194 protein-coding genes, 1 tRNA gene and 1 pseudogene (2 of these 196 only partly in view) are annotated in these 230,686 nt (G+C 36.6%); 116 read left to right on the top strand and 80 right to left on the bottom strand.

Annotation, left to right across the window (positions count from 1 at the left end; all coding sequences use genetic code 11):
- The 5 genes and pseudogenes from EZ449_RS01175 to EZ449_RS01155 all read right to left on the bottom strand — a co-directional run.
- Nucleotides 1-628: pseudogene (locus EZ449_RS01175) on the bottom strand (TraB/GumN family protein) (it extends 250 nt beyond the left edge of the window).
- Between the two features lies 1 nt (nt 629).
- Entirely contained in the window at nt 630-1,370 is a 741-nt protein-coding gene (locus tag EZ449_RS01170; protein ID WP_131556119.1) for a lysophospholipid acyltransferase family protein, read from the bottom strand.
- A 32-nt stretch (nt 1,371-1,402) separates the two neighbouring features.
- Nucleotides 1,403-1,957 carry an NUDIX domain-containing protein gene (locus EZ449_RS01165; protein ID WP_131556118.1) on the bottom strand — a complete coding sequence of 185 codons (555 nt, stop codon included), beginning with the start codon at nt 1,955-1,957 and terminating at the stop codon, nt 1,403-1,405.
- Between the two features lie 36 nt (nt 1,958-1,993).
- The gene (locus EZ449_RS01160; RefSeq protein WP_225872191.1) at nt 1,994-4,372 is read right to left on the bottom strand and encodes an outer membrane beta-barrel protein; all 2,379 of its coding nucleotides are present in this window, start codon (nt 4,370-4,372) and stop codon (nt 1,994-1,996) included.
- A gap of 119 nt (nt 4,373-4,491) precedes the next feature.
- Entirely contained in the window at nt 4,492-6,981 is a 2,490-nt protein-coding gene (locus EZ449_RS01155) for a TonB-dependent receptor domain-containing protein (protein WP_131556116.1), read from the bottom strand.
- A gap of 307 nt (nt 6,982-7,288) precedes the next feature.
- Between EZ449_RS01155 and EZ449_RS01150 the strand changes: the two genes are divergently transcribed.
- Entirely contained in the window at nt 7,289-8,215 is a 927-nt protein-coding gene (locus EZ449_RS01150) for an NAD(P)-dependent oxidoreductase (RefSeq protein WP_131556115.1), read from the top strand.
- A 99-nt stretch (nt 8,216-8,314) separates the two neighbouring features.
- Nucleotides 8,315-8,494: a hypothetical protein gene (locus tag EZ449_RS01145; protein ID WP_131556114.1), complete on the top strand. Its 180-nt coding sequence runs from the start codon at nt 8,315-8,317 to the stop codon at nt 8,492-8,494.
- 75 nt (nt 8,495-8,569) lie between these two features.
- Here the strand turns inward: EZ449_RS01145 and EZ449_RS01140 are convergent, their stop codons facing one another.
- The 5 genes from EZ449_RS01140 to EZ449_RS01120 form a co-directional block, all read right to left on the bottom strand.
- Entirely contained in the window at nt 8,570-9,247 is a 678-nt protein-coding gene (locus EZ449_RS01140; protein ID WP_131556113.1) for a Rossmann-fold NAD(P)-binding domain-containing protein, read from the bottom strand.
- A gap of 597 nt (nt 9,248-9,844) precedes the next feature.
- Nucleotides 9,845-11,998, bottom strand: a complete 2,154-nt coding sequence (locus EZ449_RS01135) for a S9 family peptidase (protein WP_225872190.1) — start codon at nt 11,996-11,998, stop codon at nt 9,845-9,847.
- Nucleotides 11,999-12,916: 918 nt separating this feature from the next.
- A tRNA-Ser gene (locus EZ449_RS01130) sits at nt 12,917-13,001 on the bottom strand.
- Between the two features lie 85 nt (nt 13,002-13,086).
- Entirely contained in the window at nt 13,087-14,517 is a 1,431-nt protein-coding gene (pyk, locus tag EZ449_RS01125) for a pyruvate kinase (protein WP_131556112.1), read from the bottom strand.
- A 149-nt stretch (nt 14,518-14,666) separates the two neighbouring features.
- Complete coding sequence (locus EZ449_RS01120) at nt 14,667-15,086, bottom strand: IPExxxVDY family protein (RefSeq protein WP_131556111.1); 420 nt, start codon at nt 15,084-15,086, stop codon at nt 14,667-14,669.
- 158 nt (nt 15,087-15,244) lie between these two features.
- On the opposite strand from EZ449_RS01120, the gene EZ449_RS01115 reads away from it, so the two are divergent.
- From EZ449_RS01115 to rnc, 3 genes are all read left to right on the top strand, one after another.
- On the top strand, nt 15,245-15,481 hold the full coding sequence (locus tag EZ449_RS01115) for an acyl carrier protein (protein ID WP_008508386.1): 237 nt from the start codon (nt 15,245-15,247) through the stop codon (nt 15,479-15,481).
- A gap of 21 nt (nt 15,482-15,502) precedes the next feature.
- A complete protein-coding gene (fabF, locus tag EZ449_RS01110; protein WP_131556110.1) occupies nt 15,503-16,756 on the top strand; it encodes a beta-ketoacyl-ACP synthase II in 1,254 nt (417 codons plus the stop codon).
- Between the two features lie 94 nt (nt 16,757-16,850).
- Nucleotides 16,851-17,579, top strand: a complete 729-nt coding sequence (gene rnc, locus EZ449_RS01105) for a ribonuclease III (RefSeq protein WP_131556109.1) — start codon at nt 16,851-16,853, stop codon at nt 17,577-17,579.
- 63 nt (nt 17,580-17,642) lie between these two features.
- Here the strand turns inward: rnc and EZ449_RS01100 are convergent, their stop codons facing one another.
- Nucleotides 17,643-18,353: a hypothetical protein gene (locus EZ449_RS01100; protein ID WP_131556108.1), complete on the bottom strand. Its 711-nt coding sequence runs from the start codon at nt 18,351-18,353 to the stop codon at nt 17,643-17,645.
- Between the two features lie 6 nt (nt 18,354-18,359).
- Nucleotides 18,360-19,076, bottom strand: a complete 717-nt coding sequence (locus tag EZ449_RS01095) for a hypothetical protein (RefSeq protein WP_131556107.1) — start codon at nt 19,074-19,076, stop codon at nt 18,360-18,362.
- A gap of 326 nt (nt 19,077-19,402) precedes the next feature.
- Here EZ449_RS01095 and EZ449_RS01090 point away from each other — a divergent pair, with 326 nt between their 5' ends.
- The 3 genes from EZ449_RS01090 (at nt 19,403) to nadD (ending at nt 21,633) form a co-directional block, all read left to right on the top strand.
- On the top strand, nt 19,403-20,266 hold the full coding sequence (locus tag EZ449_RS01090; protein WP_131556106.1) for a YicC/YloC family endoribonuclease: 864 nt from the start codon (nt 19,403-19,405) through the stop codon (nt 20,264-20,266).
- Nucleotides 20,267-20,335: 69 nt separating this feature from the next.
- Complete coding sequence (gene gmk, locus EZ449_RS01085; protein ID WP_131556105.1) at nt 20,336-20,905, top strand: guanylate kinase; 570 nt, start codon at nt 20,336-20,338, stop codon at nt 20,903-20,905.
- Nucleotides 20,906-21,039: 134 nt separating this feature from the next.
- Nucleotides 21,040-21,633, top strand: a complete 594-nt coding sequence (gene nadD / locus EZ449_RS01080) for a nicotinate (nicotinamide) nucleotide adenylyltransferase (protein WP_131556104.1) — start codon at nt 21,040-21,042, stop codon at nt 21,631-21,633.
- Nucleotides 21,634-22,202: 569 nt separating this feature from the next.
- On the opposite strand, the gene EZ449_RS01075 is transcribed toward nadD, so the two are convergent.
- Nucleotides 22,203-22,904, bottom strand: coding sequence for an SAM-dependent methyltransferase (locus tag EZ449_RS01075; RefSeq protein WP_131556103.1), 702 nt, complete (start codon nt 22,902-22,904; stop codon nt 22,203-22,205).
- Nucleotides 22,905-23,183: 279 nt separating this feature from the next.
- Between EZ449_RS01075 and EZ449_RS01070 the strand changes: the two genes are divergently transcribed.
- From EZ449_RS01070 to EZ449_RS01055, 4 genes are all read left to right on the top strand, one after another.
- Entirely contained in the window at nt 23,184-25,025 is a 1,842-nt protein-coding gene (locus EZ449_RS01070) for a DUF6600 domain-containing protein (RefSeq protein ID WP_205942917.1), read from the top strand.
- A gap of 375 nt (nt 25,026-25,400) precedes the next feature.
- Nucleotides 25,401-25,649: a YtxH domain-containing protein gene (locus EZ449_RS01065; protein WP_131556102.1), complete on the top strand. Its 249-nt coding sequence runs from the start codon at nt 25,401-25,403 to the stop codon at nt 25,647-25,649.
- Nucleotides 25,650-25,708: 59 nt separating this feature from the next.
- Complete coding sequence (locus EZ449_RS01060) at nt 25,709-27,151, top strand: MBL fold metallo-hydrolase RNA specificity domain-containing protein (protein WP_131556101.1); 1,443 nt, start codon at nt 25,709-25,711, stop codon at nt 27,149-27,151.
- A 101-nt stretch (nt 27,152-27,252) separates the two neighbouring features.
- Nucleotides 27,253-27,936 carry a class I SAM-dependent methyltransferase gene (locus EZ449_RS01055; protein ID WP_131556100.1) on the top strand — a complete coding sequence of 228 codons (684 nt, stop codon included), beginning with the start codon at nt 27,253-27,255 and terminating at the stop codon, nt 27,934-27,936.
- Between the two features lie 75 nt (nt 27,937-28,011).
- On the opposite strand, the gene EZ449_RS01050 is transcribed toward EZ449_RS01055, so the two are convergent.
- The 7 genes from EZ449_RS01050 to EZ449_RS01020 form a co-directional block, all read right to left on the bottom strand.
- Complete coding sequence (locus EZ449_RS01050; protein WP_131556099.1) at nt 28,012-30,786, bottom strand: outer membrane beta-barrel protein; 2,775 nt, start codon at nt 30,784-30,786, stop codon at nt 28,012-28,014.
- A gap of 285 nt (nt 30,787-31,071) precedes the next feature.
- Nucleotides 31,072-32,148, bottom strand: coding sequence for a DUF5694 domain-containing protein (locus tag EZ449_RS01045; RefSeq protein WP_131556098.1), 1,077 nt, complete (start codon nt 32,146-32,148; stop codon nt 31,072-31,074).
- A gap of 178 nt (nt 32,149-32,326) precedes the next feature.
- Nucleotides 32,327-33,466 (bottom strand): M28 family metallopeptidase, encoded by a 1,140-nt coding sequence (locus EZ449_RS01040; RefSeq protein ID WP_131556097.1) that lies wholly within the window; start codon nt 33,464-33,466, stop codon nt 32,327-32,329.
- 307 nt (nt 33,467-33,773) lie between these two features.
- A complete protein-coding gene (locus tag EZ449_RS01035; RefSeq protein WP_131556096.1) occupies nt 33,774-34,694 on the bottom strand; it encodes a DUF6607 family protein in 921 nt (306 codons plus the stop codon).
- Nucleotides 34,695-34,712: 18 nt separating this feature from the next.
- Entirely contained in the window at nt 34,713-35,876 is a 1,164-nt protein-coding gene (locus EZ449_RS01030; RefSeq protein WP_131556095.1) for a PepSY-associated TM helix domain-containing protein, read from the bottom strand.
- A 9-nt stretch (nt 35,877-35,885) separates the two neighbouring features.
- Complete coding sequence (locus EZ449_RS01025; protein WP_131556094.1) at nt 35,886-38,273, bottom strand: TonB-dependent receptor; 2,388 nt, start codon at nt 38,271-38,273, stop codon at nt 35,886-35,888.
- 238 nt (nt 38,274-38,511) lie between these two features.
- Nucleotides 38,512-39,207: a DUF4397 domain-containing protein gene (locus EZ449_RS01020; RefSeq protein WP_131556093.1), complete on the bottom strand. Its 696-nt coding sequence runs from the start codon at nt 39,205-39,207 to the stop codon at nt 38,512-38,514.
- 324 nt (nt 39,208-39,531) lie between these two features.
- Here EZ449_RS01020 and EZ449_RS01015 point away from each other — a divergent pair, with 324 nt between their 5' ends.
- The 17 genes from EZ449_RS01015 to EZ449_RS00935 all read left to right on the top strand — a co-directional run bounded on the left by EZ449_RS01015 (nt 39,532) and on the right by EZ449_RS00935 (nt 54,700).
- Complete coding sequence (locus EZ449_RS01015) at nt 39,532-40,074, top strand: hypothetical protein (RefSeq protein ID WP_131556092.1); 543 nt, start codon at nt 39,532-39,534, stop codon at nt 40,072-40,074.
- A gap of 366 nt (nt 40,075-40,440) precedes the next feature.
- Nucleotides 40,441-41,139 (top strand): GNAT family N-acetyltransferase, encoded by a 699-nt coding sequence (locus EZ449_RS01010; RefSeq protein ID WP_131556091.1) that lies wholly within the window; start codon nt 40,441-40,443, stop codon nt 41,137-41,139.
- Nucleotides 41,140-41,230: 91 nt separating this feature from the next.
- A complete protein-coding gene (argG, locus tag EZ449_RS01005; protein WP_165499664.1) occupies nt 41,231-42,439 on the top strand; it encodes an argininosuccinate synthase in 1,209 nt (402 codons plus the stop codon).
- A 16-nt stretch (nt 42,440-42,455) separates the two neighbouring features.
- The gene (argC, locus tag EZ449_RS01000; RefSeq protein WP_131556090.1) at nt 42,456-43,505 is read left to right on the top strand and encodes an N-acetyl-gamma-glutamyl-phosphate reductase; all 1,050 of its coding nucleotides are present in this window, start codon (nt 42,456-42,458) and stop codon (nt 43,503-43,505) included.
- 78 nt (nt 43,506-43,583) lie between these two features.
- Nucleotides 43,584-44,714, top strand: a complete 1,131-nt coding sequence (locus EZ449_RS00995) for an aspartate aminotransferase family protein (RefSeq protein WP_131556089.1) — start codon at nt 43,584-43,586, stop codon at nt 44,712-44,714.
- A gap of 235 nt (nt 44,715-44,949) precedes the next feature.
- A complete protein-coding gene (locus EZ449_RS00990; RefSeq protein ID WP_131556088.1) occupies nt 44,950-45,921 on the top strand; it encodes a Rossmann-fold NAD(P)-binding domain-containing protein in 972 nt (323 codons plus the stop codon).
- 101 nt (nt 45,922-46,022) lie between these two features.
- Nucleotides 46,023-46,268 carry a GIY-YIG nuclease family protein gene (locus tag EZ449_RS00985; protein ID WP_225872189.1) on the top strand — a complete coding sequence of 82 codons (246 nt, stop codon included), beginning with the start codon at nt 46,023-46,025 and terminating at the stop codon, nt 46,266-46,268.
- Between the two features lie 101 nt (nt 46,269-46,369).
- The gene (gene argB / locus EZ449_RS00980) at nt 46,370-47,158 is read left to right on the top strand and encodes an acetylglutamate kinase (protein ID WP_131556087.1); all 789 of its coding nucleotides are present in this window, start codon (nt 46,370-46,372) and stop codon (nt 47,156-47,158) included.
- A 381-nt stretch (nt 47,159-47,539) separates the two neighbouring features.
- A complete protein-coding gene (proC, locus tag EZ449_RS00975; RefSeq protein ID WP_131556086.1) occupies nt 47,540-48,352 on the top strand; it encodes a pyrroline-5-carboxylate reductase in 813 nt (270 codons plus the stop codon).
- Nucleotides 48,353-48,407: 55 nt separating this feature from the next.
- Entirely contained in the window at nt 48,408-49,472 is a 1,065-nt protein-coding gene (locus EZ449_RS00970) for a M20 family metallo-hydrolase (protein ID WP_131556085.1), read from the top strand.
- A 108-nt stretch (nt 49,473-49,580) separates the two neighbouring features.
- Nucleotides 49,581-50,912: an argininosuccinate lyase gene (argH, locus tag EZ449_RS00965; RefSeq protein WP_131556084.1), complete on the top strand. Its 1,332-nt coding sequence runs from the start codon at nt 49,581-49,583 to the stop codon at nt 50,910-50,912.
- A gap of 20 nt (nt 50,913-50,932) precedes the next feature.
- On the top strand, nt 50,933-51,121 hold the full coding sequence (locus EZ449_RS00960; RefSeq protein ID WP_131556083.1) for a hypothetical protein: 189 nt from the start codon (nt 50,933-50,935) through the stop codon (nt 51,119-51,121).
- Nucleotides 51,121-51,453 carry a type II toxin-antitoxin system RelE/ParE family toxin gene (locus tag EZ449_RS00955; protein ID WP_131556082.1) on the top strand — a complete coding sequence of 111 codons (333 nt, stop codon included), beginning with the start codon at nt 51,121-51,123 and terminating at the stop codon, nt 51,451-51,453. The genes EZ449_RS00960 and EZ449_RS00955 overlap by 1 nt, the downstream gene beginning before the upstream one ends.
- Nucleotides 51,454-51,470: 17 nt before the next feature.
- A complete protein-coding gene (locus EZ449_RS00950; protein WP_131556081.1) occupies nt 51,471-52,232 on the top strand; it encodes a Fic family protein in 762 nt (253 codons plus the stop codon).
- Nucleotides 52,233-52,248: 16 nt separating this feature from the next.
- A complete protein-coding gene (locus tag EZ449_RS00945) occupies nt 52,249-53,502 on the top strand; it encodes a pyridoxal phosphate-dependent aminotransferase (RefSeq protein WP_131556080.1) in 1,254 nt (417 codons plus the stop codon).
- Nucleotides 53,503-53,575: 73 nt separating this feature from the next.
- Nucleotides 53,576-54,427: a hypothetical protein gene (locus EZ449_RS00940; protein ID WP_131556079.1), complete on the top strand. Its 852-nt coding sequence runs from the start codon at nt 53,576-53,578 to the stop codon at nt 54,425-54,427.
- Between the two features lie 66 nt (nt 54,428-54,493).
- A complete protein-coding gene (locus EZ449_RS00935) occupies nt 54,494-54,700 on the top strand; it encodes a DUF2683 family protein (protein ID WP_131556078.1) in 207 nt (68 codons plus the stop codon).
- Nucleotides 54,701-55,094: 394 nt separating this feature from the next.
- On the opposite strand, the gene EZ449_RS00930 is transcribed toward EZ449_RS00935, so the two are convergent.
- The 4 genes from EZ449_RS00930 to EZ449_RS00915 form a co-directional block, all read right to left on the bottom strand.
- Nucleotides 55,095-56,519 (bottom strand): RtcB family protein, encoded by a 1,425-nt coding sequence (locus EZ449_RS00930; protein ID WP_131556077.1) that lies wholly within the window; start codon nt 56,517-56,519, stop codon nt 55,095-55,097.
- 10 nt (nt 56,520-56,529) lie between these two features.
- Complete coding sequence (locus tag EZ449_RS00925) at nt 56,530-57,591, bottom strand: DNA polymerase beta superfamily protein (RefSeq protein ID WP_131556076.1); 1,062 nt, start codon at nt 57,589-57,591, stop codon at nt 56,530-56,532.
- Nucleotides 57,581-58,342 carry a nucleotidyltransferase domain-containing protein gene (locus EZ449_RS00920; protein WP_131556075.1) on the bottom strand — a complete coding sequence of 254 codons (762 nt, stop codon included), beginning with the start codon at nt 58,340-58,342 and terminating at the stop codon, nt 57,581-57,583. The genes EZ449_RS00925 and EZ449_RS00920 overlap by 11 nt, the downstream gene beginning before the upstream one ends.
- Nucleotides 58,343-59,084: 742 nt before the next feature.
- Complete coding sequence (locus tag EZ449_RS00915) at nt 59,085-60,602, bottom strand: TROVE domain-containing protein (RefSeq protein ID WP_131556074.1); 1,518 nt, start codon at nt 60,600-60,602, stop codon at nt 59,085-59,087.
- A gap of 285 nt (nt 60,603-60,887) precedes the next feature.
- Between EZ449_RS00915 and EZ449_RS00910 the strand changes: the two genes are divergently transcribed.
- Nucleotides 60,888-61,940 carry a helix-turn-helix transcriptional regulator gene (locus tag EZ449_RS00910; protein WP_131556073.1) on the top strand — a complete coding sequence of 351 codons (1,053 nt, stop codon included), beginning with the start codon at nt 60,888-60,890 and terminating at the stop codon, nt 61,938-61,940.
- A gap of 7 nt (nt 61,941-61,947) precedes the next feature.
- Nucleotides 61,948-63,468 (top strand): glycoside hydrolase family 32 protein, encoded by a 1,521-nt coding sequence (locus EZ449_RS00905; RefSeq protein WP_131556072.1) that lies wholly within the window; start codon nt 61,948-61,950, stop codon nt 63,466-63,468.
- Nucleotides 63,469-63,537: 69 nt separating this feature from the next.
- On the opposite strand, the gene EZ449_RS00900 is transcribed toward EZ449_RS00905, so the two are convergent.
- Complete coding sequence (locus EZ449_RS00900; RefSeq protein WP_131556071.1) at nt 63,538-65,121, bottom strand: peptide chain release factor 3; 1,584 nt, start codon at nt 65,119-65,121, stop codon at nt 63,538-63,540.
- Between the two features lie 827 nt (nt 65,122-65,948).
- On the opposite strand from EZ449_RS00900, the gene EZ449_RS23370 reads away from it, so the two are divergent.
- From EZ449_RS23370 to EZ449_RS23425, 5 genes are all read left to right on the top strand, one after another.
- A complete protein-coding gene (locus EZ449_RS23370; protein ID WP_205942916.1) occupies nt 65,949-68,216 on the top strand; it encodes a helix-turn-helix domain-containing protein in 2,268 nt (755 codons plus the stop codon).
- A 43-nt stretch (nt 68,217-68,259) separates the two neighbouring features.
- Nucleotides 68,260-68,667, top strand: a complete 408-nt coding sequence (locus EZ449_RS00890; protein WP_131556070.1) for a GxxExxY protein — start codon at nt 68,260-68,262, stop codon at nt 68,665-68,667.
- A 79-nt stretch (nt 68,668-68,746) separates the two neighbouring features.
- Nucleotides 68,747-69,355, top strand: coding sequence for a SprT-like domain-containing protein (locus EZ449_RS00885; RefSeq protein ID WP_225872188.1), 609 nt, complete (start codon nt 68,747-68,749; stop codon nt 69,353-69,355).
- A gap of 44 nt (nt 69,356-69,399) precedes the next feature.
- Nucleotides 69,400-69,636, top strand: a complete 237-nt coding sequence (locus EZ449_RS00880) for a DUF433 domain-containing protein (protein WP_131556069.1) — start codon at nt 69,400-69,402, stop codon at nt 69,634-69,636.
- 37 nt (nt 69,637-69,673) lie between these two features.
- Nucleotides 69,674-69,970, top strand: coding sequence for a DUF5615 family PIN-like protein (locus EZ449_RS23425; protein ID WP_205942926.1), 297 nt, complete (start codon nt 69,674-69,676; stop codon nt 69,968-69,970).
- On the opposite strand, the gene ade is transcribed toward EZ449_RS23425, so the two are convergent.
- The 19 genes from ade to pdxA all read right to left on the bottom strand — a co-directional run bounded on the left by ade (nt 69,971) and on the right by pdxA (nt 88,760).
- Complete coding sequence (gene ade, locus EZ449_RS00870) at nt 69,971-71,608, bottom strand: adenine deaminase (RefSeq protein ID WP_131556068.1); 1,638 nt, start codon at nt 71,606-71,608, stop codon at nt 69,971-69,973.
- Between the two features lie 94 nt (nt 71,609-71,702).
- Entirely contained in the window at nt 71,703-73,679 is a 1,977-nt protein-coding gene (locus EZ449_RS00865) for an alpha-ketoacid dehydrogenase subunit alpha/beta (protein ID WP_131556067.1), read from the bottom strand.
- Nucleotides 73,680-73,699: 20 nt separating this feature from the next.
- On the bottom strand, nt 73,700-73,942 hold the full coding sequence (locus EZ449_RS00860) for a DUF2442 domain-containing protein (protein WP_131556066.1): 243 nt from the start codon (nt 73,940-73,942) through the stop codon (nt 73,700-73,702).
- The gene (locus tag EZ449_RS00855) at nt 73,932-74,165 is read right to left on the bottom strand and encodes a DUF4160 domain-containing protein (protein WP_131556065.1); all 234 of its coding nucleotides are present in this window, start codon (nt 74,163-74,165) and stop codon (nt 73,932-73,934) included. Before EZ449_RS00855 ends, EZ449_RS00860 begins: the two co-directional genes overlap by 11 nt.
- A gap of 63 nt (nt 74,166-74,228) precedes the next feature.
- The gene (locus EZ449_RS00850; protein ID WP_131556064.1) at nt 74,229-75,617 is read right to left on the bottom strand and encodes a LutB/LldF family L-lactate oxidation iron-sulfur protein; all 1,389 of its coding nucleotides are present in this window, start codon (nt 75,615-75,617) and stop codon (nt 74,229-74,231) included.
- A gap of 93 nt (nt 75,618-75,710) precedes the next feature.
- Nucleotides 75,711-76,097: a type II toxin-antitoxin system VapC family toxin gene (locus EZ449_RS00845; protein ID WP_131556063.1), complete on the bottom strand. Its 387-nt coding sequence runs from the start codon at nt 76,095-76,097 to the stop codon at nt 75,711-75,713.
- Complete coding sequence (gene vapB, locus EZ449_RS00840; protein ID WP_131556062.1) at nt 76,097-76,306, bottom strand: type II toxin-antitoxin system VapB family antitoxin; 210 nt, start codon at nt 76,304-76,306, stop codon at nt 76,097-76,099. The genes EZ449_RS00845 and vapB overlap by 1 nt, the downstream gene beginning before the upstream one ends.
- A gap of 115 nt (nt 76,307-76,421) precedes the next feature.
- Nucleotides 76,422-78,056 (bottom strand): M28 family peptidase, encoded by a 1,635-nt coding sequence (locus EZ449_RS00835; RefSeq protein WP_131556061.1) that lies wholly within the window; start codon nt 78,054-78,056, stop codon nt 76,422-76,424.
- A 30-nt stretch (nt 78,057-78,086) separates the two neighbouring features.
- Nucleotides 78,087-78,524, bottom strand: coding sequence for a ribose 5-phosphate isomerase B (gene rpiB, locus EZ449_RS00830; protein WP_131556060.1), 438 nt, complete (start codon nt 78,522-78,524; stop codon nt 78,087-78,089).
- Nucleotides 78,525-78,569: 45 nt separating this feature from the next.
- On the bottom strand, nt 78,570-79,454 hold the full coding sequence (gene tatC, locus EZ449_RS00825) for a twin-arginine translocase subunit TatC (protein ID WP_131556059.1): 885 nt from the start codon (nt 79,452-79,454) through the stop codon (nt 78,570-78,572).
- Nucleotides 79,455-79,635: 181 nt separating this feature from the next.
- Nucleotides 79,636-80,844 (bottom strand): LVIVD repeat-containing protein, encoded by a 1,209-nt coding sequence (locus tag EZ449_RS00820; RefSeq protein ID WP_131556058.1) that lies wholly within the window; start codon nt 80,842-80,844, stop codon nt 79,636-79,638.
- A gap of 402 nt (nt 80,845-81,246) precedes the next feature.
- Nucleotides 81,247-82,590 (bottom strand): acetyl-CoA carboxylase biotin carboxylase subunit, encoded by a 1,344-nt coding sequence (gene accC / locus EZ449_RS00815; RefSeq protein WP_131556057.1) that lies wholly within the window; start codon nt 82,588-82,590, stop codon nt 81,247-81,249.
- Nucleotides 82,591-82,701: 111 nt separating this feature from the next.
- Nucleotides 82,702-83,178, bottom strand: coding sequence for an acetyl-CoA carboxylase biotin carboxyl carrier protein (accB, locus tag EZ449_RS00810; RefSeq protein WP_131556056.1), 477 nt, complete (start codon nt 83,176-83,178; stop codon nt 82,702-82,704).
- 169 nt (nt 83,179-83,347) lie between these two features.
- Entirely contained in the window at nt 83,348-84,346 is a 999-nt protein-coding gene (locus tag EZ449_RS00805; protein ID WP_131556055.1) for a beta-ketoacyl-ACP synthase III, read from the bottom strand.
- Between the two features lie 18 nt (nt 84,347-84,364).
- On the bottom strand, nt 84,365-85,303 hold the full coding sequence (gene plsX, locus EZ449_RS00800; RefSeq protein ID WP_131556054.1) for a phosphate acyltransferase PlsX: 939 nt from the start codon (nt 85,301-85,303) through the stop codon (nt 84,365-84,367).
- 101 nt (nt 85,304-85,404) lie between these two features.
- Nucleotides 85,405-85,596 carry a 50S ribosomal protein L32 gene (gene rpmF, locus EZ449_RS00795; protein ID WP_131556053.1) on the bottom strand — a complete coding sequence of 64 codons (192 nt, stop codon included), beginning with the start codon at nt 85,594-85,596 and terminating at the stop codon, nt 85,405-85,407.
- A 15-nt stretch (nt 85,597-85,611) separates the two neighbouring features.
- A complete protein-coding gene (locus tag EZ449_RS00790) occupies nt 85,612-86,142 on the bottom strand; it encodes a YceD family protein (RefSeq protein WP_131556052.1) in 531 nt (176 codons plus the stop codon).
- A 401-nt stretch (nt 86,143-86,543) separates the two neighbouring features.
- Complete coding sequence (locus EZ449_RS00785; RefSeq protein ID WP_131556051.1) at nt 86,544-87,383, bottom strand: sulfurtransferase; 840 nt, start codon at nt 87,381-87,383, stop codon at nt 86,544-86,546.
- Between the two features lie 297 nt (nt 87,384-87,680).
- Entirely contained in the window at nt 87,681-88,760 is a 1,080-nt protein-coding gene (pdxA, locus tag EZ449_RS00780) for a 4-hydroxythreonine-4-phosphate dehydrogenase PdxA (RefSeq protein ID WP_131556050.1), read from the bottom strand.
- A gap of 156 nt (nt 88,761-88,916) precedes the next feature.
- Here pdxA and rsmA point away from each other — a divergent pair, with 156 nt between their 5' ends.
- Together rsmA and EZ449_RS00770 are read left to right on the top strand one after the other, a co-directional pair.
- Nucleotides 88,917-89,702, top strand: a complete 786-nt coding sequence (gene rsmA, locus EZ449_RS00775; RefSeq protein WP_131556049.1) for a 16S rRNA (adenine(1518)-N(6)/adenine(1519)-N(6))-dimethyltransferase RsmA — start codon at nt 88,917-88,919, stop codon at nt 89,700-89,702.
- A 255-nt stretch (nt 89,703-89,957) separates the two neighbouring features.
- A complete protein-coding gene (locus EZ449_RS00770) occupies nt 89,958-90,557 on the top strand; it encodes a thioredoxin family protein (protein WP_131556048.1) in 600 nt (199 codons plus the stop codon).
- A 4-nt stretch (nt 90,558-90,561) separates the two neighbouring features.
- Here EZ449_RS00770 and fic read toward each other — a convergent pair whose 3' ends face one another.
- A complete protein-coding gene (fic, locus tag EZ449_RS00765) occupies nt 90,562-91,116 on the bottom strand; it encodes a protein adenylyltransferase Fic (RefSeq protein WP_131556047.1) in 555 nt (184 codons plus the stop codon).
- 38 nt (nt 91,117-91,154) lie between these two features.
- Complete coding sequence (locus tag EZ449_RS00760; RefSeq protein ID WP_088302569.1) at nt 91,155-91,436, bottom strand: ATP-dependent Clp protease adaptor ClpS; 282 nt, start codon at nt 91,434-91,436, stop codon at nt 91,155-91,157.
- A gap of 167 nt (nt 91,437-91,603) precedes the next feature.
- Between EZ449_RS00760 and EZ449_RS00755 the strand changes: the two genes are divergently transcribed.
- Complete coding sequence (locus EZ449_RS00755) at nt 91,604-92,656, top strand: 3-oxoacyl-ACP synthase III family protein (RefSeq protein ID WP_131556046.1); 1,053 nt, start codon at nt 91,604-91,606, stop codon at nt 92,654-92,656.
- Nucleotides 92,657-92,748: 92 nt separating this feature from the next.
- On the opposite strand, the gene EZ449_RS00750 is transcribed toward EZ449_RS00755, so the two are convergent.
- Genes EZ449_RS00750 through EZ449_RS00740 form a run of 3 tightly spaced genes read right to left on the bottom strand, consistent with a single transcriptional unit; the run spans nt 92,749 to nt 96,611 of the window.
- Nucleotides 92,749-93,132 (bottom strand): hypothetical protein, encoded by a 384-nt coding sequence (locus EZ449_RS00750; RefSeq protein ID WP_131556045.1) that lies wholly within the window; start codon nt 93,130-93,132, stop codon nt 92,749-92,751.
- Between the two features lie 31 nt (nt 93,133-93,163).
- A complete protein-coding gene (locus tag EZ449_RS00745; protein WP_131556044.1) occupies nt 93,164-95,593 on the bottom strand; it encodes a hypothetical protein in 2,430 nt (809 codons plus the stop codon).
- Nucleotides 95,559-96,611, bottom strand: coding sequence for a hypothetical protein (locus tag EZ449_RS00740; RefSeq protein ID WP_225872187.1), 1,053 nt, complete (start codon nt 96,609-96,611; stop codon nt 95,559-95,561). The genes EZ449_RS00745 and EZ449_RS00740 overlap by 35 nt, the downstream gene beginning before the upstream one ends.
- A 3-nt stretch (nt 96,612-96,614) precedes the next feature.
- On the opposite strand from EZ449_RS00740, the gene dtd reads away from it, so the two are divergent.
- From dtd to EZ449_RS00725, 3 genes are all read left to right on the top strand, one after another.
- Entirely contained in the window at nt 96,615-97,067 is a 453-nt protein-coding gene (dtd, locus tag EZ449_RS00735; RefSeq protein ID WP_131556043.1) for a D-aminoacyl-tRNA deacylase, read from the top strand.
- A 74-nt stretch (nt 97,068-97,141) separates the two neighbouring features.
- On the top strand, nt 97,142-98,749 hold the full coding sequence (locus tag EZ449_RS00730; RefSeq protein ID WP_131556042.1) for a glycosyltransferase family 39 protein: 1,608 nt from the start codon (nt 97,142-97,144) through the stop codon (nt 98,747-98,749).
- Nucleotides 98,739-99,065, top strand: coding sequence for a nucleotide pyrophosphohydrolase (locus EZ449_RS00725; protein ID WP_131556041.1), 327 nt, complete (start codon nt 98,739-98,741; stop codon nt 99,063-99,065). Before EZ449_RS00730 ends, EZ449_RS00725 begins: the two co-directional genes overlap by 11 nt.
- Nucleotides 99,066-99,086: 21 nt before the next feature.
- On the opposite strand, the gene EZ449_RS00720 is transcribed toward EZ449_RS00725, so the two are convergent.
- Nucleotides 99,087-99,389, bottom strand: coding sequence for a DUF4286 family protein (locus EZ449_RS00720; RefSeq protein ID WP_131556040.1), 303 nt, complete (start codon nt 99,387-99,389; stop codon nt 99,087-99,089).
- Nucleotides 99,390-99,495: 106 nt separating this feature from the next.
- Between EZ449_RS00720 and EZ449_RS00715 the strand changes: the two genes are divergently transcribed.
- The 3 genes from EZ449_RS00715 (at nt 99,496) to EZ449_RS00705 (ending at nt 101,040) form a co-directional block, all read left to right on the top strand.
- The gene (locus EZ449_RS00715; RefSeq protein WP_131556039.1) at nt 99,496-99,759 is read left to right on the top strand and encodes a hypothetical protein; all 264 of its coding nucleotides are present in this window, start codon (nt 99,496-99,498) and stop codon (nt 99,757-99,759) included.
- 10 nt (nt 99,760-99,769) lie between these two features.
- Nucleotides 99,770-100,327, top strand: a complete 558-nt coding sequence (locus EZ449_RS00710; RefSeq protein ID WP_131556038.1) for a GNAT family N-acetyltransferase — start codon at nt 99,770-99,772, stop codon at nt 100,325-100,327.
- A gap of 62 nt (nt 100,328-100,389) precedes the next feature.
- Nucleotides 100,390-101,040, top strand: a complete 651-nt coding sequence (locus EZ449_RS00705; protein WP_131556037.1) for a hypothetical protein — start codon at nt 100,390-100,392, stop codon at nt 101,038-101,040.
- An 8-nt stretch (nt 101,041-101,048) separates the two neighbouring features.
- On the opposite strand, the gene EZ449_RS00700 is transcribed toward EZ449_RS00705, so the two are convergent.
- Nucleotides 101,049-102,872: a tetratricopeptide repeat protein gene (locus tag EZ449_RS00700; RefSeq protein WP_131556036.1), complete on the bottom strand. Its 1,824-nt coding sequence runs from the start codon at nt 102,870-102,872 to the stop codon at nt 101,049-101,051.
- A gap of 228 nt (nt 102,873-103,100) precedes the next feature.
- Between EZ449_RS00700 and EZ449_RS00695 the strand changes: the two genes are divergently transcribed.
- The 3 genes from EZ449_RS00695 to EZ449_RS00685 all read left to right on the top strand — a co-directional run bounded on the left by EZ449_RS00695 (nt 103,101) and on the right by EZ449_RS00685 (nt 107,512).
- The gene (locus EZ449_RS00695) at nt 103,101-104,987 is read left to right on the top strand and encodes a S9 family peptidase (RefSeq protein ID WP_131556035.1); all 1,887 of its coding nucleotides are present in this window, start codon (nt 103,101-103,103) and stop codon (nt 104,985-104,987) included.
- Between the two features lie 3 nt (nt 104,988-104,990).
- Entirely contained in the window at nt 104,991-106,664 is a 1,674-nt protein-coding gene (locus EZ449_RS00690) for a sensor histidine kinase (RefSeq protein WP_131556034.1), read from the top strand.
- A 158-nt stretch (nt 106,665-106,822) separates the two neighbouring features.
- The gene (locus EZ449_RS00685) at nt 106,823-107,512 is read left to right on the top strand and encodes a response regulator transcription factor (RefSeq protein ID WP_131556033.1); all 690 of its coding nucleotides are present in this window, start codon (nt 106,823-106,825) and stop codon (nt 107,510-107,512) included.
- A gap of 93 nt (nt 107,513-107,605) precedes the next feature.
- Here the strand turns inward: EZ449_RS00685 and EZ449_RS00680 are convergent, their stop codons facing one another.
- From EZ449_RS00680 to EZ449_RS00655, 6 genes are all read right to left on the bottom strand, one after another.
- Nucleotides 107,606-108,850: a metallophosphoesterase gene (locus EZ449_RS00680; RefSeq protein ID WP_131556032.1), complete on the bottom strand. Its 1,245-nt coding sequence runs from the start codon at nt 108,848-108,850 to the stop codon at nt 107,606-107,608.
- 59 nt (nt 108,851-108,909) lie between these two features.
- Entirely contained in the window at nt 108,910-109,668 is a 759-nt protein-coding gene (locus EZ449_RS00675; RefSeq protein ID WP_131556031.1) for an AAA family ATPase, read from the bottom strand.
- Between the two features lie 90 nt (nt 109,669-109,758).
- Nucleotides 109,759-111,246, bottom strand: a complete 1,488-nt coding sequence (locus tag EZ449_RS00670) for a sigma 54-interacting transcriptional regulator (RefSeq protein ID WP_131556030.1) — start codon at nt 111,244-111,246, stop codon at nt 109,759-109,761.
- 84 nt (nt 111,247-111,330) lie between these two features.
- Nucleotides 111,331-111,666 (bottom strand): DUF3861 domain-containing protein, encoded by a 336-nt coding sequence (locus EZ449_RS00665; RefSeq protein WP_225872186.1) that lies wholly within the window; start codon nt 111,664-111,666, stop codon nt 111,331-111,333.
- Nucleotides 111,667-112,764 (bottom strand): vWA domain-containing protein, encoded by a 1,098-nt coding sequence (locus EZ449_RS00660; RefSeq protein WP_131556029.1) that lies wholly within the window; start codon nt 112,762-112,764, stop codon nt 111,667-111,669.
- A 435-nt stretch (nt 112,765-113,199) separates the two neighbouring features.
- Nucleotides 113,200-114,081, bottom strand: a complete 882-nt coding sequence (locus EZ449_RS00655) for a carbohydrate kinase family protein (RefSeq protein WP_131556028.1) — start codon at nt 114,079-114,081, stop codon at nt 113,200-113,202.
- A gap of 86 nt (nt 114,082-114,167) precedes the next feature.
- Between EZ449_RS00655 and EZ449_RS00650 the strand changes: the two genes are divergently transcribed.
- Nucleotides 114,168-114,593, top strand: a complete 426-nt coding sequence (locus tag EZ449_RS00650; RefSeq protein ID WP_131556027.1) for a YybH family protein — start codon at nt 114,168-114,170, stop codon at nt 114,591-114,593.
- A 112-nt stretch (nt 114,594-114,705) separates the two neighbouring features.
- Here the strand turns inward: EZ449_RS00650 and EZ449_RS00645 are convergent, their stop codons facing one another.
- The 6 genes from EZ449_RS00645 to hemW all read right to left on the bottom strand — a co-directional run bounded on the left by EZ449_RS00645 (nt 114,706) and on the right by hemW (nt 120,667).
- Nucleotides 114,706-115,320, bottom strand: a complete 615-nt coding sequence (locus EZ449_RS00645; protein ID WP_225872185.1) for a sugar O-acetyltransferase — start codon at nt 115,318-115,320, stop codon at nt 114,706-114,708.
- Nucleotides 115,321-115,675: 355 nt separating this feature from the next.
- Nucleotides 115,676-116,554: a cupin-like domain-containing protein gene (locus tag EZ449_RS00640; RefSeq protein WP_131556026.1), complete on the bottom strand. Its 879-nt coding sequence runs from the start codon at nt 116,552-116,554 to the stop codon at nt 115,676-115,678.
- A 165-nt stretch (nt 116,555-116,719) separates the two neighbouring features.
- Nucleotides 116,720-117,511, bottom strand: a complete 792-nt coding sequence (locus EZ449_RS00635; RefSeq protein ID WP_131556025.1) for a DUF3050 domain-containing protein — start codon at nt 117,509-117,511, stop codon at nt 116,720-116,722.
- A 301-nt stretch (nt 117,512-117,812) separates the two neighbouring features.
- Nucleotides 117,813-118,364, bottom strand: a complete 552-nt coding sequence (locus tag EZ449_RS00630) for a fasciclin domain-containing protein (protein WP_131556024.1) — start codon at nt 118,362-118,364, stop codon at nt 117,813-117,815.
- A 296-nt stretch (nt 118,365-118,660) separates the two neighbouring features.
- Nucleotides 118,661-119,443, bottom strand: coding sequence for an SDR family oxidoreductase (locus EZ449_RS00625; protein WP_131556023.1), 783 nt, complete (start codon nt 119,441-119,443; stop codon nt 118,661-118,663).
- Between the two features lie 93 nt (nt 119,444-119,536).
- Nucleotides 119,537-120,667, bottom strand: a complete 1,131-nt coding sequence (gene hemW, locus EZ449_RS00620; RefSeq protein ID WP_131556022.1) for a radical SAM family heme chaperone HemW — start codon at nt 120,665-120,667, stop codon at nt 119,537-119,539.
- A gap of 94 nt (nt 120,668-120,761) precedes the next feature.
- Here hemW and EZ449_RS00615 point away from each other — a divergent pair, with 94 nt between their 5' ends.
- From EZ449_RS00615 to porN, 6 genes are all read left to right on the top strand, one after another.
- The gene (locus EZ449_RS00615) at nt 120,762-121,739 is read left to right on the top strand and encodes a DUF4271 domain-containing protein (RefSeq protein ID WP_131556021.1); all 978 of its coding nucleotides are present in this window, start codon (nt 120,762-120,764) and stop codon (nt 121,737-121,739) included.
- A gap of 13 nt (nt 121,740-121,752) precedes the next feature.
- The gene (locus EZ449_RS00610) at nt 121,753-122,523 is read left to right on the top strand and encodes a uroporphyrinogen-III synthase (RefSeq protein ID WP_131556020.1); all 771 of its coding nucleotides are present in this window, start codon (nt 121,753-121,755) and stop codon (nt 122,521-122,523) included.
- A gap of 223 nt (nt 122,524-122,746) precedes the next feature.
- Nucleotides 122,747-124,072, top strand: coding sequence for a T9SS ring complex lipoprotein PorK/GldK (gene porK, locus EZ449_RS00605; RefSeq protein WP_131556019.1), 1,326 nt, complete (start codon nt 122,747-122,749; stop codon nt 124,070-124,072).
- 48 nt (nt 124,073-124,120) lie between these two features.
- Nucleotides 124,121-124,927: a type IX secretion system motor protein PorL/GldL gene (gene porL, locus EZ449_RS00600; protein WP_131556018.1), complete on the top strand. Its 807-nt coding sequence runs from the start codon at nt 124,121-124,123 to the stop codon at nt 124,925-124,927.
- Nucleotides 124,928-124,970: 43 nt separating this feature from the next.
- A complete protein-coding gene (gene porM / locus EZ449_RS00595; protein WP_131556017.1) occupies nt 124,971-126,506 on the top strand; it encodes a type IX secretion system motor protein PorM/GldM in 1,536 nt (511 codons plus the stop codon).
- 3 nt (nt 126,507-126,509) lie between these two features.
- Nucleotides 126,510-127,421, top strand: coding sequence for a type IX secretion system ring subunit PorN/GldN (porN, locus tag EZ449_RS00590; protein ID WP_131556016.1), 912 nt, complete (start codon nt 126,510-126,512; stop codon nt 127,419-127,421).
- A gap of 77 nt (nt 127,422-127,498) precedes the next feature.
- Here porN and uvrC read toward each other — a convergent pair whose 3' ends face one another.
- From uvrC to porW, 3 genes are all read right to left on the bottom strand, one after another.
- Complete coding sequence (gene uvrC, locus EZ449_RS00585; RefSeq protein ID WP_131556015.1) at nt 127,499-129,331, bottom strand: excinuclease ABC subunit UvrC; 1,833 nt, start codon at nt 129,329-129,331, stop codon at nt 127,499-127,501.
- Between the two features lie 180 nt (nt 129,332-129,511).
- A complete protein-coding gene (locus EZ449_RS00580; RefSeq protein ID WP_131556014.1) occupies nt 129,512-131,734 on the bottom strand; it encodes a transglycosylase domain-containing protein in 2,223 nt (740 codons plus the stop codon).
- 111 nt (nt 131,735-131,845) lie between these two features.
- Complete coding sequence (gene porW / locus EZ449_RS00575; RefSeq protein WP_131556013.1) at nt 131,846-134,626, bottom strand: type IX secretion system periplasmic lipoprotein PorW/SprE; 2,781 nt, start codon at nt 134,624-134,626, stop codon at nt 131,846-131,848.
- A gap of 111 nt (nt 134,627-134,737) precedes the next feature.
- Here porW and EZ449_RS00570 point away from each other — a divergent pair, with 111 nt between their 5' ends.
- From EZ449_RS00570 to EZ449_RS00530, 9 genes are all read left to right on the top strand, one after another.
- Nucleotides 134,738-134,962: an AtpZ/AtpI family protein gene (locus tag EZ449_RS00570; RefSeq protein ID WP_131556012.1), complete on the top strand. Its 225-nt coding sequence runs from the start codon at nt 134,738-134,740 to the stop codon at nt 134,960-134,962.
- Nucleotides 134,963-135,194: 232 nt separating this feature from the next.
- Nucleotides 135,195-135,533, top strand: coding sequence for a hypothetical protein (locus tag EZ449_RS00565; protein WP_225872184.1), 339 nt, complete (start codon nt 135,195-135,197; stop codon nt 135,531-135,533).
- Nucleotides 135,534-135,547: 14 nt separating this feature from the next.
- Nucleotides 135,548-136,678 (top strand): F0F1 ATP synthase subunit A, encoded by a 1,131-nt coding sequence (gene atpB / locus EZ449_RS00560; RefSeq protein ID WP_131556011.1) that lies wholly within the window; start codon nt 135,548-135,550, stop codon nt 136,676-136,678.
- Nucleotides 136,679-136,719: 41 nt separating this feature from the next.
- The gene (atpE, locus tag EZ449_RS00555) at nt 136,720-136,932 is read left to right on the top strand and encodes an ATP synthase F0 subunit C (protein WP_012780570.1); all 213 of its coding nucleotides are present in this window, start codon (nt 136,720-136,722) and stop codon (nt 136,930-136,932) included.
- 92 nt (nt 136,933-137,024) lie between these two features.
- Nucleotides 137,025-137,522: a F0F1 ATP synthase subunit B gene (locus EZ449_RS00550; RefSeq protein WP_131556010.1), complete on the top strand. Its 498-nt coding sequence runs from the start codon at nt 137,025-137,027 to the stop codon at nt 137,520-137,522.
- Nucleotides 137,523-137,583: 61 nt separating this feature from the next.
- Entirely contained in the window at nt 137,584-138,123 is a 540-nt protein-coding gene (gene atpH / locus EZ449_RS00545; protein ID WP_131556009.1) for an ATP synthase F1 subunit delta, read from the top strand.
- A gap of 315 nt (nt 138,124-138,438) precedes the next feature.
- On the top strand, nt 138,439-140,013 hold the full coding sequence (gene atpA / locus EZ449_RS00540) for a F0F1 ATP synthase subunit alpha (protein ID WP_131556008.1): 1,575 nt from the start codon (nt 138,439-138,441) through the stop codon (nt 140,011-140,013).
- An 87-nt stretch (nt 140,014-140,100) separates the two neighbouring features.
- Nucleotides 140,101-140,985: an ATP synthase F1 subunit gamma gene (atpG, locus tag EZ449_RS00535; protein ID WP_131556007.1), complete on the top strand. Its 885-nt coding sequence runs from the start codon at nt 140,101-140,103 to the stop codon at nt 140,983-140,985.
- 187 nt (nt 140,986-141,172) lie between these two features.
- Entirely contained in the window at nt 141,173-142,300 is a 1,128-nt protein-coding gene (locus EZ449_RS00530; RefSeq protein WP_165499663.1) for an ATP-binding protein, read from the top strand.
- Nucleotides 142,301-142,354: 54 nt separating this feature from the next.
- Here EZ449_RS00530 and EZ449_RS00525 read toward each other — a convergent pair whose 3' ends face one another.
- Complete coding sequence (locus tag EZ449_RS00525; protein ID WP_131556006.1) at nt 142,355-143,065, bottom strand: hypothetical protein; 711 nt, start codon at nt 143,063-143,065, stop codon at nt 142,355-142,357.
- 151 nt (nt 143,066-143,216) lie between these two features.
- On the opposite strand from EZ449_RS00525, the gene EZ449_RS00520 reads away from it, so the two are divergent.
- The 4 genes from EZ449_RS00520 (at nt 143,217) to EZ449_RS00505 (ending at nt 146,414) form a co-directional block, all read left to right on the top strand.
- The gene (locus EZ449_RS00520) at nt 143,217-143,981 is read left to right on the top strand and encodes a 5'-nucleotidase, lipoprotein e(P4) family (protein ID WP_131556005.1); all 765 of its coding nucleotides are present in this window, start codon (nt 143,217-143,219) and stop codon (nt 143,979-143,981) included.
- Nucleotides 143,982-144,039: 58 nt separating this feature from the next.
- On the top strand, nt 144,040-144,258 hold the full coding sequence (locus tag EZ449_RS00515; protein WP_131556004.1) for a hypothetical protein: 219 nt from the start codon (nt 144,040-144,042) through the stop codon (nt 144,256-144,258).
- A 434-nt stretch (nt 144,259-144,692) separates the two neighbouring features.
- On the top strand, nt 144,693-145,538 hold the full coding sequence (locus EZ449_RS00510) for a DUF4349 domain-containing protein (protein WP_131556003.1): 846 nt from the start codon (nt 144,693-144,695) through the stop codon (nt 145,536-145,538).
- 12 nt (nt 145,539-145,550) lie between these two features.
- Nucleotides 145,551-146,414, top strand: a complete 864-nt coding sequence (locus EZ449_RS00505; protein ID WP_225872183.1) for a DUF4349 domain-containing protein — start codon at nt 145,551-145,553, stop codon at nt 146,412-146,414.
- A gap of 130 nt (nt 146,415-146,544) precedes the next feature.
- On the opposite strand, the gene ruvC is transcribed toward EZ449_RS00505, so the two are convergent.
- On the bottom strand, nt 146,545-147,132 hold the full coding sequence (gene ruvC, locus EZ449_RS00500) for a crossover junction endodeoxyribonuclease RuvC (RefSeq protein WP_131556002.1): 588 nt from the start codon (nt 147,130-147,132) through the stop codon (nt 146,545-146,547).
- A 41-nt stretch (nt 147,133-147,173) separates the two neighbouring features.
- Between ruvC and EZ449_RS00495 the strand changes: the two genes are divergently transcribed.
- From EZ449_RS00495 to EZ449_RS00485, 3 genes are read left to right on the top strand one after another with little or no spacing between them, the layout of a single operon-like run.
- On the top strand, nt 147,174-148,151 hold the full coding sequence (locus EZ449_RS00495; RefSeq protein WP_131556001.1) for a lysylphosphatidylglycerol synthase domain-containing protein: 978 nt from the start codon (nt 147,174-147,176) through the stop codon (nt 148,149-148,151).
- Entirely contained in the window at nt 148,129-149,265 is a 1,137-nt protein-coding gene (locus EZ449_RS00490) for a glycosyltransferase family 2 protein (protein WP_131556000.1), read from the top strand. Before EZ449_RS00495 ends, EZ449_RS00490 begins: the two co-directional genes overlap by 23 nt.
- Entirely contained in the window at nt 149,265-150,407 is a 1,143-nt protein-coding gene (locus EZ449_RS00485; protein WP_131555999.1) for an ABC transporter permease, read from the top strand. The genes EZ449_RS00490 and EZ449_RS00485 overlap by 1 nt, the downstream gene beginning before the upstream one ends.
- Before the next feature lie 65 nt (nt 150,408-150,472).
- Here the strand turns inward: EZ449_RS00485 and EZ449_RS00480 are convergent, their stop codons facing one another.
- The 6 genes from EZ449_RS00480 to pgi form a co-directional block, all read right to left on the bottom strand.
- Nucleotides 150,473-150,919 (bottom strand): QcrA and Rieske domain-containing protein, encoded by a 447-nt coding sequence (locus EZ449_RS00480; RefSeq protein WP_131555998.1) that lies wholly within the window; start codon nt 150,917-150,919, stop codon nt 150,473-150,475.
- 10 nt (nt 150,920-150,929) lie between these two features.
- Entirely contained in the window at nt 150,930-151,868 is a 939-nt protein-coding gene (locus EZ449_RS00475; protein ID WP_131556446.1) for a DUF5777 family beta-barrel protein, read from the bottom strand.
- Nucleotides 151,869-151,872: 4 nt separating this feature from the next.
- Nucleotides 151,873-152,433, bottom strand: a complete 561-nt coding sequence (locus tag EZ449_RS00470) for a YceI family protein (protein ID WP_205942915.1) — start codon at nt 152,431-152,433, stop codon at nt 151,873-151,875.
- Between the two features lie 253 nt (nt 152,434-152,686).
- On the bottom strand, nt 152,687-154,768 hold the full coding sequence (locus EZ449_RS00465; protein ID WP_131555997.1) for a M16 family metallopeptidase: 2,082 nt from the start codon (nt 154,766-154,768) through the stop codon (nt 152,687-152,689).
- Between the two features lie 32 nt (nt 154,769-154,800).
- On the bottom strand, nt 154,801-156,114 hold the full coding sequence (locus tag EZ449_RS00460) for a M16 family metallopeptidase (RefSeq protein WP_131555996.1): 1,314 nt from the start codon (nt 156,112-156,114) through the stop codon (nt 154,801-154,803).
- A gap of 169 nt (nt 156,115-156,283) precedes the next feature.
- Entirely contained in the window at nt 156,284-157,930 is a 1,647-nt protein-coding gene (gene pgi / locus EZ449_RS00455) for a glucose-6-phosphate isomerase (protein ID WP_131555995.1), read from the bottom strand.
- A 156-nt stretch (nt 157,931-158,086) separates the two neighbouring features.
- Here pgi and EZ449_RS00450 point away from each other — a divergent pair, with 156 nt between their 5' ends.
- The 4 genes from EZ449_RS00450 to EZ449_RS00435 all read left to right on the top strand — a co-directional run bounded on the left by EZ449_RS00450 (nt 158,087) and on the right by EZ449_RS00435 (nt 161,979).
- Nucleotides 158,087-158,611, top strand: a complete 525-nt coding sequence (locus EZ449_RS00450) for a DUF937 domain-containing protein (RefSeq protein ID WP_131555994.1) — start codon at nt 158,087-158,089, stop codon at nt 158,609-158,611.
- A gap of 66 nt (nt 158,612-158,677) precedes the next feature.
- Nucleotides 158,678-159,886 carry an NHL repeat-containing protein gene (locus EZ449_RS00445; RefSeq protein WP_131555993.1) on the top strand — a complete coding sequence of 403 codons (1,209 nt, stop codon included), beginning with the start codon at nt 158,678-158,680 and terminating at the stop codon, nt 159,884-159,886.
- Between the two features lie 64 nt (nt 159,887-159,950).
- Nucleotides 159,951-160,553: a DUF5034 domain-containing protein gene (locus tag EZ449_RS00440; protein ID WP_131555992.1), complete on the top strand. Its 603-nt coding sequence runs from the start codon at nt 159,951-159,953 to the stop codon at nt 160,551-160,553.
- Nucleotides 160,554-160,674: 121 nt separating this feature from the next.
- Complete coding sequence (locus EZ449_RS00435; RefSeq protein ID WP_131555991.1) at nt 160,675-161,979, top strand: amidohydrolase; 1,305 nt, start codon at nt 160,675-160,677, stop codon at nt 161,977-161,979.
- A gap of 53 nt (nt 161,980-162,032) precedes the next feature.
- Here EZ449_RS00435 and EZ449_RS00430 read toward each other — a convergent pair whose 3' ends face one another.
- The 3 genes from EZ449_RS00430 to EZ449_RS00420 all read right to left on the bottom strand — a co-directional run bounded on the left by EZ449_RS00430 (nt 162,033) and on the right by EZ449_RS00420 (nt 166,543).
- Entirely contained in the window at nt 162,033-162,344 is a 312-nt protein-coding gene (locus EZ449_RS00430; protein ID WP_205942914.1) for a hypothetical protein, read from the bottom strand.
- A 98-nt stretch (nt 162,345-162,442) separates the two neighbouring features.
- Nucleotides 162,443-165,277, bottom strand: coding sequence for a TonB-dependent receptor (locus EZ449_RS00425; RefSeq protein ID WP_131555990.1), 2,835 nt, complete (start codon nt 165,275-165,277; stop codon nt 162,443-162,445).
- 9 nt (nt 165,278-165,286) lie between these two features.
- A complete protein-coding gene (locus tag EZ449_RS00420) occupies nt 165,287-166,543 on the bottom strand; it encodes a 6-bladed beta-propeller (protein WP_131555989.1) in 1,257 nt (418 codons plus the stop codon).
- Between the two features lie 286 nt (nt 166,544-166,829).
- On the opposite strand from EZ449_RS00420, the gene prfB reads away from it, so the two are divergent.
- From prfB to EZ449_RS00405, 3 genes are all read left to right on the top strand, one after another.
- A protein-coding gene (gene prfB / locus EZ449_RS00415) for a peptide chain release factor 2 (RefSeq protein ID WP_131555988.1) occupies nt 166,830-167,904 on the top strand; the annotation gives its coding sequence in 2 pieces (ribosomal slippage) (nt 166,830-166,889 and nt 166,891-167,904; 1,074 coding nt in all).
- Nucleotides 167,905-167,914: 10 nt separating this feature from the next.
- The gene (locus EZ449_RS00410) at nt 167,915-168,829 is read left to right on the top strand and encodes an alpha/beta hydrolase (RefSeq protein WP_131555987.1); all 915 of its coding nucleotides are present in this window, start codon (nt 167,915-167,917) and stop codon (nt 168,827-168,829) included.
- Nucleotides 168,830-169,100: 271 nt separating this feature from the next.
- Nucleotides 169,101-169,886 carry a DUF4595 domain-containing protein gene (locus tag EZ449_RS00405; protein WP_131555986.1) on the top strand — a complete coding sequence of 262 codons (786 nt, stop codon included), beginning with the start codon at nt 169,101-169,103 and terminating at the stop codon, nt 169,884-169,886.
- Between the two features lie 49 nt (nt 169,887-169,935).
- Here the strand turns inward: EZ449_RS00405 and EZ449_RS00400 are convergent, their stop codons facing one another.
- Nucleotides 169,936-170,808 (bottom strand): transglutaminase-like domain-containing protein, encoded by an 873-nt coding sequence (locus tag EZ449_RS00400; protein ID WP_131555985.1) that lies wholly within the window; start codon nt 170,806-170,808, stop codon nt 169,936-169,938.
- Between the two features lie 44 nt (nt 170,809-170,852).
- Here EZ449_RS00400 and EZ449_RS00395 point away from each other — a divergent pair, with 44 nt between their 5' ends.
- The 10 genes from EZ449_RS00395 (at nt 170,853) to EZ449_RS00350 (ending at nt 183,759) form a co-directional block, all read left to right on the top strand.
- Entirely contained in the window at nt 170,853-171,641 is a 789-nt protein-coding gene (locus tag EZ449_RS00395; protein ID WP_131555984.1) for an O-methyltransferase, read from the top strand.
- Nucleotides 171,638-172,297 carry a DUF1345 domain-containing protein gene (locus EZ449_RS00390; RefSeq protein ID WP_131555983.1) on the top strand — a complete coding sequence of 220 codons (660 nt, stop codon included), beginning with the start codon at nt 171,638-171,640 and terminating at the stop codon, nt 172,295-172,297. The genes EZ449_RS00395 and EZ449_RS00390 overlap by 4 nt, the downstream gene beginning before the upstream one ends.
- Before the next feature lie 829 nt (nt 172,298-173,126).
- Nucleotides 173,127-173,639, top strand: a complete 513-nt coding sequence (locus tag EZ449_RS00385) for a hypothetical protein (RefSeq protein ID WP_131555982.1) — start codon at nt 173,127-173,129, stop codon at nt 173,637-173,639.
- 133 nt (nt 173,640-173,772) lie between these two features.
- Nucleotides 173,773-174,114 carry a hypothetical protein gene (locus tag EZ449_RS00380; protein ID WP_131555981.1) on the top strand — a complete coding sequence of 114 codons (342 nt, stop codon included), beginning with the start codon at nt 173,773-173,775 and terminating at the stop codon, nt 174,112-174,114.
- A gap of 239 nt (nt 174,115-174,353) precedes the next feature.
- Complete coding sequence (locus EZ449_RS00375) at nt 174,354-176,159, top strand: DUF4365 domain-containing protein (protein WP_131555980.1); 1,806 nt, start codon at nt 174,354-174,356, stop codon at nt 176,157-176,159.
- 149 nt (nt 176,160-176,308) lie between these two features.
- Nucleotides 176,309-176,734, top strand: a complete 426-nt coding sequence (locus tag EZ449_RS00370; protein ID WP_131556443.1) for a DUF1801 domain-containing protein — start codon at nt 176,309-176,311, stop codon at nt 176,732-176,734.
- Nucleotides 176,735-177,227: 493 nt separating this feature from the next.
- Nucleotides 177,228-177,596, top strand: a complete 369-nt coding sequence (locus tag EZ449_RS00365) for a BlaI/MecI/CopY family transcriptional regulator (RefSeq protein ID WP_131555979.1) — start codon at nt 177,228-177,230, stop codon at nt 177,594-177,596.
- A complete protein-coding gene (locus EZ449_RS00360; protein ID WP_131555978.1) occupies nt 177,593-179,152 on the top strand; it encodes an N-acetylmuramoyl-L-alanine amidase in 1,560 nt (519 codons plus the stop codon). Before EZ449_RS00365 ends, EZ449_RS00360 begins: the two co-directional genes overlap by 4 nt.
- 12 nt (nt 179,153-179,164) lie before the next feature.
- On the top strand, nt 179,165-181,363 hold the full coding sequence (locus EZ449_RS00355) for a M56 family metallopeptidase (RefSeq protein WP_131555977.1): 2,199 nt from the start codon (nt 179,165-179,167) through the stop codon (nt 181,361-181,363).
- A 14-nt stretch (nt 181,364-181,377) separates the two neighbouring features.
- Nucleotides 181,378-183,759, top strand: coding sequence for an outer membrane beta-barrel protein (locus tag EZ449_RS00350; protein ID WP_131555976.1), 2,382 nt, complete (start codon nt 181,378-181,380; stop codon nt 183,757-183,759).
- A gap of 96 nt (nt 183,760-183,855) precedes the next feature.
- On the opposite strand, the gene EZ449_RS00345 is transcribed toward EZ449_RS00350, so the two are convergent.
- Complete coding sequence (locus EZ449_RS00345; RefSeq protein WP_131555975.1) at nt 183,856-184,986, bottom strand: BamA/TamA family outer membrane protein; 1,131 nt, start codon at nt 184,984-184,986, stop codon at nt 183,856-183,858.
- Nucleotides 184,987-185,286: 300 nt separating this feature from the next.
- Here EZ449_RS00345 and EZ449_RS00340 point away from each other — a divergent pair, with 300 nt between their 5' ends.
- The 27 genes from EZ449_RS00340 (at nt 185,287) to EZ449_RS00210 (ending at nt 215,564) form a co-directional block, all read left to right on the top strand.
- Nucleotides 185,287-186,267, top strand: coding sequence for a deoxyhypusine synthase family protein (locus EZ449_RS00340; RefSeq protein ID WP_131555974.1), 981 nt, complete (start codon nt 185,287-185,289; stop codon nt 186,265-186,267).
- A gap of 254 nt (nt 186,268-186,521) precedes the next feature.
- The gene (locus tag EZ449_RS00335; protein WP_131555973.1) at nt 186,522-187,820 is read left to right on the top strand and encodes a c-type cytochrome; all 1,299 of its coding nucleotides are present in this window, start codon (nt 186,522-186,524) and stop codon (nt 187,818-187,820) included.
- A 48-nt stretch (nt 187,821-187,868) separates the two neighbouring features.
- Nucleotides 187,869-190,901, top strand: coding sequence for a TAT-variant-translocated molybdopterin oxidoreductase (locus EZ449_RS00330; RefSeq protein ID WP_131555972.1), 3,033 nt, complete (start codon nt 187,869-187,871; stop codon nt 190,899-190,901).
- A 26-nt stretch (nt 190,902-190,927) separates the two neighbouring features.
- The gene (gene nrfD / locus EZ449_RS00325; RefSeq protein ID WP_131555971.1) at nt 190,928-192,400 is read left to right on the top strand and encodes an NrfD/PsrC family molybdoenzyme membrane anchor subunit; all 1,473 of its coding nucleotides are present in this window, start codon (nt 190,928-190,930) and stop codon (nt 192,398-192,400) included.
- Between the two features lie 2 nt (nt 192,401-192,402).
- The gene (locus EZ449_RS00320) at nt 192,403-192,939 is read left to right on the top strand and encodes a DUF3341 domain-containing protein (RefSeq protein ID WP_131555970.1); all 537 of its coding nucleotides are present in this window, start codon (nt 192,403-192,405) and stop codon (nt 192,937-192,939) included.
- A complete protein-coding gene (locus tag EZ449_RS00315; RefSeq protein WP_317130420.1) occupies nt 192,932-193,528 on the top strand; it encodes a c-type cytochrome in 597 nt (198 codons plus the stop codon). Before EZ449_RS00320 ends, EZ449_RS00315 begins: the two co-directional genes overlap by 8 nt.
- Before the next feature lie 15 nt (nt 193,529-193,543).
- Nucleotides 193,544-194,767: a quinol:cytochrome C oxidoreductase gene (locus EZ449_RS00310; protein ID WP_131555968.1), complete on the top strand. Its 1,224-nt coding sequence runs from the start codon at nt 193,544-193,546 to the stop codon at nt 194,765-194,767.
- Between the two features lie 70 nt (nt 194,768-194,837).
- Nucleotides 194,838-196,067 (top strand): cytochrome c oxidase subunit II, encoded by a 1,230-nt coding sequence (locus EZ449_RS00305; RefSeq protein ID WP_131555967.1) that lies wholly within the window; start codon nt 194,838-194,840, stop codon nt 196,065-196,067.
- 23 nt (nt 196,068-196,090) lie between these two features.
- On the top strand, nt 196,091-197,971 hold the full coding sequence (locus EZ449_RS00300; RefSeq protein WP_205942913.1) for a cytochrome c oxidase subunit I: 1,881 nt from the start codon (nt 196,091-196,093) through the stop codon (nt 197,969-197,971).
- An 81-nt stretch (nt 197,972-198,052) separates the two neighbouring features.
- Nucleotides 198,053-199,111, top strand: a complete 1,059-nt coding sequence (locus tag EZ449_RS00295; protein ID WP_131555966.1) for a COX15/CtaA family protein — start codon at nt 198,053-198,055, stop codon at nt 199,109-199,111.
- A 12-nt stretch (nt 199,112-199,123) separates the two neighbouring features.
- Nucleotides 199,124-200,032 carry a heme o synthase gene (cyoE, locus tag EZ449_RS00290; protein ID WP_131555965.1) on the top strand — a complete coding sequence of 303 codons (909 nt, stop codon included), beginning with the start codon at nt 199,124-199,126 and terminating at the stop codon, nt 200,030-200,032.
- 15 nt (nt 200,033-200,047) lie between these two features.
- A complete protein-coding gene (locus EZ449_RS00285; protein ID WP_131555964.1) occupies nt 200,048-200,614 on the top strand; it encodes a cytochrome c oxidase subunit 3 in 567 nt (188 codons plus the stop codon).
- A 31-nt stretch (nt 200,615-200,645) separates the two neighbouring features.
- Nucleotides 200,646-201,353, top strand: coding sequence for a cytochrome c oxidase subunit 3 (locus tag EZ449_RS00280; protein WP_131555963.1), 708 nt, complete (start codon nt 200,646-200,648; stop codon nt 201,351-201,353).
- Nucleotides 201,354-201,378: 25 nt separating this feature from the next.
- A complete protein-coding gene (locus tag EZ449_RS00275; RefSeq protein WP_131555962.1) occupies nt 201,379-201,732 on the top strand; it encodes a cytochrome C oxidase subunit IV family protein in 354 nt (117 codons plus the stop codon).
- The gene (locus EZ449_RS00270) at nt 201,732-202,427 is read left to right on the top strand and encodes an SCO family protein (protein ID WP_131555961.1); all 696 of its coding nucleotides are present in this window, start codon (nt 201,732-201,734) and stop codon (nt 202,425-202,427) included. Before EZ449_RS00275 ends, EZ449_RS00270 begins: the two co-directional genes overlap by 1 nt.
- A gap of 159 nt (nt 202,428-202,586) precedes the next feature.
- Nucleotides 202,587-203,129, top strand: a complete 543-nt coding sequence (locus tag EZ449_RS00265; protein ID WP_131555960.1) for a DUF420 domain-containing protein — start codon at nt 202,587-202,589, stop codon at nt 203,127-203,129.
- Between the two features lie 105 nt (nt 203,130-203,234).
- A complete protein-coding gene (locus tag EZ449_RS00260; protein WP_131555959.1) occupies nt 203,235-203,837 on the top strand; it encodes an RNA polymerase sigma-70 factor in 603 nt (200 codons plus the stop codon).
- A 111-nt stretch (nt 203,838-203,948) separates the two neighbouring features.
- Nucleotides 203,949-204,914, top strand: a complete 966-nt coding sequence (locus EZ449_RS00255) for a FecR family protein (protein ID WP_131555958.1) — start codon at nt 203,949-203,951, stop codon at nt 204,912-204,914.
- A gap of 43 nt (nt 204,915-204,957) precedes the next feature.
- Nucleotides 204,958-208,599, top strand: coding sequence for a SusC/RagA family TonB-linked outer membrane protein (locus EZ449_RS00250; protein WP_131555957.1), 3,642 nt, complete (start codon nt 204,958-204,960; stop codon nt 208,597-208,599).
- A 12-nt stretch (nt 208,600-208,611) separates the two neighbouring features.
- The gene (locus EZ449_RS00245; RefSeq protein WP_131555956.1) at nt 208,612-210,084 is read left to right on the top strand and encodes a RagB/SusD family nutrient uptake outer membrane protein; all 1,473 of its coding nucleotides are present in this window, start codon (nt 208,612-208,614) and stop codon (nt 210,082-210,084) included.
- Between the two features lie 14 nt (nt 210,085-210,098).
- Nucleotides 210,099-211,490, top strand: a complete 1,392-nt coding sequence (locus tag EZ449_RS00240) for a substrate import-associated zinc metallohydrolase lipoprotein (RefSeq protein WP_131555955.1) — start codon at nt 210,099-210,101, stop codon at nt 211,488-211,490.
- Nucleotides 211,491-211,493: 3 nt separating this feature from the next.
- Nucleotides 211,494-212,840: a DUF4302 domain-containing protein gene (locus EZ449_RS00235; RefSeq protein ID WP_131555954.1), complete on the top strand. Its 1,347-nt coding sequence runs from the start codon at nt 211,494-211,496 to the stop codon at nt 212,838-212,840.
- 109 nt (nt 212,841-212,949) lie between these two features.
- Nucleotides 212,950-213,222: a hypothetical protein gene (locus EZ449_RS00230; protein WP_131555953.1), complete on the top strand. Its 273-nt coding sequence runs from the start codon at nt 212,950-212,952 to the stop codon at nt 213,220-213,222.
- 2 nt (nt 213,223-213,224) lie between these two features.
- Nucleotides 213,225-213,620, top strand: a complete 396-nt coding sequence (locus EZ449_RS00225; RefSeq protein ID WP_131555952.1) for a DUF983 domain-containing protein — start codon at nt 213,225-213,227, stop codon at nt 213,618-213,620.
- Nucleotides 213,621-213,671: 51 nt separating this feature from the next.
- Nucleotides 213,672-213,953, top strand: coding sequence for a hypothetical protein (locus EZ449_RS00220; RefSeq protein WP_131555951.1), 282 nt, complete (start codon nt 213,672-213,674; stop codon nt 213,951-213,953).
- Between the two features lie 50 nt (nt 213,954-214,003).
- The gene (locus EZ449_RS00215; protein ID WP_131555950.1) at nt 214,004-214,663 is read left to right on the top strand and encodes a DUF2461 domain-containing protein; all 660 of its coding nucleotides are present in this window, start codon (nt 214,004-214,006) and stop codon (nt 214,661-214,663) included.
- A 61-nt stretch (nt 214,664-214,724) separates the two neighbouring features.
- Nucleotides 214,725-215,564, top strand: a complete 840-nt coding sequence (locus EZ449_RS00210; protein ID WP_131555949.1) for an OmpA/MotB family protein — start codon at nt 214,725-214,727, stop codon at nt 215,562-215,564.
- A 200-nt stretch (nt 215,565-215,764) separates the two neighbouring features.
- Here the strand turns inward: EZ449_RS00210 and EZ449_RS00205 are convergent, their stop codons facing one another.
- Entirely contained in the window at nt 215,765-218,356 is a 2,592-nt protein-coding gene (locus EZ449_RS00205; protein ID WP_131555948.1) for an NACHT domain-containing protein, read from the bottom strand.
- A 234-nt stretch (nt 218,357-218,590) separates the two neighbouring features.
- Between EZ449_RS00205 and EZ449_RS00200 the strand changes: the two genes are divergently transcribed.
- A protein-coding gene (locus EZ449_RS00200) for an Ig-like domain-containing protein (protein ID WP_131555947.1) crosses the window boundary here: on the top strand, nt 218,591-230,686 show its 5' portion. The gene runs 2,205 nt beyond the window's last position; the window shows 12,096 of its 14,301 coding nt (coding positions 1-12,096); the start codon lies at nt 218,591-218,593; its stop codon lies off the right edge, out of view.

Below are 230,686 nucleotides of genomic sequence, written 5' to 3'. Positions count from 1 at the left end.
TATAGTTCGTCGCCTTGTTTTTTGTCTTTTCGCTGTTTTTTACATTATCAAGCAATCTTTCTTTCTGTCTTTCTACAGTGCCGTTGAACATAATTCGTCCCTGTTCTTCTACCGTTTCTAAACCAATAATATTTTTCTTATGCGCTTGTGCATAATCCTGAAAGTAAATATCTAAAGCCGGATTGTCTTTATCTATTGTTTTAGGTGCTGTAAATTGGAGCATCATCATTTGCACACCTGTCGGATTCATGGCATTTAGAAAATTTAAATCGTAACCAGATATTTTTTTCAAATAATCTGCTACCAATTTGTACTCACTCTCATTTAATACTTTATTCAAAGTAGTATCTTTCAAAAGCATAAATGGGGCAAGTTTTTGAGGTAACAAACTATCTTTAAGTAAGAGCTCACCAACAATTACATCGCTTGCGGCCAGCTTTGAATTAACGTTTTTCATACTGTCGAGAAAGCTTTTTCCAGCGAAATGATAAGTTCCGAAAAGATAGGATGATTTTATCCCCTTGCCAGATATTTCCCAGAATATGCTGTTCGTAGTTGCTTTATTTTGAGCGCTTGATTTTAATCCGATAAAGACGAATAGAACCAAAATATATTTTAGATGCTTCATACTATGAAATTTGTTTTAATACTTTTCTAATCTCTGTTTCTACCTCTAATGTAATCTCATTAGCTGTTTTCTCTCCCGGTTCAATGGGCTTCAAAATTGTCCACCGCAACGCGTGGCCTGTAGTTAATGGATACATTCCGAAACGAACTATTTTCCAGGAATTTTCTATAGCCACAGGTACAACCAATGCATTTGGAACAGCCTTTAAAATTGTTGCAATGCCACCGAATTGAAACTGTTTAACGAGCCCATCTTTTGCCCTTGTTCCTTCTGGAAAGATAACTGTACTCCAATTATTTTCTTTCATCCGGCGGCCAAGTTTAATAATTTCTGAGATGGCCTGCTTGTTATCTTTCCTATTGATATTTGCTCCGCCGCCTAAACGTAGGTTAATGGAAATGGATGGAATACCTTTTGTAAGCTCTATTTTGGAAATAAACTTTGCACTGTGTTTTCTTAAAAACCAAATCAGCGATGGAATGTCGTACATGCTCTGGTGATTTGCCGCAAAAATTATTGGTCTATCAGTTGGTAAATCATACTCATTTTTAAAACTAACGGAATTAAAAAGAAATATTTGACAATAGGTTAAGAAAAAATTAAGATAATCGACCGAAACCTTATGCGCCTTATAACCGAAAAACTTGTGGCAAAACCATTGTATGGGATGGAAAATACAAAGTGAAAGGGCGAAGAAAAAATAGAATATTGGACTAAGTATGTATCCGAAAAATTTACTCATCGTTTGGTTAAATATGGCGACAAAGATAATGATTACAAATCACCGTTTAAAATCATCAGCTTTGCCTTTAAAATGGCTACCACACTCATCGAATCGGTTATCTCACCATTCATCACCATTTGGTAAGCCTCATCAAAAGCTAATTTTTTAACCACCAATTGTTCCGTTTCCTCGGGCATGGCAATACCCTGAATTAAATCTGTGGCGATGTAAATAATAGAAAGTTCATCGCTTACCGAATTTGAAAGGTGCATTCTTTGAATTTCTTGCCAATTTCTAGCACTCATACCGGTTTCTTCGAGCAATTCTCTTCGAGCACTTTCTAATGGTTCCTCATGAAATGGGCCACCACCTTCGGGAATTTCCCAGCTATAGGCTTTTAATGGGTAACGATATTGACCAACTAACCAGGTGTTATAATCTGCATCGAGCGGTAAAATACCAATGGCAATATTTTTAAAATGAACGGTTCCATAAATGCCTTTGCCTCCCGATGGGTTGATCACCTGATGTTCGGTTAACCTGATCCAATTGTTATCGTACTTTACTTCGCTTTCGAGGGTTTTCCAAGGATTGATTTCTTCCATGTCGCAATTTAATAAATATGGTTATTGCTATGCAAACTATTTTGGATCCATAGTTGCTGGCGGAGGAGGGATAGGCGTTTTATTCACCCTAATCTTGGTAAACCTATAATTTAAGCTAAACACAAAATTCTGGGTGTTGTTGGTCGAATAATTTTCCAATCGGAAGTTAGTACCTTCGTTAAAGAAAGTATTACTTCTATTGCCAAAAATATCATTTAAGGTAATTCTAAAGTTTAATCGGTTACCGAAAAACACCTTTCTAGCAGAGAAATTGGAAGTCATTGAGCCCTTGTTTCTACCTTGCGCATTGGTATTATTCGCGTAATTTAGGTTCGATTCAAAAGCCGTTTTAAAGGGCAATTGCATAGAAAAACCCATTGCAGCCCTAAAGCTTAATCCATCTCTATTTAATGAGCTATTTAGTTTCGAGGTATAATTGCTCTGTATTACACTAAAGTTTCCATTAGCTGATATCTTATTTGTAGGCCGATAATTTCCTATTAGGATTAGCGCTAAAGAATTATTTGTGCCCACATTATCGAAAGTGCTTTCTGATCGGGCTGTACTTGTTCCAGGGATTAAAGTAACCGTTCGAAATCGCTCTATTACACCCCTGCTTGTTGAGTAGGAAAGCCTTGGATTAAACGACCATTTTTGACCAAAAGCACCGAAATTTATTTCCATTTGATGGGTGTAGGCAGGAAGTAAATCCGGGTTTCCATAGGAAATATTTAAGGTGTCTACATTGTTAACTTGTGGATTTAAGGTATTCTCTCTTGGGCGATTTACACGGATGCTATAGGTAGCTCCAAAGTTGTAACGCTTCCTGAAAAATCGATTTAGTGATAGGTTAGGGAAAAGACTGAGGTAGGGTTTTACGTTATAATTCTCCCCGGTAGAAAGATCAAAAGCTACATCTGTAAGCTCTGCTCTCATACCTGCTTTTGCTCCCCAGCCAGTACTCCGAAAGTTATACGAAGCATAACCCGCAAAGATATTTTCATTATATAAAAATTGATTAGAAAGTTTAATGTTCTTAATAAATTGCTGGGTAGTGAAATTGTAGTTTTCTATTGCTAAATCATTATCATTCTTTCGATAATTGTAAGCAAGTCCTGCCTCAACACGATCTCTTTTCTTAAATATTGGCTTCTCGTAATCGAGATTAAAGGTTACACCATTATTGCCCGTGTTATTGCTATTTTGTTGGAGTGTTGGGTTGGAATTACTGGGTTGAGCATAAGTGGTACTGTAATCTCGAAAGTCTAAGTTTTTATTGGTGCTTACTGTTAAGCCAATGGAAATTTTACCACCACTGGTATCCGTTTGAAGATCATAATCTGAATTAAAAACAAAGTTATTGCTGCTTCCATCGCCAGTGTTAAGTTGGTTTCTAAGCTTTTGTTCAGCTAAATCCTCACTTAAATAATGAAGATCGTTGGATGAATTCGTGTTAGAATTATTGTTATTAAAGTTTGTAGATACCCGTAAACTTTGCTTTGGCGTAATGTCCCAATCTAAGCCAACACGAAAATTTGCACCATTATTTAGGTTTTTATAACCGCCATATTGATCATAATAAAAAGTGGTATCAGGAAAGAAATTCTCGCGATAATTGTGATTATCCCCTTTGCCGATATTAAATCGGTAAGCACCACTTCCGTTAATTGAATAGTTTTTGCCTCGATAAGAACCGTTAGCATTCGCATTGCTATTACCTTGAAGGCCACTAGAAATGCCAGCATTACCATTAAAGCCTACTTTGAAGCCTTTCTTCATCACAATGTTGATGATGCCCTCGCCATCTCCGCTATATTTCGATGGTGGGTTGGTAAGTACTTCTATTTTTTCGATGGCATCGGATGGAAGCACATTCAGCAAATCAGAAATATTTGAAGTCATATAATCTGATGGTTTTCCATCGATAAAAATCCTTGTATTTCTTTTGCCAGCAATAGTTGCATTGCCATCAATATCCACCTGAACCATGGGTACGTTTTTAAGTACGTCGGTTGCCGTGCTTCCCTCGGCTAACAAGGATGATCCTACGTTATAGGTAATACCATCGGCACCAAATTCTATAGGCGGTTTTTGAACGGTAATAGTTACTTCGCCGAGTGTATTCTGATCTGAGCCCAACTTCAAAGTGCCAAGATTTTTGTCAAAATCCTTTTCTGTAATCGTAATTCCGTTTACTTTAAGTGGTGCATAACCTACAAAACTTACCCTTACACTGTAGTTTCCAGCTTTGAGGTTTTTAATGCTGAAATGTCCATCATCGTCAGTTGAGGCTGTTATAATTGGTTGCTCAGATAAATCTAAATAAATGGAAATAACAGCCGATGGAATGGAAAGCCCGCCAACTTCTTCTACCACTCGGCCACTAATAATGCCTTTATCAATAGTATTAGCCATTACGCTGCCCGACAGCATAGTAACGAGGAGAATAATTTTGAGTAGGCGTTTTTTCAATGGCTAGATTAGTTAATAAAAAGGTGCTTAAAAATAAATTTTTCAAAAGCACCTTTTTTCATTTAAAATGAACCTTCATCAGGTCGGTTATCTTGTTGATCGTCTTTCTTCTTGGTTTTATTTAAGTTGAAACTTGTTTTTCCAAATCGGTATGAGAAAGTTAAGTTGCCCATCGTTCCTTGCATTTGTCGTTCAAAATCTACAATTGTAGATCTATCTTCGGTCGTCATGCTCCATCTGCGGGTATTAAACATATCCCTAACATTGAAACTGAGTGATGCCTTTTTGTTTGGAAAATCATATTTTGCTCCTCCATCAATACCATACATTGCGTTGCGTTTACCTTGAGCCATTACTTCTGGAGCACGGTAATCTCCACGTAGTTGTACCGATACATTTTTTACCACAGTTAAGTTAGCCGTTAAATTTGCATTCCAACTAAAGCCACTGCTTGTAGGGATATCAAAACGCTCATCGCCTGCAAATTTTGCTTGATAAAGATTTACGTTAGTAGTAAAATTTAAGGCCTTTATCAAATCAAAGCGACCGATTAATTCTAAACCGGTATTAATTTGGTTCGATAAATTTTGTGGGGTAGTAGTAATAATTCCATTTACAGGTGTACTTCTTACGCGTTGAATTACATCATTTGTTCTACGGTAATATAAGCTAGACGTTAACGTTACTTTCTTCCAGTATTTACTGTAGCCCAATTCGAAAGAGTGCACATCCTCGGGTAATAAGTTCGGATTACCGCCTCTGTAATTTAATGGATCAGAAACATCCAAGAATGGATTGGTATCCCAAGGACGAGGGCGATTTACGCGGCGGGTATAGCTCAGTTGAACTTGGTTATCGCCTTTTAATTTCTGCGTTAAAAACACACTTGGGTATAATCTTTTGTAATGGATATTCCCTTCGCTAGACGTTAATACATTGTTTGTATAACCATCTAAATGGGTATCTAGTCGTGCGTCTTCTGCCCTTAAACCTAATTGGTAACCGAAATCCTTAATTTGATTTTGATAATTTAAATAAAGCGCATGAACCTGATCCTTGCTACTAAAACCGTTAATCAATTTATTGTTTTGGATATAGGAATTCGTGTTTGTCAAAATCGAATCCGCATACTGGTCGTTATCGCCTAAACGGATCTGGCTGCGGTATCCAGCTTCAATTTTACCTGCTTTTCCAACTGGTAAGGTATAATCTGTTTGAATATTATAGTTTGAATTATTCCCGGTATTGAAGATTCGTTGCAAACTTAGGGTTTCATTAATGGCAACACCATTTCTGTTGGTGGTATTGGTGTTGTACGTTTGGTCGTTATCATTTGTTCCGTAAGAATAGCCGAAGTTAAATGTTAATTCTTCTTTCGGTTTTTTAAATTTTTGGCTGTAATCCAAATTCAAGTCATAGCTATCTCCAGTTCCACTGTTTGAATTATTTCTGTTGCTCAACAACACGGGATTTAGTGTTTTACCCAATTGATTGATGCTGATTACCTCATTACGATCATTTTCACGAGAGTTGAAGCCGCCAGACAAACTGATTACACTTTTCGGTGCCACATAATAATCAATCCCGGCCTTTGCATTATGGCCCTTATCCAATGAAGTAGAAACGGTATTTTGGTTTGCAAAAGCAGTAGAAGTTGTCGAGTTTTTATAAGTAATATCCTGAAAACCACCCCCAATACGATTGCCGTAACGATAGCTGTAGTTTCCGTAAATATTAACTTTACTGTTTTGGAAACTTAAATTGGTGTTTGCATTATAGTTATCGCGGTTACCAGCGGTTAAGGCAGCGGAACCATTAAAACCCAATTTTGTGTTTTTCTTTAATACGATGTTGATAATTCCAGACTGTCCTTCTGCATCATATTTAGCCGATGGATTGGTAATTACCTCAACACTTTCGATAGAACTTGCTGGAATGGATTGCAAAATTTGAGCAACGTTACCGCCAGCAATTAACGATGGTTTTCCATCAATTAAAACCTTTACGCCAGTAGAACCACGTAAGCTTACGTTTCCATCCATATCTGTAGAAACTGAAGGGACGTTATTTAACAAATCGCCTGCAGAGCCACCCTCGCTGATTACGCTTTGATCTACCGAGAAAATCTTTTTATCAATGCCCATTTGCATGCCTTGTTTTTGGCCAGTCACGGTAACTTCGCTTAGAATATTTCCCTTGCCCGAGTTCATTTTAATATCACCAAAATTTAGCGTTCCTGTTGCTGCGGTAATGGAAATGTTATCCCTAACCATGGTTTGGTAGCCAACAAAGCTAATTTTAAAAGTAAAAGTTCCGGCTGGTATATCTGCCATAACAAAAGCACCATTAATATCTGTTTGGGCAATTTTTGCATTTTTGCCTGTCGATTTATTAATTAATACGGCTGTTGCAAAGGGAATAGTTTCTTGAGTTTTGGCATCTTTTAGGGTGCCTGTAATTTTTGCTTTTCCTCCAGTTTGGGCAAAAAGGTTAAAAGTTAAACTTAAAAGTAAAAGGGTAATCTGTATCGTTCTCGATTCTAAAATTCTCATTAAAAAATAATATATGTATGTGTTTTTGTAAAGGGAGACAAAGTAACGGCAAGTAAGTTTAATTAAGGGGGCGTAACTATTTTATTACAGCCATTTTATAGTAATATTTTTGTGAGCGTTGTTGTGCGAATCCTGATTTTAGATCAATGTTTATGAGCGTTATTAAGAAATATGGATAGAGATTTAAATTGAAGCAACTGCTAAAATGTTACTTTTGTTTTAAGGTGAAAACCCATCATGGTTTTAAAATTCAACTAACTCTTAATAAATCATGATAGCTTAAATATTGTTGAATAAAAATTACCTGATGAAAAAAATATTAATTGTTGATGACTTGCATCCGGCTTTTAAAGAGCGGGCTATTGAAATGGGATATGAAGTTGATGATGAACCTCAAATTACCAGACAACAGACCATAGATAAGATTAAGGATTATGTTGGTATTGCTGTTAGAACAAAGTTTAGAATTGATGAGGAACTTTTTGCCGCCGCACCAAACTTAAAATTTGTAGCAAGGGCCGGAGCCGGCTTAGATAATATTGATGATAAAATCGCTTTCGAAAGAAATATCGCACTCATTAATGCGCCCGAAGGAAATTGCGATGCCGTTGGTGAGCATGCAACGGGTTTGCTTTTATCGCTAATGAATAATTTTCGCAATGCTGATGCAGAAATTAGAAATGGTATTTGGGATCGTGAGGGAAATCGTGGCTATGAGTTGAAAGGCAAAAAAGTGGGTATTATTGGTTATGGGCACATGGGACAAAGCTTCGCCAAAAAATTGGCTGGTTTTGAGGTTGATGTGATGGCTTACGATAAATATAAAACTGGTTTTTCTGATGCTTTTGCCCGCGAGGTAAGTATGGAAGAAATTGTAAAGCATAGCGATGTTTTAAGTCTGCATATTCCTTTAACGGCAGAAACAAAGCAAATGGTTGATGATGAATATTTCTATCATTTTAAAAAGCCGATTTTCTTTATCAATACCGCAAGAGGGGAAATTGTAAATACTTCAGCTGTGCTTAACGCAATTAAAACTGGTAAAATCTTAGGCGCTGGTTTAGATGTTTTACAAACTGAAAAGTTTCCTGCCCTAAGTGAACAAGATTGGTATAATGAATTAAAAGTTAATAATAAGGTAATTCTAACCCCACACGTTGGCGGCTGGACTTTTGATTCCTATCGCAAAATTTCTGAAGTATTGGGAGAGAAATTACTGAATCTTAAATTTTAAACTTGATTAAACTTCCAACAATTAATTAAAACATATTTCGATGCCGTCGGTTAATACAATAGCGCTCAGCGAATAATTTATTAACTAATTTATATTGTTATGAAAAACGTAAGCACACCGAAAAACAACCCAACCACTCAGGGAAGTTCGATAGCAGATAGAGCTAATCACGATGTTAAAATTGATAAGAAAATTCAAGGAATAACAAACGGAGGCGGACAAAGGTCAGATCAAACCTCCAATAAAGATAATCAGCGTAAATACGATAATAAGAAATAAGGTAAGAGGTAAAATGTAAAATGGGTGATAGTTAATAACTTATTAAATCCGTTTTACATTTTACATTTTCCATCCTTATAATGGTTCGTTCGCAAAAGCAATAATATCCTTGCCCTCCAACGTTCTTCGCTCATTGTTGTGGCTCAAAGTATTAACCATGGCGTTTCCGAGTTCTCCCATAGTGCAAAAACCATTTGGATATATTGCTCTTCCGATGGGGAATAACCAATTAACATATTTATAAAATTTATTAACGTATTTCTGTGGTTCCACGGGTTTAATAAATCCTGGGCGAAAATTAAATACCTGCTTAAAAGGCAATTTCATTAAATCACTTTCGGTTTTTCCTTTCACCCTTGCCCATTTCAATCTTTCATTTTCGTTTGTTCCTCCTCCAGAAACATAGCAGAAAGTCATATTATCATTTAATTTGCTTAATGTTTCGGCAACATGCATGGTTAAGGTGTAAGTCATTTTGTAATAGGTATCATCATCTGCACCAACAGATGTAATTCCCAAACAAAAGAAACAAGCGTTATAACCAGATAATTGATCTTGGATGGGAGAGAAATCAAAAAAGTCTGAATGAATAATCTCTTTCAATTTTGGATGCGTATATCCACAAGGCTTCCGATTAATCACTAAGATCGAATCTATTTCAGGGCTTTTTAAACACTTAAGTAATACACCCTCGCCAACCATACCAGTCGCTCCAGTAATAATAATATTATTTATTGATCTAGTTTTTCCCATCGAAGTATTGTTATATCTAACCTAACTGTGAAAGTTAATCTTTGTTTGGCGTAATAAATTTTAATAAGCGAGGCCATCCTTTTGGCCATAGTGGCGAGCTGCTTTCAAAATGAATGTTTTTTGGAAAGCAAAACCTGTAGAATTGTTAATGTCCGTCGGGCTTTGCATTTAATCTTTTTGTGAAAGTTCTTGCTGAATCTAGTATACGAGAGCAAAAAGTATATCATTTCAATCCCGTTTAATAACCTAGTTTTTTGCTACTATTCATGGTTGCAGAACGCCAGTACGTTAGCCTTAAATTTTGCAGAGAAACTAAGTTTGCTCGTTCTCAAAAAGACGATTTACCTCGGTATCTAAACCCGATATAAGTGTAAAGCTCCCGAATTTAAGCATCTATATTTTTGTTTTTATAGGCATACTTAAATGTTTGCACAAGTTTTTTCGGGACTTGAAACGTTAGCGGGACTATCGGCCGCCATCATTTACCGAACCATACATTTCCAAATTCTGTAGAAATGAGGTCGGTCATTTTAAAAAAATCTTTAACAAAAAAAAGGTCCCGAAATTTTCGGAGCCTTTTGCAAATGTATTAGCGAATTATTTAATAACTGTACCCGTCATTTGGTAATCATGCGGTATTTGTGCGCCCAGTAAATTTTGAACAAAATAATCCCATCTTCTTCTCATCATGTAGGGTGAATAAGGGCCGTAGCCATGTGCGCTATTAGGAAAGATCACCAAATCAAAAGATTTGTTTGCCTTTTCTAATGCTTCTACAACTAAAAGCGTATTGTAAGGCGGCACATTATCATCCATCATTCCATGAACGAGCATTAATTTTCCTTTTAGGTTTTTTGCATAATTTTGGTTGGCCTGCGCTTCGTAATCAGCATTTTCTACTAAGCCATTGTAACGTTCGCCCCAATCATCCTCATAGTTTCTGTTTTCATGGTTTCCAGATTCTGAAATGCCAACCTTAAAGAAATCGGGATAACGGAACATCGCAGTCGCAGTTGCGAAACCACCACCCGAATGTCCCCAAATTCCAACTTTTGTGGTATCAATTGGGTATTTTCCAGAAAGCTGTTTAATGGCTGTAATTTGATCGGGCAAAGTATTTTCGGCCATGTTGCCATAAGTCATATCATGAAAACTTTTAGAGCGATTTGGATTGCTCGTTCCCTCAATTACCACAACAATAAATCCCAATTCTGCCAAAGCTTGATGATCGCCTCTTGATGCCGAAAAAGACCAACTGCCTACGCTTCCGCCCTGCGGACCAGGATAAATATAATCGATCACCGGATATTTCTTTCCAGCATCCATTTTTGTAGGTGTAAAAATTAGGCCATAAATATCTGTTTTACCATCATGCGCTTTCACCGAAACTGGTGTAGGTGCTTTCCAGCCTGTTGCTGCCAATCGGCTAACGTCTGTTTTTTCTAATGTGGTAATTAATTTTCCATCAAGACTACGAAGAACTGCTACTTGAGGAACGTTTGGTTGAGAATAGCTATCAATAAAATATTTTCCTGTCGGAGAGATAGTAACCGCATGGTTTCCAACTTCTGGAGTTAATAAAGTTAAGTTTTTTCCATCGAAACCTATTTTATAGAAATGCCCGAAGTATGGATTTTCTTTTTCACGCCCGTTAGCCATAAAATAAATTGTTCTTGTTTTTTCATCAACCTTAACCATACGAGTAACCACCCAATCGCCTTTTGTAATCTGGTTTTTTACTTTTCCAGTGGTAGCATCATAAAGATAAAGGTGACCCCAATTATCTCGTTCCGAATACCAAATAATCTCCTTTGAAGCGGCAAGATATCTCCAATTAATTGCGCCCTGTCCAGATTCGAATTGTGTTTTAACAATTTCTTCAAAAACCTCACGAACAGCACCTGTCTCGGCATTTGCAATGTGGAATTTTTCGTTTTTATGATCACGAGAAGTAGAAACGAAAGCTACTTCAGAGCCATCCGCTTTCCAATCGATATCATCGAAAGTACCGCTGCTAGAAATGTCATCGCTTAAGGTTCCACGATGTTGATCTGGTGGAATGCTTAAGGAAATAATCTTAGGATTTTCAACATCGATAATCACTCTTCTAATCGTAGCGATTTCCTTATCACCTGGCAAAGGATATTTCCAAGCGCTTAGTTTTGGTGCACCAACATTAGTGCTTACCAAATACATGTCTTTCGAGTTTCTTTGATCTTGTTGAAAGGTTGTTATTTTTTTTGAGTCTGGTGACCAGCGTAAAATTGGTGCATCACTGTGTTTCCAGCCAGCATTATCTGTGGCGTAACCATAATCTTTTATTCCATCAGTAGTTAGCTGCGTAAGCTTTCCTGTAGCAATATCTTTAACATACAGATTGTAATCTTTTATTAGGATCGATTTTTTTCCATCTGGCGATAACTCTTCATTATTTCTGGCTCTTCTCGGTGGAGGAGAAACACTTTTGTATTCGGTGGTAGGTGTTTTGGTTTTTGTTGCCGGATCTACTAAATAAGTTTGGGTTCCTGCCTCGTTTTTATTTATATACCAAAACTTGTCGCCTGGCAGCCAAGTTGGGCTAACACCTGGGTTATCGATATACTTCGAAGTATTGTATCCCATAAAACTTTCAGCACGCTTGTAATCTTCCGCTGTTAAAGCTTGTTGTTGGGCATTTGCTGTAATGGCTAAAGCGCAAGCCGTAACCGTAAGCCAATATTTATTCATAATCTGTGGGTTAATCTTTGGCATAAAAATAAGACTGTTTTGTAAAATGATAGGTATTAATGATGATACAAAAAGTGTTCATTTTCTTGCCTTTTCTCCTCATAAGGTTTGGATATTAACAGTTTGTAATGTGCCAGGCTTTAACTATAAACCAATGCTCTACGAAAATGCCAATAATCGTTTACCTCAGAGATTTGATTTAGGCACTGAAACTTCTTCGACAGAAAGCTTGAGAGGGGGTTTATAAATGTCCGGTATAGTTTTTTAAAATGAAAATGTACGATGATAATCAAAGCTCATCTTATGATTTCGAATATTGTAACTGGTCGCAGATTTCGCATGGTGAATTCGCAAAACAAGACCACCAAGTGTAGCGATCTCAAAAAAGTAATGGGATTAATATATTCAAATGCTCAGTTGTTGAGAAACGGTTGAGCCTTTTCATTAAGATAAATATGTTTTTGAAAGCCAAACCTGTGGAGCAGTTAATGTTAGTCGGGCTTTACATTTAATCTTTTTGAGAATGTTAAACGAAATCTAAATTCACTGCATCAAAAAGGATATCATTTCAATCCCGTTTATTAACTTGATTTTTGCTACTATTTACGGCTGCTAAACGCCAATGCATAAGCTCAGAAATAAGGTTTATAATTTAGAACTTTATGCTTGTTTCAAAAAAGTGATTACTTTAGTTTATAAACCCGATATAAGTGAAAAGCCACCGAATTGTGCATTTGTACAGTTGTTTTATGTAGATATTTAGTTTCCTCACGGGTTTTTCGGTGCTTGGAACGTTAGCGGGACTACTGGCCGCCATTTTCACCGAACTTTCCATTTCCAAAATTTACAAACCTGATTCAGATCTATCTAGTAGCACCACATTTATTAAGCTAACTCAAGGTGTAACTGGCCGGATAGACCGAATCCTAATTTTTCTTTATGCGGAGAGAGCGGGATTCGAACCCGCGGTACCTTGCAGTACACACGCTTTCCAAGCGTGCTCGATCGACCACTCTGACACCTCTCCGGATCGGTTGCAAATCTATAATTTTCTTAGCAAAAAAAATGCTCCCGTTTTTGGCGGAAGCATTCGATCTATTTTGATTTAGAAACTAATCTATAACCGTAATTTTTAACATATTGGTTTTACCTTTAGCTTCCATTGGAATTGCTGCGGTATTAATAATTATGTCACCTTGTTTAACCAATTTCTTGCTTTTCAAGATCTCGTTAACCTCAATAATGGTACTATCCGTACTATCGAATTTATCGTAGTAAAAGCCCCTAACACCCCAAAGTAAACTTACTGCGTTTAAAAGCGCTCTGTTACTGGTAAAGATAAAAGTCAAAGCTTCTGGTCTGTGGCTCGAAATTTCGAATGCAGTATAACCACTTAACGTCATAGAAACAATCCCTACAGCATTGGTTTGTTTAGCTAAGAAACAAGCCGAATCGCAAATCGCATCACTTAAGAAAGATGGTGATTTTGGTTTTAAGAACTTATCAGGATTGAATGGATAATTGTTTTGCTCAATGTTCTGAATAATTTTTTGCATCGTTTCAATAACGATTAAAGGAAATTCTCCAACTGAAGTTTCGCCACTTAACATTACTGCATCAGCACCATCTAAAACAGAGTTTGCAACATCATTAACCTCTGCACGTGTTGGGCGAGGTGTAGTGATCATGCTTTCTAGCATTTGAGTAGCTACAATTACAGGTTTCGAAGCCGCTCTACATTTAGCAACAATCATTTTCTGTAATAATGGAACTTCTTCCATTGGGCATTCAACACCTAAATCTCCACGAGCAACCATAATACCATCAGATACAGCGATAATTTCATCGATGTTAGCAATAGCCTCTGGTTTTTCTATTTTAGCAATTACACGAGCAGTTTTACCTCGCTCAGCAATTATTTTTTTAAGTTCGATAATATCTTCAGCCTTACGAACGAAAGATAAACCGATCCATTCTACATCGTTTTCTAGAACGAATTCTAAGTTTTCACGATCTTCTGGAGTTAAAGATGGAATAGAAACTTTAGTATTTGGAAGATTTACACCTTTTCTCGAAGTTAAAATACCACCGTGAACAATCTCACAAACTACCTCATCCTTTAAATTGGTAGAAATAACTTTCATTTGTAGTTTTCCATCATCCAAAAGGATAATTTCTCCTGCCTGAACATCTTGAGGAAAACTTTGATAGGTAATATAAATGCGTTCTTCATTTCCGATACATTCGGTAGTGGTAATAACTGTTGTTTTACCATTAATAAGGTTTATTCCACCTTCTTTTACAAGTCCGATACGGATTTTAGGGCCTTGTAAATCGGCAAGGATTCCTACATTATAATCGTATTTCTTGTTTAGATCTTTAATTGTGTCTAAAACCGCTTGGTGATCAGCTTGTGATCCGTGTGAAAAATTTAGACGACAAACATCTAAACCAGCGTTAAACATACTATATAATACATCTGGTTTTGCGGATGCAGGCCCAAGAGTGGCAACAATTTTGGTTCTCGAATGAAAAGGTTTCATTTAATTAATTGATTTTAGCAATGCAGTTTAGAAAGTGCTAATTATTATCTAAAATAATAAAACTGCATTAAAATTTATATATTTTGTTTTTTTGTTCGTTGTTTGTAACCCTCAAATATAGTGTATTTACTACACGAAGTATATAATTTTTATATTACCAAATTTTCCTTGTTCTTAAGCTTAGCAGGGTTTATTTTTGCAGCTACTTGAATATCAGGCAGTTTGTTTAATCCGTTGATTAAATAATTTAAATCTTCTTGATCTATAAATTCTTTTATAATGATGAAAAAATCAACATTGCTCATCTCTGGAATCAGCAATCCATCACTACTTCTGTTACTAATGAGGTAATACTCAACCTCACCTTGCTCTACAAAAAAATAATATTTAGAAAAAGATAGCGCTGGTTCATCAATGTTAAAAAATATTTCGTGGTCCTCTATTTTCTCGAATTGGGTATTTAATCGCGTATTAATTTTGTGGCATAGAACATAGTCTTTTAGGGGCGCAGTGATCGCAATTAGTATAAAATCAAGGTCTAAGGTTAATTTTAGGTAAGTTCTGTTCAAAACGAAATAAATTATTTACAGAACGAAATTAAAAAACTAATTCTATATTCGCTGTGTTATTTAGACACCAAAAATAGGTATCGAAATAAAAACATTTGAATATTGTAAGAATTTATTTTTCTTTGCACAGAATTATTTAACCATTAAATTATAAAATTATGTCTGATATTGCTTCAAGAGTTAAGGCTATTATCGTAGAAAAACTAGGTGTTGACGAAAGCGAAGTTACGCCAGAGGCTTCATTCACCAACGATTTAGGTGCAGATTCTTTAGATACCGTAGAATTGATTATGGAATTTGAAAAAGAATTTAATGTAGCTATTCCTGATGATCAGGCTGAAACCATTGGTACAGTTGGTCAAGCTATCGCTTATTTGGAAAAAAACGTTAAATAGAATTACGCTTTTTCAGTATAAATGGAATTAAAAAGAGTAGTAGTAACAGGGTTGGGTGCGCTCACTCCTATAGGCAATAATGTTCCCGATTTTTGGGAAGGATTGACTAACGGGGTGAGTGGCGCTGCTCCTATTAAAGGTTTTGATACTGAAAAGTTCAAGACCAAATTCGCTTGCGAGGTAAAAAACTTTAATCCAGAAGATTTTTTGGAGAAAAAGGAAGCCCGTAAGCTAGATCCGTTTGTACAATATGCTTTGGTAGCTACAGATGAAGCTGTGAAGGATGGTGGGTTTGATTTCGAGAAATTAGATACCAACCGAATCGGTGTAATTTGGGGCGCAGGCATAGGTGGATTGAAAACTTTCTTAGATGAAATTTCGAATTTCGCTAAGGGAGATGGCACGCCAAGATACAATCCATTTTTTATTCCTAAAATGATTATTGATATTGCTCCAGGGCATATCTCGATCAAGTACGGCTTACGTGGGCCAAATTTTGCAACTGTTTCGGCATGTGCTTCAGCTACTAATGCAATGATTGATGCATTCAACTATATCCGCTTGGGTATGGCTGATGTGATTATAAGCGGTGGTTCTGAGGCGATTATCAATGAAGCGGGAATGGGTGGTTTCAATGCCATGCATGCATTATCTACACGCAATGATGATCCAGCAACGGCTTCTCGTCCTTTTGATAAAGATCGCGACGGCTTCGTGGCTGGTGAAGGTGCAGGGACTATTATTTTAGAAGAACTTGAACACGCAAAAGCAAGAGGTGCAAAAATTTATGCAGAGCTTGTTGGTGGTGGAATGAGTGCTGATGCAAATCACATCACCGCTCCACATCCCGAAGGTTTAGGCGCTAGAATGGTAATGACGAATGCACTTAAAGATGCAGGTTTAACAACAGCCGATATCGATTACATTAATGTTCATGGAACTTCTACACCACTCGGTGATATTAGTGAAACGAAAGCGATTGGTACATTATTTGGTGAAGATGCTTACAGATTAAACATCAGTTCAACTAAATCAATGACGGGTCACCTTTTGGGAGCAGCTGGTGCCATCGAAGCGATTGCGGCAATTTTAGCTGTTAAAAATGATATTGTTCCTCCAACAATTAATCACTTTACAGATGATCCTGCTTTTGATCCTAGATTGAATTTTACTTTTAACAAAGCTCAAAAACGTACAGTTAGAGCGGCTTTAAGTAATACGTTTGGTTTTGGTGGTCACAATGCTTCAGTTATTTTTAAGAAATACGAAGAATAATTTATTCAGCCCTGCTATATAATTTTGTATGCTAATTAAAAATAGATAACTTAGTTAAATATGCTAGTTAGCCGTTAATTGTGTTATTTATTTAATGCCGATATTAAGATTATATAAACTTTATCTCTCTCCAGAAAAGGAGTTTGTTAAGAAGCTGAAAAATATTTTAGGCTTTGTGCCTGGTAATGTTACGCTCTATAAAATGGCGTTCAGACATCGTTCTGTAGCTAAGGTTTTAAAGAATGGAAGCAGAAGTAGCAACGAACGCTTAGAGTTTTTGGGCGATGCGGTATTAGGTTCTGTAATTGCAGAACTGCTTTTTAAACATTATCCGTACAAGGAAGAAGGTTTCTTAACCGAAATGCGCTCGAAGATTGTAAATCGTGCAAATTTAAATCAGCTTGCAAAAAAGATTGGTTTCGATAAAATGATCCAATTTGATCAGCGATCTGTTAGCATTCAAACCAAGCATAATTCTATGTTGGGCGATGCTTTCGAAGCCATAATCGGTGCAATTTATATGGACAAAGGCTACAATTTTACCAAGGAGTTTTTGCTTCGCCGAATTGTTAAGCCACATATTGATATTCATACCCTAGAACTTACCGAAACCAATTTCAAGAGTAAACTTATTGAATGGTGCCAACGTCATGGCAAGGATGTATTATTTGAGCTTGCAGCAAATGGCGAGGGTGAAAGTGCAAAACTGTTTACAATTAGTGCCGTTGTTGAAGGAGAAAAAGTTGGTGTGGGCAGAGATTACAATAAGAAAAATGCTGAGAAACTGGCCGCCGAAAAAGCTTGCGAAACATTGGCTATTTAAAGATCAATTGTTTAATTGGTTAATCGTTCGAAAAGAACTGTTAACTGAAAACTGCCAACTGATTTACTTTCCTTTTCCTAGGGTGTCCGTAAATTTTTTCGATGATTCCTTAATGTACTTGATGTAGTCGTAGCTGTTCCAATATTGTGCTTTGTCAAACTCCGGACGATAATTTAACATATATTTCTCCAAGGTATCACCTCTCAGCTCGGTATTGTTTTTAATCATGCTTTGATTAAAATAAACATCAATTTGCGATTGCTTAATTTCATTATCGGCATATCTGCCAAATCTTCTGGCATTTTTCGGGTCTTTCCCTACTAAATTATACAGCGCATTTAGCGGACTAAAAACAGCAGATAAAAATGTTGTTTTGCCACCATTATAAACCCCTTTATTTCTAAACTCCCTTTTAATTTCGTCTAAATCTTGTTGTTTTGTATTGCCTCGAATAGTTACATCATCTAGAGTGGTGCTGCCTCTAACCAAATAAATAACTAAATCTAATTCGCTTTTTACCACAACATGCTGATCGATTAAATCTCTCTTGGTAACCAACAAAGTGTCTCCGATTCTTGCTTTTAGTTGAAACATTCCAATGTCGTTACTCCCCACGCCAATGTTGGTACGGAGGTTAGTGATTTCAGATAGCGCAATTCTGATATTGGATCCTTTCTCGATCACAACTCCTCTAATAATAAAATCTTGTGCCTTTGAAATATAGCCAATTAAAGTAAAGACGATTAGAATTAGCGCAAACTTAAAGTTTTTCATTGTGTATTATTTTGTGTGCCTCAAGGTATCGGTATATTTTTTTGCCGATTCCTTGATGTATTTTACAGCATCATAATTGTTCCAATTGGTTACTAAGCTGCTTGTAGGGGAATAATCTAGCATAAATTTATCAAGATCCCTACCTTTTAAATCTGTATTATTTGATATTAAAGTTTTATTAAAAAACTTATCAATCTCTATTAGCTGTAACTCCTTTCGGTAATAACGATTAAACTGACGAGCCTTGGCTGGCGTTTTGCCAAAGAGTTCATAGAAAAAAGTTATCGGACTTCCGCCAAATGGATTCAATAGAATCAATGGTGGCTTTCCCTCAAAAAATGAACCATTTCTTTTTAGATCTCTTTTAATATCTTCCATTTCTTGCTTTTTGGTCTGCCCTTTAACGGTAACTTCCTCGAGATTCGTACTTCCCCTTATCAAATAAATCACCAAATCATCATCTGTTTTGACAACTAATTTTTGATCGATGAGATTTCTTTTCTTAATCAAAAGGGTATCTCCAATTTTTGTTTTTAAATGGAATATCCCAAGCTCATTACTCGTTTCACCCATCTTACTGCGTAGGTTGTTAATTTCAGCTAAAGCGATCCTAACATTCGATCCTTTCTCGATTACAACGCCACTCATAGTAAACTCCTGCGCTTCGGTTTTAAAACTTAACACTAAAATGCTCAATAAAAATATTAGTCTTAAGTTATTCATTAATAATAATTTAATGATCTTTTTAGGCATCTATTCGTTTGTGTCAGTTTAACAGTTACCAAGTTCTGTTGTTTGCTCCACGCCTTAATTGTTACATCATTCTCCTGTTGGATGTTCGGTAAAATTAACACTTGTTAACCTTTTCTTTTGTTAAAGAAACGTTAACGCTGATTCAATTAGGGTGAAATTTCTATAGTTATTATTGAAACCACAGGTTTATGTTTAAGTTGTAATCCCCATAAAAAAATAACTGCAACTTATAAACACTAAACCAGCTCGCCGAAAACTGTAAACTTATTTTTCTATCTTTGCGCATGATAAAATCCATGACAGGATACGGCTTAGCAACAGCCGATTATGCGAATGCGAAGTATAGTGTCGAAATCAAATCGCTCAACAGTAAGTTTCTTGAGTTAAATTTAAAATATCCTAAAGCTTTTTCTGATAAAGAATTAATTCTGCGCAATATCTGCAGTAAAGATATCGAACGCGGAAAAGTTAGTTTGAGCATTAACGTAGAACGTGCCAATGGCGAAGTTACGGGTGCAACTATCAACACGGCTTTGCTTACTCATTACTATAATCAACTAATTTCTGTTAACAACGAATTGGGTGCAAATAGCAGCAATTTGCTGCAAACTGCCCTAACTTTTCCTGATGTAATTTCTTACAAGGAAGAGAGCGTTGGAGAAGATGAATGGAATCATTTATATAAAATCTTCACAGAAGCCTTAGCCAACTTCAATAATTTTAGAGAAGATGAAGGAGCGGTGTTAAAAGCTGATCTGGAATTGAGAATCAAAAATATCCTTTCTTATTTTAAATCTGTAGAAGAATTAGAGCCAAAAAGAATTTCTGCTATTCGTGATAAATTTTCTCAATTTTTAGAGGATGCCGTTGGTAAGGTTAACATCGATCAAAATCGTTTTGAGCAGGAGTTGATCTATTACATCGATAAAATTGATATCACAGAAGAGAAAACTCGTTTAAAAAGCCATTGCGATTATTTCTTGCAAACTTTAGCCAGTAAAGAGGCAAATGGTAAAAAAATGGGCTTCATTTCGCAAGAAATTGGAAGAGAAATTAATACCATGGGTGCAAAAGCTAATGATGCACAAATGCAACAGTTTGTGGTAGGCATGAAAGAAGAATTAGAAAAAATTAAAGAACAGTTATTGAATGTATTATAGGAAGCCTAAAGCTTAAAGCTCAAAGACTAAAGCTTTGGACTTTCTGCTTTAAGCTTTAGTCTAAAAAAAATGAAACAAGGCAAATTAATCATATTTTCAGCGCCATCTGGAGCCGGTAAAACGACCATCGTACATCATTTATTAACAAAGTTTCCTGAGTTGAGCTTTTCTATTTCTGCAACAACACGCGAACTGAGAGGTGCTGAAACCCATGAAAATGATTACTATTTTATTACTAAGGAAGAGTTTTTGCACAAAGTTGCTCGCCAAGAATTTGTAGAGTTCGAAGAGGTTTACAACGGTACATTTTATGGTACTTTACGTTCAGAAATTGAGCGTATTTGGGATGATGGTAAGCATGTGATCTTTGATATTGATGTTGAAGGTGGCATTCGTTTGAAAAGAAAGTACGAAGAAGATGCCTTAGCTATTTTCGTTCAACCCCCATCTTTAGAAGTTTTAAAGGAACGTTTAAGCGGTAGGGGAACTGATAGTAAGGAAAAATTAGAAGAACGTTTCGTTAAGGCAGAAAAAGAACTTACCTATGCTGATAAATTTGACGTAATTTTGAAAAATTACGATTTGGAAACGGCTTGTAAAGAAGCAGAGCAATTGGTGGGCGACTTTTTAAAGAGTTAAGGCATTTTGCCTTGTCGGTCGTCATTGCGAGGCACGAAGCAATCTTAATGCGATTGTTAAATTTAAAACCCACAGTAGTAGGATTGCTTCGTGCCTCGCAATGACGAAAGAGCAAACAAGTAAGTAAAAGGAAAATGACAACTGAAAACCGTAAACTGAAAACTGGCCTTTTCTTCGGTTCATACAATCCAATTCATACTGGGCATTTAATTATTGCCAATTATATGGCTAACCATACCGAGCTTGATGAAGTTTGGTTAGTGGTTTCTCCGCATAACCCGCTAAAGGATAAAAGTGGGTTAACCAATATGTACGATCGACTGGAGATGGCCAAATTGGCTGTAGAAAATGCCGAACATATTCGGGTTAGCGATATCGAGTTTGCTTTGCCTCAACCATCTTACACCATTGATACGCTAACCTATTTACATGAAAAATATCCAGAAAAGGAATTTGTGCTGATCATGGGAGCTGACAATTTGGTCTCTTTCAAAAAGTGGAAGAACTACGAGGTTCTGCTAAAAAACTATCAAATTTATGTTTATCCTCGTCCTGAGGCCAATGTTTCTGAATGGGAAAACCACCCAGCAATTACTTTTACCAAAACGCCTTTAATGGAAATTTCTTCTACCTTTATTCGTAAGGCCATTAAGGAAAACAAGAATGTTCAATTCTTTCTTCCAGATAAGGTTATCGATTTTATTGATGGTAAGGGAATGTATCGATAAATCCGACTTACGAAGTTTTAAAAGGGATAAGCGAAAGGAGAACTTCGTAGTCTCTAAAGAAAGTAACAGTAAATAAATTCATTTGTAAAGCAAGAACAGGGATGAGGTTAATGTTCGTCTGGCTTTCCACTAAATCCCGATGAAAACTGTGCAACAAGCAAGCATACTACAAAAATGGAAAGTGCCGATGTTTAAATCGGGGATACCGCTTCAATCCAGTTTAGATATAAAATGTTCTGCAATTATTAAAGGTTGCGATTTGCAGTAAAAGAAGAGCAACAAGCCTGTCGTTTTTTAATACTGAACGATTTAATGGGCACAGTTTTGAGTTAAGTAAACCTGACAGACGCGGAAATACTTTTTTTCTTTCCATTAACATCAATTGTTAATGTTAGCTATTAACTGAGTTTTCTGCACTGAATTTTATTAATCATACTCAAAAAAGATTGTAGCAAATGGCGGGACTGCAATTGCCAAAAACTTCAAACATTCGTTTTCTGATAATTCTTAATCACCAAACATACCGCGTGTAAAAGAAATGGTCTGTGAGAACACAGACCATTGAGTAACTAATACAATAAAAATATAGCTGGCTTTTTATGAAGATCGATTTCTTCTTTGCGCCAGTTGTAAATGCTTTGGGTTTTAATAAACTCATCTTCACCAGTTAAATTGCAAGCGATACAAAGCTGGGTATTTGGCTTACAGCTTTTTAAAACCTCTTCTAACATTTGGTTATTGCGGAAAGGAGTTTCGATAAATATTTGTGTTTGCTTGTACCGACTTGCAGATAAATCCAAATCTTTAATGCGTTTAGTGCGTTGTTCTTTATCTATTGGCAGGTATCCCCAAAATGCAAAACTTTGTCCGTTAAAGCCAGAAGCCATTAAAGCCAATAAAATTGAACTCGGGCCAACTAAAGGCACCACCTTAATGCCGCGTTTATGTGCTTCGGCAACAATATCCGCACCTGGATCTGCAATGCCGGGGCAACCAGCTTCGCTCATTAAGCCAACATTTTTGCCGGCTTTAAGCTCAACAAAAAACTGACCTAAATCGGTACGGTTGTGCTTGCCATAGTCGTGAACAATTAAATCTTTTTGAGGCGTTTTTAAACCTGCCTCTTTTAAAAAGCGGCGAGCTGTTTTGCTATTTTCTACTATATAAGTATCAATTTGATTAATGGTATCTACCAAATATGGCGTAAAAGTTTTGTGTGCAACCTCTTCAGCAAGAGGTACAGGAATAAGGTATAAGGTGCCGTTCTGCATGCCACAAAAATACTTACAATAAATAGAATTTAAGTTTTAAAATTTCGTGCTGTAACAATATAATCTCTTTTGTAAACAGTGGTGTAGCAAATATTATTTCTAATTGACTTATTTTCTGCACAATTAATGTCAGCGTAAAACGTTAAATAATAGTTAAATATGCCTTGAAAGGCAATATTTGGAGGAAAACTAAAAAACTATGCATGCATATTAAACCATGTAGATTTTTGGTTCTCTAATTGATACACACACATTAGGTTATTAAAAATAAACACACAAATGAAAACACTGAAATCTGCGGCAATTGTGCTGGGGCTTTTTTCGCTCCTTGCCGGAACCACAACCTTAGTCAGGGCACAAGACTACCAAGATAATTACCAGGATGATGGTTACAGCACTGGTAATGTATCTATGCAAACCTTTTACGACGAACTTTCCCCTTATGGAACCTGGATTCAGGATCCACAGTATGGTTATGTTTGGCGTCCGGATGTAGATCAAAATGAATTCCGCCCGTATTATACCAATGGCCGCTGGGCAATGACGGAGTATGGAAATACTTGGGTTTCGAATTATGATTGGGGCTGGGCACCTTTCCACTACGGTAGATGGGTAATTAATAGTTATCGCCAATGGATTTGGATGCCAGATACCAATTGGGGACCAGCTTGGGTAGACTGGAGAAGCGGCGATGGCCAATATGGTTGGGCACCAATGGCACCAAGCATAAACATTAATTTAAGTTTTGGTCGTCGTTATGTGGTGCCAGAATTTTGCTGGAACTTTATTCCACAAGCCAGTATTTACATTAATGCTTTCCCTAGATATGATTATGGGCGCAACAATGTTTACATCCGTAACACCACCATTATAAACAATACTTATGTGTATAACAGAAGGAATTATTATGGTGGACCAAGAGCGGAGGATATTCGCCGTGCAACCAATCGTGATGTTACTGTTTACAGGTACAATCAAAGCAGCAGACCTGGCGCAAGTAGAATTGGCGGCAGAGAGGTTTCGATTTACAGACCAAGACCAGAGCGTAATGCTGTAGATAATCGCAATGCTGCACCAAGAAAATTTGAGCAGGGTAATGCTGGTTTCAATAGAGGAGGAAGAGATAATAACAATGCAAATCGCCCGAGTGGAAACAGTAACGATAATAGATTTGGCCAAAGAAACGACAGCCGCGGAGCTCAGCCAAATAGAGGTGGCGATGCAGGTGTTGGCAGAGATAATAATAATGCCAATCGCCCTAATGGAAACAGCAATGATAATAGGTTTGGTCAAAGAAATGATAATCGTAGTTCTCAGCCAAACAGAGGGAATGAATCTGGTGTAGGAAGAGATAATAATAACAATAATAATCAGCCTAATACTAGAGGTGATGTTTACAATAGAAGTGCTGGTGGAAGAGTTGAACGTGGAAATGCAAACAGCGTAGATCAAAAAAATGGACAGACTAATGTTGATAGAAGTCAGGATCAACAACGTGCTCAACAAATGCAGCAACAACGTACTGGTCGTGGTCAGCAAGATCGCATGAGCCAAGATCAACAACGTATTCAACGTGATGTTCAAGCTAATCAACAACAACGTTCTGCCCAAGTAGAGCAACAACGTATTCAACGTGATGCGCAAGCTCAGCAACAACGCAGTCAGCAAGCTGATCAGCAACGTGGACAACAAGCGCAACAGCAGCAGCAACAACGTTCTGCCCAAGTAGAGCAACAAAGAGCACAACGTGATGCGCAAGTTCAGCAACAACGCAGCCAGCAAGCCGATCAGCAACGTGCCCAACAAGCGCAACAGCAGCAACAGCAACGTTCTGCCCAAGTAGAGCAACAAAGAGCGCAACGTGATGCACAAGCACAGCAACAGCGCAGCCAGCAAGCCGATCAGCAACGTGCCCAACAAGCGCAACAGCAGCAACAACAACGTTCTGCTCAAGCCGACCAACAAAGGGCACAGCGTGATGCACAAGCTCAACAACAAAGGTCGCAACAGCAGCAACAACGTACAGAACAACGAAGAGTTGAAGCGCCACAACAACAACAGCAACAACAAAGAGGTGGCTCTGAAGGTGGAGGAAGACCATCGAGAGGTGGTAGAGGATAGATTGAAAGTCCCGATGAAAATCGGGACTTTTTTTTATGTGTAATTACTGCCCCGCAGCTTGGTGCAAATTACTCAAATCTTTTCCCCGATAAGTAGATTTAGCATTGGAATGAAGATCATCAGGATCGAGAAGGCAAGCTTAAAAGCCCAGTTGTATTCCATGCATTATTTCTGATTTGGCAAATGCTAAGATCTTTATCATGCAATAGTTGATATAGCCCACTCATTAAAACTTCTTCGTTCGGTTTTGTAAAATAAATTGTAGTGTCTAACTCGATAAAAAATATACGTTTTATTGTGGAGTGGTTTTTGTAATGTAAAAAAAATAAAACACCTGTTAGATAAATATGTTTATTAACTAAAGAATTTAAGATCATGACAAAGGAAACAAAAATTATAGTAGGCGTTTTAGCTGGAGCAGCATTAGGCGCAACAATCGCATTAGCATTATCTTCAGATTCTAGTAGCGATTTAAAAGGTAAAGTGTCGGATTTCTTTGCTGATCTACTCGACGCCTCAAAGGATAAATTAGCTGGTTTGGCGGATAAAGCTGCTGGTTTAGCTGATAAAGCTACAACTGTAGCTGATAGGGTTAAAGAAAAAATAGCCGAAGTAAACGCTTAAAGAATTGGAAATGCCGGAAATATCCGGCATTTTTATTATATATAACTAACCAAATCTAAATGAAGATTGCTTTTCATGGTGCAGCTCGTACAGTTACGGGAAGTAAACACCTCATTACATTAAAAAATAACACCCAAATATTATTAGATTGTGGCTTATTCCAAGGGATGGGCCACGTTACAGATAAGCTCAACGATTATTTTGGTTTCGATGCCAAAAAAGTTACTTATCTAGTTTTATCTCACGCCCACATCGATCATTGTGGGCTGTTGCCAAAATTGGTTGCAGATGGATTTAACGGAAAAATCTTCTGTACATCTGCTACCATGGATTTAGCTCGAATTTTGATGATGGATTCTGCCAAAATACAAATGCAGGATGCTGAGTATTCTAATCGACATTTACGTGAGGGTGAGGAAATGGAAGAATCGCTTTACACTGATGAAGATGTAACCAAAACATTGAGTTTAGTGAAGATTGTGGAGTATGAGGAGGATTTTGAGATTGAAGAAAACATTCGTTTAAAATTTACCGATGCTGGTCATATTCTAGGTAGTGCAGCGGTTCATTTAACCATTACTGAAGATGGTAAACCTACCCGAATTACTTTTTCTGGAGATGTTGGTCGTTATGGTGATTTACTTTTAAAAAGCCCGCAAACTTTTGATCAGGCAGATTATATCTTAATGGAATCGACTTATGGAGATTCATTGCATAAAGATCTCGATCCAATTGAGGATATGCTGCTGGAAATCATTAACAATACATGTAACGTTAAAAAAGGAAAAGTGATTATTCCAGCTTTCGCAGTTGGCAGAACCCAAGAATTACTATTCGCTTTAAACGGCTTAGAACTTAAGGGTAAATTACCAAATATTCCGTATTATGTTGACAGTCCTCTATCCTCGAAAGCTACTGAGATTTTAAAAAATCATCCAGAGGTTTACAATAATGGGGTTAAGCAGGTTTTAAAATCTGACCATGATATTTTTGGTTTTAAAGGCTTACGGTTTATCGAAAGTGTAGACGAATCAAAAGCCTTAAATCAAGATCCAAAACCATGCGTTATCATTTCTGCATCAGGAATGGCTGATGCTGGTAGAGTGAAACATCACATCAAAAATAATATTGGTGATCAAAAAAATACGATATTAATGGTGGGTTATTGCGAACCAAGATCTCTTGGAGGTCAGTTAATTGCAGGAAAAAAAGTGGTAGAAATTTTTCGTGATGAGTATGAAGTAAAGGCCGAAGTACGATCAATAAAATCGATGAGTGCTCACGGCGATTACGAAGATTTATTGCAGTTTTTATCTTGTCAGGATCCAGCAAAAGTGAAGCAGTTGTTTTTGGTTCATGGAGAATATGAAGTGCAACAACATTTTGCTACGCGATTAAAAGATCATGGTTTTAAGAATGTGGCCATTCCAGAATATCATCAGGATTTTAGCCTCACCCCAGCCCTCTCCGAAGGAGAGGGAGCGCAAACTGTGATAAGCTAGTTGTTTAAGTTGTTAGACTTTAGTCTTTTTGCTTTGCGCTTTGGTCTTTCAGCTTTAGTCTTTTAGCTTTTTCCTTTCAGCTTTCTAATTATCTTTGCCGCATGGATGTTTTTGGTAAGGCGCTTAACGATATTTATAAAACTGGCGAGGCTGATATACTTTGGCTAAATAATTCTTATGGCGAACCCGAAGAAATGCCACTAGAATTTTTTTTCCGGGATGATGAAGATATGCCAGTTTTGGAGCTACAGGCTTTAAAAATGTGCAATGGAAAAGTTTTGGATATTGGCGCAGGTGTTGGGAGTCATGCTTTACTTTTGCAAGCTTTTAATATTGATGTGACGGCGATAGATATATCTGAGGTTGCGGTAGAAATTATGAAAGATCGTGGCGTTAAAAAGGTACTCATGCAAGATGTCTTTACTTACCAAGAGAAATTCGATACCATTTTAATGTTAATGAATGGTATCGGTTTAGCAGGAACTTTAGCGGGTTTTAAAAATTCCCTAATCAAACTAAAAGACTTATTAAATCCTGGCGGACAAGTGCTTTTCGATTCATCAGATATTTCTTATTTATATGATGATATCCCTAACCCTAAGGATAAATATTACGGAGAAGTTTCTTATCAATATGAATACAAAGGAGAAAAGGGAGATTGGTTTGATTGGATTTACGTTGATGAAGAAACGATCAAATCTATCGCTAAAGAAACTGGCTGGGATTGTGAAATGATTTTCGATGATGGCGAAGATCAGTATTTGGTAAAGCTGACTTTAGCATAAATTCGTCATTGCGAGGTACGAAGTAATTTAGATAAATGAGATTCCTTCGTGCCTCGCAATGACGATCTGACTAAGTTAAAAACTAAAAAACGTTTGCCTGCCGCCAACTTTCTGACCGAAATTTTGAATGTTATAAGTAACCGTTAACATCCCATACCTCCCTAAATTATTGCTTTGAGAATCTACAACACTGTTTCCGGTAATCTCGATGGCTCTTTTTACGTTGCTCTGCAAAATATCATTTACAGAAAGTTTCAATTGCAATCTGTCGTTTTTCATGAATAAGTAGGTAAGCGCTGCATTCCACAATTTAATATTGTTGTTATAACCATCAAGTTGCTGCGTATTAACACTCAAGGCATAATTGGTTTCAAAAACCAGTTTCTTTGGATAGCGTACAATTAATTCAGTGGAACTTTGCTGTGTGTTGTAACTCAAATTTCTATAGAAGCTATCCTCATACCTACTTCGATTTAAGTTTATAGAATAAGATTGATTAATTTCCACAACATCATTTAAATTTAAGCGAGCACTTCCATTTGGGCCGACATAAAATACATTGGCATCGCTATTAATGTTGTTTACAATTACTGGCGAATGATTAAAGTTTGCCCAAAAACCTACTCCAAGTTTTAAGTTTGTTTTATCCTTTTTAAAATCCTTTGAAATATTTGCACCACCATTAAAACTGAAAATACCACTTGCATTAATTGGATTAACGGTTTGGACACCATCTTTAATGTTAATCCTATTTATAATTCCATTTTTGGTGAAATTTCCATAACCATATAAATTATAATTGATTAAACTTTTCGGATCGTATTTGTACATGTTTATGCTTAAGCTCTGCATTCTTGCTGGAACTAGATTTGGGTTTCCATTTCTAATGTAAAAAGCATTTGTATTATCTGCAACAGGTTGAAGGTAGCTAACGTTTGGCTCAGTAAATCTTGCGGAATAAGTAAGGGAGAAGATCTTATACTTTAATTGAAAGGTTGGCCAAGCAAAATTATATTGCTGATTGATATCAGCGCCATTACTAAAACGATTATTTAGTGATATGTAATTGTAAACTAACCCAGGCTGAATAAATAAATCCTTAGTTATTTTATACCGAAGACTAAGGTTTGCATTCGTTTTAAATCCAGCCTGCTTTACACTTTGCGATAAACTTGGCACTAAAATATCGTACAATTGATTGCTTGGATTTCGGAAAAAGGTATTTAATGCATTCTCATTATTGATGATGTTCCCATTTATGTCGGCTTTGAAATTTAGCTTCTTGCTAATTGGCTCGGTGTAATTGGCATATAAATAGGATCTAAAATTATCGATCTGATTATTCCTCAGCTGATCAATTTCTGATGTTGATGGCGTTAAAAATAAAACACTATTACTTCGATTGTAATTTAAACTGGGATTTGGAGTTGTCGAAACATCAAAACCGATGTTAAAAGCTCGCCCAGCTTTCTTAAAATCCTTACTTAAATCGGCAATTAACTGATATTTATTGGTTGATGCATTGCGGTCATTTAAGTTTTGCAGTGTATTTATGAGTTGGCCACTAGCATTGGTGTTGTATGTAAAACTAGTGCTTATCGAATTATTGGAATTTAAAACTACGGCAGGCTCAATGGTTAATTGGGTTAACGAATCTATCTGCCAATCTAATTTAGCGCCAATATTATGTTTAAGCGCCATTGAACTTGTATTTTCATCGGCATTAGTAATTTGTCTATCCGTGCCTAATGTTTGGTTGGTGTTGGTTAATCTTTCCAATAAATTATCCGATTTTCCAAAGAAATATTGTGTGTTGATTTTAATTCCCCTTTTTGTTAAAGTATTAAAATTAAATCCTCCACCAGATGATGTTTGAATACCACTATAACTTCCGCCAAAATTTATTCCGTTAAATTCAAAATATCCTCCAGAACTCATCATCATCGAATTAACGCCGCTTCTGCTAAAACCGCCGATTCTTTGCACATCATTTGGGTTAAAACCCGGTTGATTAATATTATTTGCATAAGCCAGAATACTTACCTGAGTGGTATCTCTAAAAAAACTCATTATTCCGCCAGCTTGATAGAGATTCTTGATTCCTCCGCCAGCGTACAATTTTCCAAAAGCTCCTTTTTTAATAGCCTTTTTAAGTTTCAAGTTGATAACCTGCGGAATTTCTGAGGCTAACATATCTGGATCTCTTCTTTTTGCTTGTTTATCATCAACTACCTGGATTTTATCTATAATATTCGCGGGTAAATTTTTAGTCGCAATTTGTTGATCGCCGCCAAAAAACTCCTTTCCATCGACTAATATTTTGCTTACATTTTTTCCGTTAACCTGAATAGAACCATCGGCAGCGATTTGTACACCAGGCAATTTCTTTAATAAATCTTCTACCACTGCAGATGGTAAGGTTTTAAAAGACTCCGCATTAAATTCAATCGTATCCTTACGGACAATTACGGGAGGTCTTTCTCCCGTGATTACTACTTCATTTAAGTCATTAGATTTTGTAGAAAGATAAATGGTGCCGAGATCTACGGCAGGTTTTTCTGCTGTTACAGAAACTTCTTTACGGTAAGTTCCGTATTGCCAAGCGGTAACGATTAATCGATAATTGACGCCAATTTGTAGATTATTGATTTTGAAAAGACCTTTATCGTCAGAAAGTCTGTAGGTTGATAACACACTATCGCCAACTTTATAAACCGAAACTGTGGAATAATTTAGGGTGCTTTTGTGGTTTGCGCTATCTACCAAAATGCCTGTTATACTACCATTTTTTTGGGCAAAAAGGTTAAAAATAGATAAAGAGAATGCTAGGGATAATATAAGTTTCTTCATGTATATTTCTTAAATAACGTACCTAAAAGTAAAGGCAATTTTTTTGCTGGAGCTGTAAATGTGATGAACGTTTAATAAAATGTGATGGATGAAAAATTACTTGGTTATTTAACGATAGACACTAAAATTTATGGGATGTTGCATCAAAAAATAAATCAACTAAGATTTTAGGTAAAAATATATTTATAGGATGTGAAATGCAAATGACCACGAAAAAATTACAATGGATATAAATTAAAAAATCTCCAAGAAATTAATCTTGAGGATTTTAGAAGAATGCTTTGACTATTTAAGATCATTATAGTTTACAATTTTAACATTTGGATTCTTTGCTAAAATCTCTTCCATCCAAATACGATGCGATGCACCAACACCAACTACAACTCTTTTAGCTTTTTTGGCAACGGCTTGGTCGATGATGTTTTTACACATGCCCTCATTTCGCAATATCCATTGTGCTACCATATCTTTCAAAGCATCAGTAGGGAAACCCGGAGCTCCATAAAAGTGGCGACCGCCATATAAATTCCAGGCCTCATCTAGCTTGCCATATTTTTCTGAGTTTAAACCTGCGTAAACATCAGCGTTAAAAGCTTTCGATTCCTCAGGTGTAAATTTCCAATATTCATCCATCGCTTTAACCGTTGCAGCCTCTTGCGAAGTGCTATCTAACTTTGCTTTTTGTAACATTGCCTTATAAAGTGTATCCATTTTGCCCCAAGCCTCATTCCAAGGTTCATCATAGTTTTGGCAATCCATATTGTAAATTCGATCTTGTTTCAATTCATAAATTAAAGGGAAGAAGATTTTATTGTATTCACTATTTGGACGAAATAACCCAACTTTTTTCAAAGAATCTGAACCACCGAACATCTTTGTATAAGCAGCTTGTTCTTCTTTGCCAAATTTGTCTTTCATGTAATTTTCAAGAACGAAAATTTGATAATCAGCGTTTCCTCTATCCCAATTCTTGGCGTAATCAACCGCTAAATTCATTCTTGTTTGATGATAAAATGGAAATGAGGATAAAGCTTTCTGGTCTTTTTTTATCTCTGAAGGAATGTTTTTTGAAGTCTTTGGATTTAGCTTTTGGATATAATCATACTTCTTTTGGAAAGCTCTTTTGCCGTAATTAATGCTATCCAATTTTGCGTAATCTTCTGCTGGAAGATATTCTCCGAAAACCATATCTGGTTTAAAATTCTTCAACTTATCAATTATCGCTTGAAAGTTTTGGGTAGATTTTGAGTTATCGTGACTAGAGCCAACAATAACGATTTCGATTTGATTTTGTGCATTTGATTTAACCGCTCCAGCGATTAATAATAAAAATGCAAAGCTTAGGTTGAGTATGGTTTTCATAATGAATCTTGTTTTTGATTTGTTGATTCAAAGATGATTATACCAACCCGATTGCTATATTTAATTATCCCAATGGCTTAGAATATTATCCCAATATTCAATTTTAGAATTTAGGTGTTCGTCATTCAAAATAATAGATTGAGATAAGGAGTTTAGGCTTTCATCCCAGAAAACAAGATTATTCCATCAACTTTTTATTGAAATTGATAATCAACTTAAACAAGTCATTATATTCGTTTAGGGGCAAGGTTTCGGGTTTGTCGAACACATCATGATAGGCGGTTGGGCCACCTTGGGTATAAATAAAAAATGCAGGAACGCCTTTTTCGGTGAAGAAATAATGATCGCTATTTGCGGCTTTTCCTCTAGAATTTATTTTCGAAATGTATTTATATTGATTGTTGATCTCATTCAGAATTGAAAAAGCTTTGGCGTAAATGGAGGCATTAACAACGGTCATTCCGCTTTCTCCTGTGCCAACTAAATCTAAATTAATAAGAAATTTAACCTGACTAAGTAGAATTAATGGATTTTCGGTGTAATACCTTGAACCCAATAAACCAGCCTCTTCTCCTGCAAAGCAAATAAAACCAATTGAATATGGCTGTGGATTTGCCGCGTAATATTTTGCCAGACTTAAAAGTGTAGCTACGCCTGCTGCATTATCGTTTGCCCCTGGGAAATACGTATCGGCGCCCATACCTCCAAGATGGTCGTAATGAGCAGTAATTATCAGAATAGAATCTGGATACTTTGTTCCTTTAACCAAACCACAAACATTTGAAGCTTTAAAATTCGGAACAAATTGGTTTTCGATATCAACATTAATCTCTCTTGGAATTGCCTTTAAACTCTTTTTATTAATTTGAATTTCTGTAAAATCGCCAACTTCGGTAGCAACCGACCATGTCAACTTATCTTTTAAAGAAACTTTTAGTGTAGGCGATGCTTGGTAATTCAAGCTATCAATCTTGGTTAATAATGCTTTTTGCTTAATCTTCGGACTTTCATTATTCACGATAAAATCTTTTCCTACGATAAGTTTTTTGCCGTTCAGTTCAACCATCATTTTGCCAGGAAAAGTATTTACGGGAAAACTGAAATCTTGTTTATACTTTTCGCCCATTGGCGATAAACCTATATTTTTATATTGCTCTTCAAGAAAATCGGCGGCTTTAGTCATTCCATTTTTGGTATAACCTCTACCCCAAAATTCTTTGGAAGTCAATTTATTTACTGTTTGCTTCACGTAAACGGAATCTTGTGCTAAACAGTTCAAGGTTGAAAACAGGATGATTATGGGAATAAATTTTTTCAATTGAATACAATTAATTTTAAGAAGGTTCTACTAATGTCTTGCGATTTAAAACTAATCAAAAAATGGTTGGTTGCAAAAAGCAACCAACCATTAATTACCCTGTCATTCTGAGGTTTGGCGTTTTGCCGAACCATCTCGTCATTGCGAGGTACGAAGCAATCTTGCTACTATGGGTACTCCAGCGATCGCTTTAAGATTGCTTCGTACCTCGTAATGACGATATTTCATGTATGTGGCCTATTTTACGAAAAAAAATAGTTGATGGTTAATCATCCATTGCAATTACCATCAACCACCAAAACAAACTTTACTTAACCAAATATGGCTGTAAAGCAGCTTTAACTTTTTCTTTATTTTGTGCAGTGTTCCATTTTTCTTTAACCGATTCATCACCTAAAGTAAACAAGGTTTCATAAAGTAATTTTCCATTTGCACGGGTATCTACTTTTAACGAAGTTGGGTTTGCCTTGATTACATCAGCCCAAACATCCCGAACATCAGCCCAGTATGTTTTCTGACTAGCCCACCATTTTTGTGCATAAGCAAATTTTGCGGTATCAATTGTGGTAAACTCTTCGTAACCCTTTTCTATCGCTAATAATTTATCGCCTTGAGGCGTACGCACTATCTTTTTATTGTCTTGTTCAAACATCCAGCCGTTTGTTGTGATGGTAATTCTACTGCCACGATTTAAAACATTGTAATCTTTACGAACCGTAGATTCTCTTCTTGGTAATGGAGAATCGGCCTCGCTCGACCAAGAATCATGACCACCAATATGGCTCCAAGTTCCATAACCTTGGTAGCGCGGACTATCATCAACCTGGAAAACTTTTTGTGTCCATTTTCCCTTAACATCTGCAGCAGTTAAGTTGCCTTTTTTCCAAGCGTTATCTTGGGTATAAAGCATTATTTCTGGATCTTCATAGGTCCAATCTTGGCGCCAATGTTTAATAACTGTAGAATCGTTAATGGCTAATAGGTGTTGAATAACGATTCTTTTGGGTTCATCAACAATAATTTCTGCCCATTCATTGCCGTGGCTTTTGTAAGGTTTGCTAAAAATGTAATTAGGATCTGGAGCGGTTACTTCACCATAATTAAAATTGACTTTGTAAAAGCCAGCTAATGATTTAATTGCTTTTCTATCTTGCTCCAATTTTTCTTGAGCGCTAGCGCCAATAGCACTAAGGCCTGTTATCACTAAGATTATATTTAAAATTTTCATAATGATGTTATTTATAATTTATCTGATTACCGCAACTGCGGCTTTTTTCTTTTTTTTATTTCTTCCGATCCATATCATCACGCCTGTAATGGGCATGCTTGCTGCAACTAAACTGGCCAAAAAGGCAATTATTTTACCCGCCAATCCAGCAATTGCGCCAACATGGATATCATAATTCATACGCATTATTTTATCGGCAACTGATGCATTTTTCAACTTTCCAAAAACATGTTTCACCTCTATTTCTTTCAACGTATGTTGATCAAAATAGCGGTAGTCTGCTTTCCAATAGGTTTCGGTATCAGGATTTTTGGCTACTTCTATCGATGCCTTTTCATTTTCTGGAACATGAACATCCAAACTTCCAGTAAATTTTGGATCGGAATCTATGTACGATTTCCAAATTTTATCTGCAGCTGAAGCATTTAATTTCAACTTAGCAGTTCCTGTCGTATCAGAATAGGATTCTTCGAATTGATTGAGCGTTTTACCGCCAGAACTAACAAAATACACCGATTTGGCAAACCATTGAAAACCCATTATCATGCCCGAAAGCGCAATAAAAATTATTATCCAGGTGATGTAGAAACCGAGTACATTGTGGAAATCGTAATTTACCCGCCTCCACTTTGCATTCCATTTCACCGTAAAACGTTGTTTTGATGCAGCCTTATTTTTTGGCCACCACAATATTAATCCGGATATTAAAAGCATCACAAAAATTAATGTGGCACTGGTTAATATGGGCTGACCAATTGTTGGCGGCAACCATAAATAATAGTGGCCCATGATCACAATCCTGAAAAAATCATCATTCATGTTTTTAACTTTCATCACTTCGCCAGTGTATTGATTTACAAAAACGATGTAATAATATTCTGGATCGAAATTGTAATAAACAACCTGGGCTGTTTTTCCGGGCTGGTAAGTAATGCTATGAGCATGTTTATTGGGTAATGCTTTATCGGCTATTAGTTTCAACTGCGTTGGTGGTAACAAGGCTTTGTTTTGTACCTCAAGATTTCTGTAGGGTTGAGTTACATTTTCAATCTCTCGTTCAAAAGCCAAAATACATCCGGTAATGCCCAAAAAGCATACGAATAGCCCGGATGTTAATCCGAGCCATAAGTGGATTCTTCCAATCCAATATTTTAAGGTTTTATTTTTTTTCTTTTCAGACATGAATGCTGATTAAAATTTATACGCTACAGTTACTCTGTAATTTCTTGGTGCTTCGGCTTGGTAATAGTAAGCTTTTAACCACTCGTAATAGGATCCGGTAAATAAGTATTTGTTCAAGATGTTAAAGGCATTACCAGTAATTTTAAATTTTGGGCGCTCGTAAAAAAGTCCTCCATCTAATTTAAAATAGTTAGGTAATTTCTGTAAACCAATACTCCAAGTGTCAGTCGCACGATCTGCTAAATAAGTAAAGCCTGCAGAAATACCCGAGCCTTTAAGAGCGCCTTTTTGCAAAGTATAAGTTAACCATGCATTAGATACATGTTTGGCAAAACCTGGTATAACATCGCCAACATTAATGCCTGTAACGCCTGGTGTAACCTCGGTTACTTTAGAATCTGTGTAAGCATAGTTTGCAATTAAAGTTAAACCATCGGTTATTTTACCACGCAAATCGAACTCAATCCCTTGCGATCTTTTCTCACCTAAAACAACGTTAAAATTTTGTCCTGGTGTATTTGTTGGATCAGCAGTTAATTCATTTTGCTTAAGTATTCTGTAAGCCGATAGTGTAGTATTCCATTTTCCATCGAACCAATCTTTTTTAATCCCGATTTCGTTGTTTGTTCCGGTAATTGGTTCAACTTTTCCACCTCCGCGAATTAATCCGCTTTGAGGAGTAAAAGCCTCGTCATAAACTGCGTAAACTGCTGTGTTCTTATCGATAGAAACACTTAAGCCAACACGAGGAGTAACTTTTTTAGCTTTATCTGGTTCGCCGCCCCAAGCTGCCTGACTTACATAAGTATAACGGCCAGCAAGTGTTAAACGAACCTTGTTTTCAAAGAAACCAAGTTCATCTTGAACGTAACCACTTAAATACTTTGATGACATTAATCCGCCTGCATTAATTGCTCTTTGTTGTAGTGAAGTTTCACGATCGAAGCTTGGATAGCCATTTGTTGGGAAACCATAATTCGGATTGTTCAAATCGAAAGGGGAAGTTGGTAAATCTAAGTCATGCACTTGACCCCAATCTGCCATGTAGTTTTTCTTTCCTCCATCAAAACCAGCTAAAATCCGGTGGTTAATGCCAAAAGTTTTAGCTTGACCATTGATAAATAATTGAGCCAATTTCATGCTGCTTTCCGCATCCCAAATGGCAACATTTCTAATTACGGTACTATTTTCATTTACCGCAGATGGCCATGAACTATATCCGTTTTGTAAATATTTGAAATAGGCTGCTTGAGCAGTTAACTTCCAGGTATCGCTAAAATTATGTTGCAAGTTTAAGAATAAGCTATGATCGTTAATACGGGTAGCTGGTATCCCAGGCTGGGTCATAGTTAATTCTCTTGGATAAGCTGCATAACCTATTGGCGAGAAAATATAGTAAGAACCAACCTCGGTCATTTTAGCATTTTGCAAAGTGTATTCTGCCGTTAATTTGGTTTTATTGGTAATTTGATAGCTTATTACGGGAGCAAAACTGTAACGATCGTTTTGCTCATAAGGTCTAAAAGATCCTTTATTTTGAACTGCCGCATTCAATCTGAATAATAATTTCCCGTCGGCAGTTAATTTGTGATCAAAATCTACAGTGGTTCTATATAAGTCATAACTTCCAACGGTTAGCGAAACCTCACCTCTGTTAAAACCTGTAGGCTTTTTAGTTACTACGTTATACATGCCACTTGGATCGCCATTGCCCAGCATAAAACCCGCCGGACCTTTTACAAATTCGACATGATCTACAAAACTCATATCTTCAGTTAATGGTCCCCAAAAAGATGAAACTACATTAAAACCATTTCGCATGGCTTGAATTTGAGACCCACGCATGGTAATATTGGTGTACATATCGCCCCAGTGTTCTACCCTAACCGCACCACTTACATTTCTAATTAAACCATCGCTCATGCTAATAATTTGCTGATCTTTTATTACTTGATCACTAACGGTTTGAATATTTTGAGGTGCTTCTAATAAAGGCTCATTTAATCTTAATGAAGCTGAAGGCAGGCTAATTTTATAGCGATTGTTTTTGCCAGCAATCGTAACGTCTTCCAATACTTGATCGGTTTCTACAAGAGAGAAGTTTATCGTTTTATTTTCCCCAGCGTTTATTGTAACGTTCTGTTCTGATGGTTTAATGCCCACAGCCGATGCCACAATTGTATAAGTGCCTGGCTTAATACGATGTAGTGTAAAATTTCCTTTCTCATCCGTAGTTGATCCGATTCCTTTGCCCTTCAGCCCTACAGTGATATAGGCAGCGGGCTTGCCGTTTGATGTAGTTATAAGGCCTTTGATGCTGCCTAATTGTTGTGCAAGTGCCGATAGGGACAAAAATGAGAGTAAGAGCGCTAAACTGAATAGTTTGGTTTTATACATGCTATATTTATTTGGATTAATTCTAAACAGCTGCAAAATAACATCACAAAAGTTTATAATCCAAATTATTTTGAACAATTCTAAATAAGAGACGTGTTTAATATAGAACTGCCATCAAACCCCTATTGAAACAAAATTAAATTGTATAGGAGTAGCAATTTTACAAATTTTAGTGGGAAAGATTTGTTAAAAATGTCTTGACAATTTAGCAAGACATTTTTATAAAAAGAAAAGGTGATTATTTAATGAGAATAGCTTGAAGATTGAGCGGTCTTTCTGTGTCATTTGCCGGTGTAATCAATCCGCCACAAATAATGTCGTAATGATACCCAGCAACAAATGTAGTACTTGCTAAACTTGTTTTCACGGCACCTAAATTAGAGTCTTTTGCATCAAGAGCATACGTTCCTGCATCAACAGCAATAAAACCAGATGCTGATTTATAAGCTTTATTTGTAATTAACGATGTGGTTGCTGCAGATTTTGCTAAGTCTAAAGCTGGCGCATCAGGCGATAAGTTAATAAAACGAATATATGCCTTATCTAAAGATGGTGTTGAAAGATCGTCACCGATGGTTAGCCCATCCAATGCCCCCAGCTTGTTTATCAAATAAAAAGAATATGATGTATTTTGATTTAGTGAAATGGTTTTGGTAAACAAACTAACAGCAGAGCTTGCGGTAGTAAAGTTGATGTTGTATGATCCTGCAGAATATGAAGAATAAGCTACAGCTCCAGCATAAGGTAGCGCAACTGTATTTAGCATCGTTCCATTAAAATAGGCATTGTAAGTTGCTGATGTTGGAGATGCATTAATAACTCTTAGGTAAGAAATTGTGGTATCGGTCTCTTCCTTTTTGCAAGATAATGTAGTGGCTAAGAAGAAAAGGATAACTGTAAAATAACTGAAATTTTTAAGTGTAAAGTTTTTCATAATAATTTATTGGGATTTGATTTTGAATTATTCTGTATTTGTAAAACGATGTTGAACTAACATTCGCTACAGATTACAAAGATTGCGTTTAAACGATTATAACGCATGTTAAATGATGTTAACAGGTGTTAAAGTTTTACCTGTGGATTTAACAATGTTAGAACGTAAACAATTCTTAATGGCGAAATAATTTATTCATTATCAGGAGAGAGCAAACAAAAAATTAATTCATCTGTTCGATAAAAGTTTACAAAGTCGTTCTTAAAAGTTAACGATTAGATAATAAATAGACAGCTATATTTGAAAACCTAAAAACCTCAAAAAATGATTAAAAACATCTCAAAATTCGCTTTAGTATCTATGGGCGTTTTAGCTCTTTCCTCTTGCGGTTCATCTCAGAAAGATAAACCAGCAGATACCACCATTACAAAAACAGAAACTACGGTTACTATTCCGGCAAAAGCAGAAAATGCACCCGAAGGTGTAGATTATTTAGTTAGTCCTGATACGGCAATTCTTGGTAAAAATAGGGAGGCACTGGTAAAGGTAACGGAAGCAAAATCTGTTGTTTTGCAAGATGCAGATGGTAAATCTACAGGTTCCGAGCTTACCGTTAAATTATTGATTACAAATAAAAGCACTTTAGATGCCAAAAAATATTTTTCAGTTTCTGCTTCCGATGCAAGATTAGAACTGGATAATAAGACAGCTGTTCCAGGTAGTAAAGAAAGTGGCAGTACTGAGCCAGATGCTGAAGCTTCTACAGAAGCTATATGGAAATTCCAACTTCCTGCAGGTACAAATCCTAGTAAGCTTAACTTCTTTTTAGATGGAACTAGGGTCTCAGTTGGATTAGGAAAAAAATAAACAAATGAAAGCTTTTCCTATTTAAGGGAGAGCTTTTGCTTTTTTACTTTAGTATAAAAATGTAAAAAAGTTAAAAACTATTGTAGAACCCGATTATTATTTAAACCTTTGCACCTCAATAGAGTTAAAGCCTTTTGGTACGCAAGAAATGATTAAACAATTTTTACATAAACTTTCTGTTATTTCAGCACAATATGTTGCTGCGATGAGTTTGTTTATTAATCGTTTTCAGCCTGTATTCTATTATCCCTTAAGTCGGCAAAATTTTACGCCGCGTATTTAGTACATCTTACTAATACTATGAGGAATTGATCCTCTCTAAAAACCCAATTAACAAGAATACCTTAATTTTTCGTTAGAAAACGAATGGATATTAATGAATTTATAGTACAAGTCGCCATTGCTGAGCATCATGTCTTTGCAGAGCAGATTGTAACTGAAATGGCAGAATCCGCAAAAGCTCGCGGTACTGGTATTGCAAAGCGTTCTCCAGAATATGTTGCCAACAAAATGATCGAGGGCAAGGCTGTAATCGCTTTTCATAAAGATGGCACTTGGGCAGGCTTTTGCTATATCGAAACCTGGAGCCATGGCCAATTTGTAGCCAACTCTGGTTTAATCGTTGCTCCTGAATTTAGAAAGGCAGGTTTAGCACACGCGATTAAAGAAAAGGTTTTCGATCTTTCTAGAACCTTATATCCTAAAGCAAAGATTTTTGGATTAACCACTGGTTTAGCTGTAATGAAGATTAACTCTGATTTAGGTTACGAGCCGGTTACTTATTCTGAGTTAACACAAGACGAAGAATTTTGGAAAGGTTGCCAAAGCTGTGTAAACTTCGAGATTTTGAAAATGAAGGAACGTAAAAACTGTATGTGCACTGCCATGCTTTACGATCCTGCCACTCAAAAACACGATGCAGCGAAAAAATTTGCTGAAGAATTACAAAGAAAGCCAAAATTATACGAGCGCTTTATGCGGATTAAGCAACAGTTAGTTGTTAAGCCTAAGCCAAAATCTGGATTAAAATCCCTTTTATTTTTATTTACCCTTTTATTTAAATAGAGATGATTTAGAAGAAATTAGATTTGAGAATAGTTGCGCTCAATATCTCATATCTCATATCTCAATATCTCAACATCTCACATCTCAAATTATGATGAAAAAAGTTGTTTTAGCATTTAGCGGAGGTCTTGATACCTCATTTTGTTGTATTTATCTTGCTCAAGATCGTGGTTTAGAGGTTCACTCCGTAATTGTAAATACTGGTGGTTTTTCTGACGAAGAATTACAAGAAATAGAGAAAAGAGCCAATGCTTTAGGTGTAAAATCTCATGCTGTGGTAGATGAAACTGCAAGTTATTATGATGGATGCATTAAGTATTTGATATATGGTAACGTACTTAAAAATGCTACTTATCCACTTTCAGTTAGTGCAGAACGTGTTAGTCAGGCTACAGCGATTGCCAATTACGTTAAAAAAATCGGTGCAGATTATGTAGCTCACGGAAGTACAGGTGCAGGTAACGATCAAGTGCGTTTCGATATGATTTTTAATATCATTATTCCAGAAGTTGAAATCATCACACCAATCAGAGATTTGAAATTATCCCGCGAAGCGGAAATAGAATATTTAGCTGAACACGGTGTAGAATATAGTGCAGAAAAAGCAAGATATTCGATTAATAAAGGTTTGTGGGGAACTTCTGTTGGAGGAAAGGAAACTTTAACTTCCAACGAAACTTTACCGGAAAGCGCTTGGCCAACTCAGGTTTCAGAAACTGAATCTCGTAAGCTTGAACTAACTTTCAAGAAAGGTGAATTAGTAGCCATTGATGGCGAAACTTTAGAGCCTGTTAGAGCGATCCAAAAATTGCAAGCCATTGCTCAACCTTATGGCATTGGTCGTGATATTCATGTTGGCGATACGATTATCGGTATTAAAGGTCGCGTTGGTTTCGAGGCTGCGGCTCCAATTATCATTATCAAAGCACACCATACTTTAGAAAAACATACTTTAACCAAATGGCAGTTGAGTTGGAAAGAGCAATTGTCCTCTTTCTACGGTAATTGGTTACACGAAGGTCAATTCCACGACCCAATTATGCGGAATATCGAAGCTTTCTTAGCTGATACCCAAAAAGTGGTAAGCGGTAAAGTATTTGTAGAGTTATTGCCTTATCGTTTCCAAATTATTGGTATTGAATCTAACCACGATTTGATGAGCAATAAATTTGGAAGCTACGGCGAAATGAACAATGCATGGAGTGGAGAAGACGTTAAAGGTTTCTCTAAAATTTTCGGTAACCAGGTAATGATTTGGCATAAAGTTAATACCCCCCAGCCCCCTAAAGGGGGAGCTTAAAACCCAAAGTAAAAATATGGCACAAAACATAAACGACGGAACGGAAAGCCCCTTTAGGGGTTTGGGGATTAAAGCAGGAATAATTGGTGGTGCAGGTTACACAGGTGGCGAAATGCTACGTATCCTAATCAATCATCCAAATGTTGAAATTGCTTTCGTAAATAGTACTAGTAATGCAGGGAATTTAATTTCTGATGTACATACTGATTTAATCGGCGAAACGGATTTAAGGTTTGTTAGCGATGTTCCTCAAGATATTGATGTATTGTTTCTTTGCGTTGGCCATGGCGATGCGAAAAAATTTTTAGCTGCTAATCCGATTAACGATAGTATAAAAATCATCGATTTATCACAAGATTTTAGACTTTCAGCAAATGCTAGTTTTTCGACTCCGGACTCCGAACTTCAGACTAAAGACTTCGTTTACGGTCTTCCTGAATTAAATCGCGATAAAATTAAAACGGCAAGCAACATTGCTAACCCAGGTTGTTTTGCTACTTGTATTCAATTGGGATTATTGCCTTTGGCTGCAAAAGGTTTAATTAAAAGTGAAGTTCATATAAATGCTACAACAGGCTCCACAGGAGCTGGACAAGGTTTAGCAGCGACTTCTCATTTTAGTTGGAGGAACAATAATCTATCGATTTATAAAGCTTTTGAGCACCAACATTTAGATGAAATAACCGAGTCATTACAGCAATTGGGTTATCAATCAGATAAAAAGGGATTGAGTTTTATACCTCAAAGGGGAGATTTTACCAGAGGAATTTTAGCAGCAATGTACATTGAGTGTACTCTTGGTGAAGAAGAAGCTTACCAACTTTATACTGATTTTTATTCCGAGGCGCAATTCACACACGTTAGTCGGCGAAACATCGATTTAAAACAAGTAGTAAACACTAATAAATGTTTGATACACTTGGAAAAACATGGTGATAAACTTTTTATCATTAGTGTAATAGATAATTTGCTCAAAGGCGCAAGCGGACAAGCGGTTCAGAATATGAACTTAATGTTTGGCTTGGAAGAAACCGCAGGTTTGCGTCTGAAGGCATCTTATTTTTAATCACATGTCATGCTGAGCTTGTCGAAGCACCTACAAAAGAGATTCGCAAGCTAAGAATGACAAAATAACTCCTAAAAAATGCAACTATTCGACGTTTACCCTCTTAACGATATAGAAATTACAAAAGCATCAGGCAGCAATGTTTGGGATGCTAACGAACAAAAATATTTAGATTTATATGGCGGTCATGCTGTGATTTCGATTGGACACACCAATCCGCATTATGTAAGTCGCCTAACCGACCAATTAAATAAAGTTGGTTTTTATTCCAATTCGGTTAAAATTCCTTTGCAAACCCAATTGGCAGAGAAATTAGGTCAGGTTTCAGGAAAGAAAGATTTTCAGTTATTCTTAGTTAATTCAGGTGCAGAAGCCAATGAAAACGCTTTAAAACTTGCCTCTTTTTATAATGGCAGAAAAAAAGTAATCGCTTTTACGGGCGCTTTCCACGGGCGAACATCTTTAGCGGTTGCTGTGACTGATAACCCTAAAATTGTTGCCCCTGTTAATCAGACAGAAAACGTAATTTTCTTGCCTTTTAATAATGAAGTTGCTCTTGAAGAAACTTTTAAATCGCAGGGCGATGAAATTTCAGCAGTAATTATCGAGGGCATTCAAGGTGTGGGTGGAATTAAGGAAGCCTCAAAAAGTTTCTTACAAAAAATCCGTTCACTTTGTGATGAATATAATGCTGTTTACATTGCCGATTCAGTTCAATGCGGATACGGTAGAACAGGTTTGTTTTACTCGCACGATTATGCTGGCGTTGAAGCTGATGTTTATACCATGGCGAAAGGAATGGGTAATGGATTTCCGGTAGCGGGAATTTCTATTGCACCAAAATTTAAACCTTGGCATGGTGAATTGGGTACTACTTTTGGCGGAAATCACTTAGCTTGCGCTGCGGCTTTAGCTGTTTTAGAAGTGATGGAAAAAGATAACTTGATGAAAAATGCTGAAGAAATCGGTAACTACTTAATTAAGGAATTGAAAAAATTCGAGCAAGTAATTGAAGTTCGCGGTCGTGGGTTGATGATTGGAATTGAATTACCGGAAGCACTTGCTCATGTTAAGAGAGAACTATTATTTACACACCATATTTTCACAGGCGAAGCTAAACCAAATGTTATCCGTTTATTGCCAGCCTTGAATTTAACCAAGGCACATGCTGATGAATTTTTGGTGGCGTTTGGGAAATTGGTAAAATAATAAATACACTCGTCATTGCGAGGCAAGAAGCAATCTTACAACTATGAGTGGGTTTCTACCGCTAAAAGATTGCTTCGTACCTCGCAATGACGGAACTTTAAAATGAAGTTGAAGCAATGCTAATTGGCTTGTTGAAACATTCACGACCATAATTGGTTAAAGTTTAGATTTTGAATTCTGTATAAATCTCGCAGGAAACTTTAGTCTTTAAGCTTTAGTCTTTAAGCTTTAAAAAATGAAACTTTTCACTTCCGTACATGATGTTTCGAGCATCAAAGAATTTGTAAACGATGCGCTTAAATTAAAGGCAAATCCTTACGCACATCAAAGTTTGGGTAAAAATAAAACCTTAGGGTTGGTTTTTATGAATCCTAGTTTGCGTACCCGTTTAAGTACTCAAAAGGCTGCTTTAAACTTAGGTATGAATGTGATGGTAATGAATTTGGATAAAGAGGGTTGGGCTTTAGAAACTCAAGATGGTGTAGTAATGAATGGCTCTACTGTTGAGCATATTCGTGAGGCTGCAGCAGTAATGGGTCAATATTGCGATATTCTAGGATTACGTTCTTTCCCAAAATTAAACAATCGTGAGGAAGACTACAGTGAAGATTTCTTTAACAAATTTGTGAAATATTGCGCTGTCCCTGTAGTGAGTTTAGAAAGTGCAACTCGCCATCCTTTACAGAGTTTTGCTGATATTATTACCATTCATGAAACGTGGGCCAAGAAACCAGACGGTCGTAAACCAAAAGTTGTTTTAGCTTGGGCGCCTCATGTAAAAGCATTGCCACAAGCAGTTCCAAATTCTTTTGCAGAGTGGATGTGTAAAGCACAAGCCGAGGGAATGATTGATTTTACAATCGCTCAACCCGAGGGTTATGAACTTTCGGAAGATTTTACACCAGGTGCAGATATTCAATATAATATAGAAGAAGCTTTATCTGGCGCCGATTATGTTTATGTGAAAAACTGGAGCAGCTACAAAGAATATGGTAAGGTTTTAACTTATCCCGATGGCTGGATGATGAATAATGAAAAATTGAAGTTCACAAATGATGCAAAAGTGATGCACTGTTTGCCCGTTAGACGTGATTTGGAGTTATCTTCTGAAATTTTGGATGGACCAAATTCGTTGGTAATTCATGAGGCAGGAAATCGTTTATGGGCAGCACAAGCTGTAATTAAGGCGATGTTGGAGGAGTTGTAAAATAGCTCGTCATTGCGAGGTACGAAGCAATCTTACAACTTTAGGTTAGCAATTTGCTTTAAGATTACTTCACAGGCTCGCAATTAACAAATTATAATAGTATGGAAAGAGGTGGATGCGTTTATATAATGACAAATGTATTTAACAACATTTATTATACAGGAGTTACATCTGAGTTGAGAAACCGTATTTGGGAGCATAAAAACAATGTCTATCCTAAAAGGTTCACATCAAAGTACAAATGCTACAATCTTGTATATTTTCAATTCTTTCCAAATATTGAAGAAGCTATTGCAGAAGAAAAACTTATAAAGGGAGGAAGTAGACAACAAAAGATAATCTCGTAAAAGGTTTGAATTCAGAATGGGTAGATTTGTTCGAGACACTAGACTAAATAGAATAGCGCATTAGGATTGCTTCGTACCTCGCAATGACGGAAATACAGAATATGAAACAACTTACAATCATAAAAATTGGCGGAAACGTAATTGATAACTCTGAAAACTTGCATCAGTTTTTATTGGATTTTACGGCTTTGCCTGGCGATAAAATTTTGGTTCATGGCGGTGGTAAAATCGCAACCGAATTGGGCGAAAGCTTAGGCATTGAAGCTAAAATGGTTGATGGTCGTCGAGTTACTGATATTGAAACTTTGCGGATTGTAACCATGGTTTATGCTGGCTTGATTAATAAAAATATGGTTGCCCAATTACAAGCCAAAGGCAGCAATGCCATTGGTTTAACAGGCGCCGATGGGAATATTATCAAGGCTAAAAAACGCCCTGTAAAAGAAATCGATTACGGGTTTGTTGGAGATTTAGATGAGAATTCTGTTTCTTCGACTATGTTGGATAGTCTGCTGAAAGCAGGATTAGTACCGGTTTTGTGTGCCATAACGCATGATGGTGACACGCAATTGTTAAATACCAATGCTGATACCATTGCATCATCTGTTGCGGTTGCTATGTCTGCTTTATATGAAACGCGTTTGGTATATTGCTTTGAGAAAAAAGGTGTTTTGAAAGATGTAAATGATGATGATTCAGTAGTTAGGGAAATTAAAGCGGAAGAATTCGACGGTTTAAAAGCTGATGGAACGGTTCAGGGAGGAATGATTCCGAAATTGCATAATGCTTTCGAGGCCATAAAAAAAGGGGTTTCTACTGTATATATTGGCAAAGCTGATGAATTAGCAGAACTCGCTGAGGGAACTTTTGGAACTAGTATGAACCCCTAAATCCTTCCGATGTAAAATCGGAACAGGCTCTAAAGGGGACTTGTCGTAATGCTTAAGCGTTTTGCAATTCCTCCCGATTTATCGGGAGGTGCCCACAGGGCGGGGTGTTTTATAAGATTGAGGGAAACCAGACCAATTAACGACTGTTTCTGCCACTTAAACCTGATAGAAACGGAAATACTTTTTTTAGCAGAACCTTAAATGGGCTGTCATGCTGAGGCACGAAGCAGCTGCATATGATGAAACAGATGCTTCGTGCCTCAGCATGACAAGCGATTAAAAAAGATTGAAGTGAATAGCAGGACTGAACATAAATAGAATTACTGAAATTGCTTTTCAAAAAAAATTAATTAGTGAAATCACATTAATCTGTGTAATCAAATGAATAAAAAAATAGCCATAATTGGTAGCGGAAATATCGGTTTATCTTTAGCAAAAGGCTTGGTAAAAGCCGATTTCGCTAAGGCAGGCGACATTACGCTTACCCGAAGAAACATCGACCATTTAAAATCTTTCGCAGATGCTGGATTTGTAGTGAGCAACAACAATAAACAGGCAGTTGCGGATGCGGATGTTGTGATTCTTGCTGTTTTGCCCCAACAGCTAAACACGGTTTTGGATGAAATTAATGCATCCATAGATTCGGCTAAACATTTGGTTATTTCGGTAATTTCTGGTGTAAGCTGCGCTGCGGTTCGCGAGAAACTGGGAGATGATGTGGAGGTGATTCGCGTAATGCCAAATACTGCAATAGCTATCGGGCAATCGATGACTTGTATGGCCAGCGATAATGCTTCGACAGAAAACATTGCCGATGTGACCAAAATGTTTGAAACGGTTGGTTCTGTTGTGAAAATAAACGAAGACTTGATGACTTCAGCTACTGCGCTTTGTGCTTGCGGAATTGCATTCTTTTTGAGGGCAATCAGAGCGGCATCGCAAGGTGGTGTAGAAATTGGATTTCATGCTGATGAAGCGCTTAAAATGGCAGTTCAAACGGCAAAGGGAGCAGCCGATTTACTTTTATTACATGGCACTCACCCAGAATCAGAAATAGATAAAGTAACTTCGCCGAAAGGTTGTACCATTGCTGGTTTAAACGAAATGGAGCATAATGGTTTTAGTTCGTCGTTAATAAAAGGGATTAAATTATCGGCTTTAAAAGCAGGAAATTTATACACAAAAGAAAGTTAAAAGTTATAAGGTTGAGGGTTTTGGCTCGATATCTTGATACTAACTACTCGATACTATGTTATTAGAAAATATACAAAAAGAAAGTCTGGATTTGTTGCGACAGTTAATTCGCATTCAGTCTTTTAGTAAAGAAGAAGACAGAACCGCGAATTTAATTGCTCAGTTTTTGGAGGAAAGAGGCATTAAAACGCAGCGTAAAATGAACAATGTTTGGGCCTACAACAAGCATTTCGATGCGAGTAAACCTAGTGTGTTGTTGAATTCGCATCACGATACGGTTAAGCCAAATTCCGGTTACACCCGCGACCCATACGACGCCGCTATTGAGGGTGATAAATTATTTGGCTTGGGAAGTAATGATGCCGGTGGTTGCTTAGTTTCGTTAATCGGTACGTTTTTGTATTATTACGAACAAGAGAATTTAAAATATAACATCTGTTTGGCAGCAACCGCTGAAGAAGAAATCTCAGGAAATAATGGTTTAGAGCTGGTATTGCCAGATTTAGGAGAATTAGAATTCGGAATCGTTGGTGAGCCGACTGAAATGAATTTAGCCATCGCTGAACGTGGTTTGTTGGTACTCGACTGCGTTTCTCATGGAAAAGCTGGTCACGCGGCAAGAGAAGAGGGCGAAAACGCAATTTACAAAGCATTGAAAGATATTGAATGGTTCAGGAGTTATCAATTCCTAAAAGTATCAGATGTTTTTGGTCCGCTGAAAATGACAGTTACGATTATCAATGCAGGCTCTCAACACAATGTTGTGCCGGCAAATTGCACTTTTACGGTTGATGTTCGCGTTACTGATGCTTACACCAATGAAGAAGTTTTAGAAATTATCCGTGCCAATGTAGATTGTGATGTTACGCCTCGCTCTATTCGTCTAAAACCATCATCAATTGATAAAAATCATCCGGTTGTTCAGGCAGGAGTTGCATTAGGCAAAACCACTTATGGTTCGCCAACTACATCAGACCAAGCTTTATTGGATATTCCATCGGTAAAATGTGGACCAGGTTTTTCTGGTCGCTCGCACATGGCCGATGAATTTTTATACGTTAGAGAAGTGGCTGAGGGCGTGGAGGGATATGTAAATATGTTGAAACCAGTAATACAATAAATCCGTCATTGCGAGGCACGAAGCAATCTTAATGCTGAGGAATCGTAAGGTATTTTTAATTATACAAAAAGGGGATTGCTTCGTGCCTCGCAATGACGAAGTTTGATTATGAAGATTTGGCAAAAAAATATAGATGTAAATAAATTCGTAGAAACGTTTACCGTTGGTAAAGACCGCGAACTGGATTTACAGATGGCAAAATTTGATGTATTGGGCTCTTTGGCTCACACTCAAATGTTAGAAACCATTAACTTGCTTACTGCTGATGAATTAAAAACAGTTCAGGAGGAGCTTAAAAATATTTACGCTGAAATCGAAGCTGGAAACTTCACTATTGAAGATTCTGTTGAAGACGTACATTCTCAGGTAGAATGGTTGTTAACTCAGCGTATTGGAGAGGCTGGTAAAAAAATTCATAGCGGTCGTTCTCGTAACGACCAGGTTTTAGTTGATTTGAAATTATTCTTTAGGGCTTGTATTGAAGATATGGTCAATCAAACTTCAACTTTGTTTAATTTATTAATTGAGTTGAGCAATACCCATAAGGATAAATTGATGCCGGGATACACGCACCTGCAAATTGCAATGCCATCATCTTTTGGTTTATGGTTTGGCGCTTATGCCGAAAGCCTTGCCGATGACATGGAACTGATGCTGGCAGCCTGGAAAATCACCAATAAAAATCCATTGGGTTCTGCTGCGGGTTACGGTTCGTCATTTCCACTAAATAGAACCTTAACAACGGAATTATTAGGTTTTGAAAGCTTAAATTATAACGTGGTTTATGCTCAAATGGGTCGTGGTAAAACAGAAAGAATTTTAGCGCAAGCGATGAGTGCTGTTGCTGCAACCTTAGCCAAAATGGCGATGGATGTTTGTTTGTTCATTAACCAGAACTTCGGTTTTATCAGTTTTCCGGCAGAATTAACTACAGGTTCGAGCATTATGCCGCATAAAAAGAATCCTGATGTTTTTGAGTTGATTCGCTCACGTTGCAATAAAATTCAGGCTTTGCCAAACGAAATTGCGATAATGATAACCAATCTTCCATCAGGCTATCACCGCGATTTGCAGTTGCTGAAAGAAAATCTTTTTCCTGCAATTACATCATTAAATGAATGCCTCGAAATTGCCACTTTTATGTTTCAGAACATCACTATTAAAGATGATATTTTGAAAGATAAAAAATATGATTATCTGTTTAGCGTTGAGGTGGTTAATGATTTAGCTTTGCAAGGCGTTCCGTTTAGAGAGGCTTATAAAATTGTTGGTGAACAGATAGAAAATGGTACTTTTGCACCATCGGGCCAAATACATCACACACACGAGGGAAGCATCGGCAACCTTTGTAACGAGCAAATTTCTGCAGGAATGCAAGGTGTTTTGTCTCAATTTGGTTTTGAAAAAGTGAATAAAGCAATAGAGGATTTGGTTAAATAAATTTTGCTAATTTTGTAATTATGACAACTTTAACAATTGAAATTAAGGATAAAGATGCTGGATTCGTAAAAGAATTCCTTAGCAAAATAGGTGCTAAAGTTAAAGCTGAACCAACAAGTCAAATTACTTCAGAAATTGCTCAAGCGCTGAGGGAAATTAAAGAGATGCAAGAGGGTAAGCGTAAAACGCTAACATTAGACGATATTTAATGGCTAATAGAATAGCCTATTCGGAGACATTTATTAGAAAAGCAAAGGTCTATAAAAAGAAACATCTGTCTATTGTTGATGAACTTCGTGAGCTCGAAACGCATTTAATTACAAATCCTTTACAAGGGAACGATTTAGGTTCCGGTTTATTCAAAATTAGATTAGCGGTAAAAAGTAAGGGAAAGGGTAAAAGTGGCGGCTATCGTGTTATCACTTATCTAGTTTCAAATCACGAAGAGGGATTTGTTATAAATATGCTAACCATTTATGATAAATCAGAAGAGAATAGTATCGATAAAAAGGTGCTATTGCAAATTATCCGGTCGCTTTAAGATACAAGTGTCTTTAAATGAAAATCGCAGATAAAACATATTTTGAACAGTATCATTCTTTGATTGGCAAGGATTTAGAAAATCTCGTCAATAAATTTGACCTTACTGAACAAAATGGAGATTTGGGCTACCAAACTCAGGCATCTGCGGTATATTCTTCAAATATTGAGGGAAATACAATTGATTTAAATTCATTTATGAACCTTGGTTTTTCTGAAGAAAAGTTTAAACCAACCAAAGAGGTTCAAGAAATCGAGGATTTGATTTCGGCATATAAATTAGCTCAAGAAACAAATCTCGATGAAAAGAATTTTTTAAAAAGCCATAAAATTTTAGCAAAGCAGTTAGTTATTGCAAGCTTAAGAGGTAAATATAGAAATGATAAAGTTGGCGTTTTTGGTCAATCAGGATTGGTTTACTTAGCTGTTGAGGCAGAATTGGTGGCGGAAACTATGAAAGCGTTCTTCAAAGAAATAAATCATTTACTTTCTTTAGACATCACTATTGAGGAAACATTTTATTTTGCCTCATTAATTCATTTGCGTTTTGCACATATTCATCCATTTAGAGATGGAAACGGTAGAGCAGCCAGGTTGCTTGAAAAATGGTTTTTAGCTAAAAAAATGGGAATCGATTTTTGGAAAATTCCATCAGAGAAATATTACAAGGAACATCAGCCTGAGTATTACAATAGTATTAATTTAGGCGTTAATTTTTACGAACTAAACTACGATAACTGCTTGGCATTTCTAAAAATGTTGCCAAATAGTTTAAAGTAGAATTTAAAATAATAATATGAAAGTTTCAGTATTAGCCAGTGCATTAATTGGCTCGGAAATTATAAAAATTGGTAACGAGGTTAACGAAATGAAGCGTAAAGGCGCATCAATCGCTAACTTAACCATTGGTGATTTTGATTCGAACATTTATCCAATTCCAACAGAACTAAAAGCTGGGATTGTAGATGCTTACAATGCAAATCAAACCAACTATCCACCTGCAGATGGCGTTTTACAGTTAAGAGAAACTGTTTCTGAATTATTGAAAGATAGATTCGGTTTGGAATATAATACCAATAGTATTTTGGTTTCAGGCGGCTCTCGTCCGTTAATTTATGCTACTTATTTGGCATTAATCGACCCCGGAGATACCGTAGTTTTTCCTGCGCCATCATGGAACAATAACCATTATTGCCATTTAACTTCTGCAAAAGCAATTGCAGTAGAGACGGATGCAGCGCATAATTTTATGCCGACTGCAGCGCAATTGAAACCGCACTTAAAAGGGGCTACTTTGTTGGCTTTGTGTTCGCCATTAAATCCAACGGGAACCATGTTCGATGCAGATTCCTTAGCTGAAATCTGCGATGTGGTTTTAGAAGAAAATGCATCTCGTGGAGCTGATGAAAAACCCCTTTATTTAATGTACGACCAGATTTATTCGCTTTTAACTTTTGGTAAAGCGCATGTAAATCCAGTTTCATTACGTCCTGCAATGCGTGAGTTTACTGTTTTTGTAGATGGTAGTTCTAAGTGTTTAGCAGCGACAGGTGTACGTGTGGGTTGGGGTTTTGGTCCTGAGGATATTCTAAACAGAATGAAAGCTTTGGTAGGGCACATGGGTGCCTGGGCACCTAAAGCCGAACAAGTTGCCATGTCTAATTATTTTAATGATAAAGCACAGGTTGATACTTTCTTAACCAGTTTCAAAGGTCAAATTCAAGATAGCTTAAACGCACTTTACAATGGCTTTAATGAATTGAAAGGCGAGGGTTTTAATGTTGATGCAGTAGAGCCAATGGGCGCAATCTACCTAACCATAAAAATCGATTATATTGGAAAAACGACTGAAGACGGTCAGGTTTTAAAAGACAGCGCAGATGTGAATTTCTATCTGATTAAAGAAGCCGGAGCAGCATTAGTGCCTTTCTCTGCTTTCGGAAATGAGCACAGTATGCCTTGGTTTAGGGCGTCGGTTGGCGCTTGTACATTGCAAGATATTAAAGATATGCTGCCAAGAATTAAAACTGCTTTAAGTAAGTTGAAGTAAAAAAAATCTGAACACCCATTCAAACAATTATTTGACTTGGGTGTTCAAATAAAAATCTCATTTTACGCTTTTCATGGAACAAAGATATACGCCTCAAGGCTACGCTTCGCCGTCAGCTATTCTCATTACCATTGCTATAGGTATTTTAGCATCATTGGTTTTGCCCATACTCTATATTATTCTGGGCCAATTGATCCCTAACATCTGGTTTATCGCCATTATCGCTTTTCTATTAGGCATGGGCTTAGGTTTTTTTATCGATCTGGGTGTTAAGATTGGCAAGATAAGAAATAAGAAAATTGCTGTTATAATTGCGGTTTTTTGTGGACTACTGGCTTTTTATATTCAATGGGTATTTTTTGATACTATAATTTACAGTAGAAAAGGTTTCACTTTTAATCTTAGCTCAACAGATATGAAAATATTAGTTGATGATTTCTTTTTCCTTTTTACACATCCAAATATACTCTTTCAGGAAATTGTTAATCTTAACGAAGTTGGATCTTTTAGCATAAAGGGTACAGGTAATGTAAGTGGACTACTGTTATGGGTAATTTGGGCAGGAGAATTCATCGTTATTCTTGGTGGAATCATATTTGCCGTTTTAAATGGCCAGGTTATTAAGCCATATTCTGAAATAAACGATCAATGGATGACAAAACGTAAATTCCTTAATCGTATTCCAGTGGTCGAAAACAAGGAATTGCTTTTAAGCGAACTGAATAATCGAAATTTCACAGTTTTAAATGATCAGCCCTCATTGGATAACGAAACCAATTATGCGGAAGTAATTGTTTTTGAATCAGCAGGCGACCAAACAAAATATATCAGTATATTAAATGTGACCAACCCAACAGGGAAAGCAAAAGATAAAAAAGTGAAAAATGTTGTTACATTTTATCCGCTTCAAAATGCTAATATTTGACGCATATATAGCTAACATCATTGCTTAATAAAATTTATATTCGTATTTTAGATAAAATTGATTTAAATGGAAACTTATCTTGTACATCCCGATAAAATTCAAGAAAAGGCATTAAAGGCATTTCTTGAAGCTTTGGAAGTTCCCTATGAAATAAAAAAAAATAATATATTGCCAGAACAGGTTGTGTCGGGGATAAGAAAAGGCCAAGCTGATATTGAACAAGGAAAAAGTATGTCTTTGGATGAGTTTAAAGTAAAAATATCATCCATTTAATGGGTTTACCTGTTATATTATCAGAAACAGCATATCTAACTTTTGAATCTATCTGTTCTCAAATACAGGAAAGATTGGGAAATAAAGCACTTAACGATTTCAAAAGAAATACAATCAAAACCTTAGAGTTAATTTCTAACTCACCTTAACTTTTTAAAGAAACGGAGTTTGATTCAAATATTAGGCAGGGATTAATTAAAAAACTTTCATCAGTATTTTATGAAGTTAAATCTGACAAGATTGAAATTCTTTTCTTTTGGGATAACAGGCAAGAACCAATGTTTTACTAATTAGAAATTAAATCTCTTCAAATTATTCGAAGAGATTTAATTTTGGATGTAAGATTTGATCGTAGTTAATGTGGAGGCTATTAACTGATCACAAATTATTCAAACTAATCTTCGCGACTTCCATCATCTGCCATTCGCACCATTTTAGGTTCGAAATTAGCGATAACATCAACCAATTCAGTTTGTGCAGACATCACTTTATGGATATCCTTATAAGCCATTGGTGCTTCATCCAAACCAGCACCAATCAGGGTTACATTATGATCTTTTAAAATCGCTTTCATTTCTGATTTCGTAATCGATTGAATGGCTTTCGTACGACTCATTTGTCTGCCTGCACCGTGTGATGCCGAATTGATAGCACTTGTTTCACCTTTTCCTCGAACCAAAAACCCTGGTGCAGTCATGCTTCCTGGAATAATTCCCATCACACCATTTCCAGCTGGCGTAGCACCCTTTCTGTGAACGATAACTTCTTCTCCATCAAGCATTTCTTTCCAAGCGAAATTATGGTGGTTTTCTACTTTCGCTAAAACCTTTGCGCCAATCGCTTTGGTTAGTCGTTTATGAATCACCTCATGGCAAGCAGAAGCATAATCGCCAGCTAAGTTCATGGCAATCCAATATTCTTGTCCCTCCGCAGAGTTTAAATCGAGATATGCCAAATTCAACGCCTCTTTCGGAAGTTTACAAATATCTTTAGCCAATTTGGTATAGTGCCCGGCGATGGTAGCGCCAAAACCACGAGAACCTGAATGTGTTAATAAAGCCACATAACGCCCTTTATCAATATTCAGAATTTCATCTCGCTCTGCGAAATCGATAACTCCCCACTCCACAAAATGGTTTCCGCCGCCCGAGGTACCCAATTGTGCCCAGGCTTTTCCGTGTAAATTTTTAAGGAAAGGTGTCGAATTGAAGTCCTCGTTTTCTAAAACCTCGTGGTCGGCTTTTTCATCTCCCTTAAAATTCTGACCAGCGCCAAACTTGGTAAAAGCAATTAATTCGCGTTTGTACATCGCATCTTTTCCGAAGTAATGTTTTTCCGGGATATCGAAAATACTCAAAGCCATTCGGCAACCAATATCTACACCAACGCCATAAGGAATAATGGCATTTCGGGTAGCTAAGACACCACCGATTGGCAAACCATAACCTTGATGTGCATCGGGCATCAATGCTCCAGCAACCGAAATGGGCAGTTTCATCGCAATATCCATTTGGTTTCTGGCGCCATCCTCAATGTAATCAGCACCGAAAATGGTATAATCCTTGGCATTTTTAACCAACTCGATTGTACCATCCGATTTAGGATTTGCCTCTTCAATAATCGCTGTCGCCAAAGCACTCAATATTTCATCATCCAAAAAACTTTCTGGATAATCTTTTACTTTTTTAAATAGGACTAATAACTCTTTCTCTTCAATATCTGGGAAATTATCTTTCAAGATATCTAAAGCCAAGCCTAATATTTTCCCCTCGGAATAACCTATTTCTTTTAGGTCTTTTCCTGTTATGTCGTTTTTCATTATTTAATCTTTAATAGGCATAAAGTGTAGCCCTCATTTCCACAAGTATCGATTCGATAAGCTGAGCATCTGGTTTTTCAGGCAACTTACTTTCTGCTGACTCTTGTTCAATTTTTAGCATTAATTCTTCTGCCATTTTTAATACCTCATCATAATCCAATTCGCCTCTTTTTATCGATAACAACTCATCTCGGTTTTTCCGTTTTACATTTAATTTTCCGTCACGAACAATTTCAAGAGCAACTTGTAAAAGTCTAATGGTATGCATCATGTTTTTGGCGTCATAATCTTTACCATGACTTTTATTTAAGCTATATCGGTCTTCGTTTCGTTTTTCTACCCATTCCCAATACTCGCTGTATTCTTTGCAGTATGATGAATAACTATCCTGATTGAAAAACAAATACGATATCTCTTTTTCTCCATTCGGTATAGATGATACAGAAACATCATTTGAGTTTTCTTTATGTGCGATTCCCTTATAGCCACATTTGTTTTCCTCATCATAAAATAAAGCATATAAGTTTTTAGCATTTGGGATTTTCGAAATCCCACAATTTGCTTGTAAAATATGCCGTTTTTTGAGCCAATTTTTAGCTTTAACTGATGAATAATTTTCGGTAATGAAACAAAAATCCAATACTGTTTTTCTAGTTTTGGGCATCGGATTTAAAATTTTCTTATTCAATCCTTTTGCTTTTCTTATCTGAGTTAACGCATAACCACCAAATGTATCTTTACACAATTTAGATAAGACCATTTCAAGTTTGAGCTTTTCCATTATCGGGTGCTTAAATAAAATGCAATCTTCAGGTGTGGCTAAAATCTCAACAATATTGGGATTGTTTTTTATCAATAGCTCAACAAATCGACCAATTTCAAAGTAAACTTCATCATTACTTTCGTTGTTGATTTGCGGGATATATTTCAAGCCAAAAAACATGTCTTTTGGCATGTAATAAATTCCCTTGATGTCAGTATCTGATTGAGGTGTATCTAATCCGTAAGCCTTGCTGCCACTTAAACATTCAAACAACAGCAAGTTTTTATCCTTTAAATCTTTAATTGTCATAACGGCTTATTGTATTTCTAAAGAAAATATCTAGCTTTTCAAGATCAAAGCTTTCTTTTGGTAAGTCTTTAGCGCCATTACCGCAAAGTTCAAATTGCTCATTAATATATGTTTTCAGCTCGGCATTGATTTTTATAATAAACCCCTCTGCAGAAGTAGATTTTAAATCAATTAAATCTTTAACTATTGTCTGTAATTTTTCAGGCATCAAAGTTAATAATGGACTTATCGTCATTGGAGCTATCGTGCCCTTTTCTAAACACCACTTTGCTGAAAGCAAAGGACGAAGTATGTAGAAAAGCTTTTTTATTTTGATTTCATCATCATTAATTATCGTTTCCAAAGCACCGTGAGCAATACCCAGATAATGGTTTATGTTGTTTTTCTGATAGAAATATGATTGGCAAAGTTGCCATAAATCGTCTCTGAATTTTTCTTTCTCTCTATAGATTATTGGCGACTGCAGCCATTCGAAAGGGGTAGTGTTTGATTTCCTGATAAGTTTTAACACTTTCCTAATGTCCCAGCCATAAATATCCAATTCCTCATTTATAGGAAAACGCAATTGGTCATCCTTATCTAAAACAGAAAGATAGTAATTGAGTGGCCTAACGTAAATAAACCGAACATCATAATCACTATCAGGCGATGGAAATTCCCATCCTCTACTTCCAGACTCGCAAGCAAATAGTATTGTTATATCGTTTGCCTTTTCTATTTCTTCAAGCTTTTTAATTATCGTTGTTTTCATTTTTCTCTAACTAATCCTCGGCCGGCATCATTCACCTAGCCGAGGGGGTTTCTAAATTTAATTTATTTTTTAATTAATGAGGCTATTGGCGAAAAATGTGTTGTTTCTAATTTGGACGAAGTAACATTTTTCAACGGCACTCATTTTTTAGGAGTGTAAAATTTTAAGAGCAATACTGGAAAGTGAGTATTTACTAGCAGGATTCGAACCTGCACTATATTCAACCAATCGAAGTAACACTTACCAACGGCATCTTAAATTTTTAACAGAAACAAAGGCAATAAAGGTTTTGGGGCATGTCTTGCCGGAGTCGAACCGGATAATCTTGCTGGTTTTACAACTTCATTATTCCTCCCCTTAATTTGCGACGAAGTAACCCTTATTTACGGCATTCTGTTTTGTGTTTAGTAAGGCGAAACTCAAGAAAAGACCTTTCCCCATGTTTTTTAATTAAACTATTCCGAATTAATCGGAAGTTGGATTTTAACCAACATCCTGGGCGTGAATCGAAGTAACTCTTCTTTACGGCACTCATCTAATATTTTCATTCTTTTATAAAGCAAGGTAAATTACGAAAGAGACTATTTTCCTGCTCTAACCATTGAGCTACTCTAATTAAAGAGGTAGGACTCGAACCTACAACCAGGGCATCCCAATTGCGAAGTAACTCTTCTCTACGACACTTGCTTATTTATCAATATTTTTATTTAATATCCCACAGCCAATTTACTGTGGGATGGGTTTATATTTCAATCTGACTGATTTTCTCTAATGCAGAAACTGCATTTTCCATACCCGAAAGTATATCGAAAATTTTATCAGACCAACCAGCCAATAAATAAACATCATTTTGTCTAACATCTATCGGTAGGGTTTTGTAGCCTGCCAAATTGAACAAATACAGCTTTGCATTTGGTGCTATGTTTTTGTAACTCTTCCACGATTTAGCAAAAGAATTGTCTGTGTAACTGTTATCCCACATTTGGGTATCCGTGAATATCATTACTTTATCAACCACTGCTCTTCGACGAAGTAAATCATCAATTACCAAGTAACCATTTGTCGCATAACCAACTTCACCCTCGCGTCTGTAATATTCCATTACGTTCGCTAAAACATTTCGTTTAGGCATGTTGATTACTTTATAGCTATCGCCAAACATTCCAGTTGTTACGTTTTTGCATTGCGATTGCATTAACATCGCAAGCATTAAACCAATATCATAAAGTAATACCGTGCTTTTTGCTGATACTGGTTTTTGCATCGAGCCCGAAACATCACAAGCAATAACTACTGAAGTATCGAAACCAAAACCTTTTATGTTCTTTGCACTACACATTACAGCGTCTTCCAAAGCACCTAATATTACCGAGGTAAAACTCGATTTTGCTGATTTTAACTCTCTGTAAGCAGAAAGAAATCTAAATGGAAGTTGTTTCGAATTTAAAACTGCTTTTTCATTGCTTAAATAAGAACAAACCATTTCTATATGTCTGGCAGAAACGTTTGCATCCAAAATGTTTCGAAGATTTCTCATCAAAGCCATATAGCCAACTTTCTTGCTTTCGATTAACGCTTCCCATTTTCTGGTAAAGGCAAAAGATTTTGCATGTTCATTTTCAAATTTCGTTTTACCCAATTCAGAAAGTTCAGTTTCCCATGTGTATGGTGTTGTCAAATTATCTGATGCGATTTTATTGAAAATCTCTTGTTGCAAACCATCTTTAGCTTTTGGGTGTACCAAAAACAAAGCATCTTTTAGTTTTACATCAGTGTTTCTATTGTATTTTGCAAATTGGTATTCATCAAACCTATTGAAAGAATCAACCAAACCTTTCTGAATTTGCTTCGAAAGTTTATTTAACTTTTTTGTTCCTTTTCTTTCATTGGCAATTTGATAATAGGCTAACAATTCCGTTATTTCATCAGCTCTTAAAACCACTTTGCTAACGGTTTTGCTTACAATCGAATCGCCAGAAATTCTTTTCGCCAATTCTACCGACAATACCATTGGCACCGACCTCAAGTTCATTTCAGTACGGGCATAAATGGCTAACCTGGCAACAAATGTTGGATCACACTTTGCGATTAGTTCCTTAATTCTGTTTAACCTAGTATTGCCAGATTCATAAAAGGAATCATTCAATCCTGTTGTTACCACGGCAGCATACAACTCCAACTCGGGAGTCATGGTGTATGCTTTTGCATTTTCATGATTTGTAGTAATCTGTTTTCTTGTGTTAAAAAAATTGAATTTCATAATCGCTAAGTTTATTGTTTAACATTTCTGCCAGATTTAAATATTTGCTATCGTTCTGACATTACAAAGATGCCACTACGACTACGCGACAGATTTGCGCAGTAAAAAATAATTCTGATATTCTTTATTATTTATTTGATAATCAATCAAATAAAATTTAAAATATCGACAAATTAGTTTCTATCTATACTAATTGCGCAATTGTATTGCGTAGTTATTGAGGACTTTTCTATATTTAGATGAGCTAAATCGTCAGATTTTTAGCTGAAATCTAAATTCATTCAAATGGCCGTAAATAAACTAGCACTAATTCGATACAAAACCATTGATGATTGTCTGAAAAATCGATTCCGTAAATGGACCTTGGAAGATATCATAGAAAAGGTTTCAGCAACACTTTATGAGTTAGAGGGAATAACTTCTGGCGTAAGCAAACGAACCATTCAGGCGGATATTCAATTGATGAGAAGCGATAAACTGGGTTATAATGCGCCAATTGTGGTTCAGGATAAACGCTTTTATGCTTATGAAAACCCGAGCTTTAGCATTACAAAAGCACCAATAAATAACGCTGATGTAGATAAAATGAAAGAAATTGTAGGCGTACTTAAACAGTTCAACGCCTTTAATTATTTCGATGAAATGAGCGATATGATTGCCCGTTTGGAAAATAACCTATACAAATCGACTAAACAAAGCGGTAATAATATTCAGCTGGAAAGCAATAAATTGGTTAAGGGTTTAGAATGTATTCCACCTTTATATCAAGCGGTTTTAAACAAACGGTCGCTGTTAATTGAGTATAAATCGTTCAAAGCACAACAAGCGCAACAGGGAATTTACTATCCATATCTGCTGAAGGAATACAGAAACCGATGGTTTTTAATCTGCAAGGCAAAAAAGCGTCCGGGAATTTTAAACCTCGCTTTAGATAGAATTGTTGAGTTTCAAGAGTTACCAAACGAAGAATTTGTAAGTTATCAAGGCATAGATTTCGATCGCTACTATGATGATTTGATCGGCGTTACCAAAAATGAAAGAGATAGAGCACAAAAGGTGATTTTGGAATTTACAAACGACCATGCCCCTTATGTGGTTACCAAACCTTTACATTCCTCTCAAGTGGTATTGAGTAAGAATGAAAAAACGACTACCTTTAGGATAGATGTTGTTTTAAATTACGAATTAGAAAGAGAAATTTTGGGTTTCGGGGAATGTGTAAAAGTGCTGTCACCAAGGTTGCTGATTTCGAAAATAAAACGGCGATTAGAACAAACATTTAAACAGTACGAGGCTAAAGAGGAGCCACCGATTCCTCAAAAATTTATAACCAAATAGTAAAGAAATGCTTAAACTTAAATTAATCCCTATTATTTTATTGCTTGCCTCGATGGGGAGTTTTGCACAACAAGCAACTCCGCAATGGCGCCCGACTTATCATTTTACAGCTCCATCAAATTGGCTAAACGACCCTAATGGATTAATTTATCTCAATGGCGAATTTCAACTTTACTATCAATATAATCCTTTCGAAAATAAGTGGGGCCACATGAGTTGGGGCCATGCAACCAGTAAAGATTTGGTTAATTGGAAACATCTTCCGGTGGCAATTCCAGAAAAAATAACGAAAGATACAACGACCATGATTTTCTCGGGGTCTGCTGTTTTAGATAAAAATAATGTAAGTGGATTGGGCAAAGGCAAAGCACCAATTTTGGCATTTTACACCGCCGATTTACCCAAGCAACACATTGAATCGCAATATTTAGCTTACAGCAATGATGGAGGATTGACTTTTACCAACTATGCCAAAAATCCTATTATCGATTTAAATAAAAAGGATTTTCGCGACCCTAATGTTTGGTGGCATGAGGCTTCGAAACAATGGATTATGACGGTTGCAATGGTTGATGAGCATCAAGCCAGGTTTTACGGTTCTACTAATTTAAAGGATTGGACAATGCTGAGCGATTTCGGCAAACAAGGAAACCAAGGAAGTGGTTGGGAATGCCCGTTTATAATTCCTTTGGCTGTTGATGGAAATAAAAGCAATACCAAATGGGTGTTAGTAATTTCCTTATTCGGACCAAAAGGACCAACTATGCAATATTTTGTCGGCGATTTTGATGGTAAAACTTTCAAAAATGATAATGATGAAAAGTTGACTTTGTTAGTAGATGATGGCGATTCTTTTTACGCTGGAATTCCGTGGAACGATGCCCCAAAAAACCAAAGAATTTTATTAGGCTGGTTACAGCCTGGCGGAAACGAAACTTTTCCATGGAAAGGACAAATGTCGATCCCAAGAGATTTATCATTAAAAACAACTGTCGATGGTGTGAGGTTATTTCAGCAACCAACAAGCATCATAAGTGATAAACTAACGAAGCATTCAGATGGAAAATTATCAACTAAAAACAACATTGCTTTAAACGGGGAAACCGTATTGGGTCCGACATTGAATTCATATTGGATTGATGCAGAATTTTCAGTTAATGATGCCAAAAATGTTGGGTTTAAAATCGCTCAGTTAAAAGATGATAAAGGAATCATCATTAAAGAAATCGAAATTGGTTATGATGTGACCAAGAAACAACTTTATGTAGATTGTTCACGCTCAGAAAAAGGAATTAAAAACGATAAGAACATTATGCAAACAGCCAATGTGAATCCTATTAACGGTAAAATTAAACTGCAGGTTTTATTAGATAAATCTTCTCTGGAGGTTTTTGGAAATGGTGGCGAAAAGGTAATTACCACAATGGTTTTTCCTGATGAAAAAGCGACTGGATTCTCTGCTTTCTCAATCGGTGGAAAAGCAGTTTTGAATAATCTTAAAGTTTGGGATTTGAGTAAAGGGAAATGAGAGATTGAGTGAATTTTAAATGAAAGAGTATAGCAACCATTCAATCATTCAAAATTCACTCATTTAAAACTAGCTTTTAAACTCGCTCGTTTTATGGAAATCGATATCAGGATAATCCTGTTTAGTTAAATTAATCATGTATTCACTATCGGCCAAATAAACAGGATTTGCCTCTTTATCGAAACCAATATGCTGCTGTTTACGTTTCACAAACTCATCCAATTTTTTTCTGTCAGCAGAAGTTACCCAGCTCGAACGCGTGTAACTCAACGTACGGAAACGACATTTAGCGCCATATTCATGTTCTAAACGGAAGTTAATTACCTCGAATTGAAGTTCACCAACAGCACCGATAACCTTTCTATTTCCTGGCTGCATCACAAATAATTGCGCCACACCCTCATCAGTTAATTGTTCTATACCTTTTTCCAATTGTTTAGTTCGCATTGGGTCCATGTTTTCTACTTCTTTAAAAATAGATGGCGAGAAACTTGGAATTCCTTTAAACTGCAGTTTTTCGCCCTCGGTCAAAGTATCGCCGATTTTAAAGTTGCCACTATCGTACAAACCAACCACATCGCCAGGCCAAGCTTCTTCAACAATACTTTTCTCGTTTGCCATGAAATCCATTGGGTTCGAGAATTTCAGTTTCTTGTCCTGACGGGTATGGTAATAGAATTTATTGCGCTCAAATTTACCCGAGCAGATTCTTAAAAATGCGATTCTATCACGGTGTTTTGGGTCTAAATTGGCGTGGATTTTAAATACAAAACCACTGAAGTTTTTCTCCTCAACCAACACATCACGCTCTTCAGCCTCACGGTGTCGCGGACTTGGCGCAATGTCGATAAACGTATCCAAAAGTTCCTTAATACCGAAATTATTAATGGCGCTACCAAAGAATACTGGCGCTAATAAACCCTCGTTATAAAGTTCCTTATCAATTTGGCCGTAAACACCCTCAACGAGTTCTAAATCGTCCTTTAAATTGCTAATTTCTTTTTCTTTTAAGAAGTTAGTCAGGTTATCATCATCTAAATCTTCAACGGCAATTACCGAGTTTGAAATTTTGGTTTTATCTGGTTGAAAAAGATTTAAATGTTTGTTATAAATGCTATAAACACCCTTAAATGTGTGCCCCAAGCCAATTGGCCAAGAAAGCGGACATAAACTGATATTCAGTTTTTCCTCAATTTCATCCAATAAATCGAAAGCTTCCTTACCCTCGCGATCCATTTTGTTAACGAAAATAATCACTGGCGTGTTCCGCATACGGCAAACCGACATCAGTTTTTCCGTCTGTTCCTCAACACCTTTTACACAGTCGACCACCAAAATTACGCTATCCACAGCCGATAAAGTTCGGTAAGTATCTTCGGCGAAATCCTTGTGACCAGGCGTATCCAAAATGTTTATGCGCTTGCCACTGTACTCAAAACCCATTACCGAAGTTGCCACCGAGATACCACGTTGTTTCTCAATTTCCATAAAATCGGAAGTATTGCTTTGGTTCGCCTTGTTCCGTTTTACCGCACCAGCCGTGTTTATGGCACCACCAAAAAGCAGGAATTTTTCCGTCAAAGTGGTCTTGCCCGCATCGGGGTGACTAATAATGGCAAAGGTTTTACGTTTTTCTATTTCAGGGTTAAGCATAATAAAATTTTGGGTAAAAAATGGCGATGAAATGGAGTTAAAGGAATTTAACTGCGATAAGAAGTGTATATTTTTGTTTCATCAGGCTGCAAAGATAAGAAAATTGGTTAACTGTTTGAGCTCGTTAATTTTTTAATCTTTAATAGGGTTATGCCACTATCCTGCTAATCCTAAAATCTTGAGAATCATGTTTAGAAAAGCAATTGCAGTAATTCTTTGGTAAAAGAAGTCCCGCCATTCATTACAATCTTTTTTAAACTTCTGTCATGCTGAGGCACGAAGCATCTGTTTCATCGGATGCAGATGCTTCGTGCCTCAGCATGACAGTATATTCAGGGTTGCTGCAATAAAAAAAGTATTTCCATTTCTGTCGGGTTTAAACAACTTCTTTAGTAGTTCTTGGGCAATATTTAACCACCCCTTGCCCCTCCTAAATTAGGAGGGGAGTAGTGTCTACTATTTCAAATTTGTGCCAGTTTTGAAGTTTATGCTTTTAACCAAACGGCAACTTCCGTCTAAATTTTATATTGGCACTGTATAGCTCCCCGCCTTATTTTCAAGGAGGGGCAAGGGGTGGTTTTTTAGCCAAAAGCAAAAATCCTTTTGTTAAATAAACCTGATGGCAGCGAGCATCCCGATATTTCATCGGGATAAAGCGCACAGCAGGACTACCATTCCCGATGAAAAACTGAACATTCATTTCCAATTACTTAATGAAGCTAACTGAAAATTATTAACTGAAAATTAAAAATCATACCTATTCTTGTGCTAAAATTGTTAGCTTTAATTATCCCGCCAAACTAAAGCAACCTAAAATCTTATTGCCGATGCCACAAATAGAGGAAACTTCTATGGCCGCAGAAATTGCAGCCAAGTTTATCAATTACACTTCGAAACACGTTTTTTTAACAGGAAAAGCAGGAACAGGTAAAACTACTTTCTTGCGAAAACTGATAAAATTGACACACAAAAAAGCTGTGATTTGTGCACCGACAGGCATTGCGGCAATCAATGCGTCTGGGGTTACCATTCACTCACTTTTTCAGTTGCCATTCGGTGCTTTTTTCCCAGATGCGGCAGGGAATATCATGAATCAGAACATCACGTTTAACTTCAATACGCCTCGTACCATTGTGAAGCACATGAATATGCAGGGCAATAAACGCAGGATGTTGCAGGAATTGGAACTGTTGGTTATTGATGAAGTGAGTATGCTGCGGGCCGATATGCTCGACGCGATTGATTTTGCTTTGCGATATATTCGTAGAAATAGAAATGTGCCTTTTGGTGGGGTTCAGGTGCTATTTATCGGCGATTTACATCAGTTGCCACCCGTAGTAAAAAATGATGAATGGCGGGTAATGGCTGGTTTTTACAAGAGCATTTATTTCTTTGATGCTTTGGCTTTGCAGAATAATCCACCAATTTATATTGAGTTGGATAAAATTTATCGTCAGGATGATTCGGTTTTTATTGATTTGCTGAATAACCTGCGAAATAACAAAATCACACCCGAGGATACGGCATTACTACGCCAGCATTTTAAACAAGATTTTAAACCATCAACTGACGAAAATTATATTACGTTAACCACGCATAACAATAAGGCTGACAGTATCAACCGAGAAAGATTGACACAGCTTAAAACCAAATCGTACTTTTTCGATGCAAAGGTTACGGGCGAATTTAATGAGTACGCATACCCGAACGAGAAAAGTTTAGAGCTGAAAGTGGGTGCACAAGTGATGTTCATTAAAAACGACATGACTGCCGAAAAGCGTTATTACAATGGTAAAATCGGGGTTGTTCATCACATAGCAAAAGATGTTATCGAAATCGAACTACCAGAAGAACGTACCGTGATTTCGGTTTCGCCTTTTACTTGGGAAAACGTAAAGTACAAACTGAATGAGGCAACGAACGAAATTGCAGAAAACGTAGCGGGTTCTTTTGTTCAATATCCGATAAAATTGGCTTGGGCAATTACGGTGCATAAAAGTCAGGGTTTAACTTTTGATAAGGCCATTATTGATGTTGGCGATGCCTTTGCACCTGGTCAGGCTTATGTGGCGCTTTCGCGTTTACGCTCGCTAAAAGGTTTGGTTTTAACTTCTCATTTGCGTGAAAGTGGTTTGCAACAAGACCAAAATATCCACTATTTTTCCAGTACAAAACAACCTGCTGAAGTTTTAACCGAACAGATTAGTGTGGAGAGTTACGACTTCATCAGAACTTATTTATTGGCTGCTTTCGATTTGAATTTAATTAGATATTACATTAAAGAGCATCTGCAAACTTTTGATAAAAGTGAGAAATCGACAAAACAGCACTATGATAATTGGACGATGGAATTGTATGCTGATTTTCAGAAAATTACGGCTACGGCTGATACTTTTATAAATCAACTAAAAGGACTATTTGCTGAGAAAACGGGACATACTTTTTTTAATGTTTCTAAGCGTGTAGAGGCGGCTTTGAAATATTTTAATCCGCTGGTTAAAGGTGTTTCTGATAAATTTTTAATTCAAATTGAGGCCGTAAAAGAAGAGAAAGGTATAAAAACTTACCTCACAGAGCTGCTTGAATTAGAGATTTTGGTTTACGAGCAGCTGAAGAAAATGCATAAAAGCAAAGCCTTGTTACTTGCCATTATCGACGGGAAAGAATTCAGCAAAGCCGATACCGATGCACTGTTAAATGTATCGGAACGGAACGAGCAATTGCAAAAAGCGATTCAGTTGAAAGGGCAGGTTTTGAAAGTAAAATCGGCTGTGGAGAAGAAAAAGAAAGAACCAAAGGTCGATACTAAGCTAATCAGTTTTGAACTTTACGAACAAGGAAAAACACTTGAGGAAATTGCAAAAGAACGTGGTTTTTCGGTTACTACAATTGAGGGGCATTTAGCTTATTATGTTTCGACCCAACAGATTGATGTTACTAAATTGGTTAAGCCTAATAAAATCAGAAATATTAGCGATGCGGTTGAGAGCCAAAAAACAAAATCGATGGCGACAATTCGGGAGTTTTTAGGTAAGGATTATTCATTTGGCGAGATTAAGCTGGTGTTGGCGTCGCTCTTTCCATCGGAGGAGTAGGGCATTAATTTAACCATATAAGACATATAAGAACATATTAGCCATGATGGATAAAGAGTATTTAAAAACGCTGATTTATAAAATTAATGGTGCCGCAATTGAAGTTCATAAAGCACTTGGTCCAGGTTTGTTGGAAAGTGTGTATCACAAATGCTTGAAGCACGAATTGAAGCTAAGAGGAATAAATTTTAAATCTGAAATGTTGGTGCCAGTTTATTATAAAGATATTTTGGTTGATGCAGAATTGTGGTGTGATTTATTTGTTGAAGAAAGTATTGTTGTTGAACTTAAAGCAGTTGAGAAAGTATTGCCAATTCATGAGGCACAAATTTTGACTTATATGAAGCTTTTGGAAGTACCAATGGGATTAATTATTAATTTCAATTGCCTTAATATTTATGAAAGCGGTCAGAAAACATATGTAAATGATTTATATAGATTTTTACATTAATTTTTAAAGTTCAAACCTTAAATGTTCTTATATGTCTTATATGGTTGAAATATTTTAGCAATTCCTTATCTTAGCATGCGTGAAGAAAGTTGATTTATTAGCGCAATACATGCCAGAACCTGCAGCACCGCTAATTGCAAAGTGGATAGATTATTTTCAATGCGAATTTAAAATCGCTAAAACCCGTTCTACCAAACTTGGCGATTACCGCCACCCTTACCGCGATAAAGGACATCGGATTTCAGTAAATTTTAATTTAAATAATTACGCTTTTCTGGTTACAACCGTACATGAGTTTGCCCACCTGTTAACCTGGAACGATTTCAAAAACAAAGTAAAACCACATGGTTTGGAGTGGAAAAAGAACTTCCAGAGAATGATGGTTCCTTTTTTCGATATGAATATTTTTCCAGCGGATATTCATACAGCGATTGATAATTACATGTCGAATCCTGCGGCTTCAAGCTGTTCTGATTTACATTTATCCCGAGCATTAAAAAAATATGATTCTGATAAAGTAGAAACCTTGCACCTGGAACAACTTCCGACAAATACTATTTTCAAAATAAAAGATGGTCGCCGCTTTACCAAAGGCGAACGGATTAGAAAACGTTATCGTTGTGTTTGTTTGGATGATAAAAGGATTTATCTTTTTAATCCTTTGGCAGAGGTTTTTGTGGTAGAATAGGTTTACCAATATCAAATATTAAACTAATTGATTAACTTTAGGTTATGGAACAAATTTTCGACCGCATTTATATTGATAGTGATATTTGTAATGGAAAACCTATTATTAGAGGGAAAAGGATTACTGTACAATCCATCATGGAGTTTTTATCTGCAGGAGAAACGACGGAAGAAATCTTAAAACAATACCCATCCTTGGAAGCAGAAGATATTACAGCATGCATGCGTTATGCTACCGAATTAATGAATCATAGCTTTATCATTAAACAGGCTGTTGCTTAATGGATTGCGAATTTCTAATCGACGTTAATCTTTCTCGATTTGGAATAGTTCAAAATACATTCATCAATTTGATTTAGGAGATGAATGGACAGACTCGCAGATATGGAAATATGCCAAAGAGAATAATCTGACTATCATCACAAAGGATAGTGATTTTTCATCAAGAATTCTCTTGCATACCCCACCACCAAAGGTAATTCATGTTAAACTGGGCAATATGAAAATGTCTCCATTTTATGAAACCCTCAAGAATTTATGGCCAGAAATCATTCAATTAAATCAAGATTATAAATTGGTTAATGTGTTTGTAGATAGAATTGAGGGAATAATGTAGTTACACAAACTCAAACTTATCTCCATCAAATAAACCCTTATCGCTCAGCTTTAAATGCGGAATAACCAATAAGGCCATAAAAGAAAGCGTCATAAACGGAGCGACCAAAGTAGAGCCCAATTCTTTCGCAAATTTATCGATAGAAGTGTAGCTTTCGGCAACTTTATAACCATTTTCATTACTCATTAAACCAGCTACGGGTAATGGTAAAATTTCTTCTTTTCCATTTCCCAAAGCAACCACACCTCCAGTTTCCTTAATCACTAAGTTAACGGCATCGCAAATGCTTTTGTCATCAACACCAACCGCAATAATGTTGTGGCTATCGTGAGCAACACTCGACGCTATTGAGCCAGTTTTTAAGCCGAAATTTTTAACGAATGAAACTGCAATTGGTGCATCGTGATAGCGGTTAACCACAACCATTTTCAATACATCATTTTCTAAATCACTGATAATATTTCCATTTGAAACTTTTGGCTTTGCAGCAAGTCTGTTTGTAATTAATTGACCATCCAAAGCCTCAATAACAGGAATTTCTTCTTGTTTTGTAAAAGCATATACAAAGTCTTCAACCTTTTTAAAACTGCAATCGAAGTAATTAACAGACTCTTTTTCTTTTGAATGTTTAACCCAATCGCCAATCATTTTGCCATTTTCAGCAAGCAAAATTCCATCGATATAAGTTTGTTTGACCTTGAAGTTTTTCAAGTCTTCAATCACAATAAAATCAGCATAATCTCCAATTTGCATTTGACCAACATCCAATTTATAATGAAGAATTGGATTGATACAAGCTGCTTGAAGAACATTAAAAACATCGATTCCTTTTGCAACTGCTCTGGCGCAGAGTGCGTTAATATGACTTTCAACTAAGCTATCGGGGTGTTTATCATCACTGCAAAACATCATCATTTCTGACCAATCGTTTAGCAAATCAATAAGCGCCTCGAAATTTTTGGCTGCACTTCCCTCACGGATAAGAATTTTCATTCCACGTTGTAGTTTATCCAAAGCTTCTTCTGAAGTAAAACATTCATGGTCGGTAGAAATTCCTGCGTTGATATATTGTTGAACAGCATCACCACGTAAACCTGGCGCATGACCATCGACTGGTTTACCCAAATCATGTGCAGCAGCAATCTTTTTTAAAACCTCCACATCTTTATAAAGCACACCTGGGAAATTCATCATCTCACTGAGGTATTTTATTTCAGGACGCTCCAAAAGTGCTTTCACATCATCGTGATTTAACTCTGCCCCAGCGGTTTCAAAAATTGTTGCAGGAACACAACTTGGAGCGCCGAAGTTAAACTTGAAAGGGACGGTTTTGCCATTCTCAATCATAAATTCTACACCCCGCATACCACAAACGTTTGCAATTTCGTGCGGGTCGCTGATGGTAGAAACCGTTCCATGAATGACTGCTAACCTTGCGAATTCGCTAGGAATTAACATGCTGCTTTCAATATGAACGTGGCTATCAATAAAGCCTGGGAGGATAAAATGAGCATCAATTTTAGTTTCAGAAAGTTTATTTAAAGATTTTATTTTCCCATCTTCCACCTCAACTTCACCAAAGAAAATATTTCGCTTTGTAATATCAACTATGTTCCCCTCAATTTTAAAATTGCTCATTCGGTGTTTTTATGAATTGGCCGCGGAAACACGGATTGACACGGAGTTAAAAAATATTTTCCGTGATTTCTGTGTCTCCTTGGCAAAAGTATTTTTAATATTTCAATAATTTATCAATCGTTTCTGCTAATCTAGATTTTGCGAGAAAATCTTCTTCCAATACTTTACTCATTGGAATTGCTGTATCTAAACTGGCACAACGCAAAACCGGAGCATCTAGATATTGAAAACAATGTTCGCCAATCCATGCAGAAATTTCTGCACCAAAACCATTGGTTAACGTATCTTCATGCAAGATTAAAACTCTTCCTGTAGATTTTACAACCGCTGCAACCGTTTCTTTATCCCAAGGCTGCAATGTTCGTAAATCAATTAGAGCTGCACCACATTCAGGATTGTTTTTGATATAATCTAAAGCCCAGTGAACGCCTAAACCGTAAGTAATAATGGCAAACTTATTGCCATTGGCCAACCTAACAGCCTTGCCAATTTCCGTTGTATAATAACCATCGGGAACAGCACTGACTAAACTTCTGTATAAATATTTATGTTCAAAATAAAGAACAGGATTTGGGTCTTCGATTGCGGCCAATAACAAACCTTTTGCATCCTCAGGGAAAGCGGGATATACTACTTTTAAACCTGGTGTTTTGGTAAACCAAGCCTCATTGCTTTGTGAGTGAAATGGCCCTGCGCCCGTTCCTGCTCCCGTAGGCATCCGAACTACAACATCGGCCTTTTCGCCCCAGCGATAATGTGTTTTAGCTAAATTATTTACAATTTGATTGAAACCAACGGTTACGAAATCGGCAAACTGCATTTCTACAACAGCTTTGTAGCCGTTAATAGATAAGCCCAAACCAGCGCCAACAATAGCCGATTCGCAAATTGGCGTGTTTCGAACTCGTCCTTTGCCATACTTTGCCGTAAAGCCATCGGTAATTTTGAAAGCGCCGCCATAATCTGCAATATCCTGTCCCATTAAAACCAGGTTTGGATATCTTTGCATGGCTAAATCCAAACCCTCGGTTATGGCATCTAAATATCTTTTTTCTGTGGATGATTGACTTGGCGCAATTACTTTTTGTTCGTAAGGGAAATACATATCCGCCAGCTCCTGAATCGAATTTGCTTCGGGTTCCGGCTCATCGAAAGCTTCTTCGATTTCTAATTCGATGTCTTTTTTGATTTTAAGTTTGATGTCGATAACAGCATCCTGATTTAAAACACCTTGTTCAATTAGATAAGATTCATAATTGCTTAAGGGGTCTTTCTTTTCCCATTCATCAAATAATTCCTGCGGAACATATTTGGTGCCTGACGCTTCTTCGTGGCCACGCATTCTAAATGTTAAACATTCTACCAAAACTGGTCGCGGGTCTTTTCTAATTTCATTTGCCAATTGATTGATGGTATCGTAAACCTCAAGAATGTTATTTCCATCAATTTGAATTCCCTCAATCCCGTAGCCAATTGCTTTATCAACCAGATTTTTACATCTAAACTGTTCGGATTTGGGTGTAGATAAACCGTAACCATTATTTTCAATTAGGAAGATGACTGGTAAATTCCAAACAGCAGCAACGTTAACGGCTTCGTGAAAATCGCCCTCGCTTGTTGCGCCCTCGCCTGTGTAAACCAATGTTGCTTTTTGTTTATTGGCCAAAACATCAGCCAAGGCAATCCCATCGGCCAAAGCCATTTGCGGACCGAGATGAGAAATCATCCCGATAATTTTATAATCTTGTGTGCCGAAATGAAAGGAGCGGTCGCGGCCTTTGGTGAAACCTGAAAGTTTACCTTGCCATTGCGCCATTAACTTTTTTAAAGGAATATCTCTCGAAGTAAATACACCAAGATTACGATGCATTGGCAAGATGTATTCATCGCTTTGCATCGCTAAAGTAGAACCCACGGCTATCGCTTCCTGCCCGATTCCTGAAAACCATTTGCCAATTCTACCTTGACGCAAAAGCTTCAGCATTTTCTCCTCAACCATTCGAGGATAAAGCAATCTTTTGTATAAATTCAATAAGAATTTGTCGTCTTTATCGCGGCGGTTGAATTGCATATAATCTTGAAAAGAGCTGGTTATTTTTTCTCTAAAACTGAATTTTGAGTAGTAAAGTTAAAAAAGCCCTCAAAGCTTAAATCCTCATCAAGCTCCTCCCAATGTATTCCAAAAGGAGAAAGTGTAAAATTCTCCAATGAAGATATCTTAGCTTTTTGTAACCTTGGAAACCAATTCAGCGGATGACTTTTAACTTCATCAGCACTTGTTTTAATGAAAATATTTTTATCATCAAACCAAACTTTAATTACATTAATTTCCATGATATTCATTCCATTTATTAATGATAATTTCTTTGTTCTCTTCAATCAAAGCAATCGCCAAACTAACGTCTTTATTTTTAAGATCTTTGTTTGAAATTAATTTAACTTCTTCAACTTCAAATTTAGCCTCGCCATCAGCATTTCTAACATGTATATGAATTGGTAAATGTTCATTGGAATAAAAGAAAAATCTTAATCCAAAGACGATGAAAAGTGTTGGCATAAATTTAAAACAAGCTTAAATGTGAATTTACGAATTCAAAATGTATAATAGGCAAGATTCTTGCTAATCCTCCTTACTCTTCTTCAACTCTTCCCACTGTTTTGCAAAAGATTTATCGGCAACTTTTGGCATCTCACGGTACTTGCCCCAACTTTTTTTGAAGAATGTTTTAAGCATAAAGTTTTTAAATTTCCCGCTGAAAAAGTCCATCCATTTACGTTTCTGCATCATTCGGTTAAACATTCCCCAGCCCATTTCTTCAACTTTTCCATTTTCGTGTGTTGCTGCTGCATCTCTGCGATTTAGCAATAACATTTTATGGATATCTATTTTAACAGGGCAAACTTCAGAACATTTTCCACAAAGGCTGGATGCGTAGCTTAAGTGTTTGAACTCTTCCATACCCTTAAAATGAGGTGTAATTACCGAGCCGATTGGTCCACTGTAAGTAGTGTTATAAGTATGGCCGCCAATATTTTTATAAACCGGACAAGCATTTAAACAAGCGCCGCAACGGATGCAGTAAAGCGCTTGGCGCTGTTCTTTTTGAGCTAGCAAATTCGTACGACCGTTATCTAAAAGGATAACGTACATTTCTTCTGGCCCGTCGGTTTCGTTTGGCTGGCGAGGACCGCTTAAAATGGTATTGTAGACGGTTAAGTTTTGTCCTGTTCCATGTGAAGCAAGCAAAGGCCAAAACAAATCTAAATCAGCTATTGATGGAATTACCTTTTCGATACCCACAATGGCAATATGTATTTTTGGAAAAGTGGTACTCAAACGAGCATTTCCTTCATTTTCTGTTAACGCAATGCTTCCAGTATCGGCTATTAAAAAATTACCGCCACTAATACCTATATCCGCATTTAAATATTTATCGCGAAGTAATTCCCTTGCTTTTTGAACTAATTGCGGCGGAGTTGCATCAATTGGCGTTCGGAATTTATCGTGAAATAATTGAGCAATATCTGTAGCGCTTAAGTGCATTGCTGGCGTAACAATATGATAAGGAGCCTGCCCAAGCAATTGAACAATATATTCACCTAAATCGCTTTCTAAAGATTCAATGCCATTTTTTTCGAGGAAATCATTCAAATGAATTTCTTCTGTAGTCATCGATTTAGATTTGATAACCGTTTTGCCATTACTCCTTTTGATGATGTTGAGGATTTCCTGTTGAGCTTCTTCGGCATCATTTGCCCAAATCACTTTACCTCCCCTGCGTTGAAAATTAGACTCAAATTCTGGCAGAAATTTATCAAGATTTTCCATCACACGCCATTTTATAACATGTGCTTTCTTTTTCGATGCCTCGAGATTTTCGAACTTTGATAACCCCCGTTCTACAGCAACATTATATTTTCCAATATTATGGTTAATGGTTTTACGATGCGGTAAATCGAAAGCTTTTTCATCAGATTTCTCTAAAAATTCCTCGGCAGTTTTCATCATGTTTCAAAGATAGGAATTTCTATTGCCAGCAAAAGTATTGTGCATAAAAAAGCCCCTCGAATAATCGAGAGGCTTAATATTTTGATAATTATATTACCAGACTAATTTAACATCGTATCTATGCACATTTATATCTTTCGTGATGAGGCTAAAATTCATATCAAGTGCTGTAGAAATAATAATCCTATCAAAAGGATCTCTGTGCAAAAAGGGTAAGTTTTTAAGTTTGTTAAGGGCACTTATCTGTATTGGTAGAATGAGAATGTTATTTGATGAACAAGATTCTGAAAGTTCATCCAAGGTATATTCCAGTTTCAGATTTCCTAGTGATTGTTTTATCGAAATTTCCCAAAAACTTGCTACACTAAGATACAAATTACAACTGCTATCTTCAAGAATTTCTCTTGCCTTGTTTGATAACATATTGTTATCATCCTGCATCCACAGTAAAGTATGTGTATCTAAAAGATATTGTTTCACTAGATATAATCTTTAAAATCATTTAAGGGTTCGTCAAAATCAGCGCTCATTTTCATTTTTCCTTTAAGCAAACCAATTTTTCTTTTTTTATTTTCCCCTAATTCTTTTGTTGTTTTTTTCTGTAAGATGAAATCAATAAAATCCTCTACTTCTTGTTGGTAAGCAGCGGGTATTCTCTTTATCTTTTCAAAAATTTGCGCTTGACTCATAAGTTTTGATTTTATCAAAAATAATATTTTTAAATTGATATTTCAAACTGATTGTGATAGGATATTAAAAGCAAAAGCCTCTCGAATAATCGAGAGGCTTAATATTTTTACTTAATTATTTCTTTGGATTTCCTTTTCCATCCATATCTACGGCTGGGCGTTTAGGTCTATTTGCCAATTCCCAAGCAGTATAGTAAGTTAATTTAGCTCTCTTGGTCAAAAGTGGGAAGTTGATTTTACTCACCTCATCGCCAGGTCTGTGATAATCTTGCTCTAACATACCATCATAATAGAAGATAATTGGAATACCAACCTTTGCAAAGTTGTAATGATCGGAACGGTAATAAATTTGCTCAGTATCCTTTGGATCATCATATTTATAATCCAACTTCATTTTTGTGTAAGTCGCATTAACCTGCTCGCTCAATTTACCAAGCTCGCTACTTAACATGTTCGAGCCTACAGAATAAATGTAGTTTGCAGAATCTGGCTTGCCTAAATATTCTTCACCAGTACGGCCAATCATATCTGTATTCAAATCAGCAATTGTATTCGCTATCGGGAAAACCGGATGCTCAGAATACCATTCAGAACCCCACAGTCCTTTTTCTTCACCAACAACAGTCATAAATAAAATACTGCGTTTAGAACCTTTTCCTGCTTTTTTAGCATCAGTAAATGCCTTTGCCATTAATAAAACGCCAGTAGTTCCAGAACCATCATCATCAGCTCCATTGTTTACCTTATCAGTAGCGTTAGGGTCTTTAACCAAACCAATATGATCATAATGACCAGTAAGCACAACAACTTCCTTTTTCAAAATTGGATCTGTTCCCTCTAAAAAACCCAATACATTTTCGCAACGTACAGGCGTTTCACTTTTTGATCCACTTGCCGAAAACGGGGTAGCTAAAGCCATAGATGCAGGTGTTTTGCTATCCATAATTTTTTTCTGTAAGTCGGCAACAGTTGTGTTTTGTGTTTTCAAAAGCTCGTTTGCTAAAGCAAGAGAAATAGAAATACGTGGAATAACGTTTTGTCTCGCAGCTTCTAAAACGCTATTGGTTTTAACAATTACCTGCCCATCAGATAAATTCTTTTTAAAATTTTCTGTTAATCTGTCAATTGTTGGGTCGATAGTAATAATGGCTTTTACTTTATTTTGAGCAAAATAATCTGCTCTTTGTTTACGCATTTCCATTACCGAACTTCTGTCCATACGTTCGCCTGGTTTAAGTGTCGGATCACCGTTCGCAAACATCAAAACAACTTTACTTTCAATATTGGTTCCGGCAAAATCGTTGTAAGTATCTTTCTTCAAACCATAGCCAACAAAAACGATATCATCTCCAGAGAACATGAAACCATTATCGCTAATCGTATTTGGATAAACCAAATAGTCTTTTAAATATTCTTTTGGCTGACCATTTACCGTTAATTGACTTTGCTTAAGCTTAAGATTAACCAAATCAATTTTTTGAAAATAACCACCATCAACAGGCCCTTTTAAACCTAAGGATTTAAAATAATCACGGATATAATCTGCAGCCATCCAAGCGCCTTTGGTTCCAGTCTCGCGACCTTCATATTCATCAGAAGCTAAAATTGATAAATGTTTATAAGCATTTTCAGGGTTGATGGCCTTACTGAATTTAATCGCATCCTTATTCGGGATAAGGGGCTTTACTTGTGCAAAACAACTCGCGGTAAGGAGCGATGCCAAGCTAAGGGTTAAAAATTTTTTATTCATTATTTTTGATAATAGTTAGTTGAGTTTCTGTTAGCAAGATATTTTTTCGACCCTGTTTTGATGACGACCACCTTCAAATGCAGTTGTTAAAAAGGTTGTGGTAATTTCTTTTGCTAATTCTTCTGATACAAATCTAGCTGGAATGCACAAAACATTTGCATCATTATGTTTACGAACCAAAGATGCAACTTCGTTTTCCCAACATAAGCCTGCCCTAATATGCTGATGTTTATTTGCGGTAATGGCCACACCATTTGCAGAGCCACACAATAAAATACCGTAGGTATATTCACCACTTTCTACTGCAGATGCAACAGGGTGTGCGAAATCTGGATAGTCAACCGAATCTAAAGAGAACGCTCCAAAATCCTTCACATCATAATTCTTTAGAAAATTTTTCAGCACTTCTTTAAATTCGAAACCAGCATGATCGCTACCAATTGCGATTTTTATCTTGTTCTCAGACATGTCCAAATTTATATAGAATTCTAAAATCTATTCGTAATGTTTTTGTTAGTTAGCATAGAAAGCGGCATCAGCTTTTTTCTTCTTTTTCTCAATATAAGCCGATACAAAGATGCTCAATTCATAAAGTAAGAATAGGGGAGTTGCCACAATCAACATCGTCATAATATCTGGAGTTGGCGTAACGATTGCCGCAATAATTAAGATAATTACAGCTGCATATCTTCTGCTCGAACGCATGAGTTTCGGCGTCATTAATCCAAGCTTCGATAAAATGAAAATGATTATGGGTAGTTCGAAAATAATACCTGTTCCCAAGGTTAAGGTAGAAACTGATGAGAGATAAGAATCGACAGTAAAAGTGTTTTTAATTTCGGCGCTTACAGTATAGCCAGTTAAGAAGTTAACCGATAGCGGACAAACAACAAAATATCCAAACAGGATACCGATAATGAAGAGCATAGAAGCAAAGAAAACAAAACCACTTGCCGATTTACGTTCTACCTCATGCAATGCCGGCTTAATAAAACGCCAAATTTCCCACAACAAATATGGGAAGCCAGCCACAATACCGCACATTACACAAACGTTTAGCTGTAAATTAAACTGACCCGCCATTTCTGTATTGATAATTTCACCATTAATTTTGGTGATACACATATCCTTACCCAATGATGGAAAATGCTCCACCAGCTTACACATCATTCGATAAGTCCAGAAATCAGGTTTTTTTGGACCAAAAATTACTTTATCTAGGATTTCTTCATTGAAATAAAAAGCGATACCGGTGAATACACCGATGGCAATTACGGCTCTGATTAAATGTTTACGCAGCACATCGAGGTGGTCAAAAAAAGACATTTCTGCCTCTAATGTTGTCCCTTTATTCCCGATAGCCTTTAATAGTGATGATTTTTCTTTAGTGTCGCTCATGTTGAAAACAAAAATACCATTCTAAATGAATAGAATGGTATCTACGTGTTAAATATAGAAATAGTTTATATTATTGTGAGAATTGATTTCAAAAATTGAATATAACTATTAAAATATGGAACGATAATAACTCCTTGTCAATTTGAAGCTTGAATAATTTCTCTAAAATTAACTTAATGGTTTATTTATTATCAACTTTAATGAAGCTCAGTTGCTTCAAATTTGCCGCATTACTGTAGTTGAACTGATATATTCCGTCCTCGCCAGTAACGATTAAGGATTTAGGCCCAGCAATAACATCAAAGCTTTTGATGCTATTTAAATGCTGTAGCAAATTATCTGCAATTTTATTTTTATCGGTAATGTTAAAGCTCTTGATACCATAAGTGCCCTCGCAAAGGAATAAATTGTTGCCATTTACACTCAAGCCGTGTGGGCTTTGCATTGGATAAACAGCCACCTGTTTTGGTTTTGTCGGGTCCTCAATATCTACAACTTCTAATTGATTACTCGCTTGCCTACAATTTGTTCCTGTGCGTAAAGTAACATAAGCATATTTTCCTTGTACAACCACAGGATCACAAGCGAAAATATGGCTGTAGGTAGAAAGTTTAACAGGATTGGCAGCATCAGCTGTGCTAAAAATATGCATGCCTGTATTGGTGCCCAGAAATAATTTGTTTTCGTAAGGAAAAATTGTTTCAACACCCCAACCCAAACTAATTGATTTCACAAAAGTTGGGTTCGATGCGGTTTTCACATCAAACAAGCTTAAATTAGCAATACCAACAGTATATAAATAATCATTTAATAGAGTAAACCTTGCCATAGAACCACCTTGTCCGGAGGAACTACTAGACATAGAAGAAATACTTGTGTAAGCATCATTCATTACACCCGTTTTGTTATTTTGCTTCTTTACTAAAGTGTCTTTATAGATGTAAAGATATTTTTGAGCCCCTGGTGTGTACAATTGTTGAAAAACATTAGTCACTCTTTTAACTTGCTTGATATTGCTCATGTTCGAGATATCGAAAGCAAGTAAATCAATAAAATTATCGGCATAAAGTACATTATTGTGAATGGCCAGATCTACGTTTCCAGGAATTTGTAGAAAACCAACATTTACGGGAGCACTTGGATTTGAATTGTTAAAGATATGAATACCCTCATTTGGTTCGTTAATAAAGAGATAATCATTATAAATATATATTTTTCCTGTAGCCTTCGCTTGGACAGCCTTAGTAATTCCTACAGGCATTGCTCTCATTTGTTCAACGGAAATCATTTTCATGATCCGTATCATTTCATATTCATCCGATTTTTTGCATTGGGTGAATAGGGCAAAAATAAGTAAGAGCGGAACCGCGTTAAATAGATTTTTTTTCATAATGTGAGGTTTTTATATTAAAACGTAAGCTGTGGCTAAAACGCTACAATATAGGTCGTTAAATTTTAAATTTAATTAGGAGACTTAAAACCTATCCTTTTCGAAAAGTGTATTGATAACTTGTGCTCGAATAATAAATCTGTGCAATTAATAATTTGGGCGTTTTAACACGCTGTCCGCTATATCTTTTTGGCAGAAAAAGCCAAAAAGGATGTCACTTCCATCGTTAACGCTAGCAAATCTTAAAAATGCTATTTAAAAGACTTTAAACTATCATATTTTTCGAACACTGGTTGATGAAAAATGTTTGATGGATATTTCAGTATGTTGCATTGCAGATGGCAAAAAAAAAGGCTGCTCAAGTATTTTGAACAGCCATTGTATCATAATGTATAGATTTTTTTAACTCTCTACAAATTCAAATGTTTCCATAAACTTGGTCGTAAAATTACCAGCTCTAAAGTTAGGGTCTTTCATCAACTGTAAATGGAAAGGAATAGTTGTTTTAACACCTTCAATTACAAATTCGCCTAAGGCACGTTCCATTGTACAAATCGCTTCTTCACGTGTTTGTGCAACGCAAATCAACTTTGCTATCATCGAATCGTAATTAGATGGAATTTGATATCCTGCATAAACATGCGTATCTACACGTACACCATGACCTCCAGGTGAATGGAAATTGGTGATTTTTCCTGGTGATGGGCGGAAATTGTTAGCTGGATCCTCTGCATTGATACGGCATTCAATCGCATGCATGTCTGGGAAGTAGTTTTTGCCTGAAATTGGAATTCCAGCAGCAACCTTTATTTGTTCCTTAATTAAATCGAAGTTGATTACTTCTTCAGTAACTGGATGCTCTACCTGAATACGGGTGTTCATTTCCATAAAGTAGAAGTTACGGTGTTTATCAACCAAGAACTCGATTGTACCTGCGCCTTCATAATTTACGGCCATTGCACCTTTAATTGCGGCTTCACCCATTCTTACACGAAGCTCATCCGTCATAAATGGCGATGGCGATTCCTCTACCAACTTTTGGTGACGACGTTGAATAGAACAATCACGCTCTGATAAATGACAGGCTTTCCCAAACTGATCTCCAATAATTTGAATCTCAATGTGGCGTGGATCTTCAATGTATTTTTCTAAATATAAGCCATCGTTACCAAATGCAGCACCAGACTCCTGACGAGCACTATCCCATGCATTTTCAAAATCTTCATCTTTCCAAACTACTCGCATTCCGCGGCCACCACCACCAGCAGTTGCTTTAAGGATAATTGGGTAGCCCATTTCGTTGGCAATAGCAATACCTTCTTTTACGCTGGTTAGCAAACCTTCAGAACCTGGAATAGTAGGTACACCCGCTATTTTCATGGTTTCTTTAGCAGAAGCTTTATCGCCCATGCCATTAATTTGCTCTGGCGTTGCGCCAATAAATTTTATACCATATTCACGACAGATGTTAGAAAACTTAGCATTTTCGGATAAGAAACCGTAACCTGGATGTATGGCATCGGCATTTGTTAATTCTGCTGCCGAAATAATATTTGGGATATTTAAATAAGAATCTTTACTTGGCGGTGGGCCAATACAAACAGCCTCATCAGCAAAACGTACATGTAAACTTTCGCGATCTGCGGTAGAGTAAACAGCAACCGTTTTGATGCCCATTTCCTTACAGGTTCGGATAATTCGCAAAGCGATTTCTCCCCTGTTGGCAATTAGTATTTTTTTAAACATAGTTTTTTAATTGATGATTACACCGATGGAAAGGATTACACCGATTTTTTGATTATTTATCTTAAAATAACTTTAATCAATGCAATCATCTTAGATCTGCGAAATCAATTTCTAAATAGGTTCTACTAAAAATAAAGGTTGATCATATTCTACTGGAGAGGCATTATCAACTAATATTTTAACCACACGGCCAGAAACTTCACTTTCAATTTCGTTGAAAAGTTTCATTGCCTCAATAATACAAACAACTTTACCAACCGCAATTTCATCGCCTACGTTAATAAACATAGGTTTATCTGGACTTGCAGAACGATAGAAAGTACCAATCATTGGCGATTTAACTGTAATGTATTTTGATGTATCTTCTGCAGCAGGTACAGCCGGTGTATCGGCAGTTGGTGCAGTAGGCGCAGTGGCAACTGGAGCTGCAGCTTGTAAAAGCGGTGCTTGTGGCATTGTTGCATGCACAACAGTTGGTGCTTGGTTTGTTTTAATCGTAATTTTGAAGTTCTCTTGCTCAATCGCAACCTCATTTACTCCAGAACGAGAAACAAATTTAATCAGTTCCTGTATTTGTTTGATATCCATTTTTTAGGCTAGTTATGTAAAAAATAGTGTTAATGATTTAACTAAGTTATACTTTTTTTGTTTTAAATTTTCTTTCAATTCGTTTATGGTTAATGGTATTATGCTTCATTGTTTATCGCCATTGTGGCTAATAACTATCGTCCCTAAATTATCAACTTTATACGAAAGACTAATTGCTATCGTAAGCCCATTTAAGGTAAATAGAACCCCAAGTGAAACCGCCACCAAATGCAGCTAAAACGATATTATCGCCTTTTTTTAACCTACTTTCCCATTCCCATAAACATAAAGGAATAGTTCCATTGGTAGTGTTTCCGTAACGTTCTATGTTGATCATTACCTTATCTGTGGTAACGCCCATGCGGTTTGCGGTTGCATCAATAATGCGTTTATTGGCTTGGTGAGGTACTAACCATGCAACATCATCAGCTGTTAAACCATTGCGTTCCATAATTTCTGCAGCAACATCGGCCATGTTGGTTACCGCAAATTTAAATACTGTCGGTCCTTCTTGGTGCGCAAAATGTAATCTTGCATCAATAGTTTCGTGGGTTGCCGGCATAACCGATCCACCTGCTTTCATACCAAGAAAATCTCTTCCAGAACCATCAGTTCTTGTAATCGAATCAATAATGCCTAAACCTTCTTCGTTTGGTTCTAATAAAGCACATCCGCAACCATCACCAAAGATAATACAGGTTGTACGATCTTCGTAGTTAATGATCGATGACATTTTATCGCCACCAACTACCAACACTTTTTTATGTCTGCCAGATTCTATAAAAGATGCTCCAGTAGCTAATCCGAAGATAAAGCCAGAGCAAGCTGCCTGTAAATCGTAGCCCCAAGCATTTGATGCCCCAATCTTATCGGCCAAAACATTGGCCGTTGCTGGGAAAGTAAAATCTGGAGTAGTAGTGCAAAAAATAATTAATTCAATTTCCTTTGCATCGATACCCCTCTTTTTTAGTAAACCATTTACAGCATGAACAGCCATATCTGAGGTGCCTAATCCCTCTCCCTTTAAAATTCTACGTTCCTTTATTCCCGTTCTGCTGGTAATCCATTCATCCGAAGTGTCAACAATGGTTTCTAACTCTGCGTTTGTAAGCACATAGTCGGGGACATAACCATTTACTGCTGTAATAGCAGCTTGAATTTTACTCATTTTAAAAATTTTAATAAATTATTTAAATGCCATTCTAATTTTTTCTACCAAGCCGGTGGTGATCATCTCTCTTGATTGAAGAACCATATTTTTAACAGCCAGCGGACTAGAAATTCCATGTCCGATAACAACGGGAGCATTAACGCCTAAAACTGGACTACCACCATATTGCTCGTAGTTAAAACGATCGAAAAACTCATCTTTCAATCCTTTTTTTATGGTAAGTACGTAGAATGATTCTGCTAATTTAAGCATTACATTTCCGGTAAAGCCATCACAAACAATTACATCGGCCTTTTCGTTAAATAAATCTCTTCCTTCAACGTTACCAACAAAGTTAAATAAGTTTGTGTCTTTCATTAATGGGAAAGTAGCCATGCTTAACATGTTTCCTTTCTCATCTTCCTCGCCAATATTCATTAAGGCAACTCTTGGATCACTTATCTGAAGTAAATTTTCTGCGTATAAACTACCTAGAACGCCAAATTGTAATAAAATATCGGGTTTACAGTCGGCATTTGCGCCTACATCTAAAAGTAAGCCTGTGCCACCTTTAATTTTCGGAAGAATGGTACATAAACATGGGCGGATAATGCCCGGAATGGTTTTAACACTAAATACAGCGCCAACCAACATTGCGCCAGAGTTACCAGCACTTGCGAAAGAATCTAGTTTGCCTTCTTTTAAAAGGTTAAAGCCTACTGCTATGCTCGATTTGGGTTTCTGAACGATTGCCTTGGTGGGGTGTTCGCCCATACCAATTACTTCATCAGTATGAACGTATTCAAAATGATCCGGATTAAAGCCTTCTTCTGCGAGAATCGGTTTAATCTGTTCGGTATCGCCGATAAGAACTAAATGTTCTCCAGCGTTTAGCGATTGATGAGCTGCTATTGCTCCCAAAACAATTGCTTTGGGAGCATAGTCTCCGCCCATTATGTCGAGGCCTATTTTCATAGAAAAAATCTGTTTGTGTTAGATTAGGTAAAATCCTAAAATTTTCAGTTGACTAAGGTATGACTAAAGCCGCTGAAAACACAAACAATTTTTTAAGAAAATTACCCAATCTGAGTATTTTCGATAACCAATTTACCGTTATAGTATAGGTTACCATCAACGTTGTAAGCACGGTGAGGTACGTGGATAGCACCTGTTGCTGAGCATGTTGCGAAAGAAGGAGTCACAGCTTTATAGTGTGTTCTTCTTTTATTTTTTCTCTGTTTCGAGATTTTCCGTTTTGGATGTGCCATTGGTGTATAATCTAATTATTTTTTTAACTTATTAAGTGCTTCCCAACGTGGGTCGCTATTTTGTTCATTTTCTTCAGCCTGCTTATCAATAGATAGTTGATTTAAGCGATCAATCATTTCCTGATCGCAATCTTTACCTGCTTGTTCGCAGTTTTTGATATAGGGCACCGCTACGTTGATCATCTCGTATAGTGGACCTGATATATCAATTGCAGTCTCTTTACGGCTTAACGAGATAATTTCTTCATCGTCACTTTCCATTTCAGCTTCTGCAAATTTTACAATCTGTCTTTCGTACAAATTTATAGGTAATGGAAACTCAGATAAACATTTATCGCAATCTAAATTAACTGTTCCAATTACTTTGAATTTTAATAGCATCATGGTCTCTTGTTTCTCAAGTTCCAAGTCTACTTTTAAATTTCCACTTTTAATTAACGAGTACTCGAAAGCATTAAAAAAGGCGTCATCTAGCTCATATTCAAACTGATGAGTTCCCAATTTTAATCCGGTAAACGGTAATGAAAATTGTTTTAGTGGCTTCAAAGTACTGTAAAATTTTAGCCTGCAAATGTAGGGATAAATAAATTAGATTAAAAATGTTTTTTGAAAATTGTTGATCTTAATAAAGCATGTTTTTGGCTTATTAGTCTAAATCATAATTTTTTGAAAATCAGTTTCATCACTTTTCGGTTCCATTAGTCCCGCTTTTTATTTCAATCTTTTATTCTTTAATGATAAACGATAATAAGTGAAGACAGTGAAATAATAAAAGGATTTCATTTCAATCGGGTTTACCTCACTTGGGCTGGTGCATAAACCCAATCGACTAACGAAGTTTTGGTGGAAAGTGCTTGAGGGAAGCTTCTTAAATCTTCCAGATGGATCACGCCAGAAACTTTTGAAACCATCCTACGCTTTGGCTCTTGGCTCTTCGTAAGTTGTATCTATTCAGCCAAAACCATCTCCTTGTTATTTCTGCTCCATTCGCTCCACGAACCAACGTAAAGTTTAGGAATAGGCAAACCTGCATAATCCATAGCTAAAAGCGTGTGACAAGCTGTAATTCCTGATCCACAATGAACGATAACATGCTCAGATCTTATATCAGCTAGAGCAGCAGTATATTTTTCCTTTAAAACTTCAGGAGAAAGAAAGCGACCATCAGTATCTAAGTTTTCGGTAAAGGGAATATTTACAGCGCCAGGAATGTGACCCGCAATCGTATCGATCGGTTCTGTTAAACCAGCAAAGCGATTGGCATCTCGAACATCAATCACAATGTAATCTTCGCTTTTGGCAACTTTTTCTACTTTATCAATATTTGATAGTGGCAGATTCCAAGGTTTAACTTCATATTTTTCGACCGATTTTGGCGTTTCAACTTTGTTTGTTGTAGGGAAATTTGCTTTCACGGCCGCTTGAAATCCACCATCTATCACCTGAACTTTCTCATGCCCAATAGATTTCAACATCCACCATAATCTTGCGGCAGCATTACCGCCGTTTTTATCATCGTAAACAATAACATAGCTATTTTTTGTAATCCCAAGCTTTTGTAAAACTGATGAGAATTGATCGGCAGTTGGTAAAGGATGTCGGCCACCAATAGCAAAATCACCAATATTAGCTAAATCCTCGTTCACATCGGCGAAAATTGCGCCTGCTAAATGTTGCCCATCATAGCGAGCTTTTGAACCGGCACTGGCATCGATAATAACAATTTCATCATCCTGATTTAACCAAGTTAAATCTTCAGGTTTTATAATTGGAGAAATTTTTGACATGGCTTTTATTTTGTTTGTAAAGCGATGAATACATGTGTGATACAGGTATTTGTCGCATAACTGTTAAATTTTGGTTATTAGCACAATTTAACAAAAATAAACCTGATTGAAGTGGTATCCCCAGATTTTTCATCTGGGATATAACGGAAAGCAGGACTAGCGGAGCCGATGAAATGGAGAGCCTTGCTTTACAAAAAAATCACTTAGAATTTATTTGCTGGTTGGTTTTATGGATCCAAATAGTCATCCGATGAATATGGACAATATGCAGATATTCATCTGATAACTAAAACATCATTACGATGCATCATCCTTGATATCGAATTGTGTTTCTACAATCTTGCCGCCGCCACGTAATTGGTTACTTAACAATTCCTCCTGCTCTCTACGATTTTTTACGATGTGGATTGCCGAAAATAAAGCCTCAGTAAATGATGTAGAATCGGCAAGGTCTTTTCCAGCAATATCATAACCTGTACCATGATCTGGCGAGGTGCGAACGAAGTTTAAACCTGCCGTATAGTTTACGCCGTTATGAAAAGCCAAGGTTTTGAAAGGAATTAAACCCTGATCGTGATACATGGCCAAAACAGCATCAAATTGTTTGTAGCTGCCATTTCCGAAAAAGCCATCGGCAGGATAAGGGCCAAAACAAACTATACCTTTATCGTAAGCCTCTTGAATGGCCGGAGTAATAATTTCTGCCTCTTCTGTACCCAATAAACCGTTATCGCTAGCATGCGGATTTAATCCTAAAACCGCAATTTTTGGTTTCTCGATCCAGAAATCTTTCTTTAAACTTTCGTTAATCAGTTTTATTTTATTGAGGATTTTTTCTTTAGTAATTGCCGTTGAAACATCTTTTACAGGAATGTGGCCAGTAACCACGCCAACACGTAGATTCTCGCTAATCAAGAACATTAACACATCTTTGCTACCACTTTTTTCTTGCAAATATTCCGTATGACCAGGAAAAGAAAAAGTTTCTGATTGAATATTGTGCTTGTTAATTGGAGCAGTAACCAAGGCGTCAATATCGCCAGCTACTAAATCGGCAGTTGCTCTCTCTAACGATAAAAGCGCATATTTTCCGCCGGTTTGTGTTACTTGTCCGAGTTCGATTTTTACATCTTCCTCCCAGCAATTGATCATGTTAGCCTTTTTTAATTGGGCTTGGTTAGCATGATTGATCACATTAAAATTGAAATCGCCAAGGTTGTTTGCCTTTCTGTGGAAAGAAGAAACCTTGGTATGGCCATAAACGATTGGTGTACAATAATTTAAAATAGCAGGGTTAGATAAAGTTTTGATGATTACCTCTAAACCTATGCCGTTCACGTCGCCTATACTGATGCCAATTTTAAGTTTATTGCTCATAATTACTGGGAAATTTTAGCGCAAATTACTGATTTTCGTTTAAAGACGTTAAAAAAAATGAAACCGCAAAGAACACGAAGTTATTCGCAAAGAAATATTAAGCCTATCTTTGCAGTAATCATTTGAAATTTTAAAGCCCCTTTAGGGGTTGGGGGTATGAGTTTAGTAAAAGCGAAAAAACATTTAGGTCAGCATTTTTTAACCGATAAAGGCATTGCAAATCGCATTGTAGAAAGTTTGATTAGTACCGATAAGTATAATCAGGTTTTGGAGGTTGGCCCTGGAATGGGAATTCTGTCTGATTTTTTGTTGCAACGCCAAGATTTAGAAACTTACCTTATTGATATTGATACAGAGTCGTTTCACTTTCTGAATGAAAAATACCCACAGTTAGGCGATCGTTTAATTAATGGTGATTTTTTGAAGATGGACTTTGATTCAATTTTTCCAGATAAATTTGCCATCATCGGGAACTTTCCCTATAATATTTCTTCGCAAATTTTATTTAAGATTTTAGATAATCGCCACAAGGTGATAGAAATGGTGGGTATGTTTCAAAGGGAAGTTGCACAGCGATGCGCCTCACCTGCAGGAACAAAAGATTATGGAATTCTGAGTGTTTTTCTTCAAGCTTATTACAAAATTGAATACCTGTTCACGGTTAAACCGGGAACTTTCAATCCGCCACCAAAAGTGCATTCTGCTGTTATTCGCTTAACGCGAAATGAAGTTGAAAATCTAGATTGTGATGAGAAACTTTTCTGGCGTGTAGTTAAGGCAGGTTTTAATCAACGTAGAAAAACTTTGCGCAACGCGGTTTCTGCTGTAATGCCGAAAGATAAAATGGATGATCATATTTATTTTGAAAAACGTGCTGAGCAATTAACGGTTGAGGATTTTGTGGCGTTGACACAGCATGTAAGTAAGTTGATGGAAGCTTAGTTTTTGTAAAGCAGGTTTCTGTGTATTTAGGTTGTAGCAGCCCCGCCTTTCATTTCAAGTCCTCTCCCGATGAAAAATCGGGATGTGGGCTTTCCATTTCAATCGGGTTTAAATTAGCCAAAATCTGCAGGAAACTTCTGTTGCAGAGTTGTCTAGCTAACCGTTGTGTAATAAATTTATCTAGCTTTTTTCTTGCAAATCAATGATTAATTTCATTGAATTTCTCCTTTCCTTTGCCACATAATTTAAAACATCATGGTTAATTACAGCGAAATTTTCAGCAAGCAAGGAATGGATTATCAAACATACCGTGCTTTGATAGATCGACTTTTGTTAGAGGGAAAGGCTACAGGTGATGTAACTTACGATTTGCACTATACTAAAATGAATGTGCAAAGGATGAGTCGCGTTGATAAGACGATTAGCTTGACTGATGTATTAACATCAACCATTAATCATTTAAAATCAGATTATAAATTCTTGGTAATTACTGAGGGTTGGTGTGGCGATGCTGCTCAAATTGTTCCGGTTTTCAATAAAATCGCAAAAGCCTCTTTAGGAAGAATTGATTTGAAATTTGTACTTCGCGATAAAAATCTTCCTTTAATTGATGCGCATTTAACCAATGGCGGAAGAGCAATTCCGGTTTTAGTTGTGCTGAATGGAGAAGCTGATCAAGTTTTAGCTACATGGGCGCCAAGACCACAAATTTTGCAGGAGCTTTTAAAAGAGTGGCGAAAAGAAACTACAGAAATGCCGATTTTAGCTGAGAAACTTCATGGTTGGTATGCAAAAGATAAAACGCAAAGTACGCAGGCAGAGTTGGCAATTTTATTGAAAGGCTTGGAGGGTTAATTCCTTAATCATCATTTTCTTTTTCATACCCTTCGTAGTAGTAAGATTGTTCTATACCTTTGAAGATAACTTCTCTGTTACTCACATCATCGGTCAGGTTAGCTGAAAGTAAGGTTTTTAACTCCAGATCATTAATTGGACTACGTTCCATAGCCTGTAAGTAAAGTGTCTTGTCTATAAATTGCCAATTTACTAATCTTTTAATTCTTTCTTTTAAAATCATGTCTAGCCAGATGCGCATGGTTCTGCCATTACCTTCCATAAATGGGTGTACAATGTTCATTTCTACATACTTGACAACAATTTCTTCAAAAGTATTTTCTGGCATTTGTTCCACCTTTGCTAAAATTTCGTTTAAATACAAAGCTGTTGCAAACCTAAATCCGCCTTTAGAAATATTTAATGTTCGTATTTTGCCAGCAAAATCATATAAATCGGCAAACAAATATTGATGAATATCTTGTAATCCTTTAGTGGTGCCAATTTCTATTTTATAGATATCTCCACTATCAAATAAACGGAAAGCATTTTCCAAACTTTTTTTGTCAATATTTTTCATATGTTACTTGAACAAATAGAGTAATGGGGAGAATTAAGCTAATCAACCGAAACTGTCAACCCCTCTTGTTGCAAAATTTTACGGTAAACTTCCATCTCTGTAAAAGAACCCTCCAAAACTGGGCATTTGCCATCATTATGCACTTTCCAGGCAATTTTTTCTGATTGAGATTCGTTATAATCTAAATACTTCATCATGCAGTAAATCACATGATCGAAAGTATTAATATCATCATTCCACAAAATAAGGCGATGTACGGTTTTAAGGGAAGTTAAAATTTCTTCGAGCGTAAAGGTCTCTTCTTTGGTTTCTGTAGACATGCCGCAAAAATAACTAATTTTATGGAAGATGTAATATGTTAAATGGAAGATGGTTGCGAATCTTGACGACTACCCTATAAATCATTTTATAAATTTTGAATTACATTTTCCATCTTACCTCACACATCTTCCATCTCTTTTAATACATTTGTTAACCAAATAATAACATGAGCATGCATCAATCTAAAATAGCGGGAATAGGTTACTACGTTCCGAAAAATGTGTACACCAATAATGATTTAAGTAGGTTCATGGAAACCAACGATGAGTGGATTCAGGAGCGAACTGGCATTAAGGAACGCCGTTTTGCCGATCGGAATGAAGAAACCACTACTACCATGGGGATTGAGGCTGCTAAAATCGCAATAGAAAGAGCTGGAATTACAGCTAAAGATGTGGATTTTATCGTTTTCGCTACTTTAAGTCCTGATTATTATTTTCCTGGTTGCGGCGTTTTATTGCAACGTGAAATGGGGATGGGTGAAATTGGCGCTTTGGATATTCGTAACCAGTGTTCAGGATTTGTTTATGCGCTTTCTGTTGCCGATCAGTTTGTAAAAACGGGCATGTATAAAAATGTTTTAGTGGTGGGTAGCGAGAAACATTCGTTCGCCATGGATTTCGAAACCCGTAGCCGTAATGTTTCGGTAATTTTTGGTGATGGGGCAGGAGCAGTAGTTTTACAGCCTACAGATGAAAAAGGTAAGGGGATTTTAAGTACTCACTTACACAGTGATGGTGCCGATGCTGAAATTCTAGCCATGTATTATCCAGGCTCTCACGCCAATAAATGGATGAAAGATAAACCTGCCTTTCCCGATCAAGAATTGGGTGGATTGTTCATGACTCCTGAAATTTTGGAAAGTGGTGCTGCTTTGCCTTATATGGATGGTCCGGCGGTTTTTAAAAAAGCAGTTGTTAAATTTCCAGAGGTAATTAAAGAAGCTTTAGCCGCCAATAATTTAACTGAAAAAGATATTGATATGTTGGTTCCACATCAAGCAAACCTACGGATCAGTCAATACGTTCAAAACCTGTTGGGTTTAAGCGATGATCAGGTTTTCAATAACATTCAAAAATACGGAAACACTACTGCGGCATCCGTTCCTATTGCTTTATGCGAGGCATGGGAAGCTGGAAAAATTAAAGATGGCGATCTAGTTTGCCTTGCCGCTTTTGGCTCTGGTTTTACTTGGGCTAGTGCGCTGATTAGGTGGTAACCTGAGGTAAAAGGTTGAGGGTATTAGGTTTAAGGCTGATATCCTCAACATCATTTCGTTTGGAAAAATAAAGTCTATTACCTGTTTGTAGCTCAAATTCTTCCCTTATATAATAGCGCAACCAGACCAAAAAATAGGCAAGAAATACTAATAATGGAAAATATTATAATAACAGATGTGAAACCTCGACTAATGCCATAATTTTCATCGTAATAAATAAATGCTTTTAAGCCAACACTATCTTCTTTCACATCACCGCTTTTATCTATAATTCTAATTGTCTTGTTCTGATGAGCAAATTGAAATACAGGATAATATACGTATGTAAATCTCTTATTGTCAAAACGCTTAACAGCAACAATTGTAGCTTCCCTTTTTGTTCCGAACAAAATTGGTCGGTATGAGCCTAAAAGTCCGTACGCTAGAAAACCTCCCATCAGCACTAACGAAATTCCGAATATTCTGATTACCGCCATTTCAGTTTTTTCAAAAGTCTTGCAGCTATTTCTATTTCCTCGCTATAAAATCTCCCAAATAACTACAATCGCCAGCAGCAACTCGATAAAACGGCGTTTTGCTGTAGGTTAACTTCAATTCTTTAAAGTACGGATTGTTGTAATTCGCTTTAATGAAATTTTTAAACTTCACATCATCCTTATCCCAATAACTGAATGAGTTTAATTTCGAATTTAAGATAATTTGCTTTTGCGCACATTTGGCCAGCATGAAAGTACATTTGGCTTCGAAATCAGGATCTGTGCTTAAGGCTCTTGCCTTTAAGTACCAAGTCTTTGCGGTTTGTGCTTTCTTGTAATCTACGTCGTAACCATATCTCGCCGGACTAATATTATCGTAAGTCGACCAATCGTAACTGATTAAAAACCAGCTATTTCCATAGTATCCCGTTTGATAAACCGCGTTCGCCATTTTAAAATAATACAATGCAGCATTGGTTTTATCACTCACTGTTAATTTTTGCAAGCGTAGCATTTCTGCAGCAAATGCTTTTTTAGTAATCGATGCTTTTGCTGAAACATACTTTTTCGGAAAATCATTTATCGTTTGAATAAAAGGGTTGGCATATAATTTCGAATTTGCATCATCAGCATAATAGTTTTCAGGGTTGAAATAGCTGTAATTTGGCGATACTTTAGCAAACATTTGAACCGCTTTATCGTATTGATGCGTTCTCAAATAGGTAGTTCCATAAAGCTCATAAAAATCATCATTTTTAAATTGATTTAAAGCTTTTGCCAACATTGCAGTTAGGTCACTTCCAGCGGCTTTGGTTTTGTACACAACTAAACCTTGCATGCTTTTCGGACTTAAATATTGTTGCCAAAATGAAGTGGTTTGGTAGCTTATGTTTTTGAACAAGGAATTTTCTTTCAATGTTCTCGATTCCAAATCTCCCTTAACCATTGCTAAAGCCGCTTTAGCCGTATCACCTAATTTTAAATATGCCGGCGCCAATATTTGCTGATAAAAATTTCTGGTGGTTCTGCTAAATCTTTTATCCTCATTCGCCCAATCGTTAACTTGAGTTTCATTCTCTGCAAATCGCTTTTCGTCCAGCCATTTTAAAGTTGGCAACAAATCGTTCTCATTGAAAGGATTTCCTTTTTTGATGTTTTTAGCCTTAATCAATAAATCAGTAATTCGGTATTGATCGCGTAACTTTTCAGGAAGTTTATCTGGATTTAGAATCGCTAAATAATTTGAAGCCAAGAAATCTTTATTCTCCATCCAAGATAGATAAGCGGCGGTTAAAGTTCCCAATTCAGGTTGTGGATATTTCTTTTCGGTAGCCAATTTAACAGCAAAATTTCTTACTAAATTCAGTTGTTTTAGGTTTATATTTTTAACACTATCCCGCTGTTTCGGGTTATTTTCAGAGAAATAATAACTATAAGATATTCTTGCAATATCATTCGCCTCAATTAATGCTTGTTCGAGTTTATTAACCTCTCTAACCAAAAGCGCACCGTTCAGTTCGCTTTTTGGTTCGTACTGATAAACCTTGTTTAAACTTTCAATGTTGAAATTTGGATTTCCAAATCCGTTTATCGCCCAAATATTCGCTTTCTCCTCATTTGTTTTAGCGTATTTCAATGCTCCATTTACAGGAGCGCTGTTATAGTAATAATTTTTATAAGCTTGAACTCTTCGCTCTGGATTATTAGCGAAAACTTTAGAAAATAGAAACGCAGATTCATCAGGATTACCTAAACGGCGAATCGAACCAGCATACAACGCTAAAGCCCAGCCTTTAACTGCACTATTTGTATTATTTGTTTTGATAAATTTATCGTAAACATTTTTACTATCGGTGTGCAAGCCCGCATAATGAAACATTCGCTGGGCTTGGTAGGCGTATCTTAACTTCAAAAAATCGTCTTTTTCCAATTCCTTTAATTTCAATCCCTCTTTAGCTTTAATATCCATTTGCGTGCTGTCGCGAGGTTTCGGATCCCACAGATCGAAATTGATAGCCGCATAAGGCTCGCAGCTTTTGGCGAAGCTGTAATATTTCAAAGCAGCTTTGTGTTTTTCTAAACCTTGTATGAAAGTATTTTTTTGCAAACTGTCTGGTAACTCGGAAAGTTTTCCATCATAATGCGCAAGCTTACTGCTCGTTGCACTATCAACGTTATACATGATTTTATGTACATCTTGTTCCTTAACATCTAAATATTTCGCCCATTCACGGCTATTAATTTCCGATTCACTCGCTACATCATCCTCGCTATTTAAATAAGCCATCTGATTATAGGCAAAAGGCGTGTATTCATTACCCTCAACGTTGTTGTGGAAATAGGAAATGTAATAATCGTAAGGATCTACTTCGCCACCACAGGCAATGTTTACGGCAATTTCGCCGAAAAATGTAATTAAGAAAACGCTAAAAATTAGCGATAACTTTTTGAAGTTCTTCATTCGTAAAATGTTTTAAAAGGTCGGTGTCGAGATGATAGAAAACGAGATTTCGTTCTTCTGGTTTTAAATATCGTGATAAAAATTTGGATGTTGCAAATAAATTTTGAGGAGAAATTTTTTCCCATCGAATTACGTCTCCCTGTTTTAATCCAGCGGCAGGATAGTCTAACAGAAGATCATATAAAATTGAAGTTCCTCGTTGTTTGAATAGTTTCTTATCATCGATTTTAGCTTGAGTAATTCGTTTTGAAATTCCTGCATATTGTTGATTCCGAAAAACTACCGCCCACTCAAAAATTGGTAGAGCAACATCTAGTTTTAATGGATAATTTTCTAGGAAATCTTTCAAATAAACATCCATTTCATGTTGATCGAGAATGGAATTTTGTTCTCCATACTTTCTTAGATTACCCATGTTGTAGCACATGAGCAACGCTTTTTTTACTGGGGGAATGCCGCTTGAAATGATATTTTTAACCTGATGAAGTCGCAAGGTAACAGAAATGGTTTTGCCTTTTAAAATGGGATGTTTTTTTAATTCTTCAAGGAAGGAGAAATATCGATCACGAGTAGTTTTAGTCCAATCGCAATCTATTTGCAGTTCGGTATAATTAGATTTCCCTGCTTGTTTAACTTTTGCATCCACAAATTTTGCTATTCGATCTGCCAGCAAATCACTTTGTTTAGTATCGATTTTATCGAAGATGTGATTTACAATAAATACGACTGGAATAATATCAATCTGTTTAGGCAGAGGATCAGAAAAATTGATGGGCGAAACTGGAGTAGGTTGCTGAATATCTGGATTAAAGTCTATATCCATTATTCGAACGTAGAGCGATTTTGATTTAAATTGTTCGAGATAATTGGTTTCTGCTTTCTTATTTTTATAATCAGTTTTCCAATAATAAAAGGTTGGGTAAATCGTAAATTTCTGCTTACAGCCGAAGAAGAAAAACACAGCAATCACTAAAATACTTATCTTGCGCATATCAATTTTATCGATCAAAAGTAACATAAAATGCGAGCAGTTTTACAAAGAGTTACACAAGCAAGTTGCACAGTTGATGGCGACATTACTGGCCAAATTGAAACTGGATTTCTGGTACTTTTAGGGATTGAGGATGCTGATACAAATGAGGATTTAGATTGGCTTGCACAAAAAATTGTTGGTATGCGGGTTTTTGGAGATGAAAATGGAATGATGAATAAAGCTTTGGCAGATGTAAATGGAGATATTCTTTTGATTAGTCAATTCACTTTGTTCGCATCTACAAAAAAAGGAAATAGGCCTGGTTTTACCCGAGCGGCAAGACCAGATATTGCTATCCCACTTTACGAAAAAATGATTGAAAAACTATCTACTTTAATGGGGAAGAAAATACAAACAGGAATTTTTGGTGCTGATATGAAAATCGCTCTGGTAAATGATGGACCTGTTACCATTTTGATTGATTCGAAGAATAAAGAGTAACCCCCCCAGCCCCCTGAAGGGGGAGCAATAAGCGATGGTAAATATAGGGATTGTGAAAACAACTAAACAATATTATGATAGATAGAAATTCAAGTTTCCATTTAGGGGCAGATGAGCTTAACACTGGAACGGAAAAGTCCCCTTTAGAGCCTGCTCCGATTCATCGGAGGGGTTGGGGGGTTCTTGGTTTATTTCTTGCGCTCAAATTTGTTTTAAGCTATGTTTTGGTTAATAATGCTTACGAACTTCATCGCGATGAATTTTTACACTTGGATCAGGCCAACCATTTGGCGGCTGGTTTTACTTCGGTGCCGCCATTAATATCTATAAACTCGTTAATTATCAAATTACTTGGAAATGGTGTTTTTTGGGTTAAATTTTTTCCTGCTCTTTTTGGCGCATCGACCATTTTGTTTGGCTGGAAAATAGTCGAACATTTAAATGGAAACTTATTGGCTAAATGTTTTGTTGCTATAGCTTGCATTTGTTCTGCCTTTTTAAGGTTAAATACACTTTATCAACCCAACTCATTTGATGTTTTGGCTTGGACAGCCACATTCTTCTACCTCATAAAATACTTTGACAAAAACGAACCAAAATATCTTTATTATTTCGCTATTTGGGTGGCGTTTGGTTTCCTCAACAAATACAATATTCTCTTTTTGATAATGGGTTTGTTGCCTGCAATAGTAATTACACCAACTCGAAAAATTTTCACCAATAAGCATTTCTATTTCGCCATTATTTTGGGTTTAATTATCGTTTCCCCAAATATTTTTTGGCAAATTAAAAATGATTTTCCAGTACTTGTACACATGAAATTATTGGCTAAAACGCAATTGGTTCATGTTAATCGCCTAGATTTTTTCAAAAATCAATTTCTGTTTTTTGCTGCCAGCATTCTTATTTTGTTGGGTGGAATTGGTTCGCTAATTTTTTATAAGCCGTTCAGAAAATATCGATGGGTAATGTTAACTTACATTTTTACCTTAATTATCTTCAGCTATTTTAAAGCGAAAGATTACTATGCATTGGGTTTATATCCAGTTTTACTGGCTTTTGGATCTGCGTATTTTGGTGCGATTTTATATAAGCGATATGTTTGGATTGTTCTGCTTTTGGCTTTCAATATTGGGCTGCATATCTATTTTCTTCCATTGTTGATGCCCCTTTATTCTCCAAAACAAATCATCGCAAACCAAAAAAGATTTGAAATGGTAGGAATGTTGCGCTGGGAGGATGGAAAAAATCATCAATTGCCGCAAGACTATGCAGATATGCAGGGCTGGAAAGAAATTGCTCATTTAACTGATTTAGCTTATGAACAGGTTGCCGATAAATCAGCCTTATTAATCAGGGCTGATAATTATGGTTTGGCTGGTGCAGTAAACTATTACTCCAAATATAAAAATATTGGTGCCGTATCATACAATGCAGATTATCTGTATTGGTTTAGAATGGATAGACCAATAAAGGATTTAATTTTAATTCGCGAGGCGGATGAAGAAGATCCCGAAAGGAGAAAGGAACAACCTTTTTTTGAGAAAATTACCAAGATCGGCGAAATCAAAAATCCATATTCACGAGAAGTTGGCGCAAGTGTATTTCTTTTACAAGGTGCTAAAATAGATATTAACAAAAGAATCAACCAAGAAATAGAAGAAGAAAAACATGACCATTAACCAGGCACAGGAAACAGTTGATCAATGGATCAAAACCACAGGTATTAGGTATTTTAATGAGCTAACCAATACCGCCATTTTGATGGAAGAGGTTGGTGAGGTTGCTCGGATCATGGCCCGGAAATATGGTGAACAGTCTTTCAAAAAAAGTGATGAGGAAGTAAACCTTGCCGATGAAATGGCCGATGTGATGTTCGTGCTAATCTGCTTAGCCAATCAAACTGGCATTAACTTAACAGAAGCACTAGAAAAAAACCTCGAAAAGAAAACCATCCGCGATGCGGATAGGCATAAGAATAATGATAAGTTAAGATAAGTCTGAAATATTTAGTCAGGTTTAACTCACAAACTCCATCAAAGTTCTATAAGCCACAAAACGATTTTTAAATCTTTCGTTTAAATCGGCTTGCAAATTTGGTGCATAAACATCTTGATACTCAGTGTAGTTCTCCATGGTTTCTGCCACATATTGTGCGCAATACGTTACGCCCTCATTTGGCGAATCTATAACTTTTAGTAGTCTATGCGAAACAAACATGCCTGTTGCCATAACTTCTGGAATATGGGTTTCTTGCATCCATTGCAACCATTCTTCGGCTGCTGTATCATCTAAAATCAGTGTAACATTGTATAAAAGCATGGCGCAAAGGTAATTAATATCTCTGTTTTATTAAGTTTGTTCATTCTCATTTTTATTCGTTTTGTTTTAACTAAACTTTTAGATTTGCATTCCCTATTGTTCAAGCATGATACAAACAAACAACGCTCACAAAGTTGACAATTCTACGCGAAATTATATTTATACTGGTTACCTAACAGCAATATTTGGTGGCATTTTAGGTATAGTTATTGGCTGGGATTTAATGAAGAAAAAACGAATAACAGCCTCAGGTGAAAAAGGGTTTGTATATTCGTTAACCGACAGGCAACATGGTGCCAGAATCCTTATTCTTGCAGGTATTTGCTTCATACTCCTACTAACGCTCACAATAATTGCCCTTGATGCCTAATTAAAATGCAATGATTTCAATCGACATTTCTTCCACAACAAAAGATCTAGAGGGGATTATAGCGCTTCAGAAGCAAAACCTCAGAAAGGATTTGTCTCCAGAGGAAATTAAGGCGCAAGGATTTGTGACCATTTCTCATACGCTCGATGATTTGAACAGGATGCACAAGTACGAGCCAAATATTATTGCCAAGGATGGCGATATGGTAATTGCTTATGTACTTGGAATGACTGAAGAATCGAAAAACGACATTCGTAGGTTAGTAGAAATGTACGAAAGTTTTGATCATATTCTATTCCAGGAGAAATCTGTAGCTACTTATCATTATATTGTTGTTGGCCAAGTTTGTGTAGATAAAAATTATCGTGGTCAAGGCTTATTTGATCGATGTTATAAAGCTTATAAAGATCATTTTAGCGATCACTACGATTTTGCCATTACCGAAATCGCTAGCATAAATTTACGTTCGATGCATGCGCACAAACGTATTGGTTTCGAAGTAATTAGCACATACACCGATAACAGCGACGTTGAGTGGAATGTGGTAGTTTGGAATTGGAAAAAATAAATAGTTGATATTTTTTTCTTTCATCTCAAATATTTACTTTCAAGAAATTATTAGTGCTCCGAATGAAATTTCTTATTAAATGCATCGTTTATATTAAACACTTAGGGATCATTTACCGTTTGATCGGAATTGGTCTAGCAATCGCTTTAATTCTAGAAGCCATTCCTGATCTGGTTTTTAATCAGCAAATTAAAAATATTAAAAATTACACACTTGCTGAGGTAAAAAATATCGAGAAAGAGAGGTTGCCAAGATATTTTGGTGTTTCTGATGTTAGTGCTTATGGAGATCTCTATGTAGAAAATTTGCGTATTGGTAAGTCGGGCGATACATCATTGGCATCAATAGTTTATCCTGTTTATCAAAATAATCAAGACGTGAGTAAGTTAAAAGAAACTGAATGTTTTGTTGTTGTAATTGATGATAAGGTGGCTGATGTAGATATTGAAGATTATTTTATGAAAAATGCCCATGTTAAGGGGAAGTTTGATAATGATGTAATAGACGATGAAAGTAAAAAGATACTGGTTGATGGTGGTTATAAGATCTCGGATAAATGCATCGTATTAACAAAAGGTTCTATACCTTGGGAAACTGGAATATGTTTAGCTATTATCGTATTCGCTTTCATTGGATTATCGGCAATTATTTTATCTTTTTTATCTGCAGAAAAACTGGAGAATATTTTCAAGAATAAAACAATCATAATATAATTGATGGATTAAACCCCATCACCTCTTAAATTTCTAAATCTTTTTCGGGCCTCTGCACTAAACATGCTTCCAGGGTAATCCGTTATCAGTTTCTGGAAATAAATCTTAGCTTGGGCTATATCGTTCAGCTTTTTCTCATACAAATCTGCAAGGGTAAAAAGCGCATCATCAGTCCAAATTCCATCCTTAAAATCATCGGTTAACTTTTTTAGAATATCTGCAGCTTTCTGGTAGTCGGCGGCTTTTATAAAAATTTTGGCCTTACTCATCATTGTGGCATCTGTTAGTCCGTTGCCAGGATAGGTAATCGCGATACTATCCAATTTTTTAACAGCCAGTATAGGCAGGTTGCGGAACAATAACATTTCTGCGTCTGCATACATTTTTAAGGCATTGCTATCGGCTGGCGTTTGAATATTATCCGATATTAACAAACTTAAGTTTAATGCGTCGTTAGCGATTAATTGAGAAGTTGCGGCCTTTAAGATTAGGCATTGTCCATTGCTGTACTCGAAATTCCCTTGGTAAAAAGACAGTTTAGCGCTTCTGAAACGGGCTTCGTTACCTATCGGTTGTCCCTCAAATTGCTTACTCACTTGCTCATAAACCAAAAAAGCTTCCCAAGGTTGGTTGGTTAAAATATAAATATCGCCTAAATCCAGTTTCAACTGACCGATATCTTGTGCATTAATCCCCGGAATCTGCAGTGCTTCTTCCAATCCTTTTTCAGCCTTTGGTGCTTGATTTAAATAATACGCCTGCAAATTTGCTAGCTTCTTAATGGCGAATAATGTGGTTTTATTTTTTCCGTTCTCATCTAACAAGGTCTGGTAATCTTTTGCCAATAAATCAAGATCAGCCAATTGGTACTTTCCTGTAGTTTGAAGATTATACTTCGTATTTAACAGCTCGATTTTCGATGGCAAATAATATTGATTATCCTTTCCCTTGGTCAACAAATAATCGTACGCTTTAATCGCAGTTTCGTATGCGCCGTTATCAACAAAGGTATAAATGGCATTAAATAAGGTTCCTCCATCGGCTTTTGTTCTTTTATCGAAAGCAATTAATTGGCGTAGGGCCATGTCAAATTCCTGCTGTTGAATATAATTCCAAGTAAGCAACTGAATATAGATTTCGGCATCGGGTTCTTTTTGAACCTTTCTTAAAATTGCAGTCTGAAAAGTTTGATAATCGGCCTTGTCCTCAAATATCATCGGCAGTATGGCCTCTGCTTGCGCTAAAACCTGCGGCATGGTCGCCAATGCATCAAGATATTCTTGCATCAGCATTGGTTTATCCTTTTTAAAGCGATAAATATTTAAGAGCTCATAGGTAAATAATTGGTCGTTGCCCAATAGCTTTCTTCCTTGCTTAAAGGTTAAAACCGCATAGTCGTAATTTTCGAAACGATAAAAATTATTGGCTAAATTTCTAATCTTAAATTCATCCTTTGTTAACTTACTTATTACCTCATTAAATATTTTGTTGGCAGCCTGCACATCTCCTTTTTCTTGGTAAAGCTTACCTAAAGCAATTGGGTAGGCATCGTTTTGAGGGCTTTGCCTCATTGCTTTTTTAATTATTTTTTCTGCAAGATCGTATTGCTTAAGCCGCATTAACGAATTGAAGTATAAATCGAAATAACCATCATTGTTGGGCTTGGCAAACAGTTTTGCTAAAAGAACAACTGCCTTTTCGTAATCGGCATCTTGATAATATTGTATAGCTAAAGCACTTTCATCGGGTGCAATTTGTTGGTTTTGACGCAAAATCTGCGCCTTTACGCCAAATGATAAAAATAGAAGAATGATGAAAATTAAGCGGTTCATAAACCTAAATTATAAGTTTTAAATGTAACATTTTAATACATCTTAAGCTAAAGGGAAGGCTCATATAAAACGTATTTTAAATGTTACCTGTATTTTATTTTGTGTATATCTTATAAATACTAAATTGAACCATTCGCCTATCAATTTTATATTAGTAACATTGTTAGTGTAAATCATGGTTAAGTTAAGTGGAAACGTATTTTTGTAACCCCATAAAGGATTTTGTTTATGTTGAAAAAGATTTTTCTATTCGTTGTAGTTGCTTTGATTTGGGCCTGTAAAGGCACCAATAATGAGGGAACTATACCTGTAGATGATTTTTTTAAAACACAGGATAAAGCATATTACCGCATATCTCCCAACGGAAAAAGTCTTTCCTATTTAAAACTTCAAGAGAAAAAACTTGATCTTTTTGTGGAGGATTTAGCCACAGGAAACAGCGTACAATTAACGCACTTAAGCGAAAAAAGTATCAGCTTCTATTTCTGGACCAGCAATAATGAGCTAATCTATTATACCGAGGATGAATCGAAAGAGCGAAGATCAGATATTTTTGTGATCAACAAAGATGGAAGTAAGCAGGTTCAATTAAGTTCTAACGAAAAAAGTAGGTTACATGTTATCGAAGATCAATTAATTGATGATAAATACATTATTGTAGCCTCAAATAAACGAGATTCTACGGTTTTTGATGTTTATCGATTAAACGTTAGAGATGGTAAAATGGATATTGCCGCCAAAAACCCTGGCAATGTAACCGAATGGATTACGGATAATAAAGGGGTTTTAAAAATTGCAGTAGTTAGCGATGGCGTAAATGAAACGCTAATGTATCGGGAAAATGAGCGTCAGGCATTTGCCCCAGTAATTACCAATAATTTCGAAACGACGCTACAACCAATTGCTTTCTCAGAAAATGAGGCAAATGTACTTTATGCCATTTCTAATGTAAATCGCGATAAAAATGCATTGGTAGCTTTAGATTTAAAAACGGGAAAGGAAAAGCAAGTTCTTTTTGCCAATGATACTTTGAATGTAGTTGATGCCAAATATTCGCGTACCCAAAAGAAAATGATTTTTGTGACTTGCGAAACTTGGAAAAAAGAGAAATTCTACCTTGATGACAGTACAAAAAACACCTATTCTAAAATAGACAAATTGTTGCCTAGAACTGAATGGAGGATTATGGATAAGGATAAAATGGACGATGTTTTCGTAGTGAGAACATTTACCGATAAAAATCCTGGCTCATATTATTTGTACACAGCGAAAGATAATAAGCTAAAAAAACTAACTGATATCAACCCATCCATCAACCAAGAGGAGATGAGTGCCATGAAGCCTATTAGTTTCAAGAGCAAAGATAGCTTAACAATAAACGGCTATTTAACTTTGCCGAAAAACAAAAAGGCTACCAATTTGCCAGTGGTTGTTTTGCCGCATAATGGTCCGGGTGGTAGAAATACATGGGGCTACAATGCGGAGGTGCAGTTTTTGGCTAATCGTGGTTACGCTGTTTTAATGGTTAATTATAGAGGATCTACTGGTTATGGGAAAGCTTTTTACACTGCAGGATTTAAGCAATGGAGCGACAAAATTCAAGAGGATGTAAATGATGGCGTTAAATGGTTAATCGATCAGAAAATTGCAAACCCTAAAAAAATTGCCATTTACGGAAATGGATTTGGGGGTTATATTGCCTTAAATTGTTTGTATAAAAATCCCGATCTTTATAAATGTGGAGGATCAAATTCTGGTGTAATTAATTTATTTAGTTACCTGAAAACGATACCACCATTTCTAAAATCGAACTTGCAGATGTACTACGAAATTGTTGGCAATCCGGTAACAGATACAGATTATATGCGATTTGCATCACCTGTTTTTCATGCCGATAGATTTAAGGCACCAGTTTTTATTGCTCAAAACCCTAAAGATCCTCGTGTTAATGTAGCAGAAGGCGTTCAGTTTATTAAGGAGTTGAAGAAAAGAAATGTTCCGGTTACTTATATCGAAAAAGAAGAAGGTCCAAATCCTGTAATGCGCCAGCAAGGGAGAACAGCTTTGTACAAGGCTTTAGAACAGTTTTTAGAAGATAATCTCGGTAAGAAATAGGTTATGGCCTTGGATAAAAAAAGTGGTTATCGTAAAAATTTCACATTAGGGATTACCTTCATCACACTGATATCCATTCTTTTTGTGCTTTCGCTTTTCCTCGCTTTTAACTATAGCAAAAAATCAATAGAGAACGATTTTGTATCAGAAAAGGTAAATGTGCTGGAGCAAAGCATTAAGCCTTATAACGATTTCTTCCAAAATAAAATGCCTGAGGTTTCCTATTACAATGGTTTTCTCGATTCATCTACAGCGGCAAAATTTGTAGATACGGTAATGCTGAAATATCCATTCGTATCTAAAGTGGTGTTTTATGATACAGAAGTTAAAAATGCAGCGGTTAAAGATGGTGTAAACGCCAATCACTTGGGCATCGGACCTAAAGCAATCTATCAATTTGGTAAGGGAATAAGTCCTGATTCTGTTAAATTATATTCTGAAGAAGATACCCGTTCCTTTAACGTTGGAAGTGATTTTAATGCAATGGCCATTAAGCTTGCTACTTTTGTCGAATCTTTAGATACCACTTCAGTACCATCTCAAGAGGCACTTTTTACCAATTTTTCTATCGTAAATTCTAATGATAATAAAATTACTTATCTCAATATTCCGCGGAGAGAAGATTTAAAAACCTATAAGGATATGATCAAGCGAAAGTTAGATCCTGCTCCTGTTTATCAACAAGACATATTGGTTTTTAACCTCGATGCGAATAGAATTAAGATTGTCAATACCCGGCCACTTCTGTACCAATCTATACGTGTTGAGCCGCTTACCTATGATCCAATAGATACTTCCGAAGAAAAAATTACCACTGAAATCGCATTGCCTGGTGCATTTTCCAACTTCAAAATTTATTTGGTTTCCTCAAAATCGTATATCAAAAAAGAGATATTTATTTATTTTATGCCAATTGCCTTGGTACTGCTTTTGGTTTACGGTGTACTTTTGCTGGTTGCTTTTTTAATTTACCGTAACTTAAACATCAACAGTAAGATGTTTAAACTGCAATACGATTTTGTTAATAACCTCACACATGAATTTAAAACGCCGGTTAGTGTAATTAAGATTGCGGGAAACAACATTAAGAGCGCCACAAGTTTATCACAAAAGGAACTCAACTTGTACGGAAAAATATTAGACGAAGAAGCCGATAAGTTAAATGGTTTGATGAACAAATTGTTGGCCTTTACGCAGATTGAGAATAAGGCTATTAACCTGAATCAAGAGGAAGTTAACATTGTCGATTTTATTGAAAGTACCATAGAATCGCACACCTTAAAACATCCCGATTTTAAAATGACATACGAGGTGGTCGGCTTTAAAACATTCATTACCGATCCGGTTTTGTTGGGTAGTTTGTACGATAACTTGGCAGAGAATGCTTACAAATATTCAAATCCAGGCAATAAGAAGCTGCATATTAGCGCAAAGCTGATAAAAGGTGTTTTGGTTTTTCGCTTTGCTGATAAGGGAATCGGAATTCCATCTTCAGAATTAAACAATATATTTAAAAAGTTTTTCAGAATACAGAATGAATATAACCAGATGGGAAGCGTGGGCTTAGGTTTGGCTTTCTGCAAAGAACTGGTTAACTTTATGCAGGGAGAAATCTCGGTAAGAAGCAAAGTAGGAGTGGGCACCGAATTTAAAATCGTGTTGCCTTATAATAGTTAAATGTTGAAATGTTGTAAAGTTATATGTTGCTTGCCTAATCAAAGTAAATAGGTAAAACTTAGTAATGATTATTACATTGTAAATTGAAAATCCGAAACGTTGCTAGGTAACCTTAAAACATTTTAACTTAGCAGCCTTTCAACCCTAATAAAACACAAATGTCTAAAGAAGTAAAAATATTAATTGTAGAGGATGATGAAAATCTTCGCTTTTTGGTTGCACATCGTTTAAAAACGGAAGGCTATAATGTGCTCGAAGCCAATGATGGCGAAGCTGGTGAAAGAATGATTTTGGCAGATCAACCAGATATTGTTTTGCTAGATTGGATGATGCCCGGTAAACAAGGCGCAGAAGTTTGCGAAAATGTTCGTAAACAAGGTTTTGATAATTTAATTATCATGATGACAGCCAAAGCACAGGATGTAGATAAAATTGATGCTTACAATTTTGGCGCATCAGATTATATTACAAAACCATTTAATATGGATGTTTTGGTGGCGATGCTGGAAAGTAAAGTGAAATTCATTGTGAACAAAGATACAGCTGAAATTCACCGTTTCGGTAACATGGAACATCATCCAAATATCCATACTTTGTTTAGAGAAGGTAAGAAGATTGAATTAACAATTTTGGAAAACCGTATTCTGCTTTATTTCTTGCGTAATCCTGGTAAGGTAATTAATCGTGATGAATTGATGCTGGTGGTTTGGGGTTACAACTCAGATGTGAACACACGGACCTTAGATATGCACATTGTTCGTTTGCGTAAAAAGATTGAATTAAATCCTGATAATCCGCAGTTGTTGCAAACGGTGAGGGGGGTAGGATATCGCTTCAATGCGGGATAAAACTAATGATTGAGTTTTGAATGATTGAATGAGAGAATTTAAGCGAGATGCTAAAATATTCACTCATTCAATCATTTTCTCATTCGAAATTTGTTAAGCCCTCTTCAACGTAAAAATCGTTATCTCTGGTAAAACACCAACTCGTCCAGGATAACCTAAGAAACCATAGCCAACATTAACGTAAAGCTGTTGTTTCTGCTCTTGATACAAACCCGCCCATTCTTTGTAAATGTATTGCACAGGGCTCCATTGATATTCTTTTAAGCGAACACCAAACTGCATCCCGTGTGTGTGCCCGCTGAACATGGCATCTATTTGCGGGTATTTCTGTAGAACTTCACCACGCCAATGCGAGGGGTCGTGGCTTAGCAAAAGTTTGACTGGCAAATCATCTGTATTTTGAACCGCCAGTTCCATTTTTCCGTATTTCGGAAAACGGCCCATTCCCCAGTTTTCGATGCCTAAAATCCCGATTTCTTCTCCATCAACTTTTAAGCGACGGTTTTCGTTCATCAATAAATCGTAGCCCATCACCTTATGTACATCAACCATATCTTTTAGGTTTTTTACTTTTGCGGGTGATGATTCTTTGCCAAAATAATAATCACCATAATCGTGGTTTCCTAAAGAGGAATAAACGCCTAACGGTGCTTTTACTTTCGAGAAAATATCCTGATAATCTCTTACTTCATTCGTTAAGTTGTTAACCAAATCTCCGGTGAAGAAAATGAAATCTGGTTTTTCACCCAACAACATTTCCACGCCACCTTTTACTGCGGTCTTGTTGTAAAAGCTTCCTGAGTGAATATCAGAAATTTGCCCCATGGTAATGCCATCAAACGCTTTTGGAAGATTAGGAAGAATTAGATTAACTCTTCTTACCTGGTAATCGTAAGCACCTGAAATAATGCCCCAACTTAAAGAGGTTAAAGGGACTGCTGCTGCAACCAGGCCTGCTTTAACTAAAAATTCTGAACGGGAAATTGGTTCAGCCTCGCTGATTGGCTGGTCTTTTATTACTTCTTTTTTTCGGAATAGTTTAATGAATAATCTTCTTAAATCATCCAGAATTAGAAATGGTAACATCGCCAATTTGCAGGCTACAGTTAAAAAGAAAGCAACTAAAATAATGGCTCTAAGGGTAAGAAAAAGATTGAGGTAAATTCCAGCAAAAACACCTATGATTAACAGAATACTATAGCTCCAGTATAAAATCCCGAAGATTTTTTTTGTTCCAGGTTTCCATTTTTTAAAAACTGAAACAATGGCCTTGAAGCAATAAATATCAAAAGCAATAATGAATATGCAGGCGGCAATGATAAAAGGTAATCTTCCCATACAATCGGGTTATTCGAGTTAAATTAAAAAATAAGGCAGGTTTCTCTGGTCTGCCTAAATTAAGTATTTGAAGTAAATATATTATCTAAAATTCGTTTAGGATTGTCTAAAAAAGATTTATAAACCCTGTAAATTTCAGATTCCTCATATTTTACTTTGGTTATTTTTTCATCAGCCATTTCGTAAATCGTTGCATTCGGGTAAGCTAAAAGAATAGGGGAATGCGTGGTAATAATGAATTGCGCATTTTTATCAACCAAGCTATTAATTTTGGCTAACATGGCAATTTGCTTGGTAGCTGATAAAGCAGATTCAGGCTCATCCAAAATGTAAACGCCGCTTCCGTTAAAACGGTTCATAAACAGCGACCAAAATGATTGGCCGTGAGATTGTTCATGCAGAGAAATGCCACCGTACGAGTCTATAATTTTTGGTCCATTAGTTCCAAAAGGAACATCTTCATCAAGTTTGTCAATCTCGCTGGCAACGTTATAAAAGCTTTCTCCCCTTAAGAAAAAACCATCTTTAGGTTTTCTGAAACTTTTGCTGATTGTTAAATAATTATGCAAATCTGAGTGTGTTGCCTTACTTGCAAAATTGAAATTTTTACTTCCGCCCTCGGCATTGAAGCCTAAGCTTACCGCAAGTGCTTCAATCAATGTGGATTTTCCCACGCCGTTCTCGCCCGTAAAAAAAGTAACATTTGGATGAAAGACAAGCTCCTGAAATGATTTTAAGAAAGGAATGTTAAATGGATATCTGTCAGGAAGATTCTCCTGACTCAATCTCAACGATAAAAGATATCCGTTAAACTCCATTTATGGTTACCAGAAATTTGCTTGATTAATAAAAAGCTTTGACAACTTTTTGAATGCATATACAGAAAGTTGTCAAAGCTAAAAAATATTTTATCTGAAATCGTCTTCATCCTCTTCCTCATCAAACTCGGCATTAAACAAACTGCCGAACATATCTGAGAAACCGAAACCGCCGTTTAAAAAGTTTTTGCTCAATTGTGAGTACTCAGCCAGACCATGTAAAACGAATTCCATTAAAAGTAAAGTCTGGTTTTCGCTTAGCTTCGGATGGAATTTTTTAACCAAATCATAAAGACTCGGCACCGACATCAATGCTTTTTTATACTGCGAATTTGTTAATGTATCGGTAACATCTAAATTATTTCCCTCGGTAAACCATTCGGTAATTTCGGTATAAGGGTTTGCCGTTTTCGATTTCTTTGCTTTTTCGGGGTCTGGGAAGTAACGTGCAAATAAGGTTTTAACGGCCTTACCAATTAAAGTTGTAGCTACGTGAGCTGGTCCCTCCAATTCGCCCTCGTAAACCAGTTCTATTTTACCTGTTATCGCAGGAATAATTCCTGCTAAATCTGCCAAACGAACAACCGTATTTTTCTCGCCAGAAATTAACATTCTGCGTTCAGCAGTGCTGATTAAATTTTCGTATGCAGATATGGTTAATCTTGCCGAAACACCCGATTTTTGGTCGATATATTCACTTTTACGTGCTTCGAAAGCAATTTGTTCGACCAAATCTTTTACCAAGCCATCGGCCTCGATATTTGCTCTTTGTTCGGCTGTAAGTTTAGCTTCCTGGAAAGTAATTTTACGGGAAATCTCGATGCTTTTCGGGTAGTGCGTTAAAATCTGACTTTCAATTCTATCTTTCAACGGCGTTACAATACTTCCGCGATTGGTATAATCTTCAGGGTTTGCGGTAAACACAAACTGAATATCCAAAGGTAAACGCAATTTGAAACCGCGAATCTGGATGTCTTTTTCCTGTAGCATATTAAACAGAGCCACCTGAATTCTAGCTTGCAAATCGGGCAATTCGTTAATTACAAAAATACTGCGGTGTGCACGGGGGATTAAGCCAAAGTGAATTACACGCTCATCATTGTAGGTTAATTTTAAAGTCGCTGCTTTAATCGGGTCAACATCGCCAATTAAATCTGCAACGGTAACATCAGGTGTAGCTAATTTTTCTGTATAACGTTCGCTTCGGTGTAACCAGGCAATTTCCGTAGCATCACCTTTGGTGGCGATTTCGTTTTTTGCATACCATGAAATCGGGTTCAAGGGGTCGTCAAAAATTTCGCTTCCAGCAACGTATGGCACATATTCATCCAATAAGTTTACCATTAAACGGGCAATACGCGTTTTCGCCTGACCGCGTAAACCTAAAAGTAAAATGTTGTGACGAGAAAGTATTGCAGTCTGCAACTCTGGAATCACGGTTTCATCGTAACCGATAATGCCCTCGAATTCTGTTTTTTTATCTCTAAGAACCTTAATCAGGTTTTCTCTCAGCTCTTCTTTAACCGACCTCGATTTATATCCTGTGGTTTTTAATTCGCCTAATGTGGTGTTTTGCATATTGAGGTTTAGGGTGTAGGATTTAGTTTTTAAGGTTTTGCAATGCGCCTAACCATAAGCTAAATCTGTCTTTTGTTTTTTAATTTATTTACTTTTTAGCTTTTTCATAAACTCACCAATAGCTGGTTGCAGTTCTTTAAAAAGCTCATTATCTCTGTTTTTGAGTATTACTTCGGTAAACATTTTCAAGCCAATAGCAAACTCTACACTTTGATTTTCATCTTCAAAAATGCTTTTGCTTTTAACGGCGTTTATAATATTGAAAAGGTTATCGTGATTATCGAATTCTAATGTTAGAGGGGCGTTTGATAAATCGTCTTCCTTTGCTAAAGATATTTCTTCTAATGTTAACTTATATTTATTTGTACGTTTCGCCATTGTGTTATCTTGTTTTTCCTGCTTCGGACTAAAAACTTCCAACTATTTTACTGTTTTTCTTCTGTTCTTAATGTAATCTTCAAAAATGTATTCGCCCAATCCGTTCAACGAGCTGTAGAAAGCTCTTCCACCGTTAATTTCGGTAAACTGACGAACGAATTGTTGCAAATAAGGGTCTTTGGCAATCATAAACGTCGTGATTGGGATTTTCAATCGCTTGCACTGTGCAGCCATATTTAAGGTTTTATTAATCACCTTTCTATCCAAGCCCATACTATTTTTATAATACTTGCCATTTTCTTTCAAACAGGTTGGTTTCCCGTCTGTAATCATAAAAATTTGCTTGTTATGCGTTTTCCTGCGTCGAAGTAAATCTGCTGCCAATTCCAAACCTGCGTAAGTATTGGTGTGGTATGGGCCAACCTGCAAGTAAGGCAAATCCTTAACCGTAATCGGCCACGCATCGTTTCCAAAAACCACAATATCCAAGGTATCTTTCGGATATTTTGTTTTAATCAGTTCTGCCAAAGCCATCGCTACTTTCTTTGCAGGTGTAATTCTGTCCTCGCCGTATAAAATCATCGAATGCGAAATATCAATCATCAGCACTGTAGAAGTTAAGGTTTTGAAATCCTTTTCTTCCACCTCCAAATCTCTGTCAGTTAATGTGAAATCGCCTATTCCGTGGTTTATTTGTGCATTTTGTATAGAAGCTGTCATATCGATTTGGTCTAAACTATCGCCAAAACTATATTCGCGTCTATCGGCATTTTTCTCTTCGCCAATGCCCGATTGGTTGCTGTTATGATTCCCACGGCCAGATTTTTTCAGTTTACCGAAAATCTCATCCAGAGCCGATTTACGAATTGTTTGCTCAGTTTTAGCCGTAATCTTAAACTCTCCAGATTTGTTATCTTCAGTCAGGTAACCCTTATCTTTCAAATCATCGATAAAATTCCCGATGCCGTAATCATTATTGGTTAATTTGTATTGTTTGTCGAGTTCGTTGAGCCAGCTTAATGCCTCAGCCGCATCGCCCGAAGTATAATTTAGCAATTCGCTAAATAATTTCAGCAACTCATCGAACCCACCCTTTGGCGTATCGCCAGGCTTATAATCAGAAAAACGAAAACCTCTCATGTGCTTGTATTAACGAATTATTAAAGGTAAAAGTTTCGATTTGGATTAATTTAAGCGGGGTGTCATATTTGGGTGAAATCGCAAAGACTAAAGCTTAAAGAACAAAACGAAAACTTCCAACTGAAAACTGATTTGGGCGTTTCCCAAGCTACGCAAGGGTCGGGCTTTTCAGGGCTCCGCTTCGCTGCGGTACCGATGAAGAATCGGTACTGAACCCTTACAATCCCTAACGCAAACCCAGCGTAATAAGCGATGTGACAATAATTTTTTTGTAACCGTTGACTGAAGTCAACGGCAATGACTGAGTGTCAAAAGCTTTATGCGGTCGTCATTGCGAGGTACGAAGCAATCTTACTACGATCGATATAAAAACCCATAGCTTTAAGATTGCTTCGTGCCTCGCAATGACGTGATGGTAATTTTCCATGGCAGAAACTAACCCAACGCCATATGATAAATCTTCTTATTATACTCAGGATTTGCACCAGCTTGCGATGCCACAAATGCCCCAACCTTACAGGCATTATCCAAAATCGTTTCCATTGAGTAGCCTTGTAAATAACAAGCAATAAAAGTAGCTAAGAAAGCATCACCAGCCCCAACTGTATCCACAACCTGGACTTTGTAGCCAGCATGTTTAAACAACTTGCCGTCTTTTAAAACACACGCACCTTTATCACCCAGTGTTAAGCAAATAATTTCGATGTTGAATTGGGCTGAAAGTTGTTTTAAAATTTGCTCATCCGTATTTCCCGTTAAACCAAAAGTATCACGAACCCAAACAATTTCATCTTCATTAATTTTTAAGATATCAGCATGGGTTAAAAGCTCACCAATTAATTCTTTTTCATAAAATGGTGCACGCAAATTGATGTCGAAAATTTTTGTTTTCGCATGTTCCAAAAGCGAAAGAATTGTCTTTTTTGACTGCTCCTCACGACAAGTTAAGCTGCAATAAACCAATGCGTCGGCTTGTTTTACGGCTTCAATATTTTTATCGTTTAATTTGATATCATCCCAGGCAACAGGTTGTTTTATGGTATAAGTCGCCTGGTGGTTTTCATCCAGTTGAACCACAACAGTGCTGGTCGGCAATTCGGGATTAATTTGGATTAAATCAGTCGGGAAATGATTTCCACCAAGAAAATTTAGTAGTTCCTTACCGTTATCATCATCGCCAACGGCGCTTATAAAACTGCTGTTTACACTTTGTTTATGAAGATTTAGTGCAACGTTCATACTCGAACCGCCAGCCTTTTTTCCATCAGGAAAAACATCCCAGAGTATTTCGCCGATTGTGATAACTTTATTTTGCATATAGAGGATTGAAAATGTAAAGAAACAATTTTTATACACGGAACGAAATATTTTGTTTTATATCTGTACAACAAGACCTGAAAATTATGAAAAGAATCTTAATTATTACCTTAATGATGGTTTCGTTCGGAACCTTTGCCCAAACACCAATAGATAAACAAGCCATTTTAAATGTGCTGGAAAAACAACGTCTTAACTGGAATAAGGGAGATTTGGGAGCTTTTATGCAAGGTTATGTAAAAAGCGACAGCTTGCTTTTTGTTGGGCAAAGCGGACCAACTTATGGCTGGCAAAAAACTTTAGATAATTACAAAAAGACTTATCAGGGTAAAGCAGGAATGGGACAATTGACTTTCGGCATTAAGAAAGTAGATTTCTTAAATAAAGATGTAGCTTTTGTTTTAGGAAGCTGGCATTTAAAGCGTGAGAAAGATGAGCCTCAAGGTTATTTCACTTTGCTTTTCAAGAAGCTAAATGGCGAGTGGAAAATCTTTGTAGACCATTCGAGTTAGTGGAACTGTAAGATGTAGGAGGGAAGACGGAAAATGGGAATAAACTATATTGTCAGTCTGAGCTTGTCAAAGACCATATCTTTCGACAAGCTCAAGATGACAAGTCGACAACCTATTCTCCTAATTTAAAATCCTTATAATAAAAATCCTTATCCTCGTCCGTAAGCTGGCGGATAACCCTGCAAGGATTTCCAGCAGCAAAAACATTATCAGGAACATCTCTTGTAACCACACTACCAGAACCAATAACCACATTCGAGCCGATTTTTACACCTGGATTTATCACCACGTTTCCACCAATCCAAACACTGTTGCCAATGGTAACTTCCTGTGCCCATTCGTATTCCTGGTCGCGTAGGTGTGCGTGTATTGGGTGACCAGCAGTATAAATCGCAACGTTTGGCGCAATAAAAACACTATTACCAATACTAACTTTAGCGCAATCTAAAATGACTAAATTAAAGTTTGCGTAAAAGTTGCCTCCGATTTCGATATTGTAGCCGTAATCGCAACGGAAAGGCGGTTCAACGTAAAACATTTTTTCAGTTTTACCGAACAATCTTTTCAGCAACTCCTTGCGTTGTTTGATAAATTTCGGCGCTAGGTTATTAAATTCGTAAACAATTTCTCGGGCCTTTAATCTTTCTTGCGATAATTCGGAGCCGCCAGCTTGGTAAGCTTTGCCAGCCAGCATTTTTTGTTTTTCTGTAAGTATGTTGATTTCCATTATTTAGATTGAATTTCTCGAATGATTAGACTTAAGATTTTAATTTATGCTTTGACATGCTACCATTTACGTTTTCTGTCCTTGCGAGAATATTCTCCGATTCTTCATCGGTAATATTCGTGGCAATCTCCTCCTTGCTCATTTCAATGTGCTAATAGCAATGAGTTTGCCACGAAACTATGAAAAATAGTTTCTCGCAATGACGACCCCTCAAACGTTACTCATATTGATTTTATGAAATAAATTAACTTTCAGCATTAATAGCTGATACAAAAAAACGGGGCTATCGATACATCGATTCCCCGTTGAAATTGCTTTCCCCAAACCACTTAAACGTGGTTAGATCTATTTTATTTTAAGGTCTTCCCTTTGCCAATGCTTTTTCAGCAATTTTAACCGCTTTTTTCTCTCTCCAATGAGCGTACTTCTCTTTGAAGGTCATTTTGATTAAACTATCAATAGCGCCATGCGTAAATAAGCTCCAAACGCTGGCGACTTTGCGGGTAATCGATTGGTCCCAAGCACGCAAGCTTAAAGAGAACGAACCATCAAGATATTTCATCCAGTGCCACATTCCTGTAGGCATAAATAAGGTATCGCCATGCTCCAAGAAAACCTCATAACCCTCAACGCCGTTTAAGGCAGGGAATTTTTTGAAATCAGGGTTGGCAACATCATAATCTTCCAAAGCATAGGTTGCATTCGGTAGGCAATACAACCTGTCTTTCCATTTATTGTCGAAAAGAACAATGTGTTTTCTGCCGCCAAAATGAGTGTGGAAAATATGAGGTAAATCGATATCGTAGTGTAAAAAAGTTACCGAATTGGAACCTCCGAAAAACATTGCGGGCATACTTTCTATAAAGCCACCCATTAAATCTTTCGGAATTTTAATATCATTAATTAAGCTCGGCACTTTCTTAAATAAATTAAAAAAGAAGATTCTCAATTCGGTAGGCTCACGTTTAATTAAATCCAGGTAATCGCCGAATTTCATGTGTGCTGTAGCAGCATTAATCGGCTTAGATGGGTCTGCTTTTGAATTATCGTACAACGGCACTTCCAGTTCTCCACCAATTTCCTTTAAATATTCAGTCGTCCATTTCTCTCTCGCAGGCCAATCTTTAGTTAAGCCTTTAATTACTAATGGGCGTTTTGTTTTCAGGTAATTTTTTTTAAAATCCTCAGGAGTTATACTCTCAACGATGTCTACTGGTTTTAAAATGAAACTCATGCGCTTAAAATCCGTTATTTGTGGACGAACAACAAATGTGTAAATTTTATTTTACAAATTGAATATCCGTGAATAAATGTGACTAAAATTACTTAATTCAGAATTTACAATAACTTAACAAGAAAAATATTTTACCTAGTGATGCTCAATCGATAACTTGAACAGTTAACCCTCAGCCAATACCTTTCTGCCTACAATTTCGGCATAAGCAGCGTCCCACAAATCGATGCGTTTTTGCAAGGCAATCTTAGTGGTCTCTTCAGCCTCAATCCAAAAAAGTTCATCTTTTTCGCAAAGTTTTTCTGTCATCGATAAAGCTAAATGACTATGATGATCGCCATCTACTTCTATATGGCGATCTAGGTAATATTTAAAAATAGAAACCTTATCAGGTTGAATGCTATTTATATCATTTACCATGCTAAAGAACATGTTTGGAATTAAATCTTCTCGACCGAAAGTAAAGCTAGCTGACTGCAAATGCGTTTTGCCACTGTTAATAGTTTCAAAAGTAGAGTTAACGAACTCTCTTGCCGATAGGGGAACCTCAGCAAGTTCAAAAGCCATGTCAAAATCACGCCCCTTTTTTAAGGAAAGTAAGAAATGATTAATTGGTTCGGTATTGGCGCCACATTGCTGCATAGCATCCAAATACAACTCAAAGTGGCTTTTAATGTCGCCATTAGCATCAACATCGCTTTCTTCGCCAGCTACAATTTCATTAATTAATTGTCTGGTAACCGCATCTCCAACAGGAAACCAAGGTAATGTGGTACAGGTTAAATTTATTTGCAAGGCTTTAAGCAGCGACATAAAATCCCAAACAGCGTAAATATGGTGCTCCATAAAAACCTGTAGATCTTCTAATTCACTAATGGCCGAATAAACCTTATGATTAATAATCTGCTGCCTTAAAGGCTCGATGTTTTCTTGTATTTTTATAATATTGGGATGCATGCATTTTATTTGGTAAATAACGCTTTCTACAGCAAAATTATGTAGTTAATTATAGCAAATGGTACAAAATCCAAAACGTGAAATATATCTGACAATTACCATCAACACCGATTGAGTTTATATAAAAAATGTCCCTGCTTTAATGCAAGAACATTTAATTAAAAATCGCATGGGATGCATTATATTTTATATGGATCATTTCTACGCATCAACATTTACGAGTAATGACTGACTTCGGTTTTAACCAAAGCAAAAAAGCCTCTGCATTGCAGAGGCTCTTAATATTTTATGGTGTATTATATTAGTTTGGCATCAAAACAGTATCCACAACATGGATAACGCCATTCGATTGATTAACGTCAGCGATAGTTACAGTACTCATTCCACCTTTAGCATCTGTTAAGATTAACTTTTTACCCATCATTTTGGCAGTTAATTTCTCGCCCTGAACAGTAGTAAATTCTGCTTTTCCACCACCAGCTTTAATTGCTTTTGCAATTGCTTTGCTATCCATTTTGCCAGCAACAACATGATAAGTTAAAATTTTTGTAAGCATTGCTTTGTTTTCTGGTTTCACTAAAGTTGCAACAGTTCCTGCTGGCAATTTATCAAAAGCAGCATTTGTTGGAGCAAAAACCGTGAATGGGCCAGCGCTTTTTAACGTTTCTACTAAACCAGCAGCTTTAACCGCTGCAACAAGTGTAGTGTGGTCTTTAGAGTTTACTGCGTTATCAACAATATCTTTGTTAGCATACATTGCTGCTCCACCAACCATCGGATTTTTTTGAGCGTAAACTTGAGTTGTAAATGCCATAGTAATTACAGCAAATGCAGATAAGATTAAATTTTTCATTATTTGTTTTTTTAAGTTTCTGTTATTTGATTCCATGTACGACGCCTTGTAGATACTTGGTTTTTTTGAAACAAAAAATATAATTAATTCACTTATAATCAGGTTATTAAAGTTATTCGTAAAGGTGCTACGCAATCACTTCGGTTTCAGCAGTCCGTCTTTTCGCTAAATCTTTTGGCAGTTCTTCGGCTGCGCTCAGAACCAGAGCCAAAAGGATATCGCTACAATACGGTTTAGAAAATTTAAACCTGTACAAAAAACTCAGGTTTAAAACCCACAATAAAAAATGGCAGAGATTAGGTAACCTTTGCTTCCCTAATCTTTTTCGAGAATATTTTAGGGAAAAAGCGTTTTAACCAAATGGCTTTGGTTTCCTTACCACCAATGTAAACCTCCTCTTTTTTTGCAGTAATTGCTTTAACAATTTCTGCGGCACATACCGAAGCAGTCATAGCAGCTTCATGTGCATCACCCATAAGGTTTAGTGGTTTTCCGTCTCCGGTAAGGGCATTATAGGTAACATTCGTTTTAATAAAGCCCGGACAAATAATTGTAATTTCGATATTTTTATCATACACCTCTGAGCGTAGAGAATCGAAATAACCATGCAAAGCATGCTTCGAGGCTGAATATGCGGAACGTAATTTTGTTCCGAATTTTCCGACCAAGCTGCTTATCACAACAATTTGCCCGCCACCGTTTTTAATCATTAATGGTAAAACAGCTTTACTTAAAACCACGGTTCCCCAAAAATTGGTATCCATAATTTGCTGTTCCGTTTTTAAATCGGTTTCCATTGCCAATCCCCGCTGACTAACGCCGCCGCTATTAATTAACAAGTCGATTTTCCCGAAGATTTTAATGGCATCTTCAGCTTTATTTTGAAGCGTTACAGTTTCGCTTAAATCGAAAGGCAAAACATGAACATTAAAAGAATTTTGGCAATTCCCTTTTACACGAAACAGCTCATCGCGGTTACGTGCAGAGATAATCAACTTGTCTCCAGCTTTAAAATATTCGTAAACTAAGGCTTCTCCAATACCTGAAGATGCGCCTGTAATCCATACAATTTTCGACATATAAATTAATTTTTGAATGATTGAGGATTGGATGAGTGTATGTCAATTATATCCGATATGTTCAGTAATTCTCTAATTCACTCATTCTCTAATTCAATCATTAACTATGAACAATTCCGAAGCAATATGGTCGGCAAAGAGCTTCCCACTTTGGCTTAGTTTTATGTTATCACCATCAATCATCAACCAATCCTTATCTTCAAAACTGCGGAGGTTATGTTGAGTTTCTTCTAAGAAATCCTTTCCAAAGTCAGCTTTTATCTTTTGTAAATCAGTGCCCCACATGGTTCTTAGGGATGTCATCATATATTCGTTAAAACGGTCGTTCAAACTCAATTCTTCTACAATTTCGGGCAGTTTGTTACTTTCTATTTTTTCAATATAAATTGAATTATTAGCAGGATTCATATATCGGTTTTGTCCATCGAAACCATGCGCCGATGGCCCGATGCCAATGTAATTAACACCTTTCCAATAGTTTGTATTGTGAACCGCATAACAACCTGGATTGGCAAAATTCGAAATTTCATAATGCTCAAAACCCGCTTTGGTTAATTTATCCATCAATATCACAAATTGGGCGGCACTTTGGTTATCGTTAACAGGGCTTTGTTTTTTGTTTTTAATGGCGTGGGCTAAAGCCGTTCTAGGCTCAACTGTCAATGCGTAAGCAGAAATGTGCGGCACTTGTAAATCGATTGCTTTATCAATGTTACTCAGCCATTTTGTATCCGTTAGCAACGGGTAGCCATAAATCAAATCGAGTGTTAAGTTTTCAAAACCTGCATCCTGGCTTCTTTTAATGCAATTTTCGGCTTCATCGGCATTATGTGCCCTGTTCATCCAAATTAAATCCTCATTAAAAAAAGATTGAATGCCTACGCTGAAACGGTTAACTGGGAGCTTTTTTAACTCTTTTAATTTTTGTGCGGTTAAATCGTCAGGATTGGTTTCAATGGTAATCTCTGCATTTCCATCAACAGAAAATGTCTGGATTATCGCATCGAAAATCTTTTGTAAAGCTGCTTGAGATAAAATAGACGGTGTTCCTCCACCAAAGTATATTGAACCAACCTGACCCGAAATTCTATCCTTTTTCATTTTGATTTCCTTGCAAATGGCTTCAACCATTTCATCAGCATATTTTAAAGATGTACTGAAATGAAAATCGCAATAGTGGCAAGCCTTTTTACAAAAGGGAATATGGATATAGATACCTGACATTGCAGCAAAGATACAGCATATTCTAAATCCATTTATTTTCTTTAGGTAAACAATGATTATTCAATTACTTTTGCATTCATATTTTTGATTAAGCATGCCGAAAATCATTTTAGTTTTATTTGCGTTTTTATTGTTTGCTGATTCCCTTTCAGCGCAGCAAATTCAGGCTAAATCAGATTCAAGTTCGGTGGTCAAATATCAATACAGAAGATATCGTCCCGATTCTGCAACGCTTGCCAGACAAGTTTTTGTTACTGATTCCATCATTCATCACACTTGGGTTTTACCAGATAGTTTAATCAATAAGGGCGCCCTGCTCGATACCATTCAAAAAGAATATGTTTTTCCGAAGCTCGATTTATTGGCATGGCAGAAAAAATATCAGTATCTAAAAAAGAAAGCGAATCCTTACCAACTCGGTGCAAGTATTCCAAAGGGAAATGTTGGTTTGCTGGGGTTCATTTTTGCTATGTTGGTTATTTTTGCAATTCTAAAAAATGCCTTTTCCAAACAGCTCTCTGCAATCGTTCAATCTTTCTTTAGCAATAGAATATTAAATAACATAAATAAAGAGGATAATTTATTTAGTTCTTGGCCATTTTTGCTCTTATTCATCCAGTTCGGTTTCATCTTAGGAATGTTTTTCTTTCTTGTTGCGCAGTATTACGATATGTACCAAGCTAAAGATGGATTTAGGTTTTTCTTTACCATCTCCATCACCATAATTGTGTTTTATGCATTAAAATTAATCATACTGCGCTTTCTTGGTTATCTTTTTAATGTTCAAAAGCCCGTTGGCGAATACATCTCTATTTTGTACCTCAGTTATTTCAATGCATCATTACTTTTTATCCCTTTGGTGGTTGCATTTGCATTATCTCCACTCAAATATGGAGTAGTGTATATTGTGTTGGCATTCTTACTGTTAGGCATTATTTTTGCATTTCAATTACTAAGAGCTGGTGTAACTATACTTTCTAATAATAAGTTTTCTCGAATGCATTTATTTTTGTACTTTTGCGCCCTCGAAATATGTCCTATTTTAATACTAATTAAAACGATAGGATTGTAGCAGGAAAAGGAAAATGCAAGAAAAGAACGACTCTAGAATTCGCAAAGTAAAAAGTATTTTGGTTACTTTACCAAAACCTGAAACAGAAAAATCTCCTTATTACGATTTAGCAAAAAAGCTGAACTTAAAGGTTGACTTTAGATCGTTTATTCATGTTGAAGGAGTGCCAGCAAGAGACTTTAGGAAAGATAAAATCAACCTAACCGATTTCACAGCAGTTATCTTTACCAGTCGTAACGCTGCCGATCATTTTTTCAGAATCTGTGAGGAAATGCGTTACGATGTTCCAGCTGAGTTGAAATACTTCTGTCTGTCTGAAACTATAGCGTTATATCTTCAGAAATACATTCAATATAGAAAGCGTAAGATTTTTTTCGGTAAACAAACTGCTGCAGATTTAGCCGAGGTATTGAAAAAACATGCGAATGAGAAATTTTTATATCCTTGTTCTGACGTAGCTACAGAAGATACCATGAAGTTTTTGGAGAAAAGTGGATATGATTTTACCCCCGCTGTTCTTTTCAGAACTGTTGTAAGCGATCTATCAGATTTAGCTGAAGTATTCTACGATGTAATTGCATTTTTCAGCCCTTCAAGTATTCAATCATTATTTAAAAACTTCCCAGATTTTAAGCAGAATAATACCCGTATTGCTGCCTTTGGAACCAATACGAGCAAGGCTTGTACAGATGCAGGGCTAGTTGTAGATATCGCCGCACCAACCCCAGGTGTTCCGTCAATGACTTTAGCCATTGAAAATTATATCAAGGTATCTAATAAATAATACATTCAATAATTTATTTTAAGTCAACACAATAAATGCGTAACTTTGCTGTTATAAGAGAGTTACGCATTTATTGTAACAGGAATATTAAGTGATAAGGTATTATAAACCAACTTTATTACCGTTTAAACAACGATTTAACTTAAAATATTTGCTTTTGTTGATAATTTCAGTGATTTTTGATAAAATTGCTCCTAATCGTGCATAGCACAACATAAAAAATATGAAGAAAATCTACCTTCTAGCTATTGTGGGTATAACTGTTTTGCTGGCGAGTTGCGGTCATGGAGGCCAAGGCGAGTTGGTGGGTGCTTATAACCGAAAATTCAAAAATAATCGTATTCCATTAGGGATGGTTTATATTCCGCCAGGGCATACTCCACTTGGTGGTTCTGACGAGGATATTACCTTTTCTCAAAATGGACCAAGTAGAATGACTACCATTAGTGCATTCTTTATGGATCAAACAGAAATTTCTAATGCAGAATATCGTCAATTTACCAATTGGGTACGCGATTCTATTGCTGTAACCATGATGGGAATGCCACAACAATTTACAGTTACCCCAAGAAATGGAACGGCTACAGCTGTTGGTGGAGAAAAGTATATCGATTGGAAAAAAGTTGGTCCTAATGGTGTAAATATTTGGCGTGCTCGAGGGCGTGGTAATAATCAGGCTCAACAAAGCCAGCTAGATGGTATGTATTATTCGGGTTTAGATGCACTTCCTGGCAAAAAAGAATTTGATGTTCGTAAGTTTGAATACAGCTATGCTGAATTGAGTATGGATAAAGCTGCGGCCGGCCATAAAAATCCAAATAGCAAACGTCAAGATTATATCGATCGCTTTACCATTGCCATCTATCCAGATACTATGGTTTGGAAAACAGATTACTCGTATTCTCAAAACGATCCAATGGTTCGCGGTTACTACAACCATCCATCTTATGATGATTACCCTGTAGTTGGTGTGAGTTGGGAGCAAGCAAAAGCATTTTCTCATTGGAGAACAAGGTTGTATGATGGTGTTGCTGCGGCAAGAAAAATGCCAGTAGGATCGAGATCTGATTATAGATTACCTGCAGAAACTGAGTTTGAGTATGCTGCTCGTGGTGGTAATACCAAAACAAAGTATCCTTGGGGTGGTCCTTACATTAGAAATACAAAAGGATGTTTACAGGCAAACTTTAAACCGGGTCGTGGAGATTATTCGAGCGATGGTGGTATCTATACTGTTGGTGTAAGATCTTACTTCCCTAACGATTATGGCCTTTATAATATGTCTGGAAATGTTTCTGAATGGACATTAACCGCTTACAATAAAAGTGCCTCTCCGTTATTACACGATTTAAATCCAAACTTTACTTATGATGCTGGCGCAAATGATAGCAAGTATAAAAAACGTAAAGTAATTAAGGGTGGTTCTTGGAAAGACACCGCTTACTTCCTTCAAAATGCTGTTGGAACCTACGAATATCAAGATACACAAAGATCATATATCGGCTTTAGGTGCGTTTCTTCCTACCCAGGAACTGACCTAAGAAATTAACAAACAAACCAAACAACTAAAAACTAAGAAAAACATCATCAAAATTTTATGGCAGCAAAAAAATCACCAAGCTGGTTGAATCCAGCAATTTCATTTGGAGCTAGTATTGTAATTATCGGAGCGTTGTGCAAAATTCTACACATTGGTGGGATTTTTGGAAGTTATGCAATTGGAATTGGACTAGGTGTTGAAGCTATTTTATTCGCTTTAACAGGATTTTACCCACCTGAACCTGAACCAGCATGGGAAAGAGTTTATCCTGAGTTAAGACCAGATTTTAAAGGCGATTTGCCAACTGCCTCAGCAAGACCTGCAGCAGCTGTTTCATCAGGAAATACTGCGGCATTAGATAAAATGTTATCTGACGCTAAAATTGGTCCTGAATTAATCGAAAGTTTAGGCACTGGCTTACGTACTTTTGGTGATAAGGTGGCTACAATCTCTAACGTTGCCGATGCATCTACTGCTACAAATGAATTTACTAGTAAAGTTAAAACCGCTTCTGCTGGTTTTGATAACTTAAGTGCATCTTTTGAAAAAGCTACAGCTAATTTGAAAGCGATGGGCGATAGCAATGTAGATTCTCAAGCTTACCACGATCAGGTTAATAATTTGGCCAAAAACTTATCGGCTTTAAATGCAGTGTATGAATTGGAATTACAAGATTCTAGCGCTCACTTAAAATCGATGAATAAATTCTATTCTAACTTATCACTTACCATGCAAAACTTTAACGAATCGATGGAAGATTCTAAACAGTTTAAGGAAGAAGTGAACAAGTTGGCTAAGAACTTAGCATCATTGAACTCAATTTATGGTAACATGCTTTCGGCCATGAACGGCCCACGTGCATAATTTATTTAGTTTTTAATTTTTAAAAAAGAAAGCTACATAACACATGGCAGGCGGAAAAGAAACAACAAGGCAGCGAATGATCAATATCATGTATTTGGTATTGCTAGCTATGCTCGCCTTAAACGTATCAGATACAGTTTTAGATGCATTCAAAAATATCAACGATAGTTTGGATACTTCTAAAAACAATGTAAATACTAGCATCAATCAACTATTTTCTGCATTCGAAAACTCGAAGTTAAAAGAAGAACCTGCAAGAGCACAACCTATTTATGATAAGGCCAAACAAGCTCAGGCAGCAGCTGATCAACTAAATAATTATATTGAAACTTTAAAAAAGGAATTTACTATAGCAGGTAATGGCATTAATGCAGAAACTGGCGATTTGGTAAATAGAGATAATCAGGATATTGCTTACAATATCATGATCAATCAGAAAAAGGCAGATGAATTAAAGAAAAAAATTAACGAAACTCGCGAAAAGTTAATCTCTTTATTAGATCCAGCAGATAGAGCAAATGTTTCATTTTCGCTCGAAGCAAAAGATCCTGCAAGAAAGAGAAAAGGCAATTGGCAAGAAACGTACTTCGGTGAGGGAACGCCTTTAACAGCTGCAGTGACAATTTTAACCAAACTGCAAACAGATACTAAAAATGCTGAAGCTGAGGTAGTTAAAAAGTTGTTCGGAAACATGGACAAAGCACAGGTAAACTTGGATCAGTTTGCTGCAGTTGCTGTAGCACCAACTTCTTATGTTATCCAAGGTCAACCTTATACTGCTGAAGTATTTTTAACAGCTAGTGATTCAAGATCAACTCCTGACATTACTGTTAACGGAAATAAATTATCAATTAAGGATGGTAAAGGAACTTATACGGGCGGAACAAGCAGCGTTGGTGAATTTACTTGGGTTGGTACGGTTCGTGTTCGTCAAACTGATGGGCAAGTAAAGGAGTATAAAACCCAACCTCAGAAATACCAAGTAGCAAAACCTTCAGCAAGTGTTTCATCAACAAAAATGAACGTTATTTATGCTGGTATTGCTAACCCATTTGCAGTATCTGCAGCAGGTTTCCCATTAGAAAGTGTTAAGGCATCTATCTCTGCAGGCTCAATGTCTGGTGGAAATGGAAACTATACCGTTAACGTTTCTGGTAGCCAAGTTGGTTCAGAAGTTTCAATCAGTGTAAGTGCTAACAATGCTGGAAAGTCAGTAAACTTAGGTGTACAAAAATTTAGGGTAAAAGCTATACCTGCTCCAATTGCTAAAGTTGGTGGTAGAATTGGTGGCGATATTTCATCTGTTCAACTAAAAAGTGAAACAAGCATTGATGCCGATTTAGATGATTTCCCTTTTGATGTGAGCTTTAAAATATTAAGGTATAAAATAACGGTTATTAAACCACGTTCTGAAGCCGTAACCATTCAGGGTAGTGGTGGTAATTTCGCTGGTGCTGTTAGAGCTGCTATGAATGCCATTACTCCAGGTTCGAAAGTGTTTTTTGATGACATCGTTTCACAAGGACCTGATGGCCGTCAGAGAATTTTGCCTTCGGTATCATTCAATGTAAATAAATAGAAGATGAAAAGGATTTTAAGTATCACTGTTTTAGTTTTATTATCTGCTTTTGCTTTTGCACAAAAGAAGCCAACAAAATTGGCTCCTAAAAAGCCCGCAGCGACAGCAGTTGCACCAGCTCCTGAAGTTGTTCCAGCGCCAGTTATTGCAGCCAAAAAGAAACTAAAAGTACCACCAAGAGATGGTTTTTATGCCCGCAAGGATGTAGATAGTACAGAAATGGTTCCTTTTGCAGAAGTGAGGGAAGAAGATGTGTTTTATGCAAAACGTATATGGCGTGAAATTGATTTACGTGATACTGTAAACTCTGTTTTAAAATCGCCGAAAGGAAGGTTTATAGATGTTTTAATTTCTGCTATCAAAGCTGAAGAGCTCACGGCTTATTCTCCTATCGATAGTGTTTTAAATGAAGATGATGCATTCAATAATCCAATGAGTGCAGATTCTGCAGCTAGAGAGGCATTGGGCACATCAGAAATTTCGAATAATAAAACTGGTACAGTTACAACGGTGGTTAATGACTTCAATCCTGAATCGTTCTTAAAATATCGCATTAAAGAAGATTGGATTTTTGATACTAAACGTTCTATTTTTGAACCTCGTATTGTAGGCATAGCGCCTTTAAAATACAACGAATTATCAAAAACATGGCAACCCGTATTCTGGGTTTCTTATGAGGAGCTAAGACCAATTATTGCCCACAAGAGATTAATAAACAATAACAATGATGCTTCTAATTTAAGTTTCGACGATTTCTTTATCCGTCGTTTGTTTAGCAGTTACATTGTTAAGGAATCAAATCCTGGTGATAACAAGATTAGGGACATTATTACAGATCCGAGAGAAAGATTGTTTGAATCAGAGCGGATCAAAAAATCTGTTCTCGATTACGAACAAGGACTTTGGGAATATTAACCTCATAAAGAGGGCTTTGTAAAGTATTAAAGAAAGGCAGCAAATTTATTTGCTGCCTTTTTGTTTTACATGGTATTTTACATTGTGCTATTTGCTCCCCCTTCAGGGGGCTGGGGGGTAAAGTATTCCAGCAAATTAGCAATCTGTTTTTTATTCAATACTTCTGCTAATTCTTTTTCTGTAGCTTCCTTAATCTTCTTAACTGATTTAAAATGGGTTAGCAATTTATCTGCGGTCGTTTTTCCGATTCCCTCAATTTGTTCCAGCTCAGTTTTAAGTGTTCCCTGATCGCGTTTTTTTCTGTGAAAAGTGATGCCAAAACGGTGAGCCTCATCCCTTAACTGCTGTATTACCTTTAAAGTCTCCGATTTTTTATCGAGGTATAAGGGGAATGAATCGCCAGGGTAGAAAAGTTCTTCCAACCTTTTGGCTATACCAATTACGGTTACCTTATGTTCAATCCCTAATAACTTTAGGCTTTTCATAGCCGAAGAAAGCTGCCCTTTACCACCATCAATGATGATCAATTGGGGCAAAGGCTGATCTTCTTCTAACATCCTCCTATAACGACGGAAAACAGCCTCTTCCATGGTCGCAAAATCGTTCGGACCTTCAACTGTTTTAACATTGAAATGCCTATAATCCTTTTTAGAGGGTTTTGCATCCTTAAAAACAACAATTGCTGAAACAGGATATTTTCCTTGAAAGTTGGAGTTATCAAAACACTCTATGTGTTTCGGCAACTGCGTTAACCGCAAATCCTTTTGCATAGTTGTTAAAATTCGATCGGTTCTCAGGTCGGGATTTAACTTTTCATATTGATTGAGTTTCTCCTTTTTAAAGAATAGCACGTTCTTTTGCGAAAGTTCCAAAAGCTTCTTTTTCTCACCCAACTTGGGTACCGTAAATCTCAAACTTTCATCCTCCAGAGATAACTCGAATGGAACAATAATTTCCCTAGAAGTGCTGTTGAATTTTGTTCTAAACTCAAGCATGGCTGTTGTTAAAAGCTCATCATCGCTTTCATCCAATTGCTTTTTTATTTCAATCGTTTGCGTCTGGATAATGGTTCCGTTCATCACTTTAAAGTAATTCACAAAAGCATAACGCTCATCAGAGGCAATACTAACCACATCCACGTTGGTAATTGCGCTATTCACAACCGTAGATTTACTTTGATATTTTTCTAAAACCTGTAATTTTCGAGCATATTGATGCGCCAGCTCGAAATTCAGTTCTTCAGATGCCGACTTAATTATCCCCTTAACATCGCGAATAACATTACCAATCTTGCCGTTTAAAATTTCCTTAATCTCTCCAATATTTTTGTCGTAATCACTTTCTGTTTGGTAAGCTTGACATGGGCCTTTACAATTTCCAATTTGGTATTCTAAGCAGACCTTAAATTTTCCTTCAGCAATATTCTTATCGTTTAAAGGTAAGGTGCAAGTTCTTAATGGATACGTTTCCTTAATTAAATCCAAAATGGTATGCATCATCCCAATCGATCCATAAGGACCGAAATATGTAGAACCATCCTTAATTACTTTTCTTGTCCAGTAAATTCGAGGATAGTTTTCGTTTTTAACAATAATCCAGGGGTAAGTTTTATCATCCTTTAAATTGATGTTGAATTTTGGCTGGTGCTTTTTAATTAAGCTGTTTTCGAGTAGCCAGGCATCAATTTCAGTGTCAACAATGGTAAAGGTTATCTTTCTGATTTTAGAAACCAAAACCCTCGTTTTACCATTGAATTGTTGTTTATCACTATTAAAGTAAGAGCCGACGCGGTTACGAAGATCTTTCGCCTTACCAATGTACATCAACTTTCCATCCGCATCCCAGTATTGGTAAACGCCGGGCTTGTGCGGAATTGCTGTTAGTGCTGTCTTATGGTCGAAACTGCTCATTAAGTACAAAAATAGGGTTTCGAGAACGAAGTATGTTAGTTATATATTGAGATTTTTGATAAAAATTTGGGCGTGCCCCAAGCTGCGCAAGGGTCAGGCTATCCGTTACAAGTCCTCGTCTCGATGAAGAATCGAGCCTGTGGGCTTTCCTCTGCTATCCTTCACGCAAAACCAAACAATCTAAAAACCTAACTTTTCATCCAGCTCCGGATTAGTATCTTCCTCCTGTTTTTGGTATTGGTTACAATCGAAAGTGATGGAAACGCCAGATTTTGGTGCCTCGAAATCTGCATGACTAATTTTTAGGGCTGGATTAGCATAAACTCTTTTTATAAAACCTGCAAAAATTGGAAGCGCCGTATTTGCGCCTTCACCCTGGTTGGTGCTAATAAAGTGAAATGCCCTATCTTCACAGCCTGTCCAAATGCCCGTTACCAATTGTGGCGTAATAGCCATAAACCAACCATCAGAGTTATTTTGGGTAGTACCAGTTTTTCCGCCAATAGGCGCATTAACTTTATATTTGTTTATAAGCCTATATCCGGTTCCACTTGTTACCACACCTTTAAGCATCCTGGTCATTACGTAGGCTACCTCTTCGCTCATAATTGGTTTTGGTATTTCCTTTTGAGAAAATAAGACAACACCATTTTTATCCTCAATTCTTAAAAGATAAATTGGTTTCGTATAAGTTCCTTTATTTGCAAAAGCACCATAAGCACCCACCATGTTATAAATTGATGAATCGAAAGTGCCGAGACAAATTGATGGAAAGGCGGCAACGTTCGGAATACCCATTTTTGTTGCCAAATTGGAAACCGCTACCGGACCAACTTGTTTCATTAAATAAGCAGTGACATAGTTTTGAGAATAGGCCAAGGCTTTTTGTAACGTGATATTGCCTGGTAAAGGTTTTCCTGAATTCCGTGGCGTCCAGGGCTCCCCATAACCATCAATTGTTACTGGAGTATTGGAAACGGTGTAACATGGAGAATATCCGTTTTCTATGGCAACCGCATAAGTAAATGGCTTTGCTGTAGAGCCAACTTGTCTTGTTCCCATTTTAACCTGATCGTACTTAAAATGCTCATAGTTAATTCCGCCAACCCAAGCCTTAACATGTCCATTTGTTGGGTCCATAGACATCATTGCGTTACGCAGAAGCATTTTATAATAACGAACGGAATCAATCGGTTTCATTACGGTATCTATATCTCCTTTCCAGGTAAAAATGGTCATTTCGGTTTTGGTATTGAAGTCATCTTTAATTTCTTCGTCCGATTTCCCCTCAAGCTTTAATGATTTATAGCGATCGGATCTTTTAACACCCTGTTCAATTTGAAGTGCTTTATCTTTATAAGGATTTCGTCCTTTCCAACTGCTAATAAATTGGGCTTGCAAAATTTTCATGTACTCCTTTTGTGCTTCCTCTGCATACCGCTGCATATCGTAGTTTAAAGTAGTATAAATTTTTAATCCATCACGATCTAAGTCATATGGAGTTCCATCTGGTTTAGTAATTCCTTGATCCTGGAAGATAGTTTTAATATCACTTTTTAATACCGAACGGAAATAAGGAGCAATTCCATCATTAACCGTTGCCGCATTAAAATGTAAGTTAAGTGGTGTATCTTTTTGCTCATCAAACTCCTGCTGTGGTAGCATCTCCGATTTTACCATCATAGCCATTACCGTGTTTCTACGGTTTCTAGAACGTTCTGGGTGGCGAGTTGGAGAATACATTGTAATCCCTTTTTGCATACCAACCAAAGTTGCAGCCTGTGTTAAGGTTAATTTATCTGGTGTGGTATTAAAATAAACTCTAGCTGCAGACTTAATTCCATAAGCTTGATTCCCGAAATCGACAGTATTGAGGTACATCGTGATGATTTCTTCCTTGGTATAATTTCTTTCCAGTTTAACGGCAACAATCCATTCCTTAAATTTGGTTAATACCAACGAGAAGAAATTAAGATTTGATTCTCTAGGGAAAAGATTTTTAGCCAACTGTTGAGTAATGGTACTTGCGCCTTGCTTTTTGCCAATTAAATTATATCCAATAATGGTAAAGGTACGTTTGAAATCAATTCCCGAATGCTCTTTAAAACGGGTATCCTCAGTGGCAATTAATCCATTAATTACATTTTCAGAAATTTCCTTGTAAGAAACATTCGATCTATTTTGAACAAAGTAGGTACCCAATGGACGACCATCCTCCGCAATAATTTCTGAAGCCTGATTGCTTTTTGGATGTTCTATATCCCTGAAAGACGGTAATGCACCAAAAAGGCCTAACCCAATCATAGAAATAAAAATCGCAAAAAGCGCAACTCCACCTATCAGTATTTTCCAGATAATTAAACTATAGCTTTTTGTTTCTTGTGCAGAAAGGGATTTGTTCATTTTGTGTTGTTATTAGTCCAAAACTTGCTTTAAATTAAAGTCAGTTTAAGCCGCATATTTATATAAATTTTAAGGAACCTAATCTTTGTGACCGCTTTCGATGCTTTTTCCTTATTTATAGTTGTCTTTAAAAAACTCCAAATATTCGTTTATGAGTTCTCTTGTTTTCAGCTTTTCGAAGTTCTCCTTGCTGATAATAAAGCCTTTATAAATGTTTGCCGGAACTTTCATAATATTCTTTAACTGACCTGTAATGCTAGATTCGTAAATTTTTGCATCCTCCAAATCGATAAAGCTGGTTACATAAATTAGCTGATCATTATCCAACTCGATCAATTTATGCGCCAAATCATTGTCGGGATAATTACCACGGTTAAATTGACCAATTCCGAAACGCGACGAACTTAGTGTAAGGGTCGCATCGGCAACATCAATTACATAATAATATTCTTCCGATTTAGCTGCGCTGAAAATACTTACTGGCTTAACAACATCTGCTGGTTTAACTTCTTCAATTGGTTTATCGATAGGTTTAGCTTCTGCATCCACAGGTTTTTCTACAACAGGAGTTTTATTTTCGGTAGCTAAAGGTTTGGCAGGAACATCAATCGGTTTCGCTTGGCTAACAAAACGGGGTTCTTTAGAATCGAAATCTACAAGTGCAAGTGGCCTTAATTTAAACTCCGCCAAGTTTGCCTCTATGTATTTCAAATGATCGCGGACCAATGGGGTTACAATCATGTCATTAGGATAAAGCGTGGTAATGCTATTAAATTCGGTTAGCAAAGCATCAACTTTCGAAGTTCTACCCACGGCAATTGATTTTAAATAAGCATATTGTGGCGCCAAATCATTATCTGGAAAAGCGCTTACATTATCATTTGCCTGTTTAATTACACTAGGGTAATCTTTTCTAGCGTAAGCATCGAAAGCAACATTATAATTATTATTCGCAATGTTTTCCATCTGACTTTGCTTGGCAGAATAAGACGGATCTAAAATTGTTTTTGCAAAACCAGATTCCGGAAACTTATTCAGCACCAATTGTCTGTATTCATTTGCTTTATTCTGATCTACACCTTGATTATTTAGGTATAAACTATAATAAATAGCGGCCAAATGATTGTTATCAGGGTATCTCCTCAATAATTCGATATAGATCTTATTCGCTTCGGGCTTATCATTTAATTCTTGCTGATAAAAACTGGCGATTTCGAAATAAGCATCAATAATTTTTTGATCAGATGAGGCCAAAAGGGCAGGGGTGGTTGGTAAGGCATCGAGATATTGCTTTTCCAATGAAGTTTGATCCCTAGAAATTTGAGTTTCGGTGCCATTTGCAGGAACGATTGCCGTAGCAACATTTCCACCAGACATTACTTGATTGTTTTCTTGTGCCGATGAACGCTGACTTTGGCGCCAATTATCTTCCAGCTGTCTATTTCCCCAACGTTTTTTAAAATCAGCAAAGCCAGAACTTATTGCTGCGTTATTGTTGAAATAAAAGGTATTTCCAGCACCAATCTGAGGAGCATTAAGCGATTGAGTAGGGAAATCTGGATTATTGATAGATTGGTTGTTGAAAGCTACAGTATTTACTACCTCAACTTTAGGCGTTAAGTAAGATTTAATTTTTGCTTCTCTCTCTCCCGCAGGAAGTTTAGCAATGAACTGAGCAGTATCTTCTTTCGATATGATTGTAAATCGATCTGTTAAATATTTCAGGTTATTTGCCTTCTTAACAATGTTATCATAATCAGGAAAATTCTTTGGCAAGATCATTACCGTACTGTCGTAATAAAGTTTTGCCTTGATATAGTTATTAAATTCCTTGAAATTTAAATCAGCTATTCTTAAATATGATAAAGCTTTTTGATTTTGGTTTTTGGTACTTTTCTGAGCTGATTTATAATAGTTTTCTTCGGCCTTTTCAAATTTTCCCTCTTTTGAAAATAATTCCCCTACTTGGTAATAAATCTGATCGGTATAATCGAAATTCTTATCATCTCTTAACAAAGCCAGCAAAGCTTTATCCTCATCTAATTTATAGCCACTAATTAATGCTTTTAACTTTATACGCTGTAAATTCGCATGGAAATACATCTCGAAAGGTGCATTACTATTCTCTACTTTGGTGTAATTGATAAAAGCATTTTGCAAATCATTTTCTTTTTCCTGCAATTGCGCAAGAATATATTGCCAACGAATACGAAGCTGTTTTTCATCGGCAATTCTAATCGCAGTTTGCAATAATAGAATAGCCTCTTTATTCCTGTTTTGATAAATACGCATTTGCGCAGTAGTTGCCAAAGGTTCTGCCAAATCCTTTTTCAAATCATCAACACCACGTAACATGGTATCCAAAATTTTATCTGCAACAGCCATATTGTTCAGCTCCATTTGGCTACGAGCTTTCCAGTTCATGGCCATTACAAAAGTTTTTAAGTCGCTTTTATACGTTTTTGCGGTATAATCAAAATATTCTGATGCAATGAAATAATTACCTTTTAAATAATTGGCCTTGCCCAAAAGCATATAAGCATCATCTATATAATTACTAAAACTTTTATCATTGATGATGGTCTGCCCTTTAGAAATCACTTCATCTAATTGCTTGTTCGCAGTACCTGGCGTTAAAACCAAGTTAATCTGTGGTTCAGGATCAAGGTAAACCGGTAAAATCTTCTCATAATTATCAGTATAACTCTGCAGTAAACCCTCATTATATTCGGTAAGTAAAACATTTGAGTTATAAATATAGTTATACCTTGCCGTTAAGTTTTGAAACTTACGATCAAGAGCAGTATCTTTATTTGCGACGCAGCCATATATAAAAAGTAGGCTAACAAGGAAGAAGGAGGGATTTAAGGCTTTGTTGATGTGTTTTTTCAAGTATGATAAATAGCGTTAGTGGATATACAATAAACTAAATTTTGATAAAAATATTTTATTTGGCAACAGATTTTAATTATTCAAAGTTAACTTAAATTATTGCATTTATAAATGGAAAATCCTAAAGAAGAAGATACAAAGAAAAAAGTAAATGCCGCCGCAAAATATTCAGCTATAGGCTTTCAAATGATCGCAATTATTGGCCTGCTTACCTTTATTGGTTATAAGATTGATGAACATCGAAAGAGTAAAACCAATATTATTACAGCAATTTTCGCATTGGCGGGCGTTGGGATTGCGCTTTACCAGGCCATAAGGCAGGCAACTAGAGAGTAGTTTTCAGTTGACAGCTTTCAATTTTCGGTTAACCAAACTAAGAATTGGTTATCTGCTTCAGTTAACCGATTATCGAGTTCAAACAGTTAACTAACAAACAATAATTCTTTTCTCGTTGGTTACTTGATACTAAAAAACATATCTTTGCCAAAGTTTTTATTTTGCAAATATATTTTTTCCATTGACTCTAGCCAAATTCACTAGTATCTACTTTATTTTCATTGGGTTATTAATGGGTATCATTGCGGTATTGCCACTTATTTTTCCCGAAAAACAACTGCTTGTAAATAACTTTTGGGTAATGTTCGGCTTTTTGGCGGGCATCACTTACGTTGCTTATTTATTAGTTGATATTGGAATAAAACGCGATCCTGAGGTTGGTATAATGGCTATTATGGGATCGATTGCGGTGAAGATGATTTTTTGTATGGCTTTTGTATTGATTTACAGTATAAAAGCAAAGGGATTGGGCGTTATATTTCTGCTTAATTTTTTTTCTTTATATTTATTGTTTTCAGTCTTTGAAGTTTCCTGTTTGTTACGTAACTTGCGCCACCAAAATTTAAAGTAAAAATCTGCCAATAAATGGATTGTAACCAAGTTTTTGTGTCGAAAGTTAAGAAGGTAATTGTTGTTTTTACGCTTTTAATTGCGTTTTTCTCTATTAAAGTTAATGCTTTCGCCCAAGTTGATAGTGCCGTAGTTCCTGTTGATAGCGTTGTAGCCAAATCTGCTGAAGCAGTTTCTGGTGAACATGGTGTTGTAGAGCATGGAAAAGAAAAATTCGAGCCTACTAAAGTAATTATGGAGCATATTGCAGATTCGCACATGTGGCATTTCTGGGGACATACTTCAATGCCTCTTCCCGTAATTCTTTATACTGCTAATGGGATAGAGTTTTTCTCTTCAGGTCATTTTCACCATGGAAAAGAAGATTACAATGGCACTCACAATACTTATCGCCTAGTTGAAGACCAAATTAAGGTTGTTGGAACTGATGGTAGTATTGATGAAGTTGCGAGCAAATCAATTTTAGATTTTTCGATCACTAAAAACGTTGCGGCAATGTTTATTGCCATTGCATTTATTCTAATCATATTTATTTCTGTAGCAGGAACATATAGAAAACGTATTGGGAAAGCACCGAAAGGATTGCAATCTTTTATAGAACCAATTATCGTTTTCGTAAGAGACGATATTGCAAAACCAAATATTGGACATAAGTATGCGAAGTTTATGCCCTATCTATTAACAACATTTTTCTTCATATTATTTAACAATGTTTTAGGATTGATTCCGATTTTTCCGGGTGGCGCTAACGTTACTGGTAATATCGCCTTAACCTTTGTTATGGCTTTAGGAACAATGATTATTGTTAATATTAATGGTAATAAATACTACTGGAAACACATCTTTAAACCAGATGTTCCATTTTGGTTATATCCAATTATGATCCCTGTAGAGCTTATTGGTATTATTTCAAAGCCTTTTGCTTTAATGATTCGTTTGTTTGCAAACATCACGGCTGGGCACATTATCGTATTAAGTTTAATATCATTAATATTTATTTTCGAAACGCTTTGGATTTCTCCAGTATCTATTGCATTCGTAATATTTATGGATGTTTTAGAATTGCTAGTGGCATTTTTACAAGCCTTTATTTTCACATTACTTACTGCCTTGTTTATAGGTATGGCAGTAGAAGAGCATCATTAACAGAAAACTATTTTTTACAATTAATATAAATTAAATTAGTTATGGTAGGTTCAATCGCGGCAATTGGTGCCGGTTTAGCAGTAATCGGTGCAGGTATCGGTATCGGTCAAGTAGGTGGTAAAGCAATGGAAGGTATTGCTCGTCAACCAGAGGCTGCATCAAAAATTCAAACTGCAATGATTATCGCTGCTGCCCTTATTGAGGGTGCTGCTTTATTCGGTGTGGTAGTTGCTTTATTAGGCTTACAAGTTTAATAGCAATTAAGAATCATTTTATGACTGGGAATTTAATGATTGGTTATTTTCCCAGTCTAAATTAAAGTTACACTAAGAATTAAAAAAAATATATGAACCCATTAGTTCTACCAAGTATTGGATTGGTTTTTTGGACATCGATAGCATTTATATGCTTATTGATTATACTTAGAAAATTTGCTTGGAAACCTATTTTAGGTGCAATTCATGAGCGTGAGCAAAGTATTGATGAAGCTTTGAACAAAGCTGAGTTAGCAAAACAAGAGATGACTCGTTTAACTAGTCAGAATCAAGATTTGATGCAACAAGCTCGTGCTGAACGTGATGAAATTTTGAAAGAAGCTAAAACCTTAAAAGATGGTATTTTAAACGAAGCTAAAAAACAAGCTCAAGTTGAAGGTGCTAAATTAATTGAGAAAGCTAAGATTGAAATCGAGAACCAAAAGAAAGCAGCTTTAGCAGAAGTTAAAGACCAGGTTTCTTCTCTATCATTAGAAATTGCTGAACGTGTTTTGCGTACTCAATTGGATGATAAAACTAAGCAGGAAGCTTTAGTAGCTAACTTGTTAAAAGACGTTGAATTAAACTAAGCGTATTGCGTAAAGCGATGGGCGGTTTAACGCTTAACGCCAAACGCTAACCCAAAAAGATATGTCAGAAATTAAAGTTGCAAGCAGATACGCCAAATCATTAATAGATTTATCCGTTGAAAACAACGCGTTAGAATCTTCTTATAATGATATGGTTTTGTTTGAAAAAGTGGTTGATGAAACCCCTGAGCTAGAAGCGATATTGAAAAACCCAATTGTACCTTTAGATAAAAAGACTGGTATTTTAAATGGTATTTTTGCCGATAAAGTAAGCAAGCTAACCATCACGTTTTTTAAAATTGTAATTAGCAAAGGCCGTTCGGCTATTTTATTTGCTACTGCAAAACAATTTATACAACAATACAACCTAATTAAAGGCATTGTTACTGCTGATGTAACCTCAGCGACTACTTTAAGTGCAGCTGCAAAAGAACAGATTGTTGCCATTGTAAAAAGAGAATTAGGCGCCAACCAAGTCATCATTAAAGAAAAAATTAACGAAAAACTAATTGGTGGTTTTATTTTAAAAGTTGGTGATAAGCAATTTGATGCAAGTATTGCCAGCGGTTTAAGTAAACTGAAAAAGGAATTTGCGCTGTAGTATCGAGATTTGAGTATCAAGTATTAAGATTGAAAATTAGTAATTGGAATCTGAAATTTTGAAAATTGAGGGATACTGAAATAACCGAAGAACTACAGCACTAAAATATATAAACCCGATAGTAGTAAAAATCCTTTTTTGATATCAAACTTAAATAAACTGTCATGCTGACTTAGGAAGCATCTGCAAGCGATGAAACAGATTCTTCGTTCCTCAGAATGACAGAAGTTTACAAAAAAGATTGAAACGAATAGCGGGACTGGAATAACAAAAGAATTACAAGATTTACATTTACAAAAGATATAAATTAAAATTATGGTAGAGGTAAGACCAGACGAAGTATCGGCAATTATCAGACAGCAATTGGCGGGCTTCAAATCAGAAACCGAACTGGAAGAAGTTGGTACCGTGTTGCAAGTGGGCGACGGTATTGCCCGTGTTTACGGTTTAACTAAAGTTCAATCGGGTGAGTTGGTTGAATTTGCAAACGGTTTACAAGGAATTGTATTAAACCTTGAAGAAGATAACGTTGGTGTGGTACTTTTGGGTGCATCTGACGAGATTAAAGAAGGTGATACCATTAAACGTACCAAAAAAATTGCCTCTATTAAAGTTGGTGAAGGTATGCTTGGCCGCGTAGTGAACACTTTGGGTTTACCTTTAGATGGTAAAGGCCCGATTTTAGGTGAGACTTACGAAATGCCTTTAGAGCGTAAAGCGCCAGGTGTAATTTATCGTCAGCCGGTAAATGAGCCTTTACAAACTGGTATAAAAGCAATTGATGCAATGATTCCTATCGGTCGTGGTCAACGTGAGTTGGTTATTGGCGATCGTCAGATTGGTAAAACTGCAGTTTGTATCGATACCATTATTAACCAAAAAGAATTTTATGAAGCAGGCCAGCCTGTGTTCTGTATTTATGTAGCGATTGGTCAGAAAAACTCTACCGTTGCAAACATTGTACGTACGCTAGAGGAAAACGGCGCTTTACCATACACAGTTGTTGTTGCTGCTTCGGCTGCTGATCCTGCTCCAATGCAGTTTTATGCTCCGTTTGCTGGTGCTGCAATTGGTGAGTTTTTCCGTGATACTGGTCGTCCGGCTTTAATTGTTTATGATGATTTATCTAAACAAGCTGTTGCTTACCGTGAAGTATCATTATTACTTCGTCGTCCACCAGGTCGTGAGGCTTATCCAGGTGACGTTTTCTACTTACACAGTCGTTTGTTGGAAAGAGCTGCGAAAATTAACGCAAATGATGATATCGCACAAGCGATGAACGATTTGCCAGAATCTATCCGTCACATTGTTAAAGGTGGTGGTTCATTAACAGCTTTGCCAATTATCGAAACTCAGGCGGGTGACGTTTCTGCTTATATTCCAACTAACGTAATTTCGATTACTGATGGTCAGATTTTCTTAGAATCGAACTTATTTAATGCAGGTATTCGTCCAGCTATTAACGTTGGTATTTCGGTATCTCGTGTAGGTGGTAATGCTCAAATTAAATCAATGAAAAAAGTTGCAGGTACTTTAAAGTTAGACCAGGCTCAATACCGTGAGTTAGAGGCTTTCTCTAAATTCGGTTCTGATTTAGATGCAGCGACGAAATCGGTTTTGGATAAAGGTGCACGTAACGTACAAATGTTAAAACAAGCACAGTTTACACCATTTACGGTTGAGAAACAAGTTGCGATTGTTTATGCAGGTACTAAAAACTTAATGCGTAGCGTACCGGTTGATAAAGTAAAAGAATTCGAAACTGAATATTTAACTCAATTGGAAATGCGTCATCCTGAAACTTTAGCGGCATTAAAAGCTGGTAAATTTGATGATACCATTACGGGTGTTTTAGATACAGTAGCAAAAGAGATTTCAAGTAAATATTAATAAGATTTGAGACATGAGATTTGAGATTTGAGATTGGGACGGAAACGTCTCACATCTTATATCTCACATCTCACATCTAAATAAAGAATGGCTAATTTAAAAGAAGTAAGAAACCGAATTGCATCGGTACAATCAACTCAGCAGATTACCAAAGCTATGAAAATGGTTTCGGCAGCGAAGTTGAAGCGTGCAACAAATGCAATTATCGCTTTACGTCCTTATGCAACTAAACTGAAAGAGATTTTAGCGAATCTATCGGCAAGTTTAGAAGGTTCTTCATCGCCTTTTATCCAAGAGCGTGAACCTAATAAGGTTTTAATTGTAACTGTATCATCAAACCGCGGTTTGGCTGGTGCTTTTAACATGAACGTAATTAAAGCGGCCAACAATTTAATTGCTGAGAAATATAGCGAACAGTTGAAAAACGGTAATGTGAGCATTATTTCTATTGGTAAGAAAACTCAGGATTTCTACGAGAAACGTAATTACAACGTTATTGGTAATAATAACGAGGTTTACAATGCTTTAACTTTCGAAAACGTAACCAAAATTACCGATGCTATCATGGCTGGTTTTATTAAAGGCGACTTTGATAAAGTAGAGTTGGTTTACAATCGTTTTAAAAATGCAGCTGTTCAAATTATTACTTCTGAACAATTGTTGCCATTACCAAAAGCAGAAGAAACAAAGGTTGAAACTAAAGCGACCAATGTTGATTATATTTTAGAACCATCACAAGAAGAAATTGTAGAACAGTTAATTCCTAAATCGGTTAAAATTCAGTTATATAAAGCAGTGTTGGATTCTCACGCATCTGAGCATGGCGCACGTATGACATCAATGGATAAAGCAACTGAAAATGCTGGTGAGTTATTAAAAGCCTTGAAACTTTCTTATAACCAAGCTCGTCAGGCTGCAATTACAACTGAATTAACAGAGATTGTAAGTGGTGCAGCAGCATTGAACGGATAACCCCTAAATCCCCTAAAGGGAACTTGAAAATATAAGACCCATTTCTTAATTGAGATGGGTTTTTTTATTCCTGATATAACTACAATCCAAAATTATTATGTTTATTTTAGATTGTAATCCATAATTATTATGTTTTTATTGGAATGTAATCCAAAATTATTATATTTTTGTCTTATAATTATTGATCATGATTGTAAGAAAGCAAATGGATTATGCCTTGGAGAGGCTGTTTAAGGGCAAGGCATTTATTGTTTTTGGTCCGAGGCAATCTGGTAAAACAACATTTGTAGAGCAGTTGCTGGCCAAGGTTAATAAAAGAACTTTATACCTAAATGGCGATGATGCTGATGTACGTGAAAGTTTAGCAAAGCCCAATGCTACGCAGATTGCACAATTATTGGGCGATTATGAAATCCTTTTTATCGATGAAGCCCAACGCATAACTAATATTGGCTTATTTATAAAAATAATTGTAGATAGATTTAAGCAAGTACAGGTTATAGCAACAGGCTCTTCGGCATTTGAATTATCTGGAAAAATAAACGAACCACTAACTGGGCGTAAATATGAAATGATGCTTTTGCCTTTTTCTTATGCAGAATTAGTGAAAGAAACTGATTTTATTACCGAAGAACGCTCCTTAGCGAAACGTTTAATTTATGGCTCATATCCTGAAGTAATTAATCAACCGGATCACGCAGAAGAACATTTAAAGCTATTAACCGATAGTTATTTATACAAGGATTTATTTGCTTTGGAAGAAGTGAAGAAACCCTTATTATTTGAGAAAATTGTAAAAGCTTTAGCACTGCAGGTTGGTAGTGAAGTAAACTTTTCAGAATTGGCTCAATTGGTAAAAGCCGACCAAAAAACCGTAGATAAGTACATTGATTTATTGGAAAAGGCTTTTGTGATTTTTGTTTTACCTGCATTTTCAGGCAATGTTCTCAACGAGATTAAGAAGAATAAAAAGGTATATTTCTATGATACAGGTGTTATCAATGCGATTACCAGAAACTTCAATACTTTAAATAATCGCAATGATGTTGGTGCACTTTGGGAAAATTATATGATAAGCGAGCGCAAAAAATACCTGCAGCAAAATCAAATTGAAGCAGAATTATTTTTCTGGCGAACCACCCAACAACAGGAAATAGATTACATTGAAAAAAGAGCTGATCAACTTTTAGCGGTAGAATTTAAGTGGAATGAGAGAGCGAAAGATAAAATTCCGGTCACTTTTACCAAAGCTTATCCTAACGCAGAAACATTAATATTATCTCAAACGGATAGAGGAAGTTTTTTGAATGGGTAGAGGTGTTTCATCAAAACAACAAAGCCCATTTCTAAATCGAAATGGGCTTTCTGCTTATTTAAAGTACTCATCCAATAAACCCAAATTTATTTTCAGGTAACCATTATCTATCCTTTTACTTCCGTTTTTATCATCATAAACCTTTGCATTAAACCTGGCTTCTAAAATGTATAGGCCGGTTTTCGTTTTTTTAACACTTATGATTTCGAATTTGGAGTTTTGCTGCGCATCAGCACTTAAAGTTGGTGGAATTCTGAATGAATCGGAACCATAAGTTTTGTAAGCACCTTCATTGTTTACATTAATTGCTATACCATTCTGACTGTTATTTCGCTCATAATCCAAAGCGTAATTCCGCATTCCAACAGCGTAAAAATCTCTTATATCAGAGGGTTCATATAAGAAGCCACTAGTCATCACTTTTTTATTATATTTTTTAATAAAAATGAAATCGATTTTATTCGAGTTTTTGTAAAAACTATAAGTTTTCGAATACATTACCGAATCTTTATCACCGGAGATGTAATAAGCGTAATTTACAATCGAATCAACTTTGGAATTGGGCTGAACATTTGAAACTTTCCAACCACTTGAATACTTCGATGCGGTATTAAGCTTTCCGTCCATTACATAAGCTACGCTATCTCTGATTATTTCAGTTTCATCAGGCTTTACAATTGGTGGCTCAATTATCGGACTCTCTTTCTTGCAGGCAGCAAGGCACAATAAGGCTATACCAAGCCCTAGTAAATTTTTAAATTTCATAATTTTGATTTTATTTGTGTGTGCTCAAAACTAATAAAAATCTATAACTAAGAAGTTAATAATCTAGAAATTATCTTCATTTAAATGATGATTTAGCTTAATGAAACTCATGTCGGATTCAACTCTTATATTTGCCCAACAATTTCAAATTATGAAAAAATACATCATCATTATTTTATCCCTCGCTCCGTTTTTGGCTGCAGCTCAATCTCCTGCCAGAGATTACACAAACGCTGTACTGTGGCAACAAACTTCGGGTGAATACAGGGCTTTATGTTTTCAGGCATACAACTTTGCCCGCTTATCATTAAAAGAAGCAATATGGGCCGATACAAGCAAAAAGCCAAACTGTGTGATTGTAGATATTGATGAAACGGTTTTGGATAATTCTGCCTTTCAAGGACATGAGATTAAAAAAGGTTTGAGCTATAACCCGGCAGATTGGACTGAATGGACAAGCCTTGCTAAAGCCGATACCGTTCCTGGTGCATTAGCTTTTTTGAAATTTGCAGCTTCTAAAAATATCGAAACCTTTTATGTGAGCAATCGCGATGAAAAGGATTATGCTGCAACGTTGAAAAATCTAAAAGCTTTTGGCTTTCCTTATGCTGATGATGCGCATTTAGTCGTTTCAAAAGGAATATCAAATAAGGAACCCCGTCGCCAAAAGATTGCCGAAACGCATAATATTTTAATGCTTTGTGGCGATAATTTGAGTGATTTTTCTAATATATTTTACCGGGAACAAAAAAATACTTTCGAGCAAGTGAACCAAAATCAAAACCTTTTTGGCACAAAATTCATTGTATTACCAAACCCCATGTACGGCGATTGGGAAAAACCTTTATATCAGGGCGAAAACTTGAGCGATAAAGATAAGGCAAAACAGCGTTTAGAGCGATTAAAAAGTTACTAAGTATGTGTAAATATTCAGCAATAAGTATTACTTTTGCTGCATCATAAAAATAAACATTATGGAGAACAACGAATTAAAGCACAATACAGAAAGTATGCAAACGGCTAACCAGCCAGGGATTTATAAATTAATCATTTTTGGTGTAATTGTTTGTATGATTGGTACGTATGCACGCTTCGCATTCGATTCTTGGATGCTTTCATTAGTTTCTTGGATTATCCTTTTCATCGGTGCAATAATCGCAATTAAGGGTGTTTTCAAAATTTTAGACGCATAAGATATATCCTTTCAAAATATTAGGCCAATCATATTCAACATGATTGGCTTTTTTGTTTACAATATTTTTTGAAAAGCCAGCTTCGGTGTAAATCGGTTCCGAAAGCCCCGCCATTCGCTTTACTACGCCGTTAACCGAAAAGGTTACCGCTTCGTGTTCGCTGCTGTCAGGTTTATTTTACCCAAGTAAACCTTTCTATATTAAATCTTCCCAAGCAATAATTTCTATATAAGTTTAAAAGCAGATATATTAATTTATGGAAAACTATGCCTCAAGGCATCTCAATACAAACGTTTTTACTCGTTGGGTTACCTAAACCGGTTTTTCGTATAAAGGGAAAAATAGGGCGTGAAAATCTAACCAAAAACGCCCAACTTCTAATGGCCATTTGAAGCAAATATTTAAAATGATTAAATTTTTAGAACCACAAAATCATGAAAAGGAATATTATTGCTTTGGCTTTATGTGCCATATTATTTGGATGCAGTAGCGAGAAAAAAACAAAATCAGCCGATACGGCTTTGATAAATGTCGAAAAAGAAGCAGCTCAAACCGAATTGGTAAGTAAAGTTATAAAAACTGCCGATATGCGTTTTAAAGTTAAAGACGCCGTTAAAACTAAACTCCAAATTAGTAAAATAGTAGCCGATCTTGAAGGCACAATCGTAGAATCCACCATTCAAAGTACAACCATCGATCAGGAACGTGTGGCTTACAGCGTTGACTCGTTGCAGGAAACAACCGTTTTTAAAGCAGAGGGCGTAATTATTGCCCGAATACCTCCAGCTTACCTCAATATTTTTAGCGATTTAGTTACGGCAACAGCAGAGCAAGTTGATAGCGCCAGGATGCAAGCCAGCAACCAAAGTATAGAATATTTACGCAATAGCTTAAAAACAAAAATTAGAGAGGATGCGCTAAATGAGGCAAAGAACGATGCCGCTAAAGGATCGAAATCAGCCGAAGAAATAATTGCAATGAAAGACGGGATTGTAGATCGGAAGATTAACAGTATGGATGTAAACGAAAGGACCAAATTAAGCACCGTAACGCTGAGCTTTTATCAGGATAAGGGAGTTAGAAAAGTTATCATGGCAAACGATGACTTGAGAGATAATAGACCTGCTTTTTTCAATCGATTGGGATTGGGACTTAATTCTGGGTGGCAAATGTTTAAGGAATTTTTATTGTTCGTTGCACATTCTTGGGTGTTTATTTTAATTGCACTTATAGGTTTCGTTAGTTATAAATATTTCAGAAGTAAACAAACACAGGCTTAAAATCATAAAATCATGAAAAGGAATATAATTGCTGTAGCCATAATTCTAGGGTTATTTGGTTGCCAAAATGCTGAGAAAAGACACGAAAGTGTAGCCTCAACACAAGAAATGGTATTGCCAGATGCAGCCAGTGCAGACACTGTTGCCGCTGAAAAAATCATTAAAACTGCAGATATGCGGTTTAGAGTGAAAGATGTGCAAAGGACGAAAGAAAAATTAAGCGAGACCATTAAGAGTCAAGGCGGTACAGTTTCAGAGTTTTCTATTCAAAGTGTAATTCAGGAAACGGAAAAAGTTAAACAATCTACCGATTCGCTCAAAGAGATTACTTCCTATAAAACTGAAGGTTACCTTGTAGCAAAAGTTCCCTCAGAGAAGTTGGATGAGTTTACGAATGCCATTGCAAAAATGGCTGTGTTTGTAGATAATCAATCCTTAAAAATGGATGATCAAAGCATTAGCTACTTAACAAACAAACTGAAAGCAGACAATAGGAAAGAAGCCGTTGATCGTATTAATAAGTTGGCAACCAAGAAAAGCCCAAATGTAGAAACATCTCTTTTAATTAAAGACGACTACATCGACAAGAAAATGCAAAATATGCTAATCGATAGCCGGGTAAAATACAGCACCATTACACTTAATTTTTATCAGGATAATACCATTAAAACAATGGTTGTGGCTAACGACAATGTTTATGATTATAAACCAAGCTTCGCAAACCGTTTGTGGCTGGGTATAGTAAATGGATGGACAATATTCAAGGAAATCATATTAGCAATTGCAAACCTTTGGATGTTGATTTTAGTAGGATTTGGTGTATTCTTTACGATTAGATATTTCGTGAGAAAAAACAAAATTGCAACGAAAATTTAATGAATAATCAGCGTTAATTTCTTGATATACCCATCTTTGCGAGGTACGAAGCAATCTTACAACTATCGCTAATATAACCCAGCGCTTTAAGATTGCTTCGTACCTCGCAATGACGATTTTTCGATAGCATCTATTTCTTAACTTTCACTGCTAATCCTTTAACCTTTGTTTTATTATCAGTTACAAAAGATTCCCAGCCAGAATAGGTTTTAGATTTGCCGCTTGTAGTTATCTTTTGAAACGAATGACAAACTGCCACCGCCAAACCATCGGTCGCATCTAAAAATTCTGGTGTTTCCTTAAAATTTAATAAGCGTTGCAACATTGCAGCAACTTGCTCTTTGGTTGCGTTGCCATTACCGGTGATAGATTGTTTAATCTTTCGGGGCGAATATTCTGTTACTGCAACATCTCTTGATAATGCCGCCGCAATTGCAATGCCCTGTGCTCTTGCAAGCTTTAAAAGAACCTGAATGTTTTTACTATAAAAGGGCGCCTCAATAGCCAACACATCTGGTTTGTATTGATCGATGAGTATAACTGTTTTTTCGAAAATTCGCTGAAGTTTTAAAAAAGGATCATCGAGATGTGTCATCTTAACAATGCCTAAACTGATTAACTCTGTTTTGTTTCCTTTCTCTAAAATTACGCCATAACCCATTACCGCAGTACCTGGATCGATGCCCATAATTATCCGTTCCTTTTTTTCGTTCAACATTACAGCAATATTAAGCATATTTGCAATCTAAAAAGAGCATCTTGACAGGCAAGAACAAAAAAATATTATCAATCCTTATAAAAATTGCAATCGTAGTATTTGCCTTTTGGTTTATCTACCATAAACTCGTTGCGAATAAAAACCTCGAAGATTTTAGATCACTCTTAAAAGATATTCCCACAACTGAGATTGTAACTGTAATTGGGCTGGTAGTTTTGCTCATGTTTGTAAACTGGTTTTTAGAAGCTGCGAAATGGAAACGATTAATGAGCCATATCGAAAGCATCAGCTTTTACAGGGCAATAGAATCTGTCTTCTGTGGCTTAACTTTGGCAATCTTCACGCCCAATAGGTTGGGTGAATATGGAGGCAGGGTTTTCTTTCTATCCCCAAAAAGAAGAATAGTTGGAATAGTGGCCATGTCTGTAGGAAGTATTGGTCAGTTGGTTTTAACGAACGTTTTTGGAGCCATTGCTGCCTGTTTTTTCATTTATAGATTTGTCCCGATGGACAATGTGTTTTTCATTGCAATTGTATTCTTTGCCACCATTTTCGCCCTGTTCTTTTTGGTGTTTTATTTCAACATCCGCTGGTTAAATGGAATGCTACTCTCCTTTAAATTCACTAGAAAATATAAGAAGTTTTACAGTATTTTAGGTAGGTATCGAAAAGGTGAACTTTTTCGAATCATCTTATTTTGCTTGGCGAGATATATCGTTTTCAGTTCTCAATATTTCATTTTATTTGTGTGGTTAATTCCGGGTTTGCAATATGCAGATATCGTAATGATGACTTGCCTCTTGTTCTTGGTACAATCTGCTTTGCCTTCCTTAGATTTGTTTGATGTTGGAATTAGAAGCGTAACTGCGGTAGAATTATTTAAACATGTTACGGATCAACATGTGGCTGTTATTGCGTGTACTGCGAGTATTTGGCTCATAAATATTATTATTCCTGCTATCTTAGGCTCATATTTCGTCTTTAAACTTAACTTTTTTGGAAATCTTAAAACTAATTAGTCTAATATCCGCTGCCTTAACCTTAATCTACGGTTCTCTCGTGCTTAGTTTTATTAAAGGTTGGCACAGTTTAACATTTTTTATAGCCAGCAAATTAGAACTTAACACTAAAGTTTCGGTTATTGTTGCTGCTCGCGATGAGGAGCTAAACATTAAGAGAACAATTGATGCTTTAGTCGGCCAAGACTATCCGAAACACTTAACGGAAATTATTTTCATTGATGACCACTCTACGGATAAAACAGCCGAAATAGTAGAATCATATCGCGATAGGGGAGTGAGGCTCATTAAGCTAAATGAAGACAGGGCTCTTAATTCTTATAAGAAAAAAGCCATTCAAACGGCCATTGGTTCTTGTTCTGGTAGTTTAATAATTACTACTGATGCTGATTGTGTAATGGGTACAAAATGGCTTACATCTGTTGTAAATTTTTATGAGGATAAAGGTTATAAAATGATTTCTTCTCCGGTAGCCTATTTCGAGGAAAAGAGCTTTTTTGAACGGTTACAATCTTTAGAATTTCTTTATTTAATTGGCTTGGGCGCATCAACTATTGGAAATAAACAACCATCAACTTGTAATGGCGCAAACTTGGCTTACGAAAAATCTACCTTTTACGAGGTTGGTGGCTTTCAGGGAATAGATGATTTAGCTTCTGGTGATGATGAATTATTATTGCACAAAATCGCCGCAAAATATCCTGATAAAATTGGCTTTTTGAAAAACCGAGAAGCCATTGTTTACACGCATGCCAAGGAGAATTTAAGGTCGTTTATCCAGCAAAGAAAACGGTGGGCATCGAAAAGTACACGTTATAAAAATAAGGCTATTATAGTTTTGGGTGTATTGATTTGGATCTTCAACCTCAGCATTTTAGCAAACTTTATTACAGGTTTATTTCTTCCGGGTTTTTTAACCATCACATTTTATCAATTATTGGTTAAAATGGTTTTAGAAACATTATTTTTATGGGATGTAACAGGCTTTGCAAAAAGGCGAAGTTTACTCGTTTTAATCCCTATTTTAAATGTTTTGCATGTACTTTATATGGTTTACATCGGTATTGCCGGAAATAGTGGGAAGTACAATTGGAAAGGCAGAATGGTTAGATAATGGATAATAGCCCATCGAAGAAGGTTTGGATAAAATTTAAAAGAAATAAGCTTGCTTTTGGCGGTCTCATTTTTATTTTATTGTTGATGCTAATTGGCGTTTTGGGCTATTTGATTACTCCAGATCATACGCCTTATGCCAATACGCAGGTTTTACAATTAAATAAAAAGAAACCTGGGCGAACTTTTAAATTTATTATTGTTGGCAAAAATCCCAATGTAAAACAGGTTGGTTTTTTTGAGCGGATGCTAGAGGGGCAAAAGTCAGATATCTCAAGTATTCCAATTACATCTTACAGAATCGTAAACAATGATGTTTTCATAACGCCTTACATCGGCGAAGAGGAGAAAGCGCAAGAGATTAGCTACAAGTTAAGCGAAATATGCCCTAGATGTATGCCATATTCCAAATTAGGAACTCCAGCCACATTGTTTGAAAAATTTAATGTATATGAAAAAACATATTGGTTAGGTACAGATATCTATGGTCGGGATTTATTAAGCAGATTGATATTAGGCATTCGGGTTTCGCTCTCCGTAGGTTTAATGGCAGTTTTAATTTCCTTGTTTATTGGCGTGACTTTAGGCGCTGTCGCAGGTTATTTTGGTGGTAAAATTGATGCCTCTATCAGTTGGTTTATGAATGTAGTTTGGTCACTACCTTCATTGCTCCTCGTTATTGCCATCTCATTCGCTTTGGGTAAAGGTTTCTGGCAAATATTTATCGCAGTTGGATTATCTACCTGGGTAGATGTTGCTCGTTTGGTACGCGGACAAGTAATGGCACTTAAGGAAGTAGAGTTCGTAGAAGCAGCCAGAGCATTAGGTTTTAGCACAAGTAGGACGATTATTAAACACATTTTGCCAAATATTGCCGGGCCAATTTTAGTTGTTGCCTCATCCAATTTTGCATCTGCCATTTTATTAGAAACAGGTTTAAGCTTTTTGGGTTTCGGTGCCCAACCGCCCATGCCAAGTTGGGGAAGTATGATTAAGGAGCATTATGGTTACATCATTATGGATGCCGCTTATTTAGCCATTTTGCCAGGATTGGCCATTATGTTAACGGTATATGCCTTTAATGTTTTGGCTATCGGTTTGCGAGATGCATTTGATGTAAAAGGCCAAAATGTATCGGTTTAAAAAACCACTTTTACGAAAAAAGCAGTACCAAAAAGATGATACTGCTTAACCCTAAAAAACAAAAACTAAGTTGTTGCTGTAAGTGTATTCCCTGAAATGGTTAGCGGATAAACTTTCAATGCAGTTGTTGTACCACCATCACTCGGTTGGGCTAGAATAGAACCCGCAGTTGTATATCTTGCCGCATGTAATGAACATTGAATGTAATTACTAGCCTGTATAAAACTTAAAGCGCCACCTTGATGTGGGCAAATGGCTTGCGTTGCAGAGAATGAGCTTGCTGCATTTCCTGTGGCGGTGCGAATAAATAAAATACTTTTAACCACCAGAGATGCACCAACAGTTAATATTTGAGTGCTTAAATCTACACTTGCAGTTGTTCCCGGTGTTCCGCCACCAGCTGGATCGGGAGTTGGAGTGTCGCTCTTTTTTCCACAAGCTGAAAAGCACGAACCCGTGCATACTAAGGCAACGCCCAAGCCTAATGATTTGATAAATTCGTTACGTTCCATAATTTTTTTGTTAGTATATTTTAGATTGAAGGTCTTTATCTTTTGATTTAAACAAGGTGAAGTTTCTTGATATGGTAAAGCCAAATCGAACGCCTCCATGCTTCCACGATTTTTTGGTGTCGGGAATAAAACTGTTTTCTGATATGTATTCCGAATTCATAAAATTGAGCGAGAATACGTGGCCGCCAGTTTCAATTTCCAATCCTACACCCAATGGATTATAGAATTTCTGCGCTAAATCTGACGGTCGATTCAAACCATTTACAAACGTGTAATCTGCTACAAATGATAAACGCTTCGTTAATTTGGCTCTTCCGGCAAAGCCGATACTAAATAAGTTATCTGGATCACGAGATTCTGTTGTGTTTTTTCTAAGCAGCACCGCTGGAGCAATTTGTAATGATATTCGCTGACTAATTTTTCGAGAAAAAATAGGTTGTAAGAAATAGGTAAAGCGATTGGCATAGCTTGGAAATTCCGTTGTTGCAATAGGTTCTCGGGCAATCCATCCCATTTGAGCTAAAAAGGTAATGTTGATCGGTATATTTCCATTTTTTCCTCCGCCCTGTTCTAGTAGTTTATATTTTATAAAGCCATTGTAAAGCTCATTGTGCTTGCTTCTACCGATACTTACGGTAAGTTTATCGGTAATGCCATAATCGAAACCTATAAATAAATCGGTAGCAACATCAAGACCATAAAGTGTATGTGCGCTCCCAAACTCGCCACCAATATCTCCAAAATGGTGACGGATCCTCATATCTAAATCGTGCTTCTTTTGTGTTTCTGTAGATTGTGAAAGCACAATTCTGGTTGATTTAAATGTTGGATTCAGTGTTTTAATTTTAGTAGAATCTGTCATTGTTTTAAGCAATGAATCTGCTGATTGTGCATAGATATTGCCGTTTAGCAAAACAGCAAGCGCAATAAGAGTAGCGGTTTTTAACATGTATTTAGGGTTTTTGAGTAAGGGTTCCATTAACTTTTACGCTAATTACTTTCGCGATTTTGGTGAAAACCAATGTTGGGATTTTAATATCGTGATCTACACAGGCTACATCGAAAGCTGAAGCAATGGTAGCTATTCCATTTTTAAGAGAAATTTTTGTGGCTATTGTTCTTGGCTTACTTACCCCATGAACACTTAGTATGCCTTTTGCCACAACATTATATTCGCCATCCTTACTCCAATCGATATTGGGTTGGATATTTCCTTTAAATGATGCTGTAGGATATTTATCGCTTTCGATATAATTTTCGTTGAAATGCTCTTGCATCAATTTCTTTTCAAACTCGAAGCTTTTCATCGAAACCAGAAAGGCAAACTCACCCGTTTTGGCAATGAGCACCGCAGTTGTTTTATTGCTTGCCGCTTTGATATCTTCTATTGGAGTAGATGAAAAGAAACTTGTTTTAACGTTGCTTGAAAGATAACTTTGGGCTTTTACTGAAATGCAAAGCATTGTAAAAAATGCAATAATGAGAATTGCTAAAACCTTGTTTTTAGATGTCATGGCTTGCGGGATAAATTTATGTTTTGTCTTTATCGAAAAACCTGCTACCTACCTCAGTTATCTTTTAACCAATAAGAATAAATGAAAAATTGGGATGGTTTTTACATGTGCAAAAATTTTTCAATTTGAATTACTATTGAATTCAGGTTGATTACGTTTGCCATTTTATTATGGTTGCTTGGAAAAAAAATAAAAAAAAGAAGCCGTTGCATTTTTATGCAACGGCTTCCGTAAAATTTATTGAAAAGTAGTTCTAATTAAAATCTTCTGCCTTAAATGGAGGATTGATTTTGATCTCTTTAATTACGATTGCAAACTCTTGTGCACCTTGTGGAGTTTGAACACTTTGAGTTAAGGTGTGTGGAAATAAAACATCACCAACTTTTTTATAATCAGCATACTCCGTTGATTGGCTGATTTCTACAGTACCCTTAGTTACCGTTTTCTCATCCTTTAAAAGTAAACCAGATTTTACATCGTAATATTCTGTTTTCTTTTTGCCCGATGGAGAAGTGATTAATAATTTATAAGCATCAGCGGTTCCAACTTTTGCAGTTCCGGCCGATTCAACTTTTGTACCATCTGTTGCATAAAACAATTGGTTTACAAAACCCTTATCTTCTTTCTTTTCAGTAAGATCATCGCCTGTTAATTCAGCTTTCTGACCCATTTGCATGGCGTAACCAGTTGTTCCGTTAAAAACTTGTTTCATGGCTGTTTGTCCTGCCATCGAAATCTCCATGCTACTTGCGTTCGGTGCCATGTTTTTAATGGTAACGGTTAGTTTTTGGCCTTGCATATCCATCTCTCCATTTTGTTGTAACGAAGTGATTTTTTTAATTGCAGCCTCGCCACCTATTGCCGTGATGTAACTTGCAATTACTTCTTTTGCAGATTTTGTTGTTGCTGTACTTGTGGCTGCTACGGCTTTCGCTGGAGCTGCAAAACTATCAAACTGATTTACTGTAAATCCTGCTTTTTTTAATCCTGCTTCAAAAGCATCGGTTTTACCAACTATGACAATAAGTGTATTGTCATAGTTATAATATTTCTTTGCAACCCTTAAAATATCATCAGTGGTAACGGCATTTACTTTTTGCAAGTAGGTACGGTAGAAATCTTTTGGTAAGTTATTGATTAAAATATTGCTCGCAAAACCAGCTGTACGGGCTGGGTTTTCTAAGCCCAAAGCGAAAGATCCATTGAAAAGATTTTTTGCGTTTTGTAATTCATCAGCAGAAACCTTATCTGTACGAATGTTTTTAATCTCATTCAAAAACTCTACTACTGCGCTATCCACTTTTTCGTTTCTAACCGCAGCATTTGCAGAAAACTTCGATTGAAAACGACCAGCTCCTGTGCTCGAGTAAGCACCATAAGTAAAGGCGTGTTTCTCACGTAGATTCATAAATAATCTCGATTCTGAACCACCACCCAAAATTTGATTGGCCAATAAAAGTGGAAAATAATCTGGATTGCTCATTGGCAAATCGATTAGGTTAACCACCGTAATTTCAGATTGAACTGCATTACTTACATTAATAACATCAACCTCGGTTTTAGCAGGATTACTAACTTTCGCCAATACTGGCAAGCTTAAATTAGTGCCTTTCCAATCGCCAAATGCTTTCTCTGCCAATGCTTTTGCAGCTTCTGGTTTAATATCGCCTACAAAAGTTAAGTAACCACGAGATGGAGTTACGTATTTTCCATAAGCAGCCTTAACATCAGCTAAAGTTAATCCAGCAATGGAAACTTCGGTTTCAAATTCTCCGTTTGGATGATTTTTGCCATAAACGAGTGCATTTACCACACGACCAGAAATAGCCTTTGCACTTTTCTCGCTAGATTTTAAGTTCGTAATATTTTGCGATTTTAATTTCTCAAATGAAGCCGCTGGAAATGCTGGTTTGCGAATACTTTCTGCCATTAGGGCAAAGGCCTGAGGAAAATAACGGGTTAATGCCGAAGCAGAACCTCCAGATGCATTAGCGCCAACATCTGCACCTAATTGATCTACCGCTTCATCGAATTGTGCCTTGGTTTTGGTCGTTGTACCTTCATTTAACATACTTCCCATTAAACCAACTACGCCAGCTTTTGTGCCTTCTGTAATCGGACCAGCATCGATGCTATAACTTGCCGATACTTTTGGGAGTTTGTGGTTCTCTACCACCAAAACGGTTATGCCGTTGGCTAATTTATAAATAACAGGATCGCCGAATGTAATAACGGGCGCCGGACCAGGCTTTGGTTTATGGCTTCGATCTATTGTTTGTGCTGAAATACCTTGAGCCAATAAGGAAACTGCAGCTATAATGAATATTTTCTTCATGATCTTAATAATTAATATGAAAAGCGCTCAGCTTATTTCTTTGGTAAGTAATACAATACAACTCTTTGGTTTTTGCCCAAGTATTTTTTGGCAACATCCCTAATTTCTTCTCGAGTTATCGATCTGATAGTCTCCAATTCCTTGTTGATGTCATTTGTATCCTTATCGTGGAAAGTATAACCAGCCGCTAAGTTTTCTGCAACGCCAAGCATTCTACTGTTTGCACTTACGTAATCGTTCTCGAATTTATTCTGCAGTTTTTTGTAATCGCTTTCACTAATTAAGTCAGTTTGCAGGCGTAAAACTTCTACGTCGATATCTTTCAATAAATCGTTAAGTGGTGTATTATTATTTGGAAGAGCTAAAGTGATGTATGCGCCATAATCTTCTAGTGAATAATTAAAAGCAGCAACTTGCAGTGCTGTTTTCTTTTCATCAACCATTTTAGTGCTTAACCTCGAGCTACCACCGCCAGATAAAATTGAACTGATCATTTCCAAAACCTTGCTATCTCTGCTTTTCATTCCCGGTACGCGGTACGCAGCGAAAATTGCAGGGATTTGAATATTGGCATCGTAAGCAGTATCGATAATTTCTTTTGTGATTTCTGGTAATTTAATCTCCTTATGTACCACTGGAGCACCTTTTGGAACTTCAGCGAAATATGATTTTACCAATGCCTTTGTCTTATCAACATCCAAATCGCCAGCAATGGTTAAAACTGCGTTATTTGGGATGTAATATTTTTTAAAGAAAGCGATAAATTCCTCCAGCTTTGCGGCATCTAAATGTTCCATAGAGCCGATGGGCTGCCAACGATAAGGATGGCCATCAAACAAATGAGAGAAGATTTTCTCTGTAAATTTTCCGTATGGAGCATTGTCAATACGTAAGCGTTTTTCTTCCTTAACTACTTCATTCTGTGTTTTTACACCAACTTCGTTAATTACTGGGTGCATCATTCTTTCACTCTCCAACCATAAACCTAATTCCAATTGGTTAGATGGAAAAACTTCGTAGTAAAATGTACGGTCTTGAGAAGTGTTGGCATTGTTTTGTCCGCCATTGCTGCTCACTAATTTCATAAACTCACCACGTTTTATGTTATCAGAACCCTCGAATAACAAGTGTTCGAAAAAGTGTGCGAAACCTGTTCGTTGAGTTTCCTCATCTTTAGAGCCAACATGATACATTACCGAAACGGCAACAACTGGGGCGGTTTTGTCTTGGTGTAAAATGACATGCAGACCATTGTCTAAGTCAAATTCCGTAAACTGTACTTTTTGGGCAGAAGCACTTAAGCACAGACCGGAAATAGCCAAAGCAAAAAGAATTCTTTTTTTCATTAGTAATTTGTTTTTTAATGATTCGAAATGATCAAAGGCGAGTGCGAGAGATTATTTCTTAAATAAGTTAATTTGGATTTACTACCTGTGAAGTAGAAATAAGGATGGGCTAAATTATGGATTAAAACAAAAAAAGCGAGTATTAAACTCGCTTTTTTTAAGATATATTTTATCTCCAGGATTTATACTGGTTTATTAGGCCATTTGTAGAACTATCGTGACTGGCGATTTTTTCATCTCCAGCCAATTCTGGGAGAATTTTTTTGGCCAATTGCTTACCAAGTTCCACACCCCATTGATCGAAACTAAAGATATTCCAAATAACACCCTGAACAAAAATCTTATGTTCGTACATGGCGACTAGGCTACCTAAGCTATATGGCGTAATTTTTTTTAGTAAAATTGAATTGGTTGGGCGATTGCCTTCGAATACTTTAAAAGGAGCGATGGTTTTAATTTCTTCATCAGATTTACCATCTTTTTTCAATTCGGCAATAACTTCTTCTTCGGTTTTACCATTCATTAAGGCCTCCGTTTGCGCAAAGAAGTTAGAAAGTAAAATTGGATGATGATCGCCTAGCGGATTTAAGCTTTGTGCTGGTGCAATGAAATCTGCTGGAATAATTCGAGTTCCTTGGTGAATTAATTGATAAAAGGCATGTTGGCCATTCGTACCTGGCTCACCCCAAATAATCGGACCGGTTTCATAATCAACTTCGTTGCCGTTTCTATCTACATGTTTACCATTACTTTCCATATCTCCCTGTTGGAAATAGGCCGCAAAGCGATGCATGTATTGATCGTATGGTAAAATAACCTGTGTTTCTGCATTGTAGAAATTGATATACCAAACACCAAGCAAGCCTAAAATTACTGGCAGGTTGCTTTCAAATTCTGCTGTTTTAAAATGATTATCTGTCGCATGTGCACCCGCAAGTAATTCTTTAAAGTTAGCGAAACCAATGCTCAACGAAATCGATAAGCCAATTGCACTCCACAAAGAGTAACGACCGCCAACCCAATCCCAAAACTCGAACATGTTTTCGGTATCGATTCCAAAGGCAGAAACATCTTTTGCATTGGTTGATAGTGCCGCAAAATGCTTGGCAATATCGTCTTCTTTTCCACCTTTTTCTAAAAACCATGAACGAGCAGAATGTGCGTTAGTCATGGTTTCTTGAGTGGTAAAGGTCTTTGAAGCTACCAAAAATAAGGTCGTTTCCGCATCTAAATTTTCAAGTGTTTCTGCAATATGTGTTCCATCGATATTAGAAACAAAGTGGATGTTTAAATGATTTTTATAGTGCTTTAAAGCTTCGGTAACCATTACCGGACCTAAATCTGAACCGCCGATCCCGATGTTTACTACATCAGTTATTGCTTTACCTGTATAACCTTTCCATTCTCCACTGATGATGCTATTGCTAAATTTCTCCATCTTAGCTAAAACAGCATTTACCTCAGGCATTACATCTTTACCATCAACCAAAATTGGGGTGTTGCTTAGGTTACGCAAAGCGACGTGAAGCACAGAACGATCTTCAGTTTCATTAATTTTATCACCAGCATACATCGATTTAATGGCCTCGTCTAATTTACACTCACGAGCCAACTGCATCAATAATGCTAAAGTTTCGTCACTAATTCTGTTCTTGCTGTAATCGAGCAAAATATCTTCAAAAAAAACAGAAAACTTATTAAAACGATCTGCATCTTCAGCAAAAAGATCCTTAATATTTTTCTGATTGATGTCTATAAAATGATCAGCCAAGTATTTATAAGCTGCTGTTTCGGTAAAATTTATTTTTGGTAACATAATCTTTGTTTTTTGTAAAAGTAATAAAGCAAAAATTTAAAACTGTCTTTTTATTGTTCAAAAATTATTAAGAATTTTTAATGCAGATAAAAACGTAACTTTAACTACAGTCCCTGTTGATAGATCCGTTCATTTTTTAATCAATAACGAGAAATTATGTTAGAAAATTTAAATCAATTGGTGCGTGAAAACGTACAGGACGCTGTTATTAATAATAGCGAGATTCCAAACGAACAGAATGAAGAGGTTATTCAAGCGGCCTCAACTTCAATTTTCGATACGCTAAAAGATCAGCTTTCCACGGGAAATGTTGGTGCTGTGGCCGATGCTTTTAATTCGGGAAATGCAGAAAACTCTGCTGTAGCACAACAAGCTGCCGGCAGTTTTACCGATAAACTGGCGGGATTGGGCATTAATGCAGAAACGGCAAAAAGTATTGCAGCTAGTGTTATTCCAATGATTGTTGGCAAGCTGACTCAAAAAACTGCCGATCCAAATGATAGTTCTTTTAATATTCAAGATATTCTTGGCAAATTGGCTGGTGGAAGTGATGGAAAGTTTGAGGTGAGCGATGTGATTGGAATGTTTAATGGAGGCGGACAAGCACAGCAAACTAATCCAGATGGAACTGCACAACCTGATGGCGGGATTTTGGATAAGTTGAAAGGAATGTTTAACTAATGTCTATTTTGCTGAGGATAATTTTTTATAAATTGAATTATTATCTTTAGCAAAATTTTTTAAGAAATGTTTAAGTCGCTCTCTTTCCAGGCAATAATTTGTCTCTCTTTTTTTGTGGTGCTGTTTTCTTCTTGCGAGAAAGAAGTTCAAACCCAAATAGAAACCAAAACTATAAGAGATACCATAAAAATTACAGATACACTTGATGTTGATAGGCCAATAAACTTAAGGGCTACAAAGGGTGTTTATGGATCTAGAATTACAATAACCTGGACGCCAATGCCACTTGCTCAAAAATATCAGCTGTGGAAATTCGATAATTCTACACAAAAGTATTTATTGCTGAAAGAGCTAGCAGATACCACTTTTGATGATACATCTATCCCTAAATCATTAACCAAAAATTTTTATAAGGTTCGAACTTTCAATACCAATTCATCATACAGTCGGTTTAGTGATGCAGATTTTGGTTATACCTCAGTATCAACTTATTACAAGGTATTAACCTTTGGTTCTGAGGGAAATGGCCCCACGCAGTTTAATTTTAATATGCACGTGGAGGTTGATGGTGCAAATAATATCTACGTTAGTGATGAAGGATTCAATAGAGTTTTAAAATTTGATTCATCAGGAAGTTTTATCGAACAATTTTATTCTGGCTCAGGCGCTCGTGCGGTAGCTTTTTTTAGTAATGGAAATTATATTGCTACACGAACACAAAGCAGTAGCTATGTTCAGATCTTTAACTCAAATAAGCAGTTAATTAGGGAGTGGGGCACTTATGGCACTGGAGATAGTAATTTTGGCAACATAGAGTGTATCACGATAGATGACGAGCAGAATATCTGGATTGTTGATGGAGTTAATCATCGGGTTAAAAAGTATGATCAAAATGGAAATCTCTTATTGAAATTTGGAAAACAAGGAGCTGGGGCTGGCGATTTCAATGCTCCATTTGGCATCTGTTATTTGAAAGGTAAAATTTATGTTTCTGATACTAGGAATGGCCGTGTTGAAGTATTTGATAAAAGTGGTAAGTTTTTGAAAATTTATCCTGTTAAAGGTTATATACATGGTATTCGTGCGTATGGTGATAATCTATTTTTAGCAAATTCTGAGGGCTTTATCATAAAATCTGATGAAACTGGTGACGTGCAGGAAAAAATAGGACAAGGACAATTTTTGAACTTGGTTGATGTAACAATTGCAACCAATGGAGATGTTATTGCTTGTGATGTTTATGGACGTAGGATTATCGTTTTCAAAAAAGGTTAAGACAAAATTCCAATGTCAGCACGTGGCTTTTTTATTATATTTGGGTTAACAACTCACGCTTCATATGATTAAAAAAATATTATATGTTTTTATTTTAGCGCTGATGGCGCAACTCATTGTGGCCTGTGTAAATTGCAATTGTCCGCCGATAAGAACAATTTACTACACCAATAAGGGAATTTCTCTCAAAAATATGGACTCCGCTTTGCCGCAGCCAAGTGTTACAAATACTGGAATAATCGCTAGTACTAAATATGGTATCCAAATTCAGTTGTTAACACAGCAACTCACTTTAAGTAAACCACAGATTTCTTGGGGATTAATGCAATCTGCTTACGCTTGCAAATGCCCTGAAGATGATTTTATCGCCAAAGAGGGCATTTTATCTCTGAAGGTATTTTCAGATCAGGATTTTGATTCCACTCATCCCAAAAACACCGATCTTAGTTTATATTTTAAGGCTAAAAGATATGATAAACTACTCCCTATAATTGATTATATCAAATCATCAAAGGATATGGGCTACATTTCTTCCTATGATTTTTATGAAGGTATCTTTCTTCAAGTAGCCCCAACCGTTAGTAAGAAGCATAAGTTCAAGATTGTAATTACTTTATCCGATGGAAGAACTTTAGAAGCAGAAACAACAGAAGTTGAATTAAGCTAAAATATCTAATGAAGTAAAAATCTTCAATAAGCCTTCGTATTGAATTGCTTTTCTTTATTCGTGGTATCGATTTAATTGAAATTGATTAGATTAGTGCATCCTAAACTAAATCAAACCTTTCATGAAGAAAATATACCTAATCATTTTATCTTTTATATCGATCAATTCTTTCGCCCAAAAATCAGAATTGCGATTAGCTGTTGCTAAAAAAGCCGATGCACTTGAGCAAAAAGTTATCACATGGCGAAGAGATTTTCACGAACACCCAGAATTGGGAAATAACGAAGTTAGAACAGCCGGAATCATCGCAAAACATTTAGAATCTTTAGGAATTAAAGTAACCACTGGCGTTGCAAAAACTGGAGTTGTAGGGATTTTAGTAGGTGGAAAACCTGGTCCTGTAATTGCCCTTCGAGCTGATATGGACGGTTTGCCAGTGACCGAACGCGTTGATGTTCCTTTTGCATCAAAAGTAAAAACAAAATACAACGGGCAAGAAGTTGGGGTAATGCATGCTTGCGGTCACGATAGTCATGTTGCCATTTTAATGGGTGTTGCCGAAGTTTTGGCTTCTATGAAAAAGGATATTCCAGGAACAGTGAAGTTTATTTTTCAGCCTGCAGAAGAAGGCGTTTCGGCAGGAGAGGAAGGCGGAGCTGCTTTGATGATTAAAGAAGATGTTTTAGAAAATCCAAAGGTCGAAGCTATTTTCGGCCTGCACATCAATTCTCAAACTGAAGTTGGCAATGTAACCTATCGTCCAGGTGGAACAATGGCCGCAGTAAATGATATGAAGATTACGGTAACTGGCAGACAAGCGCATGGAGCTTATCCTTGGAGCAGTATCGATCCAGTTGTGATTTCTGCGCAAATTATAAACAGTTTGCAAACCATTGTAAGTAGAAATTTAAACGTTACCGAAAACCCGGGCGTGGTTACCATCGGTGCCATTAACGGTGGTGTTCGCTCTAATATCATTCCGGAAAAGGTAGAAATGTTGGGTACGGTCCGTAATTTCAGTAAGGAAGACGAGGCCATGTTTATCGAGAGAATTAAAACCATTGTAACGAAAACTGCCGAAGCTGGTTGTGCTACAGCCGAAGTGAAAATTCCTTACAGCAACCATTATCCAGTTACTTTTAACGATATCGCTTTAACTGAGAAAATGCTGACAAGTATGCGTGCAACTGCTGGAACCGATCATGTTTTATTGAGGCCGCCAGTTACCGGAGCTGAAGATTTCTCTTTCTTCCAAGAAAAAATACCTGGCTTGTTTGTTTTTTTAGGCGGAATGTCAAAAGGCAAAGATCCGTTGAAAGCGCCATCGCACCATACACCAGATTTTTATCTTGATGAAAGTGGATTCGTTTTAGGCGTGAAATTACTTTCTAATCTGACACTAGATTATATGTTGATGAAGAAATAAAAAAAGGGTTGTTTGAAAATGATTCAAACAACCCTTTTTATGGTTCATTGCAGTTACCCACGAGTACGGGAGTTATGCTTTTTAACGTAAATATTGCGACTTAGTTTAGCCTCGTCTTTAACAATATTTCTCTTTTCTGCTCTCGTAACCTGATCATCTGCTTTTGCATTTCTTACGTCAGCTTTTAATTCGCGGTTATCGCTTCTAATATCTTTAACTTCTGGTTTTGTAAGCTCCCCACTTTTAACGCCTGCCTTTACTCTTTTTCTATCGAGTTTGTGCACTTGTTTAGGTGTAACGTTTTGAGCCATCACTGTTGAGCCAATTGCCATACTAGCAATAAATAAAACTCCTAATAATTTCATTTTCATAATAATTTAATTAAGGTTAGTGATAGCAAAGGGCCCTATTGCTTTTGTAACATAGATGTTGGAAAGTGCCAAAGGTTTAATGATCGGTCAATTTATTTTTTCACCGCAGCTTTCTTTCCAAACTGCCTTGGGTAATAGGAGAAAGTGGCCATAAAATATTGTTGGAGCACATTTCTCGATCCCACGGTGAAGCTATTGCCACTTCCATAATTAATAATGCTAGTATTCTGGTGATGTATATCCAAAGCAGAAAGCTTAAATTCAGCATTGTTCCCTTTTAAAAAGCGGTAAATTGCACTAGCATTCCAAATGGTAAAATTGATATCGTCGGCGTTGGATGACGAACTTTGGTTAAAGCTGATGTTTGTATTCAGTGTAAATTTCTTTGTAATGTTATAGCTAGAACTTAATGTGCTCGCTTTATTTACACCACTATATTCTGTGTTAAACGCCTCTTGTTTCGATCGATAAGTGCCGTAGGTTTGGCCAATGGCGAGGGCTAAGTAACTTTTGTAGGTATAATTCACAGTAAGGCCAGTATTGGTGGTAAAGTTTTTGGAAAAAGCAAAAAGCGAATTGGTATATCCCGGTGTTTTTGTATTGCTTATTTGCGAATTTAAGTTGATCTGCAACTCTGATGTTTTGAATTTAAAAGCTTTACGGGCATCTCCATAAAAATTCAAATACCGATTTCCATCAGCGTTCGTTAGAAAATTGGTTCTTCGGTTTTGGTCATCAATAAAAGTGCTATCAACAATTTGATCATTGGTAAAACCAGCTGTCATGCTCAAATTGTAATTAAGCGTATTCTTATTGGTCTGGTCATAATGATTTATACTCAGGCTAATCTCCCTATCCACCGCTTCTCGTAAGTTTATATTTCCTCTTTGCAAGGAGTATAAGTTCGTACTATCCGTTAGCGGTGCCAGCTGATCGATTGATGGAAGTCTAACTTTCGTATTAAAGTTTACGCTATAACTTTTGTAATATTCCCCATATTGATTATCAGAATAATTGATGGATGCATCTGGCATAAACCGTTGATAATTTCTGGTGATATTTTGAAAGGATCGTTGAGATTTATTTTCCTGATGAATGAGTTTCTGCTTCGGTGCGAAATTTAAAGTCAGGTTTTTATTGTAACGGTTCGATAGACTTTTGTAAAATGATTTAGTAATAGTTAATCCCGGTGTTTCTTCAATGAAATTGGTTTCAACATGGTTGCTGAGGTAAGCATTGTTTAAATAACTATTGGCTATAGTATTTAAATCCTGTACTTGGTTATCATCTTTTCTATTATTTAGGTTAAGCGAGTTTGATAATTGAAAATCGATTCCTCCAAGCTCGCTTTTGCCAAAAAATAAGGATTTTAAGTTTGGTAACTCTAGGTTTATTTGTTGATAAACGGAATTGTATTTGGTTTCGTACCGCCTATCGAATCTTCTATTCGATGCCGCATTTGTAAAAGAAGTAAAGTCAGTTAAATTCGATCTATTGTTCTCATTATCATTTACTGTAATAGCATAAGATATATTTACGCCTTTTATCCGTTTTGGTTTCATGTAATTTTGCGACAACCTAAAATCGACCTGAAAGTTAAATCTCGAATTGTCGAAGCTACTTTGATTAAAAGTATTGTTTGTACTGGTGAGAACATTTTGAGTATTAAGCGCATTCCTGAAAGTCTCATTTGTATTCTCGCCCTTGTTTCTCGATAAATTATGGCTTATGGTTAAAGCTTTATTTTTCTTCGTCAATTCATATTTAGCATCAAAATTTTGGTTATTATTTATATTTGAGCTTGTATTGGTGTTTTGCTCATAAATTTTATCAGTTGTGTTGATCGATGTTGTGGTTTCAGAATTACTTACAAAATCATTATTCGTGTTCTGAATAAAATAACTAGATGTTACGGTATTCTTGTTTTCCCAACTGGGTTTCTCTACAAAATTATAGGTAAATTTAACGCCTCCGGCATTGGGTTGGTTAATCCCCGAAGCCCTAAAATCTGGTTGGTATTCTACATTTGTTCCAACGCCCTTAAATGTGCTATTATTAATTAATGTATTTACGTTGTTAAGCGATTTGTTAATATTATTACTCGCTCCCACAATTGCCAATTGCATTTTCGGCGAAAAAACATTGAAACTAGCATCGGCTTCATATCGATGATCAGTTCCATAACCACCTCCAACTTTACCAAAATAACCAAGTTCCTTCCCCTTTTTCAGTTTTAGGTTTACGGTTAGGGTAGAATCAAGCGGATTATTTTTATCCTTTACAGTATTATAAACTTGAATTTTCTCTAAAGCATTCTTCGCAATATTTTGTGTAGCCACTTTTGCATCGCCACCAAAGAAAGGTTTTCCGTTTACCAATACACTTTTCACCACTCGGCCATTCACCGTTATTTGCCCATCGCCCCAAAGCGTAACATTGGGAATTTTTCTTAACAAATCTTCAACAACGGCATTGCTATCCAGCTTAAATGCTGCGGCGTTAAATTCTAGCGTATCGCCATTCATCGTAATAGGAGGTATAGTTACTGTAACTTCATCAAGGGTATTATCTTTTGGGTTAATAATTAAGGTGCCTAAATCGATAAAATTTTTATCGTTAGGGATGGTAAATTTTTTCCTCAATGTTTGATAAGCCACATGGCTAACATCTAATCGAAGCGATACGCCAACTGGAAGATTTTTAAAACTAAACTCTCCATAATTGTTGCTTATTTGGTAGCTAACCAAGCTACTATCTGCAAGTTTATAAACTGAAACCGTTGCTGATTTTAAAACATAATTATGAGCAGTATCTCGCAAGATTCCTTTTGTAGCGCCAGGTAATATGGGTTTACTTTGCTGCGCTGAAGCAGTATTGACAGTTATTACGAATGCTAACGCAAGAACTATTTTAAGAAAATTGAGCATGAGAGCGCTTTAGTTTTTTTTGGGTTTTAACTGAATGATAATTGGGTTGCTTTTCTTGTTTTGAGTTTCAAAAAACTTGGTTAATATCGGGTCATACTTTCTTTCCTTGCCGGCATTTAAATCTTTGTAGCTAAACATGGCGAGAGAAGAGTAGCTGGTATATAAATAGCCATCCTCATAAGAATGAAAACCATGATTACTAAAATCATAAAATGAACCTCCATCTGTTACAGGTAAAAACTGAGAGAGTGTATCTGGCTCAAGGTTTTTAAGGGATGTTAAATCACCATTTTTCAGGTTATAGACTAAAGCATTTTTTTTGTCTTGACTCCAACCCAAAGTATTCGTTTTAAAATAAATATTGTTGCCAATTAAGTACGGATTGCTGATGCCGTAGATTTGATTTGGGTTTTTCTCGAAATATTCCACCCGCTTTTTCTTGTATTCTGTCATATCCATAAAATTTTGCGGAATAGAAATACTTGCGGGGAAAATAATATGATAAGCTAAAGAAACTGATTTGGGCTTAATTTTATAAAGGTTATACTCGTAATATCTAATGTAAAACAATTCATTATCTGTTCCATAATCGGTTACAGGATTTCCTCCACCCATGTATTGATCTTTATCAAAACGATCAGACTCGAAAGGGAAGTAAAGTCCAACTTCTTTTTTGTCGTTCAAGATCGCAACTTCATAGTTGGTGCTATCCTTACCATTCTTGTAAACATAATACGGTGCAATAGTGGTTAAGCTGTCTGCAAATTTTATATATCTGTCTAGTGTATTTCTTTTGCCTACCGCTACCTTTTTAACTAATTTTCCATCCAAGTCAAAAAAGAAATAGTTTTTTCCAGAAGATATTCTAATTAAGGATTCATCCTTGTTTTTGATTAGGTTGAAGCCATAAAAAACCTGCTTGTCTTTTTCATCTGCATCGGCAACAACCTTTGTACTATTCACTTTTGCCCTGTACTTGCCATCTCTATTAAAAATGAGAACCGATTTGGTATCGTAGTCATAAATTACATAACAATCTTTAGTTGTTCGAAGTTGATTAATAGATCCAAACAAACTTTCCTTAGTGGTTTCTAATGGAATGAATTTCACTTCGTCGAAAATTTGCGAAACGGCGGCACCACGGGCAGCATCAGGATCGATACGTAGCGTTACCATTTCGGAACTATCTACTTTACTGGTTTGGGCTTGAAGGTTGAAAGCAAATAATAAGCAAACAAAAATAGAAGAGGGTGTTTTTCTGAGCATTGGTGAATAAGATGATTAGGTAAATTTAGTCATCAGAAAAAGGAAAAATACAGCGCACAACTCCCTAAAGTATATTTGGTTACCAATAATCTGATTAGTGAAATGAAATTACTAAAAATTTAGTTACTGCCCAATGTTTTTTGAAATTTAACACAGTTTTAACATCTACTAAATCGATTTTTTGATTGGAAAATAGCTGTTTAGTATTGGAGCTTTTGTGTGAAATTATTTCCATCTTTATTTATATCCTACAGGTTAATTTATAATCATTGTTATATTTGCCATTATGACCAAAGAACAGATTCAGGATTTAAGAGACAGAATAACGTCTCTGAGGAGGCATCTTTGACGTCGATGAGCTACTTTACGCCATCCGCGAAGAGGAAAAATTAACCATGGCGCCCGATTTCTGGGACGATCCAAAAAAAGCAGAAAAAATACTTGCCGAAATAGGTTCGAAGAAAAAATGGACTGATGGTTTTGCGCAAACCAATAACGCTGTGGAAGACGCTGCGGTAATGTTTGAGTTCTTCCAATCTGGCGATGCTTCGGAAGCAGAATTGCAAGATCAATTTTTGATCAGCAAAACCGCTGTTGAAGAATTGGAACTTAAAAATATGCTCCGCAGTAAGGAAGATCAACTTTCTGCGGTATTGCAAATTACCGCAGGAGCCGGTGGTACCGAAAGTTGCGACTGGGCTTATATGCTGATGCGCATGTACATGATGTGGGGTGAAAAAAACGGATATAAAATTACAGAGCAGGATAGTCAAGAGGGTGAAATTGCCGGCATAAAATCGGTTACGCTACAATTTGATGGTGACTTTTCTTATGGGTTTTTAAAGGGCGAAAATGGCGTACATCGTTTGGTGCGTATTTCTCCTTTCGATTCGAACGCTCGCAGGCACACTTCATTTGCATCGGTGTATGTTTATCCTTTGGTAGATGATACGATTCAGATTGATATTAACCCTGCAGATATTGAGTTTGAAACTTTTAGGGCTGGTGGCGCCGGTGGACAAAATGTAAACAAGGTGGAAACAGCGGTTCGCTTGTACCACAAACCATCAGGCATTATTATTAAAAATCAGGAATCGAGATCTCAATTACAGAATAAGGAAAATGCCATTCGGTTATTAAAATCGCAACTTTACGAAATTGAGGAACGCAAACGCAATGAAGCAACAGCTTTGGTAGAGGGTTCTAAAAAGAAAATAGAATGGGGCTCCCAAATTAGGAGTTATGTTTTGGATGATAGGCGGGTGAAAGATCACCGTACTAATTATCAAACATCTAACCCCGATGCCGTTTTAAATGGCGATATAAACGATTTTTTGAAAGCATATTTAATGGAGTTTTAAACGAATACAAATGGCAAAATCAGCAATATTATTTATCTTGGTTTTTATGAGTGTTAACTTTTCTAAAGCACAAGAAGTTATTCCACTTTATGTAGGTGAAATTCCTGGGGCAAAACCAACACCAGCAACTTATGTAGAAAACACAGAAGTTCGCACCAATGGAACCTTGAGTGTTACAAAAGTTTCAATCCCGACGTTAACTGTTTTCGAGGCGCCAAAGGAAATTGCAAATGGATCGGCTGTAATTATTTGCCCGGGTGGTGGTTATTCGGCATTGGCTTTTAGTCATGAAGGAACTGATGTTGCCAAACGCTTCAATGCCATTGGAATCACTGCTTTTGTGTTGAAATACCGTTTGCCAAGCGACCAAATTATGGTCGATAAAACATACGACTTACTACAAGATGCTCAACAAGCCATTTACCTGATCAGAAAGAACGCAAAAAAGTATGGCTTAAAAAGCAATAAAATTGGAATTATGGGCTTTTCTGCTGGCGGTCATTTTGCTTCGACATTAATTACACATTACAACGATCTTAAAATTGTTAACCCAGAAAAAATAGATCTTCGTCCTAATTTTTCAGCTTTAATTTATCCGGTAATTAGTTTTGAAGAATCGGTTCATACAGGAACGATGAAAAATTTGTTAGGTCCAAATCCATCCGATAGCTTAAAACATTATTTTTCGGCAAACAAAAACGTAACGAAGAAAACCCCGCCAACATTTCTAGTTCATGCAAAAGATGATAAAACCGTTCTGGTTGCGAATAGTATTTTAATGAATGAGGCCTTGAAGAAACACCATGTAGATACCGATATTTATCTTTACGAAAACGGCGGACATGGCTTCGGCTTAATCAATAAAACATCAGATGTGGATTGGTTTAATTTGTTAGCCACTTGGTTAAAGAAAGAGAAATTTTAATACTTATTTTGTCCACCAATCTGATTGAACATTCAATTAAGATATTAAGCCGCAACGTTCGTTGTGGCTTTTTTATTTCGACACTGTTGATTTCTTTCCCACATTTGAGGAAATCATTTCACAAATCTATGAGTTTAGAAATGCTTTCGCAATCGATTAATTTTTCAAAATACTTATAATTAGCTGTTTATGTTAAATTTTTTATTTTGGCATCATGTTTCTCTAGATATAGAGAAAACAGATAAATATGAACAAACATTTAAAATTTTTGATGGTTGCAGCAGTGGCTGCTTTCAGTATTGTGAGTTGTAAAAAAGATCAAACAGAAGATCCTATTATTGTTGCACCAGATTGTAAAGTAACAAAAATTGAATATTATGATGATAATAAATTAGAGGAGACAGATAACATAACTTACGATGCCAATGGTAAGATATCAAAAATAGTCGAAGATAAATATGCACTGAACTTTACTTATTCTGCAGATAAAATATCTTCGGTAAATTCAGATAATGAGAAAGTTGAAGTAACTCTGTTAAATGGAAGAGCAATAAAATCTACTCAAGTTGGGGGAAGTGCTTATGATGAATATACCTATAATGCTGATGGATATTTGAGTGGGGTTAAATACTATAATGGAGGCTTGAAAGATACCTACGTTTTAAGTTATACTAATAATAATTTAACCAACATTACAATGACTAATGGCTCTTATACAGATACCTATATTTTTGAGTATAATTCAGATTTATCTAGTACAAATCTATTCCGTATAAATCTAATAATAAACCAAGTAATTAATGATTTTATTCCAGTAGAGTTTTTAGGTAAATCATCTAAAAACAATATCAGTAAGGTTACTTCTACAACAAATTACACTAGTGGCGGTGCTTCATACAAGACAGAAGGCATTATTACATATACTTATGTTAAAGATGTAGATAGCAAAGTTACTTCAGCAACCCTTGTAGAGGCATATAAAGATTTCAAAAATAGTTCTTTAGTTGGTAACTACACTTACAACTCGAAATATAATTTCACGTATAGTTGCAAATAATTATTTAAACATATTTTTTATTTAAGCCGCACATTCGTTGCGGCTTTTTTTATTCGGCAGAACCATCAATCAAAATATTTTGCAGCTCATTTAATTCCGCAACTTTTTCTGTGGCACCAGCATTTTCATAAGCAGAAATCAGGTTTCTAATCACCCTGCGAATGATATCGGTATTGCTGCATGGCCTGTAATATTCAGGCAGTGATTCTAAATTCAGCTGGCGTAAAAATTGATCGACATCATGTTTGCCGAAAATGTTGCCACGATTAAAAGCATTGATGTAGAAAAGCACACCATATTCGGTTCCTTCCTGTTTGCTTTCATCAATAAAACCTAAAATAAAATGCTGCGGAAGGTTAATGCCATAAATGGGTAAATCTAGTTTTTGGGCAAGTGTGGAATAGATAATCGCCAAAGAAATCTGGTTGCCTTTTTTGCTTTCGAGTACTTGGTTTAAATAAGAATTTTGAGGATCGTGGTGGTTTTTTGTATTTCCACCGAAACCATATTGTTGATATAAAACGTGGTTAATGAGTTTAACTTTCTCCACCGAACTCATTTCATATTGTAGTCCCAGCCAAATATCTCGTTTTATTTCCTCTAGCTGATTAATGATTTTTTGTTCATCAAGATCAGGATATTGGTAACGATTGATGATCATTGCACCTTGCATCAAATCGAAAGCACCACTTAAATACCACAGATTCAAGTCTTCCTTAACGGTTTTAAACTGAATTTGATGAACGATGTTTTCTATACGTTCCTGCAACAAGCCATCGAAAGATTGCTCCCAGGCATTTTCCAAATAGTGAACAACCTCACCGCCATATTCAAGCAGTTTTTTCTCCACATGCTGGTAAACTTCCTCATCCGGATCATCCAACAATTTAACTAAAGCACTTATCTCTGCTATATTTTCCATAAAACATACATACGTTTGCGGCGTTTAATTACTTTTGCAATATTATGCTATTTCAATTTATTACAGATTATCTTAAACACCGTTTGACAGCAAAAACCCGTCATGGAACGCATTCACCATTTGTGTATAAGCTTGCCGATGAGGTAATTTACGATTTTACCAACAAATCTGAATACAAAAATATAGAAGAGCAGCGAAAAAAACTTTTTAATGACGATTCTATAATCACCGTTACCGACCTCGGTGCAGGTTCTCACCTGAATAAAAATCGTACAAAAAAGGTGAGTCAGATTGCTAAAAACGCATTGAAAAGTCCACGTTTGGCGAAATTGATTTACCGTTTGGCCAAAAATACCAATCCGAAAACAGCTATAGAATTAGGAACCTGTTTAGGCATTACCTCTTCCTATTTATCAAAAGCAAGTCCTGATGCAGAAATTATTACCATTGAAGGTTGTCCGGAAACGGCAGAGGTTGCAAAGAAAAACTTTCAGGATTTAGATCTGAATAATATCGAGCTTCATGTAGGGAATTTCGATCTTATTTTACCCGATATCATTGCAAAGCAGCCTACGTTGGATTTTGTTTACATTGATGGTAATCACCGCAAAGACGCCACCTTAAATTATTTTAAATGGTGTTTGCCAAAAGTAACCGAAAATTCGTTGCTTATTTTTGATGATATTTACTGGAGCGAAGGAATGAAAGAAGCGTGGTCAGAAATTAAGAACCATCCTGATGTTACCGTAACCATCGATTTGTTTTGGATCGGTTTGGTTTATTTCAAAAAAGGACAAGTAAAAGAACACTTTAAGCTCAAGTTTAATCAATGAAAATAGAACCTAAATTAGAAGGTATCCAAAAATTATCAGCATTATATATTCTGTTGATCAGTCTTTTGGTTGGCGTATTCATTTATTTAGGGTCCCTATTTTTAGAAATGAATGTGTTAACCCACATCATGCTGGGCTGGGATTTTTTCTGTCTGGTGCTGATTACACTACATTGGTATATGTTTTTCAATACCTCTGCAGAAGAAACACACTTAAAAGCCAAAATGCAGGATGAAACCCGGAGCGAAATCTTTGGCATAGTAGTCGTATCTACATTTGCAGGTTTGCTTGCCGTAATTTTACTTTTAATTAGCAAGGATATTGAACCACTAGATTTAGTTGTTGCCATATCGGGCATGTTTCTCTCCTGGTTTTTGGTACATACCACTTTCAGCATGCGCTATGCACATCTTTATTATGGCGATAGCGATACCAATAAAGGTTCAGGCTTAGGTTTCCCTGGAGATCATGAGCCCGATTTCATCGATTTCGCTTATTTCTCTTTCGTTTTGGGCATGACTTTTCAAGTCTCTGATGTCGAAATTTCATCCAGAAAGATTAGGCGGCTTTCTTTACTACACAGTTTAATCGCCTTTATTTTTAATACCGTTATTGTTGCCTTAACCATCAATGCATTGGCTGGGTTAAGCAAATAGCAGTTATTTCTCTTTTTTTTGGAAATGAATGGTTCGGAGTGCTTGGCGGTTTGCAGTCCCGCTCACGCTTCTGCCCCAATGAAAAATTGTGGCATCTCGCTTCGATCGGGTTTAGAGATGAAAGGAAATGGGTCTTAGTTAAACCGTGCATGGATCTGACTTTGGTAAATAATATCCATCATTGATAAAAACAATAACAGCCCAAAGCTCTTCACGAAAGCTAAAACAATGTTAAGACTCAATCACAAAAAATATGATCCTGCGGTTTTCAAATCTTATCTAAGCACAAATATTTAATATTAGAATGGCCTCGTTTCATGAAACTTGGAGTTTATTTAAGATCACTATTTCATTTAGCGGTATATTTTACTGTGCTTCGTAACTGGTTCGAAGTAGGCCAATATTTTCGAACTAACTTCGAATATGCCCTGAATATGATAGCAAGCAAGTATAGTATTGAGGTGGATGTGATACGGACTTGTTGCGGACTAAAAGTGGATAGAGGCAGACTAAAAGAAAGCAATTATTTTACAGGAGCTTATTATTTGTAATATACAAAAAAATATTTTTTTAGCTTCATTTCTACATGAAATACAATTGTTTACCCATTTTTATATCCACCCATAATTTTATACATTAGTAAAAGCTAATAATTACGCTCGTTAGCAATGGTATTATCAGAAACTGGGTATAAGTATTATAAACGTTTAAAACATAAAATGACGATTTAATAAACGCAACACAAAAATGCTTTAAAATCCTTTTAAATGATTTTTAGGTGTAGCGTTTCGTGTATTTAAGAGTTATGTGTAATTCCAACCGAAAACCAATGACCATTAAGAAACCGATTACAATAATTTTAATAATTCTTTGCGTAGCACCGCTTGCTTTCAGTTTTTACAATGACTACAAAATCCGTGATCTGGAATATGGAGTAAAGGCTAATCCTCTAAGACAAAAATTATTTATTCCTGTAATAGACAACAATCTCAAAGCGACAAATAGATATTATGAATCCATTGGGAATTACTGGAAATCATCTAAAGAATATCCACATGGAGGTGAAATTCTTCATTACTGGAAAATGGTCGAACCAAACACCAAAAATTTAAAGCTGCTCTTAGAAACCGATGCATTTGTTAAGTTTATAAATGACACTACTTTTTTACAACTTAATATTTTCAATCAAGTAAATTCAAATAAAATTACTAAACGAAAAGGAAAGCTTTTTTATAAGTTTAAAAATAGGAACAAAGTAAAAGATGAAAAGCACTTAAATGATGTTCAAGTTGACAGTGTTTTAAAACATTGGGATTTGACTAAATTCATAAGGAATAAGTAAATTACACATAACAGCACCTTGGCAAAAGTGGCGGAAAATTCTTCTCCAATCTTTTAGTAATTTTATCTTTAACCGCCACCTTCGCCAAGCCGCAAAAAGTTGGCCGCAAGGAATACGACACGAAATGGATAAAATGACAGTAAATAAATTGACAATTCAGGACGACAAAATAGTGCATGAGCAAGACCCTCAGAACAGGTGGACGCTTGATATTGACAAAATAAAATTCATAGGAGAATATACAACAGCGGCAGGACCATTGGCAGACGATTCGTTTTTTGTTTTTGCTGACACTATTGACCAGTGGTGGCAAGCACCGACACTTGCAGTTGACCACGAACATTTTTGGAAACTGCTAGGACAAAAACTTAACTGTGAATTAGCACCTGGACTTTTCGCGTCGACAAATTGGGCGACCAGAGTAATTTTTCCAAAAACCAAAAACGTTTTGGCAGAAACTACTTGGTTCAGATGACAATGACGAACATCTTGAATTAACTGACAACGTAGAACAACTTTTCAAATGAGAATAGACGACAAAAGCCCAGCCCATCACAGCACATTTGCAATAGGCGGGGTTTCGTGCTCGACAGACAGCTTTGTGGTTAAAGAAAGTTCAGTTCCCCTAATTAACATTTATGCTTAGAAGCTGGCCTATCGCAAATCTCTACAACGTTGCCCTCATTATAAAGCAAACCGACACAAAATAATATTATGAGCAAAAAAGAGCCAATACAAACAGACGAGCAAAGTTTAGGTGATATTGGAGAAAGAACTGTTCAGCTTATCCTAACAAAATATAAATGGACTGCCGATATTATTAACAGTGATTTTGGAGAAGATATTGATTGTAACGTCTTTATCAATAACACTAGGACAAATTATCATTTACGGTGTCAAGTAAAATCAACAAGTAAGGACAGCGACTATGTGAAGGAATTAAATGATGGTGATTATAGTGTTTCAATTAGTTCAGGTTTGTTGAAAGCTTGGTTATCAAGTTACTTTCCTGTATTCTTAGTTATTTACGAAGAAGATTCTGATTTGTGTTATTGGACAAACCCTATTAAACAAATTCTTGAAAATCCATCTAAGCTTGAAAGAGATAATCCATCTATTAGAGTTTCGAAAAATAATTTGTTTAATATGGAGTCTAGAGATAGTGTGTTAAGTGAAGTAAAACAATTTTATCATAAAATTCAGCGATTGGAGGAAGCAACCGTATCATGTAACGTTACACCAGTATTGATGCCCAATTATCGTGTTATACCATTTCATCATTTTTCACAATATATTTATGCTGAGAGCAAATTAAAAGCTGAAATAGGAGGCGATTTCATAGAATTGCTACCATCATGGATGACTATATTAAAAAGACTTGACCCATCAAATGCATTGCCATCTATTAAGTTTAGTTCAACTAAAACTGACTTAGAGGATTTTCTGACAATGTTAAAACAGAAATTAATGAATTTTAATTATTCAACAAAAGAAAACGAGTGGGTTTCATTTGTAGTGAGTCCAATTCAAATAGAATCAAATAATTCATCATGGTTTAATCAGCTTACATATTGGACTTCATACTCTAAAATTGGAGAAAATTTAGTTAACGATGTTGAGTATAGTTTTGAAGTCCCAACTGGTTTTCTTGGTCAAATAAGTCGGAGAGCTAGGAGCTGGGACTATTGCCATTATGTGAATCCAAAGAAAGATTTTGCTATTCAGTTTTTCAGTTGTAATGAAGTTACTCCTTCACTTCAAAATATTGACAAGGTACATAGTCAAAATATTAAAGGACAATTAGTTCTTTGGGAGTGTAGAAAGGAAGAGTTAGAAAATGTTGTAAAAATAATTTCAAACTATGAGTTAGCATTAAAGTTAATTGACGATAGCACAGAACTTTGTTTAATCGCAATTACGAATCAGATGTTTGACCCATTTATGGGTATGTATAGTGTTGCAACGGATTGGGATAGCTTTGAAAATGGAGGTGTGAGAAATAAGTTGGAAAAGAACAAATTAGTAAATATTATTCCAGGGAATGAGTACAAAGGAAAAATTCCTGATTTTTTAGATGAGGTTTTGAATAAATTTGAAAATAGGAATTATAAAAAGGCAATTGTAACTGAAATGGAATTTATAGCAGGATTCCCTTTGATGCATGACGAAAGGGAAATTCAAGTTTCTAGATTTCAAATGATTCAGCCAACGGAGGTTCAAAAAATTGAAGTAAAAACAAAAAATATTAAGACTGAAGTAAATAGAAAGAATTTCCAAATTGATTTCGGATTAAAGGATGATTCAATGGGGAATGTGCCAATTTATGAATTATTAATTTCGTGGTCTCCAAATTTACTAAAATCATCTAAGGACGATTTTCTTGAAATAAAAACAGAAATCTTGAGAATTATGGATGATATTATGCCAACAAAACAGGACGATACAATTCAATTAAAAAACACTTTTGAAATACTCCACATTGCTGGAGAAATCGGATTTGAAAAGAATAACGAGGGCTAACACGGGCTTTGCGTCAGGCGGGCTGGTGTGCAAACTTGGAGCTTTGTGCTTCTAATGAACTTTAGTAATAAATTGAAACTTTGTGCTCTGAAAGCCGCCCGAACTCAAAGCCCGAAAACGTTAGCGGCAATTACATGACAACAATTTACATGGAAGCAACCGAACAAATCAAAAACTATATTAACAGTCAGCCTGAACCAAAACGGAACGATATGGTGATATTGCACCAACGCATTCTCCAAATATTGCCAACTTGTAGGTTATGGTTCTTAGATGGTAAAAACAGTGAGAACAAAATCGTTTCCAATCCAAATATTGGTTATGGGTTATACACCATAAAATATGCTGATGGTAAAACAAAGGAGTTTTATCAAATTGGTTTGAGTGCGAATAACACGGGAATTTCTGTTTACATCATGGGTCTTCCAGATAAGACCTACTTAGCCAAAACTTACGGAAAAGAAATAGGTAAGGCAAGCGTAACTGGGTATTGCATTAAGTTTAAAAAGCTAGCAGATATAAACATTGAAATACTTGAAGCGGCAATACGATACGGATTTGATGGGCAAAAATAAAAAGATGAGCCATTTATATAGTTAAAATACAAAGGCACCTTTCTTCATTTAAATTGTATCACACGGCGCAACTGTAAAAAAAATGCTAACTTTTCTCGAAAATGAAGGTTTTGCTTTTTTGGTGGTTTAGCCTCACTTGCCCTGCTACCTTTATGCTTTTTTAGTTTCGGTTTTTAGGCAAAGAACTGCGGTATTTCGCTTCGATCGGGTTTGATTACGCAGGGGAGCGGTTTGTCCAAATTTCCCAAGCATTTTAAGGCATTAGCACAAGCTATACATCAACCTTAAACCAGACAGAAGCGACAGCCCCGAGTTCTTCACGAGGGCTAAAGCGAATGGCGGGACTTCAGTCGCCAAGAAACACTAGCCGTTCATTTTCAAATAAAAAAAATTATAGTATTGTAAATCAGCGATTTAAATATTTAAACTGATTTATCAGTCGTATAACTTATATTTTAGTTGTAAAACTGAAAAATAAGTTATATGTTTGGGTATGGAAGAATTAACCAAAACAGAAGAGCGTATTATGCAGGTTTTATGGAAGCTGAAAAAAGCGTTTGTAAAGGATATTATCGATGAGTTAGACGATGAGCCTAAACCTCCATATAGTACCATTTCATCTATAGTTCGGCTTTTAGAAAAGAAAGGTTATGTAAACTACAAGGCTTACGGCAAAACGTATGAATATTTTCCTGCAATAACTAAAGATGAATATGCGAAAACAACATTCTCGAAATTGTTTTCTGGCTACTTCGATAATTCTCCAGCCAGTCTTTTATCGTTCATGGTAAAAGAAGAAAAACTAAGTGAAAAGGATATAGAAGAAATTAAACGAATCATTAATCAAAATGCACAGTCATGATTTTAATTTATCTGTTAAAGGTTTCTGCATGTACAGCAATATTCTTTGCTGTTTATCAATTTCTATTGTCTAAGCTTACTTTTTTTAACCTCAATCGAGCTTATCTTTTGGTGATGCTGGTGCTCTGCTTCGCCATTCCTGCCGTAACCATCCAGCACCGAACCGAGGTGGTAGTGTCTGCCAAAGAAATGCCAACAAAAATAGGTTACAGCAATGAGGGTTTCACCGAGAAAGATTTTGTTGATGATGGAACTACGCCCATTACAACCATAAAATTTAATCAGATTCTCGAATATGGTTACTACACTATTTTGGCGCTTCTTATTTTTAGAATGCTATTGATGATGGGCCGAATAAAATTTCAATTGCGCAAACATGCAGTAGATTCTGATGGTGTGGTAATCTTGGTTGATGAACGATCAGTAATAAAAAACTGTTCTTTCTTTAATAAAATCATAGTCGATTCTGCTTTGCCATTGGTAGAAAAGAATTTGGTAATCAAGCATGAATCTATACATGTAAAACAATTGCATGCTTTAGATAAGATGTTGGTTAATATAGTAACGGCTGTGCTGTGGTTTAATCCAGTTGTTTATTTCTGGCGAAATGCCATTGACCATAACCACGAGTTTCTGGCTGATAGAGAAACCTCGAAAGTTGCAGATAAAAAAACTTATGCTTCTCTGCTACTTAATTTAACCATGCCATCGGCAAATTTTGCCACCAATAGTTTTAGCAAACTTCCACTAAAAAATAGAATTATGATGTTGTATAAAGAACCAAATGCAAAGCTTAAAAAGCTTTCCTACTTAGCTATCGTGCCTATTTTGTTAATTTGTTGCTTAGCGTTTGTAAATCGAAAAGAAGTAACTATTCAGAAAACAGTTAGCGATGGCGAAATAAATTCTGATGTACGTAAAAGAACAAATATTTATGCTATGAATTACCTAGCTGGCAAGATTGCGGTAAATCCGGATGCGAAGCCAGCTTTTAAAGAAATAGAAGCGGTGTTGGTTGTTGATGCTGGGCACGGAGGTAAGGATGCTGCAGCAACGGCAGTTAATGGGCAAAGAGAAAAAGACTTAAACCTAAGGGCGGTGAAAATTCTACAAGAAGAAGCAACAAGAAGAGGAATTAAGGTAATGTTGACTAGGAACAGCGATCAATATATGGCGCTTCGCGATCGGTTGCCAAAACAACAAGTAACTGCATTTATATCCATCCACCATAATTCAATGCCAACAAATACACCTACATCATTCGGTGGAATTGAGGTTTATGTTTCTAAATTAAATAACAACATCAAAATGGCTGAAGAATTAGGCGGCGTGATCTTAAATAAGTTAAGACTGTTGAAAGGAATTGCCGTTAGAGATTCGCTAAAAGACGCTAGTTTATTGGTGCTGAGAGAATCTAAATCTCCTGCGGTTTTGATAGAACTTGGAAATATTTCTGATGAGAAATCACTGAATTTCATTAATGAGCAAAAGAATATCCGCAGAATCTGCAATCTGATTTTGGATGGTTTTGTAAAGTTTTCTGAACGTGGCTGCTAAGAATATATCAATATGGAACTATTATTCTATTTGCTTAAGGTAACTGCATGTACCGCTTTATTCTTCGGATTTTATCTGTTGGTTTTAAGAAGATTAACTTTTTTCAAAATCAATAGGTTTTACTTACTCACCACACTTTTGTTGAGTTTTATTATTCCAGCTTTACAGTTCGATTTGGTTAGAACGGTAGCTCCAGCAAAAGTTGCAATTCCAACTATCGAAACCAATGTTGCAGCACCAATCACATTCGAAATGCCACCATTACCCGTTGATGCCGAAACTGGTTACTCACCTGAATATCAATTTGAATGGTACAATTTAGTTTCAATCGGTTATGCTTTAGTCGCATTTACGATGTTGGGCTTTTGCCTCTGGAAGTTATCTCAACTTGTTAAACATTCAAAAGCCCATACCTCGGTTATCAATGGGTTAAAGATCATTCCAAAGCCAAGTGGTTTTACCAATTGCTCTTTCTTTAATTATGTCTTTATTGATGAAAATAGCTTAGCTGAAAAGGAATTAGAGGTTTTATTAGCTCATGAACGGGTTCATGCTGAGCATTATCATTCCATAGATAAGATTTTGTTGATGATTTTTAAGGCTATGCTTTGGTTTAATCCGATTGTGTATCTATATGATAAAGCCTTAGAACAAACCCATGAATATGAGGCGGATGAAATTACTTCATCGAATGTAGGTAGCCAGCAATACGCCGCTTTATTACTGAAGCTTGCTGTGGCCAAAAGCGATATGCCGCTGATTCACAATTTCGTTAAAAGCCCTATAAAAGATCGAATTAAAATGTTGTTCAACTCAAAATCTAGGAAAATCAAAAAATCTATTTACCTATTGGCCTTACCAGTTGCGATTGGATTGGTTTGGCTTTTTGCGGTGCAAGTGGTTTATGCGCAAGCCACGGGTAATAAAAGTACCGAGATAAAACCTGTAAAAGATTTTTACGAGGGCACCTTAAAAGGAAAGGTAACTAGCATAGATAAGGCTGTTTTTGGATATACATTTGATATCGTAGCTGACGGAAAAACTTATGCGGTTGAAGCAACCAACTTTAAAGATAAAATTAAAGTAGGAGATGAACTTATTGCTTTTATTAATGCTAGATTGAATAATTTTAAAATTATGGATAAGAATGGGAAAGTTATTAAAAGTTCAACTAAGGCAATTTATTATCCAGAAAAGATTACAACCTTAAACGGAAAATTAATTTATGAGCACAAATTTGAGAAGAATGCTTTTCTATATGAGGTGAACAAAGCCCGCTATACCTCATCAAAAATTAAATCAATACAGAAAAATACCGATGGTACGCTCCAAAAAATCGTTTTGAATGATGGCACTTTTACCATCAATTTAAACTTAAGTACCCTAAATGTAAAGGGCAATAATTTTAAGGTTGGAGATCAGGCGTTGGTGAAATTTATTGGAGAAAAATTAGTCTCGAAGAATGTTTACTCAACAGATAAAATGATTGTTTTAACTTCCGAACCAAAAAAGCATGAGATAAAAAATGAATCGCTTTACAATCGTTTTTATCAAAAAGATGGGAGACAAAAAGTAGCTGGTGTTAAACCTATTATTTCAAGTATTACTGAGCCAATGGTTCCCGAAATCATATCATTTCAAAAATCAAAAGGCGATATAAAGAATCATATCTTTTATTTCGACGATGCCACTGTTAAGATTGGTCAAGATATTTTAAAAGCGGAAAAATTAATTTGGAATAAGGCCAAAGGTACAATCTCAGCCACGAAAGTAACTATTACTAATGCCGATGGCAATTTTGTAGATGCTGGTACAGTTGATATTGACTTAAATAGCGCTAGTTATAAAGTTTATTCGGCTGGAGGAAGTGCCTCCAAATTGAAAGCTGATCAAAACATGCTACAAAAAGTTAGAGACTCTCTTGAAAAACAAGATCAGTTTGGTGAGCGGAAAATTGAATATAGTGCTAAAGATTCAGTTAAGTTTAGTAAAGATAAAAGTATAATATCGCTCTATGGAAAAGCCAGCTTAACTTACGGAGAAATTAACTTAGTAGCTGATAAAATTATATACAATAGCATAAAAAAAACTGGAGTTGCTAAGAATGTAACCATAAAGACTTTAAAAAACGGTGTTGTTATGGATGGATCTGATGCCAAATTTGATTTGAATAACAAGGGTAAATTTGAAGTTTGGCAATCAAATAAATAGCTTAACCAGTATTTATGTTAGGCAGGGTTCTATTAGTTTTACTCTTATTATTTTTCTCGATAACATTACGAGCCCAACTCAAAATCTCTGGAAAGGTTATTGATGAAAAGAATACGGCAATTGAATTTATCTCGATTAAAATTATCGACCCCAAAAACAAGTCTAACTACACCCAAACAGATAGCAATGGCGCTTATGTTTTAAAAAATCTTGAGGCTGGTAAATACATACTTACTTTCTCATCCCTCAATTTCGAAACCAAACACGATTCATTTTATTTAAAGCAAGACACCGTAATTAATATCCTGCTTAAAGAAAATTCAAATACACTGAACGATGTTCAAATCAACGCTAAAAAAGCATTAATCGAGAAGAAAATAGATCGAACTGTTTTTAATGCAGAAAACAGTGTAGCTGCGATTGGTACCGATGCATTAGAATTGCTTGCTAAAATCCCTGGTGTTCGGGTTTTAAATGATCAAGTTTCGTTGGTAGGTAAAGGAAAAGTCAATATTATGGTTAACGATAAACTCGTTCAGCTTTCGGAAGATGACTTAACCAATTACCTGAAATCAATTTCTTCCGATAATATCTCCAAAATTGAGGTGATTACCAATCCTCCAGCAAAATACGACGCACAGGGTAATAACGGACTTATCAATATTGTACTAAAAAAAGCAATTGCTGAGGGTTTTAAAGGTGCTTTTAATTCTACATTTACCCAAGCTACACACTCAACGGCTTCTGTTGGTGGAAACCTGAGCTACCGTAAAGATAAAATCACATTATATACAAACTTAAACATTAGGAAAGGATCACTTGCGCCCTTTGAGCAAAGCAATGTTTTTTATCCAACGCAAACCTGGAACATCGTAAACAAGGATCGGAACTTTCGAACGGTTCCCAGCGGACAGGTTGGGCTGGATTATCAGCTGTCGCAAAAAACCTTGCTTGGCTTTTCTTACAACGGTGGGTTAACCAATTTTCACTCCGAAGAAAATATTAGAACGACCATTTTTAACTCCGTCCAACGCTTAGATTCTATACTTAATTCTGACGCCAGCGCAAAAATCAGGTCACATTATAATGCCGCAAATCTTTATTTAAAACAAGCTTTAGATACTACTGGAAAACAAATTACCATCAATGCAGATTGGTTTAAATTTGGTGATGATAAAAGCAGGTATTTTAACAATACAAGCTATGCCGAAAATGGAGCAATTATTCAAAATGCTTTTGCCGAATATTTATCAACCAGTAAGCAATCAATAGATTTATATACATTAAAAGCTGATGTCGATTTACCCTTTAAAACCTTCAAATTTTCGTTAGGAACAAAATTAAGCTTTATCGAGAATGAGAGTGATCTTGCTTTTTATCAAAAAAGAAATGAGGTTTATCAGGCAGATTTAGCCCAAACCAATCTGTTCAATTACAAGGAGCGAACCCAAGCTTTGTATGTTAATCTTAATAAAACCATTAAAAAATGGGATTTCCAAATCGGACTACGAGCAGAATATACACAGATTGATGGAAAATCTAGTAATGAGCTAAATCAAAATGATTACTTCCAATTATTCCCAACTTTTTATGCGGTTTATCGGGCGAGTGAAACTAGCAATTGGGGAATTAATTATGGGCGTAGAATAAACCGACCCGCCTACAGAAAATTAAATCCTTTCCGCTGGTATAGTAATCAATATGTTTATGCCGAAGGAAATCCATTTTTGCAACCATCTTACAATAATAACATCGAAATTTCTCATGTTTACAATAACGTATTTACTAGCGCACTTTCATTTAGCCATATTTCAAATGGTTTTAATGATGTAAATTTTATTGATGCAAGTACGAATATTCAGGCTTCAAAACCCATAAATTTTATAACCGGATATAATTACCAGTTGAGTAACTCGGTGCTAGTTAAACCAATTAAAGGGTGGGAGAGTAGCAATCAGTTTGATGTTTTCTGCAATGTATCAAATTCTAGTATCGAACAAACCTTGAATAACTTGAAAGGTTTCAGTGCATATTTTTCTACAGTAAATCAATTCACGCTGAACAAATCGAAAACTATTATGGGTGATGTGAATTTCTGGTTTCAATTTCCAGCAGTTGATGGATTGAACAATAATAGAAGTCAGTGTAATTTAGATTTGGGCGTAAAAACCTTGTTGTTTAACAAGAAGATACAAATAGCTGTTAATGCTACAGATATTCTAAAAACCAACCAATATCGCTTTAACAGTTTGGTGAATAATATCAGGCAGGAATACAACAATTATTATGATTCTAGACAGTTACGCTTAACAATTCGCTATATTTTTGGAAATGAAAAGATTAAGCAGATAGATCGGAAAGCTGGTAATGAAGAGGAGCGTAAGAGAAACAATTAAAAGATGTAAAATGGAATAGGTAAGATGGCCGATGGAAATGTGAACAAGTATGAAAATGTCGCCCATCACCCGTTTTCCATCAAACATTTTCCATACTTAAAATGCTTCTGCTAAACCAATATAAAAACCACTTTGGCGTTTTTCTGTTCCTTTTTTCTCGCCAATTCCATAATCCAAACGTACACTTAAGCCTTTAGCTGGATCGAAAAAGTACCTAAAGCCGCCGCCAAGATTTGGTTTAAACTGATCTACATCGAATTCAGATTTTCCCCAAACAGTACCAGTTCCGGCAAAGAGTACCAAGCCGAAACGATTGTTGTACCTAAACCTAAGTTCAGTTTGTACGGCCAATAAATTCTCATCGCGATAACGCCCTGAATAATAACCACGCATCATTTCATCATTTCCCATTTGCGGTAATAAATAAAATGGTGTGTTTTTACTTTGTACAGTATGGTATATACCTTGCGCACCCAAAACAAATTGATTACCCAGCCTCCAAAAATTGCGAATGTTTAATTTTATCTGACTCCCACTAAAGTTATCTCCACCAAAAAAGTCAGGTGCATATTGATAGGTTAATCTTCCGAAAAAACCTTTTGTTGGGTAGTTGTTAGAATTTCGGGTATCGTAACTTTGAGAAACGCCAGTCCAGAAAAGCTTTCCGCCCAACTTTCCAATAATTCTTTGATCGGTGCTGAAAATGCCACCCGTCACTTTATCGTCGTAATGGTAATCTTCAAATCCTAGTGAAACTCCAATGTAGGCATTTTTTATAAAGGTCTTTTCTAAATCGAACAGTATCTTTAATTGCTGTTGAACCAAATCATCTTTATCGGCTTGGTTGGTGTTATTCCCTAAGCCGTAAAAGTTAAAGGGCATTTTTTTGAACCTTATTTCTCCAATGGCGTGGTATTTATTTCCCTTGCTCCAAGCATCGCCTTTTAGGGTGAGGTTATATGTTTTTTTTGTAGAATAAGTAACGTTTCCCGAGAAGTTGGAACTTCTGGTTAAGGTATCTATCCGATCGGTATAAAATGAATAAATGGCACCCACACCAAATTCAAAGCCTGTTTCTTGCGAATATCCAAAAGCTGGAATAGGTAGAAAACTTGCTTTGCGAGTAGTATCTTTTTCGTTGGAGAGCATTTTTTTGATCAATTTCATTTGTGCGAAAGAAACCTGCGAAAAAAGTGCAAATAAGAGCAGAAAGTAATATTTTTTCATCGCCGCAAATTAACAGAATTTTATTTAATTGGCATTCTCTTCAATTCAATCTCCATACTGTGGCGTTTGGTTGGAACTGCCATAAATAATGGTAATTATTTTGCCACCCAAACCGGATTGTAGGGGAAAGCCCGCAAGCCCGATTTTCCCGGGTGCGGACTTGTACCAAAAAGCCGGACGGGTGTTCGCTATTAGCAAGATCAGTGCTTTCCAAAATATATTAAGTTTTATAGGCAAACGCTTTATGTTTTAACCTTTCGGGTGAAATACCTATTTTTGCCGCAAACAATACAAAATAAAATGAGCAATACAAGAGGACCAATATCTCAGTTTATGGAGCGTAATTACCTCCATTTTAATGCTGCGGCAATGATGGATGCGGCGAAAGGTTACGAAACGCATTTGGATGAGGGTGGTAAAATGATGATCACACTTGCTGGTGCAATGAGTACTGCAGAATTGGGAATTTCGCTTGCAGAGATGATTCGCCAAGATAAAGTGGCCATTATTTCTTGTACAGGCGCTAACCTTGAAGAAGATATTATGAACTTGGTGGCGCACTCACACTACAAACGTGTGCCTAACTATCGCGATTTAAGTCCGCAGGATGAATGGGATTTGTTAGAAAACCATTATAACCGCGTTACTGATACTTGTATTCCTGAGGAGGAAGCTTTCCGTCGTTTACAGAAGCACATTCAAAAGATTTGGATGGATGCCGAAGCTGCGGGCGAACGTTATTTTCCACATGAATTTATGTATAAAATGCTTTTAAGTGGAGATTTAGAGCAGTACTATGAAATCGATCCTAAAAACTCGTGGATGTTAGCAGCAGCTGAAAAGAATTTGCCGATTGTAGTTCCGGGATGGGAAGATTCTACCATGGGGAATATATTTGCCTCTTATGTAATGAAAAAGGAGCTAACTGCAACTACTGTAAAAGGCGGTATTGAATATATGGGTTGGTTAGCCGATTGGTATATTGCGAACAGCGGAGGTAAGGGAATTGGCTTCTTCCAAATTGGTGGCGGTATCGCTGGAGATTTCCCAATATGTGTAGTTCCAATGTTGTATCAAGATATGGAAATGGAGAATATTCCTTTCTGGAGTTACTTCTGCCAGATCTCAGATTCTACAACATCTTATGGTTCGTATTCTGGTGCAGTGCCAAACGAAAAAATTACTTGGGGTAAATTAGATATTCATACGCCAAAATTTATTGTAGAAAGTGATGCTACAATTGTAGCGCCTTTAATGTTTGCTTGGATATTAAGACAATAACAATAAATCATTAATAAACCAAATTTGGTTTTGTTATGCCCATTTGAGATTACGATCAAAAATGGGCATTTTTATTGGCTGAATGGCTTGAAACGACATTTGTTTAGAATGATTATAAATTGTATTTCCAGTCACTATTTTGTCATGGGATTTATTAATAAGTTATACTTTTGTTCAAAGTTTGGTGGAGGTATTGCACCTCAGGCATCAATATCATAACAAAAAGTAAATTAAATAAGTATAAAGTGTTCATTATGAGAGATATCTCGATGATTTTAAAAAGTGTTTGGAAGTCGTTATTTATGATTTCAGCTATTTCTGTAATGGCGGTTTCGACCGTTAGTGCGCAGGATGCGAAAGAAGGAAGAACGCTTTTCAAGGCAAAATGTACATCGTGCCACGCATTAGATCAGAAAATGGTTGGTCCAGCCTTAACTGGCGTGTCTGATCGTCATACTGAGGAGTTCCTTTTAAAATGGATTCCAAATTCGCAAGCTTTAATTGCATCTGGCAATGCAGAGGCTGTAAAGCTTTTTAACGATAATGGAAAAGTTGCAATGACTTCTTTCCCTGAGTTAGATGAAACAAAAGTAAAAGACATTCTAGCTTACATTAAAGAAGGAGAGCCGAAAGCTGCTGTAGATCCAAATGCGCCTAAAGCTGGTGCTGGAGATGATACTACCTCAAGTTTGTCAATTATTGGTATTATTGCCATTGTTGTAATCGCGATTATCATTTTAGTGATCTTAGGTCGTGCTTCTAAATTGTTAGAGCGCTTAATTTTACAGAAACAAGGTATCGAGATTGAAGAAGATGTACCGTTAAAGGTAGGTGTTCGCAAGATGTTCAAAAACAAGAAATTTGTGATGTTCTTTATCTTGTGTTTAATCATCGCTTTAGGTTCTTGGGGATGGATGGGCATGTGGAACACTGGTGTTCATACTGGTTACCAACCTGTACAACCAATTAAATTCTCTCATGAGTTGCACGCTGGTATCAATCAAATCGATTGTCAGTATTGCCATAATGGAGCTTTTAAATCTAAAAATGCTACAATTCCATCATTAAATGTTTGTATGAACTGCCATAAAGCGGTACAGGCAAGAGATAATTATGATGGTGAGATTTCTCCTGAGATCAAAAAAATCTACAATGCTTTAGGTTATGATCCTGAAACGCAGCAATACGATAAGAGTAAAGAGAAACCAATGGAATGGGTACGTGTACACAATCTTCCAGATTTCGCTTACTTCAACCACTCTCAACACGTTGTTGTTGCAGAAGATGCAATTCGTAAAGCAAAAGGATTACAACCAAATGAGCCTGTATGTTTCGCATGTCACGGTCCGGTTAATACAATGGAAGAAATTTATCAATATTCTCCATTAACCATGAAATGGTGTATTAACTGCCACAAGGAAACAGATATTTCTGGTCAGAAAAATAATGCTTTCTACGCAAAGGTTATCGAAGCGCATGAAAAAATTAAAAAAGGCGAGAAAGTTACCCCAGCATTATTGGGTGGTTTAGAGTGTGGTAAGTGCCACTATTAATAAGTAGAGTTTAGTAAGAACGATCGAATAAACAGTAATATAGCTTAAATGGAAAGCAACAAAAAATACTGGAAAGGCTTAGAGGAGTATAACAATACACCCGATTTTGTTAAGAATAGCAAAAACGAATTCGCCGAGCCACTTCCAATAGAAGATGTTTTAAATGAAGCAGGGTTAAGTACCGTTACCCCACGCCGCGACTTTTTAAAGGCGTTAGGTTTTGGTTTAGGTGCAGTAACTTTAGCGGCATGTCAAACAGCCCCAATACATAAATCTATTCCTTACTTGATTAAGCCTGAAGAGGTAACTCCAGGTATTCCTAACTATTATACTTCGAGCTTTAATGGCCAAAGTATTTTGGTTAAAACAAGAGAAGGTCGTCCAATTAAGATCGAACCAAATCCAAATGCTGGCGAATTTTTCCGTGGAACGGATGCAAGAGCACAGGCTTCGGTATTGGATTTATATGATGTATCTAAATTAAAGGCACCAGCTTTTGTAAAGGATCAAAAAACGGAGGAAACTACTTGGGCTAAAATTGACAGCTTTGTAAAAGGCGAGTTGGCTAAAGCACAAGCTGGTGGTAAAAAGATTCGTATTGTAGCTTCTACAGTTAGCAGTCCATCGACAAATGCTGTAATTGCTCAGTTTATAGCAAAATATCCTGCTGCTAAATTGGTTCAGTATGATGCTGTTTCTTATACAGGTATTATTCAGGCCAATCAAAACAGTTTCGGTAAAGCAGTTTTACCTAAGTACAATTTCGATAAGGCTGATTTAATTGTAAGTTTCGGTGCCGATTTCTTAGGTACATGGATTAGTGGTGAGGAGTTTACAGCTCAATACACGGCTAACCGTAACTACAAATCATTAGAAAACAAAAAAATGAGCCGCCACATTCAATTCGAAAGTGGAATGAGCTTAACAGGTACTAATGCAGATACGCGTGTTCCGATAAAATTATCAGAAGAAGGTCCTGCTTTAATCGCCTTATATAATGCAATTACTGGTCAAGCTTTATCTGGCGGAACACTAGGTAACAACACAACAGCTGATAAGGTAATTAAGTTAGTTGCTAAAGAATTATTGCAAGCTAAAGGTAAAGGCCTTGTAGTTTGTGGTTCTAATGATGTTTCTACACAAATTTTAGTAAATGCCATTAACGCCGCTATCGGAAGCTATGGTACTACTATCGATTTAGATAACCCTTGTTACTTATATGCTGGTAACGATGCCGAATTTAATGGTTTAGTTGCTGAAATGGGTCGTGGAGAAGTTGGTGCTGTTTTATTCTTAGATAGCAACCCCGCTTACGATTCAATCGACAGCAAAAAATTCGTTGATGCTTTAACTAAAGTGCCAGCAAAAATTTCATTCTCAGATAGAGCTGATGAAACAGCTTCACTTTGTAATGCCATTGCGATTAACCATAATTATTTAGAATCTTGGGGCGATGCAAATGCTTACGAAGGATATTATTCTATCGTTCAGCCAACCATCAACCCGGTTTTCAACAGCCGTCAAGCTGAAGAAAGCTTATTAACTTGGGCTGATGCTCCTGTAAAAGACTACTATCAATTTGTTCGTAGCAATTGGGAAACCAAAATGTTGCCAGCACTTGGATTGAAATGGAATGATGTTTTAGAAAAAGGTGTGGTAACAGCAGGTGCTAAAGCCGCTGGAACTTATTCATTCACCTTATCTTTAGCAGCAGTAACTACTTCAATTTTAAATAGCAGTAAGGCCTTAACAAAAGATGTTCAGTTACAGGTTTACGAAAGCGTTCCAATGCGTGATGGTAAAAATGCCAACAATGCATTCTTACAAGAATTGCCTGATCCAGTTTCTAAAGTAACTTGGGATAACTATGTTGCTATCGCTCCAAAATATGCTGAAACATTAAAGGTTAAGGAATTTGATGTGGTAACTGTAAAAGGAAGCAACGGATATTCTGTAGATCTTCCAGTATTGATCCAACCAGGCCAAGCACAAGGAACAGCATCTATCGCATTAGGTTACGGACGTACCAAGGTTGGTAAAGCTGGAAATGATGTAGGTAAAAATGCTTTCCCATTTGTTTCATTCGTAAATGGAACAATGCAATACGCTACTACAGTAACGATTACACCAACAGGTGGTTTTTACGAATTGGCACAAACACAAACTCACCACTCTTTCGAGGGTCGTGCAGTAATTAAGGAAGCTACTTTCAAAGAATATTTAAAAGATTCTTCAGCAGGTAACGAAAAAGGAGAACACAAAGACTACGATCTTTGGGATCAATATGAAAAACCAGGTAACAACTGGGTTATGGCAATCGATTTGAATGCTTGTACTGGTTGTGGTTCTTGTATTGTTGCCTGTAACGTGGAAAATAACATTCCTGTTGTAGGTCGTGATGAGGTTCGCCGTCGTCGTGAAATGCACTGGATTCGTATCGATCGTTATTATAGCTATGAAAGCAATGGAGAGGAAGTAACAAGAGAAAAGGAAATTGCTAAGTTGGAAGATTTAGATCACGTTTCTGTTGTTCACCAACCAATGTTATGTCAACATTGTGATCACGCACCTTGTGAAACAGTTTGTCCGGTATTGGCAACTGTACACTCAAGTGATGGTTTAAACCACATGGCTTATAACCGTTGCGTAGGTACACGTTACTGTGCGAATAACTGTCCGTATAAAGTACGTCGTTTCAACTGGTTTAACTACTGGAACGATTCTCGTTTCGATAACTATTTAAATAACGAGTTTACTCAATTGGTTTTAAATCCTGATGTAACTACACGTTCTCGTGGAGTGATGGAGAAATGCTCTATGTGTATCCAACGTATTCAAGGTGGTAAATTGAAAGCTAAAATTGAGAAACGCCCATTAAAAGATGGCGATATTAAAATGGCTTGTCAAGAAGCTTGTTCAGCAAATGCAATCATATTTGGTGATTCAAACGATCCTAATTCAGAAGTTTCAAAAGCATTACGTTCTGAGCGTATCTATTACGTTCTAGAAGAAATCAACGTGAAACCGGGTATCGGATATATGACAAAAATTAGAAATACAGATACAACAGTACAAGCGTAAGCTTTAGTATAAAGAAAATACAAATTATGTCAGGACATAACGAATCAATACTTAGAGAACCATTAATTACCGGCAATGACATTACGTATGCAAAAATTACGGATGACATTTTAGGCCCGGTAGAAAACAAGCCGAACAAGGCTTGGTGGATTGGTTTCATCGTTGCCTCATTAGGTGCTTTACTTTGGGTTGTAGCAGTAAGCTACACTTTCTGGAATGGTATCGGTGCTTGGGGTTTAAATAAAACAGTTGGATGGGCTTGGGATATCACCGGTTTCGTATGGTGGGTTGGTATTGGTCACGCAGGAACACTTATTTCAGCGGTATTATTACTCTTCCGTCAGAACTGGCGTAACTCCATTAACCGTTCGGCAGAGGCGATGACCATCTTTGCGGTTATTTGTGCGGCAACTTATGTTGTTTCTCACATGGGCCGTCCTTGGTTAGCTTATTGGGTATTGCCATTACCAAATCAATTTGGATCATTATGGGTTAACTTTAACTCACCATTGGTTTGGGATATGTTTGCCATCTCCACCTATTTCTCTGTATCATTATTATTCTGGTACACAGGTTTATTACCAGATATTGCTACCATTCGCGATCGTGCAACAGGAACACGTAAAAAAATCTATTCTATCTTTTCTTTTGGATGGAGCGGAAGTGTTAAAACTTGGCAACGTTTCGAGGCTGTGTCCTTAATTCTTGCAGGTATTTCAACTCCACTTGTACTTTCGGTACACACAATTGTATCAATGGACTTTGCAACATCTGTAATTCCAGGATGGCACACTACAATTTTCCCTCCATACTTCGTTGCTGGAGCGATTTTCTCAGGCTTCGCGATGGTGTTAACCTTATTATTGGTGGCACGTAAAGTACTGGGTCTTGAGAACTACATCACCATGTTCCACATCGAGTCGATGAATAAAATCATCATCTTAACAGGATCAATCGTAGGTGTTGCTTACTTAACAGAGTTTTTCATCGCATGGTATTCAGGTTCTGAGTATGAACAATATGCATTCATAAACAGATCTACTGGTCCTTACTGGTGGGCATATTGGATGATGATGACTTGTAACGTAATCTCTCCACAACTACTTTGGTTCAAGAAAATACGTTTAAGCATTCGTGCTACTTGGATTTTATCAATCGTTGTAAACATTGGTATGTGGTTCGAACGTTTCGTAATTATTGTTACCTCATTACACCGTGATTATATTCCATCGAGTTGGGCAATGTTTTCGCCAACTTGGGTTGATGTAAGTGTATTCGTTGGTTCAATTGGTTTATTCTTTACCTTATTCTTATTATTCTTACGTGTATTGCCATCAATCGCTATAGCTGAGGTTAAGTTATTGTTGAAATCGGCAAGTGAGCAAGCGAAGATGAAGCAGATTAAAGAAGGACATGAGAATAAAGAATACGTTGCAGAATACGTAGAGTCTTTAGAGAAATTTGATAGTGTTAAACAAGAAGAATACGCAAAAATATAACAATGAGTGATATCAAATATATTTTAGGCAGTTTTGGTGATCCTGTTGAAATGATGCATGGCATCGATAAACTTCAGGAAAATGGCGTAAGCATTTATGATGTTTATACTCCAATGCCTATACACGGAATAGAAGTCAAATTAGGAATTAAAAGATCGAGAATCGATATCGCAGCATTTTGCTTTGGTATTACCGGAACTTGTGCAGCATTCGCTTTGATCTATTTTTGCGCAGTTATCGATTGGAAAGTAAACATCGGTGGTAAACCATCGTTTGCATTGCCGGATTTTATTCCAATAATGTTCGAACTAACCGTATTATTCTGTGCTTTCGGTATGGTGTTAACTTATTATGCTTCTACGCATTTGTTTCCAGGAAGAGCACCAAGAGTAATGGATCTTCGTGCAACTGATGATCGTTTTGTGATTGCAGTTGATGCAAAAGACAATACAGCACATACTGTAATTGATGGTTTATTAAAAGATGCAGGTGCTTTAGAAGTAAAGTATAATGAAAGGAAGTACATTAGCTATGAATAAGAATAAATTTGTTTATGCCGCGTTTTTAGCTATCGCTTTTGCAGCTACTTTATCTGCATGTAAGGATAAACGCAGTACTGGCTTAGAATATGCCAGAAATATGTATGATCCGATTGCTTTAAATCCGGATCAGGCAGTGGATACCGCACATGTACCAAGTTTTAAAGGACATGCGGCTCAAGTACCACCAGCAAATACAAAACCAGTTGGTTTTACAGAATATGATGATTATCCTAATACTAAAGAAGGATATGAAGCAGCAGGTGTAAGTATGGTAGATCCATTACCTGTTGATACTGTTAACTTGGCTCAAGGTAAACATTTGTTTAATGTTTTCTGTAGCCCTTGCCACGGAGAAAAAGGTGATGGACAAGGACACTTAGTTAAAATTGAAAAGTTTAGCGGTGTACCAGCTTATCAAACAGGAAGTTCATCTAGAGGTGGAAATATGGTTGATCTTACTGCAGGTAAAATCTATCATACCATTACTTATGGTGTAAATAACATGGGCTCGCATGCTTCGCAAATTTTACCAATAGATCGTTGGAAAATAGTGATGTATGTTCAACAATTACAAAAAGGACAATAGTAAAGCAGAATATAAATGGGAACTCACAATATTAATTTTAGTGAACAGTTTGAGTTTACAGGTAAAGTAAAAACCTTAAGCATCGTTGGCATCCTTATCGGTGTTGCGGCAGTGTTCTTCGGTTTCGTTTTTGGCGATAAAGTCATGCATGAGCGTACTTTTGCTAACCTGTTGCTTATGGGATATTACTTCGCATGCGTTTGTATGTCGGGTACATTTTTCCTTGCTGTTCAATATGTAGCTCAAGCGGGTTGGTCTGCATCAATTCTACGTGTACCACAAGCTATGGCCAAAACATTGCCAATAGCAGCTGTAATACTTGTTATTATTATTTCTGCAGGTTTATACACGCACAACTTATATCACCATTGGCATGCCGATGGATTGACAGATGTAAACAGTCCAAATTACGATGCATTAATTGCAGGTAAATCTGTTTTCTTAAATGTACCGTTCTTTTTAGGTCGCCAAGTGGTATTCTTAGGTGTTTATAGCATCTTTTCTATACTATTTGTTAAGTATTCATATAATGAAGATTTGGCTGGTGGATTAAATTCATATAGAAAAAGCTTTAAGAATGCTTGTATCTTCTTGGTAATTTATGGTTTTACAACACCAATTTTTGCTTTCGATACAGTAATGTCTTTAGAGGCGCACTGGTTCTCAACCATGTTTGGTTGGTATAACTTCGCAGCAATGTGGGTAAGTAGTTTAGCAACTATTGCAATTATCATCATCTTGTTAAGAAGAGCTGGTTACATGCAATGGGTTAACAATAGCCATTTACACAACTTAGGTCAGTTTATCTTCGGTTTCTCCATCTTCTGGACTTACGTTTGGTTCGCACAGTTCTTGTTAATTTACTATGCTAACATGCCTGAGGAAACTGTTTATTTCTACAAACGTTTTGAATATTACAAGTTTTGGTTTTTCTTAAACCTTGCGATGAACTTCTTAGCACCAGTATTATTATTAATGGATAGAGATAACAAAAGAACAGATGCAAAATTATTATTCGTTGCAATTGTTGTATTGTTAGGGCACTGGGTAGATTATTACCAAATGATTATGCCAGGAGCAGTTGAAGAAGGCCATAACGGTTTTGGTATTGTGGAGATAGGTACTGCTTTAGGTTTTGTAGGATTGTTTACCTTTACGGTTTTATCAAACTTGAGCAAAAAACCTTTAATTGCTAAGAACCACCCACTATTACAAGAAAGTTTGCATCATCAACTTTAGTAGATGACATTATAGGGCAAATATTTAATTATTATTATAATTAGCAGTACAGCGTACTACTTTTAAGAAAATGAGTTTAAGAAAGTTTATCACGAATAAAACGACCGCAGCTTTAGCAGTATTACTTACTGTTTTTGCAAACACCAGCGCTTTTGCGCAAGCAGCCGCGGGTGCTGCAGCGGCACCGAAAGTTGATATGGGTGAGGTTTATAAATCAGTAATTTTTTATATACTGATCTTCCTTGCCGTATGTCTATTCATAGCTATTATTGGTAAAGCAATTAGGGTTTATGAATTAAGTCGCGAAGCACAGGGTAAACCTGTTGGTATTAACTGGAATAGAATTCATGCAAGTTTATTTGCATTGTTTTTAGTTCTTGGTTTATACGGTGTGTATTGGGAATATACAGTACACGGAGCAATGTTGCTTCCAGATGCTGCCTCAGAACATGGAAAGAAAATCGATGAAATGTTCAACTTAACATTGATCATTACCACAATCGTTTTCATTGCAACACACATTTTATTATTCGGATTTGCTTACATCTACAAATATTCAGCAAAAAGAAAAGCTTACTACTATCCTCACAATAATACAATAGAGAAAATCTGGACTATTGTTCCTGCATTAGTATTAACAGTATTGGTATTGATGGGTTTCTTAACTTGGAGATCAATTTTCTTTAAGGTAGAAGATCCAAAAAATAAAGCGGTTCAAATTGAGGTTACTTCAGAGCAGTTTAAATGGTCTATCCGTTATCCTGGAGCTGATGGTATAGTTGGTAATAAGAACTATAAATTAACTACTGCAACAAATCCATTGGGTATCGATTTTAAGGATCTAAACTCACGTGATGATGAAATGGCTGATGAAATGGTTCTTCCAGTAAATAAGCCAATCAAATTAATCTTAACCAGTAAAGATGTAATCCACAGTTTTTATATGCCTCACTTTAGAGTGCAATTAAATACTGTACCAGGTATGAGAACTATTTTTGAGTTCACACCTACAAAAACTACTGCTCAAATGCAGCAAGAAACCAATGATCCTAACTTCAAGTTTTTATTCTTCTGTGCTAAAATTTGTGGATCTGGTCACTACAACATGCAAAAAGTTGTACGTGTAGTTTCTGAAGCCGAGTATAAAACTTGGTTAGCAGAGCAGAAAACATACTTAAACGATGATTTAAGAAAACAATTTAATTTGCCAGTGGCACCTGCACCTGTTAAAGCAGCAGCAGACTCTACAGCAACCGATTCGGCAGCTGTGAAAACTAACCAAATGGCTTTAAATAAATAATATTAAGCAGGAGCGAAAGAATTATGTCAACAATAGCATTACACGACGAACACAATCACGATCACGCTGATCACGGGCACCACAAGGAGACTTTGATTTCGAAGTATATCTTCAGCATGGATCATAAAATGATTGCTAAGCAATTTTTGATTACCGGTATCATTATGGCCGTAATTGCAATGGGCTTATCTATTTTATTCCGTATTCAATTGGCTTGGCCAGATAAAAGCTTCCCATTCTTAGAAACTTTCTTAGGTAAATGGGCAGAAGGTGGTCGTATTGCCCCCGATTTTTACCTTGCCTTGGTAACCATTCATGGTACCATTATGGTATTCTTTGTACTAACGGCAGGTTTGAGTGGTACTTTTAGTAACTTATTAATCCCATTGCAAATTGGAGCTAGAGATATGGCATCGCCATTCCTAAACATGCTCTCATACTGGTTCTTCTTTATGGCCTGTGTAGTCATGATGTCTTCTTTCTTTATCCAAACAGGTCCTGCATCTGGTGGTTGGACGGTTTATCCTCCACTATCCGTTGTTGCTAAGGCAATGCCAGGTTCTGGGATGGGTATGACTTTGTGGTTAATCAGTATGGTGCTTTTCGTAGCTTCATCTTTAATGGGTGGTATTAACTACGTAAGTACAATCTTAAACATGCGTACTAAAGGTATGGATCTTTGGAAAATGCCTTTGACAATCTGGGCGTTCTTCTTAACAGCGATTTTAGGTATCTTATCTTTCCCTGTTCTTGTAGCTGGGGTGGTATTAATGGTGTTCGATCGTAGTTTTGGAACAAGTTTCTACCTTTCTGATATCGTAATGGGTACAACCATTTTACCTAACGAAGGTGGTTCTCCAATCTTATGGCAACACTTATTCTGGTTCTTGGGTCACCCTGAGGTATATATCGTAATTATGCCAGCTTTAGGTATTTCATCTGAAGTGATTTCAGTAAACTCTCGTAAACCAATCTTTGGTTACCATGCGATGGTTTATTCACTCATCGGTATTACGGTACTTTCGTTCATCGTATGGGGTCACCACATGTTTGTAACGGGTATGAACCCATTACTGGGTGGTGTATTTATGATCACAACATTGATCATTGCTGTTCCTTCTGCAGTAAAGACCTTTAACTATTTGGCTACATTATGGCGTGGTAATATTCGTTTCACTCCAGCCATGTTGTTTGCTATTGGTTTAGTATCATTCTTTATCTCTGGTGGATTAACAGGTATCTTCTTAGGAAATGCATCTTTAGATATTAACTTACACGATACCTATTTCGTAGTTGCCCACTTTCACTTGGTAATGGGATCTGCAGCGATTTTTGGTATGCTTGCCGGTGTTTATCACTGGTTCCCAAGAATGTTCGGTAGAATGATGAACGCAAAACTTGGATATTTACACTTTTGGTTAACTTTCATCGCAGCTTACTTGGTGTTCTTTCCTCTTCACTTCTTAGGGTTAGATGGTGTACCTCGTCGTTATTATGCATTCACTGAATTTGAATTCATGAAGAAATGGTTAACGGTGAATATATTCGTAACGTGGGCTGCTATTATGGCTGCACTTGCTCAGGTAGCGTTCTTGTTCAACTTCTTCTATTCAATTTTCAAAGGTAAGGTAGCACCTCAAAATCCTTGGGAATCGAACACATTAGAATGGACAGCACCAGTTGAACATATTCACGGTAACTGGCCAGGAGAAATCCCAACAGTTTACAGATGGCCTTATGATTACAGCAAGCCAGGACATGATGTTGATTTTATCCCTCAAACTGTTCCTTTCTCTCAAACAATGAGCTCTAATTTACCTCATGACTTTGAAGGAAATGCGGAAGCTGAAAAAATACAACAAGATTGGGAATTAGCCAATCCGGTTACAGAAAGCAAAAGCTAATTTTAAGCTTTAACATCATTTAAAAGGGGTATCTGATTAAGTTTCTGCTTATCCGGATACCCTTTTCATCTTAAAAGATATATGGTCAGTAGATCAGAGCAACGTTTCATTAGGATAAATCTTATAACCATCATAGTTACGCTATTGGTTATACTTGCCGGTGGTATTGTACGCAGTACAGGATCGGGAATGGGCTGTCCGGATTGGCCAAAATGCTTCGATCGTTATATACCACCTACCAACGTATCTCAACTGCCTGCAGATTATAAGGAAAAATATGTAGCGGGTAGGATTAAGAAGAATGAGAAGTTTGCCAAGTACCTAGAAAGTATCGGTAAAGTGGCTTTGGCAGATAGTATTAGAAATGATAAAAGCATCACCTTACCAGAAGAGTTTAATCCGACAAAAACTTGGGTTGAATATCTAAACAGATTAATGGGTGTTTTAGCAGGCATATTTTTACTGCTCACAGCCATTTATTCTTTTACTTACAAAAAGACAGCAAAGCGGATTATTGTGCTGAGCATCTTAAATATTTTAGTTGTTGGTTATCAAGGTTGGTTAGGATCCATTGTAGTTTCCACAAACCTGCTGCAATGGGTAGTTACTGTACACATGCTTTTGGCCTTGGTTATTTTGGCTATTTCGATATATACCTACAATTATGCAAAGCAATTAAATAAAGCACCATCTGTAATTATGTATCGCATATTATGGTTAAAAGGCTTTTTATTGTTTACAGTGTTGTTGAGTATTGCTCAAATTGTATTGGGTACTGAAGTTAGAGAAGCCATTGATGTTATCGCAAAGTCTTTTGGCTACGAAAATAAGGCAAATTGGATAACAAATGTTGGCTCCGTATTTTCATATCATCGCGATTTGGCAATACTGGTTATCATTTCAAATGGTATTGTTTATAAAATGGTTATAGATCGTTTTAGCGGAAAAGCAGCACCCTTATTAACAGCGAGATTTATATTAATTACGCTTTTAATTCAATTATTAAGTGGTTTAGCATTGGCATACATTGCTTTTCCACCTGCAGCGCAAGCATTGCATATTTTGTTTTCTACGCTGTTGTTTAGTTTACAGTTTTATCTGTATTTGTTGGTTTACCGAACAAGTACCTATAAACAATAATATTTAAGGAAATTGAAACAAATACTTTCAGATTTTTCTAAACTTATAAAATTCAGACTATCGTTTACGGTCGTGTTTTCTGCGTCAATCTCGTTTTTAATTGGTCAGAAAATGCAGGTTGGAAGAGGGCATATTCCCAATATAGATTGGGGAAATTGGCTAATTTTAATTGCTGGAGGATTCTTAGTTACAGCAGCTGCAAACTGTTTTAACGAAATTATAGAGAAAGACTTGGATAAGTTAATGTCGAGAACTAAAGACCGTCCGATGCCTGCTGGTAGAATGACCACGGGGCAAGGGTTAATCATAGGTGTTTTTATGGCATTTTTAGGAACTTGGTTGTTAGGAAAGTTAAATCTGGAGACAGGATTGCTATCGGTATTCTCCATTTTATTATATGCCTTTGCTTATACACCTTTAAAAAGGAAATCACCAATTGCAGTTTTCGTTGGTGCCATTCCTGGGGCTTTGCCACCACTTATCGGTTACTTAGCTGCTTTTGGTAGTTTGAAAGCAGAAATGTTTCATGAGATAGATTATTACATTGCTGGAATTCTTTTTCTCATCCAGTTTGTTTGGCAATTTCCACACTTTTGGGCAATTGCTTGGGTTTTGGATGATGATTACAAAAAGGCAGGATTTAGATTATTGCCAACCAAAAAGCGTGATAAGACTTCAGCATTGCTGACTTTTTTAACTACGTTGATTTTAATTCCCGTGAGTTTATTACCAACTTTCTACGGATTTGGGGGTTATTACATTGGCGGCTTATCGCTTATCGCCGGACTAATTTTTAGTTGGTTAGCGCTTAAGCTTTTGTTGAACAGGGAATTGATTGATGCAAAACGTGTGATGTTCTGTTCATTTTTTTACATCCCAGCAGTACAGTTGGGCTTATTATTAAATTTTATTGCGAAATAATTTATGGTTATAACAATGGAAAATATCCAAGATACATTTGATCCCAAACCACGAAAGTTTATCGTTTGGTTGTTTGTGGTATCATCTACCATTATGTTTGGAGGCTTTACCAGTTATTATTTGGTATTTGCAGCTTCAAAAGGTAAAGGGCATGGATTAGTTTTGCCCGATGCTTTCATTTACTCTAGCTTGGTAATTATCGCTAGTAGCATTACTTTGATATTGGCTTCAAGAGCACTTAAGAAATTAAACTTCAGTCTTCAACGAAATATGTTATGGGTAACTGTAATTTTAGCCATTGCTTTCGGTGTGATGCAGTTTAGTGCTTGGGGCAGTATGGTTAATACTGGCGCTACTTTAGTGGGTAACAATGCCGCTATTTCTTTTATTTACGTTGTTTCTGGAATGCACTTATTGCACATTATTGCAGGTGTTTTCTTAATTACAAATGCCTTAATGGGCAGTTACAAAAACATTCCCTTGGCAAAAAGCCAATATAGAATGGAAATCGCCTCTATTTTTTGGCATTTTATAGATATATTATGGATATATCTGTATGTTTTTTTACTTTTGAACCGTTAAATTTGTTAACAAACTATTATACTATTTCCAAATGAATGCAGTATCACAATTAGATCAAGTTAAAACCGGACCATGGAATGGTGGTCGTTCTCCGTGGTCGGTAGAATATGGTAAAATCATGATGTGGTTTTTCCTCTTATCAGATGCTTTTACATTTTCATCTTTATTGATCTACTACGGCGCTCAGCGTTTTTCAAAATTAACATGGCCAGATCCTGATTTGGTTTTCCAATCTATTCCAGGAGTTATAGATACTGGTGCTCCATTAGTATTTGTGGGTATCATGACTTTTATTCTAATCTTAAGCTCCGTTACAATGGTAATGGCGGTAGAAGCTGGACATCGTCGAGTTAAAAAAGAAGTAATTGCTTGGTTGATTCCTACCATTATTTTAGGATTTATGTTCTTAGGTTGTCAAGCTTTAGAATGGAGCCACTTACACCACGAAGGTTTTTGGTGGGGTACTATTCCATCTGCTGAAGAATTAAAGCATTTATTCGATGGGCCTGTTTCTTTAGTTGCGGCACAGCAATTTGCCAATCTATTTTTCACCATTACAGGTTTCCACGGTTTCCACGTATTTAGTGGGGTAATGATTAATGTGATTATTTTAATCATGACTATCAATGGTACTTTCGAAAAAAGAGGTCACTATTTAATGGTAGAAAAAGTTGGTTTGTACTGGCACTTTGTAGATTTAGTATGGGTGTTTGTATTTACATTTTTCTATTTGGTTTAATTTCAATTATATAAAAATATTTAATATGTCAGATCACTCACATACAACAGAAGGACACGAGCATGGAGAACATGCAGGATTGGATAAAGCTAAAATTTGGAAAGTTGCAGGTATTTTAACCATAATTACTGCAATTGAATTTGCACTAGCACTTTGGGCTATTCCAATAATGCATTTACCACAACATTACGGTAATTATATGTATATAGTTTTAACATTGGTAAAGGCTTTTTATATTGTTGCTTATTTCATGCACTTAAAATATGAGAAGTTAGGTTTACAACTTGCATTAACGGTTTCATTCGTTTTCATTGGTTACTTTATTGTACTCATGTTAATAGAAGGTGGTTTCTTAAACATCCACATGATGAATCATTAATGAAAAGAAACCCTATCAAAAAGGTAATAATCCTGGTAAGCATTTTAGCTATACCGGGATTTTTGTTTTTTTACTTATTGCCTCACTTTGCCAAGAATAGGTATAAAAGCCTTCCCATATTTGGAGAAAAGATTGTTGCCAAAACCTTTCATACGGTTAAGGGCAACAAAATTCCTGATACCATTTACCACTTAGTTCCAGATTTTAATTTAACCAATCAAAATGCAGAGGTTGTAAATTGGAAATCTTTAGTAAATAAGCTAACGGTTATCAATTTGTTTTACACTGATGCAAACAGCCAAGGAACGAATAATTATATCAAGCAATTATCAGATAGCTACGAAAAAAAACCTTTGGTTCGTTTTTTAAGCTTATCTGTAAATGCTGTTGATAAAAACGTGATTAAAGATTTTGCGATCAAATACAATGCAAAACCAGGAAAGTGGGACTTACTAACTGGAGATACCACAGCAACCTATCCCTTAATTAGAAAAGGGATGCTTCTTGATGTGGTTGCAGATCAAAGCCAGAAGAAATCGAGTTTCATCATTAGCAATAAACTTCTGCTTGTCGATAACCTACACCGCATAAGGGGAATTTACGAAGCCGATAACCCAGAAGCTAGATTAAGGCTTGAGGATGAAATCAAGGTATTAATTGCGGAATACTTGAGGAATATCAAAGACGGTAGGTAGGTTAGTCTTTAGTCTTTAGTCTTTAGTCTTTAGTCTTTAGTCTTTAGTCTTTAGTCTTTAGTCTTTAGTCTTTAGTCTTTAGTCTTTAGTCTTTAAAATTGGGTTACCAAATTAGCAATAGTTTATTTAACATATCATATAAATTTAGTTCACCATTACATGGAAACTTCTCCAATAGAAAAAAAATATAGTAAATGGATTATCATTCTTTCCATTTTGATACCTGTTGCTGTAGCGCTTTTATTTGTAGTTAAGTTAAAGGATTTAGGAATCGATGCTCAGCCACTACCTTTCTTGCCGCCAATTTATGCTTCGATAAATGGCATAACAGCTGTTTTGTTAATCGTTGCCGTATGGGCGATAAAAAACGGAAAGATTCAATTACATCAAAATTTAATGAAATCTGCCATTGGCTGTTCCTTATTATTTCTCGTGATGTACATCGCTTATCACATGACTACACCATCTACAAAATTTGGTGGTGATGGAACCATAAAATTTGTTTACTTCTTTATTTTGTTAACCCATATTTTATTGTCAATTGTAATCATCCCATTGGTATTGGTTACCTATGTTAGGGCACTGGCACAAAGATTTGATAAGCATAGAAAAATCGCAAGAATTACTTTTCCGTTATGGCTATATGTTGCCATTACTGGTGTTGTTGTTTATTTGATGATTTCTCCTTACTATCAATATTAATCAAAAATTGATCATCTGTCGTTAAAACTCCTTATTTAAACAACTTTTTGCGCTTTAATTTGTAATATTGAAGTAGCAAATTCTATTAAATAAGGTTTACGATAGATGGGTGTTTTAGGCATAGAAACAGGAAGAGATTTAATTGCACTAATAGAAAAGGGGCGTACGCCAACCTTTACCCAATTCTATACTTCTTATTTTCAAAAACTTTTATTGGCAAGCGACAAGTATGTTAAGGATGTTTATACAGCTGAAGAGCTCGTACAAGATGTCTTCTTAAAAATTTGGGAGAATCCTTATACCATTACGGAAGTTAAATCCATCAAATCTTATTTATACAAATCTGTAATTAATGCTTCCATTAATTATATCAACAGGCAAAAGAATATAGAGCAACATCATCTAAAATTAGTAACTGAGTTATCAGATGGTGATCTAAGAGATCTTGAAGAAGAGAATGAGATGATTATTTTACTTCATGCAGAAATCGACAAACTTCCTTCTCAATGTAAAAAAGTGTTCAAGTTAAGTCGTTTTGAGCATTTAAAGTATAAGGAAATCGCATTGCAATTGGGTATATCCGAAAAAACTGTAGAAAATCATATCGGTAATGCCTTAAAAATCTTAAGGGATCGGTTTCTGAATGATACGAAGCTAAATAAGAAAGGAAAGAGCTTTCTTTTATTAGTAAATACTTATCAGCTGTAGCTTTCTAGCTTGTTTTCCATTCTATTTTCAACAAAAAATAATTTATTTCTTAAAAGACTAGGGGTTTTTAGTTTTATGTTTGTCTAGATAATACCAACACAAACTAACTACATGCTTAACCAACCTGAATACTTGAACTTAATTGTTCAGTATTTAAATAATCCTCAGGATGAATTACTTCATGCTGAAATAATTTCTTTAAGAGCTGCATCTCCAGAAAATGAATTCTATTTCAAGGAAGTAGAGCGTATTTGGAAGTTTTCTTCAAAATCTGCAAGGCTTGAATTACTCAATACGGAACAAGCAGCAAAGAACTTTAAGTTTTCTTTAAAGGCATTGGCTCCCCATAAATCGAATTTTTCTAAATGGTTAGGTGGTATTGCAGCAAGTATCATTATTGCAGGAATTGGCATTTTTATGTTTAATTCCAGAAAAAACGCTGAAGTGCTTACTGTTAAAACTCATGCTGGTCAAACCGATACCATTTCTTTAATAGATGGATCAAAGGTTATTTTAGCTGAAAATAGTGAATTAAAATATCCTACTCAATTTGGCTCTCAAACCAGAGATGTAATCCTAGATAGTGGAAGAGCATTCTTTCTCATTTCTAAAGATCCCAAACATGCATTCCGTGTAAATATGGGCGAGTCTCGTGTAAGTGTTTTGGGAACTTCTTTCAACCTAACTTTTTCTAAAACAAAAATTGATCTTGATGTTAAAACTGGCCGAGTGATGTTCTTACCATACAAGGACGCCGTTTCTTCCATTTTATCTGCAGGACAAGGATTATCATATAACATCGAGCAAAAACAGTTTTTGGCAAGGATATCCCAAAACTCAGATTCTTGGATAACCAAGGCCTTAACATTTGTAGATACGCCTTTAGAAGAAGTTTGTAGACAGCTATCCAGCTGCTATGGAGTGGAAATTGCTTTCGTTTCGGGTACACGAGTTAACAAAAAGTTTAATGCAACTTTTAAGAATGAGGACTTAAAAGACATTTTAACAGTTTTGGAACAAACCTATAATTTAGAAATTATAAAAAGAAGAAATAAACTAATCCTTAAAACGCCTTAAAATAAAAATAAACCAATTAATCAAACAACCGAACAATCAAACTATGGAGAGAAATTTCTACAAAAGAAATGCTGTATTAAGTTGGGGTCGAATGGCCATGCTTATGTGTGCAATCTTTTGGAGCGTTTTGGCTAAAGCTGATGCACAGCAAGCAAATTCGCAACCCGAAAGATTAGAAAACTATCTGAAGAAGATAGAACAAGCTTACAAGTTAAGTTTTGTTTACGATGCTTCTGAAATCAGCAAGACTATGATTTTAGATGTACCATCTAAATTAACGTCAGTTCAAGCGTCTCTTGAACAATTAAAACAAAAGAATATTAGCTACACTAGAGTAGGCAGCCAAGTTGTTCTTAAAATCAATACCTCTTCTACAACTGCTAGAGATGTTATTGTTAAAGGTCGTGTTAGAGACAAAAAAGATAACTCAACCATGCCAGGTGTTAGCATCCGTGAAAAGGGTGCTGCTAATGCAGTTTCAACAAATTCAGTAGGAGAGTATCAAATTAAGGTAAAAGACGGCGCAACACTTGTTTTTTCTTCTATTGGTTACAAAACTATCGAGGTAGCCGTAAATGGCAAAACAACAATTGATATCTCAATAGAGGAAGATGCAAACCAACTTAAGGAAGTAAACGTTGTTTCAACAGGATATCAACAGTTAGATAGGAAACTTTTTACTGGATCATCGACGTTGGTTAAGGCAGAAGATTCTCAACGTAACGGTGTACCGGATATTAGTCGTATGCTTGAAGGTCAGGTAGCTGGTGTATCGGTACAAAACGTATCAGGTACATTTGGAGCTGCACCTAAAATTCGTGTTCGTGGTGCTACCTCAATAACTGGTGATAACAAGCCTCTTTGGGTTGTTGATGGAATTATTTTGGAAGATTTAGTTAATATTTCAAACGATGCCTTGTCCACTGGTGATGCAAATACACTCGTTGGATCATCGGTTGCAGGATTGAATCCAGATGACATTGAAAGCTTTAATATTTTGAAAGATGCCGCTGCTACAGCAATGTACGGGGCAAGAGCGATGAATGGGGTAATCGTTGTTACAACAAAAAAGGGGAAAAATACCGAGGGAACACCTAGGATTAGCTATACAGGTAACTTCACTACTTACTTAAAGCCTTCTTATGATAATTTTGATATTCTAAATTCTGCTGATCAAATGTCAGTTTTGATCGAGCTTGAAAATAAAGGATATTTTCAGCATACTACAGCATCTCGTGGATCTGAGGGTGGAGCTTTTTACAAAATGTACAATTCTTTATATGATTACAACCCATCTAATGATTCATTTGCATTGCGTAATGATATCTCAAGCCGAAACAATTTTTTACAACGCTACGCGAACGCAAATACAGACTGGTTTGATGTGCTATTCAAAAATTCACTTTTGCAAGAGCATTCGATGAGTATTAATTCTGGAACTGAAAAATTTCAAACTTATGCCTCAACATCATATCTACATGATAGTGGACAAACAGTTGGTAATAGTGTGGACCGTTTCACGGGAAATTTTAGAGCTAACTTTAAAATGAGTTCGAAATTAAGTGCGGAGATTTTAATGAATGGTTCTGTTCGTGATCAACGTGCACCTGGTACGCAAGAAAGAACATCTGATCCAGTTTATGGTAAATTCTCTCGTGATTTTGATATCAATCCTTATTCTTATGCATTAAATACTAGCCGTACCATGACAGCATTTGATGAGAACGGGAATAGGGAATTCTTTACAAGAAACTACTCTCCATTTAACATTCTTCATGAAATTGATAATAATTATCTAACGCTTGGTAATATTGATTTTAAGGTTCAAGGAGGAATTAAATACAAAATTATTCCAAGTTTAACCTATTCTGTTGATGGAGCATATCGTTTTGCTAAAACTGAGCGTCAACATTATATTCTTGAAAATGCAAATATGGTTTTGGCTTATCGTAATACTTCGGATGCTACAACTATAGGAAGCAACAAATTTTTATATACAGACCCTGCCAATCCTTATGGATTACCTGAAAGTGTATTGCCAGAAGGGGGTTTTTACAACACAACTACTGATAACTTAAAAAGTTATTATTTCAGACAAAATTTAGAGTTTGATAAGACTTTTGCAACTGATCATAGATTAAATGTTTTTGGATCAATGGAAGTTCGCTTTGCAGATCGTCAGGCAGAAAATTTTGATGGTGTGGGTTATCAATATGAAAACGGCGGAATCGTTAATTCTGCCTATAAATATTTTAAGTGGGCGCAAGAATCTGGATTCCCTTATTTCGGCATGAGCAATGGTTATGATCGTTTCTCTGCATTTGCTTTGAGGGCTGCTTATTCATATAAAGAAAAATATAGCTTTAATGCAACCACACGTTATGATGGTTCAAACTTAATGGGTAAAAGCAGAACAGCTAGATGGTTGCCTACCTGGAATATTTCTGGTGCATGGAATATTGATCAAGAAAGTTTTTGGCCCAAAAATGATATATTTTCTTCAGCCCGTGTTAGAGCAACTTATGGCCTAACAGCTAATCTAGGTAATGCGAATAATTCTGCGGCAGTTTTCTACAATCAAATTACTAGAAGACCGTATGATAATGAAAAAGAAACAGCAACATTTATTTCTGGGTTAGAAAATTCAGAACTAACTTGGGAAAAAACCAAAGAACTAAATCTCGGTGCTGACTTGACGTTTTTGAAAGATAGAATTAATGTTACTTTCGATATTTATAGAAAGAATATTTTTGATTTAATAGGTAATATTAAAACATCAGGTATTGGCGGTCAATTTAATAAAGTGGCTAACTATGCTGATATGACCTCTAAAGGTATTGAATTTACAGTTGCAGGAAATGCTATCAATAATACAGATTTTAGATGGAGAACTCAATTCAATGTTGCTTTTAATAAAAATGAAATTACAAATCTCGAAGTAAATCCAAGTATTTTTACTTTGGTTTCAGCAGATGGCGGAGCATTGTTAGGCCATGCACAAAGGGGATTATACTCTATTCAATTTGATGGGTTAGACCATGATCGTGGTTTTCCTTATTATATTGATGAGGCCGGTAAACGTAGTTCATATGTTAATTTGCAGAGCAATGATATTAGCTATCTTAAATATGAGGGCCCAAATGATCCAACTTTTTATGGCGGTTTTTACAATCAATTTAGGTATAAAAACTTCAGCCTATCTGCATTGTTAACATTTGCTGCTGGTAATTTCGTGAGACTAGATGCTACTTACCAAGCTTCCTATTCTGATATTTATTCAATGTCAAAAGATATGTTAAATAGATGGATTATGCCAGGTGATGAAAAATTCACAAATATACCCGCTCTATTAGATCCTTTCGATGCATCTCAAACTATTAAAGATGCTGATGGCTCTACGATCTCAGCTCGCTACCCTTACAACCTCTACAACTTCTCTACAGAAAGAGTTGCAAAAGGTGATTATATTCGCTTTAAACAAATTTCCCTTGGATACGATGTTCCTAAAAAGATAACTTCAAAATTACACATGGCTAATGCAACCATATCTTTAATCGGTAATAACTTGGCTTTGCTATATTCAGATAAGAATCTAAATGGACAAGATCCAGAATTCTTTGGAAGTGGAGGGGTTGCTTTGCCGATTCCAAAACAATATACATTATCATTAAAGGTTGGATTCTAAATATTTAAAATTATGAAATTAAACAAAATACAATCTCTTTTATTCGGACTTGGACTTTTGCTTACTACACAATCATGTAATAAGTATTTAGACAAAGAACCTGATAATAGAACTGAAATAAATACAATTGATAAAGTTGCTCAGTTAGTAACTACAGCATATCCTAGAAATGATTATTATTATTTTACTGAAAGCTACTCAGATAATACTGAAGATAAAGGAAGTGGTGTTGGAAGCTTAGATGATGTAATCGCAAGACCGTACAACTGGCAAGATTTAATTGGTGACCAGACCGGATCAACAACAAGCTATTGGAATGGATGCTACGAAGGAATTGCTGCGGCAAATCAAGCACTAGAAGCCATCGAAAAGAATAATCTTGGTACAGGTGTTTTACCTTATAAGGGCGAAGCATTGTTAGCACGTGCTTATGCACATTTTATGTTGGTTACTTTTTTCTCCAAACCATATGTAATTGGTGGTGCAAATAATTCTCCTGGTATTCCATATGTTACAGCACCAGAAACGAAAGTTATCGTTCAGTATGATAGAGAAACAGTTGCAGCAACTTATGCGAAAATTGAGAAAGATTTAACTGAAGGAATAGCTTTATTATCATCTTCTGCGTACAGTGTTCCAAAATATCATTTTACTCCAGCTGCTGCACATGCTTTTGCATCTCGCTTTTATTTATTTAAAGGTGAATGGCAAAAAGTAATTGATCATTCTACAGCTACGGTACCTGCAAATGATTTTTACAATAATTTGAGGCCTCTTAATACCATTTATAGGGCATATGGAGCTGAAGATTTTAGAAGTGCATTTACACGATCTGATCAAAAATCTTCTTTGTTATTAACAGAACAGTATTCTTTATGGCAAAGACAAACTTCACCAAGATATGGTTATGGAATCAATTTGGTGAAAATGTTCAGTACAGCGGGTAATTTCACTGGAAAAACTAGAGCGGATAAAATTTTATCGTACGGAGCTCCAAACTACACCACATATAAGTTTAAGGAATATTTTTTCCGCACAAGTCCAGGTGCCGATATTGGTTACCCTTATTTGATTGCTCCATTATTGACTGTTGATGAATCATTAATGAACAGGGCTGAGGCATATGCAGAATTAGGCCAATTTGATAATTCCTTAAGAGATGTGAATATCTTTTTAAGTACAAAAATCACCAATTATAGCGCCTCTACAGATGTGGCTACATTACCCAAAATTACTGTTTTCTATAATATAGCGGATTCAAAAGAAGCAATAATTAAACTTATTTTAGAAAGTAAAAAAGCAGAATTTTTACAAGAGGGAATCCGATGGTTAGATATTGTGAGAAAAGGCTTAACTGTCACTCACAATCAATATGATACATTCGGGGTTGAAACATTTAAGGATCTGGCTCCTAATGATTTGCGCCGAGTTTTTCAAATACCTCAAGAAGCACTTCTATCTGGTGTTCCATTAAATCCTAGATAATAAATTTAAATGTTATGAAAAAAAATATATTTAAAATTTTTGCTGCACTGTTCTTTATTTCCGTGATTGTATCATGCCGTAAAGAAGACCCAGTATCGGTTGATTTCGCAAAGCTGAATGTTGATAATCCCGTGGCTAATACTCCATTAGATACCTGGCTTACCACCACATTCTTAAATGAGTACAATATTGATGTAATTTATCGCTATAATCGCTTTTACCATGGAGATGATAGAGACGTCGCTTCGGTGAAAGTTGAGAAAGTACAACCGCAAATGCAAACAGTTCTAGAGGGCTTTCTATTACCATACAGAAAAATTGCGGGGACTACTTTTATTAAAAAATATTCTCCTAAACAGTTTGTATTATTTGGCTCAGGATCTTATAACCCTGATAATTCTTATACGCTTGCTACAGCAGCAGCTGGGAGAAATATAACGATTTATGATTTGAATAATTTTGATTTAACCAATACTGGAGCTGTTGTTGGTAAATTAAGAACCATTCATCATGAATTTACGCATATTTTAAACCAAATTGTGCCTATGCCTGTTGATTTTCAGTTAATTACAAAATCTACATATCTGGCTACTTGGACAACTGTAAGTGATGCTACTGCACGTGCGAATGGTTATGTTACTCCTTATGCATCAAGTCAACCTGGAGAAGATTTTGCGGAAACTACTACATCACTATTAGTATTGGGTCAGGCCTGGTTCGACGCTTGGGCAAATGGTTCGTCTGTAGCGGGTAAAGCGGCATTGAAAGCTAAGGAAGCTAGTGTGGTTCAATATTTCAACACCAACCTTGGTATAGATTTTAGAGCACTACAAAAAGAAATTCAAGAGGTTGTAAGAAAAACTTATAATTATCAAAATGCTAGTTTCCGTTATTGGATGGGTCAGAATTTGTATAAAACTATGACTATTAATTTGGAGGACGGTATATATTCTGCAAATGCGACATCATCTGACTTTTCTACGCCTTATAATACATTTAAAGCTGCTATTTTAGCTGTTAATACGACTGCGAAATACCATATGGATTATTTACAGTTTAGATTTGAATCAACAACAGCATTAACAGTTCGTGCTGCATTTACTGCAGCTGCTGGAGGAACTCAATTTTTTGCGGATTATACATTTACTTATACTATTAACCCAACAACAGGAGCCGTTACTTTTACAAAAGTTGCACAAGCGGGAACAACGGGTTCTTACGCAAACGCAACACTATTTACAGCCGCATTTACTAATAGTATTCAAGCCTATCTGACTGGGAAAACATTTATTGCTGATTGGTTACCTCCAACAATTGATCCTGCAAACTACAATCAATATGGTGGTTTTTACTTAAGTGGTACACCTACAAATAATTTTTACGGACTATTAGGACAAGCATTATAGAATATGAAAAGATTATTATATTTATTTATGGTCTTGCTCGCATTTGCAAGCTGTAAAAAATCTTCATTTGAATTAGCATTCGATGAGCTTCCAGAAGTTAGAATGCAAAAAGCAATAGCTGAGGTAAACACAATTTTAACTACGGCACCAAATGGATGGATTGCCACTTTACCAACGCAAGCTGGTGGAGGTTACGGTTTTTACATCAGTTTTGATGGACCCACCCAAGTTGTAAAGATGTATGGTGATGCAACTACGGCGGCCTCTACCACAGTTGGAACTTCAACATTTAGGGTAAAAGCAAATGCTGGAGCAGAACTGATTTTCGATACTTACAACACCATTTCGTTATTAGATGATCCAAACCCTGCTTCTTTTGGTGGCGTTACTGGTTCTGGACACAAGAGTGACGTAGAATTTATTTATGATCATTCTACGCCAGATAGTATCATTTTTACTGGTAAAAAATACCGTCAGCCTTTTAGGTTAGTTAAAGCAACGGCAGCACAGAAAGCTGTATATGAAGCTGGTGGTTACAAAACAGCAATTGATAAATTTAAGAGTTTCTTTGCTACTAATACCAATGCATACGTTGATATTTTATCAGGCAACGCTACCTTAAAGGCTGGTATTGGATTTGATTTTACAACTTCAGTAGGTTCAGGTAAAAGGGTGAATTTTTCTGGTATATTAGCTGATGGATCAATTGCTTCAAGCACAGGCAAATTTGCTTTTTCACTTGATGGTGCATCTGTTTTAAGCGGAGGTGTACTTTACCAAGGAATTACATTTGTTAAGTTCGCATGGAAAGATGCGACAACTTTGGCTGCGTACGATGCTGCAGGGAAAGAATACATCATTAAAAATTCTCCTACACCATTATTACCACTACACTTATTATTAGGTGTTAAATTTTCATCTATAGTTGCGCCTTTTGCAACAACGTATCCAGGATGGTCAGCTGATTTCCAAGCAAGGAGAGCTTCTGCAGCTGCTGCAATGTTAGCTGGTCCTTATGGCTTAAGACTAGATAAAATGACATTTGCTTTTGTCGTTTTAAATAAAAAAATGACCTTGACCACCGATATCTATCAAGGAGCAAGTAGATTTCTTGGCGATTTTCCTTTTACCTATACCAAAAACGATGCAGGAGTATTTAAATTTACTGCAGGTACACCAACAGGTAATGCAGGTCTAATCGTTGCTAATATGGCGCCACTAACTACACAAAGGTTAAACGTTGATACTTTTACATTAGGCTATTTTACTCACCCAACTACAGGTGAAACACTTGGTCAATTTATAAGTGTTGAACATCCTGACTTTACTTTTACTGGATCTTTATTATAAAAATTAGCTCCATATTTTAACGATCTCTTAAAACCCCGCTTTTCAGCGGGGTTTTTTTATGACATAATTTTTGCCACCCTTCACTCGTTTATTCATTATATTTGTGGTGATGAAAAAGAAATTGGTTTTTATCTTATTTGTGCTCGTTTTCAGTTTTGCAATTGTGCCTGAGGTTAATGCGCAATGCGCCATGTGTAGCATCAATGCAGAGCAAGGTGTAAAAAATGGCAATACCGTTTCAGCGGGTTTAAATACTGGGGTTTTATATTTGCTTGCTGTACCCTACTTAATGGCCATTATTGTGGGCGTGGTTTGGTATAAAAAATACCGCAAAAAGAATGTTCACCTTAACATGAAGAAAGAACCTTTCAATCTCAATTAAATATGGCCGAAAGGACTTCAAAGCTTTCCGCTATTATCCACTGCAAATGTCCGCATTGCCGTAGAGGCGATATTTTTACCGGCAGTATGTATGGTTGGAATATTCAACACACCAAAGAGATCTGCAGTTATTGTGCACAGCGGATTGAAATTGAGCCGGGCTATTTTTATGCAGCCATGTATGTAAGTTACGCTATGAATGTAATCGAAATGCTTGCAGTAAGTTTCCTTACTTATTTAATTTTTGGGCCATTAACCGATGCTACTTTTTGGCATTACCTTATCGCGATTTTTGCAGGTTGCTTTATATTATATCCCTTTAATTACCGTTATTCGAGAATTATTTTATTACATGTACTATCGCCGAATATAAAGTATAAACCTTATTACGATAAATAAGTTATCTTTAGTTGTGTAAAAATTTATTTGTATCAGAAGAACTAATCAATCATGAATAGCAATACTTTAACCAAAAGCATATTTTATTTAACAATTTTATCTGCTTTTTATTTATTAGCAACCTTTATTGGCTTGTTTTCCCGCTTTCAACAAAATGTGGTTTTTGGTGCAATAACCGAATTAATAACCATTCCAGCGATATTAGTTGTAGTTGCTGCATTTTTATTTACGGTGTATCAATTGGCCGTGAAGCATAAAGAGGCATCATTTTATCTAATTGCAACGGTGTTATTGTCGTTATCTGCGATTATACCCATGTTTTTTGTTCAGTAAATGAGGGAACGAATCGTTTCCCTCCAGTATTTTTCCATTAATATCAATTCATGCTTAAAGCCAGTACCATCAAGTTTATAAAAGACGTAGCAGAAAATAACAACCGAGAGTGGTTTGCCGAAAACAAAGCCGTTTATGAAGAAGCAAAGGCTGATGTTTTAGAGATGGTAGGCAAAATTATTCCGGCGCTGGCGAAGATAGATCCAACACTTTCAGCAGATGCTGATCCGAAGAAAAGCCTATTGCGGATTTACCGCGATGTTCGTTTCAGTAAAAATAAAGATCCTTATAAAAATAACTTTGGTATGTGGTTTTCTACTAAAAAAGGTGGAAATGAACCGGGTTATTATTTGCATATTCAACCGGGTAAAAGTTTCATCGCTGGCGGTTATTGGATGCCAGATGCGCCACATCTAAAATTGATCAGACAGGAAATAGATTACAACATCGGTGATTTTAAGGAGGTTATCGAGAACAAGGATTTTAAAAAGAACTTCAAGCTTGGCGTAGATAATGCCTTGAAAAATGCACCAAAAGGCTACGACCCTGCCGATCCGAACATCGAATTTTTAAAGCTTAAAAGTTTTGAGGCTACCATGAAAATTGAGGACAAAGAATTTTTTGATCCTGCGTTCGTTGATAAGTTAATAAGTTATTTTAATATGGTACAACCATTAGTTGTATTTTTGAGAAACGCAGTAAATCAATAACCAAATTTCAAAAACCGATTTTGGGTCTTGATACTTGATACTAAAATCTTGATACTATAATATGAAACATACCTTTCTAGCTTTTGCCATTCTCTTGTTCATTTCATCGTTAACCTCATGCGTAATCTTATCGCCGAAAAAATATAAGGCTTTATTGGGTAGTAAAGATTCGTTGTACACTGCTTTTAATGAGGGCTTAATTAAAATTGAGAATTTGGATAAAGAAGTTGCTAAACTAAAAAGGGACACCACTTTAATGGCTGAAGAACTTCGTGATCTGCAGACCAACTACAATGAGGTTGATGCGAATTATAAAAAACTAAAGAATAATTCTTCAACAGAAATTACAAAATTATCTGGCGATTTAGCTGCTCGTGAAAAGCGATTGAAAGAGGTTGAGGAAGTTTTACGCAAACGCGATGAAGCAACTAATTCGTTAAAAGAGAAACTTCAACAGGCCTTACTTGGCTTCACCAAAAATGGTTTAACTGTAGAGATTAAAAATGGTAAGGTTTACGTTTCGCTTACCGATAAACTATTATTCCCATCGGGAAGTATCATCATCGACGAAAAGGGCAAGCAGGCGCTTACCCAATTGGCTATCGTATTAAAGCAACAACCCGAAATAAATATTGCTGTTGAGGGACACACCGATAATCAGAAAATAAATAACCTTGGTCAGATTAAGGACAATTGGGATTTGAGCGTTTTAAGGGCTACTTCGGTTGTTCGTTATCTAACGGATAATGAAAAGGTAGAAAGCGTGAGAATGACAGCTACCGGCAAGGGAGAGTTTCAACCACTTGGATCGAATACTGGTGCCGATGGTAGAAGTAAAAATAGAAGAATCGAAATTGTTCTATCTCCAAAATTGGATGAATTGTATAACTTAATTAAGTAATAAGCTAAGTTCGATTGTAATTAAAATTGAAGGTGCTTTTATGACGATTTGGCTCCTCATTTCGTCATGCTGAATTTATTTCAGCATCTTTGATGCTAAGTTGCCCTGCAATTAAGAACCTGAAATGATTTCAGGGTGACGACCGGTCATACAAAGCGTCAAATAACCTACGACCAAGTATCTTAATAATCGAACTCAGATTATGCGCTTTGATGTTTGCGGTACGATTTTAAGATTTTAAAGGTATCCTCGAATTCTCCGCCATTTAAATTGGAATATTCTGGCATTGGAATTTTGTGCACCGTTAAAAATGTAAGCAAATCCTTAATTGCGGTTGATACCTCTTCTGATGCTTCGCAATGTTTCAACGCGTCTATCTTACTCAGGATTAATGAAATTTCGAACATCTTAAAATCGTGCTTCTCTGCTATGGCCAACCCTAAATCTGCCTCAATTATGGCCTGTTCGTAATTGTGAATGCAATTGTAAAAGGTAGATTTAAAAATATTAAATCCTGTTAAAATAAAGTTGGTGTAATACGTATACTCGCTATCAATTATTTTATCTACAAACTGTATAATTCTTTGTGCTTTCTTAAGATAATTCAATTTTAAATAGGTTTGACCTAAATGTAAAAGTAGAAATGGGGAAAAAACAGAATGCCTGATGTAAAATATATTTGGGTACTTATTCAGTATTGCCATTATAAAGCGGTGGCATTCTGCATAATTTTTTTGAGAGAACAGCGTAATGAGCACCAAACGGTAACACAAAACTTCTTCAGTAGTGAGCTCTTCGTTCTTTTTTGGCGCACTTCTATCTATTTCTTGACATAACTTAATGATCTTGTCTTCTAATGTTTTACTTTCGTTCGGCTTGCTAACCAAGTTGTTGTAGAAATATAAAATCAAATCATAAGGATTTATCGGGAAGAGCTCTCCCAATCTCTTATAATTTCGTTTCAATAAGTGCATGGTGTTCTGTAACGAAATTTTATCAACGTCGATTAAATAAATGTTACATTCTATAATGTGCAGCATCATTTGAACATCTTCATTGAGCACATTTTCCGAAATTATTTTAACAGTTTCCTTATAGAGACTACTCATTGTTCGGCCAGTAGCCATAATATCAATAAAATCGATGCCAATGGTTTGCTTATTAAAAGTACCATTTGGTTTGGCCAGTTCGTGCCTTGAGATGTAGCAGATAAAATCGAAAGATTCGTTTTTTTCTTGATTGGTGAACGGAAGCTTAAATATATTCTTCAATTCTGCAATCTCATTTCTAGTGATACAAAACCTTATGGCCCAATTTAAAATATGTGCCCTAAGCAATGGTTGTTTTGCAAAGCTTGTTAATATATGCTCAAAAAATCCCTTGCAGGATTTGTACTCAAATTTTTCGGTAATTTGAATGAATAAAAAGTAGGTGTAAATCTCGTTATTTATAAAACGAACTACCTCGGTAGGTATTGAGGTAGTGAATCTCTTTTCCTCAATAATTATTCCCGAGTGCAGTAACTCCTCATAAGCTTCGGGATAGCAATTAATATAGTTTAAGATTTTCTCTTTGGCAACCCTCAACTTATTATTCCTTTCGGAGATGCAATCGCCAATCTTTTTTAGAAGAAATATTTTTTCTGTACTCTTTTTTGCTAAAAATACCCGCCGTTCTAGAAAATAATTAATTAGTTCGTAGCACAACAATGGATTGCTTAAATCCAAAAGATTATTTTCATCCTTTAGCTTAAAATACACCTGAATCCAAAAAGGTGTTTTAAATTGATTTAGCAAGGTTGGACTAATATCCGCTTTAGTTACAGCTTTATTTTCTATATGACTTAAGGTGAAAAGAACCTCTTCTTCATTTAATGCTGGTAGATTGCTTAATTTTTCTTCATCGTAAAATAAACCTGTATACCATGCCTTACTTAAAAAGGCCGAGCCTGATATTGCGGGTTGAAGATTTATCCAACTATTGGTTCTTAGGCCAAAAATAATTTTTAAAAAGCTATTCTCCTCAATACTGTAAAGGAAATCGATAAAGGTTTTGAAATATTCGGATTTTGATAGTCGCTCATCAATTCCATCAACTATAAGAACAAATCTGCCTTCGCGTTTATCAGGATTCTTTTTAAAGTACATGATCATTTCGCTTAAGCTTCCAAACTTAAACTCCTTTAAAAACCAATCTTTTAGTGTCATCCCGTTCGCGATAATGGAATTAATCCTCGTTGAGTTGATTAGTAAAACAATGTCATTTTTGTAAATAGCATTTTCTGAAACAAAGAAATATTCAACGAGATGTGCCAATAATATCGATTTGCCTTGCCCTGGCTGTGCACTTACGGTTGCAAACTGATAGTTGTTTTTGAAAAAGTAATCAAAATCTGGATAAAAGAAACTTCTGTTCGCTGTTGCCTTAAAGGGAACGCCAGAATTGTTTTTCTTCGCAATGAGCGATACCTCAGTAATTACTTGGGCTTTTAACTTTAAATCTTGCCAAATACTTTGAACCTCGGTCGTTTTATTTTCCTTGTCCTTGCAAAATAAATCCCAATCGTTGTAACCGATATACTGTGATAAACTGTTTAAGGTGAATAGAGAGAACTTATGCTGCGTATTCGCAAAACCAAAAAAACGCTTTATAGTGGTTTCACTAACGTAGTTCTTAGTTTCTTGAAATACATACTCAGAAATAATCTTACAATGGGCGGGATCGATATTTCTCAATCCAGACTTTATAAGTACAAACTTCCTGAGCTCGTTGAGGAGTTCGTTAACGTTCATTAGTATATGGGATGACTACAGCTAATGTCATCATAATTTCACGAAACGTAAAATCTTTTAGTCAATAATGTATTCTATGAATAAAATGAATGAAAACGATTGCATAAAGAATGAATAGCAATGGATAAGATAGGTGATCAATCTAAATATAGATTTGTCATAATTATATAATGCCTTGCCTAGGTAGTTAGAAAGCGCATTGATATTTGTAAGTCACCCTAAATTACGCCTGACATGATGAAAACTTTTACTTCTCGTTCCTTAAAAGGAATAGCTTGCAATGCTTCTGTATTTGCAATCATCATTCTATTAACGCTCTTTTATTCTAATTCGTATGCACAAACCAAAGTTTTTGCAAATACGGTTACAGAAATTAAGCCATTTTCATTCAGCCCATCGCATGTTGATAATATTGACAACGCAGTGAGCACTAGTGATGCAAATTTTGCTACTCTTAACTCTTACGGTGGTGCAGCATTAGGCCTAGGAGCTTATTCAGGTGGAATTACCTTGAAGTTTCCTAATAGCATACCTGCAAACAAAACAACATACATCAGAATTGATTTTGATCAATCTGCACTGAACGGATTATTGGGTGGAACGTTAGGAGGCTTAGTGGCAGACATTGTTGGCGGTTTGGTTATTGGTAATCACAATTTTGAGGTTGGTGCCCAAAGACCCGCAGGTACCACAATTTTGAGTAGATCGAGTGCACAAGGCTTTGATAACAATTCGAGTATTAAAATAGTAAAAGATAAAAACGGTTACACTTATATCGCAATCACTCCAAATGAGATTTACGATAAGGTTTATATTATTGATAGAACAACAGGGCTTTTATTGACCACAACTGGAAAAACCAATGTTTATTACGCTTACACGATTGATGGTAATGATAACTGCGATGCTAATGTTTACGCCAATTATGATGAACAAGGAATCTCTTTAGATGCATTAAACTTGGCTGGAGCCGAGAATTTTGAGTTTCAAAAGGTTATCGATAATGATAAAAATACTTTCTATAGTTTAAGTACTGGCGTTGTGGGTGTTGCTGCCTCTAAGAGTATCAACGTTTATTTCCCTACGCTTTCTAACACTACAGATAATTTCAATTTACGTTTAAGAACGTCACCAGCATTGGTTAACCTAAAGCTGTTTGATAATTTGATGGTAACGGCATATAATGGAACAACTCCAGTTTACAGTGCTGCTGCCTCAAGCTTATTAGGTTTAGATTTATTAGGGCTACTCAACAATGGTCAAGTTGTTACCGTTCCTTTTGCACCAGGTGTTGCTTTCGATCGCGTAACCATTAGTTTATCTACGTTGGTGAGTGCGAACGTTACCCAATATGTAGAGATTTATGATATCAGTAGAAGTCCTGCATTTCCAACATTTACGTTACCTATTTCCAACACAGTAAATGCATGTTACAATACCAGCGCAAATTTACAGGCCACAACTGCGGCAGGTAATCAACTGGTATGGTATGATGTTGCAGATGGAGGAACAGCCCTTGCAACTGTAGCTTATAATGCAGGTTTTCCAACACCATTATTAACCGCAAATAAAACTTATTACGTATCCGCGAAACGTGCTGATTGTACATTAGAATCGGTAAGAGTTCCCGTAAATGTTGTGGTTAATCCTCAAATCATATTCAATGGCGCTACCCTTGGCAATGCAACTCCAGGTTTTGCCTATAGTAAACAATTGGATGTTGCAACAGGTGGAACAGCAGGTTACACTTACGCTTTGGCCGCTGGAAGTACATTGCCAACAGGTTTGGTACTTTCATCTACAGGATCAATTACGGGTACTGCAACAATTCCAAATACCTATAATTTTTCTGTTGTAGCTACCGATACCAAAAATTGTACAGCTACTGCAGCTTATACCTTAACGGTTACACCAGCATTGGCATTAACGCCTGGTGCATTACCTGATGGTATAACAGGAACACTTTATCCAACTCGAACTATTCCAGCCGCAACCGGTGGAACTGGGCCATATACTTACACTGCAACAGGTGTTCCTGCTGGATTGACTTTTAACCCAACGACTAGAGAAATTACAGGAACACCAACCGTTCCGGGAGTTTACACGATTCCAGTAACCGTTGTAGATGCAAATGGAAATACCGTTACTTCAAACTATACGGTTAAAATTACTGATCCTTTCCTGCTTCCGCCAGCAACCTTGGCTAGCGGCGTAACAGGAACAGTTTATACCACTCAAATTATTCCATCGGCAACGGGCGGAACAACTCCATATACTTATACTGCAACAGGACTTCCTCCAGGTTTAGTTTTTAACGAAACAACGAGAGAAATTACAGGGACGCCAACCGCGGTAGGAACTTTTGTTGTTCCGGTTACGGCTAAAGATGGAGACAACAGAACGGTAACGACTAATTATTCAATTACCATAACCGATCCTTTAGTTTTACCAGCTGCAAACTTGCCCGATGGAAATGAGGGTGCTGTTTATGCAACCCAAATCTTACCCGCAGCAACTGGTGGTGTTGGTCCATACACTTATGTAGGCAGTAGTCTTCCTGCAGGATTATCATTCAATCCGTTAACGAGAGAAATTACAGGAACACCAACGCAAGCTGGAAACTATTCGATAGGCGTTACAGTAACTGATAGTCAGAACAAAACCGCGAGTAACACTTACGCAATAAAAGTAATTGGAACATTAACTTTACCAACCAGAACTTTGCCAGATGGGGTTGTCGGTACATCTTATTTACCTCAAACTTTGCCTGCTGTAACAGGCGGAACTGCTCCCTATACTTATGCTGCAACTGGTCTTCCTCCAGGATTAACTTTTGACAATACCACCCGCGAAATTTCGGGAACACCAACACAAGGTGGAACATTTACGGTTTCCTTAACCGCTACAGATGCCAACCAAAACAAAGCGACAACAGCTTACACCATTACGGTTACGGTGAATGCACCGGTAGTAGCTTCTACAACAGTTTGTTCTGGCAGTACCGCAACTTTAACAGTTAGTAATGTACAGGCTGTAACTTATAATTTATACGGAGCGACAGGAAGTTCGCCGTTGGCCACTAATACAACGGGTATTTTTGTAACGCCAATAGTTACTTCATCAACTGTGTTTTATGTTGAGGCGGTTTCTGGAACAGCAGTAAGCACGAGAACATCTGTTACGGTTTCGGTTAACCCAGCTGCAACATTAGCAACGGTTACCACAAATAATCAGGTCATCAATACTGGTCAATCAACTACCTTATCAGCTACTGCTGATGCAGGAAATACCATCACTTGGTTCGATGCCGCAACAGGTGGAACCCAAGTTGGTACTGGAAATTCATTTACAACACCATCATTAACCACTACAACAACTTATTATGTTCAAACTAACAGTGCAGCAGGTTGTCCAAGTGCAACTCGTGTGCCTGTTACAGTTACCGTAATTACTGGTGGTGGCTCAACAGCTTGTAATGCTGCGAATACTCAAAATTCTGGAATTAATGGTATTTGTTTATTATGTGGAATTACTGGGGCTGGAAATTCTACAGATGCTGATGGCAGTAACTTTACAAGAATAACACTTGCTGTAGGCGTGGGCGCAACAGGTTACCAACAATTAATCTTCCCGTCTGCAGGTGTTGCCACCGATAGTCTTCGCCTAGACCTGGCCCTGCCAAGTGGACTAGCAGATGTCGGTGTTCTAAATAATATTACGGTTAGGATCTTAAATGGTGCAAGTGTTGTTAGAACGGTTACCATCAACTCTGCATTACTAAATCTTACGCTTTTAGGTGGAAATCGTTTCACTGCAACTGTTTTAGCTGGAGGTGTTTACGATCGCGTTGAGGTGAGTTTCGGTGCGGTAGTTTCGGCACTGACAAGCTTGGATATTTATGGAGCGACAATCGTTTATCCAAACCCAACGTTAACTGCAGGTGCTCAAAGCATTTGTTCAGGAACAACAGCGACATTAACTGCTACCGCAAACGGTGGAACAACTTTAACTTGGTTTGATGCTGCAACAGGCGGTACACAAGTAGGAAGTGGCGCAAGCTTTACTACACCAGCCTTAACAACGACTACAACCTATTACATCCAGGTAAGCAAGGGAACTTGTGCAAATACAACGAGAGTTCCTGTTGTGGTAACCGTTAATCCGGCGATTATTTTTGCTGGTACAACTTTAACCAATGCAACTATTTCATCGCCTTATAGCAAGCAACTTCCAGTAGCAACAGGCGGAACCCCAGGTTATACTTATGCTTTAGCTTCGGGAAGTACTTTGCCAGCAGGTTTAACCTTATCTTCAACAGGATTGGTAAGTGGAACGCCTACTGCAACTGGGAATCCAACATTTTCAGTAGTAGCAACAGATACCAAAAACTGTAGCACAACTGCAGTATTCACCTTAGCGGTTACACCAGCTTTAGCCTTGGCTCCAGGTGCATTGCCAGATGGCGTAACTGGAACACCATATACAACGAATGGCATTCCTGCTGCTACAGGCGGAACGGGTCCTTACACTTATTCAGCAACGGGCGTTCCTCCAGGATTAACATTTAACCCAACAACGAGAGAAATTACAGGAACACCAACCCAAATTGGAAATTATACTATTCCAGTTACTGTGGTTGATGCAAATGGAAATACCATAACTTCAAACTATACCTTAAAAGTAACTGATCCATTGGTTTTACCAGCAGCAACATTGGCCAATGGAACAACAGGAACGGTTTATACTACGCAAATTATTCCATCTGCAACTGGTGGAACAACTCCATATACTTATTCTGCAACAGGTCTTCCGGCAGGATTAAGTTTTAATATAACCACAAGAGAAATTACGGGTACACCAACACAATCTGGAACATTTACATTCCCGGTGACGGTTGTGGATGATGCTGGAAAAACAGCGACTACTAATTATACCATTACGGTTATAGATCCATTGACATTGCCAGGTGCTAGTTTGCCAGATGGAACAGAAGCAACGGTTTATGCTACGCAAACTTTGCCATCGGCAGTTGGTGGTGTTGGTCCGTACACTTATGTAGCCAGTAATCTTCCAGCAGGATTAAATTTTGATCCCATTACGAGAGAATTATCTGGTACGCCAACACAAGCTGGTAATTATTCAATAGGCATTACGGCAACCGATAGTCAAAATAGAACGGCAAGTAATACTTACGCGATTAAAATTATCGGTGTGTTATCATTGCCAGGCGCAACTTTACCAGATGGTATTGTAGGAACATCGTATCCAACACAAACCTTGCCAGCAGTTACTGGTGGGACTTCACCATATACTTATGTTGCAACTAATCTTCCTCCTGGATTAAGTTTTAATACAACTACAAGGGAAATAACAGGAACCCCAACTTTGGGTGGAACTTTTATTATTTCCTTAACGGCAACAGACGCCAACCAAAATAAAGCAACTACCGCCTATAGTTTAACGGTTACGGTTAATCCTCCAGTTGTAGCTTCTGCTACGGTTTGTTCTGGAAGTGCCGCAACTTTAAGTGTAAGCAATTTGCAAGCTGGTGTAACCTATAATTGGTATGCATCTACTGGAAGTACACCATTGGCCACCAATAATACTGGGGTTTTTGTAACTCCAGCAGTAAGCGCTCAAACTATATTTTATGTGGAGGCGATTTCTGGAACAGCAGTAAGTTCTAGAACTGCTGTTACGGTGTCGGTAAATCCTCCAGCTAATTTAGCAACGGTAACCACGAATAATCAGGTGATCAATGCCGGACAATCGACTACTTTATCAGCCACTGCTGATGCAGGAAATACCATTTCTTGGTACACTACACCAGCAGGTGGAGCTTCAGTTGCTACTGGCGGATCATTTACAACCCCAGCATTATCAACTACAACTACTTATTATGTAGAAACCACTACTGCTGCAGGTTGTGCAAGTGCAACTCGAGTTCCAGTTATTGTAACGGTGATTAATGGCGGTGGCGGTACGGCTTGTAACGCTGCAAATAGCCAAAACACGAGTATCACAGGAATTTGCCTATTGTGTCAGATTGCAGGCGCTGGCAACTCAACCGATGCAGATGCTAACAACTTTACCAGAATTTCATTAGCGGTTGGTGTGGGGTCAACAGGAATTCAACAATTAATTTTCCCATCGGTTGGCGCTGCAACAGATAGCATTCGCTTAGATTTAGCGTTGCCGGGTGGACTATTAGACTTAACCGCATTAGGAAATGTAACAGTTAGAGTAATGAACGGAACTGCTACAGTAAGAACAGTTCAATTAAACTCATCATTATTAAATCTTCAACTTTTATCGGGTAATCGTTTTCTTGCAACCGTTTTAGCGGGCGGTGCTTACGATAGGGTTCAAGTGAGCTTCGGCGCATTGGCTACCGTGTTAACCAGTTTAGACATTTATGGTGCAACGGTTATCTATCCTGATCCAACGGTAACAGCTGGAAACCAAACCATCTGCTCTGGCAGCACGGCAACCCTAACAGCAACTGCAAACGGTGGAACAACTTTAGCTTGGTTTGATGCCGCAACGGGTGGAACACAATTGGCCACTGGTGCAACTTTTACAACACCAGCATTAACAGCTACCACCACTTATTATATTCAAGTAAGTAAAGGAACTTGCGCTAATACCACAAGAGTCCCTGTAATCGTAACGGTTACTCCAGCACTTCCTGCTCCAGTATTGGCAACAATTGCTAGTGTTTGTTCAGGGTCTTCAGCTACTATCTCGATTGCAAATCCAGATGCTGCTGTAACTTACAAATGGTACGATGCAGCGGCAAACGGAACATTGGTATTTACAGGATCGGTATTTGCAACTCCAGCATTAACCGCCAACACTACTTACTACGTAGAGGCGGTACAAGGAAATTGTGTAAGTGCAACACGTACTGCTGCTGCGGTAACGGTGAATCCTCGTCCAGCTTTACCAGTAGTTACGGCAAATACTTCTACCATTAGCGCCGGACAAACAGCTATCATTACTGCTACTTCGGCTGATGCAACAAATACTTTCAATTGGTACAACTCGCCATCAGCGATTACACCAATTTATTCAGGATCGACTTATGTAACTCCTCCACTAACAGTTACCACTACTTATTATGTTGAGGCGGTTTCTACAAATGGATGTTCCTCAGCAAGTCGTGTTCAAATCACAATAACAGTTGATGGTAACGGATCTCCAAACCCTGTTCCTTGTGAGGCGGCATCAACCCAAACAGGTGGTGTAACCGGCGTGGCTTTATTGGCGGGTTTATTTAATCCAACTTTAGCAATCGATAATGATACGCAAACCGCTTCTTCACTCGTAATGCCAGTTGGTGCTTTAAACGCCTCGGTTTTCCAAAGGGTAGGATTTGGTTCTTTATCTAAAGTGGGAGATACGGTACGTGTCTTGGTATCAACTCCAGGAAAATTATTATCATTAGCCTTATTGGGAAATGCCTCTGTAACCACCTACGTTGGAACAAGCAGCAATGGCGATGCTAGATTCTTAAATAATAGTTTATTAAATGTTCAATTATTAAGTGGCAATACGCAAGCCTTAATCACCTTTGTTCCAACGAGCGTATTCGATGGGGTAGAAGTGAGGATAAACTCTGGTGTATTGGGTGCACTTACTTCAATAGATTTCAATTACGCTCAACGGATTCTGGTTGCGCCAACCGTAGCTTCATCGAATGTTAGTGCTTGTGTGGGTTCAACTGCTCAATTAGAAGTGAGCAATCCATCATCAGCCTTAACATATAGATGGTACGATTCGGCTGGTAATTATCTTTCAGGAAAAGATGGCGTAATCTTTACTACTCCTGTTTTAACTGGCGATACTAAATTCTTTGTAGCCGCAGTTTCTGCTACAGGTTGTGTGAGTTATAAAACAGTGGTAAATGTAACTACGAGTCCAGCTCCAGTTGCACCAACATTACTTTCTGCGGCAGTTAATACTTGTCCGAATACTTCGGTAACGCTGCAGGTAAGCAATCCAATTGTTGGTTCTACTTACAATTGGTACGATACAGCAACATCAACCAGTATATTATTCAGTGGAACTACTTTTACTACGCCATTGATTACAGCAAACAGAAGTTACTTTGTTGCTGCGGTTAATGCCTGCGGAACATTATCAAGCAGAACTGAAGCGACAATTACCTTAGGAACCATTGATATTCCAGTAATTACGCCGCCGTCTATTACCATTACCCAAGGTTCGGTTGCTGTATTAAAAGCAACTTCGAGCACTGCTGGCTCGACCATTAATTGGTACGATGCTGCAACTGGTGGAAACTTGCTATTCACAGGCGAAACATTTGTAACCCCGCAACTTAGCGCAACAACAACTTATTATGTTGAAGCAAACGTAGCTGGAGGTTGTACCGCAACAAGTAGGGCGAGTGTAACAGTAACTGTTATTCCAAACGGCGGACCAATAACTACACCATGTGGAACGGCAACATCAACTGTTGCGAGTGGTGTTAACGGTATTGCGATTGGCGCAGCGGTTGTTAATCCAACATTTGCAGTTGATAATAATATCAATACAGGTTCTAGCTTAGTGATCCCTGTCGGATTATTAGGTGCTTCGGTTTATCACCAAGTTGGTTTCCCTGCATTATCTAATGTTGGCGATACCTTAAGGTTGAAAATCACCGTTCCGGCCCAGTTATTATCAGTAGCACTATTGCAAAACTTAACGGTAACTACTTTCCAAGGAGCAAGTAGCAATAATGATGGTGTTTCGGTATCGAATCCATTAATCACCTTAAGGTTATTAACTGGAGGAAGCACAGCAATTTTAACTTACGTACCAACAAGTAGGTTTGATGGGGTAGAGTTAAGATTAGGGTCGGGCATTCTTGGTGCATTAACTTCGATCAATTTTGATTATGCACAAAGAACAATTACAGCACCAACGGTGGCATCAGCAACAGCTAGTGCTTGCCAAGGTTCATCAGCTACGCTGAATGTATCAAATCCTCAAGCTGGAATTATTTATAAATGGTATTTAGGAACTACTTATCAAGCAGGAAAAGATGGTGCAACTTTCGTAACTGACCCAGCTTTAACTGCCGGAACTTATGTTTATTCAGTAACGGCTACCGCTACTGCAACAGGTTGCGAAAGTCCAAAAACCGAAGTAACGGTAACGATCTTGCCTCCACCGGCAGCTCCAATTCCTAGCACAACGAATCCAGCTACAACTTGTATCAACACGCCAGCAACTTTAAGTGTTCAGGCTGTTGCAGGTATAACTTATAACTGGTACGATGCTGCTACAAATGGAAATATGTTGGTTAACAATAACAGCAGCTTTACTACTTCAGCATCGCTTGCAGCAGGAACATACGATTACTACGTTGAGGCTGTAAATGGAAATAGCTGCGCCAATCCGACACGAACTAAAGTTTCAATTACTGTAAATCCATCTGCTATTGCTTCGGATATTACAGTTTCTGGAAATAGTACATTATGTGCATCGGGTACAACAACGCTTACGGCTACAAGTGCGACAGTAACTAATCCAATATTTACTTGGTACACAGATGCTGCCTTAACCAATGTAGCTTTTGTTGGCTCGGTATTTAATACGCCAGCTATTGCAACAACTACTAAGTATTATGTTACGGTTAGTGGAACCAATAAATGTGCAAATGCTGCCGGAAATTCGAAAGAAGTAACGATAACAGTTAATCCTATAGCGGTTGCTACAGATATTAATTTAGCTGGAACAAGCACGGTTTGTGGAGGTTCATCGGTTACGATATCCGCATCAAGTACAACGGTAACTAATCCAATATTTACTTGGTATAGCAATGCCAATTTATCAACCCCAGTATTTACGGGTGCGGTATTCGTTACACCAACCTTAACCGCAACAACCACTTATTATGTAACGGTTAAAGGCGATAACAAATGTGAAAATTCGGCTGCAACTGCAAAATCAATCACGATTACGGTTAACCCAGCAGCAACTGATGCCGATATTACAGCTAGTGGGACTACAGTTTGTAAAGGTTCAACGGCAGCGTTATCTGCAGCAACAACAACTGTAGTTAACCCAATATTTACTTGGTATAGCAATGCTGCATTAACCACGGTTGCTCATGTTGGCGCTAATTTTACAACGCCAGCGCTTTCTGTAACGACCACTTATTATGTAACTGTTAAGGGTGATAATAAATGCGAAAACTCAGCTGCAAATGCGAAAGTTGTAACCGTAACGGTTAACGAGTTTGCAACAGCTGCAGATATTACAGTGAGCAATGCACAGATTTGTGCAGGAAGTTCTGTGATATTAATGGCATCGAGCACAACAGTTACGCAACCGGTATTTACTTGGTATAGCGATGCATCATTAACCACTGCTGTATTTACCGGACCATCATTCACGGTAACGGGCTTAACGTCAACCACTACTTATTATGTTACTGTAAAGGGCACTAATAAATGTGAAAATGCTGCTGCAGATGCTAAGGTTGTAACTGTTATTGTGAATCCATTAGCCACAACTACTGATATTATTGTAAATGGAAGTACAGTTGCCTGCTCAGGATCTTCGGCGACTTTAACCGCTTCATCTACAACAGTAACTAGTCCAATATTTACTTGGTATAGTGACGCTGCCTTAACGAACGTAAGTTTTGTTGGCGCAATTTTTACCACACCAGCCTTAACCAGCACAACCACTTATTATGTTACTGTGAAAGGAACTAATAAATGTGAAAATGCACCTGGAACAGGAAAACAAGTTACCATTACGGTAAGTCCGGTTGCTGTTGCTGCAGATATTGCTGCTGCTGACGCGACAATTTGTTCTGGTTCTACGGCTACACTTGCTGCCAGTTCAACAACCGTAACTAATCCAGTATTTAGTTGGTATAACGATGCCAACTTAACATCGGTTGCTTTTGTGGGTGCATCTTTCACCACACCAATACTAACAGCCACTAAAGCTTACTACGTAACGGTTAAGGGCGATAACAAATGTGAGAATTCTGCTTCAACAGCTAAGGTGGTTACAGTTAATGTAAACACAGGCGCAACCGCTGCAGACATTACCTTATCTACTCCAGCAATAGTATGTGGTTCTGGAACAGCAGTAATCAACGCCAGTTCTACAACGGTAACCAACCCAATATTTACTTGGTACAACGATGCCTCACTTACAAGTGTTGCATTTACTGGACCAATTTTCACTACGCCAACCTTAACAAACACGACTACTTATTATTTAACGGTTAAAGGCTCAAATAGATGTGAAAACACAGCTGCAACTGCAAAAGCAGTAACCATTACGGTTAATCCGATTGCAATTGCGAGTGATATCATCGTAAATGGTTCAACAAATATTTGTGGAGGATCGGCAACTGTATTAACAGCAACCTCTACCACAGTTACCAGTCCAGTTTTCACTTGGTATAGTGATGCAGCTTTAACCAACTCAGTTTTTGTAGGATCGGTATTTACAACGCCAACCTTAACTGCAAATGCAACCTATTATGTGACTGTAAAAGGCGCAAATAAATGTGAGAATACTGCCTCAACTGCCAAATCGGTAAGTATTGTGGTTAATACAGTAGCAAGCTCAACAGATGTTGCCGCTTCCGATGCAACGATTTGCGCCGGATCTACAGCTAGCTTAGTGGCCACAACTATAACGGTAACTAACCCAATATTCAGTTGGTACAGTGATGCTGCCTTGTCTACGAAAGTATTTACCGGAGCAACATTTGTAACACCAGCCCTAACTGCGACTACTAAATATTACCTAACCGTTAAGGGAGATAATAGGTGCGAAAGTTCTGCCTCAACAGCTAAAGTGGTTACGGTTAACGTAAACGCAGGTGCAACTGCAGCAGATATCACTTTATCTACTCCAGCAATAGTATGTGGTTCTGGAACATCAGTAATCAACGCCAATTCTACAACCGTAACCAACCCAATATTTACTTGGTACAATGATGCCTCATTAACAAGCGTGGCATTTACTGGACCAATATTCACTACGCCAAACTTAACTGCTACGACTACTTATTATGTAACGGTTAAAGGCTCAGATAAATGTGAAAATAATGCTGCAAATGCAAAAGCGGTAACCATTACGGTTAATCCAATTGCAATCGCAAGCGATATTATTGTAAATGGTTCAACCAATATTTGTGGAGGATCTACAGCGGTACTAACCGCAACGTCTACAACAGTTACCAGCCCAGTATTCACCTGGTATAGTGATGCAGCCTTAACCAATGCAGTTTTCGTTGGATCGGTATTTACCACACCAACCTTAACTGCAAACACCAATTATTATGTAACT

This window comes from Pedobacter frigidisoli (assembly GCF_004331675.1).
Taxonomy (GTDB): domain Bacteria; phylum Bacteroidota; class Bacteroidia; order Sphingobacteriales; family Sphingobacteriaceae; genus Pedobacter; species Pedobacter frigidisoli.
The sequence above is the reverse complement of the archived record's forward strand: the minus strand, read 5'-3'. Positions and strand labels throughout refer to the sequence as shown.

Excerpts from the sequence above, each read along its gene's own strand:
- EZ449_RS00695 (WP_131556035.1), top strand. The coding sequence starts at position 103,101 with ATGTTGAAAAAGATTTTTCTATTCGTTGTAGTTGCTTTGATTTGGGCC.
- EZ449_RS00640 (WP_131556026.1), bottom strand. The coding sequence starts at position 116,554 with ATGAGTTTCATTTTAAAACCAGTAGACATCGTTGAGAGTATAACTCCT.
- EZ449_RS00865 (WP_131556067.1), bottom strand. The coding sequence starts at position 73,679 with ATGCAATTCAACCGCCGCGATAAAGACGACAAATTCTTATTGAATTTA.
- EZ449_RS01160 (WP_225872191.1), bottom strand. The coding sequence starts at position 4,372 with ATGGCTAATACTATTGATAAAGGCATTATTAGTGGCCGAGTGGTAGAA.
- porN (WP_131556016.1), top strand. The coding sequence starts at position 126,510 with ATGAAAAGGATTTTAAGTATCACTGTTTTAGTTTTATTATCTGCTTTT.
- EZ449_RS00655 (WP_131556028.1), bottom strand. The coding sequence starts at position 114,081 with ATGCAAAATAAAGTTATCACAATCGGCGAAATACTCTGGGATGTTTTT.
- EZ449_RS00310 (WP_131555968.1), top strand. The coding sequence starts at position 193,544 with ATGGGAACTCACAATATTAATTTTAGTGAACAGTTTGAGTTTACAGGT.
- EZ449_RS00740 (WP_225872187.1), bottom strand. The coding sequence starts at position 96,611 with ATGTTACTTTTGATCGATAAAATTGATATGCGCAAGATAAGTATTTTA.
- EZ449_RS00295 (WP_131555966.1), top strand. The coding sequence starts at position 198,053 with ATGGTCAGTAGATCAGAGCAACGTTTCATTAGGATAAATCTTATAACC.
- plsX (WP_131556054.1), bottom strand. The coding sequence starts at position 85,303 with ATGAAAATAGGCCTCGACATAATGGGCGGAGACTATGCTCCCAAAGCA.
- EZ449_RS00550 (WP_131556010.1), top strand. The coding sequence starts at position 137,025 with ATGAACCCATTAGTTCTACCAAGTATTGGATTGGTTTTTTGGACATCG.
- EZ449_RS00330 (WP_131555972.1), top strand. The coding sequence starts at position 187,869 with ATGGAAAGCAACAAAAAATACTGGAAAGGCTTAGAGGAGTATAACAAT.
- EZ449_RS00255 (WP_131555958.1), top strand. The coding sequence starts at position 203,949 with ATGCTTAACCAACCTGAATACTTGAACTTAATTGTTCAGTATTTAAAT.
- EZ449_RS00245 (WP_131555956.1), top strand. The coding sequence starts at position 208,612 with ATGAAATTAAACAAAATACAATCTCTTTTATTCGGACTTGGACTTTTG.
- gmk (WP_131556105.1), top strand. The coding sequence starts at position 20,336 with ATGAAACAAGGCAAATTAATCATATTTTCAGCGCCATCTGGAGCCGGT.
- EZ449_RS00390 (WP_131555983.1), top strand. The coding sequence starts at position 171,638 with ATGAAAATAGAACCTAAATTAGAAGGTATCCAAAAATTATCAGCATTA.
- EZ449_RS01165 (WP_131556118.1), bottom strand. The coding sequence starts at position 1,957 with ATGGAAGAAATCAATCCTTGGAAAACCCTCGAAAGCGAAGTAAAGTAC.
- rpiB (WP_131556060.1), bottom strand. The coding sequence starts at position 78,524 with ATGTCTGAGAACAAGATAAAAATCGCAATTGGTAGCGATCATGCTGGT.
- EZ449_RS00990 (WP_131556088.1), top strand. The coding sequence starts at position 44,950 with ATGAAACTTTTCACTTCCGTACATGATGTTTCGAGCATCAAAGAATTT.
- EZ449_RS00410 (WP_131555987.1), top strand. The coding sequence starts at position 167,915 with ATGGCAAAATCAGCAATATTATTTATCTTGGTTTTTATGAGTGTTAAC.
- EZ449_RS00630 (WP_131556024.1), bottom strand. The coding sequence starts at position 118,364 with ATGAAAAATTTAATCTTATCTGCATTTGCTGTAATTACTATGGCATTT.
- EZ449_RS00650 (WP_131556027.1), top strand. The coding sequence starts at position 114,168 with ATGAAAAGAATCTTAATTATTACCTTAATGATGGTTTCGTTCGGAACC.
- EZ449_RS00985 (WP_225872189.1), top strand. The coding sequence starts at position 46,023 with ATGGAAAGAGGTGGATGCGTTTATATAATGACAAATGTATTTAACAAC.
- EZ449_RS00260 (WP_131555959.1), top strand. The coding sequence starts at position 203,235 with ATGGGTGTTTTAGGCATAGAAACAGGAAGAGATTTAATTGCACTAATA.
- EZ449_RS00395 (WP_131555984.1), top strand. The coding sequence starts at position 170,853 with ATGCTATTTCAATTTATTACAGATTATCTTAAACACCGTTTGACAGCA.
- EZ449_RS00525 (WP_131556006.1), bottom strand. The coding sequence starts at position 143,065 with ATGAAATTTAAAAATTTACTAGGGCTTGGTATAGCCTTATTGTGCCTT.
- EZ449_RS00285 (WP_131555964.1), top strand. The coding sequence starts at position 200,048 with ATGGAAAATATCCAAGATACATTTGATCCCAAACCACGAAAGTTTATC.
- EZ449_RS00770 (WP_131556048.1), top strand. The coding sequence starts at position 89,958 with ATGGTTAATTACAGCGAAATTTTCAGCAAGCAAGGAATGGATTATCAA.
- EZ449_RS00995 (WP_131556089.1), top strand. The coding sequence starts at position 43,584 with ATGCAACTATTCGACGTTTACCCTCTTAACGATATAGAAATTACAAAA.
- EZ449_RS00935 (WP_131556078.1), top strand. The coding sequence starts at position 54,494 with ATGGAAACTTATCTTGTACATCCCGATAAAATTCAAGAAAAGGCATTA.
- EZ449_RS00345 (WP_131555975.1), bottom strand. The coding sequence starts at position 184,986 with ATGAAAAAATATTACTTTCTGCTCTTATTTGCACTTTTTTCGCAGGTT.
- EZ449_RS00900 (WP_131556071.1), bottom strand. The coding sequence starts at position 65,121 with ATGCTTAACCCTGAAATAGAAAAACGTAAAACCTTTGCCATTATTAGT.
- EZ449_RS01025 (WP_131556094.1), bottom strand. The coding sequence starts at position 38,273 with ATGTATAAAACCAAACTATTCAGTTTAGCGCTCTTACTCTCATTTTTG.
- EZ449_RS01050 (WP_131556099.1), bottom strand. The coding sequence starts at position 30,786 with ATGAAGAAACTTATATTATCCCTAGCATTCTCTTTATCTATTTTTAAC.
- EZ449_RS00485 (WP_131555999.1), top strand. The coding sequence starts at position 149,265 with ATGGATAATAGCCCATCGAAGAAGGTTTGGATAAAATTTAAAAGAAAT.
- rsmA (WP_131556049.1), top strand. The coding sequence starts at position 88,917 with ATGAGTTTAGTAAAAGCGAAAAAACATTTAGGTCAGCATTTTTTAACC.
- EZ449_RS00530 (WP_165499663.1), top strand. The coding sequence starts at position 141,173 with ATGATTGTAAGAAAGCAAATGGATTATGCCTTGGAGAGGCTGTTTAAG.
- EZ449_RS01055 (WP_131556100.1), top strand. The coding sequence starts at position 27,253 with ATGGATGTTTTTGGTAAGGCGCTTAACGATATTTATAAAACTGGCGAG.
- EZ449_RS01115 (WP_008508386.1), top strand. The coding sequence starts at position 15,245 with ATGTCTGATATTGCTTCAAGAGTTAAGGCTATTATCGTAGAAAAACTA.
- EZ449_RS00300 (WP_205942913.1), top strand. The coding sequence starts at position 196,091 with ATGTCAACAATAGCATTACACGACGAACACAATCACGATCACGCTGAT.
- atpE (WP_012780570.1), top strand. The coding sequence starts at position 136,720 with ATGGTAGGTTCAATCGCGGCAATTGGTGCCGGTTTAGCAGTAATCGGT.
- EZ449_RS00710 (WP_131556038.1), top strand. The coding sequence starts at position 99,770 with ATGATTTCAATCGACATTTCTTCCACAACAAAAGATCTAGAGGGGATT.
- EZ449_RS00690 (WP_131556034.1), top strand. The coding sequence starts at position 104,991 with ATGGCCTTGGATAAAAAAAGTGGTTATCGTAAAAATTTCACATTAGGG.
- EZ449_RS00370 (WP_131556443.1), top strand. The coding sequence starts at position 176,309 with ATGGAAGCAACCGAACAAATCAAAAACTATATTAACAGTCAGCCTGAA.
- EZ449_RS00225 (WP_131555952.1), top strand. The coding sequence starts at position 213,225 with ATGGCCGAAAGGACTTCAAAGCTTTCCGCTATTATCCACTGCAAATGT.
- EZ449_RS01135 (WP_225872190.1), bottom strand. The coding sequence starts at position 11,998 with ATGCCAAAGATTAACCCACAGATTATGAATAAATATTGGCTTACGGTT.
- EZ449_RS00335 (WP_131555973.1), top strand. The coding sequence starts at position 186,522 with ATGAGAGATATCTCGATGATTTTAAAAAGTGTTTGGAAGTCGTTATTT.
- EZ449_RS00580 (WP_131556014.1), bottom strand. The coding sequence starts at position 131,734 with ATGAACAAATCCCTTTCTGCACAAGAAACAAAAAGCTATAGTTTAATT.
- pgi (WP_131555995.1), bottom strand. The coding sequence starts at position 157,930 with ATGTTACCAAAAATAAATTTTACCGAAACAGCAGCTTATAAATACTTG.
- accB (WP_131556056.1), bottom strand. The coding sequence starts at position 83,178 with ATGGATATCAAACAAATACAGGAACTGATTAAATTTGTTTCTCGTTCT.
- EZ449_RS00925 (WP_131556076.1), bottom strand. The coding sequence starts at position 57,591 with ATGACAATTAAAGATTTAAAGGATAAAAACTTGCTGTTGTTTGAATGT.
- porL (WP_131556018.1), top strand. The coding sequence starts at position 124,121 with ATGGCAGCAAAAAAATCACCAAGCTGGTTGAATCCAGCAATTTCATTT.
- EZ449_RS00675 (WP_131556031.1), bottom strand. The coding sequence starts at position 109,668 with ATGGAGTTTAACGGATATCTTTTATCGTTGAGATTGAGTCAGGAGAAT.
- rnc (WP_131556109.1), top strand. The coding sequence starts at position 16,851 with ATGCCGATATTAAGATTATATAAACTTTATCTCTCTCCAGAAAAGGAG.
- ruvC (WP_131556002.1), bottom strand. The coding sequence starts at position 147,132 with ATGTTGAACGAAAAAAAGGAACGGATAATTATGGGCATCGATCCAGGT.
- EZ449_RS00570 (WP_131556012.1), top strand. The coding sequence starts at position 134,738 with ATGGAAAATCCTAAAGAAGAAGATACAAAGAAAAAAGTAAATGCCGCC.
- EZ449_RS00705 (WP_131556037.1), top strand. The coding sequence starts at position 100,390 with ATGAAATTTCTTATTAAATGCATCGTTTATATTAAACACTTAGGGATC.
- EZ449_RS00855 (WP_131556065.1), bottom strand. The coding sequence starts at position 74,165 with ATGCCAACACTTTTCATCGTCTTTGGATTAAGATTTTTCTTTTATTCC.
- EZ449_RS00685 (WP_131556033.1), top strand. The coding sequence starts at position 106,823 with ATGTCTAAAGAAGTAAAAATATTAATTGTAGAGGATGATGAAAATCTT.
- ade (WP_131556068.1), bottom strand. The coding sequence starts at position 71,608 with ATGAGCAATTTTAAAATTGAGGGGAACATAGTTGATATTACAAAGCGA.
- EZ449_RS00720 (WP_131556040.1), bottom strand. The coding sequence starts at position 99,389 with ATGCTTTTATACAATGTTACACTGATTTTAGATGATACAGCAGCCGAA.
- EZ449_RS00745 (WP_131556044.1), bottom strand. The coding sequence starts at position 95,593 with ATGAAGAACTTCAAAAAGTTATCGCTAATTTTTAGCGTTTTCTTAATT.
- EZ449_RS00305 (WP_131555967.1), top strand. The coding sequence starts at position 194,838 with ATGAGTTTAAGAAAGTTTATCACGAATAAAACGACCGCAGCTTTAGCA.
- EZ449_RS00910 (WP_131556073.1), top strand. The coding sequence starts at position 60,888 with ATGGCCGTAAATAAACTAGCACTAATTCGATACAAAACCATTGATGAT.
- EZ449_RS00465 (WP_131555997.1), bottom strand. The coding sequence starts at position 154,768 with ATGAAGAAAATATTCATTATAGCTGCAGTTTCCTTATTGGCTCAAGGT.
- EZ449_RS00360 (WP_131555978.1), top strand. The coding sequence starts at position 177,593 with ATGATTTTAATTTATCTGTTAAAGGTTTCTGCATGTACAGCAATATTC.
- EZ449_RS00510 (WP_131556003.1), top strand. The coding sequence starts at position 144,693 with ATGAAAAGGAATATTATTGCTTTGGCTTTATGTGCCATATTATTTGGA.
- EZ449_RS00645 (WP_225872185.1), bottom strand. The coding sequence starts at position 115,320 with ATGGAAATCAACATACTTACAGAAAAACAAAAAATGCTGGCTGGCAAA.
- nadD (WP_131556104.1), top strand. The coding sequence starts at position 21,040 with ATGACAACTGAAAACCGTAAACTGAAAACTGGCCTTTTCTTCGGTTCA.
- EZ449_RS01010 (WP_131556091.1), top strand. The coding sequence starts at position 40,441 with ATGGATATTAATGAATTTATAGTACAAGTCGCCATTGCTGAGCATCAT.
- EZ449_RS01155 (WP_131556116.1), bottom strand. The coding sequence starts at position 6,981 with ATGAGAATTTTAGAATCGAGAACGATACAGATTACCCTTTTACTTTTA.
- EZ449_RS00385 (WP_131555982.1), top strand. The coding sequence starts at position 173,127 with ATGACCATTAAGAAACCGATTACAATAATTTTAATAATTCTTTGCGTA.
- fic (WP_131556047.1), bottom strand. The coding sequence starts at position 91,116 with ATGAAAAATATTGACAAAAAAAGTTTGGAAAATGCTTTCCGTTTATTT.
- EZ449_RS00565 (WP_225872184.1), top strand. The coding sequence starts at position 135,195 with ATGGGTATCATTGCGGTATTGCCACTTATTTTTCCCGAAAAACAACTG.
- uvrC (WP_131556015.1), bottom strand. The coding sequence starts at position 129,331 with ATGAGCAGTTTCGACCATAAGACAGCACTAACAGCAATTCCGCACAAG.
- EZ449_RS01070 (WP_205942917.1), top strand. The coding sequence starts at position 23,184 with ATGAAAACACTGAAATCTGCGGCAATTGTGCTGGGGCTTTTTTCGCTC.
- EZ449_RS00955 (WP_131556082.1), top strand. The coding sequence starts at position 51,121 with ATGGCTAATAGAATAGCCTATTCGGAGACATTTATTAGAAAAGCAAAG.
- EZ449_RS00725 (WP_131556041.1), top strand. The coding sequence starts at position 98,739 with ATGACCATTAACCAGGCACAGGAAACAGTTGATCAATGGATCAAAACC.
- dtd (WP_131556043.1), top strand. The coding sequence starts at position 96,615 with ATGCGAGCAGTTTTACAAAGAGTTACACAAGCAAGTTGCACAGTTGAT.
- EZ449_RS00230 (WP_131555953.1), top strand. The coding sequence starts at position 212,950 with ATGAAAAAGAAATTGGTTTTTATCTTATTTGTGCTCGTTTTCAGTTTT.
- EZ449_RS00235 (WP_131555954.1), top strand. The coding sequence starts at position 211,494 with ATGAAAAGATTATTATATTTATTTATGGTCTTGCTCGCATTTGCAAGC.
- EZ449_RS23370 (WP_205942916.1), top strand. The coding sequence starts at position 65,949 with ATGCCACAAATAGAGGAAACTTCTATGGCCGCAGAAATTGCAGCCAAG.
- EZ449_RS00475 (WP_131556446.1), bottom strand. The coding sequence starts at position 151,868 with ATGTTAAAAACCGCTACTCTTATTGCGCTTGCTGTTTTGCTAAACGGC.
- EZ449_RS01075 (WP_131556103.1), bottom strand. The coding sequence starts at position 22,904 with ATGCAGAACGGCACCTTATACCTTATTCCTGTACCTCTTGCTGAAGAG.
- EZ449_RS00480 (WP_131555998.1), bottom strand. The coding sequence starts at position 150,919 with ATGGAACGTAACGAATTTATCAAATCATTAGGCTTGGGCGTTGCCTTA.
- EZ449_RS00220 (WP_131555951.1), top strand. The coding sequence starts at position 213,672 with ATGAATAGCAATACTTTAACCAAAAGCATATTTTATTTAACAATTTTA.
- argC (WP_131556090.1), top strand. The coding sequence starts at position 42,456 with ATGGCACAAAACATAAACGACGGAACGGAAAGCCCCTTTAGGGGTTTG.
- EZ449_RS00700 (WP_131556036.1), bottom strand. The coding sequence starts at position 102,872 with ATGAACCGCTTAATTTTCATCATTCTTCTATTTTTATCATTTGGCGTA.
- EZ449_RS00355 (WP_131555977.1), top strand. The coding sequence starts at position 179,165 with ATGGAACTATTATTCTATTTGCTTAAGGTAACTGCATGTACCGCTTTA.
- EZ449_RS00460 (WP_131555996.1), bottom strand. The coding sequence starts at position 156,114 with ATGAAAAAAAGAATTCTTTTTGCTTTGGCTATTTCCGGTCTGTGCTTA.
- argG (WP_165499664.1), top strand. The coding sequence starts at position 41,231 with ATGATGAAAAAAGTTGTTTTAGCATTTAGCGGAGGTCTTGATACCTCA.
- EZ449_RS00215 (WP_131555950.1), top strand. The coding sequence starts at position 214,004 with ATGCTTAAAGCCAGTACCATCAAGTTTATAAAAGACGTAGCAGAAAAT.
- EZ449_RS00785 (WP_131556051.1), bottom strand. The coding sequence starts at position 87,383 with ATGTCAAAAATTTCTCCAATTATAAAACCTGAAGATTTAACTTGGTTA.
- pdxA (WP_131556050.1), bottom strand. The coding sequence starts at position 88,760 with ATGAGCAATAAACTTAAAATTGGCATCAGTATAGGCGACGTGAACGGC.
- porM (WP_131556017.1), top strand. The coding sequence starts at position 124,971 with ATGGCAGGCGGAAAAGAAACAACAAGGCAGCGAATGATCAATATCATG.
- argB (WP_131556087.1), top strand. The coding sequence starts at position 46,370 with ATGAAACAACTTACAATCATAAAAATTGGCGGAAACGTAATTGATAAC.
- EZ449_RS01145 (WP_131556114.1), top strand. The coding sequence starts at position 8,315 with ATGAAAAACGTAAGCACACCGAAAAACAACCCAACCACTCAGGGAAGT.
- EZ449_RS00915 (WP_131556074.1), bottom strand. The coding sequence starts at position 60,602 with ATGAAATTCAATTTTTTTAACACAAGAAAACAGATTACTACAAATCAT.
- fabF (WP_131556110.1), top strand. The coding sequence starts at position 15,503 with ATGGAATTAAAAAGAGTAGTAGTAACAGGGTTGGGTGCGCTCACTCCT.
- EZ449_RS01140 (WP_131556113.1), bottom strand. The coding sequence starts at position 9,247 with ATGGGAAAAACTAGATCAATAAATAATATTATTATTACTGGAGCGACT.
- EZ449_RS00400 (WP_131555985.1), bottom strand. The coding sequence starts at position 170,808 with ATGGAAAATATAGCAGAGATAAGTGCTTTAGTTAAATTGTTGGATGAT.
- EZ449_RS00660 (WP_131556029.1), bottom strand. The coding sequence starts at position 112,764 with ATGAGAGGTTTTCGTTTTTCTGATTATAAGCCTGGCGATACGCCAAAG.
- EZ449_RS00425 (WP_131555990.1), bottom strand. The coding sequence starts at position 165,277 with ATGCTCAATTTTCTTAAAATAGTTCTTGCGTTAGCATTCGTAATAACT.
- EZ449_RS00945 (WP_131556080.1), top strand. The coding sequence starts at position 52,249 with ATGAAAGTTTCAGTATTAGCCAGTGCATTAATTGGCTCGGAAATTATA.
- EZ449_RS01045 (WP_131556098.1), bottom strand. The coding sequence starts at position 32,148 with ATGAAAACCATACTCAACCTAAGCTTTGCATTTTTATTATTAATCGCT.
- EZ449_RS00820 (WP_131556058.1), bottom strand. The coding sequence starts at position 80,844 with ATGAAAAAAAATCTATTTAACGCGGTTCCGCTCTTACTTATTTTTGCC.
- EZ449_RS00905 (WP_131556072.1), top strand. The coding sequence starts at position 61,948 with ATGCTTAAACTTAAATTAATCCCTATTATTTTATTGCTTGCCTCGATG.
- EZ449_RS00610 (WP_131556020.1), top strand. The coding sequence starts at position 121,753 with ATGCAAGAAAAGAACGACTCTAGAATTCGCAAAGTAAAAAGTATTTTG.
- EZ449_RS00320 (WP_131555970.1), top strand. The coding sequence starts at position 192,403 with ATGAGTGATATCAAATATATTTTAGGCAGTTTTGGTGATCCTGTTGAA.
- EZ449_RS00615 (WP_131556021.1), top strand. The coding sequence starts at position 120,762 with ATGCCGAAAATCATTTTAGTTTTATTTGCGTTTTTATTGTTTGCTGAT.
- EZ449_RS01060 (WP_131556101.1), top strand. The coding sequence starts at position 25,709 with ATGAAGATTGCTTTTCATGGTGCAGCTCGTACAGTTACGGGAAGTAAA.
- EZ449_RS00880 (WP_131556069.1), top strand. The coding sequence starts at position 69,400 with ATGGAACAAATTTTCGACCGCATTTATATTGATAGTGATATTTGTAAT.
- EZ449_RS00240 (WP_131555955.1), top strand. The coding sequence starts at position 210,099 with ATGAAAAAAAATATATTTAAAATTTTTGCTGCACTGTTCTTTATTTCC.
- tatC (WP_131556059.1), bottom strand. The coding sequence starts at position 79,454 with ATGAGCGACACTAAAGAAAAATCATCACTATTAAAGGCTATCGGGAAT.
- EZ449_RS01035 (WP_131556096.1), bottom strand. The coding sequence starts at position 34,694 with ATGAAAATTTTAAATATAATCTTAGTGATAACAGGCCTTAGTGCTATT.
- EZ449_RS01030 (WP_131556095.1), bottom strand. The coding sequence starts at position 35,876 with ATGTCTGAAAAGAAAAAAAATAAAACCTTAAAATATTGGATTGGAAGA.
- EZ449_RS01095 (WP_131556107.1), bottom strand. The coding sequence starts at position 19,076 with ATGAATAACTTAAGACTAATATTTTTATTGAGCATTTTAGTGTTAAGT.
- EZ449_RS00250 (WP_131555957.1), top strand. The coding sequence starts at position 204,958 with ATGGAGAGAAATTTCTACAAAAGAAATGCTGTATTAAGTTGGGGTCGA.
- accC (WP_131556057.1), bottom strand. The coding sequence starts at position 82,590 with ATGTTTAAAAAAATACTAATTGCCAACAGGGGAGAAATCGCTTTGCGA.
- atpH (WP_131556009.1), top strand. The coding sequence starts at position 137,584 with ATGTCAGAAATTAAAGTTGCAAGCAGATACGCCAAATCATTAATAGAT.
- atpA (WP_131556008.1), top strand. The coding sequence starts at position 138,439 with ATGGTAGAGGTAAGACCAGACGAAGTATCGGCAATTATCAGACAGCAA.
- EZ449_RS00670 (WP_131556030.1), bottom strand. The coding sequence starts at position 111,246 with ATGCAAAACACCACATTAGGCGAATTAAAAACCACAGGATATAAATCG.
- porK (WP_131556019.1), top strand. The coding sequence starts at position 122,747 with ATGAAGAAAATCTACCTTCTAGCTATTGTGGGTATAACTGTTTTGCTG.
- EZ449_RS00340 (WP_131555974.1), top strand. The coding sequence starts at position 185,287 with ATGAGCAATACAAGAGGACCAATATCTCAGTTTATGGAGCGTAATTAC.
- EZ449_RS00805 (WP_131556055.1), bottom strand. The coding sequence starts at position 84,346 with ATGAGTAAAATTCAAGCTGCTATTACAGCAGTAAATGGTTATGTCCCC.
- EZ449_RS00445 (WP_131555993.1), top strand. The coding sequence starts at position 158,678 with ATGTTTAAGTCGCTCTCTTTCCAGGCAATAATTTGTCTCTCTTTTTTT.
- vapB (WP_131556062.1), bottom strand. The coding sequence starts at position 76,306 with ATGAGTCAAGCGCAAATTTTTGAAAAGATAAAGAGAATACCCGCTGCT.
- EZ449_RS00730 (WP_131556042.1), top strand. The coding sequence starts at position 97,142 with ATGATAGATAGAAATTCAAGTTTCCATTTAGGGGCAGATGAGCTTAAC.
- EZ449_RS00760 (WP_088302569.1), bottom strand. The coding sequence starts at position 91,436 with ATGTCTACAGAAACCAAAGAAGAGACCTTTACGCTCGAAGAAATTTTA.
- proC (WP_131556086.1), top strand. The coding sequence starts at position 47,540 with ATGAATAAAAAAATAGCCATAATTGGTAGCGGAAATATCGGTTTATCT.
- EZ449_RS00515 (WP_131556004.1), top strand. The coding sequence starts at position 144,040 with ATGGAGAACAACGAATTAAAGCACAATACAGAAAGTATGCAAACGGCT.
- pyk (WP_131556112.1), bottom strand. The coding sequence starts at position 14,517 with ATGAAACCTTTTCATTCGAGAACCAAAATTGTTGCCACTCTTGGGCCT.
- EZ449_RS00715 (WP_131556039.1), top strand. The coding sequence starts at position 99,496 with ATGATACAAACAAACAACGCTCACAAAGTTGACAATTCTACGCGAAAT.
- EZ449_RS00440 (WP_131555992.1), top strand. The coding sequence starts at position 159,951 with ATGATTAAAAAAATATTATATGTTTTTATTTTAGCGCTGATGGCGCAA.
- EZ449_RS00930 (WP_131556077.1), bottom strand. The coding sequence starts at position 56,519 with ATGAAAAACGACATAACAGGAAAAGACCTAAAAGAAATAGGTTATTCC.
- EZ449_RS00505 (WP_225872183.1), top strand. The coding sequence starts at position 145,551 with ATGAAAAGGAATATAATTGCTGTAGCCATAATTCTAGGGTTATTTGGT.
- EZ449_RS00450 (WP_131555994.1), top strand. The coding sequence starts at position 158,087 with ATGTTAGAAAATTTAAATCAATTGGTGCGTGAAAACGTACAGGACGCT.
- EZ449_RS00960 (WP_131556083.1), top strand. The coding sequence starts at position 50,933 with ATGACAACTTTAACAATTGAAATTAAGGATAAAGATGCTGGATTCGTA.
- EZ449_RS00625 (WP_131556023.1), bottom strand. The coding sequence starts at position 119,443 with ATGTCGAAAATTGTATGGATTACAGGCGCATCTTCAGGTATTGGAGAA.
- EZ449_RS00950 (WP_131556081.1), top strand. The coding sequence starts at position 51,471 with ATGAAAATCGCAGATAAAACATATTTTGAACAGTATCATTCTTTGATT.
- EZ449_RS00860 (WP_131556066.1), bottom strand. The coding sequence starts at position 73,942 with ATGGAAATTAATGTAATTAAAGTTTGGTTTGATGATAAAAATATTTTC.
- EZ449_RS00430 (WP_205942914.1), bottom strand. The coding sequence starts at position 162,344 with ATGAAATTATTAGGAGTTTTATTTATTGCTAGTATGGCAATTGGCTCA.
- EZ449_RS00350 (WP_131555976.1), top strand. The coding sequence starts at position 181,378 with ATGTTAGGCAGGGTTCTATTAGTTTTACTCTTATTATTTTTCTCGATA.
- EZ449_RS00270 (WP_131555961.1), top strand. The coding sequence starts at position 201,732 with ATGAAAAGAAACCCTATCAAAAAGGTAATAATCCTGGTAAGCATTTTA.
- EZ449_RS00890 (WP_131556070.1), top strand. The coding sequence starts at position 68,260 with ATGATGGATAAAGAGTATTTAAAAACGCTGATTTATAAAATTAATGGT.
- EZ449_RS01015 (WP_131556092.1), top strand. The coding sequence starts at position 39,532 with ATGATTAAAAACATCTCAAAATTCGCTTTAGTATCTATGGGCGTTTTA.
- EZ449_RS00265 (WP_131555960.1), top strand. The coding sequence starts at position 202,587 with ATGGAAACTTCTCCAATAGAAAAAAAATATAGTAAATGGATTATCATT.
- EZ449_RS00970 (WP_131556085.1), top strand. The coding sequence starts at position 48,408 with ATGTTATTAGAAAATATACAAAAAGAAAGTCTGGATTTGTTGCGACAG.
- EZ449_RS00470 (WP_205942915.1), bottom strand. The coding sequence starts at position 152,433 with ATGACATCTAAAAACAAGGTTTTAGCAATTCTCATTATTGCATTTTTT.
- EZ449_RS00850 (WP_131556064.1), bottom strand. The coding sequence starts at position 75,617 with ATGATGAAAACTGCCGAGGAATTTTTAGAGAAATCTGATGAAAAAGCT.
- EZ449_RS00680 (WP_131556032.1), bottom strand. The coding sequence starts at position 108,850 with ATGGGAAGATTACCTTTTATCATTGCCGCCTGCATATTCATTATTGCT.
- EZ449_RS01090 (WP_131556106.1), top strand. The coding sequence starts at position 19,403 with ATGACAGGATACGGCTTAGCAACAGCCGATTATGCGAATGCGAAGTAT.
- EZ449_RS00380 (WP_131555981.1), top strand. The coding sequence starts at position 173,773 with ATGACAGTAAATAAATTGACAATTCAGGACGACAAAATAGTGCATGAG.
- EZ449_RS01170 (WP_131556119.1), bottom strand. The coding sequence starts at position 1,370 with ATGAGTAAATTTTTCGGATACATACTTAGTCCAATATTCTATTTTTTC.
- EZ449_RS00940 (WP_131556079.1), top strand. The coding sequence starts at position 53,576 with ATGGAACAAAGATATACGCCTCAAGGCTACGCTTCGCCGTCAGCTATT.
- EZ449_RS00275 (WP_131555962.1), top strand. The coding sequence starts at position 201,379 with ATGTCAGATCACTCACATACAACAGAAGGACACGAGCATGGAGAACAT.
- EZ449_RS00520 (WP_131556005.1), top strand. The coding sequence starts at position 143,217 with ATGAAAAAATACATCATCATTATTTTATCCCTCGCTCCGTTTTTGGCT.
- EZ449_RS01020 (WP_131556093.1), bottom strand. The coding sequence starts at position 39,207 with ATGAAAAACTTTACACTTAAAAATTTCAGTTATTTTACAGTTATCCTT.
- atpB (WP_131556011.1), top strand. The coding sequence starts at position 135,548 with ATGGATTGTAACCAAGTTTTTGTGTCGAAAGTTAAGAAGGTAATTGTT.
- EZ449_RS00835 (WP_131556061.1), bottom strand. The coding sequence starts at position 78,056 with ATGAATAAAAAATTTTTAACCCTTAGCTTGGCATCGCTCCTTACCGCG.
- hemW (WP_131556022.1), bottom strand. The coding sequence starts at position 120,667 with ATGTCAGGTATCTATATCCATATTCCCTTTTGTAAAAAGGCTTGCCAC.
- EZ449_RS00750 (WP_131556045.1), bottom strand. The coding sequence starts at position 93,132 with ATGGCGGTAATCAGAATATTCGGAATTTCGTTAGTGCTGATGGGAGGT.
- EZ449_RS00315 (WP_317130420.1), top strand. The coding sequence starts at position 192,932 with ATGAATAAGAATAAATTTGTTTATGCCGCGTTTTTAGCTATCGCTTTT.
- EZ449_RS00375 (WP_131555980.1), top strand. The coding sequence starts at position 174,354 with ATGAGCAAAAAAGAGCCAATACAAACAGACGAGCAAAGTTTAGGTGAT.
- EZ449_RS00635 (WP_131556025.1), bottom strand. The coding sequence starts at position 117,511 with ATGCATCCCAATATTATAAAAATACAAGAAAACATCGAGCCTTTAAGG.
- EZ449_RS01100 (WP_131556108.1), bottom strand. The coding sequence starts at position 18,353 with ATGAAAAACTTTAAGTTTGCGCTAATTCTAATCGTCTTTACTTTAATT.
- nrfD (WP_131555971.1), top strand. The coding sequence starts at position 190,928 with ATGTCAGGACATAACGAATCAATACTTAGAGAACCATTAATTACCGGC.
- argH (WP_131556084.1), top strand. The coding sequence starts at position 49,581 with ATGAAGATTTGGCAAAAAAATATAGATGTAAATAAATTCGTAGAAACG.
- EZ449_RS00405 (WP_131555986.1), top strand. The coding sequence starts at position 169,101 with ATGGTTGCAGCAGTGGCTGCTTTCAGTATTGTGAGTTGTAAAAAAGAT.
- EZ449_RS00920 (WP_131556075.1), bottom strand. The coding sequence starts at position 58,342 with ATGAAAACAACGATAATTAAAAAGCTTGAAGAAATAGAAAAGGCAAAC.
- EZ449_RS00205 (WP_131555948.1), bottom strand. The coding sequence starts at position 218,356 with ATGAACGTTAACGAACTCCTCAACGAGCTCAGGAAGTTTGTACTTATA.
- rpmF (WP_131556053.1), bottom strand. The coding sequence starts at position 85,596 with ATGGCACATCCAAAACGGAAAATCTCGAAACAGAGAAAAAATAAAAGA.
- EZ449_RS00435 (WP_131555991.1), top strand. The coding sequence starts at position 160,675 with ATGAAGAAAATATACCTAATCATTTTATCTTTTATATCGATCAATTCT.
- EZ449_RS00420 (WP_131555989.1), bottom strand. The coding sequence starts at position 166,543 with ATGCTCAGAAAAACACCCTCTTCTATTTTTGTTTGCTTATTATTTGCT.
- EZ449_RS01065 (WP_131556102.1), top strand. The coding sequence starts at position 25,401 with ATGACAAAGGAAACAAAAATTATAGTAGGCGTTTTAGCTGGAGCAGCA.
- EZ449_RS00365 (WP_131555979.1), top strand. The coding sequence starts at position 177,228 with ATGGAAGAATTAACCAAAACAGAAGAGCGTATTATGCAGGTTTTATGG.
- EZ449_RS00280 (WP_131555963.1), top strand. The coding sequence starts at position 200,646 with ATGAATGCAGTATCACAATTAGATCAAGTTAAAACCGGACCATGGAAT.
- EZ449_RS01150 (WP_131556115.1), top strand. The coding sequence starts at position 7,289 with ATGAAAAAAATATTAATTGTTGATGACTTGCATCCGGCTTTTAAAGAG.
- EZ449_RS00210 (WP_131555949.1), top strand. The coding sequence starts at position 214,725 with ATGAAACATACCTTTCTAGCTTTTGCCATTCTCTTGTTCATTTCATCG.
- EZ449_RS00755 (WP_131556046.1), top strand. The coding sequence starts at position 91,604 with ATGAGCATGCATCAATCTAAAATAGCGGGAATAGGTTACTACGTTCCG.
- atpG (WP_131556007.1), top strand. The coding sequence starts at position 140,101 with ATGGCTAATTTAAAAGAAGTAAGAAACCGAATTGCATCGGTACAATCA.